General features: G+C 69.8%; 201 protein-coding genes, 2 tRNA genes, 2 pseudogenes, 1 riboswitch and 1 other annotated feature (2 of these 207 running past the window's edge). Of the genes and pseudogenes, 90 read left to right on the forward strand and 115 right to left on the reverse strand.

All coding sequences use genetic code 11. From position 1 onward, the window contains the following. From HNR51_RS17485 to HNR51_RS17550, 14 genes are all read right to left on the reverse strand, one after another. On the reverse strand, positions 1-185 hold the beginning of the coding sequence (locus tag HNR51_RS17485; RefSeq protein WP_182555773.1) for a TadE/TadG family type IV pilus assembly protein. 445 nt of this gene lie to the left of the window's left edge; only the first 185 of its 630 coding nucleotides appear in the window; its start codon is at positions 183-185; its stop codon lies off the left edge, out of view. After that, entirely contained in the window at positions 182-715 is a 534-nt protein-coding gene (locus tag HNR51_RS17490) for a TadE/TadG family type IV pilus assembly protein (protein WP_012455729.1), read from the reverse strand. Before HNR51_RS17490 ends, HNR51_RS17485 begins: the two co-directional genes overlap by 4 nt. Before the next feature lie 383 nt (positions 716-1,098). Continuing rightward, the gene (gene atzF, locus HNR51_RS17495) at positions 1,099-2,910 is read right to left on the reverse strand and encodes an allophanate hydrolase (RefSeq protein ID WP_182555775.1); all 1,812 of its coding nucleotides are present in this window, start codon (positions 2,908-2,910) and stop codon (positions 1,099-1,101) included. 100 nt (positions 2,911-3,010) lie between these two features. After that, positions 3,011-3,154, reverse strand: a complete 144-nt coding sequence (locus tag HNR51_RS17500) for a hypothetical protein (protein ID WP_165608619.1) — start codon at positions 3,152-3,154, stop codon at positions 3,011-3,013. A 72-nt stretch (positions 3,155-3,226) separates the two neighbouring features. Further along, positions 3,227-6,766 (reverse strand): urea carboxylase, encoded by a 3,540-nt coding sequence (gene uca, locus HNR51_RS17505; protein ID WP_182555776.1) that lies wholly within the window; start codon positions 6,764-6,766, stop codon positions 3,227-3,229. Next, positions 6,759-7,403 carry an urea amidolyase associated protein UAAP2 gene (locus tag HNR51_RS17510; protein ID WP_182555777.1) on the reverse strand — a complete coding sequence of 215 codons (645 nt, stop codon included), beginning with the start codon at positions 7,401-7,403 and terminating at the stop codon, positions 6,759-6,761. Before HNR51_RS17510 ends, uca begins: the two co-directional genes overlap by 8 nt. Before the next feature lie 15 nt (positions 7,404-7,418). After that, positions 7,419-8,231 carry an urea amidolyase associated protein UAAP1 gene (locus tag HNR51_RS17515; protein ID WP_182555778.1) on the reverse strand — a complete coding sequence of 271 codons (813 nt, stop codon included), beginning with the start codon at positions 8,229-8,231 and terminating at the stop codon, positions 7,419-7,421. A 236-nt stretch (positions 8,232-8,467) separates the two neighbouring features. Next, positions 8,468-8,830: a cupin domain-containing protein gene (locus HNR51_RS17520; RefSeq protein WP_182555779.1), complete on the reverse strand. Its 363-nt coding sequence runs from the start codon at positions 8,828-8,830 to the stop codon at positions 8,468-8,470. An 11-nt stretch (positions 8,831-8,841) separates the two neighbouring features. Continuing rightward, complete coding sequence (gene glnT / locus HNR51_RS17525; protein ID WP_182555780.1) at positions 8,842-10,215, reverse strand: type III glutamate--ammonia ligase; 1,374 nt, start codon at positions 10,213-10,215, stop codon at positions 8,842-8,844. 1 nt (position 10,216) lies between these two features. Further along, a complete protein-coding gene (locus HNR51_RS17530; RefSeq protein WP_182555781.1) occupies positions 10,217-11,005 on the reverse strand; it encodes a creatininase family protein in 789 nt (262 codons plus the stop codon). Further along, positions 11,002-11,949 carry an ABC transporter ATP-binding protein gene (locus HNR51_RS17535; RefSeq protein ID WP_182555782.1) on the reverse strand — a complete coding sequence of 316 codons (948 nt, stop codon included), beginning with the start codon at positions 11,947-11,949 and terminating at the stop codon, positions 11,002-11,004. The genes HNR51_RS17530 and HNR51_RS17535 overlap by 4 nt, the downstream gene beginning before the upstream one ends. Continuing rightward, complete coding sequence (locus HNR51_RS17540; RefSeq protein WP_182555783.1) at positions 11,946-13,019, reverse strand: ABC transporter permease; 1,074 nt, start codon at positions 13,017-13,019, stop codon at positions 11,946-11,948. The genes HNR51_RS17535 and HNR51_RS17540 overlap by 4 nt, the downstream gene beginning before the upstream one ends. Before the next feature lie 14 nt (positions 13,020-13,033). Then, positions 13,034-14,044 (reverse strand): ABC transporter substrate-binding protein, encoded by a 1,011-nt coding sequence (locus HNR51_RS17545; RefSeq protein ID WP_182555784.1) that lies wholly within the window; start codon positions 14,042-14,044, stop codon positions 13,034-13,036. A gap of 361 nt (positions 14,045-14,405) precedes the next feature. Next, positions 14,406-14,515: riboswitch (guanidine-I (ykkC/yxkD leader) on the reverse strand. Positions 14,516-14,659: 144 nt separating this feature from the next. Continuing rightward, positions 14,660-15,580 (reverse strand): oxidoreductase, encoded by a 921-nt coding sequence (locus HNR51_RS17550; RefSeq protein ID WP_182555785.1) that lies wholly within the window; start codon positions 15,578-15,580, stop codon positions 14,660-14,662. 386 nt (positions 15,581-15,966) lie between these two features. Here HNR51_RS17550 and HNR51_RS17555 point away from each other — a divergent pair, with 386 nt between their 5' ends. Beyond that, positions 15,967-16,803: an alpha/beta fold hydrolase gene (locus tag HNR51_RS17555; RefSeq protein WP_182555786.1), complete on the forward strand. Its 837-nt coding sequence runs from the start codon at positions 15,967-15,969 to the stop codon at positions 16,801-16,803. A gap of 9 nt (positions 16,804-16,812) precedes the next feature. Here HNR51_RS17555 and HNR51_RS17560 read toward each other — a convergent pair whose 3' ends face one another. Further along, positions 16,813-17,340 (reverse strand): GFA family protein, encoded by a 528-nt coding sequence (locus HNR51_RS17560; protein ID WP_182555787.1) that lies wholly within the window; start codon positions 17,338-17,340, stop codon positions 16,813-16,815. Between the two features lie 507 nt (positions 17,341-17,847). Here HNR51_RS17560 and HNR51_RS17565 point away from each other — a divergent pair. From HNR51_RS17565 to modB, 5 genes are all read left to right on the forward strand, one after another. Continuing rightward, positions 17,848-18,360 (forward strand): GAF domain-containing protein, encoded by a 513-nt coding sequence (locus HNR51_RS17565; RefSeq protein WP_012455743.1) that lies wholly within the window; start codon positions 17,848-17,850, stop codon positions 18,358-18,360. 147 nt (positions 18,361-18,507) lie between these two features. Then, entirely contained in the window at positions 18,508-18,726 is a 219-nt protein-coding gene (locus tag HNR51_RS17570; RefSeq protein ID WP_012455744.1) for a hypothetical protein, read from the forward strand. Between the two features lie 190 nt (positions 18,727-18,916). Continuing rightward, the gene (locus HNR51_RS17575) at positions 18,917-19,150 is read left to right on the forward strand and encodes a hypothetical protein (protein ID WP_003605770.1); all 234 of its coding nucleotides are present in this window, start codon (positions 18,917-18,919) and stop codon (positions 19,148-19,150) included. 5 nt (positions 19,151-19,155) lie between these two features. Beyond that, complete coding sequence (locus HNR51_RS17580; protein ID WP_182555788.1) at positions 19,156-19,398, forward strand: BrnA antitoxin family protein; 243 nt, start codon at positions 19,156-19,158, stop codon at positions 19,396-19,398. 114 nt (positions 19,399-19,512) lie between these two features. Next, positions 19,513-20,226, forward strand: a complete 714-nt coding sequence (modB, locus tag HNR51_RS17585; protein WP_182555789.1) for a molybdate ABC transporter permease subunit — start codon at positions 19,513-19,515, stop codon at positions 20,224-20,226. 46 nt (positions 20,227-20,272) lie between these two features. Here the strand turns inward: modB and HNR51_RS17590 are convergent, their stop codons facing one another. Further along, positions 20,273-20,929 carry a glutathione S-transferase gene (locus HNR51_RS17590; RefSeq protein WP_182555790.1) on the reverse strand — a complete coding sequence of 219 codons (657 nt, stop codon included), beginning with the start codon at positions 20,927-20,929 and terminating at the stop codon, positions 20,273-20,275. A gap of 126 nt (positions 20,930-21,055) precedes the next feature. On the opposite strand from HNR51_RS17590, the gene modC reads away from it, so the two are divergent. The 3 genes from modC to HNR51_RS17605 all read left to right on the forward strand — a co-directional run bounded on the left by modC (position 21,056) and on the right by HNR51_RS17605 (position 23,677). Then, on the forward strand, positions 21,056-22,150 hold the full coding sequence (gene modC / locus HNR51_RS17595; protein WP_182555791.1) for a molybdenum ABC transporter ATP-binding protein: 1,095 nt from the start codon (positions 21,056-21,058) through the stop codon (positions 22,148-22,150). 202 nt (positions 22,151-22,352) lie between these two features. Further along, the gene (locus HNR51_RS17600) at positions 22,353-22,955 is read left to right on the forward strand and encodes a sigma-70 family RNA polymerase sigma factor (protein WP_012455749.1); all 603 of its coding nucleotides are present in this window, start codon (positions 22,353-22,355) and stop codon (positions 22,953-22,955) included. Next, the gene (locus HNR51_RS17605; protein WP_182555792.1) at positions 22,952-23,677 is read left to right on the forward strand and encodes an anti-sigma factor; all 726 of its coding nucleotides are present in this window, start codon (positions 22,952-22,954) and stop codon (positions 23,675-23,677) included. The genes HNR51_RS17600 and HNR51_RS17605 overlap by 4 nt, the downstream gene beginning before the upstream one ends. Before the next feature lie 135 nt (positions 23,678-23,812). On the opposite strand, the gene HNR51_RS17610 is transcribed toward HNR51_RS17605, so the two are convergent. After that, complete coding sequence (locus HNR51_RS17610) at positions 23,813-24,367, reverse strand: fasciclin domain-containing protein (RefSeq protein ID WP_182555793.1); 555 nt, start codon at positions 24,365-24,367, stop codon at positions 23,813-23,815. A gap of 364 nt (positions 24,368-24,731) precedes the next feature. On the opposite strand from HNR51_RS17610, the gene HNR51_RS17615 reads away from it, so the two are divergent. Genes HNR51_RS17615 through rsmA form a run of 3 tightly spaced genes read left to right on the forward strand, consistent with a single transcriptional unit; the run spans position 24,732 to position 27,387 of the window. Continuing rightward, positions 24,732-25,427 (forward strand): nucleotidyltransferase domain-containing protein, encoded by a 696-nt coding sequence (locus tag HNR51_RS17615; protein WP_182555963.1) that lies wholly within the window; start codon positions 24,732-24,734, stop codon positions 25,425-25,427. Positions 25,428-25,450: 23 nt separating this feature from the next. After that, a complete protein-coding gene (gene pdxA, locus HNR51_RS17620) occupies positions 25,451-26,500 on the forward strand; it encodes a 4-hydroxythreonine-4-phosphate dehydrogenase PdxA (protein WP_182555794.1) in 1,050 nt (349 codons plus the stop codon). 11 nt (positions 26,501-26,511) lie between these two features. Further along, a complete protein-coding gene (gene rsmA / locus HNR51_RS17625; RefSeq protein ID WP_182555795.1) occupies positions 26,512-27,387 on the forward strand; it encodes a 16S rRNA (adenine(1518)-N(6)/adenine(1519)-N(6))-dimethyltransferase RsmA in 876 nt (291 codons plus the stop codon). A 54-nt stretch (positions 27,388-27,441) separates the two neighbouring features. Here rsmA and HNR51_RS17630 read toward each other — a convergent pair whose 3' ends face one another. From HNR51_RS17630 to HNR51_RS17680, 11 genes are all read right to left on the reverse strand, one after another. Beyond that, complete coding sequence (locus HNR51_RS17630; protein WP_182555796.1) at positions 27,442-28,545, reverse strand: alpha/beta fold hydrolase; 1,104 nt, start codon at positions 28,543-28,545, stop codon at positions 27,442-27,444. A 137-nt stretch (positions 28,546-28,682) separates the two neighbouring features. Continuing rightward, a complete protein-coding gene (locus HNR51_RS17635; protein ID WP_182555797.1) occupies positions 28,683-30,161 on the reverse strand; it encodes a SulP family inorganic anion transporter in 1,479 nt (492 codons plus the stop codon). A 66-nt stretch (positions 30,162-30,227) separates the two neighbouring features. Next, positions 30,228-30,283, reverse strand: a sequence feature (sul1 is cis-regulatory element that is thought to sense ions involved in sulfur or methionine metabolism; They are found in Alphaproteobacteria). Between the two features lie 61 nt (positions 30,284-30,344). Further along, positions 30,345-31,499: an adenylate/guanylate cyclase domain-containing protein gene (locus HNR51_RS17640; RefSeq protein ID WP_182555964.1), complete on the reverse strand. Its 1,155-nt coding sequence runs from the start codon at positions 31,497-31,499 to the stop codon at positions 30,345-30,347. A gap of 198 nt (positions 31,500-31,697) precedes the next feature. Further along, positions 31,698-32,414, reverse strand: a complete 717-nt coding sequence (locus tag HNR51_RS17645; RefSeq protein ID WP_012455758.1) for an LrgB family protein — start codon at positions 32,412-32,414, stop codon at positions 31,698-31,700. Then, on the reverse strand, positions 32,411-32,797 hold the full coding sequence (locus tag HNR51_RS17650; protein ID WP_012455759.1) for a CidA/LrgA family protein: 387 nt from the start codon (positions 32,795-32,797) through the stop codon (positions 32,411-32,413). Before HNR51_RS17650 ends, HNR51_RS17645 begins: the two co-directional genes overlap by 4 nt. Positions 32,798-32,857: 60 nt before the next feature. Continuing rightward, positions 32,858-33,334: a tellurite resistance TerB family protein gene (locus HNR51_RS17655; RefSeq protein WP_141952638.1), complete on the reverse strand. Its 477-nt coding sequence runs from the start codon at positions 33,332-33,334 to the stop codon at positions 32,858-32,860. A gap of 220 nt (positions 33,335-33,554) precedes the next feature. Further along, positions 33,555-36,143, reverse strand: coding sequence for an LPS-assembly protein LptD (locus HNR51_RS17660; protein ID WP_210280113.1), 2,589 nt, complete (start codon positions 36,141-36,143; stop codon positions 33,555-33,557). A 75-nt stretch (positions 36,144-36,218) separates the two neighbouring features. Further along, complete coding sequence (gene lptG / locus HNR51_RS17665) at positions 36,219-37,307, reverse strand: LPS export ABC transporter permease LptG (RefSeq protein ID WP_182555798.1); 1,089 nt, start codon at positions 37,305-37,307, stop codon at positions 36,219-36,221. Positions 37,308-37,317: 10 nt separating this feature from the next. Then, positions 37,318-38,487 (reverse strand): LPS export ABC transporter permease LptF, encoded by a 1,170-nt coding sequence (lptF, locus tag HNR51_RS17670; RefSeq protein WP_152277891.1) that lies wholly within the window; start codon positions 38,485-38,487, stop codon positions 37,318-37,320. Positions 38,488-38,649: 162 nt separating this feature from the next. Further along, a complete protein-coding gene (locus HNR51_RS17675) occupies positions 38,650-38,976 on the reverse strand; it encodes an addiction module antidote protein (protein ID WP_182555799.1) in 327 nt (108 codons plus the stop codon). A gap of 10 nt (positions 38,977-38,986) precedes the next feature. Continuing rightward, positions 38,987-39,280 carry a type II toxin-antitoxin system RelE/ParE family toxin gene (locus HNR51_RS17680; protein ID WP_182555800.1) on the reverse strand — a complete coding sequence of 98 codons (294 nt, stop codon included), beginning with the start codon at positions 39,278-39,280 and terminating at the stop codon, positions 38,987-38,989. A 384-nt stretch (positions 39,281-39,664) separates the two neighbouring features. Here HNR51_RS17680 and HNR51_RS17685 point away from each other — a divergent pair, with 384 nt between their 5' ends. The 4 genes and pseudogenes from HNR51_RS17685 to HNR51_RS17700 all read left to right on the forward strand — a co-directional run bounded on the left by HNR51_RS17685 (position 39,665) and on the right by HNR51_RS17700 (position 45,260). Beyond that, a complete protein-coding gene (locus tag HNR51_RS17685) occupies positions 39,665-41,158 on the forward strand; it encodes a leucyl aminopeptidase (protein ID WP_182555801.1) in 1,494 nt (497 codons plus the stop codon). Further along, positions 41,155-41,964 carry a hypothetical protein gene (locus tag HNR51_RS17690; protein WP_182555802.1) on the forward strand — a complete coding sequence of 270 codons (810 nt, stop codon included), beginning with the start codon at positions 41,155-41,157 and terminating at the stop codon, positions 41,962-41,964. The genes HNR51_RS17685 and HNR51_RS17690 overlap by 4 nt, the downstream gene beginning before the upstream one ends. A gap of 97 nt (positions 41,965-42,061) precedes the next feature. Continuing rightward, positions 42,062-43,819, forward strand: coding sequence for an AMP-binding protein (locus tag HNR51_RS17695; protein ID WP_182555803.1), 1,758 nt, complete (start codon positions 42,062-42,064; stop codon positions 43,817-43,819). A gap of 260 nt (positions 43,820-44,079) precedes the next feature. Next, positions 44,080-45,260: pseudogene (locus HNR51_RS17700) on the forward strand (mechanosensitive ion channel family protein). A 102-nt stretch (positions 45,261-45,362) separates the two neighbouring features. Here HNR51_RS17700 and HNR51_RS17705 read toward each other — a convergent pair. Next, positions 45,363-46,142 carry a DsbA family protein gene (locus HNR51_RS17705; RefSeq protein WP_012455771.1) on the reverse strand — a complete coding sequence of 260 codons (780 nt, stop codon included), beginning with the start codon at positions 46,140-46,142 and terminating at the stop codon, positions 45,363-45,365. 419 nt (positions 46,143-46,561) lie between these two features. On the opposite strand from HNR51_RS17705, the gene HNR51_RS17710 reads away from it, so the two are divergent. The 3 genes from HNR51_RS17710 to HNR51_RS17720 all read left to right on the forward strand — a co-directional run bounded on the left by HNR51_RS17710 (position 46,562) and on the right by HNR51_RS17720 (position 50,326). After that, the gene (locus HNR51_RS17710) at positions 46,562-47,617 is read left to right on the forward strand and encodes an HD-GYP domain-containing protein (protein ID WP_182555804.1); all 1,056 of its coding nucleotides are present in this window, start codon (positions 46,562-46,564) and stop codon (positions 47,615-47,617) included. Positions 47,618-47,742: 125 nt separating this feature from the next. Beyond that, positions 47,743-49,083: an OprO/OprP family phosphate-selective porin gene (locus tag HNR51_RS17715; protein WP_182555805.1), complete on the forward strand. Its 1,341-nt coding sequence runs from the start codon at positions 47,743-47,745 to the stop codon at positions 49,081-49,083. A gap of 79 nt (positions 49,084-49,162) precedes the next feature. Next, entirely contained in the window at positions 49,163-50,326 is a 1,164-nt protein-coding gene (locus HNR51_RS17720; protein ID WP_182555806.1) for a pyridoxal phosphate-dependent aminotransferase, read from the forward strand. A gap of 13 nt (positions 50,327-50,339) precedes the next feature. Here HNR51_RS17720 and HNR51_RS17725 read toward each other — a convergent pair whose 3' ends face one another. Further along, positions 50,340-51,215 carry a carotenoid biosynthesis protein gene (locus HNR51_RS17725; RefSeq protein WP_182555807.1) on the reverse strand — a complete coding sequence of 292 codons (876 nt, stop codon included), beginning with the start codon at positions 51,213-51,215 and terminating at the stop codon, positions 50,340-50,342. A 202-nt stretch (positions 51,216-51,417) separates the two neighbouring features. Then, positions 51,418-54,600: an Rne/Rng family ribonuclease gene (locus HNR51_RS17730; RefSeq protein ID WP_182555808.1), complete on the reverse strand. Its 3,183-nt coding sequence runs from the start codon at positions 54,598-54,600 to the stop codon at positions 51,418-51,420. A gap of 682 nt (positions 54,601-55,282) precedes the next feature. On the opposite strand from HNR51_RS17730, the gene HNR51_RS17735 reads away from it, so the two are divergent. The 11 genes from HNR51_RS17735 to HNR51_RS17785 all read left to right on the forward strand — a co-directional run bounded on the left by HNR51_RS17735 (position 55,283) and on the right by HNR51_RS17785 (position 68,621). Then, positions 55,283-55,468 carry a hypothetical protein gene (locus HNR51_RS17735; RefSeq protein WP_012455777.1) on the forward strand — a complete coding sequence of 62 codons (186 nt, stop codon included), beginning with the start codon at positions 55,283-55,285 and terminating at the stop codon, positions 55,466-55,468. Between the two features lie 209 nt (positions 55,469-55,677). Continuing rightward, positions 55,678-56,994, forward strand: coding sequence for an N-acetylmuramoyl-L-alanine amidase (locus tag HNR51_RS17740; RefSeq protein WP_182555809.1), 1,317 nt, complete (start codon positions 55,678-55,680; stop codon positions 56,992-56,994). Between the two features lie 156 nt (positions 56,995-57,150). Next, positions 57,151-59,568, forward strand: coding sequence for a penicillin-binding protein 1A (locus tag HNR51_RS17745; protein WP_012455779.1), 2,418 nt, complete (start codon positions 57,151-57,153; stop codon positions 59,566-59,568). A 285-nt stretch (positions 59,569-59,853) separates the two neighbouring features. Next, the gene (gene sfnG, locus HNR51_RS17750) at positions 59,854-60,966 is read left to right on the forward strand and encodes a dimethylsulfone monooxygenase SfnG (protein WP_182555810.1); all 1,113 of its coding nucleotides are present in this window, start codon (positions 59,854-59,856) and stop codon (positions 60,964-60,966) included. Positions 60,967-61,149: 183 nt separating this feature from the next. Next, positions 61,150-62,409 (forward strand): SfnB family sulfur acquisition oxidoreductase, encoded by a 1,260-nt coding sequence (locus tag HNR51_RS17755; protein ID WP_141952665.1) that lies wholly within the window; start codon positions 61,150-61,152, stop codon positions 62,407-62,409. A 163-nt stretch (positions 62,410-62,572) separates the two neighbouring features. Then, positions 62,573-63,220: an aldehyde dehydrogenase iron-sulfur subunit PaoA gene (paoA, locus tag HNR51_RS17760; RefSeq protein WP_182555811.1), complete on the forward strand. Its 648-nt coding sequence runs from the start codon at positions 62,573-62,575 to the stop codon at positions 63,218-63,220. A 13-nt stretch (positions 63,221-63,233) separates the two neighbouring features. Further along, complete coding sequence (locus HNR51_RS17765; protein ID WP_012455783.1) at positions 63,234-64,208, forward strand: FAD binding domain-containing protein; 975 nt, start codon at positions 63,234-63,236, stop codon at positions 64,206-64,208. Between the two features lie 13 nt (positions 64,209-64,221). After that, on the forward strand, positions 64,222-66,459 hold the full coding sequence (locus HNR51_RS17770) for a xanthine dehydrogenase family protein molybdopterin-binding subunit (RefSeq protein ID WP_182555812.1): 2,238 nt from the start codon (positions 64,222-64,224) through the stop codon (positions 66,457-66,459). Positions 66,460-66,578: 119 nt separating this feature from the next. Then, entirely contained in the window at positions 66,579-66,833 is a 255-nt protein-coding gene (locus HNR51_RS17775; RefSeq protein WP_182555813.1) for a hypothetical protein, read from the forward strand. Positions 66,834-66,916: 83 nt separating this feature from the next. Next, positions 66,917-68,266: an NCS2 family permease gene (locus HNR51_RS17780; protein WP_182555814.1), complete on the forward strand. Its 1,350-nt coding sequence runs from the start codon at positions 66,917-66,919 to the stop codon at positions 68,264-68,266. Between the two features lie 154 nt (positions 68,267-68,420). Continuing rightward, positions 68,421-68,621: a hypothetical protein gene (locus HNR51_RS17785; protein WP_182555815.1), complete on the forward strand. Its 201-nt coding sequence runs from the start codon at positions 68,421-68,423 to the stop codon at positions 68,619-68,621. Here HNR51_RS17785 and HNR51_RS17790 read toward each other — a convergent pair. Continuing rightward, positions 68,610-69,650 carry an LLM class flavin-dependent oxidoreductase gene (locus HNR51_RS17790; protein ID WP_182555816.1) on the reverse strand — a complete coding sequence of 347 codons (1,041 nt, stop codon included), beginning with the start codon at positions 69,648-69,650 and terminating at the stop codon, positions 68,610-68,612. The genes HNR51_RS17785 and HNR51_RS17790 overlap by 12 nt on opposite strands. Before the next feature lie 612 nt (positions 69,651-70,262). Here HNR51_RS17790 and HNR51_RS17795 point away from each other — a divergent pair. Continuing rightward, on the forward strand, positions 70,263-70,487 hold the full coding sequence (locus tag HNR51_RS17795) for a DUF6894 family protein (RefSeq protein ID WP_182555817.1): 225 nt from the start codon (positions 70,263-70,265) through the stop codon (positions 70,485-70,487). 58 nt (positions 70,488-70,545) lie between these two features. Here the strand turns inward: HNR51_RS17795 and HNR51_RS17800 are convergent, their stop codons facing one another. Next, positions 70,546-71,712, reverse strand: a complete 1,167-nt coding sequence (locus HNR51_RS17800) for a dimethylmenaquinone methyltransferase (RefSeq protein ID WP_182555818.1) — start codon at positions 71,710-71,712, stop codon at positions 70,546-70,548. A gap of 276 nt (positions 71,713-71,988) precedes the next feature. Between HNR51_RS17800 and HNR51_RS17805 the strand changes: the two genes are divergently transcribed. The 3 genes from HNR51_RS17805 (at position 71,989) to HNR51_RS17815 (ending at position 76,123) form a co-directional block, all read left to right on the forward strand. Further along, positions 71,989-73,647: a glucan biosynthesis protein D gene (locus HNR51_RS17805; protein WP_210280115.1), complete on the forward strand. Its 1,659-nt coding sequence runs from the start codon at positions 71,989-71,991 to the stop codon at positions 73,645-73,647. A gap of 35 nt (positions 73,648-73,682) precedes the next feature. After that, entirely contained in the window at positions 73,683-75,857 is a 2,175-nt protein-coding gene (gene mdoH, locus HNR51_RS17810; protein ID WP_182555819.1) for a glucans biosynthesis glucosyltransferase MdoH, read from the forward strand. Positions 75,858-76,033: 176 nt separating this feature from the next. Further along, a tRNA-Ser gene (locus tag HNR51_RS17815) sits at positions 76,034-76,123 on the forward strand. A 289-nt stretch (positions 76,124-76,412) separates the two neighbouring features. Here the strand turns inward: HNR51_RS17815 and HNR51_RS17820 are convergent. From HNR51_RS17820 to attM, 5 genes are read right to left on the reverse strand one after another with little or no spacing between them, the layout of a single operon-like run. Continuing rightward, on the reverse strand, positions 76,413-77,186 hold the full coding sequence (locus HNR51_RS17820) for an SDR family NAD(P)-dependent oxidoreductase (RefSeq protein ID WP_182555820.1): 774 nt from the start codon (positions 77,184-77,186) through the stop codon (positions 76,413-76,415). Between the two features lie 2 nt (positions 77,187-77,188). Next, a complete protein-coding gene (locus HNR51_RS17825) occupies positions 77,189-77,620 on the reverse strand; it encodes a cupin domain-containing protein (RefSeq protein ID WP_141952713.1) in 432 nt (143 codons plus the stop codon). Positions 77,621-77,641: 21 nt separating this feature from the next. Then, a complete protein-coding gene (locus HNR51_RS17830; RefSeq protein WP_182555821.1) occupies positions 77,642-78,424 on the reverse strand; it encodes an SDR family NAD(P)-dependent oxidoreductase in 783 nt (260 codons plus the stop codon). 1 nt (position 78,425) lies between these two features. After that, positions 78,426-79,271, reverse strand: coding sequence for a fumarylacetoacetate hydrolase family protein (locus tag HNR51_RS17835; RefSeq protein ID WP_182555822.1), 846 nt, complete (start codon positions 79,269-79,271; stop codon positions 78,426-78,428). Between the two features lie 22 nt (positions 79,272-79,293). Next, the gene (gene attM, locus HNR51_RS17840; RefSeq protein WP_182555823.1) at positions 79,294-80,079 is read right to left on the reverse strand and encodes an AttM family quorum-quenching N-acyl homoserine lactonase; all 786 of its coding nucleotides are present in this window, start codon (positions 80,077-80,079) and stop codon (positions 79,294-79,296) included. Between the two features lie 176 nt (positions 80,080-80,255). On the opposite strand from attM, the gene HNR51_RS17845 reads away from it, so the two are divergent. Next, complete coding sequence (locus tag HNR51_RS17845) at positions 80,256-80,633, forward strand: acyl-CoA thioesterase (protein ID WP_239681592.1); 378 nt, start codon at positions 80,256-80,258, stop codon at positions 80,631-80,633. A 58-nt stretch (positions 80,634-80,691) separates the two neighbouring features. Here HNR51_RS17845 and HNR51_RS17850 read toward each other — a convergent pair whose 3' ends face one another. Together HNR51_RS17850 and HNR51_RS17855 are read right to left on the reverse strand one after the other, a co-directional pair. Then, positions 80,692-81,201, reverse strand: coding sequence for a MarR family winged helix-turn-helix transcriptional regulator (locus HNR51_RS17850; protein WP_373325221.1), 510 nt, complete (start codon positions 81,199-81,201; stop codon positions 80,692-80,694). Between the two features lie 86 nt (positions 81,202-81,287). Next, positions 81,288-83,678: a bifunctional salicylyl-CoA 5-hydroxylase/oxidoreductase gene (locus tag HNR51_RS17855; RefSeq protein WP_373325220.1), complete on the reverse strand. Its 2,391-nt coding sequence runs from the start codon at positions 83,676-83,678 to the stop codon at positions 81,288-81,290. Positions 83,679-83,834: 156 nt separating this feature from the next. Here HNR51_RS17855 and HNR51_RS17860 point away from each other — a divergent pair, with 156 nt between their 5' ends. From HNR51_RS17860 to HNR51_RS17880, 5 genes are all read left to right on the forward strand, one after another. After that, the gene (locus tag HNR51_RS17860) at positions 83,835-85,520 is read left to right on the forward strand and encodes a benzoate-CoA ligase family protein (RefSeq protein WP_182555824.1); all 1,686 of its coding nucleotides are present in this window, start codon (positions 83,835-83,837) and stop codon (positions 85,518-85,520) included. Next, positions 85,517-86,014, forward strand: coding sequence for an acyl-CoA thioesterase (locus tag HNR51_RS17865; RefSeq protein WP_182555825.1), 498 nt, complete (start codon positions 85,517-85,519; stop codon positions 86,012-86,014). The genes HNR51_RS17860 and HNR51_RS17865 overlap by 4 nt, the downstream gene beginning before the upstream one ends. 12 nt (positions 86,015-86,026) lie before the next feature. Next, positions 86,027-86,440, forward strand: a complete 414-nt coding sequence (locus tag HNR51_RS17870; RefSeq protein WP_182555826.1) for a RidA family protein — start codon at positions 86,027-86,029, stop codon at positions 86,438-86,440. A 40-nt stretch (positions 86,441-86,480) separates the two neighbouring features. Next, a complete protein-coding gene (locus tag HNR51_RS17875) occupies positions 86,481-87,323 on the forward strand; it encodes an alpha/beta hydrolase (protein WP_182555827.1) in 843 nt (280 codons plus the stop codon). Positions 87,324-87,681: 358 nt separating this feature from the next. Next, the gene (locus HNR51_RS17880; RefSeq protein WP_182555828.1) at positions 87,682-89,217 is read left to right on the forward strand and encodes a flavin-containing monooxygenase; all 1,536 of its coding nucleotides are present in this window, start codon (positions 87,682-87,684) and stop codon (positions 89,215-89,217) included. A 76-nt stretch (positions 89,218-89,293) separates the two neighbouring features. Here the strand turns inward: HNR51_RS17880 and HNR51_RS17885 are convergent, their stop codons facing one another. Then, positions 89,294-90,319: an AraC family transcriptional regulator gene (locus HNR51_RS17885; RefSeq protein ID WP_182555829.1), complete on the reverse strand. Its 1,026-nt coding sequence runs from the start codon at positions 90,317-90,319 to the stop codon at positions 89,294-89,296. 227 nt (positions 90,320-90,546) lie between these two features. Here HNR51_RS17885 and HNR51_RS17890 point away from each other — a divergent pair, with 227 nt between their 5' ends. The 8 genes from HNR51_RS17890 to HNR51_RS17925 all read left to right on the forward strand — a co-directional run bounded on the left by HNR51_RS17890 (position 90,547) and on the right by HNR51_RS17925 (position 99,250). Then, positions 90,547-91,002 carry a cupin domain-containing protein gene (locus HNR51_RS17890; RefSeq protein ID WP_373325222.1) on the forward strand — a complete coding sequence of 152 codons (456 nt, stop codon included), beginning with the start codon at positions 90,547-90,549 and terminating at the stop codon, positions 91,000-91,002. 103 nt (positions 91,003-91,105) lie between these two features. Beyond that, a complete protein-coding gene (locus tag HNR51_RS17895; protein WP_182555830.1) occupies positions 91,106-92,125 on the forward strand; it encodes a SphA family protein in 1,020 nt (339 codons plus the stop codon). 67 nt (positions 92,126-92,192) lie between these two features. Beyond that, positions 92,193-93,518, forward strand: a complete 1,326-nt coding sequence (locus tag HNR51_RS17900) for a methyl-accepting chemotaxis protein (protein WP_182555831.1) — start codon at positions 92,193-92,195, stop codon at positions 93,516-93,518. A 36-nt stretch (positions 93,519-93,554) separates the two neighbouring features. Beyond that, on the forward strand, positions 93,555-93,794 hold the full coding sequence (locus tag HNR51_RS17905; RefSeq protein ID WP_141952736.1) for an Lrp/AsnC ligand binding domain-containing protein: 240 nt from the start codon (positions 93,555-93,557) through the stop codon (positions 93,792-93,794). Between the two features lie 1,031 nt (positions 93,795-94,825). Further along, positions 94,826-96,166 carry a quaternary amine ABC transporter ATP-binding protein gene (locus HNR51_RS17910; protein WP_182555832.1) on the forward strand — a complete coding sequence of 447 codons (1,341 nt, stop codon included), beginning with the start codon at positions 94,826-94,828 and terminating at the stop codon, positions 96,164-96,166. After that, positions 96,082-96,933 (forward strand): ABC transporter permease, encoded by an 852-nt coding sequence (locus HNR51_RS17915; RefSeq protein WP_141952740.1) that lies wholly within the window; start codon positions 96,082-96,084, stop codon positions 96,931-96,933. The genes HNR51_RS17910 and HNR51_RS17915 overlap by 85 nt, the downstream gene beginning before the upstream one ends. A gap of 51 nt (positions 96,934-96,984) precedes the next feature. Next, positions 96,985-97,821, forward strand: a complete 837-nt coding sequence (locus HNR51_RS17920; protein WP_141952742.1) for a glycine betaine ABC transporter substrate-binding protein — start codon at positions 96,985-96,987, stop codon at positions 97,819-97,821. Positions 97,822-97,900: 79 nt separating this feature from the next. Beyond that, a complete protein-coding gene (locus tag HNR51_RS17925; RefSeq protein WP_182555833.1) occupies positions 97,901-99,250 on the forward strand; it encodes a putative porin in 1,350 nt (449 codons plus the stop codon). Positions 99,251-99,351: 101 nt separating this feature from the next. On the opposite strand, the gene HNR51_RS17930 is transcribed toward HNR51_RS17925, so the two are convergent. From HNR51_RS17930 to HNR51_RS17940, 3 genes are all read right to left on the reverse strand, one after another. Then, entirely contained in the window at positions 99,352-99,594 is a 243-nt protein-coding gene (locus HNR51_RS17930; RefSeq protein WP_141952746.1) for a DUF7241 domain-containing protein, read from the reverse strand. Then, positions 99,591-100,163 (reverse strand): hypothetical protein, encoded by a 573-nt coding sequence (locus HNR51_RS17935; protein ID WP_182555834.1) that lies wholly within the window; start codon positions 100,161-100,163, stop codon positions 99,591-99,593. The genes HNR51_RS17930 and HNR51_RS17935 overlap by 4 nt, the downstream gene beginning before the upstream one ends. A 467-nt stretch (positions 100,164-100,630) precedes the next feature. Continuing rightward, the gene (locus HNR51_RS17940) at positions 100,631-101,659 is read right to left on the reverse strand and encodes a GlxA family transcriptional regulator (protein ID WP_152277937.1); all 1,029 of its coding nucleotides are present in this window, start codon (positions 101,657-101,659) and stop codon (positions 100,631-100,633) included. A gap of 423 nt (positions 101,660-102,082) precedes the next feature. Here HNR51_RS17940 and HNR51_RS17945 point away from each other — a divergent pair, with 423 nt between their 5' ends. From HNR51_RS17945 to HNR51_RS17970, 6 genes are all read left to right on the forward strand, one after another. Further along, entirely contained in the window at positions 102,083-103,336 is a 1,254-nt protein-coding gene (locus HNR51_RS17945) for a sarcosine oxidase subunit beta family protein (RefSeq protein ID WP_182555835.1), read from the forward strand. A 25-nt stretch (positions 103,337-103,361) separates the two neighbouring features. Further along, positions 103,362-103,706, forward strand: a complete 345-nt coding sequence (locus HNR51_RS17950; RefSeq protein WP_012455812.1) for a sarcosine oxidase subunit delta — start codon at positions 103,362-103,364, stop codon at positions 103,704-103,706. Position 103,707: 1 nt separating this feature from the next. After that, the gene (locus HNR51_RS17955; protein ID WP_182555836.1) at positions 103,708-106,695 is read left to right on the forward strand and encodes a sarcosine oxidase subunit alpha family protein; all 2,988 of its coding nucleotides are present in this window, start codon (positions 103,708-103,710) and stop codon (positions 106,693-106,695) included. Then, positions 106,688-107,278: a sarcosine oxidase subunit gamma gene (locus HNR51_RS17960; RefSeq protein ID WP_182555837.1), complete on the forward strand. Its 591-nt coding sequence runs from the start codon at positions 106,688-106,690 to the stop codon at positions 107,276-107,278. The genes HNR51_RS17955 and HNR51_RS17960 overlap by 8 nt, the downstream gene beginning before the upstream one ends. Before the next feature lie 156 nt (positions 107,279-107,434). Then, positions 107,435-108,793 (forward strand): L-serine ammonia-lyase, encoded by a 1,359-nt coding sequence (locus tag HNR51_RS17965; protein WP_182555838.1) that lies wholly within the window; start codon positions 107,435-107,437, stop codon positions 108,791-108,793. Between the two features lie 328 nt (positions 108,794-109,121). Continuing rightward, the gene (locus HNR51_RS17970; RefSeq protein ID WP_239681590.1) at positions 109,122-109,376 is read left to right on the forward strand and encodes a YjiS-like domain-containing protein; all 255 of its coding nucleotides are present in this window, start codon (positions 109,122-109,124) and stop codon (positions 109,374-109,376) included. A 153-nt stretch (positions 109,377-109,529) separates the two neighbouring features. Here HNR51_RS17970 and HNR51_RS17975 read toward each other — a convergent pair whose 3' ends face one another. The 19 genes from HNR51_RS17975 to HNR51_RS18065 form a co-directional block, all read right to left on the reverse strand. Beyond that, entirely contained in the window at positions 109,530-110,039 is a 510-nt protein-coding gene (locus HNR51_RS17975; protein ID WP_141952761.1) for a prolyl-tRNA synthetase associated domain-containing protein, read from the reverse strand. 20 nt (positions 110,040-110,059) lie between these two features. After that, complete coding sequence (locus HNR51_RS17980) at positions 110,060-110,851, reverse strand: adenine nucleotide alpha hydrolase family protein (RefSeq protein WP_182555839.1); 792 nt, start codon at positions 110,849-110,851, stop codon at positions 110,060-110,062. Further along, positions 110,848-112,077: an electron transfer flavoprotein subunit alpha/FixB family protein gene (locus HNR51_RS17985; protein WP_182555840.1), complete on the reverse strand. Its 1,230-nt coding sequence runs from the start codon at positions 112,075-112,077 to the stop codon at positions 110,848-110,850. Before HNR51_RS17985 ends, HNR51_RS17980 begins: the two co-directional genes overlap by 4 nt. Then, a complete protein-coding gene (locus tag HNR51_RS17990; protein ID WP_182555841.1) occupies positions 112,074-113,972 on the reverse strand; it encodes a DUF3483 domain-containing protein in 1,899 nt (632 codons plus the stop codon). Before HNR51_RS17990 ends, HNR51_RS17985 begins: the two co-directional genes overlap by 4 nt. 104 nt (positions 113,973-114,076) lie before the next feature. Then, positions 114,077-116,119, reverse strand: a complete 2,043-nt coding sequence (locus HNR51_RS17995; RefSeq protein WP_182555842.1) for an NADH:flavin oxidoreductase — start codon at positions 116,117-116,119, stop codon at positions 114,077-114,079. A gap of 62 nt (positions 116,120-116,181) precedes the next feature. Further along, complete coding sequence (locus HNR51_RS18000; protein ID WP_182555843.1) at positions 116,182-117,327, reverse strand: FAD-binding oxidoreductase; 1,146 nt, start codon at positions 117,325-117,327, stop codon at positions 116,182-116,184. Between the two features lie 3 nt (positions 117,328-117,330). Beyond that, a complete protein-coding gene (locus tag HNR51_RS18005) occupies positions 117,331-118,590 on the reverse strand; it encodes an aromatic ring-hydroxylating oxygenase subunit alpha (RefSeq protein WP_182555844.1) in 1,260 nt (419 codons plus the stop codon). A gap of 124 nt (positions 118,591-118,714) precedes the next feature. Next, on the reverse strand, positions 118,715-119,509 hold the full coding sequence (gene hisN, locus HNR51_RS18010) for a histidinol-phosphatase (RefSeq protein ID WP_182555845.1): 795 nt from the start codon (positions 119,507-119,509) through the stop codon (positions 118,715-118,717). Between the two features lie 3 nt (positions 119,510-119,512). Next, positions 119,513-120,448 (reverse strand): phosphotransferase, encoded by a 936-nt coding sequence (locus HNR51_RS18015; protein WP_012455825.1) that lies wholly within the window; start codon positions 120,446-120,448, stop codon positions 119,513-119,515. Between the two features lie 10 nt (positions 120,449-120,458). Further along, entirely contained in the window at positions 120,459-121,439 is a 981-nt protein-coding gene (locus tag HNR51_RS18020) for a phosphotransferase (RefSeq protein WP_182555846.1), read from the reverse strand. After that, positions 121,436-122,728 carry a Zn-dependent hydrolase gene (locus tag HNR51_RS18025; protein WP_182555847.1) on the reverse strand — a complete coding sequence of 431 codons (1,293 nt, stop codon included), beginning with the start codon at positions 122,726-122,728 and terminating at the stop codon, positions 121,436-121,438. Before HNR51_RS18025 ends, HNR51_RS18020 begins: the two co-directional genes overlap by 4 nt. Continuing rightward, positions 122,721-123,479: a DeoR/GlpR family DNA-binding transcription regulator gene (locus HNR51_RS18030; protein WP_041371618.1), complete on the reverse strand. Its 759-nt coding sequence runs from the start codon at positions 123,477-123,479 to the stop codon at positions 122,721-122,723. Before HNR51_RS18030 ends, HNR51_RS18025 begins: the two co-directional genes overlap by 8 nt. An 89-nt stretch (positions 123,480-123,568) precedes the next feature. Then, the gene (locus HNR51_RS18035) at positions 123,569-125,416 is read right to left on the reverse strand and encodes an ABC transporter ATP-binding protein (RefSeq protein WP_182555848.1); all 1,848 of its coding nucleotides are present in this window, start codon (positions 125,414-125,416) and stop codon (positions 123,569-123,571) included. Then, complete coding sequence (locus tag HNR51_RS18040) at positions 125,416-126,339, reverse strand: ABC transporter permease (protein WP_063987952.1); 924 nt, start codon at positions 126,337-126,339, stop codon at positions 125,416-125,418. The genes HNR51_RS18035 and HNR51_RS18040 overlap by 1 nt, the downstream gene beginning before the upstream one ends. Next, on the reverse strand, positions 126,339-127,319 hold the full coding sequence (locus HNR51_RS18045; RefSeq protein WP_141952783.1) for an ABC transporter permease: 981 nt from the start codon (positions 127,317-127,319) through the stop codon (positions 126,339-126,341). The genes HNR51_RS18040 and HNR51_RS18045 overlap by 1 nt, the downstream gene beginning before the upstream one ends. Before the next feature lie 102 nt (positions 127,320-127,421). Continuing rightward, a complete protein-coding gene (locus tag HNR51_RS18050) occupies positions 127,422-128,993 on the reverse strand; it encodes an ABC transporter substrate-binding protein (RefSeq protein WP_182555849.1) in 1,572 nt (523 codons plus the stop codon). Positions 128,994-129,286: 293 nt separating this feature from the next. Further along, the gene (locus tag HNR51_RS18055; protein ID WP_182555850.1) at positions 129,287-131,830 is read right to left on the reverse strand and encodes a TonB-dependent receptor; all 2,544 of its coding nucleotides are present in this window, start codon (positions 131,828-131,830) and stop codon (positions 129,287-129,289) included. 170 nt (positions 131,831-132,000) lie between these two features. Beyond that, positions 132,001-132,963 (reverse strand): FecR family protein, encoded by a 963-nt coding sequence (locus HNR51_RS18060; protein WP_141952789.1) that lies wholly within the window; start codon positions 132,961-132,963, stop codon positions 132,001-132,003. Positions 132,964-133,085: 122 nt separating this feature from the next. After that, complete coding sequence (locus HNR51_RS18065) at positions 133,086-133,628, reverse strand: RNA polymerase sigma factor (protein ID WP_041371620.1); 543 nt, start codon at positions 133,626-133,628, stop codon at positions 133,086-133,088. A gap of 751 nt (positions 133,629-134,379) precedes the next feature. On the opposite strand from HNR51_RS18065, the gene HNR51_RS18070 reads away from it, so the two are divergent. The 7 genes from HNR51_RS18070 to HNR51_RS18100 all read left to right on the forward strand — a co-directional run bounded on the left by HNR51_RS18070 (position 134,380) and on the right by HNR51_RS18100 (position 142,997). After that, positions 134,380-136,167, forward strand: coding sequence for an IucA/IucC family protein (locus HNR51_RS18070; RefSeq protein WP_182555851.1), 1,788 nt, complete (start codon positions 134,380-134,382; stop codon positions 136,165-136,167). After that, positions 136,151-139,132, forward strand: a complete 2,982-nt coding sequence (locus HNR51_RS18075; RefSeq protein WP_182555852.1) for an IucA/IucC family protein — start codon at positions 136,151-136,153, stop codon at positions 139,130-139,132. Before HNR51_RS18070 ends, HNR51_RS18075 begins: the two co-directional genes overlap by 17 nt. Then, complete coding sequence (locus HNR51_RS18080) at positions 139,129-140,442, forward strand: DUF6005 family protein (protein ID WP_182555853.1); 1,314 nt, start codon at positions 139,129-139,131, stop codon at positions 140,440-140,442. The genes HNR51_RS18075 and HNR51_RS18080 overlap by 4 nt, the downstream gene beginning before the upstream one ends. Next, positions 140,439-141,275, forward strand: a complete 837-nt coding sequence (locus tag HNR51_RS18085) for a sugar phosphate isomerase/epimerase family protein (protein ID WP_182555854.1) — start codon at positions 140,439-140,441, stop codon at positions 141,273-141,275. Before HNR51_RS18080 ends, HNR51_RS18085 begins: the two co-directional genes overlap by 4 nt. Positions 141,276-141,303: 28 nt before the next feature. Further along, complete coding sequence (locus tag HNR51_RS18090) at positions 141,304-141,582, forward strand: DUF2218 domain-containing protein (protein WP_182555855.1); 279 nt, start codon at positions 141,304-141,306, stop codon at positions 141,580-141,582. Positions 141,583-141,652: 70 nt separating this feature from the next. After that, positions 141,653-142,153, forward strand: a complete 501-nt coding sequence (locus HNR51_RS18095) for a GNAT family N-acetyltransferase (protein WP_182555970.1) — start codon at positions 141,653-141,655, stop codon at positions 142,151-142,153. 154 nt (positions 142,154-142,307) lie between these two features. Beyond that, positions 142,308-142,997, forward strand: a complete 690-nt coding sequence (locus HNR51_RS18100; protein WP_182555856.1) for a DUF4142 domain-containing protein — start codon at positions 142,308-142,310, stop codon at positions 142,995-142,997. Positions 142,998-143,630: 633 nt separating this feature from the next. Here HNR51_RS18100 and HNR51_RS18105 read toward each other — a convergent pair. The 4 genes from HNR51_RS18105 to HNR51_RS18120 all read right to left on the reverse strand — a co-directional run bounded on the left by HNR51_RS18105 (position 143,631) and on the right by HNR51_RS18120 (position 146,472). Next, positions 143,631-144,410: a TetR/AcrR family transcriptional regulator gene (locus HNR51_RS18105; RefSeq protein ID WP_182555857.1), complete on the reverse strand. Its 780-nt coding sequence runs from the start codon at positions 144,408-144,410 to the stop codon at positions 143,631-143,633. A gap of 70 nt (positions 144,411-144,480) precedes the next feature. Further along, positions 144,481-145,311, reverse strand: a complete 831-nt coding sequence (gene proC, locus HNR51_RS18110; protein WP_182555858.1) for a pyrroline-5-carboxylate reductase — start codon at positions 145,309-145,311, stop codon at positions 144,481-144,483. 45 nt (positions 145,312-145,356) lie between these two features. Further along, entirely contained in the window at positions 145,357-145,863 is a 507-nt protein-coding gene (locus HNR51_RS18115) for a type III secretion system chaperone family protein (protein WP_012455845.1), read from the reverse strand. A 327-nt stretch (positions 145,864-146,190) separates the two neighbouring features. Continuing rightward, a complete protein-coding gene (locus HNR51_RS18120) occupies positions 146,191-146,472 on the reverse strand; it encodes an accessory factor UbiK family protein (RefSeq protein ID WP_141952804.1) in 282 nt (93 codons plus the stop codon). A gap of 241 nt (positions 146,473-146,713) precedes the next feature. Here HNR51_RS18120 and HNR51_RS18125 point away from each other — a divergent pair, with 241 nt between their 5' ends. From HNR51_RS18125 to HNR51_RS18135, 3 genes are all read left to right on the forward strand, one after another. Then, positions 146,714-147,436 (forward strand): response regulator, encoded by a 723-nt coding sequence (locus tag HNR51_RS18125; RefSeq protein ID WP_012455847.1) that lies wholly within the window; start codon positions 146,714-146,716, stop codon positions 147,434-147,436. Further along, positions 147,433-148,914 carry an ATP-binding protein gene (locus tag HNR51_RS18130; protein WP_182555859.1) on the forward strand — a complete coding sequence of 494 codons (1,482 nt, stop codon included), beginning with the start codon at positions 147,433-147,435 and terminating at the stop codon, positions 148,912-148,914. Before HNR51_RS18125 ends, HNR51_RS18130 begins: the two co-directional genes overlap by 4 nt. A gap of 182 nt (positions 148,915-149,096) precedes the next feature. Then, positions 149,097-150,269, forward strand: coding sequence for a GGDEF domain-containing protein (locus tag HNR51_RS18135; protein ID WP_182555860.1), 1,173 nt, complete (start codon positions 149,097-149,099; stop codon positions 150,267-150,269). A gap of 188 nt (positions 150,270-150,457) precedes the next feature. Here HNR51_RS18135 and HNR51_RS18140 read toward each other — a convergent pair whose 3' ends face one another. Then, complete coding sequence (locus tag HNR51_RS18140) at positions 150,458-151,114, reverse strand: glutathione S-transferase family protein (protein WP_041372103.1); 657 nt, start codon at positions 151,112-151,114, stop codon at positions 150,458-150,460. 341 nt (positions 151,115-151,455) lie between these two features. Here HNR51_RS18140 and HNR51_RS18145 point away from each other — a divergent pair, with 341 nt between their 5' ends. Beyond that, the gene (locus tag HNR51_RS18145; protein WP_182555861.1) at positions 151,456-152,670 is read left to right on the forward strand and encodes a polyhydroxyalkanoate depolymerase; all 1,215 of its coding nucleotides are present in this window, start codon (positions 151,456-151,458) and stop codon (positions 152,668-152,670) included. A 280-nt stretch (positions 152,671-152,950) separates the two neighbouring features. Then, a complete protein-coding gene (rpsU, locus tag HNR51_RS18150; protein WP_012455852.1) occupies positions 152,951-153,259 on the forward strand; it encodes a 30S ribosomal protein S21 in 309 nt (102 codons plus the stop codon). A 99-nt stretch (positions 153,260-153,358) separates the two neighbouring features. Here the strand turns inward: rpsU and HNR51_RS18155 are convergent, their stop codons facing one another. Beyond that, a complete protein-coding gene (locus tag HNR51_RS18155; protein WP_012455853.1) occupies positions 153,359-153,748 on the reverse strand; it encodes a response regulator in 390 nt (129 codons plus the stop codon). 325 nt (positions 153,749-154,073) lie between these two features. Here HNR51_RS18155 and HNR51_RS18160 point away from each other — a divergent pair, with 325 nt between their 5' ends. Beyond that, on the forward strand, positions 154,074-154,859 hold the full coding sequence (locus HNR51_RS18160; RefSeq protein ID WP_182555862.1) for a class II glutamine amidotransferase: 786 nt from the start codon (positions 154,074-154,076) through the stop codon (positions 154,857-154,859). A gap of 152 nt (positions 154,860-155,011) precedes the next feature. Next, entirely contained in the window at positions 155,012-155,803 is a 792-nt protein-coding gene (locus tag HNR51_RS18165; RefSeq protein WP_141952813.1) for a TSUP family transporter, read from the forward strand. A gap of 28 nt (positions 155,804-155,831) precedes the next feature. On the opposite strand, the gene HNR51_RS18170 is transcribed toward HNR51_RS18165, so the two are convergent. Together HNR51_RS18170 and HNR51_RS18175 are read right to left on the reverse strand one after the other, a co-directional pair. Beyond that, positions 155,832-156,878 (reverse strand): MaoC family dehydratase, encoded by a 1,047-nt coding sequence (locus tag HNR51_RS18170; RefSeq protein WP_182555863.1) that lies wholly within the window; start codon positions 156,876-156,878, stop codon positions 155,832-155,834. 198 nt (positions 156,879-157,076) lie between these two features. Further along, entirely contained in the window at positions 157,077-157,367 is a 291-nt protein-coding gene (locus HNR51_RS18175) for a YggT family protein (protein WP_012455857.1), read from the reverse strand. A gap of 121 nt (positions 157,368-157,488) precedes the next feature. Here HNR51_RS18175 and HNR51_RS18180 point away from each other — a divergent pair. Continuing rightward, a tRNA-Ala gene (locus HNR51_RS18180) sits at positions 157,489-157,564 on the forward strand. Positions 157,565-157,701: 137 nt separating this feature from the next. Here the strand turns inward: HNR51_RS18180 and HNR51_RS18185 are convergent. The 9 genes from HNR51_RS18185 to HNR51_RS18225 all read right to left on the reverse strand — a co-directional run bounded on the left by HNR51_RS18185 (position 157,702) and on the right by HNR51_RS18225 (position 165,374). Further along, positions 157,702-158,589, reverse strand: coding sequence for a 3'-5' exonuclease (locus tag HNR51_RS18185; RefSeq protein WP_182555864.1), 888 nt, complete (start codon positions 158,587-158,589; stop codon positions 157,702-157,704). A gap of 2 nt (positions 158,590-158,591) precedes the next feature. After that, a complete protein-coding gene (locus tag HNR51_RS18190) occupies positions 158,592-159,473 on the reverse strand; it encodes a metallophosphoesterase family protein (protein WP_182555865.1) in 882 nt (293 codons plus the stop codon). Positions 159,474-159,520: 47 nt separating this feature from the next. Beyond that, positions 159,521-160,408, reverse strand: coding sequence for an AAA family ATPase (locus HNR51_RS18195; RefSeq protein WP_182555971.1), 888 nt, complete (start codon positions 160,406-160,408; stop codon positions 159,521-159,523). A gap of 32 nt (positions 160,409-160,440) precedes the next feature. Then, positions 160,441-161,445 carry an AAA family ATPase gene (locus HNR51_RS18200; protein WP_182555866.1) on the reverse strand — a complete coding sequence of 335 codons (1,005 nt, stop codon included), beginning with the start codon at positions 161,443-161,445 and terminating at the stop codon, positions 160,441-160,443. 89 nt (positions 161,446-161,534) lie between these two features. Beyond that, positions 161,535-162,320, reverse strand: a complete 786-nt coding sequence (locus HNR51_RS18205; protein WP_182555867.1) for a metallophosphoesterase — start codon at positions 162,318-162,320, stop codon at positions 161,535-161,537. 50 nt (positions 162,321-162,370) lie between these two features. Beyond that, positions 162,371-162,811: a hypothetical protein gene (locus tag HNR51_RS18210; protein ID WP_182555868.1), complete on the reverse strand. Its 441-nt coding sequence runs from the start codon at positions 162,809-162,811 to the stop codon at positions 162,371-162,373. A gap of 73 nt (positions 162,812-162,884) precedes the next feature. Next, a complete protein-coding gene (locus HNR51_RS18215) occupies positions 162,885-163,901 on the reverse strand; it encodes a DUF6634 family protein (protein ID WP_182555869.1) in 1,017 nt (338 codons plus the stop codon). 319 nt (positions 163,902-164,220) lie between these two features. Next, entirely contained in the window at positions 164,221-164,550 is a 330-nt protein-coding gene (locus HNR51_RS18220) for a hypothetical protein (protein ID WP_182555870.1), read from the reverse strand. Between the two features lie 11 nt (positions 164,551-164,561). Beyond that, entirely contained in the window at positions 164,562-165,374 is an 813-nt protein-coding gene (locus tag HNR51_RS18225; RefSeq protein WP_182555871.1) for a hypothetical protein, read from the reverse strand. Positions 165,375-165,831: 457 nt separating this feature from the next. On the opposite strand from HNR51_RS18225, the gene HNR51_RS18230 reads away from it, so the two are divergent. The 3 genes from HNR51_RS18230 (at position 165,832) to HNR51_RS18240 (ending at position 170,004) form a co-directional block, all read left to right on the forward strand. Continuing rightward, positions 165,832-166,206, forward strand: coding sequence for a hypothetical protein (locus tag HNR51_RS18230; protein WP_182555872.1), 375 nt, complete (start codon positions 165,832-165,834; stop codon positions 166,204-166,206). Positions 166,207-166,393: 187 nt separating this feature from the next. Then, positions 166,394-168,532, forward strand: a complete 2,139-nt coding sequence (locus tag HNR51_RS18235; RefSeq protein ID WP_182555873.1) for a TonB-dependent receptor — start codon at positions 166,394-166,396, stop codon at positions 168,530-168,532. A gap of 2 nt (positions 168,533-168,534) precedes the next feature. Next, the gene (locus tag HNR51_RS18240) at positions 168,535-170,004 is read left to right on the forward strand and encodes a PepSY domain-containing protein (RefSeq protein ID WP_182555874.1); all 1,470 of its coding nucleotides are present in this window, start codon (positions 168,535-168,537) and stop codon (positions 170,002-170,004) included. A 162-nt stretch (positions 170,005-170,166) separates the two neighbouring features. Here the strand turns inward: HNR51_RS18240 and HNR51_RS18245 are convergent, their stop codons facing one another. Next, positions 170,167-172,548 carry a bifunctional diguanylate cyclase/phosphodiesterase gene (locus tag HNR51_RS18245; RefSeq protein ID WP_182555875.1) on the reverse strand — a complete coding sequence of 794 codons (2,382 nt, stop codon included), beginning with the start codon at positions 172,546-172,548 and terminating at the stop codon, positions 170,167-170,169. A 478-nt stretch (positions 172,549-173,026) separates the two neighbouring features. Beyond that, on the reverse strand, positions 173,027-175,210 hold the full coding sequence (locus HNR51_RS18250; RefSeq protein ID WP_182555876.1) for a hypothetical protein: 2,184 nt from the start codon (positions 175,208-175,210) through the stop codon (positions 173,027-173,029). 361 nt (positions 175,211-175,571) lie between these two features. Between HNR51_RS18250 and HNR51_RS18255 the strand changes: the two genes are divergently transcribed. The 4 genes from HNR51_RS18255 (at position 175,572) to HNR51_RS18270 (ending at position 180,191) form a co-directional block, all read left to right on the forward strand. Continuing rightward, positions 175,572-176,684, forward strand: coding sequence for a DNA-binding protein (locus HNR51_RS18255; RefSeq protein ID WP_239681588.1), 1,113 nt, complete (start codon positions 175,572-175,574; stop codon positions 176,682-176,684). A 411-nt stretch (positions 176,685-177,095) separates the two neighbouring features. Next, entirely contained in the window at positions 177,096-177,374 is a 279-nt protein-coding gene (locus HNR51_RS18260) for a metal-sensing transcriptional repressor (RefSeq protein WP_182555877.1), read from the forward strand. A 10-nt stretch (positions 177,375-177,384) separates the two neighbouring features. Next, a complete protein-coding gene (locus tag HNR51_RS18265; protein ID WP_182555878.1) occupies positions 177,385-178,716 on the forward strand; it encodes an MFS transporter in 1,332 nt (443 codons plus the stop codon). Between the two features lie 440 nt (positions 178,717-179,156). Continuing rightward, positions 179,157-180,191: a hypothetical protein gene (locus HNR51_RS18270; RefSeq protein WP_182555879.1), complete on the forward strand. Its 1,035-nt coding sequence runs from the start codon at positions 179,157-179,159 to the stop codon at positions 180,189-180,191. A 62-nt stretch (positions 180,192-180,253) separates the two neighbouring features. Here HNR51_RS18270 and HNR51_RS18275 read toward each other — a convergent pair whose 3' ends face one another. Then, the gene (locus HNR51_RS18275; RefSeq protein ID WP_182555880.1) at positions 180,254-180,436 is read right to left on the reverse strand and encodes a hypothetical protein; all 183 of its coding nucleotides are present in this window, start codon (positions 180,434-180,436) and stop codon (positions 180,254-180,256) included. 410 nt (positions 180,437-180,846) lie between these two features. Here HNR51_RS18275 and HNR51_RS26770 point away from each other — a divergent pair, with 410 nt between their 5' ends. Together HNR51_RS26770 and HNR51_RS26775 are read left to right on the forward strand one after the other, a co-directional pair. Next, positions 180,847-181,008, forward strand: a complete 162-nt coding sequence (locus HNR51_RS26770) for a hypothetical protein (protein WP_239681587.1) — start codon at positions 180,847-180,849, stop codon at positions 181,006-181,008. Further along, positions 181,001-181,519 (forward strand): hypothetical protein, encoded by a 519-nt coding sequence (locus HNR51_RS26775; RefSeq protein WP_239681586.1) that lies wholly within the window; start codon positions 181,001-181,003, stop codon positions 181,517-181,519. Before HNR51_RS26770 ends, HNR51_RS26775 begins: the two co-directional genes overlap by 8 nt. Before the next feature lie 38 nt (positions 181,520-181,557). On the opposite strand, the gene HNR51_RS18290 is transcribed toward HNR51_RS26775, so the two are convergent. From HNR51_RS18290 to HNR51_RS18300, 3 genes are all read right to left on the reverse strand, one after another. Beyond that, a complete protein-coding gene (locus HNR51_RS18290) occupies positions 181,558-182,328 on the reverse strand; it encodes a hypothetical protein (RefSeq protein WP_182555881.1) in 771 nt (256 codons plus the stop codon). A gap of 91 nt (positions 182,329-182,419) precedes the next feature. Continuing rightward, the gene (locus HNR51_RS18295) at positions 182,420-184,438 is read right to left on the reverse strand and encodes an AAA family ATPase (protein ID WP_182555882.1); all 2,019 of its coding nucleotides are present in this window, start codon (positions 184,436-184,438) and stop codon (positions 182,420-182,422) included. A gap of 74 nt (positions 184,439-184,512) precedes the next feature. Next, positions 184,513-184,716 (reverse strand): hypothetical protein, encoded by a 204-nt coding sequence (locus HNR51_RS18300; RefSeq protein ID WP_182555883.1) that lies wholly within the window; start codon positions 184,714-184,716, stop codon positions 184,513-184,515. A 197-nt stretch (positions 184,717-184,913) separates the two neighbouring features. Between HNR51_RS18300 and HNR51_RS18305 the strand changes: the two genes are divergently transcribed. The 3 genes from HNR51_RS18305 to HNR51_RS18310 are packed head-to-tail and all read left to right on the forward strand — an operon-like array spanning position 184,914 to position 186,720. After that, positions 184,914-185,528, forward strand: a complete 615-nt coding sequence (locus HNR51_RS18305; protein WP_182555884.1) for a hypothetical protein — start codon at positions 184,914-184,916, stop codon at positions 185,526-185,528. Further along, positions 185,525-185,959 (forward strand): hypothetical protein, encoded by a 435-nt coding sequence (locus tag HNR51_RS26780; RefSeq protein ID WP_239681585.1) that lies wholly within the window; start codon positions 185,525-185,527, stop codon positions 185,957-185,959. Before HNR51_RS18305 ends, HNR51_RS26780 begins: the two co-directional genes overlap by 4 nt. Continuing rightward, a complete protein-coding gene (locus HNR51_RS18310; protein ID WP_239681584.1) occupies positions 185,956-186,720 on the forward strand; it encodes an ImmA/IrrE family metallo-endopeptidase in 765 nt (254 codons plus the stop codon). The genes HNR51_RS26780 and HNR51_RS18310 overlap by 4 nt, the downstream gene beginning before the upstream one ends. Before the next feature lie 148 nt (positions 186,721-186,868). Here the strand turns inward: HNR51_RS18310 and HNR51_RS18315 are convergent, their stop codons facing one another. The 4 genes and pseudogenes from HNR51_RS18315 to HNR51_RS18330 form a co-directional block, all read right to left on the reverse strand. Continuing rightward, entirely contained in the window at positions 186,869-187,543 is a 675-nt protein-coding gene (locus HNR51_RS18315; RefSeq protein ID WP_182555886.1) for a PIN domain-containing protein, read from the reverse strand. Further along, a complete protein-coding gene (locus HNR51_RS18320; RefSeq protein ID WP_182555887.1) occupies positions 187,540-187,890 on the reverse strand; it encodes a hypothetical protein in 351 nt (116 codons plus the stop codon). Before HNR51_RS18320 ends, HNR51_RS18315 begins: the two co-directional genes overlap by 4 nt. A 264-nt stretch (positions 187,891-188,154) precedes the next feature. Further along, positions 188,155-188,433, reverse strand: a pseudogene (locus HNR51_RS18325) (metallophosphoesterase); the annotation flags it as partial. After that, positions 188,430-188,582 (reverse strand): hypothetical protein, encoded by a 153-nt coding sequence (locus HNR51_RS18330; protein WP_373325219.1) that lies wholly within the window; start codon positions 188,580-188,582, stop codon positions 188,430-188,432. The pseudogene HNR51_RS18325 and the gene HNR51_RS18330, both read right to left, overlap by 4 nt. 84 nt (positions 188,583-188,666) lie before the next feature. On the opposite strand from HNR51_RS18330, the gene HNR51_RS18335 reads away from it, so the two are divergent. The 4 genes from HNR51_RS18335 (at position 188,667) to HNR51_RS18350 (ending at position 194,505) form a co-directional block, all read left to right on the forward strand. Further along, on the forward strand, positions 188,667-189,050 hold the full coding sequence (locus HNR51_RS18335) for a hypothetical protein (RefSeq protein ID WP_182555888.1): 384 nt from the start codon (positions 188,667-188,669) through the stop codon (positions 189,048-189,050). Between the two features lie 83 nt (positions 189,051-189,133). Beyond that, complete coding sequence (locus tag HNR51_RS18340) at positions 189,134-190,867, forward strand: efflux RND transporter periplasmic adaptor subunit (protein WP_182555889.1); 1,734 nt, start codon at positions 189,134-189,136, stop codon at positions 190,865-190,867. Positions 190,868-190,879: 12 nt separating this feature from the next. Beyond that, positions 190,880-194,107 (forward strand): efflux RND transporter permease subunit, encoded by a 3,228-nt coding sequence (locus HNR51_RS18345; protein ID WP_182555890.1) that lies wholly within the window; start codon positions 190,880-190,882, stop codon positions 194,105-194,107. Between the two features lie 32 nt (positions 194,108-194,139). Next, a complete protein-coding gene (locus HNR51_RS18350) occupies positions 194,140-194,505 on the forward strand; it encodes a hypothetical protein (protein ID WP_182555891.1) in 366 nt (121 codons plus the stop codon). A 66-nt stretch (positions 194,506-194,571) separates the two neighbouring features. Here HNR51_RS18350 and HNR51_RS18355 read toward each other — a convergent pair whose 3' ends face one another. The 7 genes from HNR51_RS18355 to HNR51_RS18385 all read right to left on the reverse strand — a co-directional run bounded on the left by HNR51_RS18355 (position 194,572) and on the right by HNR51_RS18385 (position 201,755). Then, on the reverse strand, positions 194,572-194,742 hold the full coding sequence (locus HNR51_RS18355; RefSeq protein ID WP_182555892.1) for a hypothetical protein: 171 nt from the start codon (positions 194,740-194,742) through the stop codon (positions 194,572-194,574). Positions 194,743-194,754: 12 nt separating this feature from the next. After that, positions 194,755-195,696, reverse strand: coding sequence for a cation diffusion facilitator family transporter (locus tag HNR51_RS18360; RefSeq protein WP_182555893.1), 942 nt, complete (start codon positions 195,694-195,696; stop codon positions 194,755-194,757). Positions 195,697-195,738: 42 nt separating this feature from the next. After that, positions 195,739-196,281: a threonyl-trna synthetase gene (locus HNR51_RS18365; RefSeq protein WP_182555894.1), complete on the reverse strand. Its 543-nt coding sequence runs from the start codon at positions 196,279-196,281 to the stop codon at positions 195,739-195,741. Positions 196,282-196,308: 27 nt separating this feature from the next. Continuing rightward, complete coding sequence (locus HNR51_RS18370; RefSeq protein ID WP_182555895.1) at positions 196,309-196,662, reverse strand: hypothetical protein; 354 nt, start codon at positions 196,660-196,662, stop codon at positions 196,309-196,311. A 5-nt stretch (positions 196,663-196,667) separates the two neighbouring features. Beyond that, positions 196,668-199,913: an efflux RND transporter permease subunit gene (locus HNR51_RS18375; RefSeq protein ID WP_182555896.1), complete on the reverse strand. Its 3,246-nt coding sequence runs from the start codon at positions 199,911-199,913 to the stop codon at positions 196,668-196,670. Positions 199,914-199,924: 11 nt separating this feature from the next. Beyond that, positions 199,925-201,292 carry an efflux RND transporter periplasmic adaptor subunit gene (locus HNR51_RS18380; RefSeq protein WP_182555897.1) on the reverse strand — a complete coding sequence of 456 codons (1,368 nt, stop codon included), beginning with the start codon at positions 201,290-201,292 and terminating at the stop codon, positions 199,925-199,927. A 124-nt stretch (positions 201,293-201,416) separates the two neighbouring features. Further along, entirely contained in the window at positions 201,417-201,755 is a 339-nt protein-coding gene (locus tag HNR51_RS18385) for a hypothetical protein (protein WP_239681569.1), read from the reverse strand. A gap of 192 nt (positions 201,756-201,947) precedes the next feature. On the opposite strand from HNR51_RS18385, the gene HNR51_RS18390 reads away from it, so the two are divergent. After that, positions 201,948-202,175 carry a hypothetical protein gene (locus tag HNR51_RS18390; protein WP_182555899.1) on the forward strand — a complete coding sequence of 76 codons (228 nt, stop codon included), beginning with the start codon at positions 201,948-201,950 and terminating at the stop codon, positions 202,173-202,175. Between the two features lie 223 nt (positions 202,176-202,398). Here the strand turns inward: HNR51_RS18390 and HNR51_RS18395 are convergent, their stop codons facing one another. Next, the gene (locus tag HNR51_RS18395; RefSeq protein ID WP_182555900.1) at positions 202,399-202,662 is read right to left on the reverse strand and encodes a hypothetical protein; all 264 of its coding nucleotides are present in this window, start codon (positions 202,660-202,662) and stop codon (positions 202,399-202,401) included. A gap of 278 nt (positions 202,663-202,940) precedes the next feature. On the opposite strand from HNR51_RS18395, the gene HNR51_RS18400 reads away from it, so the two are divergent. After that, positions 202,941-203,636, forward strand: a complete 696-nt coding sequence (locus HNR51_RS18400) for a YoaK family protein (protein ID WP_182555901.1) — start codon at positions 202,941-202,943, stop codon at positions 203,634-203,636. An 8-nt stretch (positions 203,637-203,644) separates the two neighbouring features. On the opposite strand, the gene HNR51_RS18405 is transcribed toward HNR51_RS18400, so the two are convergent. After that, positions 203,645-204,976: an ATP-binding protein gene (locus HNR51_RS18405; RefSeq protein ID WP_182555902.1), complete on the reverse strand. Its 1,332-nt coding sequence runs from the start codon at positions 204,974-204,976 to the stop codon at positions 203,645-203,647. Next, the gene (locus HNR51_RS18410; RefSeq protein ID WP_239681567.1) at positions 204,973-205,719 is read right to left on the reverse strand and encodes a response regulator transcription factor; all 747 of its coding nucleotides are present in this window, start codon (positions 205,717-205,719) and stop codon (positions 204,973-204,975) included. Before HNR51_RS18410 ends, HNR51_RS18405 begins: the two co-directional genes overlap by 4 nt. Before the next feature lie 523 nt (positions 205,720-206,242). Between HNR51_RS18410 and HNR51_RS18415 the strand changes: the two genes are divergently transcribed. Beyond that, positions 206,243-206,647, forward strand: a complete 405-nt coding sequence (locus HNR51_RS18415) for a flagellar basal body rod C-terminal domain-containing protein (protein ID WP_182555904.1) — start codon at positions 206,243-206,245, stop codon at positions 206,645-206,647. Between the two features lie 59 nt (positions 206,648-206,706). Here HNR51_RS18415 and HNR51_RS18420 read toward each other — a convergent pair whose 3' ends face one another. The 3 genes from HNR51_RS18420 to HNR51_RS18430 all read right to left on the reverse strand — a co-directional run bounded on the left by HNR51_RS18420 (position 206,707) and on the right by HNR51_RS18430 (position 208,918). Further along, positions 206,707-207,393: a ZIP family metal transporter gene (locus tag HNR51_RS18420; protein ID WP_182555905.1), complete on the reverse strand. Its 687-nt coding sequence runs from the start codon at positions 207,391-207,393 to the stop codon at positions 206,707-206,709. A 7-nt stretch (positions 207,394-207,400) separates the two neighbouring features. Next, positions 207,401-208,357, reverse strand: a complete 957-nt coding sequence (locus HNR51_RS18425; protein WP_182555906.1) for a cation diffusion facilitator family transporter — start codon at positions 208,355-208,357, stop codon at positions 207,401-207,403. A 138-nt stretch (positions 208,358-208,495) separates the two neighbouring features. Continuing rightward, positions 208,496-208,918 (reverse strand): MerR family transcriptional regulator, encoded by a 423-nt coding sequence (locus tag HNR51_RS18430; protein ID WP_182555907.1) that lies wholly within the window; start codon positions 208,916-208,918, stop codon positions 208,496-208,498. A 64-nt stretch (positions 208,919-208,982) separates the two neighbouring features. Here HNR51_RS18430 and HNR51_RS18435 point away from each other — a divergent pair, with 64 nt between their 5' ends. Then, positions 208,983-211,121: a heavy metal translocating P-type ATPase gene (locus tag HNR51_RS18435; RefSeq protein WP_182555908.1), complete on the forward strand. Its 2,139-nt coding sequence runs from the start codon at positions 208,983-208,985 to the stop codon at positions 211,119-211,121. Between the two features lie 223 nt (positions 211,122-211,344). Beyond that, entirely contained in the window at positions 211,345-211,770 is a 426-nt protein-coding gene (locus tag HNR51_RS18440) for a MerR family transcriptional regulator (protein ID WP_182555909.1), read from the forward strand. Positions 211,771-212,208: 438 nt separating this feature from the next. Here HNR51_RS18440 and HNR51_RS18445 read toward each other — a convergent pair whose 3' ends face one another. The 12 genes from HNR51_RS18445 to HNR51_RS18500 all read right to left on the reverse strand — a co-directional run. Continuing rightward, a complete protein-coding gene (locus HNR51_RS18445) occupies positions 212,209-212,784 on the reverse strand; it encodes a hypothetical protein (RefSeq protein ID WP_182555910.1) in 576 nt (191 codons plus the stop codon). Between the two features lie 402 nt (positions 212,785-213,186). Further along, a complete protein-coding gene (locus HNR51_RS18450; RefSeq protein WP_182555911.1) occupies positions 213,187-215,331 on the reverse strand; it encodes an amino acid adenylation domain-containing protein in 2,145 nt (714 codons plus the stop codon). Further along, positions 215,279-217,225 carry a coiled-coil domain-containing protein gene (locus HNR51_RS18455; RefSeq protein ID WP_182555912.1) on the reverse strand — a complete coding sequence of 649 codons (1,947 nt, stop codon included), beginning with the start codon at positions 217,223-217,225 and terminating at the stop codon, positions 215,279-215,281. Before HNR51_RS18455 ends, HNR51_RS18450 begins: the two co-directional genes overlap by 53 nt. Then, positions 217,225-217,857 carry a hypothetical protein gene (locus HNR51_RS18460; protein ID WP_182555913.1) on the reverse strand — a complete coding sequence of 211 codons (633 nt, stop codon included), beginning with the start codon at positions 217,855-217,857 and terminating at the stop codon, positions 217,225-217,227. Before HNR51_RS18460 ends, HNR51_RS18455 begins: the two co-directional genes overlap by 1 nt. A gap of 94 nt (positions 217,858-217,951) precedes the next feature. Continuing rightward, entirely contained in the window at positions 217,952-219,448 is a 1,497-nt protein-coding gene (locus HNR51_RS18465) for a T6SS phospholipase effector Tle1-like catalytic domain-containing protein (protein WP_182555914.1), read from the reverse strand. Between the two features lie 38 nt (positions 219,449-219,486). Continuing rightward, positions 219,487-220,095, reverse strand: a complete 609-nt coding sequence (locus HNR51_RS18470) for a toll/interleukin-1 receptor domain-containing protein (RefSeq protein WP_239681566.1) — start codon at positions 220,093-220,095, stop codon at positions 219,487-219,489. A gap of 781 nt (positions 220,096-220,876) precedes the next feature. After that, complete coding sequence (locus tag HNR51_RS18475) at positions 220,877-221,578, reverse strand: AbiU2 domain-containing protein (RefSeq protein WP_182555915.1); 702 nt, start codon at positions 221,576-221,578, stop codon at positions 220,877-220,879. Positions 221,579-221,595: 17 nt separating this feature from the next. Beyond that, complete coding sequence (locus HNR51_RS18480) at positions 221,596-223,866, reverse strand: recombinase family protein (protein ID WP_182555916.1); 2,271 nt, start codon at positions 223,864-223,866, stop codon at positions 221,596-221,598. Between the two features lie 599 nt (positions 223,867-224,465). Next, positions 224,466-225,836: a tyrosine-type recombinase/integrase gene (locus tag HNR51_RS18485; protein ID WP_239681564.1), complete on the reverse strand. Its 1,371-nt coding sequence runs from the start codon at positions 225,834-225,836 to the stop codon at positions 224,466-224,468. Positions 225,837-226,184: 348 nt separating this feature from the next. Next, on the reverse strand, positions 226,185-226,844 hold the full coding sequence (locus tag HNR51_RS18490) for an SOS response-associated peptidase (RefSeq protein ID WP_182555918.1): 660 nt from the start codon (positions 226,842-226,844) through the stop codon (positions 226,185-226,187). Between the two features lie 226 nt (positions 226,845-227,070). Next, positions 227,071-227,196 (reverse strand): hypothetical protein, encoded by a 126-nt coding sequence (locus HNR51_RS26785; RefSeq protein ID WP_273289707.1) that lies wholly within the window; start codon positions 227,194-227,196, stop codon positions 227,071-227,073. Between the two features lie 464 nt (positions 227,197-227,660). Next, a protein-coding gene (locus HNR51_RS18500) for an efflux RND transporter permease subunit (RefSeq protein WP_182555920.1) crosses the window boundary here: on the reverse strand, positions 227,661-228,667 show its 3' end. The gene runs 2,188 nt beyond the window's last position; 1,007 of the gene's 3,195 nt are visible here — the last part of the coding sequence; the start codon falls outside the window, past its right edge; its stop codon occupies positions 227,661-227,663.

Raw genomic sequence — 228,667 nt, forward strand, 5'->3', positions numbered from 1 at the left:
GTGGCGATCGCCCGGGGGATCTCGATCGCGGCGACGAGCAGGAGCACGAGGACCGGCGCGACGAAGGCGAACTCGATGGCGCTCACGCCCCCCTCACAGCGAGAGAGGCGGTCGAGGGCTCGCCTGAGCGGCCGGGGCAGCCCGACGGCCCGCCGCAGGGCCCGGAGGCGTTCCCGCGGCGTCATGCGCACGGCATGTCCGCATACCCTTCCGTGCGGAAGACGGCCGTCGCCGTGAGGAGCTGCTGGCCGCCGGGCATGCGCTGGCCGGTGAAATCGAGGAAGCGGAAGGGCCGCATCACGGGCACGGCGACCCGCAGGACGTGGACGCTGCCGCCGGACGGACAGCTCAGCTGCGTGCCGAAGCCGGCCGCCCAGTCGCCGCGGCTGGCATCGTAGGCCGGGGCGATCTGCTTGACGGCGAAGGTGGCGGTGCGCACGAGGTCGAACCGCAACGCGTCGCAGCGATAGAGCCGGACACCGCTGCCGCAGAGCAGGCCGCGCAGATATCCCGACAGGTCGGCGCCGTTCGCCTCCTGCTGGAACGCACCGGTGCGCACGAGGCGCGCCGTCCGCTCGACCGCGAGGTCGAGCTGGTGCTGGGTGAGAACGAGGAACGACGCCTCGATGATCACCAGCATCAGGACCGCGAGCGGCAAGAGGACGAGGGAGAGTTCGACCGCCGCGATGCCGCTGACGTCGCGGACGAACCGCAGGTTCAGGCTCTCGGGAACCGCGCGATGTCGAAGATGCCGGATCAGCCGAGAGACGTTCAAGGGGTTCGACTTCGTTGATACCGCCTCTGCACGGCCTCGACACCGCCAGGACTTATTTCGACGCGATCCGCGACTGTTTGCCGACGCTAGACGCGTCGCCTTTCCACTCCGTGAATCGGGCCGGGAAGATTGCGCATGAACAAAGGACGGACGCGCCCGGCGCATCCGCGGGCGCTTCGGGCGACCGCCCTCCGGAGGGCATCGCCTTCGCAAGACAAGCGACGGCTGGTTCCGCCGCGGGGCAGCCGCAGAGGGCTCCCGTTGCGGTCGTCGGTGCGGTCGTCGATCTTGCGGCGGCGCAGAGGATCCGGCGCGCTCCGCGGCTATGGCACCTCACTCAGGTACCGACGCCAGCCGCCGAACGCGGTGATGTCGCGGGCCCCGGCGAGGCCCGCCGCCTCCACCAGAAACCCCTTCGGGCTCGTGCCGTCGGCGAGCGCCAGCGTCCCGATCGCCAGCGGCGACGGCACGCCGGCCACGAAGCTGCCGAAACCCGCCGGCGGCAGGGCCCAGACCTCGGTAGCGATGGCGCCGCCGGCGCCGGGGTCGACCCGGATCAGGCCGGGCCGCGCCGGGGGGCCGCCGGGGAGGGCGTGCAGGCGGTAGTCCGGCCGCGTCGCGACGGCGCGCAGGAAGCGGGCGCCGCGCCCCGTCAGCTCGCCGTTCAGCGGCAGGCCGGAGAGATGCGCCCCGACGACGGCGATCTCGATCTCGCCGGCCCCGGCGCGGTCCGCGCGCGGCGTCGCCTCCGCCGGAACGGCCACGCCGCTCGCCCCGAGAGTGGCGCCGGCCGCCGCGTGGAGGCGGGCGCCGAGTTCGGCGATGAGCCCGTCCGCCCCGCGCGGGGCGATCAGCGTCACGCCCGAGGGGAAGCCGTCGGCGCGGGGGCGCCCCGGCACCGCCAGCGCGCAGAGGTCGAGCAGGTTCACGAAGTTGGTGTAGGTGCCGAGTTCGCTGTTGGGGCCGATCGGGTCGGCGTCGAGCTCCGCCACCCGGCGCGGGCGCGGATAGGTCGGGACCACCAGCACGTCGATCCCCTGCCAGACCGCTTCCGTCGCGCGGCGCAGCTCGGCCAGTCGGTAGAGGCCGGCGAAGGCATCCGCCGCCGAGTGGGCGTTCGCCGCGCCGATGATCGCCCGCGTGGTCGGGTGGAGGGAATCGGGCCTTGCCTCGATGAAGCCGCGGATCGCCTGATAGCGCTCGGCCACCCAGGGGCCGGCATAGAGGAGCTGCGCCACGGCGAAGAAGGGCGCGAGATCGATCGCCGTCGCCTCACCGCCGAGCACCGCCCGGAGATCGGCCAGCGACGCGTCGAAGGCACTCTCCGATTGGGGATCCCCGCCGAAAATCCGGCCGGCCGCGTCCGGCACGCCGACCCGCAGGCCCGGCGGCAGGGCGCCGGGACGGGGCGGCAGCGGCAGGGACCGCGAATACGGGTCCTCCGCATCGTAGCCGGCCATGACCCGATAGACCGCATCGGCCTCCGCTACGGTGCCGGCGAAGACGGAGAGAGTGTCGAGGGTGCGGCAGGCGGGGACCACACCGCGGCTCGAGACGCTGCCGAGGGAGGGTTTCAATCCCACGATGTTGTTGAGGCCGGCCGGAACCCGGCCCGAGCCCGCCGTGTCGGTGCCGAGGCTGAAGCCGACGAGGCCGCGTGCCACCGCCACCGCCGAGCCGGAGGAGGAGCCGCCCGGCACGACGGCCGGATCGATGGCGTTGCGCGGGACGGGATAGGGCGTGCGCACCCCGACGAGCCCGGTGGCGAACTGATCGAGATTGGTCTTGCCGATGAGCAGGGCGCCGGCCGCGAGCAGGCGCTCCACCGCCGGAGCGCTCGCCTGCGGCGTGAAGGCGAAGTCCGGGCAGGCCGCGGTGGTGGGAAGCCCGGCGACGTCGACATTGTCCTTCACCGCGAAGGGCACGCCCCAGAGCGGCTTCGTCTCCGGGTCGAAGGACCCGAGGGCGCGGGCGGCCGCCCGCAGCTCCGCCTCGGGGACCAGCGCGAGGAAGATGCCGGGATCGTCGGCCGCCGCGATCCGGCGGTAGGTCTCGGCCACCACCGCCTCGGGCGAGAGGCCGGCGGCGTAGGCGGCATGGAGCGCGCTGACGCTCGGGAAGGCGGGGACCGTCATGTGCGTTCTCAGTCCGTGACAGGGCGGAGCGGCGAGCCGGCGGCACGGCGCCCAGAATTCGAAGGGGTTCTGTTCGAAGGGGTTTTGGGCCGGCTTTGGCCTATCGCGGCCTCTCGCCGGCCCGGATGCGGGCTTGAACGCGGGTTCGATCAGCGTCCGGCAGCCGCCCGGCCGCCCGGGCCTGGAGGCCCAGGGCGATCAGGCTGGCGACCGAGGCGAGGACGCGTTGGATCCGCTGCATCATGGGCCGTCTCCGGTGGGGCGGGGTGCGGGCCGACGGGCCTTGCAGATGGCCCTTGCAAGATCCGTCCCGGCCTCAGAGTTCGAGGATGGCGACGAGGTCGCCGCCGCGCAGGGTGCGGCCGGGCTGGGCTCGGATCTCGCGGACCCGGCCGCCGACGGGGGCGGTGACGGCCACTTCCATCTTCATCGATTCGAGGATCGCCACCGTCTGGCCGGCGGCCACGACCTCGCCCGCGCCGACGAGGACTTTCCAGACATTGCCCGGCACCGTCGTCGGCACGCCCTCGCAGCCCGGCGGGATCGCGGCGGCTTCCTCGGCCAGAGCCTCGTCGGCGACGAAGCTGTCGAGCCCCTCCGCCTTCCAGCGCTCGCGCTCGGCGGTGAAGGCCGCCTGCTGGCGGGCACGGGCCGCGTCGATCTCAGCGGCGTTGTCCGCGAGCCTCGCCCGGTGCGCGGCGTAGGAGAAGGTGCCCTCCTCGATCCGCACCGGATAGGCCCCGTGGGGGAAGGCGGCACGCGCCTCGGTGAGTTCGTCGTGCGAAACGGGGACGAAGCGGATGCGATCGAAGGGCCGTAGCAGCCACGGATGGCCGGGCACGAATTCGCGGGTCGTGCGCCACGTGTTCCAGATCTGGATCGTGCGCCCGAAGAGCTGGTAGCCGCCCGGCCCCTCCATGCCGTAGATGCACATATAGGCGCCGCCGATGCCGACCGCGTTCTCCGGCGTCCAAGTGCGGGCGGGGTTGTACTTGGTCGTCACGAGGCGGTGGCGCGGATCGACCGGGGTCGCCACCGGCGCGCCGAGATAGACGTCGCCCAATCCCATCACGAGGTATTCGGCGTCGAAGATGATGTCGCGCACCGCCGCCTCGTCGGGCAGGCCGTTGATGCGGCGGATGAACTCGATGTTCGAGGGGCACCAGGGTGCGTTGGGGCGCACCAGTTCCTGATACTTGCGCATCGCGAGCTCCGCCTGCGGGTCGTTCCACGACAGCGGCAGGTGGACGGTGCGGCTCGGGACGCTGACATCCTCGGCGGCCGGCAGACCGGCCTCGATCTCGCGCAAGAGCCCGAGGAGGCGGGGGCGCGGCAGCGACGCGCCGTCGTAATGGATCTGCAGCGAGCGGATGCCCGGCGTCAGATCGATCAGCCCCGGCAGGCGGGCGCTTCGCACCGCCTCGGCGAGCAGATGGACCCGCAGCCGCAACCCGATATCGAGAGCCATCGGGCCGTACTCGACGAGGAGGTTGTCGTCGCCCTGGCGGCGATAGGCGACGGGGACCGGCCCGGTCTCGTCGCGGGCGAGGATCGGGGAGCCAGCGGCCATCCCTGCGCCGCCGATCACGGCGGGGGCGGCCGGCGCGAGGGCCGCGTCCTCCGGGCGGGCCACGGGATGGAACCGCACGCGGTCGCCGGGCCGGAGCTGGCCCATCTTCCAGAGTTCATCGCGGGCGATCACCGCCGGGCAGACGAAGCCGCCGAGACTCGGGCCGTCCGGGCCGAGCAGGATCGGCATGTCGCCGGTGAAGTCGATGGCGCCGACGGCGTAGGCGTTGTCGTGCAGGTTGGAGGGATGCAAGCCCGCCTCGCCGCCGTCGGTGCGGGCCCAGCGCGGGGTCGGGCCGATCAGGCGCACGCCGGTGCGGGCCGAGTTGAAGTGCACCTCGTAGGACGCCGCGAACAGGTCGGCGATGTCGGCCTCCTGGAAGAAGTCGGGCGCGCCGTGCGGGCCGTAGACGACGCCGATCGCCCAGTCCTGGGTCAGCGGTGCGGGCTCGGGCGAGGCGGCCGCGACCTCGGGCGCGTCGCCGAGATGGAGCACGTCGCCGGCCTTCAGCACGCCCGTGGCGTGGCCGCCGAAGGCGCCGAGCGCGAAGGTCGCCCGCGAGCCGAGCACCACGGGCGCCGCGAAACCGCCGCGCAGGGCCAGATAGGCGCGCTGGCCCGGCCCCTCGATCGCGCCGACGGTCAGCGTCTGGCCCGCTGTCACCGAAAAGGCTTCCCCGTGCGGGCGCGCCTCGCCATCGAGGGTGAGCCGCATCGCGGCGCCGGCCAGCGCGATCCGAGCGTCCGCGTGGAAGCGCAGCGTCGGGCCGGAGACGGTGAGTTCGAGGGCGCAGGTGTCCGGCCCGTTGCCGACGAGCGCATTGGCGGTGCGGAAGGAACGCGCATCCATCGGCCCGCTCGGGGGCACGCCGACCTCCCACAGGCCGAGGCGGCCGGGCAGTTCCTGCAGGCTCGATTGCGGGCCGGGCAGCAGAACCTCGATGCTGCGCGGGTGGTATTCGAGGTCGCGCAAGGCCGTCGTCGCGACCCGGCCGCTGGCGAAGAGATCGGAGGCGGCGATGGTGCGCAGGTAGTCGAGATTCGTCTCGATCCCGGAGACGGCAGTGTCGCCGAGCGCCTCCCGGAGGGCCGCGATCGCCGCCGGCCGGTCGGCGCCGGTGACGATGATCTTGGCGAGCATCGGGTCGTAGAACGGCGTGACCTCGGTGCCCGCACTGATCCAGCCGTCGATGCGGGCGGACTCCGAAAAGCGCACCTCGGTGAGCAGGCCGGCGCTCGGGGCGAAGTTGGCGTGCGGGATCTCGGCGTAGAGCCGCGCCTCGATCGCCGCACCCCGCGGCACGAGCGGCCCAGCCGCGCCGATCGGGTCCTCGCCCGCGGCTTGCCGCACCATCCACTCGACGAGATCGATGCCGAACACGGCCTCCGTCACCGGATGCTCGACCTGAAGCCGCGTGTTCACTTCGAGGAACGAGAAGTCCTCGCGCTGCGGATCGTAGATGAACTCGACCGTGCCGGCCGACGCGTAGGCGACGCTCTCGCCCAGCGCCACCGCCGCCGCGTGGAGGCGGGCGCGCACCGGCTCGGAGAGGCCGGGGGCCGGCGTCTCCTCGATCACCTTCTGGTTCCGGCGCTGGAGCGAGCAGTCGCGCTCGCCGAGCGCCACGACGCGGCCCCGCCCGTCACCGAAGATCTGCACCTCGACATGGCGGGCCTGCGCCACGAAGCGTTCGAGATAGACGCGGGCATCGCCGAAGCTGGCGCGGGCCGTGCGCTCGACCGCGGCGAAGCGCTCGGCCAGTTCTTCCGCCGAATGGCAGAGCTGCATCCCGATGCCGCCGCCGCCCGCCGTGCTCTTGAGCATGACGGGATAGCCGATGGCCTCGGCCGCCCTCAGCGCGGTCTCGACATCGGGCAGCAGGTCGGTGCCGGGCAGAAGCGGCACGCCGCTGACTTTCGCGAGATCGCGGGCGGTGTGCTTGAGGCCGAAGGCGCGCAGATGCTCCGGACGCGGGCCGATGAAGCGGATGCCTTCCGCCGCCAGCCGCTCGGCAAAGCCGACATTCTCCGACAGGAAGCCGTAGCCGGGATGAACGGCCTGCGCCCCCGTCGCCCGGCAGGCGGCGATCACCGCCTCGACGTCGAGATAGCTCTGCGCGGCCGGCGCCGGCCCGAGGCGCACCGCCTCGTCGGCGGCGAGCACGCCCGGCGTGAAGCGGTCGGCATCCGAATAGACGGCGACCGAGGGTATTCCCATGCGCTTGAGCGTGCGCACGACGCGGGCGGCGATCTCACCGCGATTGGCGACCAGAACCTTCTCAAACATCGGCCGAACCCTCGCGCACCGTCACGCGGATCGGCGTGGGGTTGAAGCCGTTGCAGGGGTTGTTGATCTGCGGGCAGTTCGAGATCACGCAGATCACGTCCATCTCGGCCCGGAGCTCGACGTAATCGCCGGGCGACGACACGCCGTCGACGATGGCGAGCCCGCCATCCTGCTCGATCGGCACGTTCATGAAGAAGTTGATGTTCGGCACGATGTCGCGCTTCGACAGGCCGTACTTCGCCACTTCCAGCGCGAAGTTCTCGCGGCAGGCGTGGAGATACTTGGTGGCGTGGCCGAAGCGGACGGTGTTGCTCTCGCAGGAGCAGGCTCCGGCCGAGGTGTCGTGGCGCCCGCAGGAATCGGCGGTGACGGTGAGCATCACCCGGCCCTCGTTCGACATCACCCGCGTGCCGGTGGTGACGTAGGCCGCGCCCTGCGCGCGCACGGTGTCCTGCGAGGAATAGCGCTCGCCCAGGTCGTCGGCCCGGTAGAACAGGGTGTCGACGGCTTGGCAGCCCTCCAAATCCTCGATGCGGATGATCTGGCCGGCCCGCACGAGGGTGGAGAACGGCGCCTGGGCGGGCACGACCTGATCCAGAACGACATGATCGAAGAGCGTGGTCACGGTGTCGGTCATCGGTCTTGCCTCCCCTCAGAAGCCGGCGGCGGCGTTGTTCTCGAAGCCGCGCACGGCCTCGATCGTGGCGGTGCGGCAGAGGTCGTCCGCCGCCGGGGCAGGCGCCCGGAAGCGGGTGACCGCGACCGGGTTCGGCGCGTAGTCGGGCGTCGGATCAAGGGGGTGGGGGCAGTTCGAGAGGGCGACGATCAGGTCCATCTCGGCGCGCAGGTCCACGAAGTCGCCCAGGGCGCGGCCGGATGCGTTCCACCCGAGCCGGCCCTCCGGCCCGACGACGACGGGGGCGAAGAAGCTGATGCAGGCGGGGATGTCGCGCCGGTCGAGCCCGGTCTTGAGGGCGGCCAGCACGAGGTTGTCGCGGGTGTTGCGATGCGGACCGCCGGCATAGCGCGCCGCGTTCGAGGCGGCATTGGAGCCGCCGACGAGCGCGTCGTGGCTCCCGCAGGAATCCTCGATCAGCGAAAACATCACCCGGCCCATGTCGGAGAACAGCACCCGGCCTTTGCGCAGGGCGGCCGTCCACTGCACCTTCACGGTGTCGGCATAGTTCAGCCGCTCGCTCGGATCGGCGGCCGACCACGCCACCAGCGCGACGCTCGACGGGCCGTGATCGAGGCTGAGGCGCAGGGCCTCGCCGGCTTTCAGCGCGGTGGTCCAGTACCAGCCGCCGGGGATCGTCTCGCGGTGGAGGATCGCGGCCGCGTCGAGCGGCACGCCGCCGCGGGGGCTTGGGCCCGGCAGGGCACGCGGGGCATGGCCCTGGCCCGCCCGCTTCAGTTCCTCGTAGCGGCGGCGGTTTTCCGCAATCGCGCTCGCGTCGTCCGACATGGTCGTGTCTCCGATGGGGGCCGGGTCGTCCCGGTCGAAGCGCCCTGTCGCGGCCGGGCCGTCCCGGCAGGCTGTTTTGTCTCGATGATCCCGCGTCCCACCCATCCCCTCATCCTGAGGTGCCGGAGCGAAGCGGAGGCCTCGAAGGAGGGCTCCAGTGCGCTCGCGATCCCTGGAGCCCTCCTTCGAGGCCTCCGGCTCCGCACCTCAGGATGAGGGTTGGGGGTGGGATGGGGTCATGGGTCCGCGGGCACCTCGTAGAAGGCGAAGAGCTTGCGGGCCGGCTCGACGATCTCCCAGGTGCCGGTGAAGCCGGCGGGCGAGACGAAGGCGTCGCCGGCCCGGAAGGTGGTCCGCGTGCCGGCCTCGTCGGTGACGACGATCACCCCTTCGAGCAGGTGGCAGAACTCGCTCTCGGTGAAGACGACCCGCCACGTCCCCCGCTCCGCCGCCCAGGTGCCGGCGGAGAAGCGCCCGTCCGCGCTGGTGAAGTGGAGCGTGGCGGTCTGGACGGGGTCGCCGGCCAGGATCCGCTCCAGTGCCGGACGGTAGGTGGACGGCGCGGCGGTGCTGTTCGCGAAGGCGATGACGGTCTTCATCTCGCTCTCCGCTAGAACAGGTGGCTGTAGCGCTCGATCTCCCACGGGCTCACCGTGAGATGGTAGGCGTTCCACTCCTCGCGCTTGGTGCGGATGAACTCTTCGCGCAGGCCCGCGCCGAGGGTGGCCTCGACCAGGGGATCGGCGGCGAAGGCGTCGACCGCCTCCTGCAGGGTCTGGGGCAGGAAGCCGATGCCGCGCGCCCGGCGCTCGGCCTCGCTCAGCTCGTAGAGGTTGTCCTCGTTGGGCTGGCCCGGATCGATCCGCTCGCGCACGCCCTCCAGGCCGGCGGCCAGTACCAGGGCGGCGGCGAGATAGGGGTTGACCGCCCCATCCGCGTTGCGGCTCTCGCAGCGCCCGCCGCCGGCCGGCACCCGCACCGAGTTGGTGCGGTTGTTCGAGCCGTAGGAGTTGAACACCGGCGCCCAGGAGAAGCCGGCCATCGCCCCCTGGCGCACGAGGCGCTTGTAGCTGTTCACGGTGGGCGCGAAGGCCGCGCAGAGCGCCCGGCCGTGGCGCAGCACGCCGCCGATGAAGTGGTAGCCGGTCTCGGTCAGGCCCAAGCCCCGGGGATCCTCGCCGGGGGCGCAGGCGAACAGGTTGCGGCCGGTCTCGCGGTCGGCGAGCGACATGTTGAAATGCGCGCCGTTGCCGGTGCGGTCGGCGAAGGGCTTGGGCATCATCGTCGCGATCAGGCCCTCCTCCTTCGCGTAATGCTTGGTCATCATGCGGAAGAAGGTCAGCCGGTCGCAGGTCGTGAGCGCATCGGCGTAGTTGAAGTCGAACTCGAACTGTCCGTTGGCATCCTCGTGGTCGAACGAGTACAGATCCCAGCCGAGATCGTTGATCGTGGTTGCGACCTTGTCGAGCCAGGAGAAGTTGTCGACGAAGCCGCGCACGTCGTAGCAGGGTTTTACGAGTTTATCGTCCGCCACCGGCGTGTGCAGCGAGCCGTCCGCGGCTTGGCGTAGCAGGAAGATCTCGCACTCGATGCCGAGGTTGAAGCCGAACCCCATGGCCTCGGCCTGCTGGAGCACGTTCTTCAGCGCGACGCGGGTCGAGAGCGGGTAGGGCTTGCCCTGGAAGGTGAGGTCCGCCGGCGCCCAGGCGAGTTTGCTCTCCCAGGGCAGCGGGATCACCCGCGACAGGTCCGGGACCGAGGCGAGTTCGTCCTCGTTCGGGGCTTGGCCCAGGCCGTCGAGGGCGTAGCCGGTGTAGCGCTCGGAGCCCGCCGCCATCTGCGGCAGGTGGTCGATCGGCACCACCTTGGCCTTCTGCGCGCCGTGGATGTCGACATAGGCGCCGATGACGTATTTCACGCCTTTGCTGCGCAGATCCTCCTGCACGGCGCGCACGTTCGGATCGATGTCGGTTGCGTGGCCCATCTCAGGCTCCTGGCATGGGGACGGCGGGGCCGTCGTAGGAATGGGGAAGGGGCGGGGTCTCGGTGAGGCCGCGCCGGACGAGGGCGGTGAGGTCCTCGACCATCCAGGCGAACAGCTCGGCGCCCTCTGCCGCGCTCGCCTGCGAGGGGGAGCCGGTGACGCCGTTGCGGCTGGTGCGGTTGACCGGGTGGGCGAAGACGAGGTCTTGGGTGCGGTCGGGATCGTCGGCATCGACGATGCGGCCTTCCCGCACGAGGGCGGGGGCCAGAGCCTGCATCAGCGCGGTCTCGGCCCGGTTGGCGTGCCAATCGTCAGCGTCGGCGAAATGGGCCGCGCGCACCCGCTCGCTGACCGTGGCGGTGTTGACGAGCGCGACCATCAGGTCGTCGTGGGCCGCGCGCAGCAGTTCGAGGGCGCAGCGCAGGGGGGCGGCGTTGGTGACGTGGCCGTTGACGAGGAACAGGCGGCGCACGCCCGAGTGATAGGCCTGCGCCCCGATCTGCCGGACGAGATCGGTCATCACGAGCGGATCGAGGGCGATCGTGCCCGGCCAGCGCCGCGAATGGCCGAGCGAGCAGCCATAGGGGAGGGTGGGTAGCATGGGCACGCCGGTGCGGGCCGAGACCTCCCGGCACAGGGTGTCGGCCAGCACGAAATCCATGCCGCAGCCGAGATGCGGCCCGTGCTGCTCGGTGGCGCCGACGGGCAGGAGCACGGCCTGCGCGGCCCTGCCGAGATCGCCGGGGATCTCCTCCCAGGTGCGTTCGGACCAAAGCAGAGGCGTGCTCATTCGACCTCGTCCCCCACGCTCGCCATGCGGGTGACCATGGCGAGGCCGCCGAGATCGGTCGGGCCGTCGGCCTCGGCCTCGCCGGGATGGATCAGCGCGTCGAGCCGGGCGCGGGTGGCGTGGAACTCCGGCGTCTGCATCTGACCGGGATGGCGCGGTCGGGGCACCGGCACCTCGATCAGCTCCTCGACCTCGCCGGGATGGGCCTTCAGGACGAGGATGCGGTCGGCGAGATAGACCGCCTCGTCGAGGTCGTGGGTGATGAAGACGATGGTGATGTCGATCTTGCGCCAGATCTCGATGAGGTAGGCCTGCATCCGCGCGCGGGACTGCGCGTCGAGCGCCGAGAACGGCTCGTCCATCAGGAGGATGCGCGGGCGCATGGCGAGCGCGCGGGCGATGGCGACGCGCTGCTTCATGCCGCCGGAGAGCTGGTGCGGGTAGGCGTCGGCGAAGCGCTCCAGGCCGATCAGGGCGAGCCATTGCGCCGCCTCGCGCTCGGCGACATGGCGCGACTCGCCGTTCTCCTCCAGGCCGAAGGCAACGTTGCGCTTGACGGTGAGCCAGGGGAACAGGGTGTAGCCCTGGAACACCATGCCCCGGTCGGCACCCGGCCCGGAGACCGGCACGCCGCCGACGCTGACGGTGCCCGAACTCTTGGTCTCGAGCCCGGCCAGGATGCGCACGAAGGTGGACTTGCCGCAGCCCGACGGCCCGACGACGCAGAGGAACTCGCGGCGATGGGTGACGAGATCGATGCCGCGCAAAGCCACGGTCTCGGCGCCCTCGGCATTGCGGAACACCTTGCCGAGGCCCTCGACCCGCAGGGCGACGTCGCGGGCCTTCAGCCGGTCGAAGCGGGCGCGCACGGGCTCGCATTGCGTTCGGTAGTCGCAGGTGCCGGCGGGCAGCGGGATGGGCGCGCCGCTCATGCCGTCTCTCATGCCTCGGCCCTCGCATAGGGGAACAGGCGGCGGCCGATCAGCGCCAGGGCGATGTCGGTGGCGATGCCGACGAGGCCGATCACGAGGATCGCCGCGTAGACGTTGTCGAAATGCTGGTAGCGGGCCTGCTGCGTGATGAAGAAGGTGATGCCCGACGAGGTGCCGATCAGCTCGGCGACGATCAGGTAGGTCCAGGCCCAGCCGAGCAGGATGCGCTGGTCGCGGTAGATCTGCGGCAGCACGGCGGGCACGATCACCCGGCGGATCAGGCGCAGGTTGCGCGAGCCCATGGTGAGCGCGGCCTCGACCAGCAGCGGATCGACCCGGCGCGTGGTGTTGGCGATGACGAGCACCTGCTGGAAGAAGGTGCCGATGACGATGATGGCGATCTTGGGCCCGTCATAGATCCCGAGGATCGCGACCATCAGCGCGCCGAAGGCCGGGGCGGGCAGGTAGCGCACGAACTCGATCACGGGCTCGGTCAGCCGGGCGATCGTCGGTTGCGCCCCGCACAGGATGCCCAGCGGCACGCCGACCAGGGAGGAGAGGGTGAAACCCCAGAAGATGATCTGGATCGAGTGCCACAGGCTCGCGGGCAGCCAGATCGCGTCGCGCTGCGGCGGCGGCGCGGTGAGCGCGGTCCAGAAGGCGGTCGCGACCTCGTGCGGCGCCGGCAGATAGACCGGGTTGGCGGATCGCCCCACGGGCGCCGCCGTGCCGGCACTGCCGGCCGCCGTCACCTCTTCGGCGAAGGCCGCCCGCGGCACCCGCATGCCGGGCTCCATCCAGGCCACGTCGCCGGGATCCGTCACCTCGACCAGCGGATGCCAGAGGAAGGGCAGGTAGGAGACGGCGGCCCACAGGCCGAGCGGAATCAGGAAGGAGAGCAGGGTGAGCGCCAGCCGCCGACGCGGCGCCAGCGGGCGGGCCACGCCGATCCAGGAGCGGCCCCGCGGGCGGCGCGTCGGCCCGGCGACGGGGGCGGCCCCCGCCACCGGCGGGAGCGGGGCGACCGCCTCCGCCGGAGCGGCGTCCCGGTCGGTCTGGGGCTGAAGCGGCCGGGCGCTCATCGGCTCGCCTCCCCTCACTTGCCGTCGGTGAGGGCGGGATCGATGGAGGCCTTCACGTCCTGCGGGGTCTTGTAGACCTCGAACTTGACGTTGAAGGCGTCCGCGTGCCGGCTCGACCCGTAGAGCGAGCCGAAGCCGTCGGCATCCTTCATCACCGCGCGGCCCTCGGCGAGCGTCAGGAGCCGGGTGCCCTTGAGGAAGCGGGTGAAGATCGCGGGTTCGACCCCGACCTTGGCCGCCATGATCGCGACCGCGTCGGCTTGCGTCTTCGGATCCTGGATGTAGCCGACCACCCGGTCCCACAGGCCGACGAGCTTGATCCAGTCGGCCCGCCGCGCGGCGAGGCTCGCGGGCGTGACGGTCACCACGTCGTAGATCAGGCCCGGCTGGTCGGCCGAGGTGTAGAGCGGGCGCGCACCCGCCGCGCCGCGCATCGCCTGCCCGGCGATGGGCTGCCACGCACCGATGGCGGCGACGTCGCCGGAGGCGAGGATCTGCGGCGTCTCGTTGGTCTTGGCGTTGACGAGGGTGACGTCGCTCTCCTTGATCCCGGCCTTCTGCAGACCGTCGATCAGGAGGAGGTGCTCGACGAGGCCGACTTCGAGGCCGACCTTCTTGCCCTTGAGCTCGGTCAGCGACTTCACCCCCGGCTTGCCGACGATGATGTCGTTGCCGTTGGAGTAGTCGGTGAGCATGATCATGACGTTGCGGGCGCCGTTGCCGCTCATGACCAGGGCGTCGCCGTTGGTGCAGGTCACGGCATCGAGCTTGCCCGCCGAGAAGGCGTCCATCGAGGCCGAGTAGTCGAACCACTCGAACTTCGCGTCGATCCCGGCCTCCTTGAACCAGCCCTTCTCGATGGCGACCTGCCACGCCACCCAGCCCGGCCAGTCGCTGTAGCCGATACGCAACGGCTCGGCGGCGCCCGCCATCGGCGCGGCGAGGAGGCCGAGGGCGAGGGTCAGCGCGGGCATGCCGCGCCGGAGCCTCGCGAGACCGCCGGTGATCAGACTTGGAATGCGCATGTCTCTCTCGTCTCCTGGGAGGGCCGCAGCGGCCGGACACGGGGCAGGGGCGAGCGCCGGGGATCGAGCGCGCGCAGCGGCGGCGACGGCGGCGAAGCACGCCGTCGGACAGCCGGATCAGGGAGGTTGGCAGGCCGCGGACCGGGGACGCGCAACGTCCTCGCGCCGGGCGCGCGCCTACGGGACGACGGTGGGGAAACCGGGGGGACGCACGGCCAGGACGGGCCGGCGGATGGTGCGCGGACGGACGGGGCTCGAAGAGATCGAACGGTCGATCGTGGAGACTTTGCCGGGCATACGTCCCTTCCAGTACAGAAAGAGATTGTACAAGACCTGTCCTTGCCAATCTCTGGCCAGTGAGGTCTCCCGGGCTTTTATCCCGCCGTGCATCCGGGCGGATGTCTCCCGCCGCGGCAACCGCTCTCGGACCGAACACATCGAAACGATGCTGGAACCCTAGCGATCAACTCCCCTTCACGGTATTTTCGCGACGATACTCAGTCAATACTCCCTGGAAACGAGCCTGCACACGAGATCGTCTTTCGATGCTGATGTTTTGCGCCGATTGCCGATTTGCCTTGCACGACCTCGGCACGGAGGCCGGCCCGGCGCGGCTCACACCGCGAACCGCACCCCCGTCAGGGTCTCCGAGACCGCCCAGAGGCGCCCGGCCGCCATCCGGTCCAGGGCCTGGGCAGCGATCTGCGCCGGCTTGGGATCGCCGCGCGCCTCCCAGATTCCGTCCGGCCCGTAATAGCCCCCGCGCTCGGCTTCCGGCGCCGCGGCGGCGTAGAGGATCGGCAGAGCCCCCTGCGCCGCCGACTGGCCGATCAGCGAGAAGATGATCCGCCCCGCTCCCTGCTGGAGGGCGCCGGCCCGATCGCCCCGGCGGAACACTTCGGTGACCGCGAGCCCCGGATGCGCGGCGAGCGAGGCGATGCCGGAGCCTGCCGCCTTAAGCCGCCGGTCGAGTTCGAGGGCGAACATCAGCAGCGCGAGCTTGCTCTGCCGGTAGGCGGGCTGCGATCCGTAGGTCTTGCGCCAGTGCAGATCGTCGAACCGGATCGCGCCGCCGCGATGGGCGAGGCTCGCCACCGACACCACCCGCGCCGAGGGGCTCAAAGACGGCAGCAGCAGCCCGGTCAGCGCGAAATGGCCGAGATAGTTCGTGGCGAGTTGCCGCTCGAACCCGTCCACGCTCTCCTCGCGCCGGGGCACCGCGGCGATGCCGGCATTGAGCACGAGCCGGTCGATCGGGGCGTCGTCCGGCCAGTCCTCGGCGAAGGCGCGGACCGAGGCGAGCGAGGCGGTGTCGATCCGGCGCACCGACAGCTCGGCGCCGGGATGCTCCCGCCGGATCGCCGCGGCGGCGCGCTCGCCCTTGCCGGGATCGCGCACCGCCAGCACCACCGCGGCGCCCGCCCCGGCCAGCGCCCGCGCCGTCTCGAAGCCGAGCCCGGCGCTCGCTCCCGTCACCACAGCGCGGCGACCGGCCTGGGACGGGATGTCGGCAACGGTCCAGGGATGTCGCGCCATCGGGCAGGGGTCCTCACGCGGCGGGAATCGAACGACGCTCGGTCGCGCGCTTCCGTAGCGGCCGGCGTGATCGCCGGGAAGACGGCGCGCCGGCTGAGGCGGAAACCACGGTGCGTATCCCCGGTTCGCGCCGGGACGGCGGAGGGCCCTGTTCCGGCCGCGAGATCCCGGCTGCGACGGCCCACGGCCGCGCCCTATCCGAAATCGCCCGTTGCGGTCGGTTTTAGAAACGATCCATTTCCATCGTTTCTCATTTTCAAATCAGCGCCACGGGTCCATTCTCCCTCTCGCCAAGCAACGGCCGGGCCTCCCGGAAGGGGAGTACGTTTACGACGGCCCACCGGACACCGCCCACACAAGACCTTCAGCCCTTGAGGAGCGACATCATGGCGACGATCACCACGCAGGACGGGACCGAGATCTTTTACAAGGACTGGGGTCCGAAGGAGGCGCAGCCGATCATGTTCCATCATGGCTGGCCGCTCTCCTCCGACGACTGGGACGCGCAGATGCTGTTCTTCGTGCGGGAGGGATTCCGCGTGGTGGCGCATGACCGGCGCGGCCATGGCCGCTCGGCGCAGGTGCCGGACGGGCACGACATGGACCATTACGCCGCCGACGCCGCGGCGGTCGCCCAGCATCTCGACCTGAGGAACGCCGTCCATATCGGCCACTCCACCGGCGGCGGCGAGGTCGCGCGCTACGTCGCCCGGCACGGCGAGCCGCAGGGCCGCGTGGCCAAGGCGGTGCTGGTGAGCGCCGTGCCCCCCTTGATGCTCCGGACCGAGGCCAACCCGGAGGGGCTTCCGATCGAGGTCTTCGACGGCTTTCGCGCGGCGCTGGCCGCCAACCGCGCCCAGTTCTTCCTCGATGTCCCGACCGGCCCGTTCTACGGCTTCAACCGCGACGGCGCGACGGTGCACGAGGGCGTGATCCGCAACTGGTGGCGCCAGGGCATGATGGGCTCGGCCAAGGCCCATTACGAGGGCATCAAGGCGTTCTCCGAGACGGACCAGACCGAGGATCTGCGGGCGATCTCGGTGCCGACCCTCGTCCTCCACGGCGAGGACGACCAGATCGTGCCGATCGTCGCCGCGGCCCACAAGTCGATCAAGCTCCTGCGCAACGGCACGCTGAAGACCTATCCGGGCCTCTCGCACGGCATGCTCACCGTCGATGCCGACCGGCTCAACGCCGACCTCCTCGCCTTCATTCGCGGCTGAGGAGCGGCCTCAGCGGGAAGGCTCGCCATCGCCGGGGAGCGGTCCGGCTCCCCGGTCGCCGACGCGGTGGAGCGCCGCGTGCACCCGCGGCGGGTACGGCACGCCCGCCGCGTCCATGGCCGGCCCGTCGAAGGTGTCGATGCCTGGCAGCAGTACCGTCTCGGGCCGGGCCGAAGCGACGAAGACCTGCTTGGCATGGCCCGGCCGCACCTCGATCGCCGCCGGATCGTCCAGGGTACCGGCATAGACGCCGCACAGGCCGGGGAAGCGCTCGAACGTCATGAACAGCGTCGTCCCGCAGAATGCGCAGAAATGCAGGTCGAGGAGCCGGCCGCTGCCCTCCGAGCGATGCTGGTACACGCGCGGAACACCGGCGGTGACGCTCAGGGCGTCGCGGTCGAACAGCGGCTCGACGAGATGGCTCGAGCCGGTCGCGCGCTGGCAGAAGCGGCAGTGGCAGAGCGTGACCCGCAGCGGCGGGGCGCGGACCTCGTAGCGCAGCGCCCCGCACAGACAGCCGCCCGACAGAACCGGCATGCGCCCTCCGCACGAAATCGGACCGCGCCGCGCACGGCCGAAGCATCCGCGAGACTAGGACGTGATCTTAAGTCGGCAGAGCGGTCGGGACTATCGCAAAAGCATGTTCCCTCCAGCGAGACCGCCGAGGCAGGTGCGGGATCGGGCGGCAACGCGCCGGGCCTCTGTGCAGGATTGCTGCGGGTCGGCCTCACGCATCGAGCGAGGCGTCCGCCCTGGCCCGGGCCGCCCGATGCCGGCGTTGATCCGATCACCGTGGCGCCAGCCGCGCATGGGCCCGCGCGCATGGGCCCGACCGCGATCCGTTCCATGACGGGGTGTACCGCTTCGTCCGGCCCGGCGCAGTGGCGGCGCTTTCGACTCTCCAGCAGGGTGACGTGGCGGCGGCAGCCATCCGCGCGATTTCAGATCGTACTCTCCTCGCGCGGCTCCCCGCTCCGGTCGGCCGGAGCGCAGGGCCGGACCGGCCGCCTGTACGAGCCGGCACAAACCTCTTACGCTGTGGGCATGCTTGATGAGCGCCCCTCGGTCGATCCGCATCTGGCGCGGACCGCCGAGCTCATGGCGGAGGCCCGATCCCTGGAGGATGTCGTCGCCGTCCTGACCCGGACGGCGCGCTGGATCGCCGGCGCCGACGGCATCGCCGTCGTGCTGCGGGACGACGGCTTCTGCCACTACGTCGCCGAAGACGCGATCGAGCCGCTCTGGAAGGGGTGCCGCTTCCCGCTCGAGGCGTGCGTGTCGGGCTGGGCGATGCTGAACCGGGAAACGGCCGTCGTTCCGGATATCGGCGGCGATCCGCGCATTCCGGCCGCCTCCTACGCCTACAAGGCGATCCGGAGCCTCGTGATGGTGCCGATCGGCGCCCCCGAGCCCGTGGCCGCCCTCGGCGCCTATTGGTGCGCCATGGTCTGGCTCGACACGGTAACGGTGGCGCGCCTCGAAGCCCTGGCGGGTCAGGCCACGGCGGCCCTCGCCCGGCTGCACGGGCAGCGCAGCCTCGAGCCGACCGCGCCCTGAAGCCCGGCGCCCATCGTCTCCCGCCTCGTTTGCCGCACGGTTTCGTCGTGACCGACCGGCCGCGCGGGCGTATGGAGCGGCGATCGAGAGCCTCGTCTTCCCCGAAAGCCGGCGCCGAGCTTTCGGGACGATGTTCCAGGAGGATGCATGCCGGTTTTCGTTCTCAGGGGCGCCCACCGGTCCGCCGACGGCCAGATCGGGCCAGCCCTGTTCGAGGAGACGATTACGGCGGCCGACCCGGGCGAGGCGATCCGCCTCGCCAACGCGCAGGATCTCTCGACCAAGGACGAGCGGGCCAACGCGCTGTGGCTCGTCGATGCCCAGGGCGTCCTGCACTGGTCCCTGCGGCGCGCGGACCGGGATTGACGGGGGAAAACCGGCCCGGCTGCGCACGAATTGGTCTTTGCCGGCGCTTTCGTGCTAAGTCCGAGGCAGAAATCCTCGACGGTCCCGCTCGGGGTTTTTTGCCGTCCCACGCCCGATTTCTGCTGCGTCGGGACGCCGCGCGCCGCCGCCGGGACGTCACGCGGTGCGAGCTTTGGCCGAAAGATCTTTGATGAGCGACGACATCGACGCCAAGACCCGCGCCGCCGAGCGCGCGGAACGGGCCGAGCGCATGGCCCGCGAGGGCCAGCAGGCCATGGCCGAGCATCTGGCCGCGGTCAAAGCCGTGGATGAGCGCACCGTGCGCCTGCGGGCGCTGCGCCTCGCCAAGGAGGCCGAGGAGGCTGCGGAGCGGGCCGCCAACCCGCCCGCGCCCAAGCGCGGCCGCAAGAAGGCGACGGCCTGACCCCCATGGCCATCGACCGCACCCGCCGCCCGAGCGACCCGCGTCAAGCGGCCGAAGCCGCCTTCCGGGCGGTCACCCGCAAGACTCCCGAAGCCGCGCCGGCGCCGGCGCGGGCCCCCATCGTTCCCGGCGCGCGCGAGACCGTGTCCCTGCGCATCGATCGGGCGGTGCTGGAGCATTTCCAGAAGGACGGCCCCGGCTGGCAGGACCGCATCAACGCCGCCCTCAAGGCCGCCGCGGGCCTGTGAGGCGCGGGGCGGCGAGACGGCGGGCCGTGCGGAACGCGGCTGTGAGAGCACCCGCGCGCGGATGAGCCTGCCCCTCGCTCCTTCCCGGAGGGGAATCCTCAGGGGACGGGCCGCGTGAGCGCGCCCGCAGCCTGGTTCGGCCTCGGTGCCGAAGAGACCACGGCCCTCCTCCTGTCCCTGCGCGTCGCCGCCGTCGCGACGCTGGCGAGCCTGCCCCTGGGCCTGCTGGCGGCGTGGCTGCTGGCGCGCCGCCGCTTTCCCGGCCACGCCCTGCTCGACGGGCTCGTCCACCTGCCGCTGATCCTGCCGCCGGTGGTGACGGGCTACCTGCTGCTCCTCGGCTTCGGCCGGCGCGGGGTGTTCGGCGCATGGCTGGCCGAGATCGGCATCGTGTTCTCGTTCCGCTGGACCGGCGCGGCGCTCGCCTGCGCGGTGATGGGCTTTCCGCTGATGGTGCGGGCCATGCGCCTGTCGATCGAGGCGGTGGACCGCCGGCTCGAACAGGCAGCGGCGACGCTCGGCGCGCCGCCGCCGCTGGTGTTCCTCAGCGTGACCCTGCCCCTCAGCCTACCCGGCATCCTGGCCGGCGCGGTGCTCGCCTTCGCCAAGGCGATGGGCGAGTTCGGCGCGACCATCACCTTCGTCTCCAACATCCCCGGCGAGACCCAGACCCTGCCCTCGGCGATCTACACCCTCACCCAGGTGCCGGGCGGGGAGGCGGGGGCGCTCCGCCTCACCCTGGTCTCGGTCGCGGTCTCGATGCTGGCCCTCGTCGCCTCGGAGGCGCTGGCGCGGCGGATGAGCCGGCGGATCGGGGCAGGAGGGTGAGGAGCCGCCTGGGACGGGAAGGCGCGGGACCGGGCGCGATTGCGCCTCACGCGTAGGCGTAGGGCCCGCCCCGCTCCAGCGCCCGCTTGTAGGCGGGCCGGGCGTGAATGCGCTCCAGCCAGTCCGTCAGCCGCGGCCCCGCCCCCGTCCCGCGGGCGAAAAAGGCTTCGAGGGGGAAGCTCATCATGATGTCGGCGGCGGTGAAGGCGTCGCCGCAGAAATACGGGCGCTCCGTCAGTTCCGCCTCCCAGTAGGCGGCGTGGCGGCGCAGCTCCGGATCGACGAAGCCGCCGGTGACGCTTTTGGCGATCGCGCGCACCAGCGGACGCAGCAGGGCAGGGCTGCCCGGCGCGAGGCGCGAGAACACGAGCTTCAGCAGCAGCGGCGGCATCGCCGAGCCTTCCGCGTAGTGCAGGAAATAGGTGTAGCGCGCCCGCTCCGGGGTGTCCGGCGGCGGGACCAAGGCGCTGCCGGCGCGGGCGGTGAGGAACTCGACGATGGCGCCGGTCTCGGCGACGACGCGGCCCTCCGCCTCGATCACCGGCGACTTTCCGAGCGGATGCACCGCCCGGAGCTCCCGCGGCGCCAGCATCGTCGCGGGATCGCGGGCGTAGCCCTTCACGGTGTAGTCGAGCCCCAGCTCTTCGAGCAGCCACAGCACCCGCTGCGAGCGGCTGTTCTCCAGATGGTGGACGGTGATCATCGCCTGCCTTTCGCGAACCCTGCGCCGACAACGCGGCGGGCGGCGCTTTGGGCGCCCGTTCGAGCCCCCTTGTGTCCGCCGTCGGCATTTCCGAGAAACCGGCATCACCGTCCGGGCCGGGGCCGCATGACCATCGCCGTCGACGTTTCCCTCCGTCGCGAAGGCTTCGCGCTGGAGGTCGCCTTCACGGCCGGCGCCGGGCTCACCGCCCTGTTCGGGCGCTCGGGCTCGGGCAAGACCACGGTGATCGACCTGATCGCGGGGCTGAGCCACCCGCAGCGCGGGCACATCGTCATCGACGGCACGGTGCTGCTCGACACGGAGCGCGGGATCCGCCTGCCGGTGCATCGGCGCCGGATCGGCTGCGTCTTCCAGGAGGCGCGGCTGATGCCGCATCTCAGCGTGCGGCAGAACCTGCGCTTCGGTCGGTTCTTCTCCCGCGGAACGGACGGCCCGAGCCTCGACGCGGTGGCCGATCTGCTCGGCATCCGCCCGTTGCTGGAGCGGCGGCCGGCGGGCCTGTCGGGGGGCGAGCGGCAGCGGGTGGCGATCGGCCGGGCGCTGCTGGCGCGGCCCCGGCTGCTCTTGATGGACGAGCCGCTCTCGGCGCTGGACGAGGCCCGCAAGCGCGAGATCCTGCCCTATATCGAGCGTCTGCGCGACGAGGCGGGCCTGCCGATCGTCTATGTCAGCCACTCGGTGGCGGAGGTGGCGCGCCTCGCCTCCACCGTGGTGGTGCTGGAGGCCGGCAGCGTGGCGGCGAGCGGCCCGGTCGATGCCGTGCTGCGCCGGCCCGACCTGATCCCGGACGGGGCGGAGGCCGGCAGCGTGCTCGCCATGCGGGTCGAGCGCCACGATCCCGAGGCCGGGCTGACGCGCCTGACCGGACCGGCCGGCCCCCTCGATCTGCCGCTGATCGACGCCCCCGCGGGCCGCCGCCTCAACCTGCGGGTGCCCGCCCGCGACGTGCTGCTGGCCCTGGCCCGGCCCGAGGATCTGAGCGCCCGCAACGTCCTGCCCGGCCGCGTCGCCGCGCTGCGGGAGGAGGGCACCGCCTGCCTCGTCGAGGTGGCCTGCGGCGAGGCGACACTCGCCGCCCGCCTCACCCGCGCCTCCGCCCGCGACCTCGGGCTGAGCGTCGGGCGCCCGGTCTTCGCCATCGTGAAGAGCGTGGCGCTCGATGCCGGGTCCGCACCGGAAGGCGGGCGGATCGAGATCTGAGGGACCGCCGGTCCGCTCACCCCCCGCGCTTTGCATCCGCGCCTGGCGAAGCGCGAAGGTCCGTCGGCGGTCGGGCGGCGGGCCGGCGCGGGATCGCCCAGTGTTGTCCGCTTGCCGGCGCGAGGATTGCCGGAACGGGATCCTCCCGACTAAGCTGTGCCGTAGGGACGCGCGAACCCGGCCGAAACGCCGGAGCCCGCGCATGAGCCCGCAGAATGAGCAGGATCGCTCAGGGGGAGGGGGAAGCGTGCCGGACGGGGGGGCACCTGCCGACGCAGAACTTGCGCGGCTGATCGGGGCCGTGGCCGCGGGCGACCGCGCGGCTCTGCGCGCGCTCTACGATGCGGCGGCCCCGAAACTTCTCGGGATCATCCTTCGTATCCTGCAGGACCGGAGCGCGGCCGAGGATGCGCTGCAGGAGGTGTTCGTGCGCATCTGGCAGCGGGCAGGCACGTATGATCCGCAGGCCGGCCCCCCGCTCGTCTGGCTGGGCGCGATCGCCCGGCACAAGGCCATCGACCGGCTGCGTCAGGACAAGGCCGCCCGGCTGACCCAGGCCGAAGAGGGCTGGATCGAACGCCTGGCCGATGCAAGCGACGGCGAGACGGATCTCGCCCGCCGCGATGCCCTCGCGCATTGCCTCGACACCGTGGACGCCGCCCAGCGCGACTGCCTCGTCCTGGCCTATTGCGAGGGTTGGTCGCGCGAGGAACTGGCCGCACGCTACGACCGGCCCGTCAACACGATCAAGACGTGGCTGCGCCGCGGCCTGCTCAGCCTGCGCGGCTGTCTGGAGGCAGCATGAGCGAGGGCGCCTTCCCCCCGCCGTTCTGGGCCGAGGACCCCGATGGGGCGGCCGGCGAGTACGTCCTCGGCACCCTCACACCGAGCGAGCGCGCCGCCTTCGCGCGGGCCTTGGAGCAGGATCCCGCCCTGCGCGCGGCGGTGATGGCCTGGGAGAGGCGGCTGGCGCCGCTCGCTGCAACGGCACCGGCCGTGGCGCCCGGCCCGCAGGTCTGGGAGGCCATCGAGGCCCGGATCGCGACGCCTCCGGTGGCCGAGGCCGCGGATCTGCGGGTGCGGCGCCTGGAGCGCGGGCTGCGGCGCTGGCGGTTCGCAGCGGGGGGCGCGGCGGCACTCGCGGCGGGCCTCGCCCTCTGGATCGTGGCGGCGCCGCGACCGGCGACCGTGGGCACGCCGCAATATCTGGCCGTGGTCGACCGGGGCGGCAGCCTTCCGGCGCTGATCGTGCGCGTCGATCTCGCCAGCGGCGTCGTGCAGGTCCGCAGCCTCACGGCGGAAACCCCGCCCGACCGCAGCCTGGAGCTCTGGTACATCAACGAGGGCGCCGCGCCCCGCTCGCTCGGGCTGGTCACGGAGGCGACCGAGACCATCCCGGTGCCGGCGGATCTTCGCGACGGCGTCGCCCGCGCGACCTTTGCCGTCACGGTCGAGCCGAAGGGCGGTGCGCCCGGCGGCAAGGCCACGGGCCCGGTCGTCTATTCGGGCCGTCTCATCCGCGATTAGAGCGCATTCCGACGACGTGGAAGCCGGTTCGCCGGAAGAATGCGCGTCACCTCAAAGGCCCGCAGCCCCTCCCGGCCGGGGCCGGAAGGGGCTGCGCGAGACGGCGGGCGGTGTTCGCCCGCCCGCCGGCACGGCTCAGGGCATCAGCACGCCGTTGATGACGTGGATCACGCCGTTCGACTGCATCACGTTGGCGATCGTGACGCGGGCGGTGTTGCCCTTGGCGTCGGTCAGGGTCAGCCCCTTGCCCCCGCGGGCCATCGCCACGGTGAGCGGCTCGCCCTGAACCGTCTTCAGCGTGGCCTCGCCACCGCCGTCGCGGACCATCTTCATCAGGGCCTTCGCGGTGTAGGTGCCCGGCACCACGTGATAGGTCAGGATGCCGGTGAGCTGCGCCTTGTTCTGCGGCTGCACCAGGGTCTCGACCGTGCCGGGCGGCAGCTTGCTGAAGGCGGCGTCGGTCGGTGCGAACACGGTGAAGGGGCCGGGGCCCGACAGCGTGTCGACGAGGCCCGCGGCCTTCACGGCGGCGACGAGCGTGGTGTGATCCTTCGAGTTGACCGCGTTCTCGACGATCGTCTTGCTCGCATACATCGGCGCGCCGCCGACCATCGGGTTCTTGGCGAGCGCCGGGACGGCGGCGGCCGCGAGGGCGAGGCCGAGGGTGAGGCGGAGAAGGCTCTTGGACATGATGTCTCCCTGACGATGCGCCCCGGCCGGGGGCGTCGCGGGCCTCTACGGGGATCACGGCCCGGAAAGTTTCAGCCGCCCGCGGCGGTAGGACGAAAAAAATCGGCGGCGCGCCGTCCAGCACATCCGGCCGCGGCAACGGCCGGCCTCATCGGCCGAACGGCGGCACGGGGCCGGCGACCGAGCGGCATCCCGTCCCCGGAGCCAAATTCCGGAACACCCCGCGCGGCCGAATCGCGCTATAGCCCCGTCCATGGACGCCGACGGTCGACCGTCGGCCCGCACCCTCGGCGACCCGTCCGGGATCGGTTCCCGAGGCGGCCTGTCGAGGCTGCCGCGGCCGAGCGGGGCCAGGGTGAGCGCGATGCCCGTCATGCCGGATTCGGCCGATCTTTGCCCGGAGGCCTCCGGAAACCGCAGCGATGGCGCGGGGGCCGCGAGCGGAACCGCCCCCCGACGGAATGCCAGCGCCCCGCCGGAGGACGACTGGTCGCCGTGGCATCCGGGCGAACTGGCGCGGCGGCTGGAAACCGTGGCGCGGCCCTGGTGCGTCGTCGGCGGCTGGGCCCTCGACCTGTGGCACGGGCACCAGACCCGCGACCACGAGGATCTCGAATTCACAGTGCTGCGCGAAGATGTCGGGGTCTTCTGCCAAGCCTTGGCGGACATGACGCTCTACACGGTGGCCGACGGTCGCTTCGAGCGCCTGCCTGAAGGCGAAGAGCCGCCGTCTCACATTCTCCAGATCTGGTGCTTCGATGCCCGCGCCGCCCGCTGGCGGGTCGATCTGATGATCGAGCCGGGCGGGCCGGACGTCTGGGTCTGTCGGCGCTGCCCGACCATCCGGCATCCCCGCGCGGCGATGGTGGCATCGACGCCCGACGGCATCCCCTATCTCAGGCCGGCCGCCGTTCTGCTGTTCAAGGCGAAGCATCGGCGCGACAAGGACGAGGCGGATTTCGAGCGGGCCCTGCCGCATCTGACCGGCGGAGAACGGCGCTGGCTGCAGGCGAATCTCGACCGCTTGCATCCCGGACATCCCTGGGCGCAGGCATTGTAGGAAAATCGCTGTATACGTCCCCCATGGCCTCTGACGACCGACCGCTTGCCCTCACCCTCGGCGATCCTTCCGGGATCGGGCCGGAGATCGCGCTCGCCGCGTGGCGGCTGCGGGGCGAGCGCGGGGTGCCGCCGTTCCAGCTCATCGGCGATCCCGAATTCCTCGAAGCCACCGCCTACCGGCTCGGCCTGTCGGTACCCGTGGCCGAGGTCGAGCCCGACGACGCCGTCGAGGTGTTTGCCCGGGCGCTGCCGGTGTTGCCGCTGCCGAGCGGCGCGAAGGTGTCGGCCACGCCCGGCGCGCCGGATACGGCCAATGCCGGCGCCATCGTCGAATCGATCACCGCCGCCGTCGATCTCGTGCGCTCCGGCGCCGCCTCGGCGGTCGTGACCAACCCCATCGCCAAGTTCGTGCTGACCCGGGTCGGCTTCGCCCATCCGGGGCATACCGAGTTCCTGGCCGCGCTCGCCGCGCGAGAGGGCCGCGAGCCGCCGCTGCCGGTGATGATGCTGTGGAGCGAGTTGCTCGCCGTCGTGCCGGTGACGATCCACGTCGCCCTGCGCCGCGTGCCGGACCTGCTGACGCAGGAATTGGTCGAGCGCACCGCGCGCATCGTCCATGCCGACCTGCGCGCCCGCTTCGGCCTGGAGGCCCCCCGCCTCGTCCTGTCGGGCCTCAACCCGCATGCGGGCGAATCCGGCACCATGGGCACCGAGGACCGCGACGTGCTGGCCCCCGCCGTGGCGGCCCTGCGCGCCGAGGGCATCGACATCCGCGGGCCCTTGCCGGCCGACACCCTGTTCCACGAGCGGGCGCGGGCGACCTACGACGTGGCGCTGGCCCCCACCCACGATCAGGCGCTGATCCCGATCAAGACGCTCGCCTTCGACGAAGGCGTGAACGTCACCCTCGGTCTGCCCTTCGTGCGCACCTCCCCCGACCACGGCACCGCCTTCGACATCGCCGGAAAGGGCGTCGCCAAGCCCGACAGCCTGATCGCCGCGCTGCGTCTGGCACAGCGCCTCGCGCAGCGTCCGGCCAACAACGTCACGCCCTTCCCCGTCCTCGCCTGAACCCGCAACCGATGAGCCTTGAAGCGTTGAGTGCCGACGGCCTGCCCCCCCTGCGTGAGGTGGTGCGGCGGCACGGGCTGGAGCCGAAGAAGGCGCTCGGCCAGAATTTCCTGTTCGATCTCAACCTCACCGGCCGCATCGCCCGCTCGGCCGGCGCGCTCGAGGGCGTGACGGTGGTGGAGGTCGGCCCCGGCCCCGGCGGCCTGACCCGGGCGCTGCTGGCGGCGGGCGCCAAGCGCGTGGTGGCCATCGAGCGCGACCCCCGCGCGCTGCCGGCGCTGGCCGAGATCGCCGCGCATTATCCCGGCCGGCTCGAGGTGATCGACGCCGACGCGGTCGGCTTCGACCCGCGCCCGCTGGTCGGGGACGGGCCGGTGCGGATTGTGGCCAATCTCCCCTACAACGTCGCCACCGTGCTGCTCACCGGCTGGCTCGGCGCCGAGACGCGCGACGAACGCTGGCCGCCCTGGTGGGAATCGGCGACGCTGATGTTCCAGCGCGAGGTCGCCGAGCGCATCGTCGCCGACGAGTCGGACCGGGCCAATTACGGCCGGCTCGGCGTCCTGTGCGGCTGGCGCACGCAAGCCACCATCCTGTTCGACGTGGCGCCGTCCGCCTTCGTGCCGCCGCCGAAGGTCACCTCCAGCATCGTCCACCTGCGCCCGCGCCCCGAGCCGCTGCCCTGCCGGATCGCCGCTCTGGAGCGGATCACCCGCGCCGCCTTCGGCCAGCGCCGCAAGATGCTGCGCCAGAGCCTGAAGGCCGCCACCCCCGACCCCGCCCGACTGCTCGCCGCCGCCGGACTGCCGGAGACGGCGCGGGCGGAGGAGATTCCGGTGGCCGGGTTCGTGGCGCTGGCGCGGGCGCTGGAGGCTGAGGGATCGTGAAAGCGCCCGGCGCTGCGGGACGCGGCAGGCCGGATCGGACGCCTTGAGACGCACCTATCTGCGCGTCATCACCTCATCGATCGCGCGCTCGACCTTCAGCCGCGCGGCGTAGTGGGTCATGTGGCCGATGCCGGGCAGGAGCCTCAGGGTGCTGCCGGGGATCGTCGTGTGGAGCCGCACGGCGTGCTCGCCCGCCTTGACGACAGCGTCCGCGTCGCCGGCCAGGATGGAGACCGGCAGCGTCAAACCCGCGTAGCGACGCTGGAGCCCCGTGACGGCCGCGTTCATCGAGGCGGCATCCTCCGAGACCGCGCGGGCCTGCGTCGCCGCCGCCGCGATCTCGACGGGGAAGCGCGCCTTGAACCGGGCCGGCACGGCCTGCGGCCAGAACACCTGCCGGAACGACTGTTCGGTGAGCGCCGCGCTCATCTTGGCGGGCACCATCGCGCGAGCCGCGTCGCCGAAGCCGGGCACCGCGAGCGGGGCGATCAGGGCCGCGTCGAACCGATGTCCCGGAAAGTAGGAGCCCGAGAGCAGCACGAGACCGCGCAGGGGGCGCCGCCCGTCGGCGGCGAGCGCGAGGGCGACGATCGTGCCCCAGGAATGCCCGACCACGACGGGCCGCTCGACGGCGAGCTGTTCCAGCACCCGGTGAAGGAGCACGGCCTGACCTTGAGCCGTCCAGAGGCGGTGGCGGGGGCGGGCGGTGTAGCCGAAGCCGGGGCGGTCGATCGCGATGACCCGGTAGCGCGCCGCCAGCCGGTCGATCAGACCGCAAATCGAAAAATCCTCGGCCATGGTGCCGTTGCCGTGGACGAGCACCACCGGGCGCCCGCGCCCGCGGACGATCACGTGCACGGGCAGGCCGTCGACGGTGACGAACCGGCCGGGGGGCCGGCGTACGGACCCGGCTCCGGACGCGGCGAAGGCGGCTTCGACCACCTTCTCGGTGTGCCGCACCGTCCGCTTCGCGGACCGGGCCGTCGCCTTGCGCGTCTCCCGGATCGCCTGCTCGGTCGAGCGGGTCACCGCCTTCACGGCGTCCTTCATGGCGTCCTTGGCGGCGTCCTCGATGGACCGCGTGACCTGACGCGTCGTGCGGGCGAGGCTCCGGCGCACGCGGCGCCGCGCCGGACGGGTTGGGTCGAAGGGAAACACGGCGCCTCCCGGGGCAAGGGGCGGGCTCGGCCTCGGGGTGAGGCCGCGGCGCGACGCTCCAGGGTGCCCCGGGCGGAGCGTACCGAGTTTCTGCCGCAGCGCACAACCAAGCCGGGCGCGGACGGCGACGCCTCGCCTCAATGGGCCGGCAGCGAGGCCTCCGCCTTGTCGTGCTGGCCGAAGCGCTCGACCAGGGTGGCGCTGGCCTCGTTGAGTCCGACCACCTCCACGGCCTTGCCGGCGGCGCGGGCCTTCATCACCACGCGGTCGAGTGCGCCCACCGCCGAGATGTCCCAGAAATGCGCCGCGTGCACGTCGATGACGAGGCGCTCCACCGGCTCGCGGACATCGATACCCTCGGCGAAGGTGCCGGCGGAGGCGAAGAACACCTGGCCCGACACCCGGTAGGTGCGGGTAAGCCCGTCCGGCGACAGCTCGGAGACGATCCGGCTCATCCGCGCGACCTTTCCGGCGAAGAACACGCCCGACAGCAGCACGCCGACCAGCACGCCGATGGCCAGATCGCGGGTGGCGACCACCACGGCGACGGTGGCGAGCATCACCACCGAGGAGGGCAGCGGGTTGGTGCGCAGCGCGAGCAGCGAGCGCCAGGAGAAGGTGTTCAATGAGACCATGATCATCACCGCCGTCAGAGCCGCCACGGGCACCATGGCGAGAAGGTCCTGCAGCAGCACCAGCAGCACGAGGAGGAAGGCGCCCGCCACCAGGGTCGAGAGCCGGCCGCGGGCCCCCGACGAGACGTTGATGACCGATTGCCCGATCATGGCGCAGCCGCCCATGCCGCCGAACAGGGCCGAACTCATGTTGGCGAGCCCCTGGCCCATGCATTCCCGGTTCTTGGAGCTGCCGGTATCGGTCATGTCGTCGACGATCTGCGCCGTGAGCAGGCTCTCCAGCAGGCCGACCGCCGCGAGCGTCGCCGAATAGGGCAGGATGATGCGCAGGGTCTCGAGGGTGAAGGGCACCTCCGGCAGGGCCAGGCTCGGAAGGGTCTTGGGCAGTTCGCCGAGATGGGCGACGGTGCGCACGTCGAGCCCGAAATATGCACTCAGCGCGGTGAGCACGGCGATGGCGACGAGCGGCGAGGGCACCGCGCGGGTGAGTCTCGGAAAGCCGTAGATGATGGCGAGCCCCAGCGCGATCAGGCCGTAGGTCGCCGGGGTCACGCCGGTGAGTTCGGGCAGCTGCGCCAGAAAGATCAGGATCGCCAGCGCGTTGACGAAGCCCGTCATCACCGAGCGCGAGACGAAGCGCATCAGCCGCCCGAGCCGGGCGAGCCCGGCAAGGATCTGGAACACGCCCATCAGGATGGTGGCGGCGAAGAGATACTGGACGCCGTGGTCGCGCACGAGATCGACCATCACCACGGCGGTGGCGGCGGTGGCGGCCGAGATCATGGCCGGGCGTCCGCCGGCGAAGGCGATGACGCAGGCGATCACGACGGAGGCGTAGAGCCCGACCTTCGGATCGACCCCGGCGATCACCGAGAAGCCGATCGCCTCCGGGATCAGGGCCAGCGCGACGACGATGCCGGAGAGGGTGTCGGCCCACGGGTTCGCGAACCACGCGCGGGCGGCTTGTCTGACGGGGGACATGTGAGAAATTTCCGCAGGAGGACGCAGCACCGCGCGGAAGGCGGAGCCAGAAAGGCGTCTCGAATGCGTGATCCGGCGGATCGGCGGCCGGAAGAGCCACCCGGGCTTGCACCGGGTCCAGGCGAATGTTCAGGCTTGTAGAGCGTCAGGTACCGCAGCGCAACACGGAGACCGGCCTTCAGCTCAGGCGGAGGCCGGCGATCGTCCCGGCACACTCACCTCCGCCTGCGGCCGCCGCGGCCGTGGTGCGAAGTCCGGCACCGCCGGCTTCCGCCCGGCTCCGGCGCCCGCAGGCGGGTTCGCCGCACCGGCCGTGACCGGCGCACGCCTCTCCGCCAGCGCGTGCACGGCCATTGTCTCGCTGCGACCGCGCAGGCGGTAGCCCCCGAGCGCCTCGGCCTCGATCCCGTCGGGGAGGGCGGGCAGCCGGGCCAGGATGGCATCCGAGATCAGCACACCCCGCCCGGTCTCCCGGCACAGTCCCTCCAGCCGGGCGGTCGCGTTCATGACGTCGCCGAAATAGGCGATCTTGTGCCGGTCGACGCCGACCTCTGCCGTCACGACGCTGCCGCCGTGCAGGGCCGCGCGCAATTCGGGAACGAGGGCGAACCGCGCGCGCCAAGCGTCCCGGTCGGCCTCGAGGATCCGGCGGATCGCGAAGACGCAGGCGACGCAGCGTGACTGCTCGATGCCCCGCGCGAGAGGCCAGGAGACGATGACCTGATCGCCGACATAGTCGTCGATCTGCCCGCGGTAGCGCCGCACCGGCTCGGCGATCGCGGCGAAGACGGCCTTCAAAAGTTCCTGCGCCGCGAGATCGCCGTGCCTCTCCGCGTAGGTTGTCGAACCGGCGAGATCGAGGAACAGGAACACGCGCTCCTCGCTGACCGGGCGGTGGTAACGTCCGAGGATGAAGCTCGTGAACGTCTCGCTGCCGATCAGGTCGCGCACGCGCAGGACGGCAACGATCAGCGCCGAGACCGCCAGCGCGAACGGGATCGTGGAGAGCTTCGGTGTCACGGCCTCGAGGAAGGGCTTGTCCGCGATGCCGAGCGCCCAGATGATCAAGCCCGTCAACGACATCGCGGTGACGATCACGAGAACCAGGCTGATCTCGGCGGCCGCGAAATAGGCGAGCGTCGGCAACTGCCGCAGGCGCCGGCTGTAGCCGGCGAGAAAGAGGCCGCGTTCGTAGGCGATCACCAGGAGCCCGACACCGGTGCCGTAGAGGACGCCGGCGAGCTTCGGCCCGTCGCCGAACAGGAGACCGTGCAACGCGCCGAACGCGGCGCTGACGACGGCCATGGTCATCCAGAAAAGCGGAGTGCCGTTCGACATGGTCTTCATCGGCTCCGGGATCCGGCCACGAAGGGGAGCGGTAATCGCGGCGACAGCGTGACCTGCGACGACGTTCCGATCCCGTCCATCCGATCCACGTGCGGCATCGCACAGATCAAAGACACGCCGCGCCGGGCCGGGAACGCGGGGCGGATGATGTCCGTCCCTCATTCGCCGCGAGGCATCGGCCGGCAGGCCTCACCGCAGGAAGCTCACCGCCACCGGCACCAGGATCGCGGTCAGGAAGGCGTTGAGCCCCATGGCGATGCCGGCGAAGGTGCCGGCGACCTCGCTGACCTGGAAGGCGCGGGCGGTGCCGAGGCCGTGGGCGGCGAGCCCCGCCGCGAAGCCGCGGGCGCGCATGTCCTCGATGCGCAGGGTCCGCATCAACGGCGTGACGATCACCGCCCCGGCCATGCCGGTGAGCATCACCAGCACGGCGGCCAGCGTCGGGTCGCCGCCGAGCGCCTCGACGATGCCCATGGCGACGCCGGTCGTCACGGATTTCGGGGTCATGGCCAGCATCACGTCGTAGGGGATGCCGGCGAGCCGGGCGAAGACGATGGCCGAGGTCATCGCGGTGACGCAGCCGACGATGAGGGCCGCCCCCATCGGTAGGAGCGCGCGCATCACCGTCGCCCGGCGCTCGTAGAGCGGCACCGCGAGCGCCACGGTCGCGGGGCCGAGGAGGAAGTGCACGAACTGCGCGCCCTCGAAATAGGCGCGGTAGGGCGTGCCGGTCAGCGTCAGCACGAGGCCGATCATCCAGATCGAATGGACCACCGGGTTTGCAACGGGATGGCGCCCCGCCGCCTGAAACAGGCGGTCGGCCACCGCGTAGGCCAGTAGCGTCACGGTGAGCCACAGCAGCGGCGTGTGGCTGAGATAGACCCAGAGCGCGAACTCGCCGGTCATCGGCGGTCCAGAAGCTTGGAGACCGCGACGAAGGTGAGCACGGTCGCCGCCAGGGTCAGGGTCACGGACAGAGTGAGCACGATGGCGAGCGCCACCCCGTGGCTCGCCAGCACATCGAGCTTGCCGACGATGCCGACGCCGGCCGGAACGAACAGGATCGAGAGATGCGCGAGCATCCCCTTGGCGGTGCCCTCCAGCCCGCCATCGACCAGCGGCGGCGGCAGCCAGCGGGTCGAGGCCGGCTGCGTCCGGTCGCGCAGGACCAGGAAGGCGAGGAGCAGCGCCATGCCGAACACCGGCCCCGGCACCGGCAGGCCGGCGGCGCGCGCGGCGACCTCGCCGAGGAGCTGGGCGAGCAGGATCAGGGTCAGGCTGACGATCATCGAAACGTCCGGGATCCCAAGGGGATCATCCCCTTGGCGGGGGTGTCCCCGAGTGGGCCATCACGCGCCGGCGGGCTCGCGGAAGCCGCGGTCGCGGGCGGCGGCAATCGCCGGCTCGTCGAAGCCGAGGAGCTTGCCGAGACGCCAGACCAGGGCCTCCTCGAACTCGTGCAGGTCGCCGTCGGCGCCGGCCACCGACCACGCCATGGCGAGAAGCCGACCGCGCTCCTCCGGGCTGCTGCCGTCGCTGCCGATCAGCTCGACCAGGCTCGTCATGTCGCGGGTCTGCGCCTCGAAGGTGGCGGCGCGCTCGATCAGGCCCTGCGCCTCCGCGTCGCTGGCGGCGTAGCGGCGGCGCACGAGCCGCACCAGCCGCTCGGATTCGGCCGGATCGAGCACCCCGTCGGCGCGAGCGACGTGGACGAGGAGCGCAGTTGCCGCGAGATGCTCCTCGCTGCCGTCCGGCACCGTCTCGGCCGGGGCCGGCAGGCCGAAGGCCGAGGAGGCGTAGGCGAAGAGCCGCTGGAGGAGGGCCATATCCGTTCCCGTCCGGTCCTATGCCCTCACGAGACCTCCGGAGACCGGCCGCCTTCTTCCCGGCCGCGGGGACGCGGCGGGCGCTTCGCGAGAGACGCTTGCAGGCGCCAAGGTTGGGACCGGGCCGGGCCGGGTCAAGCACGGACGGCGCCCGGAGGCCGCCCGCGCCTTCGTTTCGCGCCCGGCGTGGCCCGGCTGCACCGGCCGCCGGGCCCGACGGTCAGCGCACCGTGGCGATGCCGTCGGCGGTCATCGAACTGCTGACGTTCTGGCGCAGATCGGCCTCGCCGAGCGTCTTCAGTTCGAGGCGCAGCAGCACAGTCTGGTTGCGCTCGCGCACGCCGATCGCGGTGGCGATGGGCGAGACGATGTAGTTCAGCGACACCGTGGTGCACTCGTCCTGATAGCCGCCGCCGAGGCTCAGGCCGGACAGGTAGGTCAGGCCCGGATTGCTGTAGACCGGGGCGAGACCGACCGGGTTGGCGAGATAGGCGGTGTAGAGGTCGGTAAAGGTGTCGCGGTTGTCGAGGTAGCGGGTGAAGTCCACGAGCGCCGAGCCGGTGACGAACCAGTTCGGAGTGATGCGGTAGGTGGCCGAGGCCGTCAGGCCCTCGCGGCGATGGGCGAAGCCGAGCGCCGGCTGCGCCTCGTAGTACGAGTAGAACAGCGAAGTCTCGAGCGGCAGGAACGGCGAGAACCGCGCGGTCACGCCGGTCTCGAACCGGTTCACGGCAAAGTCGCGCTGGTCGAAGCGGGCGCGGCTGATGAAGCTGATGTTCTGGTTGGGCGAGAGCTGGAAGCGGCCGACGAAATCCGAGCGGCGGTTCTCCAGGCCGGAATCGAGGCCGACATTGGCCAGATCCCCGCGGCGGAACGAGTTCACGCCCGCGATCTGGATCGACTCGCCGAACATCAGGTTGGCGTACCAGCCGCTCGGGGTCACGACGGAGTATTGCGCGCCGAGATTGGTGCGCACGCCGCCCTCGACCCGGTCGTAGCCGGAGAACTTGTCCCACTCGAACAGGGAGGTGTCGTCGAAGACGAGGCTCTGCGCGTCCTCGTTGGGCAGCCGGCCGATCCGGGTCTCGGAGGGCCGGGCGATCACCTGGGCGATCGGCTCCAGGGTGTGGACGCCAAGCGCCCCGAAATCGGCGACGAAGGGATAGCGGTAGTCGAGGCCGACCGCCGGCATGACGCGGCCGGAGAAGCCGTCATCGACGGTGGTGATGTTGTTCACCAGCGCGTTCTGGAAGCCCGAGCGGCTCGGGTTCACGAAGAAGGCGTCGGTGCGCAGATAGGTGAAGGGCGTGAAGACCTGGCCGAAATCGTCGATGAAGCTGCGCCGCCAGGAGACCTGGGCCGAGAGCCGCGTGTCGACGCCGCCTAAGCCGCGCACGATGCAGCGGTCCCGCACGAAGGTGGTGCAGGTCTCGTAGAGCGGATAGCTGATCCCGTTATAGCTCGGGGCGAACAGGTAGCTGCCGGTGCGGGGGATGCCCTGGAAGTCGGTGGCCTCCCGCGACAGGCTGGTGACGTTGGCCTCGAACCGGACCTCGCCGCCGATGGGCTGGGGGCCGTCGATGCGCTTGTCGTAGTCGATCACCGGCAGGACGACGGGCTGCTCCTTCTGCCAGTCGAAGCTCGACAGGGCCTTGAAGTAGTAGCCCCGGGCCTCGAACCACGAGCGGTCGCCCTGGCCGATCAGGTAGGCGGTCGAGACCGCCTCGCGGAAGTAGTCGGTGGTGATGTTCTGGTTGCGGATGCGGTAATTGTCGAGGAACCACTTGTCGGTCACGCCGACGAGATCCCAGCCCGTGCGCCAGTGCTCGTTGATGAAGAAGCGCCCGCGCGACTCGACCGAGCCGCGGAACTCGCGGTCGGCGGCCCCCAGCGGTCCCGGGAGGAAGGCGGAGGGCGTCGTCTGGAAGATGCCCGACAGACGCAGGTTGTAGGAGCCGGTATCGAGCCGCTGGCGGAACTCGGCCTGGCCGAGCACGCCCTGGCGCGAGACGAAGGCGGGCGAGAGCGTCAGGTCGTAGCTCGGATCGAGGTTGATGAAGAACGGCGTCGCCACGCCGGTGCCGATCGCCGTCGAGGTGATGAAGCGCGGCGTCAGGAAGCCGGTCTTGCGCTTCACCGTCGGATCGGCGGACTCGAAATAGGGCAGGTAGGCGACCGGGATCCCACCGAGTTCGAGGGTCGAATCCTCGTAGCTGATCGTGTGGGTCTCGTTGTTGTGGATGATCTTGGCCGCCTTGATCTGCCAGAGCGGCGGCGTCTCCGGATGGTCCTTGCACGGCTCGCAGGCGGTGTAGGTCGCGTAGTCGAAGCTCGATTGCTCGCCCGCGACGCGCTCCGCCCGCGGGGCGGAGATGCGAGTGCGCACCGTCTCGCCCTTGAGCTGGACGGTCTGCTGGATGCGCAGCGCGTCGACGAAGCCGTTCTTGAAGTCGTCGGTCAGCTCCATCCGCTCGCCGGTGACGACGGCCCCGGTCTCGTCGGTGAGGCGGACATTGCCTTCCGCGAAGACGCGGCTCGTGCCGCGGTCGTAGCGCACCCGGTCGGCCTGGAGCGTGCGGGCGCCGTAATGCAGCTCGGCATTGCCCCGCGCGGTCACGGTGTTGCGGTCGTTGTCGTAGATCAGCTCGTCGGCCTCGACGAGCAGGCGCTGGCCGGGCTTCTCGCCCTTGCCGCCCGCGAGCTTCTCGAGTCCGGCCTGGGCGTGCGCCCGCGGCGCGGCGAGCCCGTAGGCTGCCGTCAGCAGTGCGGCCATGGAGACCGTGATCGCGATGTCGGCGACCTTACGCAACGCGTCCCTCGAACCCTGTGCAGCCCCCTGCACGACGACCACTACCGAACCCGTTCCCACCCGGAGCACCGCGCATCAGCCGTCCTCCTGGTAGAGAAGCGTGAGCGTACCGAGCAGACTCCCTACCACGGCGGGGAACCACGCCGCCACTGTCGGCGCGACCATGCCCGACGCGCCGAGGCCCTCCATGACCTGCCGCGCGACGTACAGCACGAAGCCCGCGCTCACTCCGCCGAGCACCAGCTTTCCGACACCACCAAAGCGGAAGAACCTTAAGGAAACCGTTGCCGCCACGAGGACCATCGCGAGGTAGAGCAGGGGCGTTGCCAGCAGCACATCGTACTGGAGCCGGTAGCGCGTCGCATCCAGCCCGGCCCGCTCGTGGCGCGCGATGGTCTCGGGAAGTTGCCAGAAGGGCACAGATTCCGGGGGGGTGAAGCGCTGGCGGATCTGGCTCGGGTCGAGCGTCGAGGCGACGAGGTAGACTTCGTGGCTCTCGGGCGGCTCATCGCGCGTGAGAACGCGCACATCGCGCAATTCCCACCAGCCGTCGTGCAGGGTCGCCCGCGCCGCCTCGATCTGCGCGGTGAAGACGCCCGCATCGTCGAACTGGAAGACGGTGACGCCGGCCAGCGTGGTCGTGCCCTCGACCGCCGTCTCGGCGCGGATGATCGCCTGCCCGTCGACGCTGCGCTGGCGCAGCCACAGGTCCTTGCCGGTCCCCGCCTTGGTGGATTTGGCGAAGATCTTCGCCTCGATCTCGCTGGAGCGCTGCTTGAGCGCCGCCGAGAGCGGGTTGTAGGCGCCGATCGCCAGTGCCCCGATCGCCAGCGCCACGAAGGCGCCGGGCTGGAGGAACTGCCAGGCGGAGATGCCGGCGGCCCGCGCCACCACGAGTTCGAGCTTGCGCGAGAGCTGGAGCAGGGCGGCCATGGAGCCGAACAGCACGGCGAAGGGCAGCACGCTCTCGGCGACCGCCGGGGTGCGGTAGAGGGCGAGCTGCGCCATCAGCCCGGTGGAGGCGCTCTCGGAATCGCCGGCGCGGCGCAGCAGCTCGACGAAGTCGAGGGTGTAGACCAGGGCGAAGACGGTGAGGAACACGCCCAGGATGGTGCGCACGAAGCGCCACGCGAAGTAGCGGCCGAGGGTGGCGCCGATCAGCATGCCCGGTTCCTCAGGCGCGTCCGGCCAGCGGGCGCCGCCGCAGGCTGCCCGCGAGCCGCCGCCACTGCCGGCCGAGGCGCTCGTTCATCGCCCGCACCCGGGCGCCGCCGAAGATGATGAAGCCGGAAAGCGCGATGGCGCCGAGCGGCGCGGCGTAGACCGCCACCACCGCGCCGGGGCTGCGCACCGCAGCGCTGCTCGCGGCAAAGCCCGCGATGCGCAGGGCCACCACGCCGAGCACCGCCCCCGCCACGGCGAGCCCCCGGCCCTGGCGGGTGGTGCGCGGATCGCCCAGCGCGGCGAAGGCGATGAAGGCGAGCGCCAGCGGGTAGAGCCAAGCGGAGAGCCGGTCGTGTAATTCGGCCCGGAAGCGGCCCTTCTGCAAGCGGTAATAGCCTTCGCCCGTATCGGGGAAGAGCAGGGCCAGGGTCGAGCGCTCGCGCGGCTTGTAGACCGTCTCGGCATCCGGCGGCGTGAAGGCGGCGAGATCGACGGCGTAGCGCTCGTAGCTCACGATCGAGGAATCGCGGCTGTCCTTCTGCTGGCGGTGGATGCTGCCCTTCTCCAGCACGAGATAGGTCTGCCCGTCGACCTCGCTCACCCGCCCGCGCTCGGCGAGATAGACCACCGCCTTCCCGGCCTCGCGCTTGTCCTGGATGAACAGGCCCTGGAGCGAACCGTCGGCGCCGCGCTCGCGGAAATGGAAGGTGATGCCGTTGTCGAGCGCGGTGAACTGGCCCTCTTTGACGACGTTGGCGACGAAGTCGCCGCGCACCCGCGTCAGCACGTCGCGCAGTTCCTGGAAGGAGGAGGGCATCACCTGGATCGTCAGGAAGGCGACCACGACGCTGACGGCGAGGGCCAGCGTCACGAAGGGGCGCAGCAACTGGCGCGGCGGCATGCCGGCGGCCGACATCACGATGAGCTCGGAATCGCCGTTGAGCTTGTTCAGCGCGTAGACGCAGGCGATGAACAGCGCGACCGGGGCGATCACCGTGATCAGGGTGGGCAGCGACAGGGCGGTGATGAACAGGAAGACCAGAAGCGTCTGACCCTTGGCCGTGACGAGGTCGAGCTCGCGCAGGGCCTGCGTCACCCAGATCGTGCCGGTGAGGCCGATCAGGCAGGTGAGGAAGGCCCCGAGCGCGATCCTGAATATGTAGCGCTCGATCTGCGTCATCCGCGCCGCCCGAACTCGTTGCCTGTCTCACCGCCGCGAAGGCCGGGTCGAAATGGCGGCCAGGCTGACCAGCCGCCACGCTAAGCCATCCGGCTTCCGGCGCCTGGAATGAGGCCGTTTCGCGGCGCGGGCGGCATCAGGCGGGAAAGGCCGGGGACGGCTTCAGGCCGCTTCCGGCTCCGGGCGCGCCACCGCGACGGTCATCCGCAGATCGAGGGCGCGCAGCACGCCGAGCACCGTCGAGAGCCCCGGATTGCCGGCCTCGGACAGCGCCTTGTACAGGCTCTCGCGCCCGAGCCCCGCCCTCTCGGCGATCTCGGCCATGCTCCGGGAGCGGGCAATCGTCCCGAGCGCCCGCCGGAACTCGACCTCGTCGCCGTCCGCCAGAACCTCGGTGAGGTAGGCTGCGGCATCCTCGGGCGTGCGAATGTAATTCGCGATGTCGAATGGCTTCGTCTGCGTCTCTGCCGGCTTGTCGGGATTCGTCATGGCACCCTCCTCAGACTGTCCGGGCAAGCGCTTTCGCTCGCGTGATATCGCGCGACTGCGAGTCCTTGTCCCCACCGCACAGCAGCACGACGATGCTCCCGTCGGCCCGTTCGACAAAATAGACACGGTAGCCCGGCCCGAAGTCGATCTTCATCTCTTGGACGCCTTCGCCCACCGACCTGACCACACCCGGATTGCCCTGCTGAAGTCGGTCGATCCGCGTCAGGATCTTGGTTCGACCCATCCGATCACGCAGCTTGAGAAGCCAAGCATCGAAGATCTCGGTGGCGAAGATTTGCGGCACAGCTTTTGTATCTCACAGGATACAACGAAGGGGAAGGCTGCTCCGTGAGTGAGAACATCTGGAGAAGCGTACAGGCACCCGCTGTTGGAGCCGGTCACGACCGCCGGCGAGATTGGAGTGCTCGGGCGACGTCCGGTCACAGGGAGCGGTGCGACACCGATGCCGCCCTCGAATGTGGGCTCGCGGACGCTCGGACCGGCGCCGTCGTGCCGGTTGCAGAAGACTTCATCCGCGCCCGGCAAGCACGCAAGCTGTCAGGGTGAGACGCCGCATCCAGGCCCGCGCCCCGCGTTGCGTTCTGCGTCTCAGCGGGTACACAGGTTTGCCGGTTTTCGCGCGGTGCGCGGACGGCCGGCGGAAGTCGGGTGGAAAGCGAAGAGCATCATGGCCGGTGGGATCGAAATCGCCTTTGAGCCGCTGTCGTCGCGCGGCCGGGGCGGCGACGTCGTGGTGTTCGTGGGCGACGACCTCGCCCTGTCGGGTCCTGCCGCCGAGATCCTGGGACGGCCCGGCGCCGAGTTGGTCGCCCGCGCCGCCGCGAGCGAGCGGTTCAAGGGCAAGGCGCAGTCCGCACTGGTGCTGCCGGCCCCGGCGGGCGTCGAGGCCGACCGGCTCGTGGTGATCGGGCTGGGCTCGGAGAAGGATCGGGCCAAGACCGACTGGACTTTGCTCGGCGGCTTCACCGCCGGCAAGGTCGGGGGGCGCAGCGCCCGGGTCGTGCTCGACTGGCCCGGCTATGCCGGCAGCGCCCGGGATGTGGCCGACTTCACGCTGGGCGCGCGCCTGCGCAGCTACCGCTTCGATCAGTACAAGACCAAGAAGAAGGACGAGGACGAGGCGGGTGCCGCGCTGAGCCTGCTGGTCGCCGACCCGTCCGGGGCGCAGGCCGCCGCGCGGGACGCCGCCGCGGTGGCGGAGGGCGTGATCCTCGCCCGCAACCTCGTCAACGAGCCGCCGAACGTCCTCTATCCGGAAGAATATGCCCGCCGCGTCTCCGAGCTGACCAGCCTCGGCGTCGAGATCGAGATCCTCGACGTGGCGCGGATGAAGGAGCTCGGCATGGGCGCCCTGCTCGCGGTGGCGCAGGGCTCGGCCCGCGAGCCCCGGGTGGCGATCATGCGCTGGAACGGGGCGGACGACCCCTCCGAGCCGCCGCTGGCGCTGATCGGCAAGGGCGTGGTGTTCGATTCCGGCGGCGTCTCGATCAAGTCGGCCGGCGGCATGGAGGACATGAAGGGCGACATGGGCGGCTCGGCCGCCGTCGTCGGCACCCTGCACGCGCTGGCGGCGCGCAAGGCCAAGGCGAACGTGGTCGGCGCCATCGGCATCGTCGAGAACATGCCCGACGGCAATTCCTACCGGCCGTCCGACATCGTCACCTCGCTCTCGGGGCAGACCATCGAGGTCATCAACACCGACGCGGAGGGCCGCCTCGTGCTCGCCGACGTGCTCTGGCACGTCCAGGCGACCTACAAGCCCAAGGCGATGATCGATCTCGCGACGCTGACCGGCGCGATCATCGTCGCGCTGGGCCAGGACATCGCCGGCCTGTTCTCCAACGACGACGCCCTGTCGGCGCAGATCACCGCGGCCGGCGAGGCGGCGGGCGAGAAGGTGTGGCGGATGCCGCTGATCCCGGCCTTCGACAAGGCGATCGACTCGAAATTCGCCGACATGAAGAACACCGGCGGGCGCCATGGCGGCGCGGCGACCGCCGCCGCCTTCCTCAAGCGCTACGTCAACGACGTGCCGTGGGCGCATCTCGACATCGCCGGCGTCGGCATGTCCTCCACCCCCTCCGAGATCAACCGGAGTTGGGGCGCGGGCTGGGGCGTGCGCCTGCTCGACCGGCTCGTGCGCGAACATTACGAGCGGTGAGCCGCACCGGCGCGCGCTCCGCCACGGCGGGGGCCGGTCCGGCGGAGACGGGGACGCCGCAGCGGGGCGCCTGGACGCTCGCCGCGGCGCCGCTCCTGGCGGCGCTCGCCGCGCTGTTCGCCGTCTTCCTCGCCGGCTTCGATCAACGCAGCGCGATGCCGCCGGACGTGGCGGCTCGGTTCTACGGCTTCTTCCTCGACCGCTACCCGCTCTTCGCCTTCGCGCTGGTCTACGGGCTCGCCCGCATCCTCGCCGCAGGGCTGGCGCCGGGGCCGGCCTCTTGGGTCCGGCGACTCGTCGGGGTGCTCGTCGGCCTCGCGCTGGTGCTGGGCGTCAGCCTGCACCCGACCTTCGGCGGTCTCGTGCTGCGGGCGGGCTTCGGCACCGGCAGCGGCGCCTTCCTCAACGGCACGCCGATGGGGCTCGCCTACGCGATGGGGGCGGGCGCCGCCGCCGGCCTGTTCGGCCTGGCCCTGGGGCTCGGCGCGCGCCTTGCCGGCCGCCCCGGTCCGGCCCCGACCGGCAGCCGCTGGCGCCGGGTGGGACGGGCGCTCCTCGGCTGGATCGCGGGCTTCCTCGCCCTGTGGTTTGCCGCCGCCGTGATCGGGCTTGCCCGCGATGCCGGGTTCGGCCCCTGGCCGCGGCGCCCGCTCGATGCCCGCGACCTCGTCGTCGCCGCCCTGCTGCTGACGGTCGCCGCGCTGCCGCACATGGCGCTCGTGGCCGCGCGTCTGCGGCCGCGGCGGACGCCCCGGGCGCCCACAAGTCCGGCGATGTCTCCGCTCCGGCCGGACGCTGTGGCTTGATCGGACGCGGCCGAAACGCTTAAGCCACGGGGGAAGCGGCGGTGCCGGCCGAGGCCGGCTCCGAGAAGCCGCTCGCCGCAGGGCAGGAGGGACGAGGATGGCGCAGGACCGGAGCGCGGAGCGCCCTTGGCTGGCCGCCTATCCCCCCGGTATTCCCGCCGATATCGACGTCGACGCGGTCGGCACGGTGGTCGATCTGTTCGACCGCAGCGTGCTGCGCTTCGCCGAGCGCCCGGCCATCACCTGCTTCGGCGCGAGCCTGCGCTACCGCGAGGTCGGCGCCGCCGCGCAGGCCGTGGCAGCGTGGCTCGCCGCCAGCGGCTACGGCAAGGCGCGCTCCAGGACGAGCGGGCAGGGGGATGCGAAGGAGGACGGGGTCGGCGACCGTGTCGCGGTGATGATGCCCAATGTCCCGGCCTGTCCGGTCGCGCTGCTCGGCGTGCTGGTGGCGGGCTGCACCGCCGTCAACGTCAACCCGCTCTACACCCCGCGGGAACTCGCGGCGCAGATCAACGATTCCGGCGCCCGCGTTCTCTTCGTGCTGGAGAACTTCTGCCACACGGTCGCGCAGGCGCTGCCGCAGATGCCGGGCCTGGAGCGGATCGTCGTGGCGGGGCCCGGCGACCTGCTCGGGCTGAAGGGCCGGGTCGTCGATTTCGTATCGCGGCGGGTGAAGCGGGCGGTGCCGCCCTATGCCCTTCCGGCCAGGCGGACCCTGCGGTTCGAGGCGGTGGTGCGGGCCGGTCGCGGCCTCAAGCGCCCCTCGGTCGCGATCGAGCCCGGCGACGTCGCCTTCCTGCAATATACCGGCGGCACCACCGGCATCGCCAAGGCGGCGATGCTGACGCATCGCAACATCATGGCCAATATCGAGCAGAGCCGGGCCTGGTTCCGCGCCTCCGCCGAGGAGGGGGACGGGCGCGTGGCGGTGACGGCGCTGCCGCTCTACCACATCTTCGCGCTGACCGCCTGCTTCCTGTTCTTCTTCCGGCTCGGCGGCTGCTGCCTCCTGATCCCCAATCCGCGCGACCTCGACGGCTTCGTGAAGACCTTGAGCCGCACCCGATTCACCAACTTCGCGGGGGTCAACACGCTGTTCAACGCGCTGAACAACCACCCGAAGATCGGCACGGTCGATTTCTCGCGGGTCGAGTACGTGGTCGGCGGCGGCATGGCGGTGCAGTCGGCGGTCGCCGCCCGCTGGAAGGCGATCACCGGCCAGACCATCCTCGAAGGCTACGGCCTGTCGGAGACCTCGCCGGTGGTGAGCGTCAACCCGCTCGGGCTCGCCGACTGGACCGGGACGATCGGCTATCCCTTGCCGTCGACCGAGGTGACGATCCGCGCCGAGGACGGCACGGTGCTGCCCTTCGGCGTGCCGGGAGAACTCTGCGTGCGCGGCCCCCAGGTGATGACCGGCTACTGGAACCGGCCCGAGGAGACGCGGGCGTCCATGACCGCCGACGGCTTCTTCCGCACCGGGGACGTGGCGGTGATGACGCCGGACGGCCAGATCCGCATCGTCGACCGGATGAAGGACATGATCCTCGTCTCCGGCTTCAACGTCTATCCGAACGAGGTCGAGGACGTGCTCGCCACCCATCCGGCGGTGGTCGAGTGCGCGGTGGTCGGCGCCCCCTGCGGCGACAGCGGCGAGATGGTCGTCGCCCATGTGGTGCTGCGGGACCGGTCGGTGGATGCGGACGCGCTGCGGACCCATGCCCGCGCGAGCCTCACCGGCTACAAGGTGCCCCGCCGGATCGTGATCCAGGACAGCCTGCCGAAGACCAATGTCGGCAAGGTGCTGCGCCGCGCGCTGCGGGAGGAGGGGGTGAGCGCCTTGCCGCCGGGATAGCTGCGCGCGTCCTCTCGGTCGGGATCGCATCCGCTCGACCCTCTGGACGAACGGCGCGGAACTGGCGAGCCGGGTGGCGGTCGGTTCGTAGGAATGCGCGTCGTGCGCGGACCGGCAAAGGCCGAAAATATTCGTGCCGCGCGATCCCGGGGGAGCGCGAGCGAAGGAAAATTCACCTCTTCGGCCGCGCCCGCCGCGCCATTGTGCAGTGCGGAACCGCGCCCGTCAGCGATCATTGCCCCCAGACGAGGAGGTGATCGATGGCGGAAGCCCACGCATTCTTCGATCGGCTGATCGGCTGGATCGTCCAGTGGCCCTGGTGGGTCGCGAGCCCGATCCTGATCGCCGGCTGCTGCGCGCTGGTGCTGCCCCTGCACGGGGTGGCCTACCGCTTCGCGCAGAGGGCGGTGAGCGGGAAGAGCCTGTTCTGGCGCTCGCTGGTCTCGCGCACCCGGGGGCCCAGCCGGCTCGCCCTGCTCGTCGTGACCCTGGCGCTCGCGGTCTCGACCACGCCCCTGACCTGGGAGATCCGGCTCGTCCTCAATCAGGTGCTCCTCGTCGCCTTCGTGACGCTCGCGGGCTGGACCTGCGCCACGGCGATCCACATCGCCACCGTGATCTACCTGCGCCGGTTCAAGCTCGACGCCGAGGACAACCTGCTCGCCCGCAAGCACTTCACCCAGATGCGGATCCTGGAGCGGGCGGCGCTGACCCTGGTGGCCATCGTCACCATCGCCATCGCGCTGATGACCTTCGAGCCGGTGCGGCAATACGGGGTCAGCCTGCTCGCCTCGGCGGGCGCCGCCGGGCTGATCCTCGGGCTCGCCATGCAGCCGGTGCTTTCCAACCTCGTGGCGGGCATCCAGATCGCCATCACCCAGCCGATCCGGATCGAGGACGCGATCATAGTCGAGAACGAGTGGGGCTGGGTCGAGGAGATCACCGCGACCTACGTGGTCGTGCGGTTGTGGGACTGGCGCCGCCTCGTGCTGCCGCTGACCTACTTCATCCAGAAGCCGTTCCAGAACTGGACCCGGGAGGGCGCCTCTCTGATCGGCTCCGTGTTCCTCTACGTCGATCACCGGGCGCCGATCGAGGCGATGCGCAGCGAACTCCGGCGGATCGCGGCGTCGTCCCGGCTGTGGGACGGCAACGTGTCAACCTGCAGGTGTCGGACGCGCGCGAGGGCGTGATCGAGCTGCGGATGCTGGTGAGCGCCCGCAACGCCCCCCAGACCTGGGACCTGCGCTGCGAGGTGCGCGAGAAGATGATCGGCTTCCTACAGAAGGAGCACCCCTCCGCCCTGCCGCGCCAGCGCGCGGAATGGGTGAACCCCGATCCCGCCTCTCCCGACCGCCAGGCCACCCCCACGGCCGGCAACGAACCCGGCCTCCGCGGCGAGCGCCCGGTCCGGAGCGACCCGCGCGCCGCAGCCGCCTGAGCCGGACACGACGGGGGCCCAACGACAAGGCCCCAACGACAAGGGCCCGGTGCGGATCGATCCGCACCGGGCCCTCGCTTCCGATCCGTGAAAGCGGCGGCCTCAGCAGCTCGCGTGGCCGCACTGGCGCACGTCGCTGATGGTCTTGCGCATCGGCTCGACGCCGACCGCGCCGGGCAGAATCTCGTCGCCGATGACGAAGGCCGGGGTGCCCGACAGGCTGAGCTTGTCGCCGAGCCCGACATTCTCGGTGAGCGCCGCCTTCACCTCCGGCCCCTGCGCGTCCTTCTTCAGGCGCTCCACGTCGGCGCCGAACTCTTTGGCCACGGCGATCGCCCGCTCGCCGTTGATGCGGCCCTTGGTCTCGAGCAGCTTGGCGTGGAAGTCGAACATCTTCTCGGGCTTGATCTGCATCTTGGCCGCCAGCGCGATCCGGCTCGCCTCCAGCGACTCTGCGCCGAGCACCGGGAAATCCTTGAGCACCACCCGCAGCTTCGGATCGGACTTGATCAGGGTCTGCACATCGGTGAAGGCCTTGCGGCAATAGCCGCAATTGTAGTCGAAGAACTCCACCAGGGTGACGTCGCCGTTCGGATTGCCCGCGACGATGCCGTGGGGCGAGTTCGTCAGCGCTTCGCGCGACTCCTTCAGCGCGGCGGCCTGGGCGAGCTTCTGCGTCTCCTGGGCGCGGCGCTCGCCCTCGGCGATCGCCTCCTGGAGCACGTCGGGGTTCTTGACGAGGTAGTCCTTGACGATCCCCTCGATCGCCTTGCGCTGGGCGTCGGTGAAGGGGGCGGCGTCCTCCGCGCGGGCGCCCGCGGCCGCGCCGAGGGCAAGGCCGCCGGCGAGGGCGAGGGCGGAAACGGAGCGGAAGAGCGGCATGGACACCTCAGGAAACGGATCGGGAAGTCGGTCTCGGGGCCGACGGGCGCGGCCGCTTCCGGCAGCGGGCGCGCCTGTATCATGGCACGAACGCGCCGCGTCGCCGATGCGACTCTTTCCAGACGCGCCCGTTGCCGGCAGGCCCTGTTTCGGGGGACGGTGCGGCGTTTTCACGGCGCGCCCGTCTCGACCGGTGACGGTCCGACCGACGCGGAGGGACGGCCGAGGACGATTGAAGATCGAATTACCCGCATGGGCACGAAGACAGTAGAAACGATCCTCTCCGAGTTGTCGTTCGAGCCGTGGCGGCACCTCGCATGAGACAATCCGGCCGTTCTTCCTATTCCGCTGCAGTTAGAGGTTTCATAATTATCATCCGTCAAGATCATCGGGAACGCGGCAGGGTGGATACGCGGACGATGAATGCCGGTGTAATCGTCGTGGTGAGCGATCGGCCAGATCGGAGCCAGCCGCTCGTCGATGCCGTCCGCTCGGTCGCCGAATGCCGGGTGGTGGGCACCGACGAGACTTGGAATCAAACCGGCCCGCTGCGCGGCGTGATCGCCGACATCACCCTCAGCCGCCCGGAAGCCAAGCGCTGCCTGCGTCTCTTGAGCGGCCGTCCGGGGCGGGCGCGCACGCCCCTCATCTGCCTGACGCGCGGCAGCGGCGAATCCACCTTCACCGAGGCGCGCAATCTCGGCGCCACGCTCTGCCTGTCGGCGCTGGCCGAGCCGCGCCTGGTGGTCGGCTCGCTGGTGCGCGAGGTCTGGCCCGACAAGTCGGTGGCCGACCTCGTCGTCACCCGCGAGGCCCAGCGCGCGGGCTCGCTGATGACCAACCTGTTCACCTCCGCCCAGACCGGCGCCATCGACATGCCGAGCGTGGAGCGGGGCGTCGACCCGGTGCTCGGGGCGATCCAGGAGGGGGGCTTGTCGCGCTGGCTCGACGAGGTGTGGGCGCACGACGACGTGACCTTCCAGCACTGCCTGCTGGTCTCCGGCGTCGCCGCTGCCTTCGCCCAGAAGCTGGGCCTTTCCGCCGCGGACAAGCAGCTCATGACCCGCGCCGCCCTGGTCCACGATGTCGGCAAGTCGCGCATCCCCCACGCCGTCCTCAACAAGCCCGGCCGGCTCGACGACGACGAACGGGCGGTGATGCAGACCCACGCGCCGATCGGCCACGAGATCCTCAGCGCCTCCGGCGGCTGCGATCCGGTGACGCTCGCGGTGACGCGCCACCACCACGAGATGCTCGACGGTTCGGGTTACCCGGACGGCCTCAGCGCCGATGAGATCGCCGATCCCGTGCGGCTGCTGACGATCTGCGACATCTACGCCGCGCTGATCGAGCGGCGTCCCTACAAGTCGCCGATGTCGAGCCGCGAGGCGCTCTCCATCCTGTCGGGTATGGAGGGAAAGCTGGAGGGCGGGCTGGTGCAGGCCTTCGGTCGTGCCGTGCAGGACGTCGCCTGACGCGGCCTCCCGGCAACAAGCGCGGGGCTTCCACGGTCGATGGCCGCCTTTTCATCCAGACGTCGCACGCAGGTCATGGAAACCATCAAAGGTTAAGTCCGACCTGCCACGCTTTGGATGAGCCGATGCCGACCCGCTCAACCCTCCGGTGCCGTTTTCTCGCTACCGCAGCACCGGGCCTCGCCCCGACCAAGGCCTCGCTTCTTGCCTCGCTTCTTGCCTCGATCCTCGCCTCGATCCTGACCTGCGCCGCGGGTCTCGCCGCAGCCGAGGAGAGGTCGGACAAGACGACCGAGGCCAAGCCGCCCGTGACCCTCGACGGGAAGGGCATCACGCTCCGCTTCGACGACGGGAGCAAGTTCCGCATCGGCGGCCGGCTCCAGGGCGATTTCGGCACGGGGCGGGTGCAGCAGCGCGGCTTCGGCACGGTCTTCGAGGAGCCGGCGGCGATCAGGCGCGCCTGGATCGAGACCTATTACAGCCTCAAGGGCTTCGAGTTCGCCTTCCAGTACGACGTCAACGAGCCGCGGGTGCCGGTGAGCGACGCCATCGTCGCCTATAAGGGTTTTCGGGACGTCATCATCACCCAGGGCAACTTCAAGGAGCCGTTCAGCCTGGACCAGCTCATCAGCGACAATGTCACCTCGTTCACCGAGCGCTCGCAGGCCGACGCCTTCGTCCCGGCGCGCAACTTCGGCGCCGCCATCGGCACCTATGGTGCGAACTGGACCGCGGTAACGGGCGTGTTCGGCGGCAACATCAACACCGGCCTTCAGAACAACGGCATCGCCTCGACCACCCGCCTGACCGACACGCCGTGGCTCTCCGAGAACAAGAACGACGTGCTGCATTTCGGCCTCGCCGGCAGCTACCGGTCGCTCGACGACGATGCCCGCAGCCTCAGCCTGTCGAGCCGCTCGGAGGCGTTCCTGTTCGCCCGCCCGCTCGTCAACACCCGGACGATCCGCGACGCCACGGCGATCGGCCGGGTCGGCGTCGAGGCCGCGTGGCAGCAGGGCCCGTTCCGGCTCCAGGGCGAGTACATCCTCACCGACATCGAGCGCCGCGACGGGCGCCCGCCGCTGCTGTTCCAGGGCGGCGACATCCAGGCCTCGGTGGTGCTCAACGACAAGGGCCGGCCCTATCGGGTCGCGCCGACCTATGGCAGCGAGTACGGCGTCTTCACCGGCGTCACGGTCGAGGAGCGCCAGCGGGTCAGCCGCGGCGGGACCGGCCTGTTCGAACTCGGGGTCCGCGACAGCGCCATCGACCTCGAATCCCGCGAGGTGCGCGGCGGCGTCGAGCACGACTTTACGGCGGGCGTGAACTGGTACCCTGAGCCCAACATCCGCTTCGTCTTCGACTCCATCCGCTCGCACGCCGAGCCCTCGGCGGAATCGCTGAACTTCGGCCGCCGCACCGTCGACGCCGACGTCTTCATCGGCCGGGCGCAGCTCTACGGGTAGGCGCCTCCCGCGGTTGAGCCGGGCGCCGGCAGGGTCTACCTGCATCCGGGTCCCGCCTCTTCCGTGAGGAATCCCGACCGTGAGCCCCGATCCCGTCCTCTCGCGCCGCGCCCAGGCCGTGGCGCCCTTCCTGGCGATGGACGTGATGGCCGCGGCCGGCGCCCGCGAGCGGCGCGGCGAGGGCGTCGTCCACATGGAGGTCGGCCAGCCCTCGGCGCCCGCGCCCCGCGCGGTGATCGCGGCGGCGCAAGCCGCGCTCGCCGACGGGCGCATCCCCTACACCGAGGCGCTCGGGCTGCCCGCCTTGCGCGCGCGCATCGCCCGGCACTATGCCGAGACCTACGGCGTCGCCGTGTCCCCCGAGCGGGTGGTGGTGACGACGGGCTCTTCCGCCGGCTTCGTGCTCGCCTTCCTCGCCCTGTTCGAAGCCGGCGCCCGGATCGGCGTGCCGCGCCCCGGCTACCCGGCCTATGACGGGATCCTGCGCGCCCTCGACCTGATCCCGCAGCCGCTGACCCTGCGGCGCGAGGACCGCTACGCCCCCACCAGCGCCCTGCTGCGCGAGGTCCACGCCGCGCATCCCCTGTCGGGCCTGCTGGTGATGAGCCCGGCCAACCCGTCCGGCACGGTGATCGAGCCCGCCCGCCTCGGCGAACTCTGCGCCACGGCCCGGTCCCTCGGGCTGCCCTTCATCTCCGACGAGATCTATCACGGCCTCAGCTACGGCGTGCCGACGGCGACCGCCCTGCAATTCGACGCGGGCGCACTGGTCATCAACTCCTTCTCGAAGTTCTACTGCATGACCGGCTGGCGGGTCGGCTGGATGGTGGTGCCGGAGGCGCTGGTCCGCGGGGTCGAGCGGTTGGCACAGAACCTCTACATTTCCGCGCCCTATCTATCGCAGGTGGCGGCGCTCGCCGCCTTCGACACCCTCGACGAGATCGTCGCGATCCGCGAAGGCTATGCGCGCAACCGCGCCCTGCTCCTCGACGCGCTGCCGTCCCTCGGCTTCACCGACATCCATCCGGTCGACGGCGCCTTCTACCTCTACGCCGACATTGCCCGGCACACGGACGACGCCAGCGCCTTCTGCCGGCGGATGCTGGACGAGGCGGGCGTCGCCGCGACGCCCGGCCTCGATTTCGACCCGGAGCAGGGCGGCCACCACATCCGCTTCTCCTTCGCCGGCTCGAACGCGGAATGTGCCGAGGCGGTGACACGGCTGAAGGGGTGGCTGGGCTGAAGCCGACGCCGCCTCAGGCGCTCGGAAGCCCGTCGAGCCGTTCCCGCTCCGCTCTCGGCGCGACGCCCGTCCCGGCGAGCTTCATCAGGGCGAGGAGGGCGACCGGAAGCATGGTGAACAGGGCCAGGATCGCCGCCGTCTCGCGGATATCGGCCGAAGACCAGGCGCGCCCACCCGCATCGACCACCACCGCGTCGGGGTCCAGCAGCGGCGGCAGGTGGCAGAGCGCGGAGGCGGCGTAGAGCAGCACCGGCACCGCCAGGAAGGCCGGGCTCCGCCGGACGCTCCGGCTGCGGCCGCGGTCCCGATAGGCGAACAGGGCGAATCCCTGGAAGAACAGCCACGTCGTCAGGAACCAGCCGAGGAAGTTCGACAGCGGCACCCCGAAATAGCCTCCGCTCTCGAACCAAGCCCAGGCCCGTCCGATCGTGGCGTTGGCGGGGTCCATCACGACGTCCCACTGGGTCAGGGTGAAGGCGGCGACGACCGGCGTGAACACGAGCTCCCGGCGGTTGGCCGGGCCGCCGATATCGGTGCCCAGGAGCAGGCAGGCGATGATCCAGGCGGGATAGCCGAGCCCGAAATAGAGCGGTCCGACGATAATCGGGATCGTGCCCACATGCGGCAGACCGGCGCCGACGCGGAAGGTGTAGGCCCCGAACGGAATTCCCGTGGCGACGCCGAGATTCTCGATCGCGAAGGTCACCGTGAGGCAGATCGCCAGAAAGGCGGCCGCCCTGACCCGACCGAGGGCGAGGATCGCGTGCACGACCAGCACGGCGATGGACAGTGCCGCGGTCGCCTGGGCGAGGGCGGTGGTCCGACCGCCCTGATACAGCACCGCGAGCCAGAGCGCCGTAACCCCCAGCCAGAAGCCCACTCGCCGCACCGACCGCGCTCCGTCCGGAGGTCACCCGGAAGAACACAACCCCAGGACGCAACCACGGTCAACGACTCGCGGCCTGCGGCGAAGGAAGCGGGGCGTGACGATCCCCCGACTTCGGGCGGTCGATCCGGCCGACCGGGCTGGACGGCGCGCCTCATCCGGCCTCGCGTCGCCCCGAAGACCGGGACGACGCGAGGGGTCGGGTCTACTCTCCCGACAGCGCCGCCTTGGTGCGCGACCACCAGCCGGCCCGCTTGGGGCGGTTCGGATCGGGGGGCGTCAGCACCACCGCGACCGGCTCCGGCGCGGGTTCAGGGGCCGCCGCCTCGGACGCGGCCTGCGCGACGGACTCGGCCTGGATCGGCTCGGGCTCCGGCGCGGGCACGACCGGGGGCGGCTCGGCCGCGGCACCGTTGCCGGCGGCGAGCGAGACGGCGGTCACATCGGCATCGCTGACCGGCTCCTCGGGGCCGACCGGCAGCGCGTCGGAGGCGGTCTCCTCGGGATGCGCCGCCTCGGAATGCCCTTCCGCAGCCCGCGCCTCGCCGGCCTCGTCGTCCAGCTCGGAATCCTGACGCTCGCTGCGCTCGTTCCGGCCGCGGCCCCGGCCGCCCCGGCGCCCGCGGCGGCGGCGGCGTCCGTTGCCCTCATCCTCGCCGTTGGCCTCACCAGGGGCCTCGCCGGCCTCGGACACGGTCTCGTCCCGCTCGGCCCCGGCGCCAGCCACCTCGTCGGCGGCCTCGGATTCGGGAGCCTCGTCGCCGTCCTCGGACCCATCCGACTCGGCGTCCGACCCGTTCTCGGACTCGTTCTCAGGCTCTTGCCCGTCCTGCGCGCGGGCCTCCTCACCGGAGGAACGCCCGCCGCGGCGACGGCGACGGCGACGGCGACGCCCGCCGCCCTCCTCGGAGCCCTCCGCACGGCCTTCGACGCCCTCGGCCTCGGCCTCGTCGGCAGACCGCTCGCCCCTCGGCTCGTCCGCCCGGGCCTCTTCGCCGTCCCGCAGCTCGTCCTCGGCCTCGAGCACCTCGTCCTCGAACTCCTCGGCCTCGTAGACCGGGGAGATCGCGACCGCACGCACGCCCGTTGCCGGGCCGACATGCTTCACCGCCGGCTCGCCGCGGTCGAGTTGGAACGCCGCGGTCGCCGCCAGCCGCTCGTCGGCGGAGATGGTGATCGCCACGGAGAAGCGCTGCTCGAGGTCGTAGAGATGCGCCCGCTTCTGGTTGAGGATGTAGAGCGCCACCTCGGTGCGGGTGCGCAGCACGAGGTTGTGGCTCGACGACTTGAGCAGCGCCTCCTCGATCGAGCGCAGGATGTGCAGGGCCACCGAGGAGGTCGCCCGCACGAAGCCCGAGCCGCCGCAATGGGCGCAGGGGATCGAGGACGATTCGAGCACGCCGGTGCGGATGCGCTGGCGGCTCATCTCCAGGAGGCCGAAGGGCGAGATCCGCCCGACCTGGATGCGCGCCCGGTCGTTCTTCAGCGCCTCGTTGAGCCGCTTCTCCACCGCCCGGTTGTTGCGCTTCTCCTCCATGTCAATGAAGTCGATCACGACGAGGCCGGCGAGGTCGCGCAGGCGCACCTGGCGGGCGACCTCTTCCGCCGCCTCGAGGTTGGTCTTGAGCGCGGTGTCCTCGATGTCGTGCTCGCGGGTGGCGCGGCCCGAGTTCACGTCGATCGAGACCAGCGCCTCGGTCGGGTTGATGACGAGGTAGCCGCCGGAGCGCAGCGCCACGTGGGTCGAGAACATCGCGTCGAGCTGCTGCTCGACGCCGTAGCGGGCGAAGATCGGCGTCGGGTCGCGGTAGGGCTTCACCACCTTCGACTGGCCGGGCATCAGCATCCGCATGAAGTCCTTGGCCTCGCGGTAGGCCTCCTCGCCGGAGACCAGAACCTCGTCGAGATCCTTGTTGTAGAGGTCGCGGATCGCCCGCTTGATCAGCGAGCCCTCCTCGTAGACGAGCGCCGGGGCGGTGGAGGACAGCGTCAGCTCGCGCACGCTCTCCCACAGGCGCATCAGGTACTCGAAGTCGCGCTTGATCTCCGGCTTGGTGCGCGAGGCGCCGGCCGTGCGCAGGATGATCCCCATCCCCTCCGGCACGTCGAGGTCGGCCACGACCTCCTTCAGGCGCTTGCGGTCGGCGGCCGAGGTGATCTTGCGGGAGATGCCGCCGCCGCGACCGGTGTTCGGCATCAGAACCGAGTAGCGGCCGGCGAGCGACAGGTAGGTGGTGAGCGCCGCGCCCTTGGTGCCGCGCTCTTCCTTGACGACCTGAACGAGGATGATCTGGCGGCGCTTGATCACCTCCTGGATCTTGTAGTGGCGGCGATAGGCGCGCGGGCGCTCGGGGATCTCGGCAAGCGCGTCGCCCGCGCCGCCGACCTGCGCGACCCGCGCCTCGCCGTCCTCGGATTCCTCGTCCTCTTCCTCGTCGTCCGAATCGTCGTCATCGTCGTCCGACTCGTCCTCGTCCGAATCCTCGTCGTCCTCATCCTCGTCGGACTCGTCGTCCTCGGACGCGTCGTCGGAATCCTCGTCCTCGTCCATCTCCACGGTCTCGGAGACCGGTGCGGAGGCGGCGACGGGCTGCGGCTCGACCGTCTCGGCGTCATCCGCGGACTCCGCGGCCTCGACCGGCGGATTGGGGGCCTCGGAGATCGCGGCGATATCGGACGGCTCGACCGTGGCAGCCGGCGCGGCGGGAGCCTCGCCGGACTCTGCGGCCGGCTCGGCCGGTGCGTCGCCTGCGGGCGCGCCGGGCGCCAGCGCCGCTTCGGGCAGGCTCGCGGAGGCGTCGCCGCCGGTCTCGACCGGCTCGGCGCTGGACTCGGGATTCGATTCGGCGGCGGGCTCGTCGCCCAGGGGCCGCTCTTCGACGAGGGCGGCGCGCACGGCCTCGATCGCCTCCGGCGCGGGCGCGTCGGCGGCTTGGCCCTCGCCGGGGATCGCGTCGTTCTCGGAAACGGTCTCCGCGACCGCCTCCTGCGACTTCACCGTGTCGTCGTGGCGCGAGCCGCGGGCCTCGGCCCGGCGTCCGCGCGAGCGGCGGCCCCGCGGCGGACGGCGCTCCTCGCGCTCGCGGTGCTCCTCCTCCTCGCGCGCCTCGGCCTCGATCAGCGCGAGGCGGTCGGCCATCGGGATCTGGTAGTAGTCGGGGTGGATCTCGTTGAAGGCGAGGAAGCCGTGGCGGTTGCCGCCGTACTCGACGAAGGCCGCCTGGAGCGAGGGCTCCACGCGGGTGACCTTGGCGAGATAGATGTTGCCTCTCAGAGGCCGGCGGTTGGCCGCCTCGAAATCGAATTCCTCGACCCGCGAGCCTTGGACGGTGACGACCCGGGTCTCCTCCGGATGCGTCGCGTCGATGAGCATCTTGTTGTTGGCCATGACGAACTTTCGGTCATGGCGGCCGACGTCGTTCTCCTCACGCGTGCGCCGCGTTGTCCCGGCGGAGCCTCACCCGGCCCCGAGGCCGAAGGGGAGAGGATGCGCGCCGGCCTCGTTGCCGAGGCCGCGGGTGGTGCGGGGAGGGGATTGCCGTCAACCGCCTTCGGGCGCCGGGCATCGGCGCGCTGGGGGTTGAACAGGGCCGGGGCGACGGAAGGGGCGAGGCGACGCGAAAACCGCGCGCCTTCGGCACGAGCAGCGGCAACCGATGCTGTGCGTCCTCCCATCCTGATCCGGCCTCGCGAAGATGGTGGGCCGGCAAGCGGCCCGTACAGATTTCATGGGCGCGGCCGTCCCCAAAGATCGGGAAACCGCGAATGCCGTGACACCCGCCCGGATGCCGGGAGGCGCCGACTGACGCTGCCAATTCGAGCGAGGTGGGCGCCGACATGCCCCGGGCGCGCCCGGGGGCCGCCGAAGCGCCAACCCGGGAATGGGGTCGATATCATTACAGAGTGTCGCGGGAGAATTGCAAGGGTTCCGTATGACGGCACTCGTCACTTCGTCGCCGCAGCCGGATCCGGCACGCCGCGCCCGCAGCCCTTGAACCGGAAGCCGCGCCACCGGCTTGAAGCAGGCGAGGATTGCCGCGAGAGCCCGGCGGGCAGGGGAGGACTTCGCCGTGTCGTTTCCCGAAACATCGCTCGCGTCGGTGGCGAAAGACGGACGCGAGGCCCGCTACCGGGGCGACCCGGCCAGCGCCAATCCCTATCCCGAAGGCACCGAGGATCACGCCGTCTGGCAGCGGGCCTGGGAGACGCCCGACGGCGAGGCGGCGGAACGGGAGGCGCCCGACGGCCGCGCCTGACCCGCCGGCCAAGGACGTCCGATCCTAGCCCCGATCCTGAGGTGCCGCGCCCGCCCGTCGGCCGGAGTGAGGATTCGAACGCGTTGCAGCCGCAAGTGGTGTCACCCTTGCACAACAGCGGCAGCGGGACGATCCGGCGTCGGGTGAGGAACGGTTAACCATCTCGGCCGTATCCCGTATCGGAGGCTCCCCGGAACCTTGGCCGCCCGATGCCGCACAGCACCCGCCTGCCCCGCACCGGACTTCTTCGCACCGTCGCCGCCCTTGCGCTCGCGGCCGGCACCCTCCTGGCCGCCGGCCCGGCGCCGGCTCAGGACGGCCCTGCCGGCTCGCAGACCGGCAGCGCGGCGGTGGCGATCGCCGCCGAGACCGTCTCCCGCGACGGCACGACCCGGCTCACCCTCACCCTGTCGAGGGCGATCGAGGCCCGCGCCTTCGTGATGGAGCGGCCCGACCGGGCGGTGATCGACCTGCCCGAGGTCAACTTCCAGCTCGATCAGGAGACGGGCAAGATGAGCGGGCGCAAGCGGGACGGCGCCATCGCCTCGTTCCGCTACGGCCTGTTCGCCCCGGGCCGCTCGCGCATCGTGGTCGATCTGACCGGCCCCGCCGTGGTCGAGGCCATCGAGACGACCACGACCCGCGAGGGCGCGGTGCTCGTCTCCATCCCCTTCCGCAAGGTCGACCGCGACACCTTCCGCAAGGCGGCGGTGGCGGGCGATCCGAGCCCCGCCGCCAAGGCGGCGCCCAAGGCCGCGTCGATGAATGAGGCCGCCGACACGCGCCCGCTCATCGTCATCGATGCCGGCCACGGCGGCACCGATCCGGGCGCGATCGCCGCCACGGGGGTGTTCGAGAAGGACATCGTGTTCGGCTTCGCCCAGTCCTTCGCCGAGCGCCTGGAGCAGTCCGGCCGCTACCGCCTCCTGATGACCCGCGACCGCGACGTGTTCGTGCCGCTGGCCGAGCGGGTGCGCATCGCCCGCGAGGCCAAGGCCGACCTGTTCGTCTCGATCCACGCCGATTCGATCTCGGCCGCGCCGCAGGTGAAGGGCGCCACGATCTATACCGGCTCGGAGAAGGCGACCGACAGCGAATCCGCGAGGCTCGCCGAGCGCGAGAACCGGGCGGATGCCGCCGCCGGCACCGAATCCGGCGAGGGGCCGGCGGATGTCGCCGACATCCTCCAGGAACTGACGCTGCGCGAGACCCGCGGCTTCTCGGCGGGCTTCGCCGGCCGGCTGATGGGCCAGCTCTCGCCGGTGATGGAGATGAGCACCAAGCCCCACCGCGAGGCCGGCTTCAAGGTGCTGCGCTCCCCCGACGTGCCCTCGGTGCTGATCGAACTCGGCTACCTGTCGAGCAAGAGCGATCTGGAGAAGCTGCAATCGGAGGAGTGGCGCGCCCGGGTGACGGGATCGATGGCCAAGGCCGTGGACCTGTTCTTCTCCGGCCGGGCCACCCTCTCGCGGCCCGCCCTCGTCGCGCCGAAGCGTTCGGCGGCCATCGCCCCAGTTTCACCATAGAGCCGGTGTCGATACGGGGCTCGACGAGCCCCCCGTCCGCTTGCAAGTCGCCCTTGTAGGAAGCGCGGCCGCGCGGGGCCTTACCAGAGCCCGCGGCAGGCCCTCGCGCCCGGCCTTCATCGGCGCGCAGCGGACGAGCGACGGAACGGACCCCGGATGCGTTTCATCCTGCGATTCTTCGCCTTCCTGTTCTCGGCCGGCGCCGTGGTGTTCTGCATCGCCGCGGCGGTGGGCGCGTTCTTCTACTGGAAGTACAGCCAGGACCTGCCGGACCACGCCGCGCTCGCGAACTATGAGCCGCCGGTGATGACCCGCGTCCACGCGGCCGACGGCTCGCTTCTGGCCGAGTACGCCCACGAGCGCCGCCTCTACCTGCCGATCCAGGCGATGCCGAAGGTCGTGGTCGCCGCCTTCCTCTCGGCGGAGGACAAGAACTTCTACAAGCACGGCGGCATCGACCCCGAGGGCATCGTCCGCGCGATCCTCACCAACGCCCAGTCCGGCAAGAAGCAGGGCGCCTCGACCATCACCCAGCAGGTGGCCAAGAACTTCCTGCTCTCGGCCGAGCAGACCTACGACCGCAAGATCAAGGAAGCGCTGATCGCCCTGCGGATCGAATCGACCTACTCGAAGGACAAGATCCTCGAACTCTACCTCAACGAGATTTTTCTCGGGACGATCGTTCCGGGCCGCAACCTGCACGGGGTGGCGGCGGCGGCGCTGGATTACTTCGGCAAGTCCGTCCACGAGCTGACGATCAACGAGGCGGCCTACCTCGCCGCCCTGCCGAAGGGTCCGAACAACTACCATCCCTACCGGCGCACGCAGCAGGCCCTGGCGCGGCGCAACGAGATCATCGGCCTGATGGCCCAGAACGGCTACATCACCGCCGACGAGGCCACCGAAGCCAAGAAGCAGCCGCTCGGCGTCAACCCGCGGGTCGCCTTCCCCAACGCGGCCAATGCCAACTACTTCACCGAAGAGGTCCGCCGCGAGATCTCCGAGCGCTACGGCCAGTCCAAGCTCTACGAGGGCGGCCTGTCGGTGCGTGCCACCCTCGACCCGAAGATGCAGGCGCTGGCGCGCAAGGCGCTCATCGACGGCCTCGTGCGCTACGATCAGGCCCGCGGCTGGCGCGGCGCCGAGCACAAGGTCGACCTGACCGGCCGTGACTGGGGCCAGGCGGTGGCCGAGATGCCGGCGCTGGGCGACATCGCCCCCTGGCGGCTCGCCGTGGTCCTGAACACCAATGGCGGCGTGGCGCAGATCGGCCTGCAGCCCAAGCGCGAGCCCGGCGGCACCCTGTCGAAGGAGCGCGAGACCGGCGCGATCACCGCGGAAGGCGTGAAGTGGACCGGCCGCCCCGTCGCCACCGCGCTGAAGGCCGGCGACGTCGTCTATGTCGAGGCGATCGATGCGGGGAAGGGCACCTACCGCCTGCGCCAGAAGCCCGAGGTGTCGGGCGCCATCGTCGCGATGGACCCCTATACCGGGCGCGTCCACGCCATGGTCGGCGGCTTCTCCTACGAGGAATCCGAGTTCAACCGCGCGACGCAGGCGATGCGCCAGCCCGGCTCGTCGTTCAAGCCGATCGTCTACTCGGCGGCGCTCGACAACGGCTACACCCCGTCCTCGGTGGTGCTGGACGCGCCCATCACCATCGAGGCCGGCCCCGGCCAGGAAGCGTGGTCGCCCTCGAACTACGACGGCAAGTCCGGCGGCCCGCACACGCTCCGCTACGGTATCGAGCACTCGAAGAACCTGATGACGGTGCGGCTCGCCAAGGATATCGGCATGCCGCTCATCGCCGAATATGCCCGCCGCTTCGGCGTCTACGACGACCTGCTCCCGGTCCTGCCGATGTCGCTGGGCGCGGGCGAGACGACGGTGATGCGCATGGTCACCGCCTACTCGATGCTGGCCAATGGCGGGCGGCGCATCCGCCCGACCCTGATCGACCGCATCCAGGACCGCACCGGCGAGACGATCTACCGCCACGACAACCGCAAATGCGTCGGCTGCGACGCGGAGAAGTGGTCGGGCCAGGACGAGCCGAAGCTCGTGGACGAGTCCGAGCAGGTGCTCGACCCGCTCACCGCCTACCAGATGGTCTCGATCATGGAGGGCGTGGTCCAGCGCGGCACCGCGACGATCCTCAAGCAGATCGGCAAACCGCTCGCGGGCAAGACCGGCACGACCAACGACGCCAAGGATGCGTGGTTCGTGGGCTTCTCCCCCGATCTCGCGGTCGGCGTCTATCTCGGCTTCGACAAGCCGCGCTCGCTGGGCGACCGCGCCACCGGCGGCGGGCTCGCCGCGCCCATCGCCCTCGACTTCCTGAAGGTCGCGCTCAAGGACAAGCCGCCGACGCCGTTCCGGGTGCCGCCGGGGATCAAGCTGATCCGCGTCAACGCGTCGTCGGGCACCCGCGCCGGCTCGGGCGAGGGCGGCGGCACGATCCTCGAAGCGTTCAAGCCCGGCACCGCCCCGCCGGACGCCTACGTCGCCCCCGCTGCCCCGGCCGCGGTGCCGCCGGATGCGGGCGCCGCCGCCCAGGCCGGCGGGGTGTACTGAAGACCCGACCCTCCGCATCGACCCAGAGCCGCCCCCGCCGGGGCGGCTCTTTTCGTTTCGGCCCGCTCAGAACCGGATCGTATTCAACGAAAACGATCTTCGCCCAATCTCCGCACGGCGAAGGAAGGGCTTTCTCGATCTGCTGAAAAAAGGCTCGATCATTCCTTTGACGGACGGTTTTTCCGCGGCGATGATCTGAAGCAACGAGACGATTGAACTCACAAGAACTTCGATCAACTCGAACTGTTCCAGATCACTCCTCACGAAGACGAGCGACGTGCCGCCATGACCGTCCGGACCGACCTTTCCTCGCCCGAGCCGATCCGCTTCGCCTACTGGGTGCCCAACGTCTCGGGCGGTCTTGTCATCAGCAAGATCGAGCAGCGCACGAGCTGGGACTTCGACTATAACCGCAAGCTCGCGCAGATCGCGGAAGCCTCGGGCTTCGACTACGCGCTGACGCAGATCCGCTTCACCGCCGGCTACGGCGCCGAGTACCAGCACGAATCCGTCGCCTTCAGCCACGCCCTGGCGGCGGCGACCACGCGGCTCACCGTGATCGCCGCGATCCTGCCCGGTCCCTGGAACCCGACGCTGGCGGCCAAGCAGATCGCCACGATCTCGCAACTCACGGAAGGGCGCATCGCCGTCAACATCGTCTCGGGCTGGTTCTCCGGCGAGTTCCGGGCGATCGGCGAGCCCTGGCTCGACCATGACGAGCGCTACCGCCGCTCGGAGGAGTTCATCCGCTCGCTTCGCGGGATCTGGACGCAGGACAGCTTCACCTTCCGCGGCGATTTCTACCGCTACAGCGACTACACCCTGAAGCCGAAGCCGGGCGCACGCCTGCCCGAGATCTTCCAGGGCGGCTCCTCGCGGGCGGCCCGCGACATGGCCGCCCGCGTCTCCGACTGGTACTTCACCAACGGCAACACGCCCGACGGCGTGCGGGCCCAGGTCGAGGACATCCGCGCCAAGGCGAGCGCGAACGGCCATTCGGTGAAGGTCGGCGTCAACGCCTTCGTGATCGCTCGCGACACGGAGGAGGAGGCCCGCGCCGTCCTCCAGGAGATCATCGCCAAGGCCGACCCGGATGCGGTGAAGGCCTTCGGCCATGAGGTGAAGAATGCCGGCAAGGCCTCGCCCGAGGGCGAGGGCAACTGGGCGAAATCGAGCTTCAACGATCTCGTCCAGTACAATGACGGCTTCAAGACCAATCTGATCGGCACCCCCGACCAGATCGCCGAGCGTATCCTCGCGCTCAAGGATGCCGGCGCCGACCTCGCCCTGCTCGCCTTCCTGCATTTCCAGGAGGAGGTGCAGTATTTCGGCGAGCAGGTGATCCCGCGGGTGCGGGCGCTCGAAGCCGCCCGCGAGCGCCGCGCCGAGGCGGCCTGAGCCTCACGCCCGTCCCACCCGCATCCTCATCCTGAGGTGCAGCGCAGCAGCCTCGAAGGACCCTCCGGATCCCCCGCGATCCCTGGAGGATCCTTCGAGGGCGCCGCATCGCGCCGCCGCCCCAGGATGAGGGGGGAGGGGCGGGATCGATCCCTTCCGATCCTCGACCTTCGGAGACCGCCCATGACCATCGCCGTCAGCCCCACCACGGCCGAGGCCGGCAGCCGGCCGCAGGGCGTGCCGGGGCCCGCCCGCCCCGGAGAACGAGCCCACGTCATCCGCGACGACGCCGAGGCGATCCAGATCGCCCACAAACTGGCAAACGACTTCCGCGAGGGTGCGTCCGAGCGCGACCGCACCAACGCGCGGCCCCTGGCCGAACTCGACGCCTTCTCGCAAAGCGGCCTGTGGTCGATCAACGTGCCGAAAGCCTTCGGCGGGCCCGAGGTCTCCTACAGGACGCTGGCGCAGGTGATCGCGATCATCGCCGCCGCCGATCCGTCGATCGCGCAGATCGCCCAGAACCATCTCGGCATCGTCGCGGCGATCCGCACCGTCTCCGACCCGGAGCAGCAGGCGCTCCTGTTCGCCGAGGTCCTGAAGGGGACCCGCTTCGGCAACGCGTTTTCCGAGCGCGGCACCCGGCGCGCCGCCGAGTTCGAGACCCGCTTCACCGATCACGGCGACCACGTCATCGTGCGCGGCCAGAAGTTCTATTCCTCCGGCGCGCTGCTGGCCCATCTCGTGCCGATCGTCGCCCTCGATGGAGAGGGCCGCGCCTGGTACGCCATCGCCGAGCGCGACGCGCCGGGGCTGACGGTGATCGACGACTGGTCGGCCTTCGGCCAGCGGGGCACCGCGAGCGGCACCGTGATCATCGAGGACGTGCGGGTGGAGAAGAGCCACCTCGTGCCGGGCTACCGCGCCTACGACGCGCCGCGGGCGGACGGGGCAATCTTCCAGATCATCCAGGCGGCGGTCGATGCCGGGATCGGCCGCGAGGCGCTCGACGACACGATCGCCTTCGTGCGCGAGAAGGCCCGCCCCTGGATCGACAGCGGGCAGGAGCGCGCCTCCGACGATCCCCACACCATCCGCGCCATCGGCGACCTCACCATCCGCCAGCACGCGGCGGAAGCCCTGCTCGACCGGGCGGGGCTCGCCATCGACGCGGCGGTGGCGGACCCGACGCCGGAGAGCGTGGCCGCGGCCCAGATCGCGACCGCCGAGGCCAAGGTGCTCACCACCGAGACGGCACTGGCCGCCTCGAACACCCTGTTTGAACTCTCGGGCACCCGCTCGACGCTCGCCGAGCACAATCTCGACCGCCACTGGCGCAACGCCCGCACCCATACGCTTCACGATCCCGTGCGCTGGAAGTATGCGATCGTCGGCAATCACGCCCTCAACGGCATCAATCCGCCGCTTCACGCCTGGAGCTGAGACCGCTCCGGGACGACCGGAAGCCACCTGCGCCATAGGGGCGCGGCGCCTGCTCGGATCAACCTGAGCGCCCGTCGCGTTCCGCCTGTCAGTTTTCGATCCATTCCAGACTGGTCGCGCCAAGCCGCGGCCGGTCCGGAAGCGCGGAACGGCAGGCCTGATCATGGACCATTCGACGAGAGACCGGCGCTTCGACCCCACGCGCCGCACGGTGATGGGGACCTGCGCGGCCCTGGCGACCTTGAGCCGCCCCCTCCGCGGCCAGGCCCAGGCCGCCCCGGCGGCCGGCGATCCCCAGCCGCAGACCATGCCGGTCTCGCTCACGATCAACGGGCAGCGGCACGACCTCACCCTCGACACCCGCACGACGCTGCTCGACGCCCTGCGCGAGCATCTCGACCTCACCGGCTCGAAGAAGGGCTGCGATCACGGTCAGTGCGGCGCCTGCACGGTTCTGGTGAACGGGCGGCGGATCAATTCCTGCCTGACGCTGGCCGCCATGCACGAGGGGGACGACGTCACCACGATCGAGGGGCTGGCGAAGGGCGAGGAACTGCACCCGCTCCAGGCCGCCTTCCTGCACCATGACGGCTACCAGTGCGGCTACTGCACGCCGGGCCAGATCTGCTCCGCCGCCGGCATGTTCTCGGAGATCGAGGCGGGCTGGCCGAGCCACGTCACCGACGACCTCACGCAGAAGGCTTCGCTCAGCGACGCGGAAATCCGCGAGCGGATGAGCGGCAACATCTGCCGCTGCTCGGCCTATCCCAACATCGTCGCGGCGATCCGCGACGCCAGCACCAAGATCTGAGGAGGCGAACCCCATGAAGGCTTTCGCCTACGAGCGCCCCGCCACGGTCCAGGACGCGGCGCGGCTCGCCGCCGATCGGCCCAACGCCCGCTTCATCGCCGGCGGCACCAACCTGCTCGATCTGATGAAGCTTCAGATCGAGACGCCCGCGACCCTGATCGACGTCAACCGCCTGCCGCTCGCCGAGGTGACCGAGACGGAGGAGGGCGGCCTGCGCATCGGCGCGCTGGTGCGCAATTCCGATCTCGCCGCGCATCCGCGGCTGCGGAAGGACTACGCGGTGCTGGGCAAGGCCCTGCTCGCGGGCGCCTCGGGCCAGCTGCGCAACAAGGCCACCACCGCCGGCAACCTGCTGCAGCGGACCCGCTGCTACTACTTCTACGACACGACCAAACCCTGCAACAAACGCGAGCCGGGCTCGGGCTGCGCGGCCATCGGCGGGTTCAACCGGATCATGGCGGTGCTGGGAGCGAGCGATTCCTGCATCGCCACCAACCCGTCCGACATGAACGTCGCCATGCGCGTCCTCGACGCCACCGTGGAGACGATCGATCCGCAGGGCAGCGCGCGAAAGATTCCGATCGCCGCGTTCCATCGCCTGCCCGGCGACACGCCGCAGATCGAGACCGATCTCAAGCCCGGCGAACTCATCACCGCCGTGACGCTGCCCAAACCCGTCGAGGGCGTGCACCTCTACCGCAAGGTCCGCGACCGGGCCTCCTACGCCTTCGCCACGGTGTCGGTCGCCGCCATCATCGCGAAAGGCGAGGGCGACAGGCCGAGACTGGCCAAGCTCGCCTTCGGTGGCCTCGCCCACAAGCCCTGGCGGGTCGAGGCGGCGGAGGCCGCGCTGGTCGAGACCGGCTCGGCGGACGCCGCCGCCGACCGGGTGCTGGAAGGCGCCCGCGGCCAGGGCTCCAACGACTTCAAGATCCCGCTCACCCGCCGGACGCTGCGCGCCACCGTCGCCGAAGCTCTTCGCGCCTGAGGACCATCGCCCCATGGACATGAACCAGCCGATCGGCGCGACGCCCCTCGACGGCAAGCCGGACGGGCTCGTCGGCCGCCCCATCGACCGCATCGACGGGCGCCTCAAGGTCACGGGCCGCGCGCCCTACGCCTACGAGACCCGCGACCTCAAGAACCCGGCCTACGGCTTCCTCGTCGAGGCCGGCATCGCCAAGGGCCGTATCCGCAGCCTCGACGTCTCGGCGGCCAAGCGCGCGCCGGGCGTCCTCCTCGTCATGACCCACGAGAACGTGCCGGAGCAGGGCGAGAAGAAGGAGCAGGTCACCCCGCAATTGCAGGGGCCTGAGATCCGCTTCCACGGCCAGCCCATCGCCTTCGTGGTGGCGCAGAGCTTCGAGCAGGCCCGCGCGGCGGCGGCGCTGGTGAAGGCCGAGTACGACGCCGAGAAGCCCCAGGCCTCGCTGAAGGCGGCCCGGCCCACGGCCGTCGAGCCGAAGCCGGCGCAGACGCCCCCCGATTCCACGCTCGGCGATTTCGACGGCGCCTTCGCCGGCGCCCCGGTGAAGCTCGACGTGGAATACACCACGCCGGTGCAGATCCACGCGCAGATGGAGCCGCACGCCACCATCGCCTCGTGGGAAACGGGGCCGGACGGCGACCGGGTGACGCTCTACACCGCCAACCAGATGCTCAACCGCGGCCAGGCCTCGCTGGCCTCGGTGCTGAAGCTGAAGCCCGAGAACGTGCGGCTGGTCTCGCATTACATCGGTGGCGGCTTCGGCTCGAAGCTCCAGCCGCAGCCCGAGGCGATCCTCTCCGCGCTCGCCTCGAAGAGCCTCAAGCGCCCGGTGAAGGTCGCGCTGACCCGCCAGCAGGAATTCCACGTCGCGACCCATCGCACCGACACGATCCAGCGCATCCGGCTCGGCGCCGACGAGAACGGCCGGCTGACGGCCATCGCTCACGAATCCTGGTCGGCCACCGCGCCGGGGGACGTGTTCTACGAGACCTCCGCCGTCGTCACCCGCTCGCTCTACGCGGCGCAGAACCGCCTGACCCGGCACCGGCTCGCCAACCTCAACGTGCCGATCGCCTCCGCCATGCGGGCGCCGGGCGAGGCGGTCGGCCAACTCGCCTTCGAATGCGCCATGGATGAGCTGGCGGAGCAGCTGAAGATCGACCCGATCGAGCTGCGCATCCGCAACGAGCCGGAGCAGGATCCGGAGAAGAAGGTTCCGTTCTCGACTCGCCAACTCGTCGCCTGCATGCGCGAGGGCGCCAAGCGCTTCGGCTGGGACAAGCGCGGCGCCACGGGCGCGACGCGGGACGGGCAATGGCTCGTCGGCATGGGCATGGCGGCAGCCTCGCGCCTCAACCCGCTGATGCCCTCCCAGGCGGGCGTGCGGCTCAACCCCGACGGCACGCTGACCGTCCGGATGGCGATGACCGATATCGGCACCGGTACCTACACGATCCTGGCGCAGATCGCGGGCGAGATGATGGGGCTGCCGGTCGAGCGCATCCGCGTCGAGATCGGCGACACCGCCTATCCGAAGGCCGCCGGCTCCGGCGGCTCCTTCGGCGCGGGCTCGGCCGGCTCGGCGCTGTACGTCGCCTGCGACAACCTCCGGCAGGCGCTGCTGCAGAATGCCGGCATGACGCCGGAGGGCGCCGTGTTCGCGGACGGGCGCGTCGTCTCCGGCAACCGCTCGGAGGCGCTGACGGATCTGGCCGGGGCGCAGGGCGTCGAGGCCAAGGGCGAGATCAAGCCCGGCGCCATGAAGGAGCGGTACTCGCAGCACTCCTTCGGCGCGCATTTCGCCGAGGTCGGAGTGGACAGGGACACCGGCGAGATCCGGCTGCGGCGGATGCTCGGCGTGTTCACCGGCGGGCGCATCCTCAACCTGAAGACGGCCCGCTCGCAGGCGCTCGGCGGCATGATCTTCGGCATCGGCGCGGCGCTGATGGAGGCGGCCGAGACCGACACCCGCTACGGCTACTTCGTGAACCACGATCTGGCCGAGTACCACGTCCCGGCCCATGCCGACGTGCCGGCCATCGACGCGGTGTTCCTGCCCGAACTCGACGACAAGGCGAACCCGCTCAAGAGCAAGGGGCTGGGCGAGGTCAGCATCTGCGGCGCCGGGGCGGCCCTGGCGAACGCCGTCTACAACGCCACGGGCCTGCGCATCCGCGACTACCCGCTGACGCTGGACAAGGTGCTCGACGGCTGGACCGAGCGGGAGGGCGCGGCGCAGCGGCGCACCTGAGGTTTTCCCGAGAGATCGGCCTCCCGGATTGCGGATCGCGGTCCGGGCGCCCATCTCGCGGGAATCAGCCTTCCTTGCCCATCCCTTGACCGGCCTTCCGCCGGAGGCAGCGTCCGCCCATGTCCCGATTGCCGCTCCTTGCCGCCGCGCTCGTCCTCGGCGGCCTGTCCCTCGTTGCCTCCCAGGCGCAGGCGTTTCCCGACGACCCCGCCTCGGTGCGCTACCGGCAGCTCATCCAGCAGCTCCCGCCCTCCGAGCGCCCGCGCCCGCACGATCCGCGCTGGACCAACAACGGGCTCAGCCCGAGCACCGGCCGCTTCGGCCTGCCCCTGTCGGGTCCGGCCGCCCGCGGCGGCATGACCGAGGTTCGCTGAGCGGCCGGCCTTGCGCTCTGGCGTGCGCCGCCCCTGCCTGCCATGAGGGTGGCCCCCTCATCCGGACAGGGTCTAGCGCGGCGATGGACAGCAAGCGGGACGCGGATGCCGCGGCAGCTCCCCGGCACTCCCTGCTGGAGCGCCTGTTCCGGCTCCGCGCGCACGGCACCACGGTGCGCACCGAGCTGCTGGCGGGGCTGACCACCTTCCTCACCATGGCCTACATCGTCTTCGTCAACCCGAGCATCCTGGCGGATGCGGGGATGCCGAAGGGCTCGGTCTTCGTGGCGACCTGCCTCATCGCCGCGCTCGGCTCCGGAGTGATGGGGTTCCTCGCCAACTGGCCGGTGGCGCTCGCGCCGGGGATGGGGCTCAACGCCTACTTCGCCTACGTCGTCGTCCAGGGCATGGGCTACACGTGGCAGGCGGCGCTCGGGGCGGTGTTCATCTCCGGCCTCTGCTTCCTCGCCGTGACCGCGACGGGCCTGCGCGGGATCATCGTCGCGGGCATCCCGCGCTCGATGCGGATCGCGCTCACCGTCGGCATCGGGCTCTTCCTGGCGATCATCGCGCTCAAGAACGCGGGCGTGGTGGCGGCCAGCCCCGCCACCTTCGTGACCCTGGGCGACCTGCGCCAGCCCGGCACGGTGCTGGCGGCCCTCGGCTTCCTGATGGTGGCGGTGCTCTCGGCGCGGCGGGTGCGGGCAGCGCTCCTCCTCACCATCCTCACGGTGACGGGCCTGAGCTTCGTCTTCGCCGGCAACGCTTTCCAGGGCATCGTCTCGGCCCCGCCCTCGCTGCTGCCGACGCTGTTTGCCCTCGACATCCCGGGCGCCCTCACCGGCGGCCTCCTCAACGTCATCCTCGTGCTGTTCCTCGTCGAACTGTTCGACGCCACCGGCACGCTGATGGCGGTGGCGGGCCGCGCCGGGCTCCTGCCGGAGACCGGCCGCTCGGCCGCGCTCGACCGGGCGTTGCTGGCCGATTCCGCGGCGATCTTCACCGGCTCGCTGCTGGGCACCTCGAGCGCCACCGCCTATCTCGAAAGCGCCGCCGGGGTGGAGGAGGGCGGGCGCACCGGGCTCACCGCCGCCACCGTCGCCGTGCTGTTCCTGGCCTGCCTGTTCTTCGCGCCGCTCGCCGGCTCGGTGCCGGCCTACGCCACGGCGCCGGCCCTGTTCTACGTCGCCTGCCTGATGCTGCGCGAGCTGACCGCGCTGGACTGGGACGACGTCACCGAGGTGATCCCCGCCTGCGTGACGGCGCTCCTGATGCCGTTCACCTATTCCATCGCCAACGGCGTCGCCTTCGGCTTCATCACCTACGCGGTGCTCAAGGCCCTGACCGGCCGAGCCCGTGAGGTGAAGCCGGTGGTGTGGGTGATCGCCGCCGTGTTCCTGTTCAAGTTCGTGGAGACCGGCGGCGCGCACTGATCGTTGCGCGGGCAGGGTCCTGGGTCGGGGTTTTCGGTGGGCAAGACACTTTTCACGCCGTGAGGCCCCGGCCCGCGACCGGTGGCACGATCCGTCAACCACTTCGCGCCAAGATTGTCCCCTCCACGCCCGCCGAGCCCGGACGGCACCGGCCATGATGAAGCGCACCGGCATCGCGATCCTTCTCGGCCTCGGCGGCTTCGCCCTCGGCAGCGTCATCGCGCGGGTGACGGAGAAGGAGGGCCCCCGCTCCGCCGGGGCGGCGGAAGGCCCGCCCGCCCTGCGCCACATCACGCAGTTTCCGCTGCCCGCCCCGGAGAAGCCTGCGAAGGAGCCGAACCGCTCAGGCCGCTGAGCGCTCGGGCGCCACGTCAGCCGGCAGCCCACCATGCGCCTCGGCGAGGATCGCGTAGGAGGCGCGGCGCGCCCCGTGATCGTAGAGGGCGGAGGCCACCATCACCTCGTCAGCGCCGGTCTCGGCCACCAGCGCCTCCAGCCCGGCGCGCACCGTCTCGCGCGAGCCCACCAGGGAGCGCGCCAGCATCCGCGAGGCCTGCGCCTTCTCCGACGGGCTCCAAGAGGCCTCGATGTCGTCGATCGGCGGCGGCAGCAGGCCGCGGGTGCCGCGGACCAGCCGGGTGAATTGCTGCTGCGGCGTGGTGAACAGGCGCCGCGCCTCCACATCGGTCTCCGCCGCGACGACGTTGATGCCGACCATGGCGTAGGGCCGCTGCAGCTGCTCGGAGGGCTGGAAACGGGCGCGGTAGGCCGCGAGCGCCGGCAGCAGCGCATCAGGGGCGAAGTGCGAGGCGAAGGCATAGGGCAGGCCCAGCATGCCGGCGAGTTCCGCCCCGAACAGGCTGGAGCCGAGGATCCATAGCGGCACCTTGAGCCCCGTTCCGGGCACCGCCTGCACCGCCTGCCCCTCCCGCGCCGGGCCGAACAGCGCCTGCAATTCGAGCACGTCCTGCGGAAAACGCTCCGCCGAGCCGTAATCGCGGCGAAGCGCCCGCAGCGTCAGCCCGTCCGTGCCCGGCGCCCGGCCGAGCCCGAGGTCGATCCGGCCCGGATACAGCGATTCCAGTGTGCCGAACTGCTCGGCGATCACCAGCGGCGCGTGGTTGGGCAGCATGATTCCGCCCGCGCCGACCCGGATGCGGGAGGTGCCGGAGGCCACGTGCCCGATCGCCACCGCCGTGGCGGCGCTGGCGATACCGATCATGTTGTGGTGCTCGGCGAGCCAGAAGCGGCGGTAGCCGAGCGCTTCCGCGTGCCGGGCGAGATCGAGGCTGTTGGCGAGCGCCCGCCCCGGCGTGGCGCCCTCCGGGACGAAGGCGAGATCGAGCACGGAGAGGGGCGGCAGGGAGGGGGTCGGAGCTGGCATGGACGCGTGATGCACCTTCGCTCTGCGCCTGCGCGGGCGCACACAATCGGTTTCCCCTCGATGCCGACAGATCGTGTGCGAGACGGCCCGGCGCAAGGAACCGGGCCATCGCGCTCGCAAGGCGCTCGCAGGCCGCGGGTGCTGTCGGAAGACTCCTGTCCGGTGGAAAGAAAGGGGCTTGCGCGAGGCGCGCGAACCGTCCTAGCCTCCCTTCATCGGCGCTGCGGCGCCGCCCTGAGACAAGGAGGTTGGCCATGAGACATCACGGCATCAACGGCTCCCCGACGCGCACCGCCGACGCGGATCAGGACACGCCACCCAACCAGGATCGGCAGGGATAGTGGCTCCCTGAACGCTGCGGACGGTCGAGTTCCCCCGCCGGTCCGAGGGCGGGGCAGAAGCTCCCACCGCGCGCGAGAGTGTGGCCCCTGCAAAGACCCGTCGGCGAAAACCGGCGGGTCTTTTTATGCCATCAAGTTATGCCATCAAGGCGCAAGACCTGCCCACTTGTCCGGCAGGGAAGCGAAATTTCCACCACACCGGGTTCTCTTCATCATTACGGCTCAGGGCTTGCACGAAGCGCTCCGAATGTTGCTCGGAGACCGGCGCCGGATGCCTCTCTTTCATTTCGAGCTATGTCGGAACGGCCGGACCATCGGCCAGACGGAGACGCGTGACTGCCCCGATTGCGGCATGGCCTTCCGCGCCGCCCGCGACATGATCCGCACCCTGCGCGAGGACGACACCCTGTCCGAGGATTCCCGCGAGCACACCCTGCGGGTCAGCTATGTCGATCACTCGACGCTGTTCGACCTGCCGTTCAACCTGGGGATCTGAGACCCGCAGCGACCGGTCCCTTCGGCCCTTCGGGAGAGGACGGCCGGGTGTGGAAACATCACCCCTTCCAGTTCTTGAGCGCGGCGAACGGGCTGCCGGAGAGGTCCGGGGGCGGGGGGTTGAGCACCGGCTCGACCTGGGCGATCGCGTCGTCGCGGGAATGGGCGCTGCCGTTCGGCAGCTTGCCGCCGGCCGCGTCGCGGTGGCCGCCGCCGCGGAAGGCGCGGGCGCCGTCGAGCGCCGTGCCGTCGATGGAGCGGAACGAGAGCGTCCCGGCGCGCTGCACGTTGACGACCCGCTTGGCCCGGCCCGCCTCCATCACTTGGTCGGAGACGCGCTGGAAGGTCCCGGAATCGAGGCCGAAGGAGAGCAATGTGCCGTCCGAGAGCGGATGGAACAATGCGTCCGAGCGGGCGAGCGCCCGCGCCAGCCGCTGGCGCGCGGTCAGCGTCGGGTCGTCGCCCGCCTCTCCGGCCAGCAGCCCGTCGACGAGGCCGGCGCGCAGTTCGCCCGAGCGGCGCTCCAGCTCGGCCGGGGTGGCGCCCGCCCGTAGCCGTCCGGCGGCCGCCATCAGCAGGTCGGAGACGAAGCGGTCATGCCAGGGATGGCCCGCCGGCACCAGGGTCGAGACGCTGTCCCAGAACAGCTCGTCCAGCGCGAGGCCGCCGGCGAAGGCCGCCTCGCCCTTCTTCCACAGGTCGAGCGCCTCGACCGCCTCGATCAGCGTCGCGAGGTCGGCCGCTACCGTGTCGGACAAGGTCGTCTCGGGCGCGTAGAGGGCGCGCTGGTCGTAGGCCATCCGCGTGGCGCAATGTGCCTCGTCGATGAGCACGAACACCTCCGGGTCGCCGAGATCGGCCCGCAGCAGCCCCGCGCGCTCCGGATCGGGCCCGATCTCGAGGTTCTGGCGCTTGAGCTGGTCGATCGAGGAGGCATGGTGATCGAGCACCACGAGGCGGTGGCGCGCGCCCTCCGCCCGGCCGCGATTCATCGCGGCGAAGCGGCGCAGGAAGGCGATGGTCGGCTCCTCCAATCCGAGATCGGTCATCAGCAGCGTCTCGGAGGCCGCCGCGCCGCGCAGGCGCTTCAGCTCGTCCTCCACCACCGGGCCGACATCGGAATAACGGGCGACATGCACCACCCGGGACACCGCCGCGAAGGCGGCGGCAACCGTCGTGGCACCGTAGCCGTCGAGGTCGTGGTGGGAGATCTGCGTGACAATCATCGGCAGAATCATCGGCTCAAGGCTGGACAGAAGGCTCGCGGGACGCGAGACGGCGGGCACCGCTGACGCGGCGTGCGAGATTGCAAGCCTCTTACGCCGGCCGGCCCCGGAAGGTCCACGGGCCTTCGCCGTGGCTCCGGCGCGCGGGGCCGCGGTCACGCGGCGCATCGGCCGAACGACTCCGACGACCGGGCAAACCCGGCAACCTTAACGCCCGGTTCAGGCGTTGAGAGATCCTATCGACAACCGTTCTTCAGTCCGAGAACCGGCGAGGGCATGACGCATCCGACCGACCCTTCGACCCGCGCGACGCGGTCGATCGACCGCTCCCTCGGCGCGCGCCTCGGCCCTTGCATCGACCGACGCCGCCTGATCGGCGGCGCCGCGGCCGGTGCCGCCCTGGCGCTGCTGCCGCGCGGGGCGAGCGCCCAGGCCGCGCCGCCGGCCCTTCCCGCCGCGGGCTCGCCGTTCTCGGATGCCACCGTCCCCGACCTCGCCCGGGCGCTGGGCAACCGCCCCTTCGCAGGTCAGCCCGCCAACGATGTGCCGGACGCCCTGAAGAACCTTTCGCGGGAGGCCTACGAGGCGATCCGCATCCGGCCCGAGGCGCTGATCTGGGGCGGCGAGCCGCACGGCTTCGCGGTCGAGCCGCTGGTGCGCGGCTTCTACTACAGCGACCGGGTCGCCCTGTTCCTCGTCGAGGACGGCGTGGTCCGCCCCGTCGTTTACGACCGGGCGAACTACGAGGCGGGATCGGAGGCGGGGGCGGCGGCTCTTCCGCAGGCCGGGCAGGAACCGGGCTTCTCCGGCCTGCGCCTGCGTGCGCGCTTCGGCGAGCGGCACCAGGATCTGGCGATTTTCCAGGGCGCCTGCTTCTACCGGCTGGTGGGGCAGGGCCAGGACTTCGGCGTTGACGGCCGCGCCCTGATGCTGCGCCCGGCCGATCCGCGCGGCGAGGAGTTTCCCCGCTGGCGCGCCCTGTTCGTGGAGCGCCCTAAGACGCCCGACGGCCCGCTGGTGATCCACGCCCTGATCGATTCCGAATCGCTGGCCGCCGCCCTGCGCCTGGAACTGCGCCCCGGCGAGACCTCGAACGCCGCCGTCAGCGCCACCCTGGTCACCCGCAAGGCGATCGACCATCTCGGCCTCGGGGGGATGCAGGCACCGTTCCTGTTCGGTCCCCACGACCGGCGCGGCGCGGACGACGCCCGCGCCGCGGTCTACGCCGCGGGCGGCCTGCAGATCCGCAACGGCGGCGGGGAGGCGATCTGGCGCCCGGTGCGCAACCCGGAGACGCTGCAGATTTCGGGCTTCCTCGACAACGGCCCGCAGGGCTTCGGCCTGACGCAGCGGGACCGGGCCTTCGCGACCTTCGAGGACGACAACCACCATTGGGAGCGCAGCCCCTCGCTCTGGGTCGAGCCGGGCGAGCCCGCCGGGGTCGAGGGGAGCACCGAGAATCTGTGGGGGGAGGGCGCCGTGACCCTTCTCGAGATTCCGAGCGACGCAGAGGTCAACGAGAACGTCATCGCCTATTGGCGGCCGAAGGCGGCCCTGCCCGCAGGCCGGGAGGTCCGTCTCACCTACCGGCAGAACTGGGGCGGCGAGACGCCGGTCGGCCCGCTCGCGCGCGTCACGAGCACACGCAGCGGGCGGGGCAGCGGCAATCCCCGCCGGCTGTTCCTCGTCGATTTCACCGGCGACGTCCTGTTCACCCCCGAGGGCGCGATGGTTCCCCTCGAAACGGTGCTGATCGCCGGCCCCGGCCGGATCGTCGAGGGCGCGACCCGGTGGATCGCCCATCCGGAGACCCGCACCGTGCGCGTCGCCTTCGAACTCGATCCGGGCAGCGAGCGGGCCTGCGAACTGCGCCTTGCCCTCAAGACGGAAGGGCGGCAGATCACGGAAACGTGGCTGTACCGCTGGACGCCGTGACCCTCTCCCGGCCCCTTCCAGGATCCTTCGCTCCGATGCCCGACACCGCCGACAGCGTCTCGACCGTGACGGACCGCCCCGCCCCGGCCGGGTTCCGGGCCGAGGCGGGGCCCGAACGCGCCGCACCCGCCATGCCGAAGCGGGGACCGCTGGCGATGCCGGTGCAGGACCTGCGCGCCCGGCCCGCGAGCCGTCGCAACGGCGGCGGCGGGCCTCTGGCGGCGCGCCTGTTCGTGTTCGGGGGCGCGGCCGCGCTCACCGCTTACGGCGCGTGGCAGATGTACGAGGTGATCTCGGTCTCCGGCGGCGCGACCGGGCTCCAGTACGTGCTGCTGGTGCTGTTCGTGCTGAACTTCTCGTGGATCGCACTGGCCTTCACCGCCGCGCTTCTCGGCTTCGCCACCCTGCTGCGTCGCGAGCGGCCGGCCCCGCTTCCGGTGACGCTGACCTCCCGGACCGCCATCGTCATGCCGGTCTACAACGAGGGCAGCGCCCGGGTCTTCGCCGGGCTCCAGGCGATGCACGAGGCGGTCGAGGCCACGGGCCTCGGGCGCCATTTCGACTGGTTCGTGCTCTCGGATTCGACGCAAGCCGATGCCTGGATCGCCGAGGAGCGCGCCTTCCTGGCCCTGCGCGCGGAACTCGGGCCCGAGGCCCGGCTCTACTACCGCCACCGGGAAAAGAACCATCACCGCAAGGCCGGCAACATCGCCGATTTCGTCACCGGCTGGGGCGGGTCCTACGACCACATGCTGGTGCTCGACGCCGACAGCCTGCTCACCGGCGACTGCATCGTGCGGCTCGCGGCGGCGATGGAAGCCGATCCCCAGGCCGGCATCATCCAGAGCCTGCCGCTCATCATCAACCGCAACACCCTGTTCGCCCGGCTCCAGCAATTCGCCGCGCGCATCTACGGCCCCGTCATCGCCACCGGCCTCTCGGTCTGGTCGGGCCGGGACGGCAATTACTGGGGCCACAACGCGATCATCCGGATGCAGGCCTTCGCCGAGGCCGCGGGCCTGCCCGACCTCAAGGGCCGTCCGCCCTTCGGCGGCCACATCCTCAGCCACGACTTCGTCGAGGCGGCGCTGATCCGCCGGGCCGGCTGGGGCGTCACCATGCTGCCGCGGCTGGAGGGCTCCTACGAGGAAAGCCCGCCCTCGCTGATCGATCTGGCCGTGCGCGACCGGCGCTGGGCGCAGGGCAACCTCCAGCACGCCCGCGTCATCGGCGCGGCGGGCCTCGCGCCGGCCTCGCGCCAGCACTTCGCCACGGGGATCGCCGGCTACGTCGCCTCGCCGCTCTGGCTCGCCCAGCTCGTGATCGGCATCATCATCGTGCTGCAGACCGCCTGGGTGCGCCCCGAATACTTCTCCGCCGAGTTCGGCCTCTACCCGGTCTGGCCGCGCTTCGACCCGGTGCGCGCGCTCCAACTCTTCGCCCTGACCATGGGCATCCTGCTCGCCCCGAAATGTCTGGGGCTGATCCTGGCGCTCCTCGACGGTGAGACCCGGCGGGCGAGCGGCGGGGCCGGGCGACTGACCCTATCCTTCCTGATCGAGATCCTGCTCTCGGCGCTGATCGCGCCGATCGCGATGCTGATCCAGTCGGGCTCGGTGTTCCAGATCCTGGCCGGGCGCGACACCGGCTGGAACCCGCAGCGCCGCGACGACGGTTCGATCCCGCTCTCGGACATCGTCCGCCGCCACCGCTGGCACACCGGCCTCGGCGTGGTCACGGGGATTGCGGCGTTTGCCATCGCCACCTCCCTGTTCCTGTGGATGTCGCCGACGATCCTCGGCCTCGTTCTGGCGATCCCGCTCTCCTGGGCGAGCGGCCAACTGGCACTCGGCCTCGCCCTGAAAACGCGCGGCCTGCTGGTGACGCCGGAGGAGCAGGCCCCGCCGGCCATCGCCCAACGGGCCGGCGAACTCGCCCGCCGCAACGCGGCCCGCAGCTTCGACGACGCGGACGCGCTCGCCGCGCTCCACGCCGACGCGCGCCTCGCCCGCGCCCATGGGGCGATGTTGCCCGAGGGCACGCCGCGCCCGCGCGGGAAGATCGACGCCGACCACACGCTCGCCGCCGCCAAGATCCTGGAGGCGGAGACCCTGACCGAAGCGCAGGCTTGGCTCACCGCGAAGGAGCGCTTCGCCCTCCTCCACGACCGCGCGCTCCTCGACCAACTCACCCGCCTGCGACCGGCCTGAGCGCGTTCTTCAGGACCTCTCGTCGAGGCCTCTCTTCGGAGCCTCTGCGCGGAGGCCCGTCACGGACGTTACGGATGGCAGCCGTGATCCGGTGCGCCACGCATTGACGCTGATCCCCGCCGGGCCATAGACAGGCCTGTGCCTCGGGGCCGCGCGTGACTGCGCTCGGTGCATGAGGAAGGGTGGCCGAGTGGTTTAAGGCAGCGGTCTTGAAAACCGCCGTGGGGGCAACTCCACCGTGGGTTCGAATCCCACCCCTTCCGCCAGATCACCGACCTGCATGGCCGTGCGTGGTTTTCCGGGTCGTCGAACCGCCTCAACCTTAAACCCACGTCCGAACTTGCGACGCTGCATCCTGTACCTCCGGTTTCATCATCACACCGAAACCGGGTGTCCGTGAAACCGGCAGAAGGCCGGACCAATGAGCCGGAAATGCCCTCGCCCGCTAAAGGTCCGTCCATAAGTCACGTCTTCGAGGCGATGCATCGGACGAGGATCTGACAGCGGCGTTGTCGAGGGAGTAAGCGCCTCATTCGTTCAGGGTCGGGGCTTCACTTATGTCTCTCCGCCGGCCACCGGGATCGCTTGTCCGGTGATGGAACGCGCCGCCGCGCCGCACAGCCACGCGACGGCATCGGCGACTTCGTCCGGTTGAACCAAGCGGCCCTGCGGGTTGTGGCGCACGAGCGAGGCGAGCGCCGCGGCACGGTCCCGGCCGGTCGTCGCCATGATCCGTTCCAGGCTGTCGCCGACGATGTCGGTGTCGGTGAAGCCGGGACAGACCGCATTGACGGTGACGCCGCTGCGGGCGGTCTCCTGCGCGAGCGACCGGACGAGGCCGACCACCGCGTGCTTGGCCGCGCAGTAGGCGGAGACGTAAGGGTAGCCTTTCTGGCCGGCCATCGAGGCGATGGCGACGATCCGGCCGAACCCTCTCGCCGTCATGCCCGGAAGCACCGCCTGCGCGGCGTGGACGGTGCCGAACAGGTTCACGTCGAGCATCCGCTGGAACAGGGCGGGCTCGCTGCGGCCGAAGGGGGCGGATTCCGCGGCTCCCGCATTGGCTACGAGGATGTCGATGGGCGCGCGCTCGGCGATGTTCGCGAAGGCCGCCGCGACCGCCGGCCCGTCCGTCACATCGACGGGAATCGCGTGATGGGCGGCGCCCTCGGCGATCGCCCGGTCGAGGGCCTCGGCATTGCGGCCGAGGATCGTCACCACGGCGCCGTCGCGGACGAGGCGTTCGGCGACGGCGCGGCCGATGCCGCGGGCGCCGCCCGTGACGACGGCATGATGGATCGCGGACCGGATCGGGCCGGCCTCCGACACGGTCAGGCTCCCGTCCGGACGTAGCCGGACAGGCTCGCATCCGGCACGTCGTCGAGGTTGACGACGATGTTTTCCGGCGTGCGCGCGGTGAGCCAGACGAGGTCGTCCTCCGCGCTCATGTTCGCCTCGACATGGGGCATGAAGGGCGGCACGAACACGAAGTCGCCCTCGCTCATGTCGATGTACTCGGCGTAACCCGGCCCGAAATAGATCCGCGCCTTGCCCCGCAGCACGTAGCCTCCGGTCTCGGCCTCGCCGTGGTGGTGCGGCAGCGAGCGGTAGCCCGGTTCGTTGCTGACCTTGCCGTACCAGATCCGCGTCGCCGGGGTGTGCTGCGGGCTGACGCCGGAGACGCGCACGGCGCCCCCGGACTGGCCGGTGCGGGTGTCCTCCTCGCCGGCGCGGGTGACGATGGGCTTCAGCGTCTCGGTCATGGTCTCTTCCCCTTCAGTCGGTCACAGCAGGCCGGTCTCGACGGCGACGCGGCGATAGGCGGCGCCGGCGGTGAAGCCGCCGTCGATCACGAAATCCTCCCCGGTGATGAAGCTCGCCTCGTCGCTCACCAGGAAGCGGACGAGGCGGGCGACCTCGTCGGGCTCGCCCGGCCGGCCCATCGGCGTCAGGCCGATCATCGGGGCGAGATGCGGCGAGCCGGCGTTCAGGCCGGTCACGACGAGCCCGGGGCAGACGGCGTTGACGCGGATGCGATCACCCGCGAGTTCCATCGCAGCGGTCTTGGTGAGCCCGCGGAGGCCCCATTTGCTGGCGGTGTAGGCGGGATCGGCATGGCCCGAGAAGGCCGCGTTCGAGGCGATGTTGACGATGCTGCCGCCGGCCCTGCGCATCGCGGGCGCGACCGCGCGGATGCCGAGGAAGGCGCCGGTGAGATTGACCGCGAGCACCCGGTTCCAGGCGGCGAGGTCGGTCGCCGCCATGCCGGTGCGGTTGATGATGCCGGCATTGTTGACGAGGATGTCGAGACGGGAGCGCCAGTCGAGGGCGCCCGCGACGAGCCTGTCCCACTCCTCCGCCCGGGTGATGTCGGCGGCTTGGAAGCGTGCCTCCAGGCCCTCGGCGCGCAGCTCCGCGGCATAGGCTTCGCCCTGCTCGGCCAGCACGTCGCAGATCGTGACAGCGACGCCGGACTGCGCCAGGAGGCGGGCCTGCGCCGCGCCCTGGCCGCGGCTGCCGCCGGTGACGATGGCGGCCTTGTCCCTGAGGTCGGCGAACGCGCTCATCTCACGCCCCCTGGACCACGGCCTGGCGCTGCTCGCCGAGCCCGTCGATGCCGAGCCGCATGGTCTGGCCGGCCCGCAGGAAGACCGGCGGCTTCTGGCCGAGGCCGACGCCCGGCGGCGTTCCGGTGGCGATGACGTCGCCGGGATGGAGCGTCATGAACCCGCTGATGTAGCTGACGAGCTCGGCGACCCCGAAGATCATCCGCGCGGTGGTCCCGGTCTGGCGGCGGACCCCGTCCACGTCGAGCCAGAGTCCGAGCGTCTGCGGATCGGGCACCTCGTCCCGCGTCACCAGCCAGGGGCCGAGCGGGCCGAAGGTGTCGGCGCTCTTGCCCTTGGTCCATTGCCCGCCGCGCTCGGACTGGAAGGCGCGCTCGGACACGTCGTTGACCACGCAGTAGCCGGCGACGAAATCCAGCGCCTCGGCCCGTGCGACGTGCTTGGCGCGGCGACCGATCACCACGCCGAGCTCGACCTCCCAATCGGTCTTCTCGGAATTGCGCGGAATCTCGACCGCGTCGTCGGGGCCGCAGACCGCGCTGGTGGCCTTCATGAACAGCACCGGCTCGTCCGGCGCGGGCTTGCCGGTCTCCGCGGCGTGGTCGGCGTAGTTCAGGCCGACGCAGACGAACTTTCCGATCGCGCCGACGCAAGGACCGATCCGGGGCGTGCCGCGCACGAGGGGCAGGCTCTCGGGATCGAGGGCGCGCAGGCGGGCGAGGCTCGCGTCGGACAGGAATGGGCCGGCGATGTCGGCCACGTGGTCCCGCAGGTCGCGGATGCCGCCCTCGGCATCGAGGAGGCCGGGGCGCTCGGCGCCGGGCTCTCCGTATCGCAGCAGCTTCATGCCGTGTCTCCGAGGTAACGTGTCAGTAGAAGGCGGGGCTTTGAGCGAGCGTCGGCCACAGGACGGGATCGTGCCCCGGCACCACGCGGGCCTGCGCCCGCGCGGCGACCGCGCGCAGCTTGGCGACGGAGCGCACCGCCTCGGTCACCGAGGTGACGGCGCCCGGCAGCGCCCGGTCCTCCCAATGGTCCATCGTGTCGGCGGCATCGATCGCCAGCAGCGTGGCGCCCCGAGCCGTGCGCACGAGGAAGGATTGGTGCCCAACCGTGTGGCCGGGGGAGCGGAGGCAGGTGATCGCCCCGTCGCCGTACAGATCGAAGAAGTCGCCCCACGCCTCGTCGAGCAGGCACCAGTCGAGACCGGGCCGGTCGAAATCGGCCCGGACGAAGGCGGCGGCGCAGAACCAGTCGGGCGCCAGCGCGTAATCGAGCGCGGCGCGCTGCACGACGTGCCGGGCGTTCGGAAACACGCCGATCGCGCCCGTATGGTCGAGGTGCAGGTGCGACAGCAGCACGGTGCGCACGTCAGCCGGGTCGAAGCCCGCTGCTCTGACCTGCGCGGCACAGTCCTGCCCCGGCGCGACGCGGGGTTCGAACACCTGCGCGACCGGTCCCCAATGCCCGTGCGGATCGGTGGCGCAGATCGCGGGAAAGCCGCCATCGATCACCACGTGCCCGCGCGGATGCGCGACGAGATACCAGGGCACCGGGATCTCGAACGGCTCGCCGAGACCCTGGTTCATGTAGATGTCCTGACGGCGGCAGCCGAGGCTGCCGGTCTGGAAGAAATGGAGTTGGATGTCCGACATCGTTCCTCCCGCCGTCCCGCCCCGCGGCTTTTGCTTCAAACTTCAAATTTATCCCATTCAGGCGATCGAACAGCGGCCTGTCAAGATAAATTTCAAGCTTCAAGCTTGTGCAGCCATGGGCGCCGACATAGCTTGAGCCCGGCCGCGGACAGGTGCCGCGCCGGGAGGCAAGACTGATGAGCGAGACATCCGAGGCGGCCCTGCCGCTCCTGCGCACCCTGACCCTGCCGTCGGATGCCAACCTCAACGGCGGCGTGTTCGGCGGCTGGATCATGGCCGAACTCGACAAGGCCGCCGGGCTCCTCGGGATGCGGCGCTCGCAAGGGCCCTGCACCACGGTCGCGGTGGAGAACCTGCGCTTCGTCGCGGCGCTCAAGGTCGGCGAGGAATTCTCGGTTTTCGGGCAGGTCGAGGCGGTCGGCCGCAGCTCGATGCGGCTGCGGCTCGAAGGCTTCGCCGCCGCGCCCGCGGGGGGAGAGCGGCGGCGCGTCGTGGAGGCGCTGTTCGTCTCGGTGGCGCTCGATGACGCGGGGCGGCCGCGGCCGGTGCCGTGAGCGGCGTCAGGGCGCTGCCCTGACACCCCGCCAAAGGGCTCGCCCTTTCCGGAACCCGTTACGCGCGGGTTCGGCGGCGGGGCTCGACCCCGGCTTGCGCCGAGCGCTTGAGCCGGGCGAGGCCGTCCGTCAGCGCCGCGATCTCACCGTCCGAGAGGCCGGCGAACAGCTCTTCGATCCAGGCATTGTGCGCCTCCGCCATGGTGCGGAAGGCGGCGCGGCCCGCATGCGTGAGGCGGATGATCTGGACCCGCCGGTCCGTCGGCGAGGGCTGGCGGGTGATGTAGCCGCTGGCCAGGAGCTTCTCGACCACCGCCGTCACGTTGCCGGCCGAGACCATCAGGAGCTTCGACGCCTCGCCGAGCACCAGCCCGTCCTCGGCCTTGTCGAGCTGGGCGAGCAGGTCGAAGCGCGGCAGCGTGAAATCGAACTGCTCGCGCAGGCGCGAGCGGATCTCGTTCTCGATCAGCGTGGTGCAGGTGAGAAGGCGCAGCCACGCGCGGACCGCCGTGCGCTTATCCCGCCCTTCGGCCTCCACCGGCAGACCGCCTTCCCCCGTCTCACCCAATGCCACGATCCCGGCCCTGCCCGCGCCCCCGCGGTCATCAGCCCGATTTCGCGGCACAACGCAAACGCGGGCCGCCGCGCCGGCCCTCACGATGCGTCCTGCGCAGCCGGCAACCGCAGCTCGGCCCGGGTCTTCGGACGTCCACGCAGCTTGAGGTCTTCGAAATCGGCCCGCTCGCGGACCGAATTGCGGAAGATCTGGTCCTTGCCCGGCGCGTATTGCGGCGGGCAGTGGATCCCGTCCGCCCCGTACCAGGCGGCCGCCCGCAGGGTGAAGCCGGGATCGGCGAGGTGCGGGCGCCCGAGCGCCACGATGTCGGCTCGCCCCGCCGCCAGGATCGTGTTGATCTGGTCCGGCGTCGTGATGTTGCCCACGCACATCGTCGCGGTGCCCGCCTCGTTGCGGATGCGCTCAGCGAAGGGCGTCTGGAACATCCGCCCGTAGAGCGGGCGCGCGGCGCTCACGGTCTGGCCGGTGGAGACATCGACGAGATCGACCCCCGCCTCGCGGAACGCGCCCGCGATCGCCACCGAATCCTCCGGCGTCAGGCCGCCCTCGGCCCAGTCGGTCGCCGAGACGCGCACCGACATCGGTTTGTGCGGGGGCCAGGCCGCCCGCATCGCCGCGAAGACTTCGAGGGGGAAGCGCAGGCGGTTCTCGAGGCTGCCGCCGTACGCATCGGTGCGCCGGTTGGTGAGCGGCGAGAGGAAGCTCGCCAGCAGGTAGCCGTGGGCGCAGTGCAGTTCCAGCATGTCGAAGCCCGCCCGCGCGGCGCGCTCGGTGGCGGCGACGAAGTCGGCGGTCACCGCCGCCATGTCGGCGCGGTCCATCGCCCGCGGCACGGTGCTGTCGGGATAGTACGGAAGGGGCGAGGCCGACATCACCTCCCAGCCGCCCTCCGCGAGCGGCCGGTCGATGCCCTCCCACATCAGCTTGGTCGCGCCCTTGCGCCCGGCATGGCCGAGCTGCAGGCAGAACTTCGTGCCGGAATTGGCGTGCACGAAATCCACGATGCGGGTCCAGGCCATCTCCTGCGCGTCGGTGTAGAGACCGGCGCAGCCCGGCGTGATGCGGGCGTCGCGCGAGACGCAGGTCATCTCGGTGAACATCAGGCCGGGGCCGCCGATCGCCCGCGCGCCGTAATGGACGAGATGCCAGTCGCCGGGCACGCCCTCCTGCGCCGAGTACATGCACATCGGCGACATCGCGACCCGGTTCGGGACCACCATCTCGCGTAAACGCAGCGGCTGGAACATCGGCGCGGCGGGCCGGTCGAGGGAGACGTCGAAGCCGGCCCGGCGCACGCCCTCGGCGAAGACGCGGTCCATCCGGGCGACGAAGTCCGGGGCGCGCAGGCGCAGGTTGTCGTAGGTGATCGCCTTGGCGCGGGTCATCGCCCCGAAGGCGAACTGCACCGGCTCGAAATCGAGGTAGCGGGCCACGTGCTCGAACCAGACGAGGGAGACGTCGGCCGCGTGCTGGGTCTTCTCGACTTCCTCGCGCCGGCCGCGCTCGAACTGGGCGAGTGCCGCCGGAACCTCGGCCTCGGTCACCAGCGCCTCGTAGAGCGCGATGGCGTCCTCCATGGCGAGCTTGGTGCCCGAGCCGATCGAGAAATGGGCGGTGGCCTTGGCGTCCCCCAGCAGCACCCGGTTGCCGCGCACCCAGCGGGCATTGCGGATCATCGGGAATTGCCGCCAGATCGAGCGGTTGGTGAGCACCGGATGATCGCCGAGGAAGTCGGCGAAGATCCGCTTCATCAGGGCGGCCGAGCCCGCCTCGTCGAGCTGCGCGAGTCCCGCGCGCTCGAAGGTGTCGGGATCGGTCTCGAACACCCAGGTCGAGCGGTCGCGCTCGTACTGGTAGGCGTGGGCGATGAAAGGCCCCCATTCCGTTTCCCGGAACAGGAAGGTGAAGGCGTCGAGCGGCCGGGTCGAGCCCATCCAGGCGAAGCGGTTCGGCCGCAGATCCACCGTCGTGCCGAAATGCTCCGCGTGGCGCTGGCGGTAGGCGCTGTTGATCCCGTCGGCCACCACGACGAGGTCGTGGTCGTCGAACGCCTCCGCGTCGGCCTCGGTCTGGAACACCATCGCGACGCCGAGCGAGCGGGCACGCTCCTGCAGGATGGTGAGCAGGGTCGAGCGGGCGCAGCCGCAGAAGCCGTTGCCGCCGATGCGGTGGACCTCGCCCTTCACGTGGATGGCGATGTCGTCCCAATAGGCGAATTCCTGGGTGATGCGGGCGTAGCTCTCGGCGTCGTAGCGCTCGAAGATGTCGAGGGTGGCATCGGAGAACACCACGCCGAATCCGAAGGTGTCGTCGGGGCGGTTGCGCTCGTAGACGGTGATGACCGCGTCCGGGAAGCGCTTCTTGACCAGGATCGCGAGGTACAGGCCCGCGGGGCCGGCCCCGACCACCGCGATGCGCAGGGCGGCGCGCGCGTCCCTGCCGGCGATCCCGTCGGTGAACTCCCCCATCGCACCCTCCGAAGCCGTCCGCGCGCCGATCGGCCCGCAATATGCTTCACGCTTAAAACATCTTGCGGAAACCGGCAAGATGTTTTAAGCCTAAATCATTCCGGCGAACAAAGGCGTCCGCCCGGAACCGAACGTGAGGGCCTCATCGTGGATGCAATGTCCAAGCCCGCCGCCGAGCCCGTCGACACCTTCGCCCGCGACTCGCTGCCCGCGCGCGACGCTTGGCCCGACCTGATCTTCGCGCTCCCGGAGCTGCGCTATCCGCGCCGCCTGAACTGCGTGACACCGCTCCTGGACCGCTGGATCGCGGAGGGGCGCGGCCACGCCCTCTGCCTGATCGGCGAGCACGAATCGCTGACCTACCGGCAGCTCTTCGAGCGGGTGAACCGCATCGCCAACGTGCTGGTGAACCAGCTCGGGCTCAAGCCCGGCAACCGGGTTCTGCTGCGCTCGGGCAACACGCCGATGATGGTGGCCGCCTATCTCGCGGTGCTGAAGGCGGGGGGCGTCGTGGTGGCGACCATGCCGCTGCTGCGGGCGCGGGAGATCGCCTACCCGCTCAACAAGGCGCAGATCCGCCTCGCGCTATGCGACCACCGCCTCGCCGAGGAGATGGAGGGCGCCCGCGCCCACGCGCCGGACCTGGAGCGGGTGGTGTACTGGGGCGGCGGGCCGGATCCGCTCGAAGCGCTGATGGCGCGGGAAAGCCCAGTCTTCACCGCCGCCGATACCGCCGCCGACGATGTCTGCCTCATCGCCTTCACCTCCGGCACCACCGGCGAGCCGAAGGGGGCGATGCACTTCCACCGCGACCTGCTGGCGATCTGCGACACCTATGCCCGCCACGTGGTCCGGGCCGGGCCGGAAGACCGCTTCATCGGCTCGGCTCCCTTCGCCTTCACCTTCGGGCTCGCGATCATCCTGTTCCCGATGCGCGTCGGCGGCTCCGCGGTGGTGCTGGAACGGGCCGGTCCCGAGGATCTCGCACTGGCGATCGGGCGTGAGCGCGCCACGGTCTGCTTCACCGCGCCGACCGCCTATCGGGCCATGCTGGCCAAGCTCGCCGGTTTCGATCTCTCGTCGCTGCGCCGCTGCATCTCGGCGGGCGAGTCCCTCAGCCGCGCCACCTTCGAGGCCTGGAAGGCGGCGACCGGCTTGACCCTGCTCGACGGCATCGGCGGCACCGAGATGCTGCACATCTACCTCGCCTCGCCGGAGGAGGAGGTGCGCCCCGGCGCCACCGGCCGGCCGGTGCCTGGCTACGAGGCGCGGGTGGTGGACGAGCACGGCCACGAGCTGCCGCCCGGCACGATCGGACGTCTCGCCGTGCGCGGCCCGACCGGCTGCCGCTACCTCGCCGATCCGCGCCAAGCCAAGTACGTGATCGACGGCTGGAACTATCCCGGCGACAGCTACCTCATGGATGAGGACGGCTACTTCTGGTATCAGGCGCGCTGCGACGACATGATCGTCGCCTCCGGCTACAACATCTCCGGGCCGGAGGTGGAGGCCGCGCTGCTGCGCCATCCGGCCGTGCTCGAATGCGGCGTCGTCGGCGCCCCCGATCCCGCCCGCGGCACCATCGTCAAGGCCTATGTCGTCGCCGACCCCGGTCTGCGGGCGGATGCCGGCCTCGCCAAGGCGCTGCAGGATTTCGTGAAGGCCGAGATCGCCCCCTACAAGTATCCGCGCGCCATCGCGTTCGTCGCGGACCTGCCGAAGACGGCCTCGGGCAAGATCCAACGCTTCGAACTGCGGCTGCGCGCCGTCGCCGAAGCCGAGCGGGACGCGGCGGAGGCGGAAGAGGCGTCGGTCGCCTCGGCCGTGGCGGTATCGGCGTGAACGCCCCGGCGCAGGCATCCTCACGCGCGGCCCCGCCCGTCCGGGTGGATCAGGCCGGCCTGTTCGGGGCGCCGGTGCGCGTGCGCTTCTCGCACTGCGATCCGGCCGGGATCGTCTACTTCCCGCGCTGGTTCGACCTCCTGAACGGCGTGGTGGAGGACTGGTTCGGGCAGGCGCTCGGCCTCGATTATCGCGGCTTCCACCAGACCCGCGGCATCGGTCTCGGCTATGCCCGCGCGGAGGCCGACTTCCTGCGGCCCGGCTTCTGGGACGACCGCCTCGACGTCTTCGTTCGGGTCGTGCGGGTCGGGGGCGCCGCGCTCGACCTCGGCCTCACAGGCTTTCGCGGCGATGAGCCGGTGCTTGCCGCCCGCCTCGTCATCGTCACCACCGACCTCAGCCAACGCTGCGCCATCCCGCTGCCTGAAGACCTGCGAGCGGCGGCGGAGCGCTACCGCGACGCCTGCCACCAAGACCCGATCGGGGAGACCTGACCCTTGAGCACGATGACCGAAGCCCTCCGTCCCGGCGCCGAGGTGCTGCAACCCGCCGGCTGGCCGGTGCCCCGCGGCTACGCCAACGGCATGGCCGCCAGCGGCCGCCTCGTGGTCACCGGCGGCGTCGTCGGCTGGGATGCGCAGGAACACTTCCCCGAGGGCCTCGTCGCGCAGGTGCATCAGGCGCTGCGCAACATCCGGGCGATCCTGGCCGAGGCCGGCGCCGAGCCGCACCACCTCGTGCGGCTGACATGGTACGTCACCGACATGGACGCCTACCTCGACGCCCGGCGCGACCTCGGCGGCATCTACCGCGACGTGTTCGGCCCGCATTTCCCGGCCATGGCGCTCGTGCAGGTGGTGCGTCTGGTCGAGCCGTCGGCGCTGGTCGAGATCGAGGCGACCGCGGTGGTCCCGGCATGAAAATCGGCATGAAACCCGGCATGAGCCCCGGAGCCGGACGATGACGCCCGCCGAGCGCGACCGGCTGGACCGCGAATACAACGCCCGCGCCAGCGTCCCGAGCTTCGAGGCCGAGTACGCGCGCTACGTCGCGGCGAGCACGCGGGCGGTGTCGAGCCTGGAGCGGGTGGCGGACCTCGCCTACGATCCGGCCTCGGGCCAGACCCTCGACCTCTATCCCGCCGGCCGCGGCAGCCCGCTCTTCCTCTGGATCCACGGCGGCTACTGGCGCGCCCTGTCGAAGGACGACAACGCCTTCCCGGCGCTCGGCCTCGTGCCGAACGGCGTCTCGGTGGCGGTGATGAATTACGGGCTCGCCCCGGCGATCCACCTCGACGAGATCGTGCGCCAGACCCGCGCGGCGCTCGCGTGGCTCCACGCCAATGCCGGCCGCTACGGGCTCGACGCTCGCCGCCTCCATATCGGCGGCTCCTCGGCCGGCGGTCATCTCGGCGGCATGCTGCTGGCCGAGGGCTGGCACGCCGGCTTCGATCTTCCCGAAGACGCGGTGGCCACCGCGCTGCTGCTGTCCGGCCTGATGGATCTGGAACCCCTGCGCCACACCCACATCAACGGCTGGATGGGGCTCGACGCGGCCGCCGCCCGCCGCAACAGCCCGCTCCACCTGATCCCCCGGCGATCGGAGAGCCTGCTCCTGTCCTCCGTCGGCGGCCTGGAGAGCGACGCCTTCAAGGCGCAGACCTCCGCCTTCACGGACGCCTGGACCGGCGCCGGGCACGCCGCGCGCCGGATCGCCATGCCCGGCTACAACCATTTCGACATCGCTCTCAGCCTGAGCGAGGTGGGCGGGACGCTCGCGCGCGCGGTGGCCGCCGCCTGCTGACGCCGCGGCGCGTCTCGGTTCCTGTTTCTCAGTCAACGAAGCACCCGGCCCGCCCTGCGGACCGGGTTTTCGCGTCATGCGGTCCTTTCTTGAAGTCGTGATGCGAGCAAACCCTGCCTACACCGCAAGCAACCTGCTCAATATCTTGCATCCGCACAGGTCATCGTGCGGCGCGCGATCGACGCAACCGCGCGGATGCGTCGAAAATCACGACAATATTGGTGTTTTCCTCACATTGCTGCGCAATGCGGATAGTCGGAACGCGTTCAGGATAGCTCTGCTGGCCGGCTCGCATGACATTTCCTGCACGGATTCCGCACGCCCCGCACGGGGCGTCCATGGAGAGGGGTGTCGGAGCATGGTCACGCAACGCAACGTCTGTGTCATCGGCTCGGGAATCAGCGGGCTCGCCGCCGCCAAGGCGTTCCGCGAGCGCGGCCACCGCGTGACGGTGATCGAGCGTGGACCGGATCTCGGCGGCGTCTGGGAGCCGTCGCGCTCCTACCCGGACGTGAAGACCCAGACGCCGCGGGACATCTACGCCTTCAGCGAGATGCCGATGCCGAAGGACTACCCGGAATGGCCCGCGGGCGCCCAGGTCTTCGCCTATCTGCGCAGCTACGCCGAGCGCTTCGGCCTTTTGCCGCTGATCCGGTTCGGCCGCTCGGTCACTGCCCTCACGAAGCGCGCGGGCCAGGGCTGGGAGGTGACCACGGCGGGCGCCGACGGGGCGGCGAGCGTCGAAACCTACGATTTCGTCGCGATCTGCACCGGCCAGTTCAGCCAGAAGAACAAGCCCGTCCATCCCGGGGCCGAGGCGTTCCACGCGGCGGGCGGCGCGATCCTGCATTCCAGCGAGCACACCGACGCCGAATCGGTGCGCGGCAAGCGCGTGGTGGTGCTGGGCTACTCGAAATCGGCGACCGATGTCGCCGTCAGCGCGGTCAAGCACGGCGCGCGGGCGGTCACCCTCGTCTATCTCGAACCGACCTGGAAGATCCCGTACTTCTTCGGCGGCCTGATCAACTTCAAGAACATCCTCTACTGCCGCGTGGCGGAATCGATGTTCCTGCCCTTCAATGCCGGCCCGGTGCGGCGTGCGGTGCAGGCGCTGGCCACGCCGCTGATCTGGGCGAACTGGCGCGCGCTGGAGACGCTGCTGAAGACGCAGTTCAAGCTCAAGAAGAACGGCTTGAAGCCCAAGACCCGGATCGAGGACGACATCCACTGCAACCTCGCGGTCGAGACGCCGGGCTTCTACAAGATGGTGACCGAGGGCAAGATCACCGCGATCCAGGGCACGATCGCCTCCTACGAGGGGACGGACGCCCTGCTCACCGGCGGCGAGCGCATCCCCGCCGACCTCGTGGTGATGGCCACCGGCTGGCGCCAGGAGATCCCGATCCTGAACGACCAAGACCGCGCCAAGCTCGTCGACACGGACGGCCAGTACAAGCTCTACCGGATGATCGTGAACCCGGATCTGCCCGATCTCGGCTTCGTCGGCTTCAATTCCAGCTTCGCCACCAACCTCTCCGCCGAACTCGGAGCGAACTGGCTGGTGCGCTACATGGACGGCCAGCTCGCCCGCCAGCCGAACCGGGCGCAGATGGAGGCCGGCATCGCCCGCTCCCTGGCATGGCGGCGGGGCGAACGGCCGGCCGCGCAAAATTACGGCGGTCTCTGCATTGCGCCGTACCACAACCACCATTTCAGCGGACTCCTGGGCGATATCGGCGTGCCGACCCGCGAGGCGAACCCGCTCACCGCCCTGTTCCTGCCGCTGCGCCCGCCGATCTACGCCAAGCTTCTGGCCAAGGCGCCCGCCTACCAGGCGGTGGCGGCCGCCAAATCCGCTGGCCAGCGGGCCGTCGAGGCCTCGCGCGCCGCCTGATGCCGGGGCGAGGCCCATTCCCGCCCCATCCTCGTCTTCGACCGAGGGCCCGCAAGGGTCCTCCGGCCGATCCGGCTCAGCGATGACGGTTGCGCAGGGTCTGGGACGGCGCCTCGCCGAAGCGCTCGCGATAGGCCGCCGCGGCTCGGCCGAGATGGTTGAGCCCGACGGAGAGCGCGAGATCGCCGACCGTCGCCTCGGCATCGGAGGCGAGGATCAGGGCGCGCCAGCGGTCGAGTCGCTGGGCCAGGATGAAGTCCGAGATCGTGCTCTCGCGGAACTGCCGGAAGCCCTCCTGCAGCGAGCGCATGCTGCTGCCGGCCTTCTCGGCGAGGTGCGGCAGGGTCAGGGCGCTGTCGAGATGGGCACGGATATACTCCTCCGCCCGGCGGACATGGCCGGGAGCTACGGAGACACGCTGCGGCCGGAAAAGGGCGTCGCGCTCCTCCCCGAGTTCCAGCATGTGGCCGACGAGCAGCGTGACCAGCCCGGAGGCCAATTCGCGGTCCGCGGCATCGAAGGCCGGACCGCTTGGCTCCCGGCTTTCCGCGAGATGCATGAGGAGCTTGGCCTGCGACAGGATCGCCGCGCCGCGGGGCAGCCGCAGATCGATGGCCGGGTCGTAGCCGAAGGGCCGTGGAATCCGGTCGAGGATGCGGACGAGGTGCTCCTCCAAGAGTTCGCGCGGCACGCGGACGATGAGCTTCTCGCAGCCCGCCTCCCACACCATCCGAGTCGGCCGCGTCGGCGAGAGGAGGGTCGCCCGGTCGAGGTCGGCGAGGGTCGTGTACGGACCGTTCTCGACGAGCGCCGAGCCCGCGAGCGGGATCTGGAGCAGGAAGAACCGGTCGAGATGACCGGGATCGATTTCGACCCGGGCGCCGTAGGCGACGTAGTTGATGGTCAGGTTGCCGAACGCCGCGGTGTGATGGCGGGCATCGAACAGGGCAGCCGCGTCGGCACCGACCGGCACCAGCCGGTGCGGGCAGAAGATCTGCCCGATCCGTTCGCGTGCCGCATCCGGGTCGCGGGTCTCGACCAGGGCGTACCGGGTCAAGGGGCGGCCCGTCTCCGGCGGCTTGATCGGAGGATCGTCGCTCATGGTCCTTTCAGTCGTCCAGGCCCATGACCGGATGGTGCCTGTGGCACCGAAGTCTACACAAGGGCTCTTGTGCAAGAAGGATCTCTTTCTCGCGCGATGTGGATAGAGGTTACGTCAATCGGATAGCCGGCACAAACTCAAGATTAGAGTATTTATCCGAACGATCGCCGCACAACAACAAGTCATTCTGTTCAAAAACTCAGCATGGAGAGCAGATCATGAGCGAAATCGGACCGCTTCCGGCAGGCATTACCAGAGCTGGCGAAGGCGTCGATGGGACGGTGTGGAACGTTCTCGGTCATACCTATTGGTTCAAGGCGAACTGCGACAGCGCCTTCTCCTTCGAGACGCTCGACCCGCCCGGAACCTTCGTGCCGCCGCACATCCATCCGACCCAGGACGAGTTCATCTACGTGCTGGAGGGGGTCTTCGACCTTTATCTCGACGGGCAGTGGCTCCAGGCGAAGGCCGGCGACCTCGTCTGCATGCCCAAGGGCAAGCCGCACGGCTATTACAACCGCACCGACAAGCCCAATCGGGCGATCTTCTGGGTCAGCCCGGCGCGGAAGCTGAAGGAGCTGTTCGACCTCCTGCACGATCTTCAGGATCCGGAAGAAGTCGTGCGCCGCTCCGCGACCTGCGAGGTCGATTTCCTGCCGCCGGGCTCCGTGCCGGGCGCCTGACGGCGCCTCAAACCCATCACGAGATCACGAGCCGAACAACGCGCGGGCCGGCGGAGGGCCCGCGCACATCAGACGACATGTGCTCACAGCAAGGGGGTCGATCATGGCGAGAAAAACAGATGCGACACGGCGGACGATCCGCGGCATCCTTCGGCGATATCTGAGCGGACGGGTGCGGCGGCGCGCGGCGGGGGCCTCAACAACGCTGGCGGCTCTCCTCGGCGCCGCGGAACCGGCCCGGGCCTACGACCTGCCGAACTTGAACCTCGGCTTCACCAGCTTCCTCGACGGCGCGCCGCCCTCCGGCCCCGGCTGGTATCCGACCCAGTATCTTCAGGTCTATTCGGCGGGACGCCTGACCGACAACCGCGGTCGCAGCCTCGGCCTGCCGCGCCAGGACGTCAGCGTGCTGGCGAGCCTGACGCAGCTCCTCTACGTCTCGCCGGTGAAGGTCGGACCGGGCGCGCTCGGCCTCGACATCATCCTCCCGGCGATCCCCTATTCCAGCACCGATGACGGCCTCAACGGGGCCGCCCTGAAGGCCCAGCAGGGCTTCGGCGACCTCCTGATCGGGCCTTTCATCCAGTTCGATCCGATCATGGGCGAGAAGGGACCGGTCTTCCTCGGCCGCTTCGAGGCGCAGATGATCCTGCCCACCGGCCGCTACGACCCCACCGCGGCGGTCACTCCGGGCTCGAACTACTTCTCGTTCAACCCCTACGTCGCCGGCACCCTGTTCCTGACGCCGGACTGGACCGTCTCCGCGCGCTTCCATTACCTCTGGAACGCGAGCAACGACCGCCCGAATGTCGGCTTCGGCCCGACCGTGTTCTCGACCCAGGCCGGCCAAGCCCTGCATGCCAACTTCGCCAGCGAGTACAGCGTGACGAAGGAGCTGAAGCTCGGCGTCAACGGCTACTGGCTGCAGCAGATCAGCGATACGCTCGCCAACGGCGTCGCGGTTCCGGGCCGGCGCGAGCGCGTCTTCGCCCTCGGCCCGGGCGCGCTCTGGGCCCTGAACAAGGACAACTTCCTGTTCTTCAACGCCTATTACGAGTTCGGCGCTCAAAATCGTCCGGAGGGCCAGCGCTACACCATGCGCTGGGTTGGCCACTTCAACTGAATGATTGCGACGCCGCGAAGCATCCGATCCACCGGTCGGATGCTTCGCGTTCTTCCAAGGAGACGCCATGTCCGAGTTCGCCCCCCGCCTGTCGCTCTACGGACTGACGCCGGACCGTCTGATTCAGGCCGCTCTCCTCGCGACGCGCCTCGGCGCCGTCATCGATCAGGCCGTGGCGTCAAATGTCGAAGCATCAGGGCGCATGCCGAATGTCGGCCCGATCTTCGAACGTCACGGCGCGGAGATCACAACGCGCCTTCGGACGCATTTCGGGATGCTTCTGTCAGGCAAGGTCGACGCGGCCTACGCTCAGCGATCCGCCGAACTGGCCCAGTGGGAAGCGGAACGCGGCCTCGACGCGCGCGCCCGTGCGATCGCGGCCAATACCCTCCTGTGCGCCTGCCTCACGTCTCTGGCGCGGCGCAGTCCCGTCGGCTCTCGTGCCGTCGCCGAGCAGGGCGTTCTGGTCGCGCAACTCCTCGCCTTCGATCTCGCCTCGACCATCACCGCGCATCACGAGGCGGCGCAGGCACGCGCGCGGCTCCGCTACGAGAGCCTGACGCGGGATCTCGCCGTCTTCGGAAGCAGCATGGACGGCGTCAGCGCCACGGTCCAAGAGACGGCGTCGGCGCTTTCGGATTTCTCGACCGGCCTGAGGGCCACGGCGGGAACGACCGAGACCGCCACCGAAACGGTCGCCCACGCCCTCGAAGCCGCGGCCTCGACGGTCGGTGTCGCCGCCGAGGCTGCCGATCGCATCGCCACCTCGAACCGGGAGATCGGCGTCATCAGCGAACGCGGATCCGCCGCGGCCACAGAAACCCTCGATCAGATCGCGAAGGCGGACCGGTCGATGGATAGCCTGCGGAAAGCGCTGTCCGAGATTTCGACGATCAGCACCCTGATCGGCGGCATCGCGCGACAGACCAACCTGCTCGCCCTCAACGCCACGATCGAGGCGGCGCGCGCCGGCGAGGCGGGCCGTGGCTTCGCGATCGTTGCCGCCGAGGTCAAGTCGCTGGCGGACGAGACCGCGGCGGCCACCACCCGGATCGAGCGCCTCATCGGCGATGTCGATCACGCGGCGCAATCCACCGGCGGCGAACTCGCCGGGATCCGCGGCACGATGAACGTTCTGGATGACATTTCGCAAGGGCTCGCCGCGGCGGTGCGCCAGCAGACGCAGGACGCGCAGCAGATCGCGGACGCCGTCCTCGGCGCTTCGACCGCCACGCGGCGTGCGCATCACGAGGCCGAGAGCATCGCGACCTCGGCCGCGCGCGGCGTCAGCATGGCCGACGATCTCACGCTCTGGACGGGAAAGCTCAAAGCCACGGCCGACGCGCTGCGCGAGAACGTGGATGCCTTTGCGCAGAACCTGAGACGCGCTTAAAATCGCAGACCAGTGGACCGACGGGGCGAGACACGGATGAAGACGTTCTTCGTGCAGATCAAGTGCGAGATCGGCAAAACCTACGAGGTCTCCGACAACCTTCTCTCCATGAATCTCGCATCGGAAATCTACTCGACCGCAGGCAGATTCGATATCATGGCGAAGTTCCATGTCGACAACGACATCGATATCGGGCTGTTCGTCAACGAGTTCCTCCTGAACCTCAAGGGCGTCAAGGATTCCGAGACGATCATCGCTTTCAAGGCGTTCCTCTGACACGGTCGCACTCGCTCAGGAACCGAACCGAGGGAAAAGCCTGACGACAATCGCGTGGCGGAAAGATTGTCCGGTGCGAGCTGCGCCAGATCATTCGCCGGATTCATGGCGAAGACCATCAAATGGGAGACATAAGACTATATTTTATACGTAATCATGCCATAGGCTGATTGTTAAATAATTTTTAGATTCTGAAATACTTGGATGAACTTGAGTTTCTTGGAAGCGAATTTTCCCAGGAGCCGCTGTGGATCCGCACGGGATCGGTATCCGGCTCGTTGCGCGCGATCCCGCCGGTTGCCGCGCTCAAATCAACTGTCGGGTTCGCTCAATGGCCCGATCGAGCAGCCGCAGCCGTGCCTCAGCCCCGGTGACGCGATCCTGAAGCGCCGCGTCGAAGGCGGTCAAGGCTCGTGCCGGAACGATGCGGCCGCCCCCCCCAAGATCCTCCTCGGTCGCGGCCGCGAAGGCGACGAGCGCGCTCGGCCCTGGCTCCCTCAGAGTCTGGACACACCCGGTGGATTTTGATGAGGCAGGCCCTTGCCTGGGCCACCGGCTTCCGACGGCTCGTTGAAGACGACGAGCGATATGCCAGCACGCTGGACGACCTGCACACCGCCGCCTTCGTCTGCCTCATGCTCGAAAGGGCCGCTCTCTTCGCAGCCGGTCTATGCCAGCCATAGGCCGGCACGACGTCAGCGTGAGCGGCTTCCAGGCTCGGCATTCGCTCACCCGCCCGCCGCCGCCCCTTCACGGCAGCCCGGATCAAAGCCGGCCGCTCAGATCAAAATGCCTAAGATGCACCAATAGACTGCAATATTTTTGGACACGTTTGCTCGAAATCGCATCACAACGTAACATAGATGGGAAAGGAACGCGTTAAAGTGCCGGAACGTCGGCCGGCGCCAATAAAGCGTCGCTGCGGGACAAGCTGCGCGGCAGGCCGGACCATAATCTTTCATTGTCCCAGATAAAACAATAAAAATATCCCATCTCGGACAGCATCGACCCCTGTCGAGAGGTATTGTCCCATGGGCCGGATCAGTCTTGAAGGTATCAGCAAGATCTTCGGCTCGAACTCCGCGACGGCGCTCGGTCTCGTTGAACAGGGAAAGCGCAAGAGCGACATCGCGGCAGCCTGCGGCGCCATCGTCGGATTGCGCGACATCTCCTTCGACATCGAAGAGGGGGAGATCCTCGTCCTGATGGGCCTGTCCGGCTCCGGCAAGTCCACGCTCCTGCGCTGCATGAACCGGCTCGTCGAGCCGTCCTGCGGCCGGATCGTCGTGGACGGGGTGGACGTGACCCGGCTCGGCCGCAAGGACCTGCTCGCCTTCCGCCAGAAGACCTTCGGCATGGTCTTCCAGCATTTCGCCCTGCTGCCCAACCGCACCATCCTCGGGAATGTCGGGTTCGGCCTTGAAATCAAACAAGTCTCGGCCCGGGAGCGGGTCGAGCGCTCGATGCAGGCCATCGAACTCGTCGGGCTGAAGGGCTGGGAGACGAAGTATCCCAGCGAGCTGTCGGGCGGCATGCAGCAGCGGGCGGGTCTCGCGCGGGCGCTCGCGGCGGATGCGGACATCCTGCTCATGGACGAGGCCTTCAGCGCCCTCGATCCCCTGATCCGCCGCGACATGCAGGCGGAGCTGCGCGAGCTGCAGCGCAAGCTCAAGAAGACCATCGTCTTCGTCTCGCACGATCTCGACGAGGCCGTCGCGCTGGGCGGCCGCATCGTGCTGATGAAGGATGGCGAGGTGGTCCAGATCGGGCAGCCCGAGGAGATCGTCGCCCGTCCCGCGACCGACTATGTCGAGCGCTTCGTCGAGCATATCGACCTCGCCGCGGTGCTGCGGGCGGAGCAGGTCGCGGATCGCTCCGCGCCCGTGCTCGCCCCCACGCAGACGGTGGCCGAGGCGCGCACGGCCCTGGGTGGGACGAATGGCGGCGCAAGCGGCGGGGCAAGTGGCGGTTCCTGGCTCGTCGCCGATGGAGACGGCCGGCTGGTCGGCCGCCTCTTCGCCGACCGGCTCGCCTCTGCCCGGCCGTCCGAGACCCTCGCCGGCCTGCTCGATCTCGGGCTGCCCGTCGTCCCGGCGGAGAGCCGCCTCGACACCCTCCTCGCGACGGTCGCCGCCCATGAGAGCGTGGCGGTCGTGGGCCGGGACGGACGCCTGATCGGCGCCGTCACGAGCCGCAGCGTCGTGCAGGCGCTCGCCGCGCGCCCGGGCACGCACGGCCAGCCGAAGGCCGGCGCCCCCATCCTCTCGAAGCCGTCAGGAGCCCCGACATGGAGTGGAACGTCCCCAAATTCCCCCTCGACACGCTCAGCGACAACGGCCTCGACTGGCTCACCGAGCATGGCAGTTGGCTGACCCGGGCCGTCAGCCGCGTCGTCTCCGACTGGATCGAGACGCTGACCACCGCCCTCGTCGCGGTGCCGCCCTGGATCTGCATCGCCCTCGCGGCGCTCGCCGCCTACCGGGTCGGCGGCCGCAAGATCGGGCTCCTGACGCTGTTCGGCCTGCTGTTCCTGTGGAACCTCCGGCTCTGGCAGGCGACGGTCGAGACGCTGGTCCTCGTCAGCATCGCCACCGCCGCGGCGCTGGTGATCGGCGTGCCCGTGGGCATCTGGTTCGCGCTCAGCCGGCGGGCGTGGCGGACCTTCTCGCCGGTGCTCGACATGATGCAGACGCTGCCGAGCTTCGTCTACCTGATCCCGGCGCTCCCCTTCTTCGGGCTCGGCGCCGTCTCGGCCTGCTTCGCGACGATCGTCTTTTCGGTGCCGCCGGTCATCCGGCTGACCGCCCTCGGCATCCGCAACGTGCCGGGCGAACTCGTGGAGGCCTCCGACGCCTTCGGCGGCTCGGCAGCCCAGAAGCTGTTCAAGGTGCAATTGCCGCTGGCGCTCCCGACCATCATGGCCGGCGTCAACCAGACCATGATGCTCGCCCTCTCCATGGTCGTCATCGCGGCGATGATCGGTGCCGGAGGCCTCGGCCGCGCGGTCTGGCAGTCGATCCAGCGGCTGGAGGCGGGCGCCGGCTTCGAGGCGGGCATCGGCATCGTCATCGTGGCGGTCATCCTCGACCGCGTGACCCAGGCCCTCGCCGCCCGCGCCCGTCCGCATGGTGCGGCCTGACCTCCGATCAAGCCCGGAACCACCCTCCAACCAGACCGAAAGGTTCACTCCATGCGCGCACCGATATTTGGGGCGATGGCCTGTCTTGCGCTGATCCAGACGCCGGCCGCAGCGGCGGGCAAGTCGGTTCGGATCGCCTATGTGGAGTGGGCCGACGCCGTGGTGGCGACCAACATCCTCAAGCTCGCCCTTGAGGAGAAGGGTTATCAGGTCAAGACGATCCCGCTCGCGGCGGCCGCCATGTGGCAGGCGGTGGCGACGGGCGATGCGGATGCGAGCGTTGCCGCCTGGCTCCCCGTCACGCAGGGCGCCTATTACGAGAAACTCAAGAACCGCATCGACCTGATCGGCCCGAACGTCACGGGGGCCAGGATCGGCTGGGCGGTGCCCGCCTCCTCGCCGCTCACCTCGATCGAGGATCTGGCGACCAAGGCGTCCGAGGTCGACGGCAAGGTGATCGGCATCGATCCCGGCGCCGGCGTGATGAAGAGCTCCGAGGCGGCGATCAAGGCCTACGGCCTCAAGGTCAAGCTGCTCGACGGCAGCGACGCCACGATGACCAGCGCGCTCAAGGACGCGATCCGGCAGAAGAAGGACGTCGTCGTCACCGCCTGGACGCCGCACTGGATGTTCGCGCGCTACGACCTGAAATACCTCGCCGACCCCAAGAAGAGCTTTGGTGAGGCCGAGAGCGTGAACACGCTGGCCCGCAAGGGGCTCAAGGAGGACATGCCCGAAGTCTACGGCGTCCTCCAGAAGTTCAAGCTCACCATCAAGGACGAAGAAGCCGTGATGGCGGAGAACGAGGAGAAGGGCGCCAAGCCGGAAGAGACCGCCGCGAAGTGGATCGCGCAGAACCGCGCCACCGTCGATGGCTGGCTGAAGTGATGGCGCCGGCCGAGACATAGGACCGACGAAAAACAGCTCGGAAGGCGGCTCGGGACGTCAGGAGAAGGGGTTGCGGGACATGACGGCGAACGGTTTGGCGGCGGCCCTGATGGCCTGTGCCGCGGGGGTGATGCTGTGCCCGGCCACGGCCGCGGCGCAGGATCAGGGCACGGTCGAGGTCAATGCCGAGCCCAGTCAGGTCAACCGTGAGCAGCCCGTCGCCGTCCCCGATCCCCGATACTACCCCGACCCCCTCGGCAATTTCGATCTGGCCCCGCCGAAGGGCAAGACCGACACAGGGACCTTCACCTTCGGCGGCGCCATCCGCGCCCGCTACGACTGGCGCTTCGACGATGCCAGCCGCGGCGGCGTGCGCAAGGCGCGGGAGAACTTCGATTTCGACACGCTCGCGCTCAAGGCCACCTACGATTCCGACACGATCTTCGGCTCGGCGCAGTACCGGTTCTACGGCGGCAGCTCGATCTACGGCCCGCGCAACGGCTATCGCGGCCATCCGGGCGAGGTCAATTTCCCGATGTGGGCCTATGTCGGCTACAAGTTCACCCCCGAGGACAGCCTCACCTTCGGCCTCAATCAATCCCCGTTCGGCCTGACGCCCTATTTCGGAACGAGCTTCCTCGAAACCCTCGGCTTCACCATGGGCTTGGAGGAAGTGTACAATTTCGGCGTCAAATTCTCGCATGTCGAGCCGGACTTCAACTATCAGGTCGGGTTCTATCCGGGCGCCAACCCCCAGGCTTTCGGCCTGAGCCCGGACAGCGCGCGCTACTCGACCAACATCGTCCGCGCCGATCCCTACGTGACCTTCGGCACCAACAACGCCGAGCAGAACATGTTCATCGGCCGGGCTGAATACTTCGTCCTGAAGAACGATGCCGCCTCGCTCGCCTTCGGTGCCTCGATCTGGCACTCGGACATCTACAATTTCGACACGCGCCAGACCGGCACCAAGCAGCTCGAGGGCCTGCACGCGCTGGGCACCTACGGCCCCTGGGGCTTCAAGGCGATCTACGTCCGCCAGGACATCGATCCGAGAAACCCCTTCCGCAACGACCTCGTCACGGTCGGCGGCTTCGACTTCTCGTACAATCTCGCGGCGCGCGGCAACTTCGTCTCGGCGGAGGTGACCTACAAGGTTCCCGATCCGATCGGCCCGTTCACGGTGGTGCCCTTCGTCGGCTACAGCGCCTTCTACAAGGACAAGGCGACCTTCCAGAACAGCGAGCGCTTCACCCTCGGCGGGGCCTGGACCCTGACCGCCGACCCGAACCTGATCATCTACACCGAGGCCGCCATCGGCCGGAACGACCCCTATGTCGGCGCCGGCGAGTTCAACAACGGCCTCGCCCAGGGCGGCGAGAACCGCTGGAAGTCGCGGTTCATCATGAATATCGGCTATTACTTCTAAGCGCTTTCCGCGACACCACACGGTGCTGCCGGCGCGTGAAGAATGAGGTCGGCGACCCGGTCGTTTCGTGAGGCCGTCGCACGCCTCGCGCGGGCCGACGGTCACCCGCCGATACGGCACCAGTCGCGTCCGGCGAGGCTCCAGGCGTGCTCGTCGTTGTGGCCGACCGCGACGCCGTTGTGACGGATCATGCGCGCCAGCATGACCCGCGTGCCGAGGGCGGTGATTCGGATCACCGTCGGCCCGAAACCGGCATCGCCGATCAGCCGCGTGCCGACGCCCCAGCCGTTCTCCCGGCAGATCTCGGCGGCATGGCGATGGTCGTGGCGGGTTCCGCCGGTCACCGGCCGGGGCCTCGATCGGCCGGGCGGGACCGGGCCGGGCTCCCGGGCGGGCGGCCGAGCGCGTGACCCAGCCCCTCGGCAGCCATCGCCACCGCGGCCCCGTAGACGAGATGGGCAATGAAGCCGCGAACCCGGGTGAAGGTCGGATAGTGGTGGCAGGGGGCACTGAGGCCGAGGGCCGGCACCAGGGCCTCGTCCAGAATCAGGGACATCGCGGATCCGCTGGCCAAGGCCGCGCCGACCGGCCGTAGACCTCCGTATCGGCGCAACAGACCGTAGACCGGTCCCCAGCCCATTCCGACGGCGAGGTGGATCGCCTTGCCCCACCGCGCATCGCGCCCCTGCGAGGGCGCGACGTCGAGGATCTCGGCAAGCTTCCGAGCCGCAACCAAGGAGGAGGATGCGCCGGGGCGAACCTTCGCTTCATGCCGATCGATGTGTTCCGGGGTCGCCCGCCTCAAGGGACGTTGGGCGAGGTTCGTCACCTGCGTCGCCACCCATCCGGCGAGCAGGCCGACGGCGATGTCGGCCCAGACGGCGTGCCCGGGCACGGACTTCTTCTTGGACATTGCTTCACACCTCGCCGTGCCCGTCACTTCGGCAGCACCGGGGCGAACCCGCCGGCGCCGATCGCTGACTGACGATGTCCGGTCCTTCGGACGACGGCGGCTCCGCCGCGTGCCGGCCGCCGGATGGCCGTTCCTCGGAGGGGAGGGGCGTGCCGCATGCCGCTCGAAATCGCGGCCCCGGACGTCTCCCGACGCGGCATCGCCAGACTGAAGAACCGCCGGCGACGGACGCCGTGTCCCGGGATCGATGTCGCAGGGGCCGGGCAATGCTCGGACGCGCTCACCGCCATCAGGCTCGGCTGCGACGGCAGGACCGCGTTTCGGGTGCTCTCGATGGGGGGCCGGGACAGCCCTCGCGGCCGATGGGGCCAGATGGGACGACGGCGCGAGGCCGGAGCGGCGCGTTTGCTCGCTGCGGCTCTCAGATCATCGCGGCGCCGGGACCGGCGCGCGCTGCCGCGATCCGTTCAGGCGCGCCCGCCCTGCGTCTGCACGATCTTCCGCTCCGCGCTCGGCGGTTGACCGAAGCAGTCGAGATAGGCCTTCGAGAAGTGCGAGGCCGAGGTGAAGCCGCACTCGAACGCCACCGAGAGCAGCGGCATCGCCGTCTGCCGGATCAGGGTGCGGGCGTGTTCCAGGCGGATGCGCAGGTAGTGCTTGGCCGGCGAACGGCCGAGATATTTCAGGAACAAGCGCTCGAGCTGGCGGGTCGAGAGCTGCACCGCATCGGCGAGGTCCTGGCTGCCGAGCGGCTCGGCGAGGGACGTCTCCATCAGCCCCACCACCCGCAGCAGCTTGGGATGCGACACCCCGAGGCGCATCCGCAGATCCATCCGCTGGCGCTCGCCGGATTCGCGGATGCGGTGGTGGATGAGCTGGTCGGCGACCTCCGAGGCAACGCTTGGCCCATGGTCGCGCATGATCAGCGACAGCATCATATCGGCCGCCGCGGTGCCACCGGCGCATGTGAAGCGGTTGCGGTCGATCTCGAACAGCTCCGAGCCGATCTCCAGCCCGTCATGCTCGGAGACGAGGCCCGGCAGGTTCTCCCAGTGGATCGTCGCCCGGTATCCGTCGAGCAGGCCGGCCTTGGCCAGCACATAGGTGCCCGTGCAGACCGCCCCGACCGCCGCCCCGCGGGCGCTGCCCCGGCGCAGGGCCGAGTGGAGGGCGCGGTGATCCGGGCGCTGGATGTCGATGCCGCCGCACACGACCATCATGTCGAAGTCCTGCGCCTCGCAGAAGCGGCCCGCGACCCGGACTTCGATCCCGTTCGAGGCGGTGCATTTCGTTCCGTCCTCCGACCACAGCGAGAAGCGGTAGAGGTCGCGCCCGACCGCGCGGTTGGCGAGCCGCAACGGCTCGATCGCCGAGGAAAAGGCGATCATCGAGAAGCGATCGACCAGCATGAAGCCGACGGAGATGGCTCTCCCGGTGACCGCCTCGCTCGCGCCCACCACATTGGCCGGGCTCGTCTCCCCGGCGGCTATCGTCATTTCCATCCCGACCACCGTTTGTCGGCCTGTGCCGCGGCTTGGTGGGCAATTCACGTGCCGCGCCGACTCTGCCGCCGGCGCGGGAGCGATCTTTTTGTCGCTCCGGTTGTCACCGGCTCCGTCGATCGGGCGGGACGCGTCCGCCGAGGCGGCGCCCACACCGGAACTTAATCTCCGATCGACGGCCGAAGGCAATAGAATAATTCTTGTTCGACCCCGCTCTCTATTCGGGATCACGGTGGCGTGAGCGGAAGAGAGGCTCCGTCCTGCACGGGCCATGGGCCGGTCGGGCGGTGGAGCCCCTCCGGGCCGGGCGGCTCGGGGAAAACGATCGAAGTCGGGAATCCCAAACTCGCGGTCGCCGTCGATCAAGCCCCGCCGCGGCCTGCGGACCATGATCCGTCAACACCGCGAGGTCGTCCGATGCGCCGCTTCTCCCTCACGTCGCTGCTCTCCGAATCCCTGCGGGGCCATACCGGCTGGGGCCGCCAGTGGCGCGCGCCCGAGCCCAAGCCGGCTTACGACGTCGTCATCGTCGGCGGCGGCGGCCATGGCCTCGCGACCGCCTATTATCTCGCCACGGTGCACGGCATCACCAATGTGGCGGTGCTGGAGAAGGGCTGGATCGGCGGCGGCAATACCGGCCGCAACACCACGATCATCCGCTCCAACTACCTCTACGACGAGAGCGCGGCGATGTACGAGCACGCGCTCAAGCTCTGGGAGGGGCTGGCGCAAGAGCTGAACTACAACATCATGTTCTCCCAGCGCGGCGTGTTGATGCTCGCGCACAACATCCACGACGTTCAGAGCTTCAAGCGCCACGTCTACGCCAACCGCCTCAACGGCATCGACAACGAGTGGCTCTCGAAGGAAGAGTGCAAGGCATTCTGCCCGCCGCTCGATATCTCGGGGAGCCTGCGCTACCCGGTGCTCGGCGGCGCGCTGCAGCGTCGGGCCGGCACCGCCCGCCACGACGCGGTGGCCTGGGGCTATGCCCGCGGTGCCGATGACCGCGGCGTCGACATCATCCAGAACTGCGAGGTGACCGGCATCCGCCGCGACGCCTCCGGCGCGGCGGTCGGCGTCGAGACGACCCGCGGCTTCATCGGCGCCGGCCGGATCGGCGTGGTCGCCGCCGGCCACACCTCGACCCTGATGTCGATGGCCGGCGTGTCGATGCCGCTGGAGAGCTATCCGCTCCAGGCGCTGGTCTCCGAGCCGGTCAAGCCGTGCTTCCCCTGCGTGGTGATGTCGAACGCGGTCCACGCCTACCTGTCGCAATCCGACAAGGGCGAACTGGTGATCGGGGCCGGCACCGACCAGTACACCTCCTACAGCCAGCAGGGCGGGCTCCACATCACCACCCATACGCTCGACGCGATCTGCGAGCTGTTCCCGCAATTCACCCGGATGCGGATGCTGCGCTCCTGGGGCGGCATCGTCGACGTGACCCCGGACCGCTCGCCGATCATCGGCAAGACCCCGGTTGAGAACCTGTTCGTCAATTGCGGCTGGGGCACCGGCGGCTTCAAGGCGACCCCGGGCTCGGGCCACGTCTTCGCCCATACGCTGGCGACGGGCGTGCCGCACAAAATCAACGCGCCCTTCACCCTCGACCGGTTCCGCACCGGCCGCCTCATCGACGAGGCGGCGGCCGCCGCCGTCGCGCACTGATCCGCATCCGTCGGGAGCTCGAACCATGCTGCTGATCGCCTGTCCCCATTGCGGCAAACGGCCCGAGACCGAATTCCGGTGCGGCGGCCAAGCCCACATCGCACGGCCCACCGATCCGTCCACGATCGATGACGGCGCCTGGAGCGAGCACCTGTTCGTGCGCGCCAACCCCAAAGGCGTGCATGCCGAGCGCTGGTGCCACGCCCATGGCTGCGGCCGCTGGTTCAATGCGCTGCGCGACACGATCAGCGACCGCTTCATCGAGACCTATCCGATGGGTGAGCAGGCGAAATCCGGCGTGAAACCCGGGACGGTTCTCGCAACCCATTCCGCAACCCATGCCGCAACCCAGAGCGAGACGAGGGCGTGAGATGGCACAGCCGTTCAGATTGTCCCGCGGCGGACGCATCGACCGCAGCCGCCCCATCGTCTTCACGTTCAACGGCAAGCCCGTCCACGGCTATGCCGGCGACACCGTCGCCTCGGCGCTCTTGGCCAACGGCATCCACCTCGTCGGGCGCTCGTTCAAGTATCACCGCCCCCGCGGCATCCTGAGCCACGGCCCCGACGAGCCGAGCGCGCTGCTCTCCGTCGATCGCGGGCCCGGCCGGATCGACCCGAACAACCGCGCCTCCGTGGTCGAGGCGCGCTCGGGGCTCCGCACGACCTCGCAGAACCACTGGCCGTCGCTCGAATTCGATGTCGGCGCGGTCAACGACCTCTTGTCGCCGGTCTTCGTGGCGGGCTTCTACTACAAGACCTTCATGTGGCCCCGGACGTTCTGGGACCGGGTCTACGAGCCCTTCATCCGCGCCGCCGCCGGTCTCGGCAAGGCGCCGACGGTGGCCGATCCCGACCGCTACGCCAACCGCCACGCCCATTGCGACGTGCTGATCGTCGGCGCCGGCCCGGCGGGTCTCGCCGCCGCGCTCGCCGCCGCGCGCACCGGCAAGCGGGTGATCCTCGCCGACGAGGGCGCGGAGCCCGGCGGCGCGCTCCTGCACGACACGACGTCCGAGATCGACGGACGCCCGGCGGCCGACTGGCTCGCCCAGACGCTGGCCGAGCTCGATGCCCGCGAGAACGTCATCCTGCTGCCCCGGACCACCGCCTTCGGCTACTACAACCACAACCACGTGGCGATGACCGAGCGCGTCACCGACCACCTGACCTCCGCCGCGGGCCAAGCGCCCCGCGAGCGCCTGTGGCAGGTGCGGGCGGAACAGGTCGTGCTCGCCGGCGGCGCCCATGAGCGCCCCCTCGTCTTCGCCGACAACGACCGGCCGGGCATCCTGCTCGCCGAAAGCGTGCGGGTCTTCCTCAACCGCTACGGCGTGGCGCCGGGCCGCCGGCTCGTCTTCGCCACGAGCGGCGCCTCCGCCTACCGGGCCGCACTCGATGCGCGCGCGGCGGGCCTCGACGTCACCCTCGTCGACCTGCGCCTGGAAGCCGATTGCGGGCCGGAACTGGCGCAGCTGCGTGCGGCCGGGGCCGACGTGTTGACCGGGCACACCGTGGTCGGATCGAAGGGCCGCAAGCGCGTCACGGGTCTCATCGTGGCGCCTGTCGGGAGCGACGGCCGGTGCGGCGGCCGTCGCCTTCTCGCCTGCGATTGCGTCGGCATGTCCGGCGGCTGGACGCCCGCCGTCCACCTGTTCTCGCAGTCCCGCGGCAAGCTCGCCTACGACGAGGCGATCGATGCCTTCGTGCCGAGCCGCTCGGCGCAAGAGGAGCGCTCGGCGGGTGCGGCCCGCGGCACCTACGACCTCGCCGCCTGCCTTGGCGACGGCTTCGCCGCCGGCGCTGCCGCCGCGGGCTCCGAGGCACGTCAGGACTTCAAGGCGACGGCGACGCTCACAGGCTTCCAGCCGGTGCGGATCATGCCGACCGACGCCGACCCGACCAAGGTCCGCGCCTTCGTCGACTACCAGAACGACGTCACCGCCAAGGACATCAAGCTCGCTGTCCGCGAGGGCTTCCAGTCGATCGAGCACGTCAAGCGCTACACCACGACCGGCATGGCGACCGATCAGGGCAAGACCTCGAACATGAACGCCCTCGGCATCGTCGCCGGGCAGCTCGACAAGGCCCTGCCGGCGGTGGGCACCACCACCTTCCGGCCGCCCTACACCCCGGTGACCTTCGGCGCCCTGGTGGGCCCCGCCCGCCACGCCCTGTTCGATCCGATCCGCACCACCCCGATCCACGAATGGGCGGAGGCGCACGGCGCCCTGTTCGAGAACGTCGCCCTGTGGCGGCGGGCCTGGTACTTCCCCAAGGACGGCGAGGATCTGCACGCGGCGGTCGCCCGCGAGTGCAAGGCGGTGCGCGAGGGCGTCGGCATCTTCGACGCCTCGACGCTGGGCAAGATCGAGATCGTCGGCCGGGACGCGGCCGAGTTCATGAACCGCCTCTACATCAACCCCTGGACCAAGCTCGCCCCCGGACGCTGCCGCTACGGGCTGATGCTCAAGGAGGACGGCTACATCCTCGACGACGGCGTCGTCGCCCGCGTCTCGGACACCTGCTTCCACGTCACCACCACGACCGGCGGCGCCGCCCGCGTGCTGGCCCATATGGAGGACTACCTCCAGACCGAGTGGCCGGAGCTCGAGGTGTTCCTGACCTCGACCACCGAGCAATGGGCGGTGATCGCGCTCCAGGGCCCGAAGGCCCGCGACGTGATCGCGCCGCTGGTCGACGGCATCGATCTCTCGCCGGAGGCCTTTCCGCATATGGCGATGCGCTCGGGCACGATCTGCGGCGTGCCGACCCGGCTGTTCCGGGTCTCGTTCACCGGCGAGCTCGGCTTCGAGATCAACGTCCCCTCCGACCACGCCCGCGCGGTCTGGGAGGCGGTGTTCGAGGCGGGCCGGGCTCACGGCATCACGCCCTACGGCACCGAGACGATGCACGTGCTGCGCGCCGAGAAGGGCTACATCATCGTCGGCCAGGAAACCGACGGCACGGTGACCCCGGACGATGTCGGCATGGCTGGGATGATCCCGAAGGCCAAGGGGGACTTCGTCGGCAAGCGCTCGCTGGCGCGCCCCGACGTGGTGGCGTCGGGCCGCAAGCAGCTCGTCGGGCTCGTGACCGACGATCCCAAGCTCGTCCTCGACGAGGGCGCGCAGATCGTAACGGACACCGGTCAGCCGATCCCGATGCGCATGCTCGGCCACGTCACGTCGAGCTACTGGAGCGCCAATTGCGGACGCTCCATCGCGCTCGCCCTGGTCGAGGGCGGCCGCGCGCGGATGAACGGGCATCTCCACGTCACCACGCCGGACGGCTTCACCCGCGTCACCGTCTGCGAACCGGTCTTCTTCGACGTCAAGGGGGAGCGCATCCATGCTTGAGACCCGCTACCGCGCCGCCCGCGCCCTGCCGCTCGGCGCCATCTCCCGCCCCGCGGCCACCGGTTCGGGCGTCTCGGTCCGGCCCGCCGGTGCCGAGACGCGCTTTTCCCTGCGGGCGCGGTTCGCCACCGGCACCGCCCTGAAAGTGGCGGGCATCGCGCTCGATGCGCCGATCAACACCGTCGGCAGCGACGGCGAGGTCTGGATCGCCCGGCTCGGACCCGACGAGTGGCTCGTCGGCGGCCCCGAGGCCGATGCCGACCTGCTGCAGGGCCGCATCCACGAGGCGCTCGCCGGGCTGCCGCATTCCCTCGTCGACGTCTCGCACCGCAATGTCGGCATCGACGTCTCGGGCCGGCAGGCGGCGGCGGTGCTCAATGCCGGCTGCCCGCTCGACCTGTCCGAGGCCGCCTTCCCGCCGGGCAGCGCCACCCGCACCCTGCTCGGCAAGGCCGAGATCGTGCTGATCCGCGCCACCGCCGCGCCGCTCTACCGCGTCGAGTGCTGGCGTTCGTTCTCGACCTACGTCCACGGCTTCCTCAATGAGGCCGTGTTCGGGGCCGAAGGGTCCGCCGCGCTCTGAGGCGGGATCGAGGCGGGATTGATACACGCTGACGGCGAGACCATCTCCTCGCCGATAGCCCCGCGCGAAATCCCGCCCCCTGTCGTGACGCGCGTCTTCCCCCGAACTTGCATCCGCTCGCGGGCGAGGCGTCTTTTTGAGAGAGCAACGGACCCGATGATCAGCACCTTCGATCTGTTCAAGATCGGGATCGGTCCGTCGAGCTCCCACACCGTCGGGCCGATGGTCGCCGCGCGCCGGTTCCGTGAGACCGTGCTCGCCCGCACCGGCGTCGCCCGGATCAGCGCCGAGATCTACGGCTCGCTCGCCTGGACCGGCCGCGGCCACGGCACCGACACGGCGATCCTGCTCGGGCTCCTGGGCCACGCGCCCGCCACCATCGACCCGGATCTCACCACATCGCTCTCCGACGCCCTGCGCCGCACCGGCGATCTCGGCATTCCGGGCGTCCATTTCGAGCCCGAGCGCGATCTCGTCTTCAACTTCAAGGACATCCTGCCGCTGCACACCAACGGCATGCGTTTTCGCGCCTACGATGCCAGGGATGCGCTCCTCGAAGACCAGATCTTCTACTCGATCGGCGGCGGCTTCGTCGTCACCGCCGCGGAAGCGGAGGCCGCCTCGGCCGGAGACGCGCAGGCGGAGCCGCCGCTGGCTTTCGGCAGCGGGCGCGAACTCCTCGACCTGACCCTGCGCACCGGGCTGACGATCCCGCAGATCCAGCTCGCCAACGAGCTGACCCTGCGCCCGCGCGAAGCCGTCGATGCCGGCCTCGACGCGATCCGCGACGCGATGTTCGCCTGCATCGAGCGCGGCCTGCGCATGGACGGCGAATTGCCCGGCGGCCTGCGGGTGCGGCGACGCGCCAAGCGGCTGCACGCCTCGCTGGAGGCGACCAAGCTCGCCAACAGCCGCCCGGCCCACGAGATCATGGACTGGATCAGCCTCTACGCGCTCGCCGTGAACGAGGAGAACGCGTCGGGCGGCCGGGTGGTGACGGCGCCGACCAATGGCGCGGCCGGGATCGTGCCCGCGGTTCTGCGCTACACCCGCGACTTCTGCCCCGACTGGAACGACGAGCGCGGGCGCGACTTCCTGCTCACCGCCGCCGCCATCGGCGGGCTGATCAAGGCGCGGGCCTCGATCTCGGGGGCGGAGGTCGGCTGCCAGGGCGAGGTCGGTTCGGCCGCGGCAATGGCGGCAGCGGGTCTCACCGCAGCGCTCGGCGGCTCGGCCTTCCAGATCGAGAACGCCGCCGAGATCGCCATGGAGCATCATCTCGGCATGACCTGCGATCCGATCGCCGGCCTCGTTCAGGTCCCCTGCATCGAGCGCAACGCCTTCGGCGCCAACAAAGCAGTGGTGGCGGCCTCGCTCTCGCTGCGCGGTGACGGCCAGCACCGGGTGAGCCTCGACGAGGTGATCGAGACCATGCGCCAGACCGGCCACGACATGCAGGCCAAGTACAAGGAGACCTCGCTCGGCGGGCTGGCCGTCAACGTCGCCGCCTGCTGAGGACACGCTCGGGCTTTCGCCCCGCGAAGCGACCGATCGGCCTTGGCCGGGCCTTCCCCGATCCATTCGGCCGTGACCGACCCCGCCCCCCTCTTCCGAACCCCGGGAGAGGGGGTTTTTTCGTGTCGCAGGGGCAGGTTTCCTCAAGCGCGGCTCCCAGCAGACGATCATTCCAGCGGCCGGCGCATGCACAGTAGGTAAGCAAGCTGCTGAAAGATGGTATTTTATGCGCAATGCATGCGCATCAAGCAGAGCAGATCCCAAGCATCCGCGCTCCTCCGAGGACTGAGGAAGGCTCATAGGAAGTGAAGCGCGAGCCGTCCTCGTCTTGATCAGCGACGGCGCGATCGAGGCTCACCCGATGTTCAGCAAAGTTTTCGAAAGTGTTCGTGCCCATCTTCGCGCCAAGGCCGACGAAGAGGCACTGATGAGCCTGAGCGACGCGGCGCTCGACGACATCGGCCTGACCCGCGGCGCGGTGTCGGGGTTGCAGACCGGCTCCGATCCGGTCCGCCCCAAGGCTGTCCGCGTCGCCCCTCTCTTCGCGGCGCTTGCCTTTCCGACCGCTCTGCAGGGCGCCTGAACGGCCGGCGCGGCGACCCGTCCGGGTCTCCCACATCGAAGACCGACCGACATGACAACGGCCTCGACGACCCTTCTCGAGCGATCGCGCGGCGATCGGGAAGGGCCGTCGAGGCCGCTGTCTGTTCGGGCCCGTGGGGCCAGGCCGGCGCCCTCAGGCCGCCGCGCTCTCCGGCAAGGCGACGGGCGTGGGCTCGTGCCCTTCCGCCCGCAGGGCCTGCATCAGGTCGGCCGGGACGAGGGACAGCGTGCGCGTGCTGACCAGCGGGTGGATGTTGACCCGCGTCTCGTCGAGCAGGCTGTCCTGGATGAACACCCGCACGCTGCCCGGCGCGGCGTTGAGCGCGGCGAGCGGTGACACGGCCCCGCTCTCGACGCCGAGATGTTCGCGCAGCGCTTCGGGACTGGCGAAGGAGAGGCCGCCGCGCGCGCCGAGCACCGAGCGGAACGCCTTGAGATCGACCTGGGCGTCATGCTGGAGCGTGACGAGGAAGTAGGTCTTCTTCCCGTCGCGCAGGAACAGGTTCTTGGTGTGCGCGCCGGCGATGTCGCCGCAGACCGCCATCATCGCCTCGACGGTGAGAACGGCTTCGTGCTCGTAGAGCTTGTAGGCGATGCCGCGCTCGCGCAGGCGGGTCAGGAGGTCGTCCGGGCTCAGGGGCATGGGGTGTCGTTCCGCTCGGGTCAGGTCTTCGGTGCCGCCGGCGCGGCAAGCACGCCGATCTGCCGGAGATAGGCCAGGATCTCGCGCGCCGCGTCCTCGGGATCGGGCTGGATCAGGAGCCGGCCGCTCGCGGCCGCGCCGGACTCGCCGGTGGCCGCCTTCAGCCGCTCCGCCGCCGAGCCGCCGGTGGGCGCGCCCTTCACGACCTTGGGCCGGCGACGATAGGGCCGCTCCTCCACCGCGACGGCGGGCGCCGGGATCGCGGCCGCCGCCGCCGCCAGCGCCGCGACGGTGCCGCGGCGGGCCCGGCCGTAGGCGTAGGCGAGGGGGGCCGGGGCGTCGGAGTGGCAGGTGACGACGACCGGCCCCTGCACCCGCACCCGGCGCAGCGCGCCACGGCCGAGGCTCTGGTCGAGGCGCAGCGCGCCGTCTTCGGCCGCCGCCGCAACGACATCGGAGACCAGCGGCAGCGAGAGGGTGCGGGCCAGGGCGTAGGGCACGAGGCCGCTCTCCTCGCCGCCCTGGCTGCGCCGCCCGGCCAGGACGATGTCGGGCGCACACGCCGCGAGCCGCTCGGCGAGCGCCGGCACCGGATCGTCGCCGGCCGCGACGGCGACGTGCTCGATGCGGGGCAGGCCCTGGCCCAAAGCCTCGGCGATTGCGGCGGCGTCCGGCCCGGCATGCAGGCCGAAGAGGTCGGAGACCTCGCCGAGCCCGGCGCCCATCCGGATCGCCTGCGCCTCGATCCGCGGCAGCACCGGGGCCCCGGAGACGGGATGGAGCCCGGCGGAGAGAAGGACCGCGATCCTCATGACGTCCCCCCGGCCGTTGCCTGCTCCGCTTCCTCGGCGAGCCGTCTGAGCAGCGCGGGCATCACGGCCTGAGCATCCTGCACCACGGCCAGACCCGCCCGCTCGATCATCGCCGCATGCAGATCGGTGTTGACCGCCACCACGTGCTCGCAGCCGGCCACGCCCTGGAGGTGCTGCGGCGCGCCGGAAATGCCGAGCGCGAAGTAGCAGGTCGCCGCGAGCACCGTGCCCGAGGCGCCGACCTGGCTATGGCGCGGCATCAAGCCGGCATCGCACAGCACGCGGCTCGCACCGGGCGTCGCGTGAAGCGCCGCCGCCACCTGCCGGAAGGTGTCGAGATCGGTGAGCCCGTTGCCGGCCGACACGACGAACTCCGCCAGCGACAACGGCACGGTGGCCGGATCGGCCGGGATGCGGGTCGCCGACACGATGCCTTTGGCGGTTTCGGCCGGCGCGGAGCCCTCGAAGGGGAGGGCGCGCGCCTCCCGCGGCGGGCCGCCATACTCGGCGACCGCGTCCGCCGCCACGGTGGCGAGTCGGGGCGGGGCGAGGCTCTGCTCGACCCGGCGTCCCCTGGCCGGGCGGACGAGACCCTTGGCGGCCACCACCTCGGCATTGGTGAACAGGGCCTCGCCCAGGCTCACCGCGACGCGGCGGGCGCAATCGCCGCCATCGAGGGATTCCGGGAACAGGGCGTGGCGCGCGTCGAGCGCTGCCAGCGCGGCCTCGACGCGGGCGGCACGCCCCCCCGGATCGTAGCCCTCCGCACCGTCGAGCCGGAGCACCCGGTCGGCGCCCGCCGCACCGAGGCCCTCACAATCGCCGTCCACGATGACCGCGACGGCGCCCTCGCGCCCGGCGAGCGCCCGGGCGGCGCCGATCACCTGCCGGTCATGGCCCGAGAGACGGCCGCCGGGGGCGTCCGGCACCACCGCGACGAGGAAGGCGGGCGTCTCGACGACGACCGTCTTCGGCGCTTCCGCCACGGGCGCGGCCCGGGGTGCGGCGGTGACGGCCTCGCCCATCGGGCGGCCGACCTGGCTGAGGTCGAAGCGCGGCCGGGCTCCGCCGCCGACGCGCTGCGCCTCGCGCTCGGCCCGCGGGTCGCGGCGGAGCCGGCCGGAACCGGTCGCCCGGCGCGTGCGGTCGTAGCGGGGGCGGGGGCCCTGGCCGACGGTGAGGTGGGCCGCCCGCTCGGCCCGTGGGTCGCGGCGAGGGCGGCTCATCGGCCCGCCTCCACCGCCTGGAGCAGCAATTCGGCCACGTCGCGGATCTCCGCCTTGCGGTCGGTGACGCCCTCCAGCATCGCCGTGCAGGAGGGGCAGGCCACCGCCACGATCCCGGCGCCGGTCTCGGCCGCCTGGGCCATGCGGATGTCGGGGATGCGCCGCTCGCCCGGCACGTCGCTCACCGGCGCGCCGCCGCCACCGCCGCAGCACATCGCCCGGCGCCCGGAACGGGTCATCTCGCTGCGGGCGACGCCGATGGCGTCGAGCACGGCGCGGGGCGCCTCGGTCTCCCCGTTGTAGCGGGCGAGATAGCAGGGGTCGTGATAGGTCACCGCGAGGTCCGGCAGGCGGCCGGGGTTGAGCCTGCCCGCCCGGATCAGCTCCAGCAGGAAGGCGGTGTGGTGCACGACCGTGTAGCGCCCGCCGAGCGCCGGGTACTCGTTGCGCAGGGCATGCAGCGCGTGCGGGTCGGCGGTGACGATCCGCTCGAAGCGGTGTGTTGCCAGGGTCGCGATGTTCGCCCGCGCCAGCGCCTGGAAGGTCGCCTCGTCGCCGAGCCGCCGGGCGAGGTCGCCGGTGTCGCGCTCCTCCGGGCCCAAAACCGCGAAATCGACTTGCGCCTCGCGCAGGAGCCGTACCAGGGCGCGGAGCGAACGGCCGTAGCGCAGGTCGTAGGCGCCCTCGCCGAGCCAGAGCAGGATCTCGGCGCCTCCGCGATCGGCGATGCGCGGCAGCTCGACACCGGCGGCGAAGTCGGTGCGGGAGGCGAGCGGACGCCCGCCGGGATCGCCGGCTTGGCGCAGTTCGGTGACCGGCACGACTGCCTTCTCGGGCAGCGCCCCCTGCTCAAGGGTCTGGTGGCGGCGCAATGAGACCACCGCGTCGACATGCTCGATCATCATCGGGCATTCCTCGACGCAGGCGCGGCAGGTGGTGCAGGACCACAACGTGTCCGGGTGGATGCGCGCGTCCGGGCCGATCAGCCGGGCCAGCGCCCCGCGCTCGCCTTGCCCCGCCCGGCCGCCGGGATAGGGGTTGCCGGCGTAAGGCGGTTCGGCGGGCGAAAGGCCGGCGACGAGATCCTGGACGAGTTTCTTCGGGTTCAGCGGCTGGCCGGCGGCGAAGGCCGGGCAGGCGGTCTCGCAGCGCCCGCAGGACACGCAGGCGTCGTAGGACAGCAGCCGGTTCCAGGTGAAGTCGGCCGGCATCTCCGAGCCGAGCCGCGGCGCGTCGAGGTCGAGCGGCTGGAGCGCGGTGTCGGGGCGCCCCTCGAACCGTCCGGGCCGGGGATGGGCGACGAGATGGAGCGCGCCGGCCGCCGCGTGGCGCATCGGTCCGTGCCGCACCTCGAAGGCGAGGCCGAGGCCGCCCGCCGCCGCAAGCGCGAGCGCAACGGAACCGAACAGGCCGCCGCCGCCGAGGGCGAGGAGCAGCGCGGTCGCCGTGCCGCCGACGGCGTAGGCGACGAGCAGGAACGGCAGGATCTGGAAGCGTCCGGCGGAGAGTCGCTTCGGCTTGGCCGGATAGCGCCGGGCGCCGACGAGCAGCGCGCCGGCCGCGGTGACGGCGAAGGCGGCTGCCACGAGGAACCAGTAGGGCCGGAAACCGGCGAGCGGCGGCAGGATCGCCAGCGCGGTCAGGATCGAGGCTGCGAGCAGCCCGCCGGCCACGACCGCGTGCATGCGGGACGCGTAGGCGTCGCGCGCCACGACGTGGTGGACATCGACGAGGTAGCGCCGGGGCAGCTTGGCGAGCCCGTCGAGCCACGCCACCGGCGCCGCCGCACCCACGCGCCAGAGCGCGGCCCGGCGCGCGACCTGGACGAGGGCAAGCGCCGCCATCAGCCAGACGAGGCCGGGAAACACCGTGGTCAGGGGGATGACGCTGGTCATGACGGTGGGCCTAAGGGCTTGGCGACAGTTCCGGACGAAGCTTAAGAGGGCCGCGCACCCCCTCTCCCCGCATGCGGGGAGAGGGGGATCCCGCTCCGACCGGATCAAAGATCCTTGCACAACCGGAGGGCGTCATAGATCGCCGCGTGGATGTTGCGGCCGGACACCGCGTCGCCGATGCGGTAGAGCGCGTAGCCCTTCGACAGGTCGTAGGGCTGCGGCTCGCCGCGCAGGACCGCGTCCTGATCGGTCTGGCCCCGGTTGACCGACGCCGGCTTCAGGCCGTGGTAGAGCCCATCCACCGGCAGCGTGCCGTGATCGACGACGATGCGGTCGACGAGGCGCTCCTCCTCGGCATCGGTCATGGTGTTGCGCAAGGCGGCGACGAAGCGGTTGCCCTCCGGATAGATCTCGATCAGCTCCATGTTCGGGCTCATCACCACGCCGAGCTTGTAGAGTTCGCGCAGGTGGATCGGCTGGTTCGTGGTGCCGACCTCCTCCGCCACCATGCGGTCGTGGGTGGCGATCTCGACGAGGCAGCCGCGCTTGGCCAGGTGCTCGGCCACCGAGGCCGCGTTGTGCCCGCCCATCTCGTCGTAGAGCAGCACCGAGCCGGTGGGCTCGACCGCGCCGGTCAGAACCTCGGTGGTCGTCACCGCGTGCTGCGCGGCACCCTTGGCGTGGCCGCGGAACGGCGCGCCCCCGGTCGCCACGATCACCACGTCGGGCTTCTCCGCCAGGATCGCCGCCTCCGTCGCCTCGGTGGCGAGGCGCAGATCGACGCCGAGCTTGGTCACCTGCGCGACGAGCCAGCGGGTGATGCCCGACATCGCCTCGCGCCAGCCGGCCTTGGCCGCGATGCCGATCTGTCCGCCGGCCACCGCACTTTTCTCGAACAGCACCACGGAGTGGCCGCGCTCGGCGCAGACGCGGGCCGCCTCCAGCCCGCCGGGGCCGGCGCCGATCACCACCACGCGGCGGCGGAGATCCGCCCGGCGGATCTCGTGGGGCATGCTCGCCTCGCGGCCGGTGGCGGCGTTCTGGATGCAGAGCGCGTCGCCGCCGACATAGATCCGGTCGATGCAGTAGCCCGCGCCGACACATTGCCGGATGTCGTCGGCCCGGCCCTCGGACAGCTTCTTGACCAGATGCGGGTCGGCGATGTGGGCGCGGGTCATCGCCACCATGTCGACGTGCCCCTCGGCGACCGCACGCGCCGCGGTGGCGAGATCGGTCACGCGCTGGGCATGGAACACCGGCACGTCGACTTCGCGCTTGATCGCGCTCGGCAGGAACAGGAACGGCGCCACCGGGAAGGACATGTTCGGCAGCGAGATCGCGTGGGCGATGTGGTCGCGCGCCTGGCCGCCGAGGATGTTGAGGAAGTCCACCAGTCCGCGCCGCGCGTATTCCGTGGCGATCGTCAGGCAATCCTCCTGGCTGAGGCCGTCGGCGATCATCTCGTCGCCCGACATGCGGATGCCGATGACGTAGTCGTCGCCCACTTCCGCGCGCATCGCCTCCAGCACCTCGATGCCGAAGCGCATCCGGTTCTCCAGGCTGCCGCCGTACCGGTCGGTGCGCTGGTTGACCGACGGCGACCAGAACTGGTCGATCAGGTGGCCGTGGGCGGCCGAGACCTCGCAGCCGTCGAGCCCGCCCTCGCGGCAGCGGCGCGCGGCCTGGGCGAAGCTCTTGACGATGCGGGCGATGTCCTCCGCCTCCATCTCCTTCGGGATGGTGCGGGAGGCGGGCTCGCGCCGGGGCGAGGGCGAGACCGTGGGGAGCCAATGCTCGGTGTCCCACTTGGTGCGCCGGCCCATATGGGTGAGCTGAATCATCAGCTTGCCGCCGTGCTGGTGCACCCGGTCGGAGAATTGCCGGAAGAACGGGATCACCGAGTCGTCGGCGACCGAGATCTGGTTCCAGGGCGCGGCGGGGCTGTCGACGGCGACCGACGACGAGCCGCCGAACATGGTGAGCCCGATGCCGCCCTTGGCCTTCTCGGCGTGGTAGAGCTGGTAGCGCTCCTGCGGCTTGCCGTCCCGGCCGTAGCCGGGGGCGTGGCTCGTGGACATCACCCGGTTGCGGATGGTGAGGCCCTTGATGGTGAGGGGCTTCAGAAGCGCGTCGGCATTGGCGATCACGGGACGACTCCCGAAGGCGATGGGGAAGGCTTGGGGTCGCGGGCGGGGCCGAGCCCGCCCGTTCAGCGCTCGACGACGAGGTCGCTCGTCGGCTTGGAGCAGCACAAGAGCGCCATGCCGGCATCGATCTCGCGCTGGCGGATGCCGCCGGCATGCGTCATCGCGACGGTGCCGGAGGTCAGCTTCGACTTGCAGGTGCCGCACAGGCCCTTGGCGCAGGAGGAGGGCAGGCGGATTCCCGCCTTGCGGGCGGCGTCGAGCACCGTCTCGTTCTCGGGGCATTCGAGCACCCGCCGGGTCTTGGCGAACTCCACCCGGAAGGTGCGCACGCCGCCCGCGGGTGCGACCTCGGCGTCGAGGTCCTGGCCCGCCTCCACTGCGGCGTCCTGCTCGGATTCCGGGAGCGCGCCGAAGTCGAAGCTCTCCTCGTGGTGCCGGGCCATGTCGAACCCGGCTTGCCGCAGCATCGCCTGCACGGCGTCCATGTAGGGCTTGGGGCCGCAGACGAAGATTTCCCGATCGAGGAAGTCGGGCACCGCCGCGCGCAGGGTTTCGAGCGTCAGCCGGCCCTTCGGACCCGCCCAGGCCTCATTCGGGGAATCGGTCTCGCAGACGGCGTGGAAGCGGAAGGCGGGATCGAGCCGGGCCATCGTCTCCAGCTCGCCCCGGAACACGATGTCGGCGGGCGAGCGGGCGGAGTGGACGAAGGCCACGTCGCGGGCCTCGCCCAGATCGTGGAAGGTGCGCGCCATGGACATCATCGGCGTGACGCCGCTGCCGCCCGAGAGGAGCAGGTACGTCTTCGCCGGATGGGTGAAGCAGGAGAACGCGCCCATCGGCCCGAGCGCGCGGACGGTGTCGCCGGGCTTGAGGGTGTCGTGCAGCCAGTTCGAGACCGGGCCGCCGGGCACGCGCTTGACCGTGAACGAGACCGCGTTCGGCCGGGTCGGCGCCGAGGAGATCGTATAGCAGCGGTGGATCGTCTCGCCGCCGATCTCGAACGAGAAGGTCAGGAACTGGCCCGGCGCGTAGGCGAAAAGCCGAGGCGCCTTCGGGGCGAGTACGAAGGTCTTCACGTCGTGCGTCTCGTCGCGCACGGCGAGGCAGACCAAGGCGTCGTCGGCCTCCGCATCCCAGGGCTCGGAGGCCGCCAGCCGCGCGGCGGCCGGCTCGGTGGAGGCGGGCGCCGAGAGGGGAGCCGACGTCATGGCTCAGCGCCCCAGATGCGCGGCCATGCGGCCGACATACCAGTTGCAGAACTTCTCCACGAGCATCTCGGTATGCGGCGAGTAGGGGCCGGGCTCGTAGGCCGGGCTCGCGACGCCCTGCTGGCAGATGCCGACGAGTTCGCTGTCCTGGTCGTTGGTGGCTTCCCAGACGCCGATGAGGTTGGCGAGATCGTAATCGACGCCCTCGACCGCATCCTTGTGGACGAGCCACTTGGTGCGCAGGAGCGAGCGCTCGGCATCGAGCGGCAGCACCGAGAAGGTGACGATGTGGTCACCGAGGAAGTGGTGCCAGGAATTCGGCTGCGTCCAGACCGAGAGGCCGCCGAGCTTGGCGTTGGTGAAGTTGCCCAGCAGCCGCTTGCACGCGGCCTTGGTGTCGAGGGTGTGGGACTCGCCGTCGCCGTCGAGCGGCAGGCGCTCGGTGCGGAAGCCCGTGATCATGGTGTCGAGTTCGTCGATCTCCTTCGACGGCAGCCCCTCCGCCTCCCACTCGCCGTGGCGGGTCTTGAGCAGGCAGCCGTAGCGCTCGGCCTGGGCGCGGTCGTGCTCGTCCATCTCCTCGGGCGCGAAGCCGAAGCCGTAGGCGAAGAGCGGCACGGTCAGCTCGGGATGGTTGGCCCCGCAATGGTAGCACTCGCGGTTGTTCTCCATCGTGAGCTTCCAGTTGCCGGGCTCGATGATGTCCTTCTGGAAGGCGACCTTGGTCTCGCGCACGTTGTGCGGCTCGATATAGGGTCCGAGCTTTGCGGCCATCTCATCGAAATCGGCCGGCGGTTCGTCGGCGAGGCAGATGAAGAGCAGGCCGGCGAGCGAGCGGATGTGCACCGGCTTGAGGCCGTGGCAGCCCTTCTTGAAGTCCGGACCCATATGCTCGGCATGGATCAGGTTGCCGGTCAGATCGTAGGTCCACGAATGATAGCGGCAGACGAGGTTGCCGACCGTGGACTTCTCCTCGTGGACGAGCCGGGCGCCGCGGTGGCGGCAGACATTGTGGAAGGCGCGGATCTCGTCGTCGTCGTCGCGCACGATCGCGACCGAGGTCTTGCCGATCTCGACGACCATGACGTCGCCGGCCTCCGGCACGTCGGGTTCGACGCCGACATAGATCCAATGCCGGCCGAAGATGATCTCCATGTCGGCCTCGAACACCTCGGGGCTGAGGTAGAACGGGGCCGCGAGGGTGTAGCCGGGACGACGCTCGCGCAGCAGGCGCTGAAGCGGGGTCGGCGTCACATCGAGCATGGGGACCTCCCGAGCCGTATCTGGCTTTCGGGAAGTATCGACGGGCGCCGCCCTCATCGCTTCCACATCAGCGACATCCCCTTGGCAAACCGCGACGCGGGGAAACCGGGGGTTTCAAGTCTCCCTACGCCCGCAGGATCGCCAGCGCCTCGGCGTGCAGTTCAGGCGTCGCCGCCGCGAGCACACGCCCGTCGGAGGCGAGGGTGAGGTCTTCGCCGGACCAGTCGGTGATCACGCCGCCCGCGGCCCGGATCACCGGCACCAGCGCCATGTAATCGTAGGGCTGGAGGCCGGTCTCGGCGATCAGGTCGCAATGACCGGAGGCGAGCAGGCCGTAGGCGTAGCAGTCGCCGCCGAAGCGGCGCAGGGCCGCTTTCGCGGTCAGGCGTCGATAAGAGACCTCGTCCGCCCCCGAGAAGCCCTCGGGCGAGGTGGTGAAGAAGCGCGCCGCCGACAGGCTGCGGCAGGGGCTGGTGCGGGCGGGCTCGGACCCGAACCGGGCCTGCCCCGGCAGGCCGGTCCAGCGCTCGTCGAGTGCAGGCATGTCGATCAGCCCGACGACCGGCGCCCCGCCGTCGAGGAAGGCGATCAGGGTGCCGAACAGCGGCAGGCCGGTGACGAAGCTCTTGGTGCCGTCGATCGGGTCGATCACCCAGACCGGGCCGGTGCCGGGCTCTCTGCCGGGCTTCACCCCCATCTCCTCGCCGAAGATGCCGTGATCGGGAAACCGCGCCTCGATCAGGCCGCGCAGGCGCGCCTCGATGGCACGATCGGCCAGCGTCACCGGGCTCTCGTCGGCCTTGGTCACGATGTCGAGCGGGGTGCGGAAATAGGCGCGCGCGATCGGGCGCGCGGCGTCTGCCAGTTCGGCGGCGAAGGCCAGGACGTCTTCCGGCGTCAACGAAGGGGAGGACGCCATCGCTCAGAGCGCCTTCAGGAAGAGCGGCCAGCGCGGGTCGTTCATGATCGAGCGGGCGCGCATGTGCTTCCAGATCCCGTATTTGTAGAAATCGAAGTCGAGGGTGGAGATGCGGTTCTGGACCATCGCCCAGGTCGACCACTTCACGTCGGCGAGCGCCTTGTGCACCATCAGGCGCGCGAACAGGGCCTCGTCGTAGCGGCCGAAATACTGCTCGATCAGTTCGCGATCGACGCTCTCGGGGAAGAACATCTCCCCGCTCCAGATCGCGATGTCGTAGAGCCGGTCGTTGTTGGAGGCGTACTCGAAGTCGATCAAGAGGATCGAGCCGTCCTCGCCGAGGAGGAAGTTGCCCGGCATCGGGTCGTTGAAACAGGGCACGAGGTCGAGGCCCGAGGCCTCCAAAGCCGCCCGCGCCAGCCGGGTCTGGCGGGTCAGCCAGGCCTGATCGGGGGGCAGGAGGGCGCCGAGTTCGGCCGCCTGCCGGTCGTGCTCGTCGATCATGTCGAACACGGTCTTGGTCAGCGGCAGGAGCGGAGCCGCGTGGAAGCGGCGATAGACCCGCATCGCCTCCGCCCGCAGGGCGGGGTCGGCGAAGTCGCGGTTGGTCGAGGGCCGGCGCCCGTCGATGAACTCGGCGATCTCGATGCCCTGCGCGTCGAGGTCGTCGAAGGTGCGCGGTCCCAGTCCGATCACCTCCGCCTGCCGGCTGGCGGCGCGGGCGGCGGCGCGGTCGATGAACATCTCGGTGCCGCGGCCCGGCATCTTGACGAAGTAGGGATGCGGCTCGCCCTCGATCTCGACGCGCCAGTTGACGTTGCTGATCCCGCCGAGAACCGGGCGGTAGCGCGTCGGTCGTCCCTGCCAGCGCGGGACGGCGCGCAGGGCCGCCTCGAAGGCGTGCTCGGCCTCGGTGGCGGCGTTGCCCAAAGCGATCATGCTCAACTCCTCACAGCGCCCTCAGGGTTTCCTCGAAGCCCGGCCGGCCGACCAGCATCCGGCAGCGCAGCAGGCGCCAGGCCGCATACTTGCGGAATTCGAGCGAGCGGCGGGGCGAGAGCCGGTCCATGGCCAGCGCCCGCAGGCCCCAGTGCAGGTCGTCGGCCGCCGCGTAGGCGCGGGCGCGGTTGAACACCTCGGGCCGGAACGTGCCCTCCGCCATCTCGATGCCGGCCTTCATCGGCGTCTCGAAGGCGCAGGCCTCGTTGAGGAAGGCGCCGAGCTGGTAATGGGGGTCGGTGTCGCAGGCCATGTCGAAATCGACGAGCTGCAGGGCGCCATCGGGGCCGAACAGCAGGTTGGAGGCGTGCGGGTCGGCATGCGCGGGGCGGACATCGGTGCCGGCGGCCGTCAGCGCCGCCTCGATCGCCTCGGCCCAGTCGAACAGGAACCACGCGTCCGGCGGAAGGACGTCGGCCCCCTCGCCGAGGAGGGCGCGCAGGTCGCGGATCGCTTCGAACACGCTCCAGCGGCGACCGAACGCGTCGCCGGCGCCGATGCGGCGGAAGGCGTCGATGACGCGCGCCATGCCGTCGCGATCCTGCAGCCGGTCGAGGGTGGCCGGACGCCAGTCCGGACCGAGGCCGCGGAACAGGATCGCGCCCTGATCCGCCGCGAAGTGCAACGGCTCCGGCGCGAGGCCCAGCGCCGCGATTGCGTGTGCGGCGCGGAAGGCGGCGGCGGGGTCGAGCAGCGAACCGGCGCAGGGTTCGGAGACCTTGAGGAACAGGCTCGGCTCGGCACCTTCGGCTTGCGCGACGCGATAGGTCGCGGATTCGACGCCGTGATAGGAGGGCGAGGCGAGGCCGGGCACCGCCACCGCGTAGTGCGGGACCCCATCCCGAAGGCTGGGAAGCGCGGCGAAGGCGTCCGCCAGAGCGGCCTCGGCGAGGCGCTCGGACGCGTCCTCGGGCGTGCCGAGCGGTTTCATGAGCGCCCTCCCTCGCTCTCGATGGCGGCCATGCCGTCGGTTGCCAGGATCATCAGCATGTCGGCGAGCACCTGGGTGCCGAAGGCCTGATCCTCCGGGCTCGTGAACTCGGTCGGGTGGTGCATCACGCCGCCGCGACAGGGCACCGCCAGCACCACTGCGGGGCAGACGGCGGAGAGGCTGACGGCGTCGTGGCCACCGATCGTGTCGAGGTGGCGGGTCGTCGTGCCGTTGGCCGCCCCCGCGCGCTCGGCGAGCCGCACGAGGCCCGGCGCCATCGGCCCGGCGGCACGGCGGTCGATGGACCGCACCTCGTGGCCGACCTCGGCCCGGGCGCAGGCCAGCTCGATCGCCGCCTTCAGCCGCAGCTCGGCCTCCTCCAGGATGGCGGGCGAGCCGGAGCGCAGCTCGATGAACAGCACCGCCTCGCTCGGCACCGTGTTGGGCGAATTCGGACGCACTTCGAGCCGGCCGACGGAGGTGTGCAGGTCGAGGCCGTAATCGGCGACCATCGCCTTGAGGTCGGCGATCAGGTAGGCGGCGCCCAGCAGCGCGTCGCGCCGCTCGGCCATCGGCGTCGGGCCGGTATGGGCTTGGCGCCCGAGGAAGGCGAGGCGGTACTTGGTGGCGCCCCAGTAGCGGGTGAAGGCGCCGAAGCGCAGGCCCTCCCGCTCCAGGATCGGGCCACCCTCAATGTGCAGTTCGATGAAGGCGTCCGGCACCGGCACGGCGTCGGTCCCGGCATAGCCGATCCGCGACAGGGCCTCGGCCACCGTGACCCCGTCGCCGTCGCGGCGCGCCAGGGCCCAATCGAGTTCCGCCGCGCCGGTGAAGACGCTGCTGCCGAGCAGGCTCGGCTGGAAGCGGGCGCCCTCCTCGTTGGTCCAATTGGCGACCGCGAAGTTGCAGGCCGAGGCGAGGCCGGCCGCGTCGAGCGCCCCGCGCACCGACAGAATCGCTTCACAGGCCGCGAGCACCCCCAGCGTCCCGTCGAAGCGGCCGCCATTGGGCTGGCTGTCGAGATGCGAGCCGACCATCACCGTGGGCGCGCCGGGCCCGGCCAGTTCCAGAACGCCGAACTGGTTGCCGATCGCGTCGACCTTCGGCGTCAGGCCGTGCGCGGAAAACCACGCGGCGAGCCAGTCGCGCGCCTGCCCGTCCTCCCGCGAGAGGGTGAGCCGGGTCAGGGCGCCGTCCGAACCGCCGCCGAAGACGCAGACCCCCTCCATCATCGCCTGGAGGCGGGCGGGGTCGATCCGCACGGGGGGCGGGGCTTTGGTCTCAGGCATGAATCACGTCGACTTTTGCGGAGTGGAAGGCGTGCGCGAAGTCGCGCGCCAGGGGGGCGTTGGTGACGAGGGTGTCGATGTCGGCGAGCGCGAAGGTGCGCACGGTGCCGAGGCGGCCGAACTTCGAGTCGTCGGCGAGGATCACCGATCGGCGGGTCTGCGCCCGGGCGGCGCGGCGGATCACCGCCTCGTCGTGGCCGAGATCCATGAAGCCGTGCGCCAGATGCACGGTGACGATGCCCATCACCGCGACGTCGTAGACATGCTCGCGCAGGCCCGAGAGGGTGCGGTGGCCGAACAGGCCGCGGTACTCGGGCCTGACCTCGCCGCCGAGCACCGTGACCTGCGCGGCGCACGCGCCGCCCATCAGCCCGGCGATGTCGAGGGCGTTGGTGTGGATGTGCAGGCGCCGGCCGATCAGCAGCCGGGCGAGGGCGAGCGTCGTGGTGCCGGCATCGATGAAGACGGTCATCCCGTCCTCGAACAGCGGCAGGGCGGCCTCGGCGAGACGCGCCTTCTCGCGGGTGGCGACGCGGGCGCGGGCGTCGAAGGGCTGGTCGCCCTCCGGCCGGTCGGTGACGGCGCCGCCATAGACCCTGCGGGCATGGCCGCGCCGCTCGAGGTCGCGCAGGTCGCGCCGCACCGTCTCGGTGCTGATGGCGAGCCGGGCGGCGAGTTCCTTCACGCTCACCCGCCCGTCGCGCTCCAGCGCGTCGAGGATGAGCCGCAGGCGCCGCTCGGTGATGCCCATCGGGACCGGCTCCCCGCGGACAGCCGGCGGCTGGATGAGCTCCCCGGCGGGGCGGGGCGGGGCAGGCTGCACGCTGAGCGCGTCGGGCATCAGGCGGCCCCCGCCAGCAGGGCGGCGCCGGCCCCCGGCACGCGGTGACAGGCGGCGAGGTCGCGGGCGCCGCGCACGGTGAGGAGCGGCGGAAGGGTGGCGCAGGCCTCGAACGCCTGCGGGCAGCGGGAGCGGAAGGCGCAGCCCTGCGGCAGGTCGATCGGGCTCGGCGGCTCGCCCTCCATCAGGCAATCCTCCGGCCGGTAGCGCCGCGCCTCCAGGGCCGGCATCGCCGAGAGCAGGGCCCGGGTGTAGGGATGGCCCGGATCGAAGAACAGGCGCTCGTTGTCGGCGAGTTCGACGACCTCGCCGAGATACATCACCGCGATGCGGTTGCAGGCCTTCCGCACCATCGCGAGGTCGTGGCTGATGTAGATGTAGGTCAGCCCGTGGGTGCGCTGGAGCTTGTCGAACAGCGCCAGCAGCTTGAACTGCTCGGTCTGGTCGAGGGCCGAGAGGGTCTCGTCCATGAGCAGGATCTCGGGCTCGAGCACCATGGCGCGGGCGACGTTGACGCGCTGGCGCTGCCCGGCGGAGAGCCCGAGCGGCAGGTCGTCGTAGAGCGCGACCGGCAGGCCGACATCGTCCATCACCGCGCGCACCCGCTCGCGGATCTTCTTCGGGTCGCGCCAGCCGTGGGTGCGCAGCGGGGCTTCCAGCATGGCGCCGATGCCGGTGCGCGGCGGCAGCGAGTTGAACGGGTCCTGCAGCACCAGCTGCAGCTTGCGGCGGAACCCGAGCAGCTCGGATCCCGACAGATCGGCGATGTCGCGGCCCTCGCACAGCACGCTGCCCGCGCTCGGGCGCTCCAGGCGGCTCAGGAGCCGCATCAGGGTGGACTTGCCGCAGCCGGATTCGCCGACGACCGCGAAGCTGTCGCCCTTGACGATGTCGAAGGTGACGTTGCGGACCGCGCGCAATTCGCTGGTGCCGGCAAAGCTCCCGCGCTTCTTCACCCGGTAGGTCTGCGACACGCCGCGCAGGCTGACGATCGCGTCCGCGGGAGCGGGCGGCTTCGGGGTGGGCGTCTTCGGGGCGGCGGGCATGGTCGGGCCCGTCCCCCAGATCACCGGGATCTGCGCGACGAGATCGCGGGTATAGGCATGGCGTGGGGCAGCGATCAGCGCCTCGGTCGGCTGCTCCTCGACGAGCCGTCCCGCATCGATCACCAGGGTCCGGCTCGCCGCCTCGCGGGCCACGGGCAGCGAGGAGGAGACGAACAGGATCGCGGTCTCGAAGCGCTCGGTGAGTTCGCGCATCAGGCGGATCACCTGGGCGGCCACCGTCACGTCGAGGGGCTGGGTCACGTTGTCGGCCACCAGCAGGGCCGGGTTCGAGACCATGGCGTCGACGATGAGCGCACGCTGCATCATGCCGCCGGAGAATTGCGAGGGGTAATCGTGGAAACGCGCATGGGCCGAGGGGATGCGCACCGCGTCGAGCAGGGCGATCACGCGCTCCCGCGCCTCCTGGCGGCTCACCTCCGGCATCACCGCGCGCAGCTTCTCGACGATCTGGCGCCCGACCGGCAGGGTCGGGTCGAGGGCGCCCATCGGGTCGGCGCCGACATAGGCGATGTCCCGGCGCAGGCGCCGCATCGCCCGTGGCGGCAGCCCGAGCAGATCTTTTCCGCGGAAGGACACGCTTCCGGAGCGGATGGCGAGCGGGGCTGTGATCCAGTTGACCACGGCGCGCGACAGCACGGTCTTGCCGGCCCCCGAGGCGCCGACGACGCCGACGATCTCCCGCGGGGCGACATCGAAGCCGATGCCGTCGAGGATTGTTCGCTCACGCCCGGGCAGGGTGAGATCGACGGAAAGGTCGCGGACGGAGAGCACCGGGTCCATCAGGCGCCCCCGTGGATCGTGTTGCGGGCGCGCTCGAAGGCGGCGCCGATCAGGTTGATGCTGGTGAGCGTGAGGCACAGGAACACGCCCGGCATGGTGGCGATCCACCACGCGTTGAGCAGGTACTTGCGTCCATCCGCGATGATGCTGCCGAAGGTCGGCGTCGGCGGCTGCACGCCGAGGCCGAGGAAGCCGAGCGTCGACTCGAAGATCATCATCCGCGCCACGTCGAGCACCGAGGTGAAGAGCAGCGGCGGCACCAGCAGCGGCACCAGCAGCGTGAGGATGATGCGCGGATGCGTGGCGCCCGAGACCTGCGCGGCGCGTACGTATTCGCGCCCGCGCTCGGCCATCACCACCGAGCGCATCACGCGGGCGTAGACCGGCCAGTTCGACAGGCCGAGCACGAGGATGATCGCGGGGATCGTCGGGCGGTCGGCGCCGAGCACCGCGATCGCCAGGATGATCATCGGGATCGAGAGCTGCGCGTCGGTGATCCGCATGATCACCGTATCGGTGCGCCCGCCGAAATAGCCGGCGACGGTGCCGAGCGCGCAGCCGATGACCACGGTCACCGCCACGGAGGCCACGCCGATCAGCAGCGAGTAGCGCAGGCCCACGAGGCAGCGCACCAGCATGTCGCGGCCGATCTGGTCGGTGCCGAGCGGGTGGGCCCAGCTCCACTTGTCGCCGAGGAACAGCGGCGGCAGCAGGCGCGCGCGGATGTCCATCTTCGTTGGGTCGATCCCGCTCAGTTCCGGATAGAGCGCGGCGGCGAGCACGAGGAGGGCGAGCCCGGCGGCGCCGATGCGGAAGCCGCCGGAGCGAGCGGCGTGCGCGAGGATGCGCCGGCCGACGGAGCGCGACGCGGCGACATCGACGCGCGGCGGGGCCAACGCCAGGGAGGATTCCACGGCATCCATCAGTATTCGAGCCTCGGATCGATGGTGGTCGCCGCGAGATCGACGAGGATGTTGATGAGGACGAAGATCGCGCTGGTGACGATCGCGATGCCCTGGATCAGCGGGAAGTCGCGCTGGAGCACGGCATTGATGGTGAGCAGCCCGAGGCCGGGATAGTCGAAGATGTATTCGACGATGATCACGCCCCCGAGCAGCGAGGAGAACTGCACCCCGAGCAGGTTGAGGAGCGGCACCGAGGCGTTGCGAAGCGCATGCGCCGCGACGATGCGCGGGCGCGACAGGCCGCGGACATGGCCGACGGCGACGTAGGCTTCGCTCATCTGCGCCGCGACCGCGCTCGACAGGGTCCGGATCAGCACCGGCGACAGTTCGACGGCGAGCACCAGGGCCGGCAGCACGGTGTAGGAGAAGCCGCCGTAGCCGATCGCCGGCAGCCAGCCGAGCTTCACCGAGAGCAGCAGGGCCAGCACGATGCCGAGCCAGAAGTTCGGGATCGAGATGAAGACCGAGGAGACCGCGAAGGCGAGCCGGTCGAAGACCCCGCCGGGGCGCAGGCCCGCCGCGATTCCGAGCAGGGCCGAGAAGACCAGCGCGATGGCCAGCGCGAGACCGGCGAGCTGCAGGGTCATCGGCAGGGCATCGAGGATGAGGTCGCCGACCCCGGCGCGCGCGCCGCGGGTCAGGTCGTCGAAATTCGCGCCGCCCGTCGCCGCGCCGTTGGCCGGCCGCACGAAGCTGCGGCCGAGATCGCCCTGGACCACCCCGGCGGCGTAGCGGCCGAACTGCACGATGATCGGATCGCGCAGGCCCATCTGGGTGGCGATCTGCTCCACCAGGGAATCGGGCGCCATCCCGCCCACCATCTGGCGCACGGGGTTGCCCGACATCACCCGCAGCAGGGTGAAGATCAGCAGCGAGACGAGGAAGATGATGACCGCACCCTGCGCGAGGCGCCGGGCGAGGAAGCTGAGAACGAACATCGAAGGGTTTCCGGTCCGGCGACGGGATCGGCGGGGCGGGGCCCGGCCCCACCGAGGGGCCGGGTCGCGCGCCGGGCGCGAAGAAGTCCGGTCAGGCCGTCGTCAGGCGGTCTTGGAGGCGTCGATGGAGCCGTCCGGGTAGATGTAGAGGCCCTTCAATTCCCGCTGCATCGCGTGGATCATCACCGAGGTGAACAGCGACAGCGCCGGCATCTTGGCCGCCAGAAGCGGCATGGTCTCGTTCTGGAGGACGGCCTTGCGCTCCTCCAGCGTCGGCGCCGCGCGCTCCTTGTCGAGGCTGGCGTCGATCTCCGCATCCTCGATGCCGGTGATCCGGTGCGAGGAGGAGTGGAAATGGGTGCGCAGCACCAGATCCGGCTCGGGCGAACCGGTGGACCAGCCGCAATCGACCATGTGGCCCGGCCCGCCGCCGGGGCGGTGATAGAGCCGCTCGTTCCAGGCCGCCGGCTCCAGCACCGTGAGACTCACCGGGAAGCCCTGCTCGTTGAGCATCGCGGTGATGACCTCGCCGTACTCCTTGGTCTTCGGATAGAAGCCGACCGAGGTGATGTATTCGAGCGGCGGCAGCCCCTTGCCCTTGGGGAAGCCCGCCTCGGCCAGCAGCGCCTGGGCCTTGGCCGGGTCGTAGGCCGGGTAGTTCTTGAGATCGATGTAGCCGAACTTCACCGGCGAGATGAAGTTCGCCGAGGCGTGGCCCGCCGCGCCCAGGATCTCCAGGAGCATCGCCCGATCGATGGAGTGGCAGGCGGCCATCCGCACCCGCACGTCGTTGAAGGGCGGCTTGGAGCAGCGGAACCAGAGATACTTGTTCTCGACCGAGACGACCTCGTTGATCGCGATCTTCGGATTGCCCTTGACCGTCTCGACCTGCTCGGGTTCGAGCCGCTCGACGATCGAGGCTTGGCCGTTCATCAGCGACAGCATCCGCGTGGTCGAGTCGCCGGTGAAGGTGAAGTTGATCCCCGGAATCCCCGGCTTGCCGCGGAAATAGCCGTCATAGGCCGCGAGCACGGTGTCGTTGCCGCGCTGCTCGACGAAGCGGAACGGGCCGGTGCCGTTCAGGCGCCGGGTGAGGGCGCCGCCCGGCCCCTCGGCGATGTCCTTGGCCGACATCATCGGCAGGAACGAGGCCAGGAAGATGAAGAGGTGGGCCGGGTAGCCGCCCTTCGCGGTGTCGACGATCACGGTCTCGTCGTCGGGCGTGGTGATCGTCAGCGTCTCGGTCGGGCCGGGATACCATTGCGCCGGCCGGTCCTTGCCCGCGCCGTACTCGAAGGTCGCCTTCACGTCCTCGGGCCCGAACGGCTTGCCGTCGTGGAAGTGGACGCCCTTGCGCAGCTTGATCTGGAGGCGGTGCGGATCGAGGAGCTTGATGTCGGTGGCGAGTTCGTAGACCACCTTGCCGGGGTCATCGAGGGTCATCGGCGTGCGGGTCAGGAAGCCCATCACGAAGCCCTCGATGTTCTTCTGCGAGAGCGTGGTATGGGCGGTCGGATCCCAGTTGCCGGTGATGTTCTCGGCCGAGAGGAAGACCAGCGGCTTGCCCGATTGGGCGAAGGCCGAGGAGATCAGGAAATCGGGGTTGATCTGGGCAAAACCCACAGCGGCGGCGCTCGCCTGAAGAAACCGCCTGCGGTCGATCGTCTTGGCCATCCTGAGGCTCCCGAGTTACCACGCATCCATCAAAGTGGTCAAAAACCACATTGCAGGACCCGTGCCAGAAGCCACAAAACACACAGACCGGTCAGCTTGGCGGTGATGGCCGCTCGGGGTGGAGGCCGTGAGCAGGCCTTGGACCGTTCACCCCGGCCTCTGCCCGTTTTCAGAGCAAGCCGCGCAACAGGCGGGCGAAATGCATTTCGGCCGCCTCGCGATGGGCGAGGCGGCCGAAGCGTTCAACAGCGGGCGGCCTGACTCGGCCTCGCCGCGACGGCGAAGCCGGTTCCTCAGAAATCGACCGAGGCGGACACGATGAAGGTGCGCGGCGCGCCGACGGCGAGGAAGCCGCGGGCGGCCGAGGCCCAGTACGAGTCGTCGAGCAGGTTCTGGACGAAGGCGCGGAGCACGACGGGCTTCCCGGTCGCGCCCACGGTCGTGTAGCGCAGTCCGGCGTCGAAGCGCGTCCAGTCCGGGACCGACTGGGTGTTGAACTGATCGTAGAACATGCTGCTGGTGTAGATCGCCCGTCCGGTCAGGGTCAGGCCCGGCGCCAGCCACGGCGGCAGGTCGTATTCGGCGTAGAGGTTGAAGGCCGTGTCGGGCACGCCGGGCGCCGCCTTCCCGTTGGCCGCCGGGTTGTTCGCCCGAACCAGTTCCGCGTCGATGAAGGTAACGCCGCCAAGCAGCCGCAGGCCTGGGGCGACCTCACCGAACACGTTGAGCTCGACGCCGCGGTTCCGCTGGCGGCCGTTGACCGAATAAATGAATGTTCCGGGGTCGGTGAAGGCGAACGGCAACTCGATCTCGAACAGGGCGGCTGTCGCCGCGACGGTGCCGAAATCGTACTTGACGCCGATCTCCTTCTGCCGCCCCACGGCGGGCGGGAAGATCTGGTCGCGATTGACCGCCGTCACGGGCGCGTTGGCGACCGGATCGAGCGACTCGATGAAGTTGCCGTAGAACGACAGGTTCTCGAACGGGCTCAGCACGAAGGTGATGGCGGGGCTGAAGCGGCCCTCCTGATAGTTCGAGGTCACCTGCCCCTGCGTCGGCCCCGGCCGGGTGGCGTAGCCCTGCTGGTCGATCTCCTGATAGCGCCCGCCGAGCGTCAGCAGGAAGCGGTCGTCGCCGAAGAACGAGAGGGTGTCGGCCACCGCCACGCTGCGCGCGGTGAGCTGGGCGAAGAGCGGTTGCGCGGCGGAGCGGGGAAGCCCGATGGTCGGGACCGATCCCGTCGGCAGATAGGTCGGATTGTAGATGTTGATCGTATAGGGGGTGAAGACGGGCGGAACGAAGCCGCTGCGGAAGTTCTTGTTGTTCGCCGAGACGGCCGCGATGTTGACCTGATGGTTGAGGAAGCCGGTGCTGAAGCGGGTGCGCAGGCCGACCTCGCCAGTGAGGCCCTGGATCTCCTGGGGCTGGATCGCGAGCTGGTTGGTCGCCTGCCCGGTCACGCTCGTGACGCGGTAGTTCGAGGTGAGGAAGTCCTCGTTGTAGCGGCTGGCGCCGCCGGCGATGTAGACGGTCGTGTCGGGCAGGACGTCGTACTCGGCCCGGCCCGCGATCATGCCGTAGCGGCTGTCGTTGTACTCGAACGGGTTGGCGGTGTTGGTCCGGTTGTTCGGAGCACGGGGGATCTGGATCCCGGGTGCGACCGCGTTGAACAGCGAGGTCGGCGCCGTGACGTTCTGCGTCGAGTGGGTCATGTCGAGCGAGGCACGGAAGCGGTCGCCGCGATAGTCGAGGCCCAGCGCCGCCACGCCCACCTCGATCGAATTGTTGTCGAGCGGCGTGGCGCCGGTGCGGTAGGCGCCGTTGAAGCGCACGCCCCACTCCTTGAACGCGCCGAAGCGGCGGCCGAGGTCGGCATGGGTCCAGATCTGCGCGTCGCTGAGATAGGTCGTCGTGAGCCGGGCGAACGGCTCGTCATAGGCGCGCTTCGGGATGAGGTTGATCGTGCCGCCGACGCGGCCGGTGCCGCCGCTCAGGAGCGCCGACGGCCCCAGCAGGATCTCGACGCGTTCGAGACCTTCGGTGAAGCTGCGGCGCGGATTGGCGAGGTAGAACAGGCCGTCGAAGGCGGTATCGAGGTTGGTGACCGAGAAGCCGCGGATGAAGTAGGAATCGCGCTCGCTGTAGGGCGGCGCGTCGTTGCGCACCGACGAATTGTTCAGCACGACATCGGCGAGCGACACCGCCTGCTGATCCTCGATCAGCTTCTCCGTGTAGCCCGTGATGCTGAAGGGCGTCTTCAGGACGGAGCGGTTGCCGAGCAGACCGACCCGCGTGCCCGAGCCGACCTGACCGCCGGCATAGGGGACGGGCGGCTGCCCGACCGTCCCGGTGGGCGGCGGCAGGCCGGCGGCGGTGCCGCGCCCCTGCGCCTGTCCCTGGACGTGCAGCTCGTCGAGCGTCACCGTGCCCGCGGGCTCGGCGCCGAGCTGGACGTAGCGCGGGTTGACCAGGGTGATGGTCGAGGCCCCGGCCGGCCGGTAGGTCAGGCCGGTGCCCTCCAGCAGCCGGGCCAGGGCCTCGATCGGCGAGAACTCGCCGTCGAGACCCTGCGTCTCCAGCCGCGCCGTGAGCTCGGTCGGATAGACGAGCTTGACCCCGGCCTGCTCGGTGAAGGCGACGAGACCGGTCTCCAGCGCGCCCTTGGGGATGGCGAGACGGACCGGTCCGCCCTCCGCCGGCGCCTCAGCCAGGATCGTCTTCGCGGCGGTGCCGCGCGCGCGTTTGGCCTCGCCCGTCACCGCGCCGGTCATGGCGCCAGCTTGGGCGGCCTGTGCCATCACCGCGACCGACACGCCGGCCAGCGCAATCCCTGCCATCCGGCCCCCGATGCGGCCCCGTGAAAACCTGCGCGCGCGCGACGCCATGCCATAAGCCCCATCATCCGTCGTGAGGGGCGGCACGCTTCGCGCCATCCGCGCCCTCACGATGTAAGATCAACGGGCGCGCGATCTCCTGACGTGCGGCCGGCGATTTTTTTCGGGGGCCCTCACAGGGGGGAGCCGACCAGCACCAGCAGGGGCGAGAGCCGCCGGATGCGGGCGCCCATGGTCGCGGCGATCACGTCGAGCGCCTCGTCGGTGTTGCGGGCATCGAACGCGCCGGTCACGCGCCGCTCGCCGAGCCGGGCGTCGAGCAGGACGATGCGCCCGCGGCGGTAGCGGTCGAGCTCCGCCAGGACCGCCGCCAGCGGCTTTCCGGCGAAGATGAGCCGTCCGTCGCGCCACGCCGTATCGCGCTCCACATCCGCCGCCGAGACCCGCAGGACGTCGTCTCCGATCCGGACCGCCTCTCCAGCCGAGACGACGGCGTGACGGCCCTCCGCCGACACGTCGACGCGCCCCTCCACGACCCCGACCGGGCTGTCCGCCCCGTCGGCGCGCAGGAAGAAGCGCGTTCCGAGGGCGCGCACGCTGAAGCCCCCGCCGCGCACGACGAACGGCCGGCTCGGATCGGGCACGACATCGAAGCTGGCCTCGCCGCGCAGAAGCTCGATCCCGCGCTCCTGCGCGGTGAAGCGCACGGCGATCGCCGTGTCCGTGTTGAGATCGACGCGGCTGCCGTCGGGCAGCGTCGCGTGCTCGATGCTGCCGACGCCGCTCCACAGATCCGCGCGCAGCCGGTCGAGGAGGCCGCCCTGACCGGCGAGGGCGCCCCCGATCAGGGCGAGGGCGGCGAGGCCGGCCAGCGTCTTCGCGGGTCCTTTGGGCGGCCCCTTACGGCGGCGGGGATCGGGGAGCTGACCGAGCTGGCGCCACAGCGCATCCATCTCGGCATAGGCGGCCGCGTGGGCCGGATCGGCCGCGTGCCACGCCTCGAACGCCCTCCGGTCGGCCTCGGTGGCATCGGACGAGGAGAGCCGCGCGACCCAGGCCGCGGCCGCGCGCTCGATCGGATCCTCACCGTCATCGGTGTCGGCCCCGTCGGCCTCCGTCCCGTCGCTGCCGGCCACGCCGTTCCCCTGATCCTTTCGGCCCGACCGCGGCCGGAGAGGGCGCAGTGCAGGTGTCCTATCCCCTTAGATCAACGAGGGCGCGGCCTCCTGATGCGACGCGTTCAAAAAAAGATTGCCGTTCAAAACAGTTCGAGGCGGCTGCGCCGGCAATGCAGGAGGGCTTTGATGATGTGCTTCTCGACCATGTTGCGCGAGATGCCGAGGCGCAGCGCGATCTCGCCGTTGGCGAGGCCGTCGAGGCGGCTGAGCAGGAACACCTCGCGGCAGCGGGGCGGCAATTCGTCGATCGCGTCCGCCAAGCGCCGCAATTCCTGGCGGGCGATCGCCTGCCGCTCCGGAAGGGCGTAGCCGTCGGCGATCTCGGCGAGTTCCGCCTCGCACGTCGCCGCGAACAGGGTCCGCTCCAGCCGGCCGCGGTTGCGCATCCGCAGGGCGACGTTGGTGGCGATGCGGAACAGCAGGGCCGAGGGGTGCTCGATGCCCGTGCGCGAGAGCGCCGCGACCATGCGCAGGTAGGTTTCCTGGCTCGCATCCGCGGCATCGGCCGGGTTGTCGAGCAGGCGCAGGAGGAAGCGCCGGAGCTTCAGCCCTTCGTGACGGTAGAGAGCGTCGATCGACACCCCTGCCGCCCCTCCTGCCACGAGGTCGGTCCCGTCGCCCACAGATGATCCCGCGCTGATCGATGACTGGCCACCGACCAGAAGCAGGCGCGCGGATTATGCAAGCACCGCAATAGCTTAGATATTTTCCAGTCTACAGGCCGGTTCCACCGCAAAGCGTTGCGGATACAATCGAAAAATGCCTCACTCGGAAAAGGCGAGAACTATAACAATTACAGAATACGCTTCATTTAAACACCTCGTTGCACATCGGACACACGCCGTCTCGTCGCTGGCTGAGCGGCGCCCTGACGGCCGATGCCGTCGGGTGCGGTCGGCGACGAAGGCCGAGGCGAACGGGTTCGTCGGCGAGCGTCGTCGTCAGGCCTCTGCAGCACGGTCGAAGAAATTAAAAATATCGCCGGCAGCAACCAACTGGCGCAACAGCGCAAACACGCAAACACCCTGTATCAAGAACAATTCCAATAAGTTTTACTTCCCTTGACGCACAGCTGAAGTTTGAGCAACACGCACCTCAGCTTCACGCGATTCGAGGGAGTCCTCAGTCCGATGAGCAAGTACAACGAAGAGCATTTTCTTCTGCTTACGCTTCGGCAAACGTCCTCTTCTTACTCCCGAAACCGCGCGCCGCTTCCGTTCGCCAAGCCGGTGGCCCGCACGGCGGCGAGGCCCGCACAGGCCGGAAGCCGGACGGCCGCATCGCTCCGCTGAGGCGGCGCCACACGAACACGGGGCACGAACACGGGGACCACCCCGAAAGCGGTCCCGGAGGCTCTCACGAGGTTCGGTCAACATGCCACCATCGTCTCAGACGGTTGCCGAGGCGGCCGCCTTCCGCAGCTTCGCCAACGGGTATCTGCGCGAGATCGACCCCGGCATCCGCGTCCGCCACGCCCTGGCGGACGGGCCGCCCGCGCCGTGCGTGGAATGGAACCTGCGCAGCCGGCGCCTCGCGATCCGGGCCGAGATCCGGTCGCCCTCGCTGTGCGGCGCGCAAGGGTTCGGCCGCCTCTGGACCCGCCACCTGCACGAGCCGCGCTGGCGGACGGTCGCACCGATGCGGGCGCTGCAGGAACTTCTGGCCGAGGCGTATTCCCGCGCCGACGAGGGACGGGGTGAGACCGCCCGCGAGCGCGAGCTGGAACTGCTCGGGCGTGTGCTCGACAGCTACCGCGAGACCGCCCGCCTGCTCGACCTCGCCGGGCGGCGCAGCGATGCGGAGACGGATTTCATCGCGGGCGAGCGCGCCCTGGTCTTCGGCCACTGGCTGCACCCGACGCCCAAGAGCCGGCAGGGCCTCACGACCTGGCAGGCTCGCGCCTACGCGCCGGAGGAGGGCGGGTCGTTCCGGCTCGATGTGTTCGCCGCCGAGGCGAGCCTCGTCCGCCACGATTCCGCGGTGACCCGCGCCGCCCCCGACCTCGCCCTCGACCTCCTCGGCAGCGATGCCGCCCGGCTCGACTTGCGCGCGGGGGAGACCGCTCTGCCGATGCACCCGCTCCAGGCCGAGGCGCTGATGCTGGAGCCGCATGTCGCCGCACTCGTCGCGGCGGGCCGCGTCCGGCGGCTCGGCGCCTTCGGCCCCCGCTTCACCGCGACCTCCTCGCTGCGCACTGTCTACACGGCCGAGAGCCCGTGGATGGCGAAGTTCTCGCTGCCCGTCACCCTCACCAACTCGCTGCGGGTGAACCGGCTCGCCGAACTCAAGGCCGGCGTCGCCGTGGCCCGGCTGCTCGCCAAGAGCGGCTTCGAGGCGCGGCATCCGAACTTCCGGATCCTGGCCGACCCGGCCTATCTCACCCTGCATTGCCCCGGCCGCGAGGAGAGCGGCTTCGAGACGGTTCTGCGCGAAAACCCGTTCCGCAACGGGGCGGAGCGCGGGATCGCCACCCTGGCGGCGCTGACCGCCGAGCCGCTGCCCGGCCGCCCCTCGCGGCTGGAGGCCCTCCTGCGGCAGGTCTGCCCGGGGGAAACGGCCGACCGCGCGCATGCCGCGCGCCGGTGGTTCGGGCTCTATCTCGACTGCATGCTGGAACCGGTGGTCGCGCTCTACGACGGGCACGGCATCGCGCTGGAGGCCCACCAGCAGAACGCGCTGCTCGACGTCGCCTCCGGCTGGCCGCGGCGCGGCTTCTACCGCGATAACCAGGGCTTCTACCTCTCCGAGGCCGCCCGCCCCCGGCTCCTGCGCGACGCACCCGAGACCGGCACCATCGGCTCGCTCTACTTCGCCGACGGCGAGATCCGGCGGCGGCTCGCCTACTATCTCGTGGTCAACCAGATCTTCTCCGTCATCGCCCGCATGGGCCATGACGGGCTGGCGCGCGAAGAAACCCTCCTCGACGATCTCGCCCGTCGCCTGGAAGCGATGGCGCGCCGCCTGACCGGCGCCGGCCGCGCCTTCGCCCGCTCGGTGCTGGAGGGTCCGACCCTCTGCACCAAGGCCAACCTGCGGGTGCGCCTGTGCGACCGCGACGAACTCGCCTCGGGCGATGGAACCGGCAACTACATCGACATGCCGAACCCGCTCAGCGCGCGTGCGGCGGCTCGCAGCGAGGCCGGCCATGCCCTCGCTTCGTGAGACCATGAGCCGCCCCGAGGAGCGCGTCCTGCGCCAGTTGGCACAGGCCGTCCTGTTCGAGGGGCTGGCCGAGCCCGAGCCCGAGCCTGCCGCCGGCGCCCGCCGGCTCGCATGGCGCCTCGGCCCGCATCGCTTCCGCGCGGCCGGCACGCTCGGTCCCTTCGGCCGCCCCCGCCTCGACCCCGGCTCGATCGAGCGGGCGGACGGGGAGGGGTGGGTGCCCGCCGACCTCGCCAGCCTCGTGGACGCCCTGCCCGCCGCCGCCGAGGCGAGGGCACGGCTGCGGACCGAGTTGGAGCAGACGGTCGCGCTCTGCCGCTGGAACGCCGAAAACCTGACGCCTCCGGCGCGCCGCGCCCTGTCCTTCGCCGCGCTCGATGCGGCCCTCTGGGAGGGCCATCCCTACCATCCGAGCTTCAAGGCGCGCACCGGCTTCACCCTGGAGGATCACCGCCGCTACGGGCCCGAGGCGGCCGCGCCGTTCCGCCTCGAATGGCTCGCGGTCCGACGCGATGCGATCGCCCTCGCGCTGCCGGGCGCGGAGGCCGAATTCTGGCGGGCCGAACTCGGCGCGGAGGGGGAGGTGCTGGCCCGCCGCCTCGCCGCCGCCGGGCATTCCCTCGACACGCACGCGCTCCTGCCGGTCCATCCCTGGCAGATGCGCCGGCTCGAAGGCGCAGCCCTGCGGCCCTGGCTGGCGGAGGGCCGCGCCGTTGCGCTCGGCATCGCCGGCCCGCGCTACGTCGCGAGCCAGTCGCTGCGCACGCTGCACAACCTTGATGCCCCTTCCGCCGCGAGCGTGAAGCTGCCGCTCGCCGTCGTCTCGACCTCGAGCCTGCGCATCCTCGACCCGCATTTCGTGCTGACGGGCCCGGCCCTGTCGCACTGGCTCGCCGGCCTCGTCGCGGGCGATGTCCTGCTGCGGGGCCGCGTGACGGTGCTGCGCGAATACGCCGCCGCGCTCGTCGACCGGGACGGGCCGCTCGCCGGCCATCTCGCCGCGATCTGGCGGGAGAGCCCGCGCCTCGTCCCCGGGGAGGCGGCTCTCCCCTTCAACGCGCTCTGCGTCCACGAGGCGGACGGCCGCCCCTTCGTCGCGCCCTGGCTCGACCGATACGGCCGCGACGCCTGGCTCGACCGCTTGGTCGAGGTCGCGGTCATGCCGGTCTGGCACCTTCTGGCAGCCCACGGCGTCGCCCTGGAGGCGCATGGCCAGAACACGATTCTGGTCCACCGCGATGGCTGGCCGGAACGGGTGATCCTGCGCGACTTCCACGAGAGCGCGGAATACGCCCCCGACTTCGTGACCAGCCCGGAGCGCGTTCCGGATTTCGGGGCGATCGACCCGGCCCATGCCGGCCCGGCCGACGACCGCTTCCATGCCATGCGCTCGGCCGCGACGCTCGCCGAACTCGTCACCGACAGCCTGTTCGTCTTCAACCTCAGCGACATCACCGGCCTGCTGGCCCTCGATCACGGCCTCGACGAGGCGGCGTTCTGGCGCCGCCTCGGACAGCGTTTGCGGCGCCACGCGGCCACGCACGGGCTGGAGGCGCGCTTCGCCCGCCTCGCTGTCGAGGCGCCCCGGCTGCGGGTCGAGGCGCTGTTGTCGCGCAAGCTCGGGCTTGGCGCGGCGCAGGGCAGCCTGCTGGCCGCCAACGCTCTGTTCCCTTCCCCTCACGCCTCTTCCGGAGCCTGCATGATCGAGATCGACGGCCGCACCATCCCGGCGGACGCGATGGAGGCCGCCATCCGGCGCGTCGCGGACGCGGCGGCCCTGCGCGGCGGCAGCGGCGAGCGCGTCGCCGCGCGCTTCCGCGACACCGCCGAGAGCCTCGCCTTCATTCTCGCCGCCCGGCGCAACGGGGCGAGCCTGCTGCCGATCCATCCGGCCCTGCCCGACGAGGGAGCACGCCGGCTCGCCGCGCGCGCCGGCTGCCATCGCCTGTTCCTCGACGATCTCGCGGGCGAGACCCTGGCCGGCGCCGCCCCGCCGGTGCCGGGGGAGGGCGAACTGCTCCAGATGAGTTCCGGCACCACCGGCGAGCCTAAATGCATCGCCCGCCCCTGGAGCGCGGTGGAGCGCGAGATCGAGAGCTACGTCTCGGCGTTCACCGAGCCGGACGGGATGACCCCGGTCATCGCCTGTCCGATCACCCATTCCTACGGTCTGATCTGCGGGCTGTTCGTGGGTCTGCGCCGCGGCCGCGTGCCGGTGATCGTGGACACCACCAACCCGAAATACCTCCTGCGCCGCCTGCGCGAGATCGAGCGGCCGGTGCTCTACACCGCGCCGGCCATGCTGCACACGCTGGCCCGTCTGCTGCCCGAGGGCGAGACCCTGCACGCGGCGATGGTCTCAGGCACGCTCCTGCCGGCGCCGTGGTTTGCCGCCATCCGCGGGCGCGTCACCCACCTGTTCCAGCAATACGGCTGCTCGGAAGCCGGCTGCATCGCGATCAATCCGGATCTGCGCCGGGCCGACGCCATCGGCCGCCCGCTGCCGCACCACCGCGTCCGGGCCGGGACCAGCGCCGCGGCGCCGGCGGAGATCGTGGTCGAGGGGGAGGACGGAGCGATCCGCACCGCCGATCTCGGCTATCTCGAGCCCGACGGCATGCTGATCTTCGTCGCGCGCAAGGACGACACGATCAACGTCTCGGGCCTCAACGTCTATCCCGGCGAGGTCGAGGATGTGGTGATGGCGCTGCCCGGCGTCACCGATGCCGTGGCCTTCGCCCGGCCCGACCCGTTCGCGGGCGAGCGGGTGACCCTGCTCTTCAGCGCCGAAACACCCGTGCCGCCCCGCACCCTCCAGGACTGGTGCCGCCGCTGGCTCGCCGGCCATCAGGTGCCGGTCGAGGCGGTGCAGGTCGGGGCGATCCCGCGCGAGGCCAACGGCAAGATTTCTCGTCGCGCGGTCGCTGCGCAGTACCGGGCCGGCAGCCTGGAGGCCGTGGCGTGAGCAACCAGACGCTGATTACCGCCATCGGCACGGTGCTGCGCGAGGAGATGCACCATCCCCATCTCGACCGCTTCGGGCCGGAGGCGCGGCTGAACGAGGATCTCTACCTCGATTCCGTCCAGTTGCTTCAGCTCATCCTGGCGCTGGAGCTGACGCACGGCGTGTCGGTGCCGGAAGCGGCGATCAACCGGCAGGACGTCTCCACCGTCGCCGACCTCGCCCGGCTCCTGGCACCGGGCACGGCCGAACCGTCCGCGGAGCCCGCCGAACCGGAGGCGTCCTCCGAGGGCGTCCACGGCGCGATGCCCTACGACCTGAAGATCCACTGCTTCGTCAGTTGCGTCTGCGACGGGCTCAAACGCCGCGGCATCGATCACCGCCCGTTCTACGCCCTGATCTGGGACGCCGAGTTCGCCATCACCGACGGGTCCAAGCTCGCCTACCACTCGGACGCGATGGACCACGAGTCGTTCCGCTACTGGTTCGAGCGGCTCTACGGCGTGCCGCTCGTGCCCTGGTACGACCATTCCCGCTCGAAGGACGAGAACGTCGCCACCCTGCTCGACCTGCTGGAGCACCGGGAGCCCGACACGCGCATCATGGTGATGCTCGACATGTTCCACCTCCCCGAGCGGGAGAACAAGTTCAACCAGAACCCCTTCCCGCATTACCTGCTGGTCGAACGCAGTGACGACCCGGCCCTCTGGCAGGTGCGCGACCCCGACTTCCGCTGGGAGGGCGTGATCGAGCGCGAGCGGATGCTGAACGCCATCCGCCAGCCGAGCGTCGCCGGCGGCTACCGCTTCGATCCCGCGCGCGCCCATCCGCCGAGGGATGCGGATCTGGCGGCCTTCTTCGACGCCTGCTTCCGGTTCGACACCAACCCGCTGATCGATGCGGCCCGGGCCATCGTGCTCGCCCATGCGGAGGGCCGTGGGGGCTTGCGGCTGACCGATCTCGGCGAGGCCCTGCGCGAACTGCCGGTCATCACCATCCGCAAATGGGCCTACGAGCACGGCTTCGCCTTCTTCTGGCGAGCGCTGCGCTGGCCGGACCCGGAATTCCAGCGGATCTGCGACGAGATCGAGGCCCTGGTGAACGGCCTCACCGCCCTGCACTACGCCGTGCTGAAGCTCGCCCGCACCGGGGACACGGCCGAACTCGCCCCCGTCCTCGCCCGGCTCGACGCGCTCGACGCGCAGGAATCCGCGATCAAGCGGCAGCTCGCCTCGGCCTACGCCGCGTGGCGGCAGAAAAGCCCGGATCTCGGGCACGCCGCGCCGCCCTCCCGCGAAAGGCTCCCCGCATGAGAATTGCCCTCTGCACCATCAGCTTTCGCCATCACCTCGTGTCGATCGGCGAACTCGCCCGCTTCGCCCGCGGCCACGGCTTCGACGGGATCGAGTTGTGGGGGGTGCACGCCCGCAATCTCGGCCCCGGCGACCACGCCGAATGGCTCGCCGCCTACGGCCTGCGGGTGCCGATGCTGAGCGACTACCTGCCGCTCGACGCAAGCCCCGAAACCCTGGCCGAGCGCACGGACGAACTCGCCCGGCTCGCAGGAAGTTGGGGGGCGCCGCGGCTTCGCACCTTTGCCGGAACCCAGGCCAGCGCCGCGGCCTCGGCCGAAGAGCGCGCCCATGTCGCCGGGCGCCTGCGGATGGCGGCCGAGCGGCTCGCCGACCAGGGCCTGCGGCTCGTGGTGGAGACGCATCCCGGCACGCTGGCCGACACCACCGACTCGCTCCTCGACCTGCTGGCGGCGGTCGATCACCCGAACCTCAAGGTGAACTTCGACACGCTCCACGTCTGGGAGGGCGGCGACGACCCGCTCGCGGCCCATGCCCGGCTCAGCCCGCATATCGATTACTACCATCTCAAGAACGTCCGCAGCCGCGCCGACCTGTCGGTGTTCGAACCGGCCAACGTCTACGCCGCGGCCGGACGGCGCGAGGGCATGACCGGCCTGTTCGAGGGGGCGCTGGATTACGCCGCCTTCCTGAAGACGCTGCCGCCGCAGGCGGAAGGCTCGCTCGAATGGTTCGGCGAGGCCTGCTTCTCGGTGCTGCCGACCGACCTTTTCCGCCTGCGCAGCGCCACCGCCGGCCGCCGCGGGGCCGGCCCCCTCCACGCCGCGCGCTGAGCGTGCGCCGGATCTCCAGGAGACCGCCATGACCGAGAGCCGTGCCGTCGTCGGCACCCCGCATGCGAGCCGCTATCTCCAGCAGCTCTGCAAGCACTGGTCGCACCGGTTCGAGACCGAATCGAACGCGACGCAGGCCCGGATCGCACTGCCGCTCGGCGAGACGCGCCTGACTGCCGATGCCGAGACCCTGACGATCGACCTGACGGCGCATGATCCGGCGAGCCTGCCCGACCTGCGCGACGTCGTCGTGCGCCACATCGAGCGCTTCGCCTTCCGCGAGACGCTGCGCTTCGAGTGGACGTGAGCAGCGTCCGTCGAAACGCGGACGCATCGCCCACGGAGCCAAGACCGGAATGGATCAGACGAGGACCAGCATGGATGTGACGATACGGGCCATGCGCGAGGATGACGCGCCGGATCTGTTCGAGATCTACAACCAGCCCGCCTTCCGCTTCGGAACGCTCGCTCTCCCTTACGAGTCCTTCGAGGCGGTGAAGAAATGGGCGGAGCCCCGCTCGCCGCGGGACCTGCACCTCGCCGCTGAGGCGAACGACCGCGTCGTCGGGGCGGCGGCCCTGCGTCCCTTCTACGGCCGGCGCGCCCATGCGGCGGAGTTCTGGATCGCCGTCCACGAGGATTTTGCCGGAAACGGCATCGGCTCGCGACTGCTCGCGGCGGTGATCGATACGGCGGACAACTGGATCAATATTCAGCGCATCGAGATGACGGTCTTCACCGACAATACGCGGGCCATCGCGCTCTATGAGAAATTCGGCTTCGTGATTGAGGGCACCCACAGGGCGGCCACCTTCCGCAACGGCCGCTTCGCCGACGTGCATTGCATGGCCCGTTTGCACCCGCCGGCTTGGCCCTGAGCTTCGGCCCGTCCGGCAACAGCGTTTTCAATCGGCATGGCCGGCATACATCAGGAACATTGCTGATTTTCCGCAGGTTTCGCCCGTCAGACTCCGGCTCCGCTCAAGAAAATCGGCGCTCGGGTTTCGTTTCCATTCCGGGAGATCCGACACCATGCATCGGCGCGATTTTCTGACGACCCTGCTGACCGCCACGGCCGCTTTGGCCGTCACCCGTACCGCCCTGGCCCAACCCTCACCGGCCGGCACCATCCCGGCGCCCGTCTACCTCGCCATGGCGACGAAGGGCGGGCTGTTCCTCGAGAACACGGCGCGCGATGCCCACGCCAAGACCCGCAATCCGCGGGTGAAGGCCTTCAGCCGGGCGGAGGTGACCGAGCAGGTCAACCTCGCCCGCAAGCTCGACCCGTATCTGGAGGCGGCGCCCATGGCGGCCGGCGCGCCTGCCGGCCCGGGCGGCCTCGTCGGCGGCTTGGTCGCCGCGCCGCTGGCGGTGGCGGGCGGCGTTGCGGGGGCGACCGTCGGCGCGGTCGGCGGCGTGGTCGGCGGCGCCCTGGGCATGCCCGGCGGGGGCGGCCCCGGCGGCATGACGACGGACGAGCAGAAGGCGCAGATCCTGTCGCAGCTCTCCGGAATGCAGCCCGGCCCGGAATACGACGCGATGTTCGTCAACGCCTCGCTCCAGGGGCATCAGGAGGCCCTCAACATCCACGGCTCCTACGCCCAGGCCGGCGACGATCCGGGCCTGCGCCGCATCGCGGCAGGCTCGATTCCGCTGATCCAGCGGCACATCGCGCAGCTCTCGCGGATGCAGGCGACGATGGGCGGCGCGCGGCAGGGTTAGGCCGGGACGACGCGGCGCATCGCTCTGGATTTTGATTCCTGAGGGATTTGATGGGCGGTGCGCCCTCAAGACGTTCGGTGAAGGTTCCTCCGGGCCCGCGGACTGCGCCTCCCGGAGGTCCCCCTATGGCCAGAATGGCGTCCGAGCCCGAGGCTGCACCGGAGGAAAGGCCGACGCGGGATCCTTGCCCTCTTCTGCCAAAGCGTGAACCGTCTTCCAATACGATTTCAACCAGTTTCGGGCGTCGATCACACCTACGAACGTCCCCATCACCATCCCAACCGAAGCAGCTATGACGATCTTAGACAGGTCCCACCGCAACAAATATTCGCCAGGACCGGGACCGGGACTGATCATCGAACCGACACCCGAGGCCAATCCAATAATCGTAAAGTAGAAGAATTTTTTCGCCACGATTGCAGCGAACTTCCTGTGTTTGAAACTCAAGGAGCGAGCCCTCCCACCGAAGCACTCGCCCCAAAGAAGCATGATCACATATTCAACCCGTTACGCGGGCATTCCTCAGCGAGGATTGTCCACACCGAGTTGCGCACCCGCCCTTCGGATCGGCCTGTCCTGAGCGATGTCGGCAAACCCGTTCGGCCCTAGTTCGAACAGGCTCGTCGTAGCCGCTCAGATCGCCGCGGCCGGGTCGCGATCCTCTCCGTCGCCTCCGGGCGGCGTCCGGTCGCGGGGAGCGCGGCGCTCCATCAGGGCACGGCCGAGGGCGCGCAGGGGCGCGGTGAGCCGGCGGGCGTCGTCGGCGCGCTCCATGATCGTCTCGCCGCGACGGATCTCGCGGTCGAGCTTGGCCATGGTGCGGGCGAGCGCCGGATCGTCATCGTCCAGCCAGACCTCGACGGTGCGGGCGAAGGCGATGACGGTGCCCTGCAGCTTGAGCCGGCCCAGCGGCCCCTCGGTGTCGATGCCGGCGGCGGCCAGCATGTAGCGGTGCGAGTTGAGGGCGACCCCGTTCAGCGCCAGCATCGAGAGAACGTCGCCGCGCAGGGCGAAGGCGATGCGGCGCAGGGCCGGCTTGTAGGGGGCCATCGCGTCGAGACGGCGCATCAGCACGTCGAACAGGCGCTCGCGGGCCGGCTCGTCGGCGAGGTCGCCGGTGTCGATCTCCAGCACCTTGCGGTCGATGATGCGCGACAATCCGCCGAGCACGGCCCCCTTCGAGGGGAACAGGTCCCGCAGCTCCGCGAGGCTCAGGCCCGCCTCCCGGGCGATGTCACCGACCTCGATGTCGTTCCAGGGCTGCTCGGCGGCAAGCCGCATCAGTGCCTCGACCGCGGCCTCGCGCGGGTTGGGCTTGTGCGAGGCGGTGGCCTGCGGATCGGCCGATTGCGACGAATCGGACGGCTTACCCGTCTGGGACTTGCCGGTCTCGGGCTCGGGGGCCGTGTCCATGATCCGTGCTCCGTGTTCGGTTCGACGTCTCATGTAGGGGCGAAGCCGCCAGGTTGAACCCGTCGCGCCCTCAGCCGGACAATTCGCCCGCCCGGCGCTTGGCCGCAGCGACCGCCTCCCGCATCAGGTCGGGCACAGCCCCCTCGCGCATCAGCACGGTGAGCGCCGCCGCGGTGGTGCCGCCGGGCGAGGTGACGTCCCGGCGCAGTTGCCCGGCCTCGCGGGTATCGGCATCGAGCAGCGCCCCGGCGCCGGCGATGGTGGCGCGAGCGAGCTGGGCCGACAGGTCCGGCGGAAGGCCCGCCGCCACGCCGGCTTCCGCGAGCGCCTCGGCCAGCAGGAAGACGTAGGCCGGGCCGGATCCCGAGACCGCGGTCACCGCATCGATCAGCGCCTCGTCGTCGAGCCACGCGACGAGGCCGGAGCTGGCGAGCAGCCGCTCCGCCCCCGCCCGCGCCTGCGGCCCGACCTCGGGGCTGCCGACGGCGCCGGTCGCGCCCCGGCCGATGCTGGCGGGCAGGTTGGGCATGGCCCGCACCACCGCGCGGGCGGCCGGCAGGCGGCGCTTCAGGTCGGCGATGGTCTTGCCCGCCAGGATCGAGACGACGAGGGTGTCCGGGCCGATCCAGGGCGAGAGCGCGGGCGCCGCCGCATCGAGAACCTGCGGCTTGATCCCGAGCACCAGCGCCCCGGCCGGACCGTCGGCGTGTGGGTTGAGGCGCAAGGCCCGCTCGGCGCAGAGCCCGGCGATCTCGGGGGCGGGCTGCGGATCGACGACCGTCACCGCGGCGGGATCGAGACCGCCCGCGAGCCAGCCCCGCAGCAGGGCCGCTCCCATCTTGCCGGCACCGGCCAGAACCAGGGGGGTGGGGAAGGCGGTCGGATCGGTCGCGCGCGTCATGGGCCCTCGATCCCACCGCCGACGCACCGAATCAAGGCCGGCGGCTTACGCCTCCCCCTCGGTCTCGAACAGCACCGCGTCGAGAGCCTCGCGGGCCTCCTTGCCGGCCCAGAGCACGAACTGGAACGCCTGATAGTAGCGCTCGCAGGCGTCGGTCGCCGTCTTCATCATCATCGCGCACTGTCCCTGCGTCGGCGCGATGCCGTCGGTGAGCAGCAGGGAATGGCGAAACATCACCACGCTGTCCGACGACCACAGATCGAAATGGCCGATCCAGAGCTGCTCGTTCACGAGGGCGACGAGCCGCAGGATCTCGGCCCGGCGCCGCTCCGGCACCTTCAGGTCGAAGGCGGCGGCCACGTGCAGCGATTCGACTTCCTCGATCCAGGTGAAGGCGACGTGGTACTCGGCCCAGCGGCCCGAGACGGAAACCGACATCTCGTCGGTCTCGATACGGTCGAAGATCCAGTCCCGCAGCGAGGCGAGGCGCTCGACGACATCGAGCGGGTGCTCCGGCCGGTCGCTGTCTTCGATAAAGCTAAGCTGGGTCATGGCGATCCAAGTTGTCGAACCGGTCGAGGCACTCGATCGGGCCGGCGGGCAAAGCAGGGCCGTGACGGGAGTCGGGGCGACCTCCGTCGATCTCCGTCCTGCGGAGGGGTTCAATCCAGATTTCACGACCCCGGGGTTCGGTTCCACCTTTCCGCCGGGGCGAATCAACTTCGGATCGTTTATAGCCCGCGCGCCCCGCGGGCTTCAAAGCATCGCCCCGGCATCAGCGGTGGGCAACGCGGCTATCCACCGATGCTTCCTGTGCAAAGAAATCCGGATTCCGCGTTTTCCCTCAAGGGTGAGTCTTCGGCGACTCTGTGCTGCCGCTCAGACCGATTCCGTGCTGCCGGCGCTGCCCGGCTCGGCGCCGAGCCGGGCCTCCAGGGCGCTGACCCGGGCGGCGAGCGCGTCGTTCTGGCTGCGGAGTGCGGCGACGAGATCGCGCAGCACGTCCACCTCCTCGCGGGTGGCGACATCCATGTCGCGGATCAGGCGCTCGACCTGGCCCTTGAACATCGTCTCCGCCTCGCGGCGCACGCCCTGGGCGGCCCCGGCGGCATCGGTGAACAGGCGGGCGACGTCGTCGAATAGGCGGTTCGAGCCTTGCATGGGGATTCTCCTCCGGCGCCCGGACCTGTTCGAGCACGCCGCACCGACATAAGAATCGGCGGCCGGCAGGGCAATCGAGCCCGTCCGCGAAACGACCGGGCCGGCGCGGCGCGGGGCGCGGAAAACCGGCCCGGATTGTTACCGCAGGTGTCGGGACACGCAGCGGAAACGCGCGGTTACAATCTTCAGGGCCGGCCATACTTCCAGGCGGAGAGGGCGCAGGCGTAAGACTCGTCCCGTCATGACCACGAACCAGCCGACGCCCCACATCCTCGTCGTCGAGGACGACCGCGAGATCAGCGCCCTCGTCGCGCGCTACCTGCGCGCCAACGAGTGCCGGGTGAGCCTCGCGGGCGACGGGCGCGAGATGGACCGGGTGCTGGCCGATGCCCGGGTCGATCTCATCGTCCTCGACCTGATGCTGCCGGGCGAGGATGGCCTGAGCCTGTGCCGGCGCCTCAGGGCCTCGTCGCAGGTGCCGATCCTGATGCTCACGGCCAAATCGGAGGAGATCGACCGGATCGTCGGGCTGGAGATCGGCGCCGACGACTATCTCGGCAAACCGTTCAACCCGCGCGAATTGCTGGCGCGCATCCGGGCGATCCTGCGGCGCAAGGGCGCCGAGCCGCAGGACGGGGACGGTGCGCGCCGCTTCCACTTCTCGGGCTGGACCCTCGATGTCGGCTTGCGCCAAGTGCTGAGCCCGGAGGGCGCGCGCATCGCCGTCACGGGGGCCGAGTTCGACCTGCTCCACGCGCTTTGCCTGCGGCCGGGGCGCGTCCTCTCCCGCGATCAGCTCCTCGACCTCACCCAGGGGCGAGCAGCGGGGCCGTTCGAGCGCAGCATCGACGTCCTGGTCTCACGCATCCGCCAGAAGATCGAGCGCGACCCGCGCAACCCCGAGATCATCCGCACGATCCGCTCGGGCGGCTACCTGTTCGCGCCGGAGATCGGCCGCTCATGAGCACCGTAAGAACGGCAACGGGACCGGCCGAGGCTCCGCCAACCACCGCACCGCACCCCACGCGGCGCCCGGCCTGGCTGCGGCTTCCCTGGCCGCGCCCGAAAAAGGCGGCCGGGCAGATCGCGCTCCTCGTCGTCGCGGCCCTGCTCGCCGCCCACGTGCTCGCGGCGGTCGCGGTGCTGGCCCTGCGGGAACCCTGGCGCCCAGACGAGCGGCCGGGGGTGGCCGCGACCCGGCTCTCCACCGTCGCGCGGCTCCTCGACGCCGCCGAGCCGGCCGAGCGCGACGGGCTTCTCCGGGCGGCGGCGCAGGGCCTGCCGACCCTGCGGATCGCCCCCTGGGACGGTGCCGCGCCGTCGGCGGAGCCGGGGAGGGCGGAGGACGAGATCGGGCACCATCCCCTGATCGAGCGCCTGCGTGACGGCTTCGGGCGGACGCTGCCGGTGACCGACCTCTCCCCCGGCCACGACCGGGGCAGATCCGGCGTCCTGCAGATCGGCATCACCACCCCGTCGGGCGCCCGGATGCGGGCGGTCCTGCCCGACGATTTCCCGCGCCCGCCGGCGCAGGGGCCGATCATCTTCACCTTCGTCTTCCTCGGCGTCAGCCTCACGCTGCTCTCGTTCTGGGCGACGCGGGCACTGACCGCGCCGCTCGCCGGCCTCGCCGCGGCGGCGGAGGCGTTCGGCACCGCGGAGGAGCCGCCGCCCCTGCCCAAGCGCGGACCGGAGGAGGTGCTGGCGCTCGCCCGCGCGCTCGACCGGATGCGCACCCGCCTCCTGCGCCTGCTCGACGACCGCACGCAGATGCTGGCCGCGATCAGCCACGACCTGCGCACCCCGATCACCCGCCTGCGGCTGCGCGCCGAGTTCATCGAGGACGAGCGCGCCCGCGAGATGACCCTGCGCGACCTCGACCAGATGAACGGCCTCGTGGAATCCGCGCTCTCCTATGTACGGGACGGGCAGGGGACGCCGGGGGAGGGCGAGACCACGCTGATCGACCTCGCTTCGGTGGTGCAGACGGTCTGCGACGGGTTCTCTGATATCGGCGCGGCGGTGAGTCTGGAGCGGACCCGGCACGTCCTCGTGCGCGGCCGCCCCGACGACCTCCAGCGGGCGATCACCAACCTCGTCGACAACGCCGTGAAGTACGGCGGCGGCGCCCGCCTCGTCATGGGACCGGCGGGGTCCGGCGACCGTCCGGGCGTGGCGGTGGAGGTGCTCGACGACGGGCCCGGCATTCCCGATGCCGAGCGCAGCGCCATGCTCCAGCCGTTCGTGCGCGGCGACCGTGCTCGCAACCTCGATGCCGCGAGCGGCTTCGGCCTCGGCCTGTCGATCGTGCTCGCCATCGTCGAGGGCCATGGCGGGCGCCTGCGCCTGGAGAACCGCCCCGGCGGCGGCTTCTGCGCCCGCATCGAGCTGCCGCTCGCCGCCGGACGATCCGGGGAGACAGGCGCCGGCAAGGCGGCGTAACCGTCGCCTGCGCAGAACGCGGAAGGAGGGCGCCGACGCCGACCAGAGATCCATCCTCGTGACCCTCCGATCCGGCGCAAGAGGATCGATTGCGAGCGCCCAATTCAGAGGTGCGCCCGCAAGGATTCTGCAACCCCCTTGCTCTAGCGTCGGGGGATTGGAATGGCCTGGTTCTCGCCTCGATGAGTCTCTCCCGAACCGCGAACATCGAGGGCGAGTTTGCAAGCCTCAACCAGTTGCGGTTCTCCCCCCCCATCGAGGAGCGCTTCGAGACGGAGGGCCTGCCTGAGCGCATCAGGCTCGCCCAGGCGACGCTGTTCGCCGCCATCCTTCTCTACAATATCTACTCCGTGGCCGACTGGATGATCCTGCCGGATGTGCTCGGCCCGCTCGCCGTGATGCGCCTGGGCGTCTACACGCCGCTGACCCTGCTTACGATCTGGATCCTGCCACGGCGGACACGGACCTGGCAGGTCGACGGGATGCTGGTGGGGGGCTGTTTCCTCTCAGTGCTGATGCCGTCCGCGATCATCTCGTTCAGCGCGTCGCACTACGTCGCGACCTACCAGCTCGGCGCCATGCTCGTCATCGTCTACATGGTCCTGGCGCAGCGGGTCCGGTTCCGGATGGCGGTGATCGGGATGGTGCTGATCGTCGTGACCCAGATCACAACCGTCGCGCACCGGCCTGAGGTCGATGCCCCGACCTTCTGGTACATCGTGGTGTTCTACCTCATCGCGGCGGCCATCATCCTCCTGGGATCGTTCGTGCTGGAGCGGACGGAGCGCTACGGCTTTCTCCAGCGCCTCCGGGTCGAAGCGATGATCGAGCACAACGCCGAGATGGCCCGGACCGATCAACTGACGGGCCTGTTCAACCGGCACCATCTCGCGACCATCGGCGTCGATCTCATCCCCAAGAGCGACAGGGAGCCCCTCGGGGCGCTCCTGATCGACATCGACCACTTCAAGCGGTTCAACGACACCCAGGGCCATCTGGCGGGCGACCGGTGCATCCGCACCGTCAGCGATCTGGTGCGCGAGATGCTGATCCCGGCCAACGAAAACACCCCCCCGGTGGGAACGGCCGTCCGCTTCGGAGGCGAGGAGATCCTCGTGCTGCTGCCGGGCATGGATGCGGCGCAGGCCGCCGCGCTCGGGGACGCCATCCGTCGACGCGTGGAAGGCGTCGGGATTCCCCATCCCGGCCTCGGGCCGACGGCCGTGGTGACGCTGTCGATCGGCGTCGCCGCCTGGAAGAAGGGCCATAAGGAGCTGGACACGCTCGTGAACGCCGCCGATGCCGCCCTCTATCAAGCGAAGAATCTCGGCCGCAACCGGGTGGCGGTGGCCTGATCCCAACGGTGCCGGGGCCGGCGTCCTGGGACGCGCCTCGGATCCGGCTGGAATGCGGGCGCGGACGGCAGCCGCGAGAGCCGTATCCGACCGGCCCGTATCGGGCCGATGCCTTTAGGTCTTCGTTCCGACGCGCAGTCTTTCGACGAACCGGCGACCACCTCGTCGAAACACCCTCTGCAACGCCATCAAAACTCCATGTCGAGTTCCTCGATCTCCTCCGGCTCGCTCTCGGCGAGCGCCGCCCACTCGTTCATCAGGTCCCAGGCGAGGATCGTGTCGCGGTAGGTCGCGGCGGTGTAGGGGAGGGTGACGTCGTAGGTGCGGAAGCGGGTGCAGACGGGGGCGTACATCGCGTCCGCCAGCGTGGGACGCGCCCCGAACAGGTAGGGTCCGCCCGAGCGCGACAGGCAATCCTCGAAGATGGCGCAGATGCGCTCGATGTCGCCCTTGGCGCCGTTGAAGATCTTGAAGCCCCGGTGGAGGCTGCGCAGGTTCATCGGCAGGGCCGAGCGCAGGTTGACGAAGCCGCCATGCATCTCGCCCGAGACCGCGCGGCAGCGGGCGCGCTCCGCGGGCGCCTCGGGCAGCAGGCCGGCGTCGGGCCGGATCTCGTTGAGATATTCGGCGATGGCGAGGACGTCCCATACCGCGATCGCGCCGTGCTCCAGGCGCGGCACGAGGAAGGACGGCGAGAGGTGGAGCAGTTCGGCCCGGGTCGAGGCGTCCGCGCCGGACAGAACCTCCACCGCGAGGTCGAGCCCGGCCATCCGGCACAGCAGCCAGCCGCGCAGCGACCAGGACGAGTAGTTGCGGCTGGAGATCGTGAGCGTCGCCTCGGCCATGGCCTTCCCCCCGGATTCGCGTCGGCCCGCATCCGCGATCCGAGCCTTGGACGCCGAGCAGGCCATCCAAGACTCGTGCCGCACCTGAGCCGCCCGTGTCGCCCTTCGAGCAATACAATTCTTCTCGTGTCGATACGCCCTGCAAAGTGATGCAACCACGTCACACCGGCGCGGCTTATACTTTTGATTGGTTGCGCCCAATCCAGAACCGCTTAGCCTGCTTCGTCCGGCATCGTTTCGCGGGGGCGGCGGTGGCGATCGAAAAAGCGGAGCGGGCGAATCCGGGCCGTTCGCGAGACAGTGGCGCGTGCAGGCACCTTGCGCGCTTGGAGTTTGGCCCGATGCTCTACCAAGCCTTCGATGTCCAATCGGACATCGCCCGGCAGACCCGGCACTGGGGCCGGATCCTGCACGAGGCTTCCGCCCCATGGCTCCGCACGCCCTGGCACGATGCCGCGAAATGGTGGTCGGCGGGGGCGCGCATGATGATGCGCGCCGGCCTCACCTTCGCGCGGCCGGCCTACGGCATCCACGCCGTGACGGTCGGCAACCGCGAGGTGCCGGTGATCGAGGAGCCGGTGCTCGCCACGCCGTTCGGCACCCTGCTGCGCTTCCGCAAGGACATCGACACGGTCCAGCCCAAGGTGCTGGTGCTCGCTCCCCTCTCGGGCCACTTCGCCACGCTGCTGCGCGGCACCATCCGCACTCTGCTGCCCGACCACGACGTCTACCTCACCGACTGGCACAACGCCCGCGACGTGCCGCTGTCGGAGGGGCGCTTCGGCTTCGACGACTACGTCGATCACGTCGTGCGCTTCCTCGAGACCATCGGCGAGGGCGCCCACCTCATGGCCGTGTGCCAGCCCGCCGTGCAGGCGCTCGCCGCCACGGCGGTGATGGCGCACACGAGGAACCCGGCGCAGCCGCGCAGCATGACCCTGATGGCCGGGCCCGTGGATTGCCGCGTCAGCCCGACCTCGGTGAACGCGCTCGCCACCTCGAAGCCGATCGAGTGGTTCGAGCAAAACCTGATCGAGACGGTGCCCGGCCGCCACAAGGGCGCCGGGCGGCGGGTCTATCCCGGCTTCATGCAGGTGGCCGCCTTCGTCTCGATGAACGCCCGGCGCCACTCGGACGCGCATACGGACCTGTTCTGGCACTACGTCGACGGCAGCGCGGACAAGGCGCTGGCGATCGAGAGCTTCTACGACGAGTATTTCGCCGTCCTCGACCTCACCGCCGAGTTCTACCTCGAGACGGTCAAGACCGTGTTCCAGGACTACACCCTGGCCCGCAACCAGCTCACCTATCGCGGCGAGCCCATCGACATGGGTGCGATCCGCCGTACGGCCCTGATGACGGTGGAGGGCGAGCGCGACGACATCTGCGCCGTCGGCCAGACCATGGCCGCCCACGACCTCTGCTCGGGCGTGCCGCGGCACATGAAGAGCCACCACCTCCAGGCGGGGGTGGGCCATTACGGCGTGTTCTCGGGGCGCAAATGGGAGGCGCAGACCTACCCGCTCGTGCGCAACTTCATCGCCTCGCACGCCTGAACCAGCCCTGCCGCCGCCGCGCGCCGGCAGCGCGGGGCACCGAGAGACTTGCAAGTGGTTTGCAAGAGGCTTGCAAGAGGCTTGCGCGCACTTCCAACACGAACCTGTTTCGTGTATGCCGCGCGCTCAGGTGCAATTCTTTCGCACCGATTCGGCTGCCGTCACGACGCCTCCCCCGGAACGAGAACCGGGGCAGGGGCGCCTGACGGCTTTTTCCCGGTTCCGCCGGGGATCCGAGGCCGGTGCGGTTCGAAACAACAGATCCTAGGGGTTGATTCCGTTGCAGGTACTCGTTCGCGACAACAACGTCGATCAGGCGCTCCGCGTCCTCAAGAAGAAGATGCAGCGCGAGGGCATCTTCCGGGAGATGAAGCAGCGCAAGGCCTACGAGAAGCCCTCCGTGCGCAAGGCTCGCGAGAAGGCTGAGGCCGTCCGCCGCGCCCGCAAGCAGGCCCGCAAGACCGCGATCCGCGAGGGCCTGATCGCCGCGCCGAAGCCGAAGCCCCGGACCGGCGCCCCGCGCCGCCCCGGCATGCCGAGCTTCTCGCAGCAGCCCGCCGCCACGCAGGCGCCCGCCGCCGCCTCCTGAGGCCGGCCGGCCCCGGCGCGGGCCGCGAAGCGAGGATACGAAAAAGGCCCCGCCGGTGCGACCGGCGGGGCCTTTTTCGGTTGGGTCCGATCGCTCGGCTCAGGCGGCGCGCGCGGTGAGGGTGGCGCGCTCGGCCTGCCGCAGCAGCTCCAGGGGCAGCCAGGGCTTACGCATATAGACCGCGTGCGGCGGGATCTCGGTCCGGCGCTCCTCGCGGGCCTCGGAGGTCACCACGAGCCGCACCTCCGGCCAGCGGTCCTCGACGGTGCGCGCCAGCGCCGCCCCGTCCATGGCGCCCGAGAGATGCGTGTCGGCGATCACCATCGCCACCGTCACCTCGCCGCGTTCGAGCACGGCCAGCGCGTCCTCGGCGCTCGAACAGGCGATGACGTTGAGGTCGGTCTCCTCGATCAGGACGGTCGCGAGGTCGCGGGCGGCCTCGTCCTCCTCGACGACGAGCGCGACCGGGCTGTCTCCGGTGTGAGCCATGATGTCTCCCTGAAGCTGTGCGAGCGGTTCGGAAGCGGCGGCCCGGCCAAGGGCACGTCGCGATGGGCACGTCGCGATGGGCGCGTTGCGATGGACACGTCGCGGCGGATTCGGCAGCACCGACGATGCTTGCCCTGCGACAACAAGTTCGGGGATGATCGGTTCAGCGAAATTGTGCCGGCCTGAGCCGCGCGAACCGAGCCGTCCCTTAACGGACTGTTCACCCTGCGACACGAATTGTTACAGTCCGGCGACGCAGGGCGGTCCGAACGGACCGATGCTTGCATAGCCGGTCCCGGACCGCAAAGGAGGCTCCCGTCCCGCCATGTGCCGCTTCCTCGCCTATCTCGGTGAGCCGGTCTTCCTGAACGAGCTGGTCTGCGCCCCGACCCATTCGCTGGTCCATCAGTCGCTGCACGCCTCGGAGGCCAAAACCGAAACCAATGGCGATGGGTTCGGGATCGGCTGGTACGGCGAGCATGCCGAGCCCGGCCTCTACCGCGACATCTGCCCGGCCTGGTCCGACGAGAACCTCGTGAACCTCTGCCGCCAGGTGCGGGCGCGGACCTTCTTCGCCCATGTGCGCGCGGCCACCGGCACGGCGACGACGCGGGCGAACTGCCACCCCTTCGCCCATGGCCGGCACCTGTTCATGCATAACGGCCAGATCGGCGGCTATCACCGGATCAAGCGGCGCCTGGAGGCGCTGATCCCCGACGCGTTCTACGACACCCGCCGCGGCTCGACCGACTCGGAGGCGCTGTTCCTGCTGGCGCTGGCCAACGGCCTCGAATCCGATCCCGTGGCAGCCATGGAGGCGACCTGCGCCACCGTGCGCGGCCTGATGCAGGAGGCGCGGATCACGGAAGCGTTCCGCTTCACCGCCGTGCTCACCGATGGCGAGAGCCTCACCGCCTTCCGCTGGGCCTGCGACGGGCGCCCGCCGAGCCTGTACTACCGCGAGAGCGAGCGCGGCCTCACCGTCGTTTCCGAGCCGATCGACGGCTGCAAGGAGGGGTGGACGATCGTGCCCAAGGGCGGAACCCTTCGGGCGACCCGCGGCAGCCGCGCCGTCGTCAGCCTGCCGCGCACGGAGCGGGCCGCCGCCTGAAGGCTTGCCCGGGCGACCCAGCCATGGTCAAGGTTTCGAAAGGACGAGTCCTTTCGCGGGTGCAGGGCGGGGCCCTGCAGATCGGCTTTGCCGGCTTCAGGGCGCGGCCCTGAACACCCGCCAAAGGGCCTCAAGGCCCTTTGGGATCCCCGATGAGTATTGCGTTCGAGACCGTAGCGGGGCTGTTCGGTGTAGCCGTGGTGGCGGGCACCGTCGACGCCATCGCCGGCGGAGGCGGGCTGTTGACCGTGCCGGCTCTGCTGCTCGCCGGACTCGATCCGGTGAGCGCGATCGCCACCAACAAGCTCCAGGGCAGCGCCGGCTCCGTCTCGGCCACCCTCGCCTTCGCCCGGCGCGGGCTGATCCGCTGGCGCGAGGCCGGCCCCGCGGCGCTCGGCGCCGGCCTCGCCTCGGTGGCGGGCGCACTGTGCGTCAGCCTGCTGCCGCGCCCGCTCCTCGACGCGCTGGTGCCGCTCCTCCTGATCGGGATCGCCGGCTACTTCGCCACCGCGCGGCGGATGAGCAACGAGGACGCGGCCGCACGCATCACGCCGGGCCTGTTCGCCCTGACGCTGGCGCCCGCGGTCGGCTTCTACGACGGCGTGTTCGGGCCCGGCGCCGGCTCGTTCTACATGATCGGCTTCGTCACCCTGCTCGGGCTCGGCGTGGTGCGCGCCACCGCCCACACCAAGCTCTCGAACGCCGCGAGCAATCTCGGCAGCCTCGCCCTGTTCACGCTCCAGGGCGCCGTGATCTGGCCCATCGGCCTCGCGATGGCGGTCGGCGCCTTTCTCGGCGCGCAGATCGGCTCGGTGCTGGCCGTGCGCCTCGGCGCGCGGCTGATCCGCCCGCTCCTCGTGGTCATCGCCTGCGCGATGGCCCTGCGCCTGCTGTCGAACCCGGCCAACCCGCTGCGACACGCCGTGGCCGGATTCTTTTCGTAGATCGATCAGCCGCTTGGCGGCCGATGCTTCAGCGCGGGATGAAGGCCCAGTAGTCGAGATCGAGGATCACCGACGGGTCGTAGCCCTCGCCCTGCTTGTCCGGATAGGCGCCGCAGGGCTGGTTCTTGGCCGCCACCGTGCGCAGGCGCAACGCGCCGATATCGCTGCGGCCGGGGAGTTCGGCCGTCTCCAGCACCTCGGACCACGCGTAGACGGTGTCGCCGGCAAACAGGGGCGCGACGTGCCGGCCGGCATTGATGCCGCCGATGGCGAAGGCGTTGGCGAGGCCGTTGAAGCTGAGCGCGCGGGCGAGCGAGATGACGTGCCCGCCATAGATCAGGCGCTTGCCGAACTTGGTCTCCCGCGTCGCCACGGCGTCGAAATGGACCTTGGCGGTGTTCTGGAACAGGCGCGTGGCGATCTGGTGCTCGGCCTCCTCGACGGTCATGCCGTCGACGTGGTCGATCTTCTCGCCGACCGCGTAGTCGGAGAAGCGGTGCGGGCTGCCGGCGAGCGCGGTGTCGTAGGCCGCCGGATCGAGCGGGGGCAGGGCGTTGGCGAGGTCGGCCGGGTTCACCACCTTGGCGAGCTGCGGCACGTGCTCTTGCGCGATCTTGGCCTCGGGATCGCGCTTGCGCACGAGAACCCAGCGGCAATAGCTCAGCACGGTCCGGCCCGAGGCATCGGAGCCGGTCGAGCGCACGTAGACCACGCCGGTCTGGCGGTTGGAGCTTTCCTTGAGGCCGATCACCTCGGAGACGGTGGAGAGCGTCTCGCCGGGATAGACCGGGCGGTGGAAGCCGCCCTCGGCGTAGCCGAGATTGGCCAGCGCATTGAGGGAGACGTCCGGCACGGTCTTGCCGAACACGACGTGGAAGGTGAGCAAGTCGTCGAGCGGGCTCGCCGGATAGCCGATCGCACGCGCGAAGGCGTCCGAGGATTGCACGGCGAAGCGCGGGCCGTAGAGGGCGGTGTAGAGCGCCACATCGCCCGTGGTGACAGTACGCGGCGTGGCGTGGCGGATGGTCTCCCCGAGGCGGAAATCCTCGAAGAAGCGGCCTGGATTGGTCTTCATGGCGCGCATCGCTCCCTTGACGGCTCTTGCTGGCCGAGCGGGGGCACCGTCTTGAATACCGTATTCAGAACGAGGCCCTAAACTTCTGACATCGCATCGGCTTTTCGGCCGAGCCGACGCCCGACCGCCTTAGCAACGAGCCCGGCGCCCGCGCAATGCCGCGCTTGACGCCGGGGTGGATCGGCGCCGGGGACGCGATCAGAAAGCGAGCTGGATGTAGAGGTCGGCGATGAGCTTCTGCGCGAACAGCAGGAGCAGGATCAGGATGATCGGGGAGATGTCGACACCGCCGAGATTGGGCAGCAGGTTGCGGATCGGCCGCAGCGCCGGTTCGGTGACGCGGTAGAGGAATTCGCCGATCTGCGAGACGATCGGGTTGCGCACGTTGACCACGTTGAAGGCCACGAGCCAGCTCAGCACGGCGCTCGCGACGAGGACGTAGATGTAGAGCTGGATGACGGTGTTGATGAGCCAGAGCAGGGCGTTCATGCGGGGGGTATCGGTCCTCGTCGCCCCAAACGCGCGTGGGCGCGGGATGCGCGGCGCGGGCGGGAAAATTCCGGAATTGACAGGCCGAAGCGGACAAGCCTAAAAGGCCCTCGCCTCGGACGGGGCTGTAGCTCAGATGGGAGAGCGCCGCAATCGCACTGCGGAGGTCAGGGGTTCGAATCCCCTCAGCTCCACCAGGTTTTTCCTCGCTGGAAAACCTGTGTGGCATCAATGGGATAGCCAGCGGAAATTCCCGGGTAAGTCCCAGTAAGTCCCAATCCGTCCGACGTGTAAGTCCCGATATTTCGAGCCTCGGACCCCTCTTGGACGCCGGTCACGTCGGTGCCACGAACAGGGGACGTCGGTCCGCCGCCCCCCGCCATCCATCCAGGAAGCGGCCGAGGTGCGGGCGCTCGGCCCTCTCGCGTTCGAGGTAGGCGAGGAGGCTTCCGACGGCACGGTCGTGGGCCGCCGCGTCCGTCCGACCCGTCAGGTAGGCCCAACGGAAATACAGGACGGCGAGGTTGAGGCAGTCGGTCTCGCAATAGTCGCGGACCCGCGCCATCCGCCCCTCCGCCACCAGGGAGGCGACCTGGCTGCCGTGCTCGCCCATCTTCCCGGGCAGGCCCAGCAGGCCGGCCGCCTCCTCCAGGGTGAGCCGGGCGGCGACCCCGAACTCGGACATCGCGTCCATGAGGTCGACGTGCCAGTCGACCGAATAGCGGTGCGTGTAGCCCGCCCACCGCGTTCCGCGCCGATACCAGGCGCCCGCCGACACGCCGTGCATCATCGACCGCGCGACGATGGTGGGCATGTCGAAGGCACGCCCGTTCCAGGAACAGACCCGGAAGTCGCCATCCTCGAAGAACCGCCAGAAGGCACGCAGGAGACGCCCCTCGTCCCAATCCCCCGCCCCCCCGCTGCGGCAGGCGGTGACCCGGTACTCCTCCAGCCCGGAGACCTCGTCGCGCAGGATGTCGGCCTCCACGAAGGAGATGGCGACGATCCGGTGCCAGGCGTTCTTCGGGAACTTGTCGGCCGGCCAGTCGGCCGGCACCAGGTCGTCCGGGACCGTCTCGATGTCGAGGGCGAGAAACCGCGTCGGCGCCTCGGGTGACGGGGCCGCGGGGGCGCGCCGACCGTAGGCGGGACGCCGGGCCGGAGGGGTGGCGGGGAACGCGCCCTGCGCGAACGGGAACGCGGCTTGACGGGACGGCAGCATGGTCAGGCCTCCACGATGAAAGAGGGGTCGAAAACCTCGACGCGACCGAGCCTCGACCGCGGATTGGCGACGACGCGGCAGCGTCCGATCCGATGGTCCGTCGGGGTCGGCACATGGCCGTGTATCCAGGCCTTGGGCGCGCCCCACATCACCATCAGGTCCTCGACGTCGGAGGCGAACGAGGCCGAGACCCATGGTTCGCAGACGTCGGGGGACAGCCTGCCGCAGAGGCTGGCCTGGCTCGGCGCATGGTGGGTGACGACCACGGCGCGGTCGCCGCGCCGGACGTCCCGGACCAGGGCCGCCCGCGAGGCGCCGAAGCCTTCCCCGGTCACCTTCACGGACACCAGCACGTCCTCGATGAACGCCCGCGACCGGGCATGGGCACCGGCCGCGTCGTGCGGCCAGTACGGCACCCCGTGGCCGAGGGTGATCCTCCGGTTGTCCGGATGCGCACGGCGGGCGTAGCTGCGGGCGTTCGTCGCCGTGCGCGGCCCGTGCAGCGCCCAGTCGGTCCAGAGCGTGCTGCCCACGATGTGGACGCCGCCCCCGTCCCGGTCCTCGACGCGGACCGCGGCGTCGGACAGGAGCGTCACGCCGTGCGCCGCGGCGGCCGCCCGTCCGTCGCGCAGGTTCAGGGCCTTCGGGCGCGGGTCCCAGAACTCGACGTTGCCGGGAACCAGCACGACGGGACGCCCACCCTGCCGTCCGCGCAACGCCTCCGCCAGCCAGCGCACGGACGCGTCGATCCCGGGGCATACGTTCCCGGCGACGACGAGGACGTCGAAGTCGGGCGGATCGGGCAGGTCGAGCGGCAGGCGGTCGATCCGCAGGTCCGACATGACCCATAGCCGCAGCCCGGCGCGGGCAAGGTCCGTCGGCATCGGCGTGGGCGCGGACGCTTGCCTGCTCGGGGGGACTGCATGTCGCGTCATCGGCGGTCTCCCTCGCTCGCGGCGCGGATCAGGCCGCGCAGTTCGTCCCCCGACACGACGCGCCGGTCCAAAAGTCCTTCCGCCACCGCCTGCACGACAGTACCGTAGCGCTCGACGAGCTGCCGGGCCTCCGACTGGAGCCTCGCGAGGTCGGCCTCGACCGTGGCCCTCAGGGCTTCGTCGGAACGGAGGCCGCGCGAGACCTCGTCCATCGTGCCGAGGTAGGCGAGGCCGGCACCCAGGCCGAACGAACCGTGGATGCCGGCCACGAGGGCCGTCGCCCGCGCGAGGTCGGAATCGTCCGTGCCGCCGGAGCCGCCGCAGGCTTCCCCGAGAAACACCAGCTCGGACGCCCTCCCGCACAGGATCGCAATCGCCAGCCGTTCGATGTCTTCCCTCAAGGGGGCGCGGGTCTGCCTCGGCGCGATGGAGGTCGCCCCGCCGCAGTCGCCGCGCGGAATGATGTCGACCTGGTTGACGTGCCCCGCCCTCAGGATCTCGAAGCCGACGGCGTGGCCGGCCTCGTGGATCGAGGTGCGGGTCTTTTCCCTCTTCGAGCGAACGTCCGGCGGGGACGCCGCCCCGTAGAGATCCTCCGCGCGCATCGGCCGGCCCTCGGCGCGGGCGGCCGTACGGGCGTCCTTGACCCAGCCGGCGACCTGGGCGCCGGTCGCGCCGAGGGCGATCTCGCCGAACGGGCCCAGGTCGACGTCCGGCAGGTCGGCGCCCAGGTGCTGGCGCGCGATCTCGGCGAGCTCCGCCGCCACGGGCGGCAGGATGCGGATGATGCGGTTCAGCCGTCCCGGCCGGACCAGGGCGGCGTCGAGACGGTCGGGGTAGTTCGTCGCGCCGATAATGCATATCCTGCTATCTGGATCGTTCATTACTCTATCTATTGTCAATAATACATGCGTTATTATTGTGTTCCACCGTCTTTAGCCCTAGAATCAAGATTTTCCCTTCCGGGAAGACTGTCGATCTCATCTAGGAATATTATCGCAGGAGCGCGCGAGACGGCCTCGTCGAACGCCGCGTCGACCTGCCTGATGACCCCGTCGAGGTAGCTCGACTGGGCGAACCATGCCGAGACAGGGCTGAAGACGGTTTCCACCCGGGCGGCCTTGGCCAGGGCCCGGACGTAGGTCGTCTTCCCGAGCCCGGGCGCGGAGCCGAGCACCACCGCACGGTCGATGCGACGGAACTCGACCTCGTTCCGGCGCCATGCCTCGATGTCGTCGAGAAGGCGCAGGCCCCACGTATGGGCGGCCCCATAGCCGACCATCGAACGGAAGGGCGGCGGCTCGTCGACGCCGGGTTCCGTGCCGGCCTTGGCGGCGCCCATGGCGACGAGGCGCTCGACGCTGGCGCGGGCGGTCCCGCGGATGGCGGCGCAGATCTCCCAGTAGCCCAGTCCGGCCGCGACCTGGGCCGGCATCGGCCGCGTGCGTCCGCCGACGGCGTCGCGGATCACGCGGCTGACGACCCCGTTCGAGGGACGCCCCAGTCGAAGGTGCGCGTCCGCCCCGGCCACGAGCGTGGATGGCAGCAATCGGCCGGGCGACTGCGAGACGCCGAGCACGCGTCCTTCCCTGCCCAGCGCCTCGGCGACCCGGTCGTTCCCGCGGTCCGGACGGTCCTCGACCCGCGACGAACCGGACCGGGTGAAGGTCACCCGCCAACGGGCGAGGGCACCGCATGCCCTGGCGACGGGCTCGACCCAATCGGCCGCCGGCACCTCGACGACCAGGGCGAACGGTCCCGGGGCGGCGATGCGGCGGCGCAAGGCCGGGGGCAGCACCGCATCGAGGGCGAAGGCGGCCAAGGTGTCGACCGCGGGTCGGCACTCGCTCCCGGGGGCCGTGCATACGCTTTCCTCGTCGCCGAAGTCGTCGCGGAAGAAGGCGAGGTCGTTCTCGGACATGATCCACCGCTCGTGACGTCGGGCGTCGGCGTGGCCGGCCCGGACGGGAGGTTGACAGGAAGGCGGAAGCGTGGGGCCGTCGGGAACCTTCACCCGACATGGACGACGAGGCCGGGATCGAAACCGGTCGGCTCGTGGTCGTAGCCCCTCGGGTTGCAGACGACGCGGGTCGCGCCGACGCGGTGGTCGCAGGCCTCGTGAAGGTGTCCGTGGACCCACAGGTCGGGCCGGGCCTCACGGATGAAGGCATCGAGGTCCGAGACGGAGGCCGGGTTCAGCGCGTTCCCCGCGCGGGACGTCGGGACGGACGCCGGGCTCGGCGCGTGGTGCGTGACCACGACGTGCGGCCTTGCGCGTACGGAGGGCGGATCGAGGTCGAGCAGGGACCACCGCAGGAAATCGAGGGACTTGCCATGGAGCGCATGGGCGTCCTCCGGCTGGAACTTCCTCGCGGAATGTCGGGTCGCGGCGATCCGCCGATGGTCGTCGACGCTGCGGCGCGCGACCGACATCGCCGCGAACCGGGACGCGACGCCGTCGAGGGCGTAGTCCGTCCACAGCGTGCAGCCGCTGAAGGTGCAGCCCGCCACGGTGGCGACCGCCTCGTCGAGCAGCACGATCCCCTCGCGCACGGCGGCCGCGCGCCCGAGCGCACGCTCCTCGTCCACGACGGCACCGTGGTACTCGTGGTTACCCGGCACGAGGACCACCGGCATCGCGGGCCGGACCGTCGCGGCGAGCCAGGAGACCGTCCGCGCGAGGCCGGGTCCGACGTCGCCGGCCACGACCGCGACATCGGCCTCCGGGATGCGCCCGGGCGTCCAGGGCGTCGACGCGGCGTCGCGGTGAAGGTCCGAAAACAACCAAAGTCGCACGATGGACGGCCTCCTCGGTCGGGGTGACGGTTTTGCCTTCGTGCCGCTCCTCATCGCGGCGGCCGCGTGCGGAACGGGCCGGCGGCCCAGAGCCGGGCCCGCGAGCCCAGGACGTCCGCGTCCGGTCGGCCACGGGCCAGGACGGCGAGGCCATGCGCCAGGAGCAGCGCCGCCGCCGGATCGCCCGACGAGGCGTGGACGAGGACGGCGGACATGACGAGGTCGCCCGTCGTCCGGTCCGGCCGGTGGCTCCGCAGGAAGCGGATGGCGACGCCGACGGCCGTGGCGGCGTCGCCGCCGAGGACGGACGGCCAGCGCCGGTCGTGGACCAGGACCGGACCGGAGAGACCGCGCCGGATCGCCTCGACGAGGTCCGCGTCGATGTCGTGCGGATCGAGCGCACGCCACGCCCGGAGCGGTCGCCTTCCGCCCGCGGTCCGGCGCCCCCCGGTCGGTTCGCAGGCCATTGCCTCGTCCGATGTCCCGGGCATGCGTCCTCCCTCGCCCGCGCAGACGCGCGCGTCCGCCGACGTCCGGTCGGCACGGTCGACGTTCGAAGGAGGGTTAGTTCAGGTTCGCCCGGGTCTGGCCGGGAGCCGGCCTGCCGAGGCGGTAGTAGCGCGACAGCGTCCTCGCCCAGGTCGCCCCGTCCGAGGCGTAGAGGTCCGAGGTCACGATGCGGCGACCGTCGGCGATCTCCGGGTGGCCGTAGACCCGTCCGGTCAGCACGCGGACCTCGCGCGTGCCGGCGGTCCAGTCCTCGATGCGGGGAACGTGCGCGAGGTCCCGGTTGGTCGGGGCCGTTTCGTCGCGGATCGCGCGCAGCTCGTCCGCGAGATCCCGGAGGCGGTCGCCGACATCGCGCTCGTCGGTCTCCTTGAGCAGGCCGACGTCGTTGCCCAGGGCCTCGGCCAGCGCTTCTGCCGATACGCCGGAGGCGGCGCCGCTTCCGCGCGACGCCCTGAGCGCCGCGAGCAGGCGCAGGCCGGCGGCGAGCGTGCGCGCGGTCCGGTCGCCCGCGACGAGGCTCGCGCCCTCCGCCCGGCTGAGGGGCGGCAGGACGACGGGCAGCGTGCGTGGACGGACACCGTGGGACATGGCGAGCCTCGCGGTCGCGCACTCGAAGGCGACCGCGGCGGACGCGCCGCCGCGTCCGCTGCCGAGCATCCACGGCCGCACGTCATGGCCGTCGGAGTGGCCGAGGACGCGCAGGACCTGGCCGGCGGCATGCTCGTCGAAGGGAGCCGGGCCGACGACCAGCACCGGCGACGCGATCCGGCCGAGGAGCGTCGGAGCGAGGAGGCTCCCGCCGGGCAAGTCGAACACCGTCCCGTCGTCGTGCGGACAGGCTGCGGCCTCGGCGGAGACGATGGCCTCGATGGCCCCGACGGTGGTGGCCTCGTGCTGGATCACGACAAGTCCGTCCGGCTTGAATTCCGGCGCGGGCAAGGCGGCCTCGCCCGGCAACGTGACCCGGACGAGCCGCGCGGTACCGACATCGACGAGTTGGGCGTCCGTCAGGATGAGTGCGGCGTGGGTCGCGTCGGTCCGGCCCGTCGCCCCGAAGAAGGCTACAGTCAATCGCCACCTCCTGGCACACGCGGAATCGTCCCGCCCGCAGGATTGCTCCTGCGGGCGGGACGATCAGCGCGTATTGATGAGATGTCGTATTATAGGAGTAAACCCACCTTTTTAGCAAGACGGGCCTGGCATAATCAAGGGCGGTATTTCAATCATGGTTAATATTGGCTCCGCAGGGAGGCTCGCCACCGGGAGACGGGCGGCGGCGCACATCGAAGAGGCAGGCGGCGACCGCGACCGGTCCGCTCCGGCGCGTCAGGCCCCGGACGCCGCATGGAGTGCGGCGCCGGGGCCATGCAGGCCGGCGGCGATGCGCCACCTACGGCCACCCTCCTTCCTCACCACGCACGGCGCGGTGGAAGCTCCTCGCCGACCCGAGCGCGTCGTCGGCATCGTCGTCGAAGTCGGCATCGAGCAGGGCGGCGAGCGGCGGGGCGTCCAGGAACGGATCGACGCCGACCACGTCGATCCGTTCCTGGGCGGCGGGTACCGCAAGGGCGCTGCGCGCCCGGTCCCGCACGCCGCGCCGCGGTGCGGATGGTCCCCGGCGCCTTCCCCCGTGGGTAAGCCGGGAAGGGCGCCGTCCGCCGGGCTCGGGAAGGCCGGACCTGGTGGACGCCACGGACTGGGACTGAGGCTTGGCGGACATGGGTTCCTCCCTCAGGCCAGCCGGGCGCCGTACGGCGCGGCGCATGCGTCCTGCGCGACGGTGGCCTGCACCGCCTTCGCGCGGCGCGTCCTCCTCGCGAGGCCCCGCCCGTCCCGCGGGCGCGGCGCGAGCGTCGAAACCGCCGTTCCCCCGGCGCCGCGCCTCCTGACGTGCGGTGCGTGCGCCTCGGCAGCCGCGTCCTCGAAATGCGAGGCGAGTTCGAGGAGCCTATCGCGAAGCGCCAGGCCGGCGGCGGTGGTCCGGCCCTGGAGGACGTGGATCAGGTCCTCCGGCGAGAGGGTGTTCGCGTACGGATCCTCGGCCGCGAGGAGAAGCGACGCCGCCAGGCCGAGCGCCTGCTGGGCGGCGGCGCCGCCCAGGCGGGCCGAACGGTTCCTGCCGCCCCCATGCCGCCCGTCGAACCGCACCGGCAGGGTCCGTGCGACGGACGACCGACGCTCGCGACGGCAGGGGAGCAACCAGACAGGGGGAACACCCACGGGCGAGGACGCGAGTTCGGCCTCCCATGCCCGCCGGGCGTTGGCGACCGCCAGGGGCTGATCCCCCGAGGTGACCACCGCCAGGTCCAGGCGGCTCCTTATCGAGGCGTCGTCCACGCACCCAAGCGGCAGTGCCACGAACAGGTTCGTACCCCTGGCCGAGGCCGCGTCGAGGTAGTCCGGCACGGCCTCGGCGATGCATTCCCCACCCGCCAAGTAACTCGGGGCCCCGGACGAAGCATCCTCGGCCCAGTCGAAGGCTTTGTCGGCGAGGAAGGCGACGCGACAGGCAGAATCGTCGTCGGCGAAAAAACCAATTCTCATTTGGCCCTCCGAAGGGTGCCGAGGTCGGCGCCCGAAGGATGCGTACAGCTGCGGAAGGCCGGCGGACAACCAAAATCTCTAGTGACTAGAGGTTTGCGCCCAGGAGCGTTGCTCCATCGTTAAGACGTTGCGTAGGTATCCATCGATCAAGCGTCGCCTGTTCTCGACATTCGGACAATGGAACCACCCTTGGGTTTGTAGATATGCTCCAATAACTATTGGTTGCATGGATCGACGGCGATGACATCGTCGACGTCGAGCCAAAGGGGCGCTCTGCGGCCGCCGAGACGAGATGGTGGAGCTTGGCCGGCACGATGTGAGCGCATCGGCCGTTGCGACCGATGGCCGGATCGCGAGGGATTCACCATGAGCCCCCCGATAGCCTGAAGCATCGCGTCTTTCATTTCGGTAAGCTTGACCGTTGACAGCCAGGCGCACATCGCCTGAAGACGACGGGATGAAGCGTCACGTGCAGCACCCACGAGCATGGCGGGCCGCCCTCGGCGTGCTCGTGCTCTACGTGCTCGTGCTCCAGAGCCTGTTCGGCGGCATCGCCGCGACCCGGATGAGCCTGCAGGCTCCCGGTGTGATCTGCTTCGACCACCGCGATGACGCCACCGAGGAGCGCGGGGGGCAGACGGAGCACGGGTCCTGCTGCTCGATGGCGTGCCGGTCGGCGCTGTTGGCTCTGGTCTCGCCGGAAGCGAAGACCGTCCCTGCGCCCAGTCCCGTCATGCTGCGCGAGCGACGCTGGCTCGTCGTTCGGTTCCACGGCCCGCCGGCCCGTCCTCACGGATCCACCGGTCCTCGCGCCCCTCCGGTCGCCGTCTGACCCGTTCGCGTCCTCCGCGACCGGTCAGCCGGCGGCTGTCTCACGTCTGAAGCAGACTGTCCGGCCCCTGCATCGAGATCGGCGACGCGGTCGCGCGTAAGCGCCTGCGCGCCGGTCCTTCATCGATCAGAGCCGCCCGCATCGCCGCGCCCCGAGGGGACCCGCGCGTTCGGGCCCAGGAGCCGTCATGTTCCCTCGTTCCATCGCGATCCGCGCGGTCGTCGCGAGTACGTCGCTCATCGTTCCCGGCACCCTTTCCGCCCAGGTCGGACCGGTCGCGGTCGAACTCGACATGATCGATGTCAGTGCGTCGAAAGGCTCACCCGCCCCCAAGGGCCTCAACCTCGCGACTCCCGGCCGCTCGGCGAGCCGGCTCGGCCTCACGCCGCTCCAGACGCCGGCGAGCGTCGACGTCATCTCCGGCGAGGTCGTGCGCGAGCGGGGCCAGTTCACGGTCAACGAGGCGGTCACCCAGAACGGTGTCGGCATCGCCAGCACCGCCTCCCCAGGCACCGGCAACTCCAGCTTCTCGGCGCGGGGCTTCGTCGGCACGAACTCGGTGATGCGGCTCTATGACGGGGTGCGCCTCTACACGAGCACGCAGACCTTTCCGTTCGACACCTGGAACGTCGAGCGCATCGAGGTGCTACGCGGCCCGGCCTCCGTGCTCTACGGCGAGGGTGCCATCGGCGGGGTGATCAACGTCGTCCCCAAGCGACCGACCTTCGAACGGGTCAACGAGGCGCAGGTCGGCTTCGGCTCGGACTACACGCGGCGCATCGCCGTGGGGTCCGGCGGGCCGATCAACGAGGTGCTGGCCTACCGCCTCGACGTCAGCCGGAACGCCGGCGCGGGTTGGCTGCGGCCGAACGGCGACTTCGAGAACCTCGCGGTCTCGGGCGCGCTGCTCTACAGGCCGAGCGCCGACCTCTCGGTGACGCTCTCGAACGACTACGGCGACAACGCGCCGGAGCGCTACTGGGGCTCGCCGCTCGTCAACGGACGCGTGCCGCGTGCCTTGCGCGACACGAACTTCAACGTCGCCGACAGCGACATCCGGTGGCGGGACAACTGGACGGTTCTCAAGGCCGAGTGGAGCCCGACCGCCGACCTCACCCTGCGCAACATCGCCTACCGGATGACGAGCGACCGCCTCTACCGCAACGCGGAGGGCTACACGTTCCTGCCGGAGTCCGGTCGCATCCAACGGTCCCTCTTCGCAGATATCCGCCACGACCAGGAGCAGGTCGGCAACCGCTTCGACGCGACGCTGCGCGGCGAGGTGTTCGGCCTGCAGAGCCAGTCCGTGCTGGGCTTCGAGGTGAACCGCATCCGCTACCGCCACATCAACAACCGTCCCTATGGCGGTACGGACGAGGTCGACCCCTTCGCCTTCGTGCCGGGCCGGTTCATCAACCTCGCCGGCACCGCGCCGGGCTACGAGACCAACACCGACCAGTACGCGCTCTTCGCCGAGAACCGCCTCGTGCTGACCGAGCAGCTCTCCCTCGTCACCGGCCTGCGCTACGAAGCCCCGAGCATTCGCAACGACAACCTGCGCGACGGCACCCGCTTCCGGCGGGATTTCGAGGCGCTGAGCTGGCGGGCCGGCCTCGTCTACCAGCCGCTGCCCGACATCTCGCTCTACGCGAGCTACGCGACGGCCGTGGATCCGGTCGGCAACTTCGTGACGCTGTCGCTCGCCCAGAGGGATTTCCGCCTGTCGAACGGCCGGCAGGTCGAGATCGGAGCCAAGGGCCTGTTCTGGGACGGCACGGCCGAGTGGACGCTCGCGGGCTACCGCATCGTGAAGGACAACCTCGTCAGCGCCGTGCCGGGCCAGCCCGGCGTCGGGGTTCAGGTCGGCAGCCAATCCTCGCAGGGCGTCGAGGCCGCCCTGTCGCTGTCGCTGTGGGAGAACTGGCGCATCGACGCCAACGTGGCGCTGCTGCACGCCCAGTACGACGACTTCCGTCAGACGGTCGCCGGACAGGTCGTGTCCTACGCGGGCAACCAGCCCGTCGACGTGCCGGAGCGCGTCGCCAACCTCTGGGTGGCCCACGCCTTCGCGCCGCGCTGGGAGGCGCGGCTCGGCGTCCAGCATGTCGGTTCGATGGTCAGCGACTTCGCCAACGCCGTCCGCAGGCCCGACTACACGCTGCTGAACGCCGTCATCGACTACAGGCCCGAACCGAACTCACGGCTGTCGCTGCGCCTCTACAACCTCACCGACGAGGTCTACGCCGCCGCCCGCGGAGGCAATGCCGCCTCCGTCCTGCTCGGCCGTCCGCGCTCGGTCGAACTCGTCTACTACGTGGCCTTCTGAGCATGCCCCCTCTCGCGAAGCGACTGCGGCGCTGGCTCTATCTCGGCCACCGCTGGCTCGGCATCCTCACCTGTCTGCTCTTCGCGGCGTGGTTCGTCTCCGGCGTCGTGATGATGTATGTCGGCTTCCCGCGCCTGACCGACGCGGAGCGCCGCGCGGCGCTCCCGCCGATCGCCTGGGACCGCGTGGGGGTCGAGCCCGAGGATGCGGTCGACCGCGCCGGCTTCGCGCAGGAGGCGGTGCGCCGCCTCGATCTCGCGATGCTCGATACCGAGCCGGTCTACCGCATCACGCCCTGGAACGGTCCGCGCCGTACGGTTTCGGCCACCGACGGGCACGTCGTCGGATCGGTCTCGGCGGATCGGGCGCTGGCCGTTGCGCGCCACCATCCGGCATCCGGCCGAGCGACCAACCTCGGCCTGGTCGAACGCGACCAGTGGACGGTGCCGCAGCGCTTCGATCCTTTGCGTCCCTTCCACCGCATCGCGCTCGGGGACGACGCCGACACGCATCTCTACGTTTCGGCCGTCACCGGCGAGACCGCACTCGACACGAGCCGGCACGAGCGGTTCTGGAACTGGTTCGGGGCTGTGCCGCACTGGATCTACTTCACGCCGTTGCGCGCGCAGCGCGACCTCTGGCGCGACGTGGTCCTGTGGTTGTCCGGCCTCGGGACCGTCGGGGCGGTGACGGGCATGGCCGTCGGGGTGATGAGGGTGCGCCTGCGGAGGCGCTACGCCCGGGGCTCCGTGACGCCCTATCGCGGCTGGATGGCATGGCACCATCTCGGGGGGCTCGTCGCCGGCACGACGCTGGTCACCTTCGTCGCCAGCGGCTGGGTCTCGATGAACCCGAACCGCTGGTTCCCGCCCCGCGAGCCGGACCGGGCCGCCCTCGCGCGATACGAGGGCAGGTACGGCTCCCGGCCGCCGCTCGACCCGGCGGCCCTCATGGCCTCCTGCCCGCAAGCCACCGAGGCGCGTTTCGCACGCTTCGACGGGGAGGCGCAGATCCTGCTGGGCTGCGACGGCGGTCCGACCGGGGCGTGCTGCGGAACCTCGGCCGCACCGAGCCGGCAGCGGATCGAGACGGCCGCGGCCCGCTTGCTCCCGGATCATCCCGCCCCCACGGTCGACCTCCTGACGTCCGAGGACCTCTATTGGTACAGCCACCATCGCGAGCGCAAACTCCCGGTCCTACGGGTACGTTTCACGGACCCGGCACGAACATGGTTCCACATCGATCCATCGACGGGGGAGATGCTCGACAGGATGGATCGCTCCAACCGAGCCTACCGCTGGCTGTTCAATGCCCCTCACAGTTTCGATTTCGCACTGCTGACCCGGTACCGACCCGCATGGGACGCGCTCGTGCTGCTTCTGTCGCTTGGCGGGCTCCTGGTCGCGGTCTCGGGAACGGTCGTCGCCTGGCGCCGCCTGAGGCTCATGGGCAAAGGCAACGCTCGCCCTTGATCGACTGCGGCGCGCCAATGTCGGACCCCGAACGTGGATGCTGGGCGCGCACCACTGAACGGGCTGCGCGCGCGACCGTTCGGTTACGGGCGGAAGGGGCCGGCCTGCGTCGGGATGGCGGATGCCGGCCCACCCCGGTTCGGCGCTGGCCGGGTACGGTCCTCATGCGCGGATTTTCTCGGCGCCGGCGGAACTCCCGTGGGTATGCGTGCTGAAGTGGCCGATGGGAGAGGGACGGCCCATGAGGTAGCCCTGGGCCGCATGGCAACGCTCGGCGGCGAGGAAGCCGAGTTCGGCCGCCGTCTCGACGCCCTCCGCCAGGACAGGCAGGCCGAGGCCGCGACCGAGGCCGAGGACCGAGCGCATGATGGCCGCCGTCTGCTCGTTGCTGTCCACCGAGCGCACGAAGGAGGAGTCGATCTTGATCTTGTCGAACGGGAAGGATCGCAGGTTCGACAGCGACGAGTAGCCCGTCCCGAAGTCGTCCATGGCGATGCGCAAGCCGAGCGCCCTCAATTGGCGCAGGGTCAGGAGCGCCCTGTTCGGGTCGCTGATGAGCGCGGTCTCGGTCACCTCGACCTCCAAGCGGTGCGGGGCGAGACCACTCTGCAGCAGCACCTCGTGGACGAGGCCGACGAAGCGGGGGCCGTGGATCTGCACCGCCGAGACGTTGACCGCGACGGACAGGGGCCGCGGCCAACTCGCCGCCTCGCGGCAGGCCTCGCGCAGAACCCACTCGCCGATCTGGAGGATGAGGTCGCTCTCCTCCGCGATGGGGACGAACACGGCTGGCGAGACGTGGCCGCGCTCCGGATGACGCCAGCGCAGCAGCGCCTCGAAGCCGATGACCTCGCCCGAGCCGATTTCGGTCTGAGGCTGGTAGACGAGCTCCAACTCGCGTCGGGCCACGGCGTGGCGTAGGTCGTGCTCAAGGAGCCGGCGCTCGCGCACCTCGGCGCCCATGCGCGCCTCGAAGAAGCGGTAGGTGCCTCGCCCGTCCGACTTGGCGCGGTAGAGCGCGGTGTCGGCGTTGCTGAGGAGCCCGGCCCGGTCGTCGGCGTCGTCCGGGTAGACCGCGATGCCGACGCTGGCGGCGACCGGCGGGCCGTTCCCGTCGGGCCGCCCGGCGCGCAGCGCCTCAAGGATGCGCTCGGCCAGCCGCCCCGCGGCGGAGGAGTGCCCGCAGGGCATCAGCACGGCGAACTCGTCGCCGCCGAGCCTGGCCATCATCATGGCGCCGTCGAGCTCGGCCGTGACGATGCTGGCGACGCTCTCCAGCATGGCGTCGCCGGCGGCGTGGCCGAACAGGTCGTTGACCTCCTTGAAGCGGTCGAGGTCGAGGCAGAGCACCGCGAGCTTGCCACCGCCCGCGTCGACGGCCCGCATCCCCTCCTCCAGACGCGTGCCGAAGCTGGCGCGGTTGGCGAGGCCGGTGAGTGCGTCGTGATGGGCAAGGAACTGGATCCGGCTCTCGGCCCGGCGTCGTGCGCGCAGGTCCCGGACGGCCACCGCGTAGTGCGGGCGTCCCGCATGCTCGACCGGCTGCATGATGACCTCGACCGGAACGAGGGTTCCGTCCGCCTGGCGCACGGCGGTCTCCACCGGACGGTCGGGCTGGCTCGCGAGGGCGAACCGCCCGGCTTCGCCCGGCAGGTACGCTGACAGGACGGTGCCCGCGAGGCTGCCCTGTGGCAGGCCGACGAGCTTGGCGAAGCTGCGATTGGCGCTGACCACGGTGTCTCCCGTGCAGACCAGCAGTCCCTCGACCGCGGCGTTGGCGAGGCTGTGCAGGCGGTCCGCCTCCTGCCTGGCGTGGCGGCGGTCGCGCACGTCGAGGGCCAGGGCCGCCCCGGCGAACAGCAGGATGGCGAGGCTCGCCAGCGCCACCGCGACCGCGAGCCATGCGTTCGGGACGGCGGTCTCGGACACGGCGAGCGTCGGGTCGGGGGTGACGGTGACGGCGCCCATGGCGGTGAAGTGATGGCTGCAGATGGCGAGCAGCAGGATGAGCGCGGCGGCCGCCTGGCCCACGGGGCCCCGGGCATCGACCTGCACCGCCAGCGCCGCGCCGCCCAGGAGCCCGCCGAGCGCCAGCGAGACCGCGACGATTGCCGCGTCCCAGGCCTTGTGGCCGGCGACGTCGTAGGCGGCCATGCCGCTGTAGTGCATCGCCGCGATGCCGAACCCGAGGATCGCGCCACCGCCCCAGGCCGCCGGGCGGCCGCCTTGGAGGACCGCGAGGGAAAGGCCCGAACCGACCAGCAGGACGGCGATGGCGAGCGACAGGCCCGTGAGCGGGACGTCGTAGCCGCTCGCGATGCCCGGCGCGAAGGCCAGCATGGCGATGAAATGCGTCGCCCAGATGCCGAAGCCGCCCGCGGTACCCGCGACGGCGAGCCATCCGGCCTGGGCACCGGCAAGCGCCCGGCGCGCGTGGCTGACGAGGCAGACCGTCGTCAGGGAGGACAGCGCGCAGATGCCCGCCGCCAGGGTGACCAGGCGGAAGTCATGGCTCTCGACCAGGCATCCGACGACGGTGAGCATATGGCGGTCCCGGGGATGTCCGAGGTCCCAGGATTGCCGTCCGGCGTGTAGGACGATTTAACGATGCGCAACTCGCAGGCGGATTCGCGGGCGAATGAACCGCGTTCGGGTGCGTCGTGCGACCGCAGGCCCTGCGGTGGGGAGGGGCCGGAACGTCGGCATCGGACTCGACGGGGTGAACGTGGCCGGGAATGGCGTACCGGAGGGCGCCTCTCGCTACGATGGCGACGATGTCATCCCGGCCGGTCCCCTCGGCCTACCGTTGTTCGTGCGGACCGCGTGTCCGTCCGTCCCGCGCGCGACCGGCATCGCCGGGGCCGTACGTCGTACCCGCGTCGTATCCCGACAGGTAGTCGCGGTCGCTGGACAGCTTGGGCTTCCCGGAACGCGCGTCCCTGATGCCGTCGATGCGGCGCGCGGTGGGCGAGGGCCCTTCGAACATCGTGGCGAAACGGGGGTCTGTTGCCATGGTGACCTCTCAGAAGCCTTCGCGCTCGAACTTGGAAGCGAAACTGTTGTTGTGGAGATAACGCAGGATGCGGCTGCGGGCCGTGTTGAAGATTCCGACCGGGCTCTCGTAGCGTTTGCGCGAGTAGCTGCGGGCGTAAGGGGTTTCGCCGAGGAAGCCCTTGAGCCGCTTGTCCATATAGGCGGGCTCGACGGTCCCTCCCTTGTCCATCCGCATCTGCCCCTCGCGGCGTTCGCCGCTGAAACGCACCACCCACGTTTCGACGTTCGCCAAGCCATGGCCGAGGAGCAGGTCGCGTGCCGATTCGAGGGTCCCGCCGCTCAGGGCATTATCGTCCAGCAGGAGCACCTTGCTAGTGCCGCCCTCACACAAAGCGGCGATATCGCGCCAGCCGGATGTGGATAGGTCGCAGAAGTGGTTGCCCTCCTGCATCGCGGCGGAGCTGTATCGCCCGTGCGACAGGAACCCCCAGCAATTGAGGCCGCGACCGAGCAACCCGGCCGCGACGTCGGCCACGATGGGCAGTTCGACACCGCCCCAGAACATCCCCAGGGCGACCGCGTTCGCCTCCCGGTCGAGGCCCTCCACCGCGAGGAGGCCCAGGAGCAGGTTCTCGTAAGGATCGTCGGCCTCGCGCCAACTCCGGATGGGTCTGTCCGGGTCGTACCAGTCCGAACCCCGCGCCCGGGCCTCCTCATCCTCCCGGAGGGCGCTGAGTTCGGAGACCGCACGCCCCGCCCCGGCGATGACCGACTGGGCCAGGTCCGCGCCGGTCAGCGACGCGTCCCCCAGCATGACCCGGTAGTAGATCCTGACCAGGTCCGTAGCCGCCGACAGGAGATCGCGGTCGTCGGTCTGGCGGTGGCTGTCCCTCCATCGATGCGAGGCGATGCTGAGGAGGATCAGCCCGAGGTTACGCGCCTGGTCGACCGCGCCGAGAAGCAGCTTCCACCCGCTCCGTGTCGCGTCGCCCCTACCCAGGCAGGCCGCGACCGCCGCGTTGAAGGTCCCCTGGGACCGCAGCCTGCGGAAGAGGACGTCCAGCGCCTTGGCTTCCTCCTTGTAGTCGTCGGCCCGTTCCCAGGGCGGGACCTGCTTGAGGTTCGCGTAGTAGGCGTCCCCGCGAAGCAGCACGAGCGAATTCGTGAACAGGCGTCGCCGTAGGAGCGGCCGGTCGAACGGCATCTCGTTCAGTTTGTCGTCGAAGTAGCGGCGCAACTCGTCCACGAGGCCGTCCACGGCCCGGTCCCCGGTCGTGAGGGGAACCGCGAACTCGTAGAACCCCGGGTCGAAGCAGACGGCGCCGGAATAGTCGTCGAAGACGCGGTCGCCACCTTCGAGGCTCGCCAATCGCACGAGGTCGCGGGCCCTTGCGTACCGGACCGCGTCCAGCCCCACGAGCAGCCCGCTCGCGCGGTTGCGGTTCGTCCTCGCAGCTTCCGTCGCCCTCCAGTAATGCTCGCGGACGTAGCGCCGATTGCTCTCGCTCCAACGCTGGATGAAATGGACCGCGCTCGGCACGGCTATGCGCGGCGCGAGGACATGTCCCTCGGGCGCATCGATGCCGGTCCCCGGCGTCGAGGTATCCACGATGCATTCGGGCGACGGTCCGTCCGCGCCGAGGCGGCGACGGTCGGCGGCGAGACGCGCACGGAAGGCCCGAAGCGAGGCACGTTCGGTCTCGTCGGTTCGCATGACGAGCAGGAGCGACCGTGGGTCGATCCGCTCGGCGCGGGTGACTGCGGTGTACCAGGCAGTGGAAGGCAGTTCCGGCGCGATGACGGTCACCTGCCGGCCCGATGCCGCCGAGGAGGGGTTCGCCTCCAGGTCGAGGCCTTCCATCCCGAGGGCGATGTCGTCCTCGCCGCAGCGGGTCCAGATGTCTCGGACGAGGTCGGGGGTGAGGGGCCCGACGGTGGAGACGCTGACGAACCCCGCGCCGTCCTCGACGCGCCCGGCGCCGTCCGCCGGGGCTCGCGAGAGGACCTCCTCGACGATGGTCCGCACCGCGGCAAGCCCGCCGTCGTCGAGGGCGGCGTCGAGGGGCATGCGGACCTCGCCGTCCGGCCAATGGTAAGCCCCGGGCGTCACGAGGCGCAGGAGGGCTCCGTCCCGCCCGTCCGGTTCCGTCGGATCGCGCAGCCAGCGCAGACCTGCCCCGGCCGTGGCCGCGTCGTCCGCCGTGAGGAACACGAGGATTCCCGCCGCGGTCAGGCGTATCGCCTCCGCCCGCGCGTTCGGGGAGCCGGCCACCACGTCCGCGCTGTAACCCGGGCTCAAGATGACGGAGGTGAGGATCGTGGAAGGCATCGCGGATTTCGGGAGAAACGTCCGGTCCCGGGGATGAAGGCATACGTTCCCCGAGGGAAGAGGGGATATACGGGAACCCGACCGCTTGCGAGGGGGCGGATCGGAGCGCGAGCGGCCTGGGTCGCCCGACGACGCACGGTCGGCCACGCCGGGACCGACGGTCGTGCCGGGTTCCCCGGGGATGGGCTGCGCGCCTCGACCGTTTCTTCACCGCCGTTCGCCATGATGCCCGGATCGAGCGGGGATGGCCGGCATGGTTGGGGTGAACGACGTCTTTCACGCGGCGAACCTGATACGGGCGAGGCCGGCTCCGCCCGGTGGCGTCAAGGAGCGGGTATCGGTCCGCAACGTCCGCAAGCAGCTCGGGGGCGGCTCGTTCGGCGACATCGCCCGCGCTCTCAGGAAGTGGAGGGAGGACGAGGACTACCGACCGGCCATCGAGCAGGCCGACCTGCCGGAGGCGTTCGAGAGGCGCGTCGTCGGGATCGGGCGGGAGTTGCTGGAGATGGCGCGGGTCGAGGCGACCCGGGCGAGGTTGGCCGACTTCGTCGAGGCCGAGGAGCGGCGGGCGCTGGAACGGGACGTGCTGGACGAGGCTCTAGAGCGGGTCGACCGGCTGGAGGAGCGGATCGAGACGCTCCAGGCCGAGCTGGACCGATGGCGGTCCGGCTCGGCGATGCCCGTCGTACCCGCGATGCCGGAACCGGCCCCGGCCACGAAGGAGGGTCTCATCGACGCCGCGTTCGGGCGGAAGCTGGCCAGCGAGGCGGACGGCTTCTGGGACGCCATGCGCGACGCCGTCGAGGCGGTGGTGCGCCGGAAGGGACCGATGGCGGTCCACCCGCTCTTCAAGGCTTTGCCGGAGGCGCTGAAGCGACAGGGCGAGGTGTTGGGGTTCCCCCTGACGCCGGCCTGGCTGCGCTACCATCTTCTCCGGATCGCCGAGGACGGGAACGGATTGTCCCAGGTCGGCTACCGATTCGGCTTGGCGGAGCCGGAGGATGCGGGCGCCGCGGCGGAGCCGAAGCCGGGCGTGGGTGACGACGTCGCGGCGATGGGCAGCCGGGAGTTCTGGCGCCGGTTCGTGCACGAGGTCCACGACCGTCTGTCGAAGGAGGGGCCGTTGACGGTCGAGGCCATCCTGGACGGAATGGGTTCGGAATGGGTCGAGGCGTCCGCACGGTTTCAGCGGATCACGCCCGGTCGCCTCCGTTACAAGTTGAGGGGCAGGATCGTGGAGGGACGGCCCTTCGAGGCGTTGGAGGACGGTCGCTTCGCCGCCCTCGCCGTCGAGGGCCACTGGGACGGGAGGAGTGCGACGGCCGGGTCGAGCAGAGGCGGCGACCGCTCCGCCTGAAGGGCTGGCGCGGGATGTCCGGTGCGCGACTCGGCGCGGAACGCGTAGCGGGCAGCGGTATGCGTTACGCGTTACCTTCCGAGGACGGTGTTGGTTTCCGTAGGTCCGGGAGGCGTGCGGCGACGCTCCTCCGCGGAGGCAGACGCGCGGCGAAGGCCCGGGACGGGTGCCGCGCCTCGCGGAGGTCGACGACGCCAGGTTCCGTCCAGCCCCGCGCCGCCGGTCCCGGGGCGGTTCGCAGGTCCTGCATCGCAACCGGTCGCCTCGTGCCGGGCTTCCGCGGGCGGTGTCGGCACCGTGACGGGACTCCGCCCGAACGACACCCGACTTCCGCTCCCCGATGGGCGCCAGCATCCCCCTGGAGCGTCCATCACCCTTCCATTATCCTATCCGGGGGGATAGCATAAGCGGATGGACCGCGCGCACGCCTCCCACCCCGACATCGTCAAGCGCCTGAGGCGCGCCCACGGCCACCTAGCCGCCGTCATCGCCATGATCGAGGAGGGCCGGCCGTGCGTGGACCTAGCCCAGCAGCTCCACGCGGTGGAGAGCGCCATCGCCAACGCCAAGCGCGTCCTGATCGAGGACCACATGGAGCACTGCATCGGCGACGGGGTCGGGGATGGGGATGGCGGCAGGACCGCCAGGGAAGCGCTTGCCGAGTTCAAGGCTTTGGCGAAGTACCTGTGAGGGGCGTGCGATGCTGGACGTCCTCTCCAACAGGACCTACCGGCACCTCTTCGCCGCGCAGGTCGTCGCGCTCATCGGCACCGGCCTGCTGACGGTCGCGCTCGGGCTCCTGACCTATCGCCTCGCCGGGGCCGAGGCCGGCGCGGCGCTGGGCATGGCACTGGCCATCAAGATGGTCGCCTACGTTCTGGTGGCCCCGGTGGCGAACGCCTTCGCAGGGCGACTGCCGCGCCGCGCCTTCCTGGTGGCGACCGACCTCGTGCGTGCCGCGGTCGCCCTGATCCTGCCCTTCGTCGACCGGATCTGGCAGGTCTACGTCCTCGTCCTCGTGCTGCAGTCCTGCTCGGCCGCTTTCACCCCGACCTTCCAGGCGACCATTCCCGACATCCTGCCGGAAGAGCGCGACCACACCTGGGCGCTCTCCCTTTCGCGCCTCGCCTACGACTTGGAGAACCTGCTCAGTCCGACGCTCGCGGCAATTCTGCTCACCGTCGCCGACTTCCATTGGCTGTTCGGCGGCACCGTGCTGGGATTCCTGTGCTCCGCGGCGCTCGTCATGTCCGTCGGCCTGCCGAGCCCGAAGCGGACCGAGCGGCGCGGCATCTACGACCGGACCACCCGGGGCCTGCGGATCTACCTCGCCACGCCCCGCCTCCGTGGCCTTCTCGCCCTGAACCTCGCGGTATCCGCCGCCGGCTCGATGGTCATCGTGAACACGGCGGTGATCGTGCAGGCCGTCCTGCAGCGCCCGCAGGGCGACGTCGCCGTCGCGCTCGGTCTGTTCGGCGGCGGTTCGATGGTCGCGGCGCTGCTCCTGCCGCGGGTGCTCGACCGGTTGGCTGACCGGACGGTGATGCTGCCGGCGGCCGGTCTCCTCGGCGTCGTGCTGCTCGCCTTCGCAGCCACGACCTGGGGCGGCGGCATCGGCTGGCCGATGCTGCTCGCCACGTGGCTGGTGCTCGGGGTCGGCTACTCGGCCACCGAGACGCCGACCGGACGCCTGCTCCGCCGCTCGGCCACGCCCGAGGATCGACCCGCCGTGTTCGCGGCACAGTTCGCCCTGTCGCATGTCGCCTGGCTCGTGACTTACCCACTGGCGGGCTGGCTCGGCGTCGCGACCGGCATGCCGGTCGCGCTCACGGTGCTGGGTGTGCTCGCCCTGGCGGCCATGGCGGTGGCGGCGGTGCTGTGGCCCGCCTCGGACCCGGACATCGTGGAGCACGCGCATCCCGACCTCGCGCGCGATCACCCGCACATCGAAGGGGCCGGGATGGACCGGCATGCCCACCCCTTCGTCATCGACGACCTTCACCACCGGTGGCCGGCGCACCGCCCGGGATGACCTGTCACGGGAGCTCAGGTGGGTGTGGGGCGGAAGCTTGGTAGAGCCTTCGTCGACGGTGGGGTCGCCTTGGAGGCAGAACCGTGATCGGGTCAGGACACCTGGCCATGGCGCCGCCGCCTAGGATGGCTGGCAGCGCGAGCGCGTCGAGCGAGGCGGTCGGCATTCGCCTCGGTAGCCGGACCTTAACGGCCAGGCCAGGCATCGAGCAGCGGACTGAATTTTACATTCGAAATGCGCCGGATTGCACAACAAGCTATGTCCGTCTGTCCCTATCCTTGTTTCCGTGAGGGAGTGAAAAGCGAGCATCCCCAAGGCTTTCGGGCGAAATTTCCGAGCCGATACGGTGCGTTCGACCTTACCGTCCCGGCCTGCGCGCCGTATGGCTTCCCACGGAAGTCGGGTCCCCGACGTACGGTCAGCGTGAGCCGGTGAACAGCATGCCCCCGATCATTCCTTTCGAGTTCGACCCCGACTCCTCGAATTACGAGACGGATCATTTGACGTATGACGCCGTGCAGAACGGCCAATACGTTTCATGGCCGCCGGGGCACGTGCGTTTATTCGTGCCTCCGCATGAATATTATCCGACGCCGAGCGAGCTCGAACAGGCCAACCCAACTTATTTTCAGATGTTTGGCGCCAAGGGGTTTATGGCTGGATCGTATGCCGAAATCCTGATAGGCCAAGTACCTACATTCATTTCCCTGAAAATGGGGAACATGGAAGTCAGTTTTGGTCAGGCATCACCTCTGGCAGCATACGTGTTCGAATACGTCCATAGAGCAAAGTATTTTGGCGCATGGGACACGATACATACAGCTCGCATGTTAGGCGTCACAGCAGAAAACGTGGAGGCTGCATTTCTGAACGCCAGCATCCAATACCACGAGCGAACAGGAACCCTGCCTTCGCCTTACGCCATGGACGATGAGTTCCTTTGGGCCGAAGAGCCGGACGCGCCCGAGCCGGTATCCTTATCGCTGGGCCCAATCGTGAAGGATCTCGACCCCTTGCGCTTCTTCCATTTCGGGATCGCGCAGTCGAACAACGCCGCAGCATGTATCTACTTTTATAGAACGCTTGAATATTTTTCTTTCCTGATGAATCAAAACAAGCTTACCAAGCTTCGCCATGACGGCACGATATCGGAGGCGGATTTCGCGAAGCGCGTTCTGGACGTCGTATTCCGTGACGAGAAAGGACCTCTCCTGCAACTCGTCAATATGATTACTGACGCGTCTATCCTGCAGAAAAGCATCGACGACAATCTCATACATACAAAGACCCCAGGGGCCCTGGGGGAAGCGATCTACACGTTTCGAAATTCCATCGTCCACGGCAAGTTCAGTTATGGATATACTCTGCAATCCGGATCGGTTTTTGACGACGACGCACAGTTGCCCAAGTGGCGTTATCTGCTCCAGACACTGGCGAGGAAAGCCATCGCCGCGTTCGGTTCGACGCTCATCTGAGCGGGAAGACCGAAGGGGCCCGGCGGGACCATCGGCTTGCCGGATGCCCCCCGCCGAACCCGTCAGCCGAGACGGAAGCCCAACAGTCCGCCCAGCGCGTCTTCGGTGGGCGGCACAGGCAGTACCGCCTCGACGACGTCGGCGTCGTTCCAAGGAACGGTCCGATTGAACTCGTCGCCGTCCATGGCCACGAGATACCGTCCCTCCACCCGACCGGCGACCTTCGCGCCGAAACGGAGCGCCACTCTCGCCTGCCGGACATCGACGCCATCGAACCGGAGGCTAGAATTCAGCCTTCTATGCGGCCCGACGTCCGTTCTGCTTTCCCCGGCGCGACACGCCGATCCCCTTGCGCGCGTCGCACTTGAGGCCGTGGCTGTGCCACCCCTCCAGGCGGCCCTGCTGCCATCCGTGATGGCACCCATGAGCGGCGGCAGGCCCCACCCACGCGGCGGTCAACATCGCAATTGAAACGGCCAGAATGCGCATCAGCAAATCCTTTTTTGGGCTCGAAAGTGGAGGCTAGAAGCGTCCCGCTAACGTCAAGCTGCATTCCGACGCCATCGCCAACGAGCTGCCGAAGCGCCCGAAGGGCGGTTCGGCCGTGGGTGTGGACAGGATGGTCGTGGTCCCCTTCACGGGGGTAGGCGTACGCATGTACGAGGACTTCTTCGTCAAGCGGACCGAACTGAAGAACGAGGACGGGAGCTACCGGGTCACCGTCGGCGGCGTCCCGGAACACGCGGTACGCCTGAGAGCTTTGGAATCCCTGGAAGAGAAGGCTGCCGCCCTCGTGCCGGAGAAGCGAAATGCTTGAAGCCGAGGTAATAGGCTTCCCGGTCAGGATTGCGGTCGTGCCCGGAGCGCCCTGCGTGCAGGTGCAGCACTCCCTCTTTCCCGCCCGTGACGAGGGCCGCGGCGAGGTCGCGTTCATCGACGTCGGAGCGCTCGACGAGGAGCGGCTGTTCAGGCTCCTGGCACTGAACGCCGTGACCGCGCTCTTCGACATGCGGCCGTGCCCGGTCTTCGAGCGTCCCCGTTTTCGACACCAGTCCGTGGTCTTCCACCTTCGCGACCGCGACATCCGGTACATCGAGTTCGCGATGCTGGTCCGTCGGCCCCTGGCCGACCCGACGCTGGTCTCCATGGGCGTCTCGAACGCCTATGCCAAGATCGAGCCCGCCCTGACGATGGGCCTTTCCATCTGCGTCTACGACGCGGCGGCCCGGGACCTCGGCTGGATGGACCAGATGCGCCGGTTGCTCCGACATTCCAGCACCTACCAAGCCGAGTTGCATCCCCGGGCGCTCGCCGGCGTAACGGGCTGAGGCAACGGACCGACGGGCCGACCGGTGGGTCGGGCCCTTCATGATGTGCCTAGGACGCCGGGAACATCGCCGAGGCGACTGGTGGGTGACCTGCGCGAGGCCCAGGCATTCATGAGTTCGGCCTCCCTGGCACGAACCCAGGGCGGCAGCGGGACGCCGTGCCTCTGCATCAGGAAGGCTCGGCTCGCCCAGGGCGCCCCTGCCTTGGTCATCGCGTTCAGAGTGTCCAAGCCGTCGAGGATCGGTCCGAAGGTCACGTCATCGACCGTGCCGTCGCGCAGCATCCCGGCGAGACGCGCCAGGACCTGACGCTCGAATAGCCGAAGGTCGACGGCGTCCTCGGGGTCGCCGAGGTCGTGAACCTCGGTATCCGGGAGGTAGCGGATGACCGGCGGCCAGGTGCCTGGGTCCGTCCACCAGAGCGGCAGGTTCGGCAGGTCGTCCGGCCCTCCGGCAGCGGGATGTCGATGGAGGACCCCGACCGACAGGTCCACGAGCTCGCCGAAGGCGGTCATGAGCCAGATGTGATGGTCCTGGTCCCAGAAGCCGGCCCAGCGTGGCGGTTTCCGTTCGCCGACCTGGGCGACGCATACGGCGCCCGCCAGGAGCCGCGAGCCGATCCCGAACTCCCTGAGGACGGCGCCGGTAGCCGCCGAGCATTGGAAGCACCGCATCGGGTAGGTGTCGCCGTAGTGCTCGCGGGCTTCGGCATCCACGATCTGGAACGCCAGGCGGCGGAGGAAGGGCGACGTGCGCCTTTCCCGGAGGCTCTTCTCGGTTTGCTTCGTCAGGAAGGAGCGCTTGATCATGGCGACGGGTTTGTCCGGTGGAGCGGAGGAAGGGACGGGTGCGCGGCGGTCGACAAGCTTTAGCTCGGCCGCCGCTCACGTTTCGGGGCGCTCACTTGAGTGCGGCGTTCACCGCCTCGATGAGCCGCTTCCAGCGTGCACGCTCGTCGGCGGTCAGGTCGCCGGCGTCGTGGTCCCGGGTCCACCGGACATACGCCTTGGCGAGCTTGTACTTCGAGAAGCCCTTGGCCTCCTTGGTCAGGATGTCGACCAGGGGGCGCCCGGGCTGCGCCGCGGCCTTCGCCTCGACGTCCCATCCAAGTCCCTTGGCGATGCCGACGAGCGTCTCCCGCAGGAGATCCTCAATCTCCGCCTTGGCGACGGCGGCGTCGGCGTAGTCCTTCGCGCGCAGGATGGCCTTCTGGCCGAGGGCGTGCACAAGCGTGTCCTGCTGGGCCGCCTGGTCGCCCGCCGCGTCGGAGTCGAGTAGGGCGGCGACCTTGAGGCCGTTCGCGTGCAGCAGGGTGGCGAAGTACACCACCTTGCTCGCCGCGCTCGCCGTGACCAGCGCGACCTTGTCGTTGATCCGCGCCTCGCCGGCGTCGCCGAGCAGGGCGGACGTCGCCTCCACGTACCAGTGGTCGGTCAGCCCCTCCAGGACGAGGTTGCGCTGGCTCGCGAACAGGCTCTGCGCGAGGTCGTACCCGAGCGCTTCCTGGAGCGGCAGCAGGGCCGCCGGGTCGCGCGAGGTCACCGTGGTGTGCACCTTGGTGCCGGCCCTGCGGTCGCGCATCTCGACCACCCTCACGAGGTCGAGTTCGCCCGGCCCGACCAGGAACGGCGAGTGCGTCGTGTAGAGGGTCTGGTTGCTCGCCGCGAGCCGCGAGACGGTCTCCCGGAAATCCCTCTGCTTCAGGGCGTGAAGGCTGAGCCCGGGCTCGTCGAGGAGCAGTATGGCGTTCTCGTGCTTGCCCGCCGCCTCGGCGAAGAACACCACGAAGAAAGAGACCAGCCATTGGAAGCCCTCGGAGCGCTGGTCGAGCTCGATCTCGACGCCGAGGTCGTCCTCCACCACCACCTTCAGGTACTGCCCGTCCGCGACGACGCGCAGGCGGTCGGCCTCGGCGCGTTCGGGGTTGGGGTTCCAGACGCGCCGGATCTCCTCGGTGAGCCGCACGCTGGCGGCGTTGAGCTGGTAGCTCCGCCGGTCGAGTTGATCGCGGTAGCTGGCCAGGGCGGCGGCATCGGCGGCGCCCGGCTCGGCCACCCGTCCGAGGTCGGACAGCTCCTTGGCGGTGAAGCCCAGAAGTCGCAGGAGGCAGGAGTTGCCGTAATCGTACTGCTCGTCGTCGAGGACGCCGGTCTGGAGCCGGGACGAGAGGTGCGCGAGGTGGATCACCGGCCGCACCCGGAAGTAGTTGCTGAACAGCACGAAGACCGGAAGGCGGCCGCCGAGGAGGTCGAGCGCCTTCGACTTCCGCTCGTCGTAGGATGCCTGCTCCTGGAGCCGGTCCAGCCGCTGCTCCTCCTTCTCGGCTTCCTCGTCGATGCGGGCGTAGGCCCCGTCGAGCCACTTGCGCAGCGCCGCGACGGTTCCCGTGGCCATCCTGGTGTCGTCGGACCACTCGGAGGCGATACCGGCGAGCTCGTCGGCCGCCGACCGTGCGGGCTGCCCTCCCTCGGCGACCTGCGCCCGGGAGTCGATGTGGGCGGCGAGCCTGACGAGGTCCTTCTTCATGGCGCCGTACGTCGGGACGGCGGGGACGCCCTGGAGGTGATGCGTCCCGCGGTTGTCGAGGAATCTCGTCAAGCTGTACCGGCACTCCCGGAACTCCGGGGACACCGCGGCGCGGTCACTCTCGTCGAGCGCGAAGACGCCCGTCACGACCGGTACCGCGGCCGGGGTCACCTTGCCGGTCGTGACGTCGTTGTAGAGCGCGCGGGGATAGTCGCGCAGCGCGTCGAACTTCTTGACCTCCGACGGCGGGTTGAGTTGCTGCAGCGCCTGCAGGATGGCCGTCTTCCCGGCCTCGTTCGGACCGACCATGATGGTCTTGTCGCCCTCGACCTCGAACTCGCCTGTGTCACGGATGCTGCGATAGTTCCGGACGTGTGCCTTGATCAGCCGCATGGGTGCCTGCGTACGCTACGGGAAGGGAGCTCCCCGGGCCGCCGTAGGCAGGCCCGGGGAAGGTCGGGGTTCTCTCAGCGGTCCCGCTTCAGGAGCTGGCTCAGGGACCCGGCCCCCTCGCGTTCCAGCAGCGTGCTGAGGTGCATGTCGGAGCGGTGGCCGGCGGCGAAGCCGTCGCCATACTGCTCGCGCAGCGTGCCCACGCGCGTGGTGCCGTTCTTCTGGCGGATCTGGCCGTTCTGATCGCGGTGCCGGCCATCGAGCCCGGGCTGTTTCATCTGTCGTACTCCGTCGTCTTCCAGGAGGGCGCAGGTGGGCGACCGCCTGGCCGGGCGCCTCCTCAAGGTTGCGTCCCGCTGCCGGGCTGGCATCCTGGGGCCCTATGCCGGCCAGGGCATGGGATTCGGACTCGGGCCGGACGAAAACTTTTCCGAATTCGTCGAAATGCCCGGCATAGGGCATTGGGAGCGGGGGAATGGGGGGGCAGGACGCGTCCGCGTCGGTCGATGCCGACGGGGACGATCATCTCGACGCCGCAGAGATGCGCGCCGCGCTCGCGTCGCTGACGAGCGCCGATTGGCTCAGGCTCGCGAAGGTCGATGCGCGCTACCGCGGCGGCACCGACTTCCGCGACGGCGACCTAGTGCAGGAAGCCCTCTGCCGGGCGATTGCCGGCAAGCGGAAATGCCCCAGAGGGGTTTCCGTGGTGAAGTTCCTTGCCGACGCCATCTGGAGCATCGCGGGCCACCGGCGGTCGCGGATGCTGGCGGAGGTATCCTTCGAGGCCTCCCCGCCGACGGCGACGGGGGAGCAGACCAAGGGACTGGCGCCGGCTGACCTCCTGTTCGCCCCCGGGGAGGACCCCGAGGCGCTCCTGCTCAAGGCCGAGGGCGATGGTGCCGTCGGCGACCTGATCGGCCTCTTCCCGGGCGACGGGGAAGTCGAGCTCGTCGTCACGGCGCTCTCCCTCGGGCTGAAGGGTGCCGACCTGTACGAGGAAACGGGGCTTGCCCCGAACAGGATTCACTACGTGATCAGGAAGATCAGGAAAGAGTCGGACAAGCGCTTCCCGGGAAGGTGGACGCGATGACCGCAGGCAAATCGACCCCGCGAACGCCCCTCGACCACATCGAGGAGGCCTTCCTGGACAACATCCTCGAAACCTCGGAGGCGGATCTCCGCGAGGAATTCGTCGAGGAGGGCCGCTCGCCCGACGAGGTGGTCGCCCTCATGAAGGCGCGCCTGGCCGCGGCGCACGAGGAATGCGCGCAGGCACGGATGGCACAGGCGCGCGAAGGTCTGGCGGCGTTCCGGCGGGAGGAGAAAGTCGTCCCGCTCGACCTCGCGCGCCAGAGGGAGCGCCTCGCCGCGATGAGGTCGCGGGCGCCGGCCGCCTCCGGGATGATGATGGCGGCCCGCAAGGGGGAGGGGTTGTCCGAGCGCGACGAGGAAGGCCTGCTCGAAGACCTCGCGGACCTGGAAAGGCTCTCGCAGCTTCGGGACGGGGACGGCGAGGCGTGAGCGCTCCCAACCAAGCGGAACGCCTGCTCAACGACCTCGGCATCCGGGCACCCGGCGAGATCGACCTCGAAGCCATCGCGTTCTCGCAGGGCGCCTTGGTGAAGTTCCGGCCCATGGACCGATGCGAGGCGACCATCGTCGGCAATGCCCGGCACGCCATCATCGCGGTGAACAGCGAGAGCATCCATACGCGTAGGCGGTTCTCGCTGGCCCACGAGATCGGGCACTGGCACCTTCACCGGAACAGGCTGCTCCTCTGCACGGACAAGCAGATCGGGCGCTTCACCGGCAGCGCGCTCGACCCCGAGCGGCAGGCCGACGACTTCGCGTCCGACCTGATCCTGCCGGGATACCTCTTCGACCCGCTGGTGCGGCGGATGCGCAGCCTCACCATCCAGACGCTCGACGAGTTGGCCGGGACGTTCGACGCCAGCCGGACGGCCACGCTTTTAAAGGCGGTACGGGCGAACCGCTTCCCGGTCGCGATGGTGCGCGACGGCCTGGACGGACGACGCTGGTTCTGGAAGTCGGGAGCGGTGTCTCCCCGGTGGCGGGTGCGCGACGACCTCGATCCTGACAGCTTCGCGTTCGGCATGCTTTACAAGGGCGATGCCGAGTCCACGCACCCTCGGATGGTAGGGGCCGACGCATGGTTCGAGTTCCCAGGTTGCCAGGACCACGACGTGCGGGAGCAATCGTTCCGACCGTCCTCAGGCGAGGTGATCACCGTGGTGACCGTACCCGAGCGAGGACGTGCCTGATCCGTACCGCACGGCGTCAATCCATGCGGCTATGGACGTGGAACTTGCCCTCGCCCGCCAGTTCCTGCCCGAGTACATCGCATGCCGCCTCAAACTTGGGCTTTCCCTCCCGGGCATCGGCCATCTCGGTTGCCGGTCAGGGACGGTTCTAAGGCTTGGGTCCACCAGATGGGTCATCCCCATCCGTAGGCGTGTCCTGTCGCGGTCGTGCGGGCCTTCCGCGCCTCATGAGGATGTTCCGGGTCGGCCCGGGCCTGATGCCCGTCCGGAGCCAATCCGCCATCTCTTCGGGTTGGACGATCCAAAGGTCCGGGCCCGCCGTTCTTCTTACATGCACTCGACCACGCCGTACGACGCCGTCGGAGTAGTGGACGAAATCCTTGAAGTTGCTCGTGACCAAGGCATCGGCCTGTCCGGCGAGCGCAGTGTCAAGGACCCGACCGTCCTCGGGGTCATACGGTTTGTGGCTGAACGCCGGATCGTAGGGGTTGCAGCCGGGCGCAACCGCCTCACGCGTCGGCTGCACGCCTCCGCCTAGAACCATCCGGGGGTATTCCGCTGCGGGTCCGAGAAGCGCGAAGTTCGCGATGGTCTCGATGTTGTCCGCCGCGACATCGCCCGCGATCCCCTTGCGGAGATAGACGGAATGCAGTCGTGACAGCATCGTGTGCGAGATGACGAGTTGGATCGGTCCGACGCCTGCCTCACCATTCAGTACCGCTCGGACGATACGTTGGGGGGCAGTGCCTTGACGCCCGGCTTTGTCGGCGAAGAACTGCTTGATCCAGATGTTCAGATCGACACAAAGGCGGAATGCGGTCACGGCGTGGTCGCGCCCAACCACTCTTGCGTAGCGGCCTCGATTGCCTCGTCGCTGTTGTCCGCCGGCAAGGAGGGGCCGACTTGTTCCGCCATGGCACGTTGGGTGATCGCGAACTTGGCCTTGAGAAGCAGGCGCACGAATTCACCCTCGAACCAACGGCGCTCCTCCGGGGTGCCGCTCTGCTCAAGGCTTCGCAGGGCCGAACGGGCCATTTCCGGTAATCCGACGTAGAAGCTTGTCGCCTGGCCCACCAAGCTGGCCGGGGTCCTGGCTTCGGCCGCCGCTACGGCACCGAGCCTGGCGGCGACGGACTCGTCCACGTAGCCCGAGACAGACTTACCCGCCATCGCCGCCCTCCTATAGAAACCCCAGAAACTATAGCGTTGTTTGCGTCCTGATCAAGACGTGGGTCCGCTCGGTCTCGGGGATACCCGTTCGCGAGCGGTTCGCAGGATAGCCGGCGCCCCTTCACAATAGCCGCCGGGCCACTTCGCATCGCGTGACGTCGTGCGGTATTCGGCCCGGACGCGTGTCCAGCGAAGCTACTACGGGAAAGCCCAGGGCTTATGAGTGCGTCATGGCGGTCCACGCCTGCGGCTTCATGCGGTGCCGGCCTCACGGTCCCGTCCCCGGGTGGGTTGGTCGCGGATCGCGTAGCGCTCTCCGCCGCGGTCCCACCGGAAGTCATGGTTGCCCGGGACGTAGACGACCGGGACGCCAGGAAGGCGCTCGCCGAGCCAGTCCAGGGCGCGCGTCAGCGGCATGTGGACGTCTCCGTTGACAACCGCCACGTCGAAGCCGCTGGACGGCGCGTGCGCGGCCGGGTCCCAGGCGTTCCCGGGCCAATCCTGGTGCAGGTCGCCGAAGACCCGGAGCCGGCGCGCATTCACGACCCGCCTCCCTCTGCATCGGCGTTCTCGGCGAGGCGGACGCGGATCTCGTCGATGGCGACGGGCCGGAAGCCGAAGCAATTGCCCTCGACGTCAATGCTGGCGGCGGTGCCGGGCAGCGTGCCGTGCGAGTGCCCGTAGAGGTGCATGCGGACCCTTTCGCCGGCCCGGCGGACGTCCGTTGCAAAAAAGCCCATGAATGACGGCTCCGGACATGCTAAGGACGCCTCATCATGTCGGCCACCCGCTCCCTTTGGCGCTCGCTGCTCACGGTCTTCCAGATCGTGACGCTCGTCGCGTTCTCGGTGGTGGATGCGGGGCACGCGCATGTGGCGACGCAGCATGTCGGACACGACGCTGCAGGCTCGGTCGTCCATTATCAGCACCCGGGATCAGCTCAGGCCGACGACGTCGCCGGCCATGCCGACCCAGGCGCCGACGAGGCGGTGGCCGGCCCTTGCGGCCAGTGCTGCTGCCCTGCGTCGTTCGCCCGCTGGGACTGCCTGACCGTCGCGGTCGCCTGGAATCCCGAGCGAACCCTGGCCGGCATCCGCAAAGTCACGTTCGACAGCGTCGTACCCGAGACGCTTCCCGAGCCCCCTCGAACCTTCGCCTGAGGTCCGCGCTCCCACGCGCACCCTGAGCGGCTGCCCATGAAGGACAGCCGCCAGCCTCTTTGACGCGAAGGTTCGATCACTCCATGCGTGTTCTTTCCGCCTCCGCCCTGCGGATGGCCCTCCTTACGCTCGGCCTCTGGGCTGGCGCGTCGACGCTCGCCGCCGCCCATGAGGGGCACGACCACGGCAACGAAACACAGGCCCCCACGGCGGCGACGGCGCCGCGCAGCTCGTCGAGCACTGACACGTTCGAGCTGGTCGCCATCGCCCGCAACGGTCGCTTGGCCGTGTTCCTCGACCGTGCCGGCACCAACGAGCCCGTGACGGACGCCGTCGTCCAGGCCGAGACACCGGATGGATCAGCAACCGCCTCGCCCGTGCCGGACGGCAGCTACGTGGTCGATGCCCACTGGAGCCTGCATCCCGGCGACCACGAGGTGCTCTTCACCGTGACGGCCTCGGGCGCGACCGACATATTTCCTGTCACGCTGACCGTGCCGGAGCCACCGGCGGCACCGCCTGCGGCGGGTGTCTCCACCTGGGCGACAGGTCTCGCCGCGGCCCACGACTTCCAGCGCCACCTCAAAGAGGCCGACCCGCTGCCGCTCGCGATAGGCGGTACCGGTTTCCTCCTGGGCATCGTGGTCACGCTCCTGATGAAGGGGCGCCGCTACCTGCCGGCCACCGCCCTGGTCGTGCTCGTCGTCGCCCTCGCGTTCGCGCCGAGCGCCTTCGCGGGCGAGGGGCACGGCCATGGCGACGGTGGCGGCCCCGGATCGGGGGCCGCCCTCATGGCCGCACCGACGCCCGGGGGGCAGGACTTGGCGCGACGTCAGGCGGACGGGGCGATCTTCGTGCCCAAGCCCACCCAGAGAGTGCTGGCCGTGCGCACAGTGGTGACCTCGTCGGACACCCTGCGCCGCACCGTCGAGCTGCCGGGGCGCATCGTGCCCGATCCGAGTGCCAGCGGGGTCGTGCAGTCCTCGGTCGGCGGCCGGCTCTCGCCGCCGGAGTCCGGGATCTTCCCGCGGCTCGGCACGCGGGTCCGCAAGGGCGAGGTGCTGGCCTACGTCACCCCGCCGGTGCAGGCCGTCGACGCCTCCGACATGCGGCAGCGCCAGGGCGAGCTCGACCAACAGATCGCGGTCGTCGAGCGGCGGGTCGAGCGTTACCGCAAGCTCGCGCCGGGCGGCGCGGTCTCGCAGGTGCAGTTGGAAGACGCCCAGGCCGAGCTGAAGGGGCTGGCCGACCGCCGCGCCGCCCTCGACACCATCCGCCAGCAGCCGGAAGCCCTCAAGGCGCCGGTCGACGGCGTGATCGCGGAGGCGACCGCCGTGGCCGGGCAGATGGCAAGCCCCGGCGTGCAGGTGTTCCATATCGTCGACCCGGGACGTCTCTGGGTCGAGGCGCTGAGTTTCGACGCTCTCGCCGGTGGCCAGGACGCCACCGCTCGCCTCGCCGATGGTCGCATGCTGCGCCTCGCCTACATGGGGGCCGGGCTCGCCGACCGGAGCCAAGCCGTTCCCATGCACTTCGCGGTCGAGGGCGCCCCGCCTGAGCTTCGCACCGGGCAGTTCGTCACCGTGCTGGCCGCGACCGACGCGCAGCAGAAGGGGCTGGCGCTGCCGCGCATGAGCGTGGTGCGCGGCGGCAACGGCCAGAACATCGTCTACGAGCACACCGCGCCGGAGCGCTTCGAGCCGCGCGAGGTGAGGGTCGAGCCGCTCGACGCGGGGCAGGTCCTGGTGGTGTCCGGGGTCGTTCCGGGCAAGCGGATCGTGACCCAGGGCGCCGAACTCCTCAACCAGGTCCGCTGAGGAGACGCGCCGATGTTCACGCTCCTCGTCACGCAGTCCCTGCGCAACCGCCTCCTCGTCCTGGCGCTCGCCGCCGTGCTCGTCATCTACGGCGCCTTCACCGCGACCCGGCTCCCCGTGGACGTCTTCCCGGACCTCAACCGCCCGACCGTCACCATCATGACGGAAGCGGAAGGCCTCGCGCCCCAGGAGGTCGAACAACTCGTCACATTCCCGGTCGAGACGCAGATGAACGGCCTGCCCGGCGTCACCCGCGTCCGCTCGGTCTCGGGCGTCGGCCTCTCGGTGATCTACGTCGAGTTCGACTGGGGCACCGACATCTACCGCAACCGCCAGCAGGTCTCCGAGCGGCTCGCCATGGTGCGCCCGCAACTGCCGCCGACGGTCAACCCGATGATGGGCCCGGTCTCGTCGATCATGGGCCAGATCGTCATGGTCGCCCTCAACGGCGGCTCGGTTTCGCCGATGCAGTTGCGGGAACTCGCCGACTTCACCATCCGGCCGCGCCTGCTCTCCATCCCGGGCGTCGCCCAGGTGATCCCGATGGGCGGCGAGGTGCGCCAGTTCCGCGTCGCACCCCAGCCCACGGCGCTCAGGGCGCTCGGCGTCACCCATACCCAGTTGGAGACGGCGCTCGCGCAGTTCGGCACCAACACCGGTGGCGGCTTCACCGACCAGTACGCCCGCGAGTACCTGATCCGGAACCTCGGCCGGACCATGAACCTCGACGACTTGCGCAACATGGTCGTCGCGACCGTGGGCGGCCGGCCGATCTACCTGCGGCAAGTCGCCGAGGTTTCCTTCGCAGCGCGGGTGAAGCGTGGCGATGCGGGCTACATGGGCGCACCCGCGGTCGTCGTCTCGGTCGAGAAGCAGCCCGGCGTCGACACGGTCCGACTCACCCGCGAGGTCGAGGCGGCGCTGGCGGAAATCACGGCCAGCCTGAACTCATGCGGGTCCGGCACGGGTATGGGTACCTCGGGCAGACAAGCCCCGTCCATGAGCGAAACCACCGGCGAGGCTTGCGCCTTCCAGGGCGTTCGCGCCGATCAGCTCATCTTCCGGCAGGCGAACTTCATCGAGACCTCGATCCGCAACGTCGAGACCGTGCTGTTGGAGGCGGTCGCCGTCGTCGCCGTGGTGCTGTTCGCCTTCCTGTTGAACGTGCGCACCACCGCGATCTCACTCACCGCGATTCCGGTCTCGATCCTGGCGACCGCGGTCGTGTTCCACCTCGCCGGCCTGTCCATCAACACGATGACGCTCGGCGGCCTCGCCATCGCCATCGGCGAACTCGTGGACGACGCCGTGGTGGACGTGGAGAACATCTTCCGGCGCCTCGGGGAGAACCGGAAGGCGGGCAACCCGCGCTCGGTGTTCGAGGTCGTGGTCTCGGCCTCGAACGAGGTGCGCTCCGGCATCGTCTACGCCACGATGGTGATCGTGTTGGTGTTCGTGCCGCTCTTCGCCCTGTCGGGTATCGAAGGCCGGCTCTTCGCGCCGCTGGGCCAGGCCTACATCGTCTCCATCCTGGCGAGCCTCCTGGTCTCGATCACGTTGACGCCGGTGCTGGCCTACTACCTGTTGCCGGGCCTCAAGCGCCTGGAGGAGCACGACAGCCGTTTCCTCAAATGGCTCAAGCGCGGCAACGCCGTCCTGCTGCGCGGCCTGCTCGGGCATGGCCGGCCGGTCATGGTGGTCGCCGGCCTGGCGGTGGCGGCGGCCGGGCTCGCGGCGACCTTCCTGCCGCGGACCTTCCTGCCGCCGTTCAACGAGGGCTCGTTCACGGTCAACATGACCTTCAACCCTGGCATCTCCCTCGTCGAGAGCAACCGGATCGGGCTTGTCGCCGAGCGCCTGCTCCTGGAGATGGCCGACGTGAAGTCCATCGGTCGCCGAACCGGCCGGGCCGAACTCGACGAGCATGCCGAAGGCGTCCACTCCTCCGATCTTGAGATCGACCTTAAGCCGGGGGCGCGACCCAAGCCCGAGCTCGTCGCAGACATTCGCGGGCGACTCGCGGTGCTGCCCGTCAGCGTCAACGTCGGCCAGCCGATCTCACACCGGCTCGACCATATGCTCTCGGGCGTGCGCGCCGAGATCGCGCTCAAGATCTTCGGCGAGGATCTCGACACCCTGCGCGGGCTGGCCGAGGACATGAGGGCGCGGCTCGCCGACATCCCCGGCATCGCCGACCTGCAGGTCGAGAAGCAGGTGCTGATCCCGCAGCTGGAGATCCGCGTCGACTACAACCGCGCGGCCCTCTACGGCGTCCAGCCCGCAGCGCTGGTCGAGCAGCTGAGCCGCCTCTCGAACGGTCAGGTGGTCTCGCGGGTGGTGGACGGGTATCGCCGCTTCGACGTGGTGATGCGCCTCTCCGACACGATGCGTACCACCCAGCGCCTCGGGGACCTCCTCATCGAGACTCCTTCGGGCTGGGTGCCGGCGCGCCAGATCGCCGACATCCGCGAGACCGACGGGCCGAACCAGATCCTGCGCGAGAACGCCCGCCGCCGCATCGTCGTGCAGGCCAACACCCAGCCCGGTTCCGACATGGGCAAGATCGTCCAGGCCATCCAGGAGAAGGTCGCCGCGGCGAGCCTGCCCAACGGGTACACCACGAGCCTGGAGGGCTCGTTCCAGGCCCAGGCCGAAGCGAGCCGGACCATCGGCCTTCTCTCGCTCCTCTCCCTCGCCCTGGTCTTCGCGCTGCTCTACAGCCGCTACCGTTCGGTGGTGTTCACGCTGATCATCCTCGGGAGCATCCCGCTGGCGCTGATCGGCTCGGTCGCCGCCCTATGGCTCGCCGGGCAACCTCTTTCGGTGGCCTCGATGATCGGCTTCATCACGCTGACGGGCATCGCCACCCGCAACGGCATCCTCAAGATCAGCCACTACCTGAACCTTGCCATCCTTGAGGGCATGCCGTTCGGGCGCGACCTCGTCATCCGCGGCAGCCTGGAGCGGCTGGCGCCGGTCCTGATGACTGCGCTCTCGGCAGGCGTCGCCCTGGTGCCGCTGCTCATCGGCGCCGACGCGCCGGGCAAGGAGATCCTGCATCCCGTGGCGGTGACGATCTTCGGCGGCCTGATCAGCGCGACACTCCTCGACACCGTGCTGACCCCGGTGCTGTTCCTCACCTTCGGCCGCAAGCCCCTGGAGCGGCTGCGCGACGATGCCCGTCACCGCCCCGAGGCTTCCCCCGAGACACCGAGAAGTTCGCCCGTCGAGGCGTTCTGAGACCTTCCCGACCGACCCAGAAAGGACACGTCATGCGCCTCCGTTTCCGATCCACGATCCTCGCCGTCACCCTCGCGCTCGCGTCGCCCTGCCTCGCCGCCGGCCCGAACGGCGGCCAGACGACGGTCGCCGATGGACATCCCATCGAGTTCGTCGCGACGGACACCGGCATCACGTTCTTCGTGACCGGCGAGGACGGCAAGCCGGTCGAGACGGCCGGCCTCTCCGCCAAGGCCTTCGTCCAGGTCGGGGGCAAGACGGAGACGCTCACCCTGAAGCCGGCGGCCCCGAACAAGCTCGCGGCCGACCTCAAGGCCCCGCTGACGGCGGGAGCGAAGGTCGTGCTGTCCGCAAAGGTGCACGGGCACAACGTCCAGGCGCGGTTCGAGAAGCAGTAGAACGGAGGGCGGGCGGCCACGCGGGTCATTCTCGCGCATAGGCCGCCCGATCCCGGCGGCGGCCCGTCAGGCGAAGTGGCCCAGGATCACCAGCAAGCCCAGGAGCAGGAAGCAAAGCGCCAGCACCTTGACGAGGTCGCGGGCCGCCCGCCTCCTGACGTGCGGGCGGGCGCGCCGCCTGCCGCGCGGCCTCGACTCCCATTTCTCGATTTCCCGGGCGAGCTTCTTGCCGACCATGGCCAAGCCGCCTCAAACGGGAAGGTGTGCGGCTTCCGTGGCGAGCGCCTCGTCCTCGACCTGGACGGTGACGTGCTCGATGCCGTGCCGCTCCTTCATCAGGGCGCGGACCGCGCGGATCACCCCCGGGCCTGCCGCGACGTCGTCGACCACCACGTGCCCGCTCATCGCGTCGAAGCCGGAGGTCAGCGTCCAGGCATGCAGGTCGTAGGCGCGGCGCACCCCCGGCATCGCTTCGATCTCGGTCTTCAGGGCGGCGAGGTCCACGCCGGGAGGCGTGCCCTCCAGCAGGATGTGCAGGGCCTCGCTCAGCAGCCGCCAGGTACGGGGTACGATGAAGAGGCCTATGCCGGCGCCGATGAGCGGATCGACCCAGGTCCAGCCCGTGCCCATCACCACGAGGGCCGCGAGGATGACGCCGACCGAGCCCAGCATGTCCGAGAAGACTTCGAAATAGGCTCCCTTGACGTTCAGGCTCTCGGAAGAGCCGCCCGACAGCAGCTTCATGCTGGCGAGGTTCACGCCCAGTCCGACCAGCGCCACCAGCATCATCGGCCAGCCGAGGATCTCGGTCGGCTCCACGAAGCGCCGGTAGGCCTCGTAGAGGATGTAGGCGGTGACCCCGAGCAGCACGACGGCGTTGGCGAGCGCCGCGAGGATCTCGAAGCGCATGTACCCGAAGCTCTTGCCCGCCGTCGGCGCCTTGGCCGCGTAGTGAATGGCGAGCAACGCCAGGGCGAGGCCGCCCGCATCGGTCACCATGTGCGCGGCATCCGCCAGGAGCGCGAGGCTGCCGGTGAGCAGTCCGCCGACGACCTCGGCGAGCATGTAGGTCAATGTCAGCCCGAGCGCCCAGGCGAGACGTCCCTTGTTGCGGGCCGCCGCCGAGCCCGAGGGAATGCCGCCGCCATGCGAATGTCCATGGCCGCCACCGTGCGCGTGTCCGTGTCCCATATGCCGATCCCAGGTTTGCGATGATGTTTCCGACCGAAGGTCTCAGGGCAGGTTGGTGCCGATCAGTTCGGCCACGTGCGCGCCCGCCGGATGCCCGGCTTCGACGCGATGGGTCCTGGAACAGGCCGGGTAATCGGGACCGAACGTCGTCATGACCAGTTCGCGCCTTCCGTCCGCCGTCTCGCGACTTGCCAACAGCGCCTGCCCGTCGCGCCAGAGTTCCGCATCCGCCGTGGGTCCGGGCTCGGGTTCGCCGTAGCGGCGAACCCCCTCGTCGTGGATGGCCCGCCGCGCCCTCGCGAGGTCGTCACCCGAAAGTGGCACGCCGACCCACACCACCTGTTGCAAACCCTCGGTCCGACAGATCACCAGGATGACCTCGGCCGTCCCGGCTCCCGTGGCCGGCCGCCAGCCCCGCGGGTAGTACAGGGCCGTCAGGTTCGCCTCGCGGTCGACCTTCAGCGGACGGGGCACTTCGGAGAGCGGTCCCCACGCGAGGCCGAACGGTGCTTCGCCCGCATCGGCGGCAATGGCGGGCGCGACCGTGAAGGCCGCCGCGTGAAGGACGCGCAGGTGCCACTTCATCACTCGGTTCCCCATCGGACCCGGTTTCTAGGACGCGGGTCCACGCAGTCGGTGGTAGAGGGCGCGAACGGCTTCCGAATAATCCGTGGCCGGATTGGCCGCGCAGTACGCACGCAGGAAGTCCGCCTGTGCGGCCAGGGGCATGGACGGCGGCGCGAGGTCCAAGCCTTCGTCGACCCCGTCCGGCGCCCGGATCAGGGCACCGCTCATGAACCCCTGCGCCCACGCGAAGTAGTCGCGCTCCGCGGCCGGATGCGCCGCGGCATCCGCGCCGAACCGGGCGCAGGAGACGGCCCCGATGCCGACGATCTTGGCCGGCCCGGCCTGAGCGGCCAGGATCAAGCCGGACCAGACGAGCACGTTCGACAGGACCCTTCCCATCAACGCTACTCCGCCGCCTTGAGCTGCCGGGAGGCCGCTGGCACCGGGTCGGCCGCCTCCGCGGTCTCGACCCTGCCGAAGCGCGCGTACAGGGCCGGAAGCACGACCAACGTGAGCAGGGTCGCACTGATCAGGCCGCCGATGACCACGGTCGCGAGCGGCCGCTGGATCTCGGCGCCGGTCTCCGTGGCGATGGCCATCGGCACGAAGCCGAGCGAGGCCACGAGCGCCGTCATCGCAACCGGCCGCAGCCGGGTCATGGCGCCTTCGAGGATGGCCTCGCGCTTGGGCCGCCCTTCGGCGACGAGTTGCTTGATGAAGGTGAGCATGACGAGCCCGTTCAGCACCGCCACGCCCGAGAGCGCGATGAACCCGACCGCCGCCGGCACCGAGATGGGCATGCCCCGCAGCCACAGCGCCGCGATGCCGCCGGTCAGGGCCAGGGGCACCGCGCTGAACACGAGCAGGGCGTCCCGGGGCGAGCCCAGCGCCGAGTAGAGCAACAGGAAGATCAGGAAGAAGCAGACCGGCACCACCACCAGCAAGCGCTGCTTGGCCGAGGCGAGGTTCTCGAACTGGCCACCCCAGGTGACGTAGTAGCCGGAGGGAAGCTGGACCTGGGTGGCGACCTTTCCTTGCGCCTCCGCCACCAGCGAGCCGATGTCGCGGCCGCGCACGTTGGCGGTGACCACGACCCGGCGCTTGCCGTTCTCGCGGCTGATCTGGTTCGGACCCTCGGTCACCGAGAACGAAGCCACCTGCTTGAGCAGCACCGAACTCGCGCGACCGCCGGGGCCGGGCGGCAGGGGCACCGGGATGTTCTCCAGGGCCTCGCGGTCCTCGCGCACCTTGTCGTTCAGGCGCACGACGATGGGGAAGCGCCGGTCGCCCTCGAACACCACGCCCGCATCCTTGCCGCCGATGGCCGCACCCACGACGTCCTGGATGGCGCCGATGCTGAGCCCGTAGCGGGCGGCCTCGGCCTTGTTGATCTTGATCTCCAGGAACGGCAGGCCGGCGGTCTGCTCGACCTTGACGTCCTCCGCCCCGGTGATGCCGCGCAGCACCTGGGCGACCTGGTTCGCCGCCTTGAGCATCGGCTCGAACTCCTCGCCGAATACCTTCACGGCGAGGTCGCCGCGGGTGCCGGCCAGGAGCTCGTTGAAGCGCAGCTGGATCGGCTGGGAGAACTCGTAGACGTTGCCGGCAAGCTCGCCGACCGCCTTCTCGATCTGCTCCTGCAGGTCCGCCTTGGACAGGCTTGGGTCGGGCCATTCCTCCTGAGGCTTCAGGATGACGAAGGTGTCCGACGAGTTCGGCGGCATCGGGTCCGAGGCGACCTCCGCCGTGCCGGTCTTCGAGAAGACGTAAGCCACCTGAGGGAACTTCGACACGGCCTGCTCGACCTTCAACTGCATCGCCTGCGACTGGGTCAGCGAGGTCGAGGGGATGCGGGTCGCGTTCAGCGCGATGCTCTTCTCGTCGAGTTGCGGGATGAACTCGGTGCCCAGGCGCGTGGACAGGATTCCCGCACCGACGAGAAGCAGGAGCGCCCCGGCGACGAAGGCGACGGGCGCGCGGACAGCAGAGGCCAGCACCGGCCGGTAGGCGGCCTTGAGCGCCCGGATGATGAGGTTGTCCTCCTCGGTGACCTTGCCGGTGATCACGATGGAGATCAGGGCCGGCACGAACGTCAGCGACAGGACGAAGGCGGCCACGAGCGCGATGATGACGGTCAGGGCCATCGGCTCGAACATCTTGCCCTCGACCCCGGTGAAGGTCAGGAGCGGCACGTAGACGAGGATGATGATGGCCTGTCCGTAGAGCGACGGCTTGATCATCTCCTCCGCCGAGGCCCGCACCGTCTGCAGGCGCTCCTCGGTGGCGAGGGCCCGCCCGAGCTCGTGCTGCTTCTCGGCGAGGTGCCGCAGGGCGTTCTCGGTGATGATGACCGCCCCGTCGACGATGAGGCCGAAGTCGAGGGCGCCCAGGCTCATCAGGTTGGCCGAGATCTTGGCCTCGACCATTCCGGTCATGGTCATCAGCATGGCGACCGGGATGACGAGCGCCGTGATGATGGCCGCGCGGATGTTGCCGAGCAGCAGGAACAGGATGACGATGACGAGGGCGGCGCCCTCGGACAGGTTCTTGGCCACGGTCTTGATGGTGGCTTCGACGAGGCGGGTACGGTCGAGGACGGTCTGCACCTCGACCCCCGGCGGCAGCGACTTGCGGATCTGCTCCATGCGCGCGTCGACCGCGGCGGCGACTTTACGGCTGTTGTCCCCGATCAACATCAGGGCCGTGCCGATCACGACCTCCTGGCCGTTCTCGCTGCCGGAGCCGGTGCGCAGGTCCTTGCCGATGCGGACCTCGGCGATGTCCCGGATGCGCACCGGGACGCCGGCACGCGTGGCGACGACCACGTCGCCGATCTCGTCCATGCTCTCCAGGCGCCCGGCTGCGCGAACGACGTAGCCCTCGCCGTTGTCCTCCAGGTAGCGCGCGCCCTGGTTGGCGTTGTTCGTCTCCAGGGCGCGGGCGACGTCGCCGAAGGACAGGTCGCGGGCGGCGAGCTTCGTCGGGTCCGGCTGGACGTGGTACTGCTTCTCGAAGCCGCCGATGCCGTCGATGCCGGCGACCCCCGGGACCGTCTTGATCTGGGGGCGGATGATCCAGTCCTGGACCGTGCGCAGGTAGGCGGTCTGTTCCAGTTCCGTCCTGAGGCCCTGGCCTTCCGGCGTCAGGTAGCTGCCGTCCGGCTGCCAACCGGGCTTGCCCGCGGCCGAGACCTTGCGCTCGCCTGGCTTCGCGTAGTGGATCGACCACATGTAGATCTCGCCCAGGCCCGTCGAGATCGGGCCCATGGCGGGCTCTGCGCCGGGCGGGAGGTCCTGCTTCACCTGCGAGAGGCGTTCGGCGACCTGCTGGCGCGCGAAGTAGATGTCGAGCTTCTCCGCGAAGACGGCGGTGACCTGCGAGAAGCCGTTGCGCGAGAGCGAGCGGGTGTACTCAAGCCCCTTGATGCCGGCGAGCGCGGTCTCGACCGGGTAGGTGACCTGCTTCTCGATGTCGACGGGCGAGAGCGAGGGCGCGGTCGTGTTGATCTGGACCTGGTTGTTGGTGATGTCCGGGACGGCGTCGATGGGTAGCTTGGTCACCGCATAGCCGCCGAACCCCGCCGCCAGCAGCGACAGCAGCAGCACGAGCCAGCGCTGGTGGACCGAGAAGTCGAGGATCTTCGAAATCATGTCCCGCGCCCTCAATGCGCGTGGTCGGCTTCGCTCTTTCCGAGCTCGGCCTTGAGGAGGAAGGTGTTGCCGACGGCGATGGCCTCGCCGGGCTTGAGACCCGAGGCGACCTCGTAGGCGTCGTCGTCGGAGCGCCCAAGTTCGACCTCACGCTTCTCGAAACCCTCGTCCGTACGGACGAAGACGACGCGCTTGCCCTCGACGGTCTGGAGGGCCGCCTTGGGCACGCTGACCGGAACGGCATCCCGCGAGATCTCGACCTCGGCGGTGACGTAGGTGCCCGGACGCCAGGCCATGTTCTTGTTCGGCAGGGCGACGATGACCTTGGCGGCACGCGTGTCGGCGGTGAGGAAAGGACTGACGAATACGACCTTGCCCTTCTCGTGCTGCTCGCCGCCCTCCTGGCCCGGCGCGACCGTCACGGTGGCGCCTTCCTTGACCTTGGCGAGTTCCGAGGTCGGAACGGCAAGTTCGATCCAGACTGTCGAGAGGTCGGCGACGGTGTAGAGGTCGGAGGGGTCGCCTTCCTTGCCCACCGCGGTGCCGACGTCGACCTTACGCTCGACGATGCGCCCCGACATCGGCGAGCGCAGTTCGTACTGTCGCAGGCTCGACAGGTTCGGGGTGGTCTCGTCGCGCTTGGCCAGCTTGGCCACCGCCGCCGCGTCGAGACCGAGCGCCGACAGCTTCTGTCGCGCCAGATCCTGACGAAGCGTCGCCTCGGAATAGACGGCCTTGGCGTTCAGGAAGGCGCTCTCGGCCGAGATCCGCTTGTCCCAGAGCGCCTGCTGCCGCTCGAAGTTGGTCTTCTCCAGGTCGGCCTTCACCGAGGCGGTCAGGTACTCGCTCTTGGCGTCCGCGACCTCGCGGCTGTCGAGGACGGCGACGACCTCGTCCTTCTTGACGGCATCGCCGAGGCGCTTGCGCATCTCGGCGACGGTGCCGACGACCCGGGCCGGAACGCGCGCGATCCGGTCGGTGTCGGGCGTGATCGTGCCGGGCACCAGGATGTGGCGGGACAGGGTGCCGCCCTCGGCCTTGGCCACCGTGATGTCTTGGTTCTCGATCTGCTCGGCGGTCATCTTGACGTGCCCCTCCTCGCCTTCGGCTTCGGAGTGCTCGTGCTCGCCTTGGGCCTGCCCAGCCCTGGGCTTGGCCGACGGCTTGCCATGGGCGTGGCCATCACCCTCGGCATGCCCGGCATCGTCGGCCGGAGCCTCGGCAGATTTTGCGCTGGCGGGACCGTCGGCGAAGGTGAGGACGCTCGGGGGCAGGCCTACCGAGGTCAGCAGACCCTGGACGAAGCCGGAGACGGCGGGAACGCCAGCGCCCACGAGAACGCCGGCGGCCAGGATGAGGGCGGTCAGAAGGATGCGCATGATGCCTGCTCGGTCGTGCCGGGAGCCGATGAAGGCATGCCCGACAATCGCGGTCGGTAACGTGAGGAGATGGCCCGGGTCGCCAGGACCCGGATTCGGGACGCGCCGCCTTTGCGGCGTCACCTCAGATGCGCGGCGGCCGTGGCAGGCGGTCGGGAGAGACCAAGGACACGATCTCGGACAACGTGGCGAAGGACGGACGCATGCCGTTCCGTGGCGTGGCACCGCCGGCGACGACCGCACTCAGGGCGACGTGGCAGCCGCAATCGACATGGCCGGTTGCCCCGGTATCGGAGGCCTGATCCACGCCGGAGGCCGTGTCCGTGACGAACGAGAGCTCGGTCCGGTCGTGGCCCGGATGGCCCTGATGATGGGAAAGATCCGACGCCAGCCCAGTGGTCGACATCGCGATGGCCAGCGCCAGGACGAGTGCGAGGGCGGCGGTTGCCCACCACCCCGTCATCGCCTCAAAGGTCCTATGGCGCTGCGCCGAACTCATCGCCGTCCTTATGTGCGTTTCAGAGGCTATGTCGCAAGCTATGATCGCCTCTCGTGGTGAAGGCATTCCTGGCCGGACACTGCCTCAACGGTTGCTTCACACCCTGTTCAAAGTCGTCAGTGGAACCTGTTGCGATCAGGAAAGGGACCTCCGACCATGAAAAGTCTCTTGATCGCCTTCATGACCGCCGCCGCCGTGTCGGCCCCCGTGGCCGCGTCGGCCCAATATTACGGCTACGGACCACCTCCCCACCATCACGAGGAGGTGCGCCGTCACCATCACGGCGACCACGACCACGTGGAGGTTCGTCGCCGTCATCACGACTACCGGGACGATGACCGCCACGGTTTTGAGCGCCGCCCTCACCACGACTTCGACGACTGAAGGCTCCGAACAAAAGGATCATGGTGGGCGCCCGCCCCGACTTTCGTCGAGGCGGGCGTTTCCACGGTGCGTGAGGGGGCATTCCCGCACCGTGAACTGTCATCCATGCAAGGGGACGCCGCGAGCGCATAGCCGAGGCCCGTTGCCAGGAGCGCGAAGACGACAAGCAGGGGCAGCAACCGCATCGCGCATCTCCCGCTCATCGTGTCACCTTGTGGGAAGCTTACTTCTTGCCGGGCTTGTCCAGGCTGTGCCCGTGCGCGTGGCCGTCGCCTTCGCGGTGCGCGGGCTTGCCGTCCGGGCCTTTCTCCTGCGCCTCCCGCACCCGCGGATCGTCACGGTGGGCGGGTCCGCCGGAGACGTCGCCCGAGTTCGGGACGCTGCGCTCAGGGTTGGAGGCGTTGCCGTGCCCGTCGACCGCGAGGGCGGGCGTCGCCGCTCCGGCCAGCATCACGGCGGTGAAAACGGCGGCAAGCGTACGCTTCATCGATCTGTCTTCCTTCTATCGGCCCCATCGGCCGCTTGAGGAGTGGAGATAGCCGACCCGTTTGACTGCCGTTCGCCGCGTTCGTGACGAAGTGTGTCAGGCACGCGTGCCGACACACTTCGTCAAGGTCGAGCAAAGCCTCAGCCATGGGATCGACGTATCCCTACCGGCTCCCCGCAGGACCGGACGCCGGGTCGAACGCGACCCCGGCGAGATCCGATGCGGCAGCGACAGGTGGCCAAGTGGACAAATCCTTTCCGTCGAGACCCGAGACCCGCGTGCCTCTGGCCGTCGCGCTGGCCTTCCTTGCCGGTGCGGCCGACTCGATAGGCTTCCTGGAACACTCCCAACTGTTCATGTCGTTCATGAGCGGGAACACGACCCGGTTCGGCGTCGCGGCAAGTTCCTTCGATTGGTCGGGCGTCGCCAGGTTCGGCAGCACCATCGCGCTGTTCTGCTTCGGCGCGTTCGTCGGCACCCTAGTCGCGGCCTGGGCCGGGCGGTGGCGTCTTTCGGTCCTGCTCGGCGCGCAGGCCGCCCTGCTGTCCATTGGGAACATCCTGCCGGAGGCCCCAGATGCGTTTCCTCTTCACGCCTATCCCGTCGTCCTTGCCCTCGGCATGCTGAATGCGACCCTGCAGGATGAGGCCGGGCGGAGCCTCGCCCTGACCTACGTCACCGGAACCGTCGTCCGTTTCGGGACCGGTCTGGCGAACATGGTCCTGCACAAGCCCGCGCCGTCGTTCTGGCTCCAGGCACCGCTTTGGGCGGGCCTGACAATTGGCGCCGTCGCCGGCGGCTTCATCCAGAAGGCCCTCGGACCCGATGCCTTCCTCGTTCCGGCGGCCCTCTCCGCGTCGTTGGCTGTCGCCGGCATCATCCTCACGGTGGCACTGCCTGGAAGCGGCTACGTCTCGAACGAGTGGTCGGCGCAGCCGGACGCACACCCCGACGCACCGGCGACCGCCCGGTAGGCGGCGTTTCAGCCGCGTCCCTTCGACCTCGACAGGCGGATCTCGGCCCGCAGGCCGTCCTCCGGCCGGTTCGACAGGACGAGCGTGCCGCCGTCCGCCTCTACCGCGCGCTGGGCGATGGTCAGTCCGAGACCCGTCCCGCCCGTGTTGCGGTTGCGCGACCCTTCCAGCCTGGTGAAGGGCTGCAAGGCCCGGGCGACGTCCTCCGGCGCGATGCCGGGGCCGTCGTCGTCGATGCGCACCACCAGGGTGGCCTCTTCGATCTCCATGCCAACCCGGACCCGGGTCCCGTAGCGTACACCGTTGTCGACAAGGTTCTCGACCGCGCGGCGGAAGGCGACCGGACGTACCGACGCCAGCGCCCGGCCCGGGCCGTCGTAGCCCACCTCACGGCCCGCGTCCGCGGAGGCGTCGGCGACGCTCATCAGCACGCTTGCCACGTTTACGACCTGCCGTGGCTCCGGGTCGGCTTCGCCACGCAGGTACGACAGCGTCGCGTCGATCATGGCCTGCATGTCGTCGAGGTCAGCAGCCATGGCACGGCGGTCCGCGACGTCATCGACCTTGTCCAGGCGAAGACGGAGCCGGGCGATCGGCGTGCGCAGATCGTGCGAGACCGCCGCCAAGGCCTGCGTCCGTTCCGCGACGAGGCGGTGGATGCGCCCTTGCATCGCGTTCAGCGCCCGACCGATCCCCCGGGTCTCGTCCGGTCCGACCTCAGGCACGGACACGACCGTACCGTGCCCGATCCGGACGGTGGCGTGCGTCAGTTCCCTGAGCGGGCCGGCGATCCGGTGCACCAGCACGACGGCGGCGACGCCGACCAGGATGGCCATCGCGGTGGCGAGATACGCCCAGGGCGCAAGGTGGACCAAGTGAGGTGAATGGGCGGACCGGAAGGTCAGGAAGCTGCCGTCCGGTAGCGGGAAGGCGCCACGCAGGTCCTGTTGGTGCAGCGGCTCGTCCGGCGCCGCCAGGGCGAGCGCCAGACCCGGGCCGAGCACGGGCTCGATCTCCAGGACGCGGTCGCGCAGACCGCGCAAGGCGGGGTCGGTCTTGCCGGTCTCGGCGGATGATCCCCGCTCCCAGCCTATCTCGAAATGACCCGACGAGAGGGCTTTCGCCTCGATGCCGCGCTCCTCCGGCGGTCGCCGCAGTACCGCTTCCCGCGCCAAGCCGAGCTGTCGTGCCACCTCGTTGGCGAACGCCTCGTCGGCCGCCGCCGCCGCCGACTGACGGTACAGCAGCAACGCGCCCCCGTGGACCACGAGTACCGCCAGCAACAGCACGGCGACGGTGCGCCCCTCCAGGCTGCGGGCTAGATCGACCAGTAATTTCATGCCCGCTCGACCTTGGCGGCCATCATGTAGCCGGAGCCGCGAACCGTCTTGATCACGGGGAGCGTGCCCTCGGGCGGTTCGAGCTTGCGCCTGAGGCGGCTGACCAGCGTGTCCACGCTACGGTCGGACGGGGCGGCGAGCCGGCCGCGGCTCATCTCCAGGATCTGCTCGCGGCCAAGCACGCGCCCGGGACGCTCCAGGAACACCATGAGCAGGTCGTGCTCGGCCCCCGATAGGTCGACGGCGGCCCCCTCGGGATCGGTCAGCTGTCGGCTGCGCAAATCGAGCCGCCAGCCGGCGAAGGTCAGAACCTGTGCCCTTTCCCCCGCGGTGGCGGTCGGCGCGACGGCGGTCCGACGCAGCACCGCGCGGATGCGGGCCAGGAGTTCCGGCCGGCCGAACGGCTTGGCGACGTAGTCGTCGGCTCCGAGTTCCAGTCCGAGTACCCGGTCCGCCTCCTCGTTGCGGGCGGAGAGCATGATGACCGGCACGGTGCATTTGGTGCGCAGCGCCCTCAGTAGATCGAAGCCGGAGGCACCGGGCAGCATCACGTCGAGCAGGACGAGATCGACCGACTGCCCGGGGAGCAGCGACCACATCTCGGCGCCGCTCCGGCAGCCCGTGACGCGGTAGCCGCTCTCCCTCAGGATTCGCGTGACCAACACCCGCATGCCGTCGTCGTCTTCGATCAGGAGGATGTGTTCCTGGGCGGAGCCCGCTCCAGGCCTGTCATCGCGTTCCATCAGCCACCGATTCATCCATCGCGCGAGGTCCATTGCGGAGAAAGCCTCCGCCAGATCCAGCCAACGCATCAGAGAACCCTCATCGAGTTGGCCACGAACGTCAATGAGAGTTATTTGAGAATGTATCCAAAATTTTCGGAATAAATTATGTCTGACTTAATTAATTGGATGCATATATTTCTTGCCGCAGTAGCATACATACCTATTTATGGTAACTTTGACATCTAAATATTTTATATTCAAGGCATTCAACACCGATTTAGTACAATCTCTACCATTAATTCGGCTGCAGATGATGGACTCAAGACGCCATCGAATGATAACTTGCTTGTGTTCCCGGCTCAAGAATTGGTCGCGTTTCGCGGTCATCGCCGAACTTTACTGAGCTCTGACGGCCGGGCGGTCAGCTTCTTCCAACTCCATGAAGCACATATTAATTTATTTTTAACTATAAGCTATTAGGTTTGGTTAACATAACTGTGCTCGCCGGGACGAGTTGCCGGCAAGAAGGAGGCTGGCGGCAATGAAAGATGACATTTCCGGGCCGAGCTTGGCGTCCGCCGCCCTCCGCATTCATCAGGGTCGCATGCGCGTGTCGGTCGAGAACATCGCCAACGCGCATTCCACGGCGTCCGTCCCGGACGGAGAACCCTATCGGCGCAAGATTGCGGTGTTCGAGCCGATCACGGGCAACACCGAGGAGGCACCGGCCATCCGGATCGTACGCGACAAGACCGAATTCCCGATGGTTCATAGTCCCGGGCACCCCGCCGCCGATGCCGGCGGCAACCTCAAGCTTCCGAATGTCCGCCCTACGGTCGAGATGTCCGACCTGCGCTCTGCCATGCGAGCGTACGAGGCAAATCTACGTACCATCGCAACCTTTGACGACCTGAAAGGAAAGACGCTCGCGCTACTGAAGAGCTGATGTCGGCGACACGAAAGCATTTCATGATAACGTGCCGAACGCGGCCGGCGCATGCGCCCTCAACCGACAAGTTCATCGAGCAGGAGCAAGAGCAGGAAACCTGCGAAGAACATCGCGGTCACCCATGGGCGGTCCTCCGTCTCGTGGGCCTCCACCAGCAGTTCCTCCGTGACGAGATAGAGGAGCGCGATCAGGCCGAAGGCGAGGAAACCGCCGCGGATGGCCGATGGCAGTGTGGCGACCGGGCCGCCGAGCAGGGCGCCGAGCGGCAGCAGGACGACGAGGGCGGCGGTCAAGCCGACCACCCTGGCTTTCGAGGTTCCACCCTCGCCGAGTTCGTTCGCGACGGTCAGGCCGAGGAACAGTACCTCGATGGTCAGGGCGACCGTGAGCAGGAAACCGGCCTTGGCGCCCGCTGCGAAGGCTATGCCGAGGACGAGCCCGTCCACAAGGATGTCGATTCCGGTGACGGTCAGCAGACCGACCGGACCTCTGACCCGACGCTCCAGGGTGCGAACCGCGAGCATGGCGGCAACACCGACGCTACCGCCGACCAGGGTGGCCCAGGGCGATCCGGCATGCTTGAGGTCAGGCAGGATCTCGCCCGCCGCCGCGGCGAATACGACGCCTGCGGCGAAGTGCTGGATGGCGCTGACCAGGACGGGTCCTGGCCGCATGTTGACGGCGACCGCGGCGCCGAGGACGGCGGCTGCTGCCGGGATGAGGGTATAGAGCCAGGCTTGCATCGTAGGTTCAGACCACGCCGTCCGGGGCCAGGGCGCAGGCGGTCGCCTCGCTGGTCTCGACCTGCAGCGTGACGTGGGCGATCCCGAACCGGTCCCTCAATTCGCGTGCGGCCCGCATCAGGAAGGCGTCGTCCGTGCCGTCCGGCCTCACGAGATGGCTCGTCAGGGCGACCTCGGTCGTGCTCATCGGCCAGACGTGGAGATCGTGGACGGCCGTGACGCCCTCCAAGCCCCGCAGATGGGCGCGCACGGCGTCCGGGTCGATGCCGGGAGGCACGGCGCCGAGCGACATCCGCATGCTGTCGCGCAAAAGTCCCCAGGTGCTCCATACGACCGCCGCGGCGATGAGCAGGCTGGTCACCGGATCGAGCCAACGCCAACCCGTCAGGGCGATCAGCAGGCCGGCGACGACGACACCCGCCGAGACGGCGGCATCGGCGGCCATGTGCAGGAAGGCGCCCTTCACGTTGAGGTCGCCTTCGCGCCCCGATGCGAACAGCCAGGCGGTGATGCCGTTGATCAGGATGCCGATGCCGGCGACCACCATCACGGTGGTCCCGGCCACCGGTGCGGGCTCGCCGAAGCGCCGGACCGCCTCCCAGGCGATGGCGCCCATGGCGACGAGGAGGATGACCGCGTTGAACAGGGCGGCCAGGATCGAGGAGCCCATCATGCCGTAGGTGTAGCGCGGCGTCGGCGCCCGTTTCCCGAGAACGGCCGCGGCCCAGGCGACGGCGAGCCCGAGCACGTCCGAGAGGTTGTGCCCCGCGTCGGCGACGAGGGCGAGGGAGTTGCTCCAGACGCCGTAGACCGCCTCGACGATCACGAAGGCGACGTTCAGGCCGATGCCGACCGCGAAGGCCTTGCCGAAATCGACGGGCGCATGGGCGTGGCCGGAATGGTCGTGTTCGTGTCCACCGCCGTCACTGAGGGCACTGACGGAGCGATCTGCGTGTTCGGTCATCGGGATATCCGCTCGCCTTCACGCCCTCGACGGGGCATCCGACATCTGCGGCACGCCTAATTCCTCTAGCGACTGGAGGAGCAAGGGCTTTCCGAACGCGAAATGCGCGAAAAATCCGATCCCGAGCGCCCGAAGTCCTCAGTGCTCCTCGTGCAGGCATTCGCCGTGATCAGCCAGCACCTCGACGATGCGGCATTCCCGTACGCGGCCCCGCGAGCATTCATCGAGCATCGCCTGGACCTCCGCCCTCAGCCCGGCGAGCCGCGCGATCCGGTCGTCGATGTCGGCGAGGTGCCGGCGGGCGATGGCGTCCACCTCCCCGCACGGGCGTTCCGGCTGCTCGGCGAGGTCGAGCAGGGCACGGATGTCCTCGATCTCGAAGCCGAGTTCACGCGCGTGCCGGATGAACCGGAGCCTGCGCACGTCGGCCGCGCCGTAGGTTCGCCGGTTGCCTTCCGTTCGGGACGCGCGCGGCAGGAGCCCGCGCTCCTCGTAGAATCGGATGGTCGGCACCTTCACGGCTGCCTGCCGCGACAATTCCCCGATTGCGATGGGCTTCAAGGCACTTGCTCCTCTAGTCGCTAGAGGAAGTAGGGTCGCCTCAACCACATGGAAGGCATCCGCCGTGACCGAAGCAGCGACCCTGGACAGGACCAACGTCCCGACGACCCGCTTGCGGGTGACCGGCATGGACTGCGCGTCCTGCGCGGCGAAGGTCGAGGCCGCCGTGCGCCGCCTGCCCGACATCGCGCAGGTGCAGGTCTCGGTCGCCGCCGAGACGCTCGCGGTGCGTCACGGACCCGGCACCGATGCGAGAATGATCGCTGACACCGTCCGCGGCCTCGGCTACGGGGCCGAGGACCCGGACGCCGTGGCGTCGGGGAATACCGCTGAGGCGCCTTGGTGGAGAGCGCCGAAAGCCCTGCTGGCGGCTGCCTGCGGCGCGGCCCTGGTGACAGCCTACGTGCTCGGGCACGTCGCGCCAATTACCGAGCGCTGGGCTTTCCTCGCGGCCATGGCGGTCGGGCTGGTGCCGGTTGCCCGACGAGCTATCTTGGCCGCCCGGCATGGGACGCCTTTCTCCATCGAGATGCTTATGACGGTCGCCGCCGTCGGCGCGACCGTCATCGGGGCGACCGAGGAGGCGGCGACCGTCGTCTTCCTGTTCCTGATCGGCGAAGTGCTGGAGGGCGTCGCTGCCAGCCGGGCCCGGGCAAGCATCCGTGGGTTGACCGGTCTCGTCCCGGAGACGGCGCTGCTGGAACGCGACGGCACGACCGAGTCTGTGCCCGCCGCGAGCCTCAAGGTCGGCGCCACCGTGCTGGTGCGGCCGGGTGACCGCGTCCCGGCGGACGGGACCATCCTCGACGGCGGGAGCGACGTCGACGAGGCGTCGGTCACCGGCGAGAGCGTGCCGAGGCGCAAGGAGCTTGGCGACGCAGTCTTCGCCGGGACGGTCAACGGCGACGGGGCGCTCCGCGTCCGAGTGACTGCGGCTGCCAAGCACAACACCATCGCCCGGGTTGTGCAACTGGTGGAGGAGGCGCAGGAGGCGAAGGCGCCGACCGAGCGCCTGATCGACCGGTTCTCCAGGGTCTACACCCCCGCCGTCGTCGCGGTGGCCGCCTTGGTGGCGGTGGTCCCGCCGCTCCTCACGGGCGGCGCGTGGGGGGATTGGGTCTACAAGGGGTTGGCGATCCTGCTGATCGGCTGCCCCTGCGCGCTCGTCATCTCAACTCCGGCGGCCATCGCGGCCGGCATTTCGGCCGGGGCCCGGCGCGGGCTCCTCATCAAGGGCGGCGCCGTCCTTGAGCGGCTGGCCTCGGTGACGACGGTCGCCTTCGACAAGACGGGAACCCTGACGGAGGGCAAGCCTGTCGTGACGGACGTGGTGGCATTCGAGAGGTCCGAGCGGGACGTGCTATCGCTGTCGGGCGCCCTTGAGGGCGGCTCCTCGCACCCGCTCGCCCGGGCCGTGTTGGCCAAGGCCGCCGAGGCCGGAGCGCCGGTGCCCCCGGCATTCGGGGCCCAGGCAATCGGCGGCAAGGGCGTCGCCGGCAAGGTCGGGGGACTCGATTTGTTCCTGGGCTCGCCAAGGGAAGCCGGCGCGCGCGTGCCGTTCACGCGCGATCAGGAGGAGCGGGTCTCCCGGCTCCAGGGCGAGGGCAAGACCGTGTCGGTGCTCCTCGCGAACGGGGCGGTAGCCGGGCTGCTCGCGATGCGCGACGAGCCCAGGTCCGACGCGAGGGAGGGGGTCGACCGCCTTGCGTCGCTCGGCATCGGCGCGATCATGCTGACCGGCGACACCGCGCGGACGGGCTGGGCCGTGGCGGACGCGCTCGGCATCGAGGTGCAGGCCGAACTCCTGCCGGAGGACAAGCAGCGTATCGTGCGCGAGCGCCAAGCCACTGGTGCCGTGGTGGCGAAGGTCGGCGACGGCATCAACGACGCGCCGGCGCTCGCGGCCGCGGACGTCGGTATCGCGATGGGCGGAGGCACCGACGTGGCGCTTGAGACGGCCGACGCGGCGGCCCTGCACGGACGCGTCGCAGACATCGCCCGAATGATCGAACTGTCGCGCCGGACGCTGTTCAACATCAGGACGAACATCGCCCTGGCGCTCGGCTTGAAGGCGGTGTTCCTGGTCACGACGGTTCTTGGGGTCACCGGCCTATGGCCTGCCATCCTAGCGGATACCGGGGCAACGGTGCTGGTGACGGCGAACGCGTTGCGGCTCCTTGGAGAGGGAGGATCGGGCGACTGAGGCCCGTCAGGCTCCCACCACGTGATGCCCCATCCGTGTGCGACGTCATTAACGGGAGAGTGTCACGCAACGCTTCGAGGTTTGATGGAAAGGCTGCGGCGGATTGAAACTGTCGAGTGACGAATGAGATTCGGACAGTTCGTGGAGCCACCCACTCTCGTGCCCCTTTCCATTGAGGAGGAAGGAGAGTACAACCTCTAGAGGCTGGAGGTTTGGGCCGAAAATGAACATTTCGATCGGCGAGCTATCGCGCCGCACGGGCGTGAAGGTTCCAACAATCCGCTACTATGAAGGAGCGGGCCTGATGCTAGCCCCGGCTCGTACAGGGGGGCAGCAGCGTCGCTATTCGGAGGCCGAGGTAGCCCGACTGATATTTATCAGATCCTGTCGTGGTCTAGGTTTTGAGATTGATGATATACGCGAACTGATGTCCCTCTCGACCAAAACTGATCACCAGTGCATCGAAGTAGGCACGGTTGCCCGTCGACACTTAGACGAGGTGAAACGCCGCATCGTGCAACTCACCGCCCTGCAAGAGGAACTGCAACGTTTGGTAGAGTGCCATGGTCAGGGCAAGGTGGCGGAATGCCGTGTGATTGAGACGCTGACGGACTACGACCATCGTCTGCACGAGCACAATCGCGTCTAGGCTGCGAACGCGTCGCGTCTTCAGCGTAAGCGGCGCTCGACGCTACATACGTAGTGTCCGCCACCCAATTTCGAAGTGTGACTTCGAACCTCCATTTACAGGGAGTGAAGTCAAATTCTCGGACCAAAAAATTACACAACCCTCCCTCCTTTTTTATCTAAAATCATAGAATATATTGCTTAGAACTGACTCTCCGTAGGGAGCATGTGCCATCCCGATTGCAGGACGTTTTTCTCCCAAAACTCGATATCACTTTGACGTGAAATTCTTAGTTTCGGCCCGAATCAGACCGCCATTCCGAACCAGGTCAGGGTTAAGTCTGAGGCGCCGACGCTCAACCGCGGCTTCGCTCTCCATGGTTGCTTAGAATGGCATAGCGTTGCCCCGGTTTCCCTCCGCACCCCATCAGGGGCTTGCCTGTGGGAGTTTCATGACCTGTCACACGTCCGCAAGGTACCAGCGCCTTCCCTCGTATCGAGCGAGACCGGCATCCCGAAGCACGGCTTTGGCGTTCTCGGTAGTCCCGGACTTGAAGCCATCTGACAGCATGGCCTTGCTCAACTCGTTGCTGTCGACACCATCGGCTCCAGACCGCCGCAGCATGCCTAGCATAGTTCGCATAGCGGTGGCAGATTTGACTCCAACGGTACGTGATGGGGTATCATTACTTGGTACAGCTTGCTGCATTTCAATCCGACCCGATAAATGATGAAGCAATCTTCCTTGTTGTTCGACCGCCTCAACGAGCCTCGGAAAAGAAGTATCAGACAAGACACTTTGAATTGTAGTCGGAATCGGCGAAGTCACGACAGGGGCTTCCGCTGCATATAAGTACCTGTGCGCAGCTTCCGCAAACAAATCGCTGGCGGAGCGCCCCTCATCGACCGCCCTACGCTTCACTGCACGGTGAAGTGCATGCGGTACGTAAATCATCACCTTGGCTTTGCTTGATGGATGGCCGGTGTCCGGCACGCCACCAACACCCGTATCGGTATCGCGTTTATTCTTGGCCACGGTCGTTGCTCATCACGGACAGCAAGACAGCATGACAGCTTGCAGTTAGGAGAAGGTAACGATGCGCAAGCCCTTGTTCGGACAGCTTGCTGTCTTGCTGTCTTCCTGTCATCCCCCGGCGCTCGATGCTGTCCGTTTCCGGCTATCACGGCATAGCTCGACCGAACTGGGTAATGGCCGACGCACACCGGTATGGCCGCCATCGAGATCCGTTGAGCCTGACCGGGGTCCCGGCCGCGCCAATGACCTTCGCGAGATACGCTTCGACGCTGACACCGGAAAATTGCATACCAACCGAAACCTCAGCGGGGCCGACCCATGCTCGCCGATGTTCACACGATGGCGATGCCACCCATGATGACGCCCGACGATGGGGCGCGTTCTGCCGGTGCCTGGCAAGGGTCAGGTGTCCTCGTTCGACGTCGGATCGACCTTACGCCGTCCGCGGGTTGGCGTCGGGCGCGTCGCCACGGCCATCATGGCCTTCCCGCTTCTCGGGACCTTGGCTTTCGCGGCCGGCTTGCCGGCTCGTCTGGCCGCCGTCCTCGCCTTGGAGATCCTGCGGACGGCCTCCGCCGTGGCCGTGCTTGGATCGACCCTCCGTGCCGGCACCTTCACGACCAGAACTCCCCGGGTTGTGCCGTTCCGCAGAAGGTCGCCGACCTCCGTCCGGTAGAGCGTCCTGAAGTGTCCCGACAGGCCGTCCCGGGTGGTCAGGTCCAGGACCATGAGTATCCCGATAGGAATGTTGGTGTTTTGGTACAGGGTGGTCTGGGCCCCGTAGGAGGCGATCAGGTTCTCGAACGAGGCATCCTTCTCCTCCCGCTTGATCTCGGTGACGAAGCGGATGCCCTCGAAATAGTGCATGACGTCGGCCCGTCCCGCTGCGATGCCTCGAACCTCATCCACCGAGCCGAGCATCGAGGTCTGCAGGAACGACATGAAGTCCCGCTGGAGGAACTTCTCCAGTGGGTTTGGCTCCCCCTCTCGAATGAAGAGGTAGCTAACGGTCGGGTCGACGCCAGGACTTGGGTCCATGCGGCTCTTGAGGAACAACAGCGTCTTGACAACGACCGCCCGCACGAAAACCCTGACGTTCGGGTCGTCGAAGTACGGGAGCCCCTCGAAGGCGTGCAGGACGGCCTGAACCGCCTCCATGACGGGCGGTGTCATTTGCTTGAACTCGACGTAGTTCACGTCGGCGATGACATCCCGGAGGAACCTCTCCTGGAGCTCGTACGACTCCTTGCCCTGCTCAAGGACGGCGGCGACCGTTGGGCTCACGGCCGTCGCCCCACGAGGGTGCGGGTCGTCACCCCTGCCCAGGGCCGCATCGGTCCTGGCGATCAGCTCCGCCGCGGCCGCGCCGAGTTCCGAGGCGCCGCGGGCTTTCAGCCAGCCCCTCAGGGCGTACAGCTGGCCTCGATGCCGGGCGTAGTAGTCCTCGATCCGAGGACGGACCAGCCATTCGAGGCCACCGTCATCCGACCGTCGGAAGAGGGTTCGGTTCGCCGAGTAGACGACGAGCAACTCGTTCTCGATGATGTGCGTCGCGTTCCACCATGCCGGCTCGTCGAGGCTGGGGGCGAGCGAACCGAGCCTTACCGCCAGCGAAGCCCAGGCCGATACCTCGGCCTCCTTGGCCCCGTTCAGGAAGTCCTCTGCCTGGACCGAATAGGCCGAGTACGCGAACGCCTCCCTCCGGAGCTCCTCCAGACGCTCCGTCCACCCGCCGACGCGTTCCTCGAAGAAGTCGTCGAGCAACCCGGTCGCCAGCGACAGCACGCGGGCGTCGGCCCGCGCCTCCCGGCCGGCGGCGGAGGCGTCGAACCGTGCCCGCGCCTCGCGCAGCCGTGCCAGGACATCGTGTCCGGAAGCCGCCTGGAGGGCGCGTCCGACCCGTTCCATGCCGAGTTCGAACGACGCCTCGTCGGCGGCATCGGCGACATCGAGCAGGTCCGTGAGGAACTCCACGAGCGCCTCGTTCGGGCTCTCGGCATGCAGCAGCCCCGCGATCCGCGCGGCGTGCGCCAGGAACGCGGGTTCGTCGTCGACGACGCACTCGGCGATGAACGCCGCCAGCCGGAGGGAACGCCGGGCGCTCTGCCGCTTGGTGAGGAGGGCGCCCCGCAAGGCGGCCGTCCGCGCGCTCGTGGCGGCTCGGCGATCCCGGGCCAGTTCGAGCCAGCGCCCGAACCAGGTCGCCTCGACCGCCTCGGGCAGGGGCGGCCGCTCGGCCACCACGTCGACGAGCGAGTTGATGCCGATGTCGCTGTCGAGACGCTCGACGACGTCGCGCGAGAATGCCTGGACGCCGGGGTCGCCGAGGTCGGCCTCGTCGAGGACCAGCGCCATGTACTCGGGGGCGAAGTGCGAACGCGCGACGCCGTCCGCCGAGGCAAGGACCGCGGCTATGCCGCCGAACTCCGCGGCCGAGGGCGTCCGGCCGCCGCGGAGCGCCGCTTCCATCGTGGCGTCGAGTGCCTGCACGGTCTCACCAAAGGTACCGGTCCCCCTCAGCGTACAGCAGGCGCTCGCGAGCCACATGCCCCAGGATGGTCTCGCTGGCGGCGGCGGTCACGAACACCTGCAGGTGCGGGATCTCCCGGGCGACCTCCGCCAGACCTGCGATCAGGTTGGAATAGTCGCGGTCGACCATCTCGTTCGAGCCAGGGGAATCGATCAGCAGCACCCCGGGGTGGCGTCCGAGGCCTCGCCGCTCCGCCACTTTGATGATGGCGATAGTGGCGGCGATTTTCAGGCGCGCCTTTTCCCCGGGGGTCTGCGTGCCGAACCAAGCAATCCCACCGTTCTTGCGCATATTGAGGTTCGTGTTGCCGAGGAGCTTCGCCTCTTCGAGGCTCACCACGCCAAACCGGACCGCGTACTCCTCGATCAAACCGGACACCTCCCCGAGCAACTCATCCTGCAACGGCTTGAAGGCTGCCTGGGTGACCCTCTCGGCGATCCTGAGGACCTGATGGTCGTCACCACTTTCCGAAGGCTTGGCATCATCGACGCCGAGCTCCTCCTTACGTGCTTCCAGCCTCGCCAGTTCCAGTTCCAACGGGTAGGCCGAGGACGGCTCGGCGAGGGCGGCTTCGAGGTCCCGTGCCGTCGCCTCCGTCTCGCGCATCTCGGCCCGGGCCCCGTCCATGGCCTTCGCGAGCGCCGCCTTCCGGCGCTCCTGCGACGTCAGCCTTGCCTCCGCGTCCGCCACGGCGTCCTTCAGGCCCGCTTCCTGCCGGGCCGGGTTGCCCTCGGGCTGCTCAAGCGTGCCGCAGACCACGCAGGTATGGTCCTGATTGTTGGCCTGCTTGCGTTCCTCGTCGAACACCTCGTCGCAGCGAGGGCAGCAGACAGGGTCCAACGAGCGGAAGACCGTCTTGGCCGCCCGGCCTTCCTTGAACTCGCGCAGGTCCCTCCGGGCGGCGTCGTAGGCGAGCTTGGCGGCCTCCCGGTCCTCGGACGCCACGGCCATGGAGCGCACCGCCGAACGCAATCGGCCCTGCGCCTCCGCGAACCGGCGGTTCGCCTCCGCAAGGTCGCCCCGCTGACCCTCGGCGCTCGGCAGTCCCCTCAGCTTGCGGCGCAGGCCGGCGATCTCGGCGTCGATCTCCTCGATCCTGCTCTTACGTCGCTCCCGCGTCCGCTCAAGCTCCGAGACGGCTTGGCGCGCCTCGATATCGATCCGGGTCTTCGCAGCCTGGACGTCGTTGACGGCGTTCGTCCAGGGCACGCCGAGGTACATCTGCATCATGCGCGAGCCGAGCGCCTGGTAACTCCCGAAGAGGTTGTCAGGGTCCGGTTCGATCTCTAGCGCGCCGGACAGCCAGACCCAATCGTGCGGTTGGTCGACGCCCTTGTCCCCGAGGTCGGCGTGCGTGACGAGCATCTGGAGCCCCAGCTGGCCCATGAAGAAGCCCGACATCACGGCCTCGAAGCCCTCGGCGGACGAGAAGGTGTCAAGCGCGAGGCGGCTGCCGCCATCGACGCGCCATAGCGTGCCGACCGGGTCGATGGCATCGATGACCTCGACTTCGTAGACTTGGCCGTCGAGGGTGAAGGCCATCGTCAGCGTATGGAACGTCTCCGCGAACTCGGTGGGGATGCGCTTCCCGCGGCGGCCCGTCAGACCCCACCGCATAAGACCCAGCAAGGTGGTCTTTCCCCGGAAATTCCGGTCGCTGATGATCGCCCTCAGCCCTGGGGAAAGATCGCCCCACGTGAAGTTCACGGGTCCGGGAGCGGTCTCGCCCTTCTTCTTGCCGGTGAAGGCCAGGGACGTGATGCAGAGGTGCTTGGGCACGGCGATGGACGGCTTGTAGGCGACCCCGTGCCTCGCGAGGATGGAACGGACGTCCTCGACGCCCCGACCCGCCTTCTTGGCGATCTTCGTCAGCAAGGTGGTCGCGTCGGTCGGCTTGACGTCGTCGGCCATCAAGCACCTCCTCTCAGTCGCTCAAGCCGATTCCTGACCCGCTCGGCCGTGGTCGGGATCAGGTCGCCGGCCGCCGCGTCGTGGTATTCCTTCTGCCGGTGCTGGCACGCCTTGAGGGCGTAGCCCCCACGGCCCCCGGCGACGCTCAGCACGAGGTCGACGCGGCGGTCGTACCACCCGAGTTCCGGAAGGGCGGCCACCGCCTCTTCCAGCAACGCGGGCGCCCGTTCGCCGACGAGGAAGTCGTGCTCGTCGTTGCCCGTCTCCATCTGGCGGGAGCGGGGTAGGACGAGGCCGCGAAGCTTGAGGATGCCGAGCACCGTGTCGAGCGGCTCGTAGGCGCCGAAGTAACGGCGCAGCATCGGCACGCGGCGCAGGTCGGGCTCCTCGTCGGCGAAGATCCGCCCCGCCTCGTCCAGGTGCGCCCGATCCCGCGTCGCCTCGTAAAGGGTCAGCAGTTCGTCTGCCAGGTAGTCGGGATAGCGCATCCAGAAATCGAGCGCCTGCACCTTGGTCTCGCCCCGGAAGACCCGGTCGTAACCCTCGACGGGCTCGCCGGTGTAGGGCCGGCTGCCCCGCACCAGGATGAAGAGAATGCGCAGGGCATTCCGATGATAGTCGACCTTCGCCATTCCACGGGGGCCGTTCAGGCTGTTCGAGCGAGGGGGGGCCGAATCGGCCAGCCAAGCTTACACCCTTCGGGGCGTGCCGGTGGCCGTCCCGTGGTCATGCGAGCCTCGTGGCCGGCGCTTCGCCCGTTGCCTGTGCCGCCGGATAGCCGCCCCCGAACTCGCGATGGCCTGCGAGCGCCTGCGGCCTGTATGGCCCCCTGCCGGCGCACTGGGTCACCTCGGCAAGCCCGAACCGCTCACGGACGCTCGGATGGACAAGGGCGTCCTCCTGGATCTCGCGGACCTTCACCGGCCAGCCAAGCCATCCTAGACGACGGGACAGCCACGCCGGGAACAGTCCGTCGATGGTGTCGCGCATCCCGGCGACCTCGCAGTGTTGCATGCCGTCGAAGGCCGGGTGCAGGTGCAGTCGCCCCGTTCCGGGCTTCCCGGGCTCCATCCCGTCGAGGATCAACGGGTCGGGGATCTTGGTCGCCTGATCGACCATCCAGTCCAGGGCAATGTCCGAGAGCCGGCTTTCGGCCTCGGGGTAGCTCCCCCCGATGTCCGAGTGGTTGCCCGCGAACCACATCTGGATGAGCGGATCGGGCTCGCCCACGACCTTCTTGCGTACACCGTCCCGGCTGCCCCACTTGACCCTCGGGAAATCCGCGCGGGTCTCGTCGATGGCGAGGGCGTGCCGGGCATATCCGACGTGGCCACTGAGGAGCTGGTCGTAGTTCCCGGAGCGCCACTGGGCGATGTGCCGGCGTGTTTTCCCGTTCACTGGGGAGTTGGTGATGGACTTGACCGCGGTCGGAAGCCAGCGCCACAGGACGACGATCCCGATCAGCGACAGGCTGACGCCGAAGGGACGCCAATAGCCGGTCCCGAACGCCAGGTCGGAGAGGACGGCGGGCACCGCGGCGACCAGCGCGGCCAGGATCGTCAGACCGGCGGCGATGCCCCACCATTTGGGTCCGGTCGCACCGAGCGAGGCTACGGTGTCGAACACGCCGATGAAGTGGGGCGCCACGTTCGACGAGAGGTCGTCGCCCGATCCATAGTTCCGCCGGAACCGCCTCGCGAGTTCGAACCGGTCCTTCTCGTAGTCGCCGCCCCGTGGCGAGCCTGCCCCGTACTCGTAGACCTTCATTACCGCCTCGTCGGCGATGTCCCGGGTCACCTTGCGGAAGCGCGGCAGGAAACCCTTCGGCGTGGTCGTCGGCACCCCGCATAGGAACAGGACGTTGGCGACGCAGCGGGCCGTATAGGCGCCCCGGCTGAACCCTACGAGGAAGATGCGGTCGCCCGGCTCGTAGTGATTGATGATGAACTCATAGCAATCGGCGATATTCCTGGTGATACCCAGGCCAGTGACTGAGGACAGCAGCTTCTGCAGCCGGCGGTAAGCGCCGGTGAAACCCCTCGCGCCCGCGTCCGTCCCGAGACCCGCATCGTAGAAAGCGACCTGATCGCGCGGGTCGATGCCGCTGTCCGGGCCGACCCGGCAGACGCGGTAGAGCTTGTACACGTTGCTCAGCCGCTGCTCCTCGCGAAGCCCGCCTTCCTGCCCCGTGCCGTCCGAGAAGACGACGATGTTCTTCGGCATGTCCCACCCGGCCGTCGCGGCCGACCCCCGATCCGTTCCTATCCGGCCGCACGGCTCCGCGCCGGCCGCTTACCCTTGGTCGCCCTTGTGCCGGGACTCGCCTTCGTCGAGGCTTTCCGACCGCCCTTGACCGGAGCAGGCCGCTTCTTGGGCACGGGCGCCGCGGCGGATCGCGGCGCCTTCGCGGGTCGGGCCGGTACCGCCTCGGAAAGCGCGGAGCGCACGGCCTTGACGGCGCCCTTGATGCCTTCGGCCACGTTCGCGAAGGCGTGGTCCATCGACCGCCAGTCGCTCACCGTCCTCCCGTCGTGCGGAAGAACCTTGAGATCGGATGCTCCCGTATCCTTCCAGGCGCATGGCCGAACGACGACGACCACGACCCGCATGGAACCCCTGGCCCGCCGGCCCATCGCCCGCTTGTACTCCATCTGGCACCAGCGGCTGGCGATGTATTCGGGGCTCATCAACGCGACGAAGATGTCCGCCGCGCGCAGCTTACGAGAGATCTCAGTGTTCAGCTTGTCACCGGCCTCCATCTCGCCGTCGAACCAGGTCTCGACCTCGTCCCGCCTCAACTGAGCGAGGTGGATCTGAAGCTTCGCCTGCTGGATCGCGTTCGCGTGGCAGTACGAGACGAAGATCCGCACCTTCGCCTTCCTGGGCTTCGGCGGCGCGGCTTTCGGGGGACCGGAGGCACGCGTCCCTGGCGTCGCCCTGCGCGCGGGCGGCTTGGCCTCGCTGGTCCCGGTCCCTGATTTGACGGTCACGGCAGCCCCCTCGAACGTGGCGGCCAAGTTCGGGACTCAAGTCTTATGGCCCCGTTTTGTTCCGCTATGACCAGGCCCTGGCCGCAAGGGGCCGCGCTGCGGCCTCGGCGGTACTCCGGCGAACGGCGATGAACTACTCAACCGCGAGGTATCTGGTAACGAGTGGCGGATACGGAGATTTCGGATATGCGAAAAGATCGCTTGATGGACCTTGCGGCCCGGACCGCCCCTCGCCCGTAGGCTGAGGAGCAGTCGCTCTCAGGCGGTCCTCGCCGTCCCGCCCCCCGCGCCTCTCGGCACGAAGGCCCGGCCTCTCTTCGAGGGATCGGCGCGGGCGACGGCATAGAGGCTCGACGCCCCCACCGGATGCCGCCGACGGGCCCGAACGCCCGATTTCACCATCTTCCGGTGCATCTCCTTCCAGCCCGCGACGTCCTTCGCCCTTGCCACGAACCGGGCGATGCGCCCGGCGTGGGAAGGGCGTGTCGCGGCCCCGGTCCCTTCCTTCCGTCGGACCGGGGGCAACGACCCCGGCGGCAGGCCTTCGACTCTGCCCAGGACGTGGCCTTCGTCGAAGTCCGGAAGGAGATGTGGCTTGCTGCCCTCCGCGGCCTCGCCCGAGGCGCGGTGCGCCCACAGGGCCAGCCCGCGGCGGCCCTGGTCAGCGGCTGCCCATGATCCTGGCTTTTTTCACTCCGGTTCCGCCAACGACGTTAGCCAGAAGCTTGCCCGTAAATTCCTTGCACTCTGAGTCGAACCAAGAGTCGTAACGGACCTGCGACAGGCCACTCAAATGCTTGTCTATAGAGCCTAAGATCGACTCTATTGTCGTGTAAATATCAAATAGCTCCTTCATCGTTGGAATAACATGCTCCAAACTTTTGTCTGGATCCAGTAAATGCTGAGCATCGACGTGTGCGAAATATTCATTGCGTATAGTTTTCAGCTTGGATATTGTCGGGGCGATTCGTTCGATCTTTGCATTCTGCTCATTGAGCCAACCCTTTTGTGGTGGCGTTTTCCAGGGAATTCTAACGAGATTGGAGGCGGCAAAATTAAGCAATTTCTCAATTTTCACGCTTTTCGCATCGGCTTTACTTAAATGATTGGAAAGCTGTAATATAAGGCTGCATTGCAAGCCTAAACGAATTGTATGTATGATTGCGCCGTAGCGCAAAGGTCTGTCGTTATCGTCCAATATCTCTATTTGATTGAAACTTTCGTAGAGATAGATATGCAATTTCAAATCATTTCTAACTTGACGTGACAACTTAGCGCTGGCCTTCACAAAGTATTCGACGTCCATTGCCTGCTTGCCATCCAAATTGCGGAAATGACTTGCCCAGCAGGGTAGACGTTTCAACTTAAGGCTTCCCTTCCTTACGCGAAGCCGACGATGCCAGGGGACGGGCCGTCCGGCGGGACGTTTCCCGCCTGACGGCCCGGTTCGACCGTGTCGCGAACCCGTCGAGCGCCGCGACGCTTCTTGTAGGTGTTCCAGTAGCACCGGAACCGGTTGGGGTCGTAGCCCCTAAGGTGGTGGGGCGCGCGTTCCGTCAGGCGGTCGACGATCCTGTCCCAGTGCCCGCCCCCGATGGTCCGCCGGAACGCGGTCGTCACCGCCTTGAGTTCGCCGAACCCCTCCGGGCAGTCGGCCAGCCGGCGACCATGGACCATCTTCGCCAGCATGAGTTCGACGAGCGACCGCGGATCGGAGCATAAGCCGATCCTATGGGACACGAGGCTCGCGGGGACGAGGTCGCGGATATCTGCCCACTCGTCGTCCGACAGCCGCCACGGACCTTCCGCGAACGACGCCGTGCCCCTCGCACGCCTTTGCAAGACCGACGCCCCGAGGCCCTTGCAATGCGCGAGCGGCACGACGAGCTCCAGTCGTCGGAACGTATCCGGAGCTTGCCCGACCGCGCTGGTCCCGAGAAGGACGTCGACCCGGAACGCGATGCCGATGCGCACCCCGCCCTCGACCGGTCCGAGGGTGACCGTGTCGAAGCAGCCCCTTGCCGCATCGATGACCCGCGCGGTCGCCTCGTCGTGGACGTACTTCACCTCGCGCTTCGCGAAGTTCCGCAGCGACGCGGCCATGCCACCGAGGCGCTCTGTATCGAACGCCAAAATCCCGCGGAGCCTGGGCAGGGCCGCAAGGGCATCCCGCGCTTCCGCCAGGCACCTCTCGAATCGTTGCCGGTTGCGAACGACGCTTTCCGGCTGCGCCCCCTCGGTGCGGTCTTTGTCGAACGTCGCATCGACCCGCCGGGTCCAGAGGTCGACCTGCCGCTGGAGCCGCTTCCGGTCCGACGCGGTTTCCTTCTCGACGCGGCGCGCCTCCTCGTTAAGCGCATCGACGAAGGGCCGGTGCAAGTCGGGGGATTCAAGCTGGTCGGCAAGCGCCGAGAGCACCAGCCCCTCGGCCCAATCCAAGTGATAGCGCGCCCGGTGATGGCAGGTGCCTTTCTGGATGGCGTTCGAACATGCGATGTGCCTCTTCTCCAGGATGTGCATCTTGCCGCCGCACGAGGGACAAAGGGCGCGTCCGGACAGCAGGTACCTTCGCAGGATCGGACCGCCCATCTGAACCCTGGTCTGCTTGGTCGCATCCACCGACTGCGCCGCGTTCCAAAGCTCCTCCGGGACGATCTGCAGGTGGGGGACGGGGTGCACGAGCCATTCCTCCTTCGGACGGCGCGTCACCTTGATGACGTTCTCGTCGAAGTCCTTCTCGTGCTTGAGGCGCGCCCACACCAGGACACCACGATAAAGGGGGTTCGTGAGGACCGTGCGCAGCATCACCGGGGACCAGTCCAGGCCGCGGGGAGACTTGATGCCGGCCGCGTTGAGCGAGACGCAGATGGCGCTGAAGCTCACGCCGTCCGCGCGCATCTCGAAGATGCGGATGACGGTGTCCACCTTCTCCTTGTCCTTCTCCAGCAGCCCCGGACTGCCGAGGACCCGGCGGTAGCCGAAGCAACGGCCCGCGGGATGCAGGCCCCTCAGGACCATCGCGCGACGGCCCTGTTCGGTCCGCCACACGATGAAGTCCTTCTGTTCCTGGGACATGACCCCGCGGAACGCGACCTCCGTCGCGTTCATCGGCCCGCTCTTCGCCTGGTGCAGGCTGGATCCGTGCTTCTTCAGGTATTTGAACATCCACGCGAGATCCGCGAGGTCGCGGGCCATCCGGTCCGCGTCCTCGATGATGACCATGTCCACCTCGCGGACCGCGACCCTGTCGAGCAGCGCGTTGAGGCGGGTACGATGCTTCATCGAGGAGCCCGAGAACCCCTCGTCGGAGAAGATGTCGGTGTGGTCGACGACGACGCCGATCCGCCGTGCATAGTCCATGCAGACCTCAATCTGGCGTTCGGTGCTGCTCTGGCTCTGGCCCGTCGTCGAGTATCGGGTGTAGATCGCCGCCCTGATGCCGCGAGGCGCCGCGTGCGCAGGACTCGGGACCGGGGAACGCTTCGAGACCCATGCCTCCGGCAGGAGGTCGATGGGCCTGGCACCCACCGGCGTGCCCGGCGGCGGGCCATCGACCCGGGGGGCCGCCCAAGGGACGCGCCCGAGGATCGCCGACCCGACGAACGGCTGTCCGGAACGTGTGCTGCCGTTGTCGTAGCTTGAAGTGGACATGTTGAGCATCCTTGCGTCGAGAGCTTGTGGTCGAGGAACTTCCCCGCGCCCTGATGTGCTAGGTTATGACTCTTCCAACGCCGCGATGACAGCACAAGACCGCCCTCAAAGGCAGTAATTTCAAGCAAAAACCTGGTTATAAATGCTTTATATAGGCCGCCCGCGCTGTTGACAGAGGAATAATGCGTCGATTGCCCCGTATATTACCAGATAATGATCTCTCTGGTTCGATTCGACGGTTAGATCGACGCGTAAGGTCTAGGAGATCTCTGGTTCGACCGCGTGCCAACGGCCGTCGCGGAAGTCTTCCACCCGCCCGGACGTCGACGCGGTCCCTTCGGCCGCGTCGCGCGACGCGCGCATGGCTTCCCAGGCGGCGAGCGCGCGCATGAGGCGTGCGACGGCCGGAACCGTCGACCCTTCTCCTCCCGGGACGTTCCCGGCTTGGTTCCACGCAGCAGTGGTTCCCCGGTGGTGTCGCATCCGGCTTTCTCCTTGTCGTTGTGAGTCGATGCGGTTCCGACACGCGTGGCCTCGCGACCCGGCGGTGCGACGGGCGCGGACGTCACGCTCGCCCCGGGCAAGCGTGACGGAGGGGATCAGCCGCGCTGCGAGAGGATCTCGGGCTCGCGCACTGGGCTGCCGTCCAGCGGCGGCAGCCTCACCTTCGCCACCGCCCGCCTGGCGGACCGCATCGAGGGGCCTTCGCTGTAGACGTCGAGGGTGATGGTGCCGTTCTTGTGTCCTACGATGCCCGCGATCAGGTTGGCCGGAACTTCGGCCTGCTCCAACCGCGAGATGAACCAGCGGCGGAAACTGTGGAAGTTGACCAGGGACCGGCGCTTGTCAGGGAGGTCGTGGGTGACGCCGCACAGCCTGCGATAGTCGGTGAAGTGGTTCGACGTCTTGAACGAGCGCTCCCGCACCGACCCCTTCTTCCGTACCGGCGGCCACTCCGGAAAGAGGTCGTCCTCCGGTCCCTTCCCGGCGATGCGCCTGGCGATGGCCGGGGCGAGGTCCGGGTGGATCGGCACGAAGCGCAAGGTGTCTTCCTGCTTCTGCGGCTGGAACCTGAGGCACCCGTTCTCCGTGTCGCAGACCTTCAGCCCGACGATCACGTCGAGCCGTGCTCCCGTGAGCGCTCCGATGTAGATGAGGTCGAGCATGTGGGGCTTCGCCGGTCCCGTCAGCAGGGTGGCGAGTTCCCGGTCGGTGAACGGACGCTCCTTCTGTTCCCGCTTCGTCTTCTGGCCCTTGAGCTTGATCCCGGCAAAGACGTTGTGGCGCGCGGCCGGCACGCGTCCACCGAGGTACTGCCAGTAGGCCGCGAGCCGGCCCAGGTACTTGTTGCAGGTGACATGGGTCGTGCCGGTGGTGAGCTTGAGGTCGTCCGCGAAGGCGTAGGCCCGCTGGAGGTCGATCTGTTCGAGCATCGGCGGGATGTTCTCCCGCAGGCACCACTCCTTCAGGTACCGCATCGCCCGAAGGTCGTCCGCCTTGGTGCGGGCCTTGACGAAGAGTTGCGCGTGGTAATCCTCGAAACGGATGTCGACGGGCGTGGCCCGGCCGAGCGCGATGTCGGAGAACGCATCGGCCCTGGCGACCTGCTCGGGATGCTCCCGCTCGACGAACACGGGCGTGCCTTCCTCGTCCTCCCCGGCGAAGACGTCGCGCGAGCCCTTGAGCCTGATCTCGTAGTGCCTCTCGCGGACCGCCTCCCGGAAAGCCTCAAGCTCCGCCTCGTTGCCGCCCCGGTCGAGGTCCTTGCGGACCTTCGCCAGTTCGAGGGCGAGCGCGGTGTCGTCCTTCCTCAGTTGCCCGACCGATGCCAGCGCGTCCTCGATGCGCCGCCGGAAGCGCTCCAGGTGCGGCTTCTTGAGGACGTTGGCGACCTTGAGGCTGTCCGTACCGAGATTGTGCTTGAGCCGCGACGCGCCGACGGCGCGCTGGGCGGCCTTCGGCACGGCCATGGACACCCGCCAGCTCCCGCCGTGGAATTCCAGGTAAGCCTTCTTGGGATCGGACGGCCTCGGCAAGGGTAGTAACACTCCCACGGTCGCGGTAAGTCCCGGGTTCGTCCCGGGACGAGCCCCATGAAGCGCCTGGCGCGTAAAGGAATTGTGCTGGGACAGACGCTTGGCCGGGAGGAGGCTGGAATCCCCTCAGCTCCACCAGGTTTCTTGTCGCGACGTATAAGCGTTGATTGACAGAGACTTGGTGATCGTCAGCACGGCTTAGCATCCCCCACAAAGTACCGGCTTTGCTGACCGCGATTTGCGGCGCCTCGGTGTGGCTTGAGCCGGCCTTGGCTTCCGGCCTCAGCCCTGGGCCGTCCCGTCGTGACGCTCGCCTCTCGCCACCTCCTTCATGAGCCCGTCAGGCAGCGGACGTTGTAGCCTCAGCGCCTCCTCCGTGGGCGCTTCAAGCCACGTCCCGCACTCTTCCTTCGTTGTGAGCAGCACGGGCATGGCCTTCTGGTGAACCGGCCCGACCACGCCGTTGGCCTCGGTCGTGAGGAAGGAGAACAGCCGGTGCTCCTCCTCCACCCTGTCGGGGTTCTCCTTCTTGGTTCCCCTCACGCCCGTCCAGGGACGCCAGATGCCCGCGAAGGCGAACAGCGGACGGTCATCGTCCAGGGCGAACCAGACGGGGGTCTTGCGCGGCTTCGTGTCGGCATACTCGCTGAACGATGACACGGGCACGAGGCAGCGGAACTCAGGCTTGAGCCAGGGGCGCCAGTGCGGGCTCCTCACGTTGCGGACGTTGGTGACGGGGTGCTCTCCGTAAGCCTTCGGCCCGGGGATGCCCCACCGCATCCTCGTCAGCTCACGGCCCTGCGTCCCGGCCAAGACCACGGGGGCCATCTGGTCGGGGAAGATGCCGGGGAGAGGCGGGAGGTTGCCGGCGCTGTCGTGGCTCACGTCGAACCACCGCCGTATCTCATCCTGGGGGCGGTTGAGGCTGTAGAGATTGCACATGAGGCCCGCCTAGAGCCGGACCCGACCTGATTGCATCAGGTCGGCGTCTCCAGACCTTCGATGTGACGCGCATTCTTTCGGCGAACCGGCTTCCCCTTCGTCGGAATGCGCTCGAGCACCGAAACGGAGACGACGGCGCAGGGCGGCCGGCAACGCGTCGGACAGCCAAGGGGGCCGACGACAGACTGCGCCTTGCTCGGCTTGGCCAGTCGCCGGCAGCTCCGATTCAGTCATCGCGCTCGCTGCTGCGGCTCATGCGTCTGGCAACGTAATCCCCTGAGTACGAGTGCTGGCCGAACACCAGCCAGCCGAGCCCGAAGCCGATCGCCCCCGCGACGAGGAAGCCCGTCATCGTCGCGGTATCCACATTGCCGACCGCTCGGCTTCCCTGGCGATAGTACCGCGAGCCGTACTCCGAGGCACTGTCCCAGGCATCGGAGGCTCTATCCGTCGCATCGCGCAATGCCTGTCGGGCCTGATCCGCGGCCCCGCCGCCACTCGATGAGCCACTCCGGCCGGATGCGGGCCCGCCATCAGACCTGCCAAGCGGGTCATGTGAGCGAATGTCTGCCATTGCCGTAGCTCCCTCCTGCTCTTGAGGCCGATGGTGAGCGGCATGTTCGGACGCCACGCCATCGGCTTGCATCAAGGGCAACCCGCCTGCACCCCAGAGGTATCCGGCTGAGGTAGCCATGCGGCCAACGCCGTGCACCGCCAGCAGCGTGCGGTGCTCCTGGCGATTCCGAAGGGCGCGACCGGCACTCAGCGGCCTGATGCCTGTCGAGGTCGATCGCTCGAACACAGCGTACGAAGCCGCTACGCCGCTTGCCCGATGCCGTCTTGGCCGGTCATCGGCAGGCTTGCACCGTGCTGCTTGAGCCGCCTGTTGCCGGAGAGGCTGCGCAGCAGGACGTAGAAGACCGGTGTCAGGAACAGGCCGAAGGCGGTCACGCCGATCATGCCGGAGAACACGGCGACGCCCATGGCGCTGCGCATCTCCGCTCCGGCCCCGGTCGCCGTCACGAGCGGCAGGACGCCCATGATGAAGGCCATCGAGGTCATCAGGATCGGACGCAGGCGCAGGCGGCTCGCCTCGATCGCGGCCTGAACCGGTGAGCGGCCGGCGAACTCCAGCTCGCGGGCGAACTCCACGATCAGGATCGCGTTCTTGGCCGAGAGACCGACCAGGACGATCAGGCCGATCTGCGTGAAGACGTTGTTGTCGCCCGCCGAGAGCCAGACCCCGAACATCGCCGCCAGCAAGCCCATCGGCACGATCAGCAGGATGGCGAGCGGCAGGGCGAGGCTCTCGTACTGCGCGGCGAGCACGAGGAAGACGAGCAGCAGCGCCAGCGGGAAGACCCAGATCCCGGAATTGCCGGCGATGAATTCCTGATACGTCAGATCGGTCCATTCGAAGGCGAAACCGCGCGGCAGCGTCTCGGCGGCGATGCGCGCTGCCGCCGCTTGCGCTTGGCCCGACGAGAAGCCGGGGGCGGCGCCCGCGTTGATGTCGGCCGAAAGGAAGCCGTTGTAGCGCATGGCCCGCTCCGGCCCTGCGGTCTGGCGGACGCGCAGCAGGGTGGAGAGCGGCACCATCTCGCCCGATCCGGCGCGGACCTTGAGCAGCCCGACATCGTCCTGGCGCGCGCGGAACGGCGCGTCGGCCTGGACGCGAACCGAGTAGGTGCGGCCGAACCGGTTGAAGTCGTTGACGTAGAGAGACCCCAGATAGATCTGCAGCGTGTCGAACACGTCGGTGACCGGGATGCGCAGCTGGCGCGCCTTGGTCCGATCGATGTCGGCGAAGAGCTGCGGTACGT

It is taken from the genome of Methylorubrum thiocyanatum, assembly GCA_014138645.1.
GTDB classification, from domain to species: domain Bacteria; phylum Pseudomonadota; class Alphaproteobacteria; order Rhizobiales; family Beijerinckiaceae; genus Methylobacterium; species Methylobacterium thiocyanatum.

Coding starts and splice junctions, on each gene's coding strand:
- HNR51_RS18365 (WP_182555894.1), bottom strand. CDS start 196,281: ATGAAGTGGCACCTGCGCGTCCTTCACGCGGCGGCCTTCACGGTCGCG.
- HNR51_RS18145 (WP_182555861.1), top strand. CDS start 151,456: ATGCTCTACCAAGCCTTCGATGTCCAATCGGACATCGCCCGGCAGACC.
- HNR51_RS17535 (WP_182555782.1), bottom strand. CDS start 11,949: ATGAGAGACGGCATGAGCGGCGCGCCCATCCCGCTGCCCGCCGGCACC.
- HNR51_RS18130 (WP_182555859.1), top strand. CDS start 147,433: ATGAGCACCGTAAGAACGGCAACGGGACCGGCCGAGGCTCCGCCAACC.
- HNR51_RS18030 (WP_041371618.1), bottom strand. CDS start 123,479: ATGGGCATCACCGAGCGGCGCCTGCGGCTCATCCTCGACGCGCTGGAG.
- HNR51_RS17845 (WP_239681592.1), top strand. CDS start 80,256: ATGAGCGAGACATCCGAGGCGGCCCTGCCGCTCCTGCGCACCCTGACC.
- HNR51_RS17695 (WP_182555803.1), top strand. CDS start 42,062: ATGGCGCAGGACCGGAGCGCGGAGCGCCCTTGGCTGGCCGCCTATCCC.
- HNR51_RS18295 (WP_182555882.1), bottom strand. CDS start 184,438: ATGCGGCTGATCAAGGCACACGTCCGGAACTATCGCAGCATCCGTGAC.
- HNR51_RS18095 (WP_182555970.1), top strand. CDS start 141,653: ATGGATGTGACGATACGGGCCATGCGCGAGGATGACGCGCCGGATCTG.
- HNR51_RS18015 (WP_012455825.1), bottom strand. CDS start 120,448: ATGATCGCTTTGGGCAACGCCGCCACCGAGGCCGAGCACGCCTTCGAG.
- HNR51_RS18345 (WP_182555890.1), top strand. CDS start 190,880: ATGTTCACGCTCCTCGTCACGCAGTCCCTGCGCAACCGCCTCCTCGTC.
- HNR51_RS18200 (WP_182555866.1), bottom strand. CDS start 161,445: ATGTCCGAGAACGACCTCGCCTTCTTCCGCGACGACTTCGGCGACGAG.
- HNR51_RS17860 (WP_182555824.1), top strand. CDS start 83,835: ATGTCCAAGCCCGCCGCCGAGCCCGTCGACACCTTCGCCCGCGACTCG.
- HNR51_RS18190 (WP_182555865.1), bottom strand. CDS start 159,473: ATGCCGACGGACCTTGCCCGCGCCGGGCTGCGGCTATGGGTCATGTCG.
- mdoH (WP_182555819.1), top strand. CDS start 73,683: ATGCCCGACACCGCCGACAGCGTCTCGACCGTGACGGACCGCCCCGCC.
- HNR51_RS18330 (WP_373325219.1), bottom strand. CDS start 188,582: ATGCACCTCTACGGGCACTCGCACGGCACGCTGCCCGGCACCGCCGCC.
- HNR51_RS17885 (WP_182555829.1), bottom strand. CDS start 90,319: ATGAGCGACGATCCTCCGATCAAGCCGCCGGAGACGGGCCGCCCCTTG.
- HNR51_RS18040 (WP_063987952.1), bottom strand. CDS start 126,339: ATGGATGCCGTGGAATCCTCCCTGGCGTTGGCCCCGCCGCGCGTCGAT.
- HNR51_RS18360 (WP_182555893.1), bottom strand. CDS start 195,696: ATGGGACACGGACACGCGCACGGTGGCGGCCATGGACATTCGCATGGC.
- HNR51_RS18320 (WP_182555887.1), bottom strand. CDS start 187,890: ATGGCGGGTAAGTCTGTCTCGGGCTACGTGGACGAGTCCGTCGCCGCC.
- HNR51_RS17555 (WP_182555786.1), top strand. CDS start 15,967: ATGGCGACGATCACCACGCAGGACGGGACCGAGATCTTTTACAAGGAC.
- HNR51_RS18000 (WP_182555843.1), bottom strand. CDS start 117,327: ATGACGTCGGCTCCCCTCTCGGCGCCCGCCTCCACCGAGCCGGCCGCC.
- HNR51_RS18350 (WP_182555891.1), top strand. CDS start 194,140: ATGCGCCTCCGTTTCCGATCCACGATCCTCGCCGTCACCCTCGCGCTC.
- HNR51_RS17540 (WP_182555783.1), bottom strand. CDS start 13,019: ATGAGCGCCCGGCCGCTTCAGCCCCAGACCGACCGGGACGCCGCTCCG.
- HNR51_RS17980 (WP_182555839.1), bottom strand. CDS start 110,851: ATGAGGATCGCGGTCCTTCTCTCCGCCGGGCTCCATCCCGTCTCCGGG.
- HNR51_RS17650 (WP_012455759.1), bottom strand. CDS start 32,797: ATGATCGTCAGCCTGACCCTGATCCTGCTCGCCCAGCTCCTCGGCGAG.
- HNR51_RS18490 (WP_182555918.1), bottom strand. CDS start 226,844: ATGTGCAATCTCTACAGCCTCAACCGCCCCCAGGATGAGATACGGCGG.
- HNR51_RS18335 (WP_182555888.1), top strand. CDS start 188,667: ATGTCGGCCACCCGCTCCCTTTGGCGCTCGCTGCTCACGGTCTTCCAG.
- HNR51_RS18450 (WP_182555911.1), bottom strand. CDS start 215,331: ATGTGGCTCGCGAGCGCCTGCTGTACGCTGAGGGGGACCGGTACCTTT.
- HNR51_RS18415 (WP_182555904.1), top strand. CDS start 206,243: ATGAAAGATGACATTTCCGGGCCGAGCTTGGCGTCCGCCGCCCTCCGC.
- HNR51_RS17635 (WP_182555797.1), bottom strand. CDS start 30,161: ATGTCCCCCGTCAGACAAGCCGCCCGCGCGTGGTTCGCGAACCCGTGG.
- HNR51_RS18120 (WP_141952804.1), bottom strand. CDS start 146,472: ATGCAAGGCTCGAACCGCCTATTCGACGACGTCGCCCGCCTGTTCACC.
- HNR51_RS17730 (WP_182555808.1), bottom strand. CDS start 54,600: ATGGCCAACAACAAGATGCTCATCGACGCGACGCATCCGGAGGAGACC.
- HNR51_RS18395 (WP_182555900.1), bottom strand. CDS start 202,662: ATGAAGCGTACGCTTGCCGCCGTTTTCACCGCCGTGATGCTGGCCGGA.
- HNR51_RS18175 (WP_012455857.1), bottom strand. CDS start 157,367: ATGAACGCCCTGCTCTGGCTCATCAACACCGTCATCCAGCTCTACATC.
- HNR51_RS18195 (WP_182555971.1), bottom strand. CDS start 160,408: ATGAACGATCCAGATAGCAGGATATGCATTATCGGCGCGACGAACTAC.
- HNR51_RS17575 (WP_003605770.1), top strand. CDS start 18,917: ATGAGCGACGACATCGACGCCAAGACCCGCGCCGCCGAGCGCGCGGAA.
- HNR51_RS18020 (WP_182555846.1), bottom strand. CDS start 121,439: ATGAAACCGCTCGGCACGCCCGAGGACGCGTCCGAGCGCCTCGCCGAG.
- HNR51_RS17880 (WP_182555828.1), top strand. CDS start 87,682: ATGGTCACGCAACGCAACGTCTGTGTCATCGGCTCGGGAATCAGCGGG.
- HNR51_RS17640 (WP_182555964.1), bottom strand. CDS start 31,499: ATGTCGAACGGCACTCCGCTTTTCTGGATGACCATGGCCGTCGTCAGC.
- HNR51_RS17935 (WP_182555834.1), bottom strand. CDS start 100,163: ATGTCCAAGAAGAAGTCCGTGCCCGGGCACGCCGTCTGGGCCGACATC.
- HNR51_RS18220 (WP_182555870.1), bottom strand. CDS start 164,550: ATGTCCGCCAAGCCTCAGTCCCAGTCCGTGGCGTCCACCAGGTCCGGC.
- HNR51_RS17705 (WP_012455771.1), bottom strand. CDS start 46,142: ATGCCGCTCTTCCGCTCCGTTTCCGCCCTCGCCCTCGCCGGCGGCCTT.
- HNR51_RS17645 (WP_012455758.1), bottom strand. CDS start 32,414: ATGACCGGCGAGTTCGCGCTCTGGGTCTATCTCAGCCACACGCCGCTG.
- HNR51_RS18455 (WP_182555912.1), bottom strand. CDS start 217,225: ATGGCCGACGACGTCAAGCCGACCGACGCGACCACCTTGCTGACGAAG.
- HNR51_RS18405 (WP_182555902.1), bottom strand. CDS start 204,976: ATGAAATTACTGGTCGATCTAGCCCGCAGCCTGGAGGGGCGCACCGTC.
- HNR51_RS18230 (WP_182555872.1), top strand. CDS start 165,832: ATGAAGCGTCACGTGCAGCACCCACGAGCATGGCGGGCCGCCCTCGGC.
- HNR51_RS17755 (WP_141952665.1), top strand. CDS start 61,150: ATGACCATCGCCGTCAGCCCCACCACGGCCGAGGCCGGCAGCCGGCCG.
- HNR51_RS17985 (WP_182555840.1), bottom strand. CDS start 112,077: ATGAGCCGCCCTCGCCGCGACCCACGGGCCGAGCGGGCGGCCCACCTC.
- HNR51_RS18185 (WP_182555864.1), bottom strand. CDS start 158,589: ATGCTGCCGTCCCGTCAAGCCGCGTTCCCGTTCGCGCAGGGCGCGTTC.
- HNR51_RS18035 (WP_182555848.1), bottom strand. CDS start 125,416: ATGGACCCGGTGCTCTCCGTCCGCGACCTTTCCGTCGATCTCACCCTG.
- HNR51_RS18075 (WP_182555852.1), top strand. CDS start 136,151: ATGCCCTCGCTTCGTGAGACCATGAGCCGCCCCGAGGAGCGCGTCCTG.
- modC (WP_182555791.1), top strand. CDS start 21,056: ATGACCATCGCCGTCGACGTTTCCCTCCGTCGCGAAGGCTTCGCGCTG.
- uca (WP_182555776.1), bottom strand. CDS start 6,766: ATGTTTGAGAAGGTTCTGGTCGCCAATCGCGGTGAGATCGCCGCCCGC.
- HNR51_RS17910 (WP_182555832.1), top strand. CDS start 94,826: ATGGGCCGGATCAGTCTTGAAGGTATCAGCAAGATCTTCGGCTCGAAC.
- pdxA (WP_182555794.1), top strand. CDS start 25,451: ATGGCCTCTGACGACCGACCGCTTGCCCTCACCCTCGGCGATCCTTCC.
- HNR51_RS17805 (WP_210280115.1), top strand. CDS start 71,989: ATGACGCATCCGACCGACCCTTCGACCCGCGCGACGCGGTCGATCGAC.
- lptF (WP_152277891.1), bottom strand. CDS start 38,487: ATGACGCAGATCGAGCGCTACATATTCAGGATCGCGCTCGGGGCCTTC.
- HNR51_RS17610 (WP_182555793.1), bottom strand. CDS start 24,367: ATGTCCAAGAGCCTTCTCCGCCTCACCCTCGGCCTCGCCCTCGCGGCC.
- HNR51_RS18460 (WP_182555913.1), bottom strand. CDS start 217,857: ATGGCGAAGGTCGACTATCATCGGAATGCCCTGCGCATTCTCTTCATC.
- HNR51_RS18425 (WP_182555906.1), bottom strand. CDS start 208,357: ATGACCGAACACGCAGATCGCTCCGTCAGTGCCCTCAGTGACGGCGGT.
- HNR51_RS18090 (WP_182555855.1), top strand. CDS start 141,304: ATGACCGAGAGCCGTGCCGTCGTCGGCACCCCGCATGCGAGCCGCTAT.
- HNR51_RS17955 (WP_182555836.1), top strand. CDS start 103,708: ATGGCACAGCCGTTCAGATTGTCCCGCGGCGGACGCATCGACCGCAGC.
- HNR51_RS17580 (WP_182555788.1), top strand. CDS start 19,156: ATGGCCATCGACCGCACCCGCCGCCCGAGCGACCCGCGTCAAGCGGCC.
- sfnG (WP_182555810.1), top strand. CDS start 59,854: ATGACCGTCCGGACCGACCTTTCCTCGCCCGAGCCGATCCGCTTCGCC.
- HNR51_RS18375 (WP_182555896.1), bottom strand. CDS start 199,913: ATGATTTCGAAGATCCTCGACTTCTCGGTCCACCAGCGCTGGCTCGTG.
- HNR51_RS18485 (WP_239681564.1), bottom strand. CDS start 225,836: ATGGCCGTGCCGAAGGCCGCCCAGCGCGCCGTCGGCGCGTCGCGGCTC.
- HNR51_RS18410 (WP_239681567.1), bottom strand. CDS start 205,719: ATGGAACGCGATGACAGGCCTGGAGCGGGCTCCGCCCAGGAACACATC.
- hisN (WP_182555845.1), bottom strand. CDS start 119,509: ATGGCGTCCTCCCCTTCGTTGACGCCGGAAGACGTCCTGGCCTTCGCC.
- HNR51_RS18270 (WP_182555879.1), top strand. CDS start 179,157: ATGCCCCCGATCATTCCTTTCGAGTTCGACCCCGACTCCTCGAATTAC.
- lptG (WP_182555798.1), bottom strand. CDS start 37,307: ATGCTGATCGGCGCCACCCTCGGCCGCTACTTCGCGTGGCGCTTCGTG.
- HNR51_RS18165 (WP_141952813.1), top strand. CDS start 155,012: ATGAGTATTGCGTTCGAGACCGTAGCGGGGCTGTTCGGTGTAGCCGTG.
- HNR51_RS18105 (WP_182555857.1), bottom strand. CDS start 144,410: ATGGACACGGCCCCCGAGCCCGAGACCGGCAAGTCCCAGACGGGTAAG.
- HNR51_RS17855 (WP_373325220.1), bottom strand. CDS start 83,678: ATGGGGGAGTTCACCGACGGGATCGCCGGCAGGGACGCGCGCGCCGCC.
- HNR51_RS18225 (WP_182555871.1), bottom strand. CDS start 165,374: ATGAGAATTGGTTTTTTCGCCGACGACGATTCTGCCTGTCGCGTCGCC.
- HNR51_RS26785 (WP_273289707.1), bottom strand. CDS start 227,196: ATGACGGGCTTCCTCGTCGCGGGGGCGATCGGCTTCGGGCTCGGCTGG.
- HNR51_RS17590 (WP_182555790.1), bottom strand. CDS start 20,929: ATGATCACCGTCCACCATCTGGAGAACAGCCGCTCGCAGCGGGTGCTG.
- HNR51_RS17685 (WP_182555801.1), top strand. CDS start 39,665: ATGGCCGGTGGGATCGAAATCGCCTTTGAGCCGCTGTCGTCGCGCGGC.
- HNR51_RS18390 (WP_182555899.1), top strand. CDS start 201,948: ATGAAAAGTCTCTTGATCGCCTTCATGACCGCCGCCGCCGTGTCGGCC.
- HNR51_RS17545 (WP_182555784.1), bottom strand. CDS start 14,044: ATGCGCATTCCAAGTCTGATCACCGGCGGTCTCGCGAGGCTCCGGCGC.
- HNR51_RS18140 (WP_041372103.1), bottom strand. CDS start 151,114: ATGGCCGAGGCGACGCTCACGATCTCCAGCCGCAACTACTCGTCCTGG.
- rsmA (WP_182555795.1), top strand. CDS start 26,512: ATGAGCCTTGAAGCGTTGAGTGCCGACGGCCTGCCCCCCCTGCGTGAG.
- HNR51_RS18240 (WP_182555874.1), top strand. CDS start 168,535: ATGCCCCCTCTCGCGAAGCGACTGCGGCGCTGGCTCTATCTCGGCCAC.
- HNR51_RS17570 (WP_012455744.1), top strand. CDS start 18,508: ATGCCGGTTTTCGTTCTCAGGGGCGCCCACCGGTCCGCCGACGGCCAG.
- HNR51_RS18050 (WP_182555849.1), bottom strand. CDS start 128,993: ATGGCCAAGACGATCGACCGCAGGCGGTTTCTTCAGGCGAGCGCCGCC.
- HNR51_RS17780 (WP_182555814.1), top strand. CDS start 66,917: ATGGACAGCAAGCGGGACGCGGATGCCGCGGCAGCTCCCCGGCACTCC.
- HNR51_RS18245 (WP_182555875.1), bottom strand. CDS start 172,548: ATGCTCACCGTCGTCGGATGCCTGGTCGAGAGCCATGACTTCCGCCTG.
- HNR51_RS17530 (WP_182555781.1), bottom strand. CDS start 11,005: ATGAGCACGCCTCTGCTTTGGTCCGAACGCACCTGGGAGGAGATCCCC.
- HNR51_RS18480 (WP_182555916.1), bottom strand. CDS start 223,866: ATGTCCACTTCAAGCTACGACAACGGCAGCACACGTTCCGGACAGCCG.
- HNR51_RS18440 (WP_182555909.1), top strand. CDS start 211,345: ATGAACATTTCGATCGGCGAGCTATCGCGCCGCACGGGCGTGAAGGTT.
- HNR51_RS17655 (WP_141952638.1), bottom strand. CDS start 33,334: ATGGCCCTCCTCCAGCGGCTCTTCGCCTACGCCTCCTCGGCCTTCGGC.
- HNR51_RS18055 (WP_182555850.1), bottom strand. CDS start 131,830: ATGGCAGGGATTGCGCTGGCCGGCGTGTCGGTCGCGGTGATGGCACAG.
- HNR51_RS18255 (WP_239681588.1), top strand. CDS start 175,572: ATGGCCGGCATGGTTGGGGTGAACGACGTCTTTCACGCGGCGAACCTG.
- HNR51_RS17800 (WP_182555818.1), bottom strand. CDS start 71,712: ATGATTGTCACGCAGATCTCCCACCACGACCTCGACGGCTACGGTGCC.
- glnT (WP_182555780.1), bottom strand. CDS start 10,215: ATGGGCCACGCAACCGACATCGATCCGAACGTGCGCGCCGTGCAGGAG.
- HNR51_RS17605 (WP_182555792.1), top strand. CDS start 22,952: ATGAGCGAGGGCGCCTTCCCCCCGCCGTTCTGGGCCGAGGACCCCGAT.
- HNR51_RS17560 (WP_182555787.1), bottom strand. CDS start 17,340: ATGCCGGTTCTGTCGGGCGGCTGTCTGTGCGGGGCGCTGCGCTACGAG.
- HNR51_RS18085 (WP_182555854.1), top strand. CDS start 140,439: ATGAGAATTGCCCTCTGCACCATCAGCTTTCGCCATCACCTCGTGTCG.
- HNR51_RS17715 (WP_182555805.1), top strand. CDS start 47,743: ATGCCGACCCGCTCAACCCTCCGGTGCCGTTTTCTCGCTACCGCAGCA.
- HNR51_RS17990 (WP_182555841.1), bottom strand. CDS start 113,972: ATGACCAGCGTCATCCCCCTGACCACGGTGTTTCCCGGCCTCGTCTGG.
- HNR51_RS17835 (WP_182555822.1), bottom strand. CDS start 79,271: ATGAAGCTGCTGCGATACGGAGAGCCCGGCGCCGAGCGCCCCGGCCTC.
- HNR51_RS17870 (WP_182555826.1), top strand. CDS start 86,027: ATGACCGAAGCCCTCCGTCCCGGCGCCGAGGTGCTGCAACCCGCCGGC.
- HNR51_RS17920 (WP_141952742.1), top strand. CDS start 96,985: ATGCGCGCACCGATATTTGGGGCGATGGCCTGTCTTGCGCTGATCCAG.
- HNR51_RS17945 (WP_182555835.1), top strand. CDS start 102,083: ATGCGCCGCTTCTCCCTCACGTCGCTGCTCTCCGAATCCCTGCGGGGC.
- HNR51_RS18070 (WP_182555851.1), top strand. CDS start 134,380: ATGCCACCATCGTCTCAGACGGTTGCCGAGGCGGCCGCCTTCCGCAGC.
- HNR51_RS17500 (WP_165608619.1), bottom strand. CDS start 3,154: ATGATGCAGCGGATCCAACGCGTCCTCGCCTCGGTCGCCAGCCTGATC.
- HNR51_RS17975 (WP_141952761.1), bottom strand. CDS start 110,039: ATGCCCCTGAGCCCGGACGACCTCCTGACCCGCCTGCGCGAGCGCGGC.
- HNR51_RS17795 (WP_182555817.1), top strand. CDS start 70,263: ATGCCTCTCTTTCATTTCGAGCTATGTCGGAACGGCCGGACCATCGGC.
- HNR51_RS18305 (WP_182555884.1), top strand. CDS start 184,914: ATGGGGGGGCAGGACGCGTCCGCGTCGGTCGATGCCGACGGGGACGAT.
- HNR51_RS17515 (WP_182555778.1), bottom strand. CDS start 8,231: ATGTCGGACGACGCGAGCGCGATTGCGGAAAACCGCCGCCGCTACGAG.
- HNR51_RS18380 (WP_182555897.1), bottom strand. CDS start 201,292: ATGCGCATCCTTCTGACCGCCCTCATCCTGGCCGCCGGCGTTCTCGTG.
- HNR51_RS26770 (WP_239681587.1), top strand. CDS start 180,847: ATGTACGAGGACTTCTTCGTCAAGCGGACCGAACTGAAGAACGAGGAC.
- HNR51_RS17965 (WP_182555838.1), top strand. CDS start 107,435: ATGATCAGCACCTTCGATCTGTTCAAGATCGGGATCGGTCCGTCGAGC.
- HNR51_RS17925 (WP_182555833.1), top strand. CDS start 97,901: ATGACGGCGAACGGTTTGGCGGCGGCCCTGATGGCCTGTGCCGCGGGG.
- atzF (WP_182555775.1), bottom strand. CDS start 2,910: ATGACGGTCCCCGCCTTCCCGAGCGTCAGCGCGCTCCATGCCGCCTAC.
- HNR51_RS18355 (WP_182555892.1), bottom strand. CDS start 194,742: ATGGTCGGCAAGAAGCTCGCCCGGGAAATCGAGAAATGGGAGTCGAGG.
- HNR51_RS18170 (WP_182555863.1), bottom strand. CDS start 156,878: ATGAAGACCAATCCAGGCCGCTTCTTCGAGGATTTCCGCCTCGGGGAG.
- HNR51_RS17905 (WP_141952736.1), top strand. CDS start 93,555: ATGAAGACGTTCTTCGTGCAGATCAAGTGCGAGATCGGCAAAACCTAC.
- HNR51_RS17775 (WP_182555813.1), top strand. CDS start 66,579: ATGTCCCGATTGCCGCTCCTTGCCGCCGCGCTCGTCCTCGGCGGCCTG.
- HNR51_RS18160 (WP_182555862.1), top strand. CDS start 154,074: ATGTGCCGCTTCCTCGCCTATCTCGGTGAGCCGGTCTTCCTGAACGAG.
- HNR51_RS17950 (WP_012455812.1), top strand. CDS start 103,362: ATGCTGCTGATCGCCTGTCCCCATTGCGGCAAACGGCCCGAGACCGAA.
- HNR51_RS17940 (WP_152277937.1), bottom strand. CDS start 101,659: ATGACGATAGCCGCCGGGGAGACGAGCCCGGCCAATGTGGTGGGCGCG.
- paoA (WP_182555811.1), top strand. CDS start 62,573: ATGGACCATTCGACGAGAGACCGGCGCTTCGACCCCACGCGCCGCACG.
- HNR51_RS18115 (WP_012455845.1), bottom strand. CDS start 145,863: ATGACCCAGCTTAGCTTTATCGAAGACAGCGACCGGCCGGAGCACCCG.
- HNR51_RS17875 (WP_182555827.1), top strand. CDS start 86,481: ATGACGCCCGCCGAGCGCGACCGGCTGGACCGCGAATACAACGCCCGC.
- HNR51_RS26780 (WP_239681585.1), top strand. CDS start 185,525: ATGACCGCAGGCAAATCGACCCCGCGAACGCCCCTCGACCACATCGAG.
- HNR51_RS26775 (WP_239681586.1), top strand. CDS start 181,001: ATGCTTGAAGCCGAGGTAATAGGCTTCCCGGTCAGGATTGCGGTCGTG.
- HNR51_RS17790 (WP_182555816.1), bottom strand. CDS start 69,650: ATGCCAGCTCCGACCCCCTCCCTGCCGCCCCTCTCCGTGCTCGATCTC.
- HNR51_RS17825 (WP_141952713.1), bottom strand. CDS start 77,620: ATGACCGAGACGCTGAAGCCCATCGTCACCCGCGCCGGCGAGGAGGAC.
- HNR51_RS18005 (WP_182555844.1), bottom strand. CDS start 118,590: ATGCTCGATGTGACGCCGACCCCGCTTCAGCGCCTGCTGCGCGAGCGT.
- HNR51_RS18210 (WP_182555868.1), bottom strand. CDS start 162,811: ATGCCCGGGACATCGGACGAGGCAATGGCCTGCGAACCGACCGGGGGG.
- HNR51_RS18260 (WP_182555877.1), top strand. CDS start 177,096: ATGGACCGCGCGCACGCCTCCCACCCCGACATCGTCAAGCGCCTGAGG.
- HNR51_RS17745 (WP_012455779.1), top strand. CDS start 57,151: ATGCGTTTCATCCTGCGATTCTTCGCCTTCCTGTTCTCGGCCGGCGCC.
- HNR51_RS18265 (WP_182555878.1), top strand. CDS start 177,385: ATGCTGGACGTCCTCTCCAACAGGACCTACCGGCACCTCTTCGCCGCG.
- HNR51_RS17900 (WP_182555831.1), top strand. CDS start 92,193: ATGTCCGAGTTCGCCCCCCGCCTGTCGCTCTACGGACTGACGCCGGAC.
- HNR51_RS18340 (WP_182555889.1), top strand. CDS start 189,134: ATGCGTGTTCTTTCCGCCTCCGCCCTGCGGATGGCCCTCCTTACGCTC.
- HNR51_RS18100 (WP_182555856.1), top strand. CDS start 142,308: ATGCATCGGCGCGATTTTCTGACGACCCTGCTGACCGCCACGGCCGCT.
- HNR51_RS18125 (WP_012455847.1), top strand. CDS start 146,714: ATGACCACGAACCAGCCGACGCCCCACATCCTCGTCGTCGAGGACGAC.
- HNR51_RS17770 (WP_182555812.1), top strand. CDS start 64,222: ATGGACATGAACCAGCCGATCGGCGCGACGCCCCTCGACGGCAAGCCG.
- HNR51_RS18155 (WP_012455853.1), bottom strand. CDS start 153,748: ATGGCTCACACCGGAGACAGCCCGGTCGCGCTCGTCGTCGAGGAGGAC.
- HNR51_RS17740 (WP_182555809.1), top strand. CDS start 55,678: ATGCCGCACAGCACCCGCCTGCCCCGCACCGGACTTCTTCGCACCGTC.
- attM (WP_182555823.1), bottom strand. CDS start 80,079: ATGTCGGACATCCAACTCCATTTCTTCCAGACCGGCAGCCTCGGCTGC.
- HNR51_RS18025 (WP_182555847.1), bottom strand. CDS start 122,728: ATGCCTGAGACCAAAGCCCCGCCCCCCGTGCGGATCGACCCCGCCCGC.
- HNR51_RS17510 (WP_182555777.1), bottom strand. CDS start 7,403: ATGACCGACACCGTGACCACGCTCTTCGATCATGTCGTTCTGGATCAG.
- HNR51_RS18290 (WP_182555881.1), bottom strand. CDS start 182,328: ATGATCAAGCGCTCCTTCCTGACGAAGCAAACCGAGAAGAGCCTCCGG.
- HNR51_RS17565 (WP_012455743.1), top strand. CDS start 17,848: ATGCTTGATGAGCGCCCCTCGGTCGATCCGCATCTGGCGCGGACCGCC.
- HNR51_RS18465 (WP_182555914.1), bottom strand. CDS start 219,448: ATGCCGAAGAACATCGTCGTCTTCTCGGACGGCACGGGGCAGGAAGGC.
- HNR51_RS18385 (WP_239681569.1), bottom strand. CDS start 201,755: ATGACGGGGTGGTGGGCAACCGCCGCCCTCGCACTCGTCCTGGCGCTG.
- HNR51_RS17830 (WP_182555821.1), bottom strand. CDS start 78,424: ATGAGCGCGTTCGCCGACCTCAGGGACAAGGCCGCCATCGTCACCGGC.
- HNR51_RS17765 (WP_012455783.1), top strand. CDS start 63,234: ATGAAGGCTTTCGCCTACGAGCGCCCCGCCACGGTCCAGGACGCGGCG.
- HNR51_RS17710 (WP_182555804.1), top strand. CDS start 46,562: ATGAATGCCGGTGTAATCGTCGTGGTGAGCGATCGGCCAGATCGGAGC.
- HNR51_RS17520 (WP_182555779.1), bottom strand. CDS start 8,830: ATGAAGACCGTCATCGCCTTCGCGAACAGCACCGCCGCGCCGTCCACC.
- HNR51_RS17915 (WP_141952740.1), top strand. CDS start 96,082: ATGGAGTGGAACGTCCCCAAATTCCCCCTCGACACGCTCAGCGACAAC.
- HNR51_RS18370 (WP_182555895.1), bottom strand. CDS start 196,662: ATGGGAAGGGTCCTGTCGAACGTGCTCGTCTGGTCCGGCTTGATCCTG.
- HNR51_RS17960 (WP_182555837.1), top strand. CDS start 106,688: ATGCTTGAGACCCGCTACCGCGCCGCCCGCGCCCTGCCGCTCGGCGCC.
- HNR51_RS17600 (WP_012455749.1), top strand. CDS start 22,353: ATGAGCCCGCAGAATGAGCAGGATCGCTCAGGGGGAGGGGGAAGCGTG.
- proC (WP_182555858.1), bottom strand. CDS start 145,311: ATGACGCGCGCGACCGATCCGACCGCCTTCCCCACCCCCCTGGTTCTG.
- HNR51_RS18235 (WP_182555873.1), top strand. CDS start 166,394: ATGTTCCCTCGTTCCATCGCGATCCGCGCGGTCGTCGCGAGTACGTCG.
- HNR51_RS17785 (WP_182555815.1), top strand. CDS start 68,421: ATGATGAAGCGCACCGGCATCGCGATCCTTCTCGGCCTCGGCGGCTTC.
- HNR51_RS17675 (WP_182555799.1), bottom strand. CDS start 38,976: ATGACGAATCCCGACAAGCCGGCAGAGACGCAGACGAAGCCATTCGAC.
- HNR51_RS17615 (WP_182555963.1), top strand. CDS start 24,732: ATGCCCGTCATGCCGGATTCGGCCGATCTTTGCCCGGAGGCCTCCGGA.
- HNR51_RS17550 (WP_182555785.1), bottom strand. CDS start 15,580: ATGGCGCGACATCCCTGGACCGTTGCCGACATCCCGTCCCAGGCCGGT.
- HNR51_RS18135 (WP_182555860.1), top strand. CDS start 149,097: ATGAGTCTCTCCCGAACCGCGAACATCGAGGGCGAGTTTGCAAGCCTC.
- HNR51_RS18045 (WP_141952783.1), bottom strand. CDS start 127,319: ATGTTCGTTCTCAGCTTCCTCGCCCGGCGCCTCGCGCAGGGTGCGGTC.
- HNR51_RS17895 (WP_182555830.1), top strand. CDS start 91,106: ATGGCGAGAAAAACAGATGCGACACGGCGGACGATCCGCGGCATCCTT.
- HNR51_RS18300 (WP_182555883.1), bottom strand. CDS start 184,716: ATGAAACAGCCCGGGCTCGATGGCCGGCACCGCGATCAGAACGGCCAG.
- HNR51_RS18420 (WP_182555905.1), bottom strand. CDS start 207,393: ATGCAAGCCTGGCTCTATACCCTCATCCCGGCAGCAGCCGCCGTCCTC.